Consider the following 230,686-nt stretch of genomic DNA (forward strand, 5'->3'; position numbering starts at 1 on the left):
TCTTGGAATACATATCCATTTCTCGTTGACAAACGATTATTTTTCTGAAATAGTAGCCTAGAGGAATCCTTGTGAGAAAACAAGGATTTTTCTATTGAAGATGGTATATAAAAGAGATAAGATAACTTGCCAAAACTATAGTCGAGGCGTTATTCTATAATAGAAACATATGTTCTGATTTTGGATTAGGAAAGGGGCAAGGAGTTTGGCGAAGCATCAGTTCCAATATAATGAAGATGCGATTCAAGTGTTAGAAGGACTTGAAGCCGTTCGAAAACGCCCGGGTATGTATATCGGGAGTACGGATAGCCGTGGATTGCATCATTTAGTATATGAAATAGTAGATAACTCCGTTGACGAAGCGTTAGCGGGATTTGGCGACGAAATTTCAGTCGTAATACATAAAGATAATAGTATTAGCGTTATAGATAAAGGGCGAGGAATGCCTACGGGAATGCATAAACTTGGGAAACCTACACCTGAAGTTATTTTAACTGTACTTCATGCAGGTGGTAAGTTTGGTCAAGGTGGCTATAAAACGAGTGGTGGTTTACACGGTGTTGGGGCATCAGTTGTAAACGCTTTGTCAGAATGGTTAGTAGTAACAATTAAGCGTGATGGTAACATTTATGAACAACGTTTTGAAAATGGTGGCGTTCCTGCAACAACGTTAGAGAAAATCGGGAAAACAAAAGAGTCTGGTACGACAATGCACTTCAAACCAGATACAACGATTTTCAGCACGACAAATTACAATTATGAAACATTATGTGAGAGATTACGTGAATCTGCATTCTTATTAAAAGGAATGAAAATCTCGATAAAAGACGAACGTAATGATTTAGAAGATATATTTCATTATGAAACAGGAATCGAAGCTTTCGTTTCATATTTAAACGAAGAAAAAGATTCAATTCACCCGGTTGTATATTTCACTGGTGAACAAAACGGGATTGAAGCAGAACTAGCATTCCAGTTTAATGATGGTTACTCAGAAAATATTCTTTCGTTTGTAAATAACGTACGTACAAAAGATGGTGGAACACACGAAGCTGGATTCAAAACAGCGATGACGCGTGTGTTTAACGAGTATGCTCGTAAAGTAGCACTATTAAAAGAAAAAGATAAAAACTTAGAAGGTACAGATATTCGTGAAGGTGTAGCGGCTATCGTTTCGGTACGTGTACCAGAAGAAGTGCTTCAGTTTGAAGGGCAAACGAAGGGCAAACTAGGTACAAGTGAAGCGCGTTCTTCAATTGATGCCATTGTATCTGAGCATTTAGCATACTTTTTAGAAGAAAACCCTGATGTAGCTACACTTCTTGTGAGAAAAGCAATTAAAGCAGCACAAGCCCGTGAAGCAGCCCGTAAAGCAAGAGAAGAAGCGCGTAGTGGTAAGAAAAAGAAAAAATCAGAAGGTACGTTAAGCGGGAAATTAACACCTGCACAATCACGTAACCCGCAAAAAAATGAACTGTACCTAGTAGAGGGTGACTCTGCCGGTGGTTCTGCGAAACAAGGACGAGACCGACGTTTCCAGGCCGTATTACCGTTACGTGGTAAAGTAATTAATACAGAAAAAGCAAAGCTTGCTGATATCTTTAAAAATGAAGAGATTAATACAATCATTTATGCGATTGGCGGCGGTGTAGGAAATGAATTTGATGTTGAAGATATTAACTACGATAAAGTTGTAATTATGACCGATGCCGATACGGATGGGGCTCATATTCAAGTATTGTTATTAACGTTCTTCTACAGATATATGAAGCCACTTATCGAAGCTGGTAAAGTATTTATCGCACTTCCTCCTTTATACAAAGTAAGTAAAGGAAAAGGTAAGAGTGAGGTAATTGAATACGCTTGGTCAGATGAGGAATTAGACGGTGTAACGAAAAAAGTTGGAAAAGGCTATATGTTACAACGTTATAAAGGACTTGGTGAAATGAATGCGGATCAATTATGGGAAACAACAATGAATCCTGAAACGCGTACATTAATTCGCGTGAAAATTGATGATGCAGCAAGAGCAGAGCGTCGCGTTACAACATTAATGGGCGATAAAGTAGAACCGCGCCGTAAATGGATTGAACGTAATGTGCAGTTTGGTATGCAAGAAGAAGGAAATATTTTAGAAAATGAAATGATTATGGAGACGGAGGTGGAATAACATGCAAGCAGAGAAGTTTCATGACCTCCCGCTTGAAGACGTGTTAGGTGATCGCTTTGCACGTTATAGTAAATATATTATTCAAGATCGTGCACTTCCAGATGCACGTGATGGCTTAAAGCCAGTACAAAGACGTATTTTATATTCTATGTATGTAGAAGGTAATGTACATGATAAAGCGTTTCGTAAATCAGCTAAAACAGTAGGTAATGTTATCGGTAATTATCATCCACATGGAGATTCCTCTGTATATGAAGCAATGGTACGCTTAAGCCAAACTTGGAAAGTACGTAATGTTTTAGTTGAAATGCATGGTAATAACGGTAGTGTTGATGGGGACCCAGCGGCAGCGATGCGTTATACGGAAGCTCGTTTATCACCAATCGCATCTGAATTATTACGTGATCTTGATAAAGAAACAGTTGAATTCGTGTCAAACTTTGATGATACGAGTGAAGAACCAGTTGTATTACCAGCAGCGTTCCCGAATTTATTAGTGAACGGATCTACAGGGATTTCCGCTGGTTATGCAACAGAAATTCCTCCGCATCATCTTGGAGAAGTTATTGATGCTACAATGATGCGTATCGATAAGCCAAATAGTACTGTTGACGATTTATTAACAGTTATGAAAGGACCAGATTTCCCAACAGGCGGTATTATTCAGGGGATTGATGGTATTAAAAAGGCGTATGAAACAGGTAAAGGTAAAATTATTATTCGCGGAAAAGCAGAAGTTGAAACAGTGCGCGGTGGGAAACAACAAATTGTAATCACTGAAATTCCTTACGAAGTGAATAAGGCAAACCTTGTAAAGAAAATGGATGAATTACGTCTAGATAAAAAGTTAGATGGTATTGCTGAAGTGCGTGATGAGACAGATCGTACTGGTTTACGAATTGTTGTTGAATTAAAGAAAGAAGCAAACTCCGAAGGTATTTTAAATTATTTATATAAAAATACAGATTTGCAAATTCCATATAACTTTAATATGGTAGCGATCAATAATCGTCGTCCAACACTTATGACATTACCGAAAATTTTAGATGCTTATATTGGACATCAAAAAGAGGTTATTACGAGACGTTCGCAATATGAATTAAGAAAAGCAGAAAATCGTCAACATATTGTAGAAGGTTTAAAGAAAGCATTATCGATTTTAGACCAAGTAATTGAGACAATTCGAGCTTCAAAAGATAAACGTAACGCGAAAGATAATTTAAGTGCAAAATTTGGCTTTACAGAAGCACAGGCAGAAGCAATTGTTTCCTTGCAATTATATCGCTTAACGAATACAGACATTACGGCGTTACAAGAAGAAGCAGATGAGCTTAATAAGAAAATTATTGAGCTACAGGCAATTTTACAAAGTGAAAAAAGATTACTTCAAGTAATTAAAACAGATTTAAAGAGAGTTAAGAAAACATATAGTGATGATCGACGCGCGATTATTGAAGATCAAATCGAGGAAATTAAAATCGATGTAGAAGTGATGATCCCACAAGAAGATGTCATCGTTACTGTAACGAAAGAAGGATATGTGAAACGTACTGGATGGCGCTCACATAATGCCTCAAACGGCAAAGACTTCGGTATGAAAGAGGGTGACATCTTACTTGAACGATTCGATACGAATACGACAGAGACAGTCCTCTTATTTACGAATAAAGGAAACTATATATATCTGCCAGTATACGAAATGCCAGATATTCGTTGGAAAGATTTAGGTCAGCACGTTGCTAATATCGTTTCACTCGACCGGGATGAAACAATCATTTGGGCAACGGTTGTACCGAACTTTGAGGAAGAAAAACGATTTATCGTATTTGTAACACGAAATGGTATGATAAAGAAAACAGAATTAAATCAATATAAAGTTCAGCGTTATTCAAGGGCATTCGTTGCTGTAAACTTGAAAAAAGATGATGAAGTTGTCGATATATTTGCGACAGATGGAACGAGTGATATTGTTCTTGCTACACACGGTGCATATGCACTTATTTTCCATGAAGATGAAGTAAGTCCAGTCGGTGTAAGAGCTGCTGGTGTTAAAGCAATTAATTTAAAAGAAGATGACTATGTCGCTTCTGGTAAACCGTTAAATGGTGACAAAGATCAACTTATTCTCGTAACACAGCGCGGTGCTGTAAAACGTCTAAAAGCATCAGAAATTGAAAAGTCAACGAGGGCGAAACGCGGTCTTGTTATTTTCAAAGAATTAAAACGTAATCCGTACCGCATTGTCGGTATTGAAATTGTTCGGGACGATGAATTAGTTTACATGAAGACAGAGAAAAACATTGTAGAAGAGATTGATCCGAAAGCGTATCGAAATAAAGACCGGTATAGTAATGGTAGCCTTGTGCTAGATGTTAATGATACTGGTGAAGTAGTAGAAACGTGGACGAAGAAAAGACCAGAATAAAGAGGGCATCTTGCTATGAATAGTAGCAAGATGCTTTTTTCTAGGCAATTTATTATGTAAATAATAATAATCTTGTTATAATAACTGAATGAAATCGTTCTCATAAAGTGAAACTTTAATCAATGGGGAGTTTCTTCATCCTCACTGATTATTAGTTGAACCAATCGGGCTTTAACAAGCAGTTGATTACTCACCTAATGCCTTAGCTTTCACTGAATTTTGAGTTAGGAATCTTACTGCCCGTTAAAGCGGGACAAATGGAGGGGCAACATGAAAAAAATAGGTGTAGGGATTGTAGGATATGGTTTTTCTAGTACGACATTTCATATCCCACTATTACAAACAATAGAAGAATATGATATTCGTGCTGTATTATCCTCAAAAGAAGAGGTAGTAAAAGAAACATTACCAAACGCTAATGTTGTTAGTACAATTGATGAATTGGTGAAGCGAGCTGATGTTGACTTAGTTGTTATTACATCACCTAATACAACTCATTTTCCATATGTAAAAGAAGCAATTTTAAAAGGTAAGCATGTTGTTGTAGAAAAACCATTTGTTGTCTCAATTGAAGAAGGAGAAGAGCTTATTTCATTAGCAGAGCAGCATAATGTAATGTTAAGCGTATATCATAATCGTCGTTTTGATAATGATTTCTTAACAATTAAGAAATTGTTAGGAGAAAACAGAGTAGGGAATGTATACGCATATGAATCGAATTTTGATCGTTTCCGTCCACATGTACGTGATCGATGGAGAGAAAAAAATCTACCAGGCTCCGGTATATTATATGATTTAGGATCGCATTTAATTGACCAAGCGTTATCAATATTCGGGAAACCAGATGCGATAAGTGCAGATGTAATAAAACAACGACCAGGTGCAGAGGTGGATGATTATTTCCACATAGTACTTCATTACGGAGTTAAACGTGTCATTTTACGTAGTAGCAGTTATGTGAAAAAAGCTGGACCGCATTTTATAGTGCATGGAGAGAAAGGTTCTATCGTGAAGTACGGTATGGATTCGCAGGAAGAGCAATTAAAAAATGGAATGAAGCCAGGTGATAACGGTTATGGAGTAGACGATGAAGAGAATTTTGCTACTTTAGAAACAGAAGAAAGCTTAGAGCGTATTCCAACAGAAGTCGGTTGTTATGACAATTATTATAAAGGTGTACGAGATAGTATATTAAATGGTGAGGAACTACCTGTAACAGCAAAAGAAGGTTTAGATGTTATTAAACTGATTCAATTAGCGATTGAAAGTAGTGAAAAGGGTAGAGTCATTTCTATAAAATAAAAAGACACGAAATTCGTGTCTTTTTATTTTTGTGGAACAGAAAGACCATAGAAGAACATCGTAACGATATCTTTTATATGTTTTTCTCGATCTCCTTCAAGAAGTTGTGCTCCAAATTCATCACCTAATTTTGTAAACATTTGAATGTAAAGTAACATCATTTCTTTAGTAAGGTGTGGATTAATTTCGTTTTTGCGCTGAGCTCGTTCTAATATTTCTAAATACCAGGGTAGGATTTTTTCATTTTGATAACTATAAATAAACTTACGGAGTTCTTCGTCCCTTTGCATCATTTGTAGTAACATATCAGGTTGAAATAATCCGCCAGTATTCATTTTTCTTACAATCATTTTTTGCATCATATCATGAAAAGGTAATTTTTCTTCTGCAAGCTCTTTATAATATTGAAATTCAGATATGATAAATTCTTGTATAAGCTCCCTAAATAACGCATCTTTACTTCCGAAATGATTATAAATTGTAACTTGAGAAACGTTTGCTTCTTTTGCGATATGTTCTATTTTCACTTCATTAAATCCACGTTCTGAAAATAATACGAATGCTGCTTCTTTAATGGCACGCTTTTTCTTTTCTTTTACTCTTTCAAAGCCGTTCAATGCAATCACCTCACTTAAAATATACAAGAAAAAATAATGGAAAACAATAATTTTGAAATATGGACTAATAAATATTTCAAAAAGTTGTTGCGAATATGGAAGATGAGGAGTACAATAATTTTGAAATATCACACATTAAATATTTCAAAAAATGAGGTGGAATTATGATTTCAGTTCAAGATGTCACAAAACAGTTTTCGAACGGAAAAGGTTTGTTTCATATTACATTTGATGTAAAAGAGGGAGAAGTATTTGGTTATTTAGGACCGAATGGTGCCGGGAAATCAACGACGATTCGTAATTTAATGGGATTTATAAAACCGACGACTGGTAAAGCGACAATTTTTGGATTAGATTGTTGGAATGAAGCGGCGAAAATTCAAAGGGAAGTTGGTTACTTGCCAGGTGAAATTTCTTTTATTGAAGGAATGAACGGATTAGAGTTTTTAAAATTAATGCAAGGAATGCGAGGATTAAAGGATACGAAAAGACGAGATGAACTGATAGAGCGTCTGCAATTTGATGTGAAAACACCGATTCGCAAAATGTCTAAAGGAATGAAGCAAAAAGTAGGGATAGTCGCTGCATTTATGCACGATCCAGAGGTGTTAATTTTAGATGAACCAACATCTGGACTTGATCCACTTATGCAGCAAGTATTTATAGATTTAATATTAGAGGAAAAGCAAAGAGGAAAAACAATCCTAATGTCATCACATATTTTTACTGAAATTGAGAGAACTTGTGATAGAGTAGCTATTATTAAAGATGGTCGACTCGTAACGGTTGAAAATATTCACGATTTACAAAGTATGAGAAGACAGGTGATAGATGTAACAGTATCATCACAAGAAGAGATTGAGTCCCTTACAAAGTGTAATTTGCAATTTGAAGCAGTAAAAGGCAGAGAGGCATCTATCATTGTACAAGGAAACTATCAAACTGTTTTACAAACACTTTCAAACTATAATGTAACGGCACTTCAAACGAGAGCGATGGATTTAGAACATTTATTTATGCATTATTACGATAAGAAAGAAGGGGTAACGCATGAATAAGCAACTATTTTTAGCAAGTTTGAAAGAAACACAAAAAAATATTTTGAGTTATGCGTCTGGTGCAGCTTTATATCTGTGGTTATTAATTTGGATATTCCCGTCAATGGTATCAGCGAAAGGGCTAAATGAATTAATAGCTGCCATGCCTGATAGCGTGAAAAAAATCGTTGGTATGGAAAGTCCGATTCAAAACGTAATGGATTTTCTAGCGGGCGAATACTATAGTCTATTATTTATTATCATTTTAACAATTTTTTGCGTAACAGTTGCGACACATTTAATTGCTCGTCATGTAGATAAAGGAGCAATGGCATACTTGCTAGCAACACCTGTATCTAGAGTGCAAATTGCGATTACACAAGCTGCTGTTCTCATATTGGGACTTCTAATTATTGTATCTGTTACGTATGTAGCTGGGTTAGTAGGTGCAGAATGGTTTTTACAAGATAATAACTTAAATAAAGAATTATTTTTGAAGATAAATGTAGTCGGAGGGCTCATATTTTTAGTCATTAGTGCGTATTCATTTTTCTTTTCTTGTATATGTAATGACGAAAGAAAAGCACTAAGTTATTCAGCGAGTTTAACTATCTTATTTTTCGTATTGGATATGGTAGGGAAGTTAAGTGATAAGTTAGAATGGATGAAAAACCTATCATTATTCACGCTGTTTCGTCCGAAAGAAATTGCTGAAGGATCATATAATATATGGCCGGTAAGTATAGGTTTAACTACTGTAGCGCTTTGTATTTTTATCGTAGCGATTGTAGTATTTAGGAAGAGGGATTTACCGTTATAGAGTAGAAAGTCCACTGAGAAAGTGGGCTTTTTTTATTTGTAAATTTAAACTAGTATGTTTATTGCATCCTTATAAAGGATATTTATCTTTTCAGTTACAAAAATATTCAAAAAAGTGAACCTTTTTCTAGGCTCATACGTCTAATATATGTAAAGTTAAATTGGAAGTGATGAAGTGAGGATGAAACAGGAGGAGCAATTGTGAAAGTAATCCCTTTATATAAAATGATTGTAAAAGAAGAAACGGATGTTTCTTTAGCGAAAAAAGGTGATCATGAAGCCTTTATAGCGCTTATACATACAGAAAAAGCGAAGATGTATCGAATAGCAAAGGCGATGTTACGTGATGAGACAAATATAGAGGATGCGATACAGACAACAATTTTAAAAGCCTATGAAAATATAAAAAAATTAAAAAAAGAAGAATTTTTTCAAACTTGGTTAATTCGAATACTAATAAATGAGTGTAACAATATTATTAGAGCGTATAAAAATGTAATTGTGACAGAAGAGAATGATTACATTATGAGTGCGTGTGATCAGTATGAAGATATAGATTTGTGTAATGCGATTCAATCGTTACATGAAGAATTAAGAGCTGTTACGGTGCTTTATTACTATGAAGACATGAATCAAGAGAGTATAGCAAAGCTGTTAGAAATACCGAAAGGAACAGTGAAATCAAGATTATCACGTGCGAGGGAACAACTACAAAAACGATTAAAGATGGAATAGGGGGTGTAAAGGATGGATAATGAAAAATTATTTGATGAGAAATTAAAAAAGAGAATAAAAGATGAAAATGTTATAGTACCTCCAGAGTTAAATGAAAAGATTAATGGCACGCTACATAATCTTAAGGTAAAAAAGAAGAGTTACAAAATTCATATGATGATAATTAGTGCAGCGGTTTGTATACTTTCAGTGGTATCTATGTCTGAGTTTTCTATACAAAGTTTTGCGCAAAATGGTGGAGTATTTGAATATGTAAAGAAAAAAGCGTTTTCTGATTATGAAAATGAAGAAGAAATAAAATCGAATGTACATTATCCAGATAAAGAAAAGATTCATCAAAAAATGCTAGATTCTATTGATTATTTTAAAAATATTTCAGGACAATTTGAGGAATATTCTAGCTCATCAAGAATTGCTACAACATATAAGTATGCGATTGATACGGAGAAACAAAGAGGTATCTCTTCGAAAGAAGATAAACTAGCCAAAAAACGAACAATTATATATAACGAGGGGAAGAAAAAAGAGTTTGATGATGAGAAGTATACCTATAAAGAGACAAAATGGAACCCGAAAGAAAGAAACAATGAACTATTAAAATTAAATCCTACGGAAAGGTTAGTGAGAAAATCAGATGAGAAAAAGAGATATGATGATGAATATGTAGGGCTAGCTAAATATAGTATTCAATCAGAATTCGCAGATTTATTAATTCGATATAAAGATTGGAATTATAAAGAAACGAAATATCTTGGATTAGATTGCTACAAAATTGAAGGAGTTATAAACATAGAGATGCCTGTTAGCACCTCTGAAGATTTAAGAGGGAAATTCGAAATGGTTGTGGAGAAAAATACAGGGATTATGTTGAAATTTCTTAGTTTTCAAGAAGGCTTGATTCAATATTCAGTTACGACTGAATGGATACAAATAGATAAGGGATTGAAAGAAAGTATGTTTCAAAAGGATAGCGCTAAATATGAAAAAATGAAAAACATATTGGATGAATAGAAACAGGAGGAGAGTAAATGGGGAATCATTCATCTTTAAGAGAAGAGAAAAATAAGCAAAAATATAAAAAGAAAAAGATAATAAGTTTACTATTGGCGGTATTACTATTTGGTGGAATTGGCTATGGAGCCTATGTATATATGAAAACTTCTAGTCTTGTACAAAAATCTAATTTGAATTTAGCACGAGGTGAAAAATCCAATTTACGTGAGAAATCTGTAAAGCCAATTGCAAATCATGTTTCACTTTTAATTATGGGAATTGATGAAAATCAAGAACGCCAAAAGGAATATAATGGTGCATTTCATACAGATGCATTATTGTTAGCGACTTTTAATAAAGACGATAAAACAGTGAAATTAACGAGCATACCACGTGATACATATACATATGTTCCAGTTGAAAAGAAAAAAGATAAAATAACCCATGCATATGGAAGTGGTTTCGTTAAAAATGGTAAAGATGGAGGACCGCAAGCTTCTGTGGAAGCGGTAGAAAAATTGTTACAGGTGCCTGTTGATTATTTTGTGAAATTTAATTTTGGTTCCTTTACTAAAATTGTTGATGGGTTAGATGGTATTGAAGTGGATGTCCCAGTTGAATTTACGGAGCAAAATAGTAAAGATGAACCTGATGCGATTCATTTGAAAAAAGGATTACAAAAATTAAATGGGGAAGAAGCACTTGCACTAGCAAGAACGCGCCATATTGATAGTGATGCAATGAGAGGACAGCGCCAACAACTTGTTATTGAAGCGATTTTAAGTAAATTAAAAAGTGTAGGATCGGTTACGAAGCTAGAAAAAATAGTTGAGGCGGTTGATGGTGAATTTAAAACAAATTTAGTAATGGATGATATTTTATCTTTTTATAAATACGGTTTAAACGGTTCAGTTGAAAAAATACAATTAGCTGGTGATGATTTATACTTACCTAATGGCCCAAACGGGCAACGTGTATATTATTATAATCCTAATAAAAAAGATCTACAGAGTTTGAGTAATACTCTTAGAACACATCTAGGATTAAGTGAAAAACAGATTGAGGAGAATTAAAGCAGATGTAATGTCTGCTTTTTTATTATGTTAAATAGTATGTCTTTTATTTGTAAATATTATATACTATTTCCAATTTTAAGATAATAGTGTAACATAAAGTTATAGTTCAAGTTAAATAACAGGGGGGCTATTACATAGAATATATCATTAGCAATTATTGAAATAGTATGGGAGAAATGAAAGAAACAGGGGAGTATCAAAAATGAGAATCGTAAAGAATTTAACATTCCAAGTTATTGTGGCCATTATTTGTGGTATTGCAGTAGGGGCAATTTGGCCGAGTGTTGGACAACAAATGAAGCCAATTGGTGAAACATTCATCAATATGATTAAAATGGTTATTGCACCGATTATTTTTTTAACAATTGTGCTCGGTATTGCAAGTATGGGAAGTATGAAAAAGGTAGGCCGTGTTGGTGGGAAGGCACTATTATATTTTGAAATTGTTACAACAGCGGCTTTAATTATTGGTATCATCGTAGCGAATGTTGTACGTCCAGGAGATGGATTAGATCCCTCAAAACTAAAAGGCGGAGATGTTTCACAATATGTACAAAGTGGGCAAGAAATGAAATGGATGGATTTCTTTTTACATATCGTGCCGTCTAACATGTTTGAAGCATTTGCCAAAGGTGATATTTTACAAGTTCTGTTCTTCTCCATTTTATTCGGAGCAGGGTTAACGATGTTAGGAAAAAATGGACAACCGGTTATTGACTTTTTTGAAAGATTATCGAAAGTATTTTTTAACATTTTATCAATTGTAATGAAATTAGCACCAGTTGGAGCATTCGGTGGGATGGCATTTACAATTGGGAAGTATGGTTTAAGCACGCTCATACCACTTGGTAAATTAATGATTTGTGTATATGCGACAATGGCATTATTTGTTTTTATTGTTTTAAATTTTATTTGTAAATTGTATAAATTTAGTTTGTGGAAATATTTAGCGTATATTAAAGAAGAATTACTTATTGTTCTCGGGACATCATCGTCAGAATCAGTACTGCCGCGAATGATGACAAAGATGGAAGACTTTGGGTGTTCGAAACCGGTAGTAGGTTTAGTCATTCCAACAGGCTATTCTTTTAACTTAGATGGAACAACGATTTATTTATCAATGGCAACTATATTTTTAGCTCAAGTTTTTCACGTCGATCTTTCACTAGGTCAACAATTAACTATAATAGCTATTTTGTTAGTTACATCTAAAGGAGCAGCAGCAGTAACCGGCGGGGGATTCATTGTACTAGCATCTACTCTATCTGCAATGAATGTTATCCCATTAGAAGGTTTAGCGTTATTACTTGGTGTAGATCGTTTCATGTCAGAAGCACGTGCTATCGTTAATTTAATTGGTAACGGTATTGCAACTGTAGTTGTTGCGAAAAGTGAAAATGAATTTGATGATGAGAAGTATACGAGAGTAGTAGAGGAAATGAAAAGAGAAAAAATGGTCGGGTAAAAAGTCAGCTTTGCTGACTTTTTTATTTTTGTAGAAAAGATGTTTTTAGATATATGCATTATTTATTAGCAATAATTAACAAGTATTCAAGTGGTAAAAGAGATAAAAGTGATTAAAACAACGAATGTGTATGAATGCGAAATAAGGTTTGAACAAAATATGGCATTTTTATGAATATTACTGTAAAAAAATAATTTTTTAAAAATTTTCAATAATAATACTTTACAAAAATTAAAAAATTAGTAGAATAAGAATTAGTAAGAATCGTCTGATAAATATATAGAGAAAAACAGAATTATCAGAAAATTCTTTAATAGCTATCGTTAAGAATTAGGGAGGGTACAAAATGAAAAAGAAACAAATGAAAAAACTAACAGCAGTTGTAGCACCGGTTTTAGCAATGAGCATGGCGTTAACAGCATGTTCTACATCAGGTGGAGATAAGAAGACAAGCACAAATTCTAGCTCTAGTGGAGATAGTAAATCAGGGGAAAAATTAGCAGCAAAACAAGTGTTAAATCGAACAGTAACACAAGAGATTCCGACGATGGACTCTTCAAAATCAACTGATACAGTATCTTCACAAATGCTAGGTAATACAATGGAAGGGTTATATCGTCTTGATAAAGATAATAAGCCGATTCCAGCAGCAGCAGAATCTAGCACGAAAAGTGAAGATGGTAAAAAATATACGTTCAAACTACGCAAAGATGCAAAATGGTCAAATGGAGATCCAGTAACTGCGAAAGATTTCGTATACGCTTGGCAACGTCTATTAGATCCAAAAACAGCTGCTGAGTATGCATTTATCGCATTCCCGATTAAAAATGCAGAAGTAGTAAATAAAGGAGAAAAACCTGTAACTGAATTAGGAGTAAAAGCAGTAGATGATCTTACGCTTGAAGTTGAGTTAGAGCAAGCAGTACCGTACTTCTTAAACTTAGTAGCATTCCCATCATATTATCCATTAAATGAAAAGTTCGTAAAAGAAAAGGGCGAGAAGTTCGGTTTAGAGTCTGATACAACTGTCTATAACGGACCGTTCGTTCTTAAAGATTGGAAGCATGAACAAGGATGGCAATTAAAGAAAAATGATCAATATTGGGATAAAAAGACTGTGAAACTGGAAGAAGTTAACTTTAGTGTTGTTAAAGAGGCTGCGACTTTAGTCAATCTATATGATAGCGGTCAAGTTGACTTTGCTTTATTAAATGGAGAGTTCGTTGATAAATATAGAAGCAAGAAAGATGAATTTGGCACATATTCACAAGTGAGTACGTATTTCATTCGTATGAACCAAAAACGTGATGGACAAGACACGCCATTAAAGAGCAAAAAATTACGTGAAGCAATTGCGCTATCAATTGATAAAAAGAATTTAGCAAATGTAATTTTAAATGATGGATCAAAAGAAGCTGACTTCTTAGTACCAAAAGGGTTAGCAACTGGACCGGACGGTAAAGATTTCCAAGAAACATTTAAAAACGGTTTGAAACCAAATCCTAAAAAAGCTGCTGCAGCTTGGGAAGAAGCGAAAAAAGAACTTGGAAAAGATCAAGTTACGATTGAATTCTTAAACTACGATACTGGTAATGCGAAAAAAGTTGGCGAATATATTAAAGATCAGATTGAGAAAAACCTAAAAGGTGTAACAGTTAATATTAAACTTCAACCATTTAAGCAAAAACTAAAATTAGAAACTGAACAACAATATGATATTTCGTATGGCGGATGGAATCCGGATTATGCAGATCCAATGACGTTCTTAGATATGTTTGAGACTGGACATTCTCATAACCAAATGAGCTTCTCTGACCCTAAATATGATGGCATGGTGAAAAAAGCTGGAACGGAATTAATGAGCGATGCGAAAAAACGTTGGGAAGAGTTAGGAAAAGCTGAAAAAACATTACTTGAAGAAGATGTAGCGATTGTACCTTTATATCAACGTGGAGATTCTTATGTTTTACAACCAAATGTAAAGGGAGTAGTAAAACATAATATCAGTCCAGAATTTAGCTTTAAATGGGCATATGTAACTGAAAAATAATAGAGTTAAAAAAGCATTTCAAAGTAGCTTAGCTACTTTGAAATGCTTTTTTTGTGAACTTAAAATACTAATTTTTAGTATGGTTAAATAGAGGAGAATAAGGTGTATAGTATGTACATATAGTAGATGGGGGATAAATCCTACTAAAATAAAAAGTCAGAATATTTAAAATTAAACTATTTACAAATGTGAAAAAAAGAGTAGAATAACATTAGTTGTAATTTTCTGAAAAACGAATCTTTATTAAGGGGTCTCTCAAGGGTTGGTAATGTACATATAATTAGGGAGGGTACAAAAATGAAGAGAAAAAAGATGAAAAAGTTAACGGCAGTTGTGGTACCAGTTTTAGCGATGAGTGTTGCATTGACAGCATGTTCTGGGTCAGGTGGGGAAAAGAAAACGACTACTACATCAAATAGTGGGGAAGAAAAAAAATCAGATATTAAATATGCAGCGAAACAAGTATTAAATCGTACGGAAAACCAAGAAATTCCGACGATGGATACTTCTAAATCTACTGATACATTAGGTGCGCAAATTTTAGGGAACACGATGGAAGGCCTATATCGCCTTGATAAAGATAATAAGCCAATTCCTGCTGCGGCAGAGTCTAGTACGAAAAGTGAAGATGGTAAAAAGTATACGTTTAAACTGCGAAAAGATGCAAAATGGTCAAATGGTGATCCTGTAACAGCGAAAGATTTCGTTTTTGGATGGCAGCGCTTACTTGATAAGAATACTGCGGCAGAATATGCATTTATTGCTTACTATATTAAAAATGCAGAAGCGATTAATAAAGGAGAAAAACCTGTAACTGAATTAGGAGCGAAGGCGGTAGATGATTACACGCTAGAAGTAGAATTAGAAAAACCGGTACCGTATTTCTTAAATTTATTAGCATTCCCATCATACTATCCATTAAATGAAAAATTCGTAAAAGAAAAAGGTGATAAGTACGGTTTAGAAGCAGATACAACTGTGTATAACGGTCCATTCGTTATGTCTTCATGGAAACATGAACAAGGTTGGCAGCTGAAGAAAAATGATAAGTACTGGGATAAAAAGACTGTGAAATTAGAAGAAATTAACTATAGTGTAGTAAAAGAGGTTGCAACGAAAGTAAATTTATATGATACAGGATCAATTGATTTTACATTACTATCAGGAGAGTTTGTAGATAAATATAAATCGAACAAAGAAGAATATGGTGAGTATGCGGAATCAAGTACATTCTTCTTACGTTTAAATCAAAAACGTAACGGACAAGATACGCCTTTAAAGAGCAAAAAACTACGTGAAGCAATTGCATTATCGGTTGATAAAAAAGGATTGGCAAATGTAATTTTAAATAATGGATCAAAAGCAACAGATCAATTGGTTCCAAAAGGACTTGCGACAGGGCCAGATGGTAAAGATTATCAAGATACATTTAAAAATGGTCTGAAATATAATCCGAAAAAAGGAGCAGCAGCGTGGGAAGAAGCGAAAAAAGAACTTGGAAAAGATCAAGTTACAATTGAATTGCTAAGCTATGATGATGGAACTGCGAAAAAGATTGCTGACTATGTAAAAGATCAAATTGAGAAAAATTTAAAAGGTGTAACGATTAATACAAAAATTCAGCCGTTCAAACAAAAATTAAAATTAGAAACTGCGCAAGATTATGAAATTTCTTATGCAGGTTGGAGTCCAGACTATGCGGATCCAATGACATTTATTGATATGTTTGAATCGAAGAGCCCGTACAACCAAATGAGTTATTCAAATCCAAAATACGATGAAATGGTAGGAAAAGCAGGTAATGAATTAATGAGCGATGCGAAAAAACGCTGGGAAACGTTAGGGAAAGCTGAAAAATTATTCCTTGAAGAAGATGCAGGGTTAGTTCCTTTATATCAAACAGGAAGATCTTACGTAATGAAACCGAATGTAAAAGGAATTGTGAAACATAACATCAGTCCAGAATATAGCTTTAAATGGGCGTATGTAACTGAGGCTGACGGAAAAAAATAAAGTGAAAGCATTTCAAAAGTGGCTGAGCTGCTTTTGAAATGCTTTTTAGTATGTATAAGGGAATAAATCTCGTTAGCCTATTGAGAATCGGGTAGGTAATTAGGAAGGTTCTATCGGAGGAAAATAGAGAGGTCAGTAAGTAGTAAGACAGATGAATGATAGTAAGAGACCTCATGCTAATAAGAAAAATATAGAACGTAGTAATAGATTGGAATAAGGGGAGGGATGTTTACATATAGTAGACGGGGGATAATTCATATAGTAGTTAAAACAACAAGTTACTATAATAAAAAAATAAATATTTAGAAAATTTACAAAAATACTTTACAAAATCTAAAAAAATAGTAGAATATTAATTAATAAGAATTTTCTGATAACGAAAGTTAGTAGAGAATTTCTAAATGTTAATATCGTACATATAATTGGGGAGGGTACAAAAAAATGAAGAGAAAAAAGATGAAAAAATTGACAGCGGTCGTAGCACCAGTTTTAGTAATGAGTATGGCATTAACAGCTTGCTCTGGATCAGGAGATAAAGAGAAGGCAAGCACAACACCGAAAAGTGGTGAAAAAGAAGGTGGAAAATTAGCAGCTAAGCAAGTATTGAATTTAACAGAAGCCCAAGAAATTCCATCTATGGATTCTTCGAAAGCGACAGACCAAGTATCGTTTCTTGCTTTAAATAACGTAATGGAAGGTTTATATCGACTTGATAAAGATAATAAGGCAGCTCCAGGGGTTGCTGAATCATATAAAAAGAGTGATGATGGTAAAAAGTATACATTTACATTAAATAAAAATGCAAAATGGTCAAATGGAGACCCTGTAACAGCGAAGGATTTCGTGTTTGCTTGGAAACGTGCGGTAGATAAAAATACAGCAGCGGAATATGCATACATTATGTTTGATTTAAAGAACGCAAAAGCAATTAATGATGGGAAAGCACCACTTGATACGTTAGGTGTAAAAGCTGTAGATGACTACACATTAGAGGTAGAATTAGAAAATCCAGTTCCTTACTTTGTAGAATTAACTTCATTCGGAACATTCTATCCGTTAAATGAAAAATTCGTAAAAGAAAAAGGTGAAAAATTTGGTTTAGAAGCAGATACAACGTTATACAACGGACCATTTACATTAACAGACTGGCAACATGAAGAAGGATGGAAATTAAAGAAAAATGCACAATATTGGGATAATAAAACAGTTAAGTTAGATGAAATCAACTTTAACGTAGTAAAAGATAGCGGTACACGTGTAAACTTATATGAAAGCGGACAAATCGATCGTACGGGACTTACATCTGAAATGGTTGACAAATATAAATCAAATCCAGACTTCTATACACAAAAAACACCATCAACGTTCTTCTTACGTTTAAACCAAAAACGTGGTGGGCAAGATACAGTATTAAAAAACAAAGATTTACGTTTAGCGATTGCAAAGGCATATGATAAAAAAGGCTTAACGAACGTTATTTTAAATGACGGATCTACACCGGCAGATTACTTAGTACCAAAAGAATTTGCGAAGAGTCCAGATGGAAAAGACTTCCGTAAAGATAACGGAGATATTTTAAAAACAGATGTGAAAAAAGCAAAAGAGCATTGGGAAAAAGCGAAAAAAGAACTTGGAAAAGAGCAAGTAACGATTGAGCTATTAAACTACGATAGCGATAATGCGAAAAAAGTAGGGGAGTTCTTAAAAGGAGAACTTGAGAAAAACTTACCAGGGTTAACAGTGAACTTGAAAAATCAACCGTTTAAACAAAAGTTAAAATTAGAATCAGATTTAGATTATGATTTATCTTACGCTGGTTGGGGCCCTGATTACTTAGATCCAATGACATTCATTGATATGTTCGTTACAAATGGTCCTCATAACCAAACTGGATATTCAAATCCAAAATATGATGAAATTGTAGAAAAAGGTAAAGGCGAGCTATTAACGAAAACGAAAGAACGTTGGGATAGCTTACTAAAAGCTGAGAAAATGTTACTTGATGATGCTGTAATTGCACCATTATATCAACGTGGTGATGCTATCGTTCAAAGACAGAAAGTAAAAGGTATTGTTCACCATCCAGTTGGTGGAGACTACAGCTATAAATGGGCATATATTACAGAGGATAAGTAAGATGAGGGGCGTACAATACGCCCTTTTTTCTATGCACTTTTCTTCCGTCCTCGAATATATAAAATAAAAAAAGGGAGAATTCCATGAAACGAAACACATACATCGATTTCCTAGCTTATTACGGAATAGGAAGCGCTCATCCTGGTGGCTTTACGTTAACAAAACAATTGTTAGCACAACTGCCTTTTAAATATGGAGCGAATATCCTTGAGATAGGTTGCGGTACGGGGAAAACAGCGGCATATATGACAAGGGAATTTGGTTATAAAGTAACAACGGTTGAAAAGAATGAAATTATGATTCAAAAGGCAAAAGATAGATGGTTGTTTGAAGGGTTAGATATACAATTAATTGAAGGAAATGTGGAGCATTTACCGTGTTTGAATAACTCATTTGAGTTCGTACTTGGAGAATCAATCATCGCTTTTACAGACAAAGAAAGGGTTATCTCGGAGTGTTATCGTGTATTACAGCAGGACGGTAAGCTTGTTGTCATTGAAATGATTATTGATAGGCACATTGATAAGGGTGAGGAAGAAAAAATCGCCCAATTATATGGTATGAAAGAATTATTAACGGAGAATGAGTGGGTACAATTATTTCAGAAAGCAAATTTTAAAAGAATTACAATTGCTGGCGGTGGCACGATTGCAGAAACGATCTCTGGCTATGTAGAAGAGCCAGAATGGAATGTATCCTCACATATTCCGAATGAGTTATATGAGGCGTGGGTACAGCATGAAAATATACGGCTTATGTACCAACACATTTTAGGGCATCGTATTTTTATATGTGAAAAATAAAGAAAAAGAGTTGGCTAAAGGTAGCCAACTCTTTACTATGTTAAATGAAAAATAATGCAGCTAATGTAATTCCGAAGATGAAACCAAATCCGAGTTCAACACCCCAGCCACCGCAACCACAACTACTACAACCACGACCACCACATCCGCAGCTGCTGAATCCACCACCGCATCCGAATCCACAACTATCACACCTGCTAAGGCCTCCACAAAGGTCACAACCACCGTTTGCATAAGCGTCATAGTAGCCGAATCCTGAATCAAAAGATGAGCGCTGTTGCACCGGTTCAATCCATACAGAGCTTTGTGTCACATCGATTATTTTTCCTAAATGTATACGGCCATCACGGTCTTCAATCCGAACAACTTTTCCGAAGTAACGTCGGCATGTATCATAACATTTTTGTCTATGCATGTTCTTTCCTCCTTCCGCATTACAGTAATACGATATGTAAGGGGGACAAGTGCGGCTTGTACGAATGCCCTATCTATCATAATTGTTATAGGAAAGGGGAAATATAAGAAGAGGATATATAAGGAGGAAAAGGCATGAAATCTACAGATCAGTTTCAGACATACGAAGTACCGTGGGAAGAATTTATTGAAGCGTTGCGAGAGGAAATGAAGAAGCAAGTAGGGGCAGATATTATTGATACAGTAGTTTGCAATTTAGAAGATGGTTTTGAAGTGTATACATATGTGCAGGGGGATTTAGATTTTGAATATAAGGAAGCGCTTGAGAGAAAATACGGAAGTGATGCGAAGACACCTAATGTGTTAACGATAATGTTATTAGCTAGTATTTATAATACAGGTGAAGAGAATATACGCTTGCATGCGGATCATAAAGAGAATCCGATTGTTGAAGTGTATGTAAAGCAATGAAACACGCTGTGAAAGGCGTGTTTTTTAATTGTATGATAAAATGTTAGAAAATTAAGAAAGAAGGTGATGAGTTGGGAATTAAACATCTTAATTTAACAGTTGCAGATGTAGTAGCTGCAAGAGAGTTTTTAGAAAAGTATTTTGGCTTAACTTGTAGTGGAACAAGGGGGAATGCCTTTGCAGTTATGCGTGATAATGATGGATTTATACTAACGTTAATGAAAGGGAAAGAAGTTCAGTATCCAAAAACATTTCATGTAGGATTTCCACAAGAAAGTGAAGAACAAGTAGACAAGATAAATCGAAGATTGAAGGAAGATGGATTTTTGGTCGAGCCTCCTAAGCATGCCCATGCGTATACGTTTTATATTGAAGCACCTGGTGGATTTACAATAGAAGTGATGTGTTAAGTCAAAAATCAAACTTTTTGTTATGTGTTTTTAAAATAAAAAGTAGGAAAAGTCTGTTTTAAGTGTGGAGCTTAAACAGGCTTTTTTACTTATATAATTGGATAGAGAATGCTAGAAGGAATATTACCAAGTGTCTGATCTGTTTACATAATAAAGTTATGGTGGGTTAGTTGTCCTAAAATACAAGTCATATATCTTGTTTCCTCTCATAAATTTAAACATAGGAATTTGTCTACAAAGGTGGCGAAGCCTCATCATGAAAATCCGAATTTGTGCCACGTTCATGTTGTTTCTATTTATATGTTTACCTTTATCAGCTTTTGCAAAAGGAGAGGAGGCAAAGGAAAGGGTCGTTTCACTTGTATATGACGATTCGGGCAGCATGAGAAATAACGATCGCTGGAAATATGCCAATTATGCTTTGCAAAGTTTAGTTGCGCTATTGGATGAAAAAGATAAATTTTCTTACGTTCCAATGAGTAAGCCGAATGATCCATTAAACATTTCGTTAACGAAGGATAAAAGGCAAACAGAAATTGAGGGAATTGGAGCGTGGAAAACGTATTTAAATACTCCATTTAGCGCGGTAGAAACGGCGATGCAATCTATAAAAAAGGAAGCAGATATAGATGGAAAACGTGAATTTTGGCTTATTGTATTAACTGACGGGGCATTTAATGATTTAGAAAAAGATAAGGTTGGCGGAAAAGAACAAATTTTGTGGAAATTAGCCCAGTTTAAGAAAGAAATGGATGCAAAAAAGATATCGTTACATCCAGTCTTAATTACGATGGAAGAAGATTTAGGACAACAAGAAAAAGAACAACTAAATACGTTCAAGGAAATATGGAAGAAAGAGATAAATGGCGTTACGATGCCGTCAAGCGGAGAAGATGGCATTGTAAAAAGTGTAAATCAAGTGGCAGCATTAGTTGCAAATCGTGATCCATTCTCCTCTGTTGAATCGATTGTAAAAACGAAAGTATTGGGGAAAAGAGTAGAGATTACAACACCATTTCCGTTAAAGCGTATGACGCTTGTACGACAATCGCCTTCTCTGCCCGATTATCAAGTCACACAAATTTCTAAACCATTACAATTACAATCTTCTTTTTCCATACATGCACCAGGAGAAGCAAAATTGTTCGGAAATATAGTTCATATAAGTACGGAAAATGAGGAAGTTATTAAACCAGGAACTTATACGATAGAAGTGGACCAGGACATTGAGAAAGAAGGACTACAAGTATTAGTTGAACCAGCGCTTAATTATACGGTTTCTACTTATGACAAAGATGATAGTAGTCAAAAAAATGTAGAGAAAATGTACGAAGGTGTTACTGCTGTTATTGAAGCAAAGCCTACGGAGTTGCCAGTTCAGTCTTCTTACTTTCAGGCAGAAGTAGAAATAGATGGAAAACAATATGCAATGAAGTGGAACGATAAAAGGCATGTGTTTTATTACGAAACGAAGCTTGGTAAAGGGTTAGTACGCGGGAAAGTTCATATGAATATAAAGGGGTTTTATAGACAGACGAAAGAATTTAAAATTGAAACAGCTGAGAGACCGAAATTATCACTTCAAACTGTTACAAAAGATTATGAAGAAAAAGTGACAAATTTAGAGAATAGTAAACCATTTGTTTTACAACCACAGTTAGATGGTAAGTTAATGACAGAAGAAGCTGTAAAAAAACTATTAAAATCTACTGGTGTCACATCTAAACAATCAATCAATTATGAAATAAAGCAACATGGAAATCAAATCTATGTTTATCCTCGTCCCTATTACTCCGACACATTTAATTTTACAGATACCGGCACCGTAGAAGCTACCATCGTAATGCAGGATTCAAAGTTACAAGAAGTAAAGAAAAACATAACATTCCATATTCAAGATGCTCCGTTTTATGAAAAATATGCGCTTATTTTTAAGTTTGTCATTCCTATCACTTTATTACTGCTAGTAGTAGGAATCATTGTTTTAGGATGGATTGTTCGGCCAAGATTTCACCGGAAAGCACTACTGTATTATGAATGGGATCAAGAGGTAGCGAAAGATTGGCTATATCAATCTGAACCAGAATTACTTCGAAATAAATGGTGGAACCATTATTTTGGTATCCCATTTAGAGCAGAAAGAAAAACCGTGCAATCCGTTACGTTTATAGCGAAGAAAGGTTCGAAATCTGTCTTTGTAGCGAAAGAATCACAAGTAGTTGAAATGATTATTGATGGAATGTTTATAGCAGAGGATGAAGTAGGAATGGAACATAAGACACTATATCCAAATGAACTTTTACTAATTGATAGAGGATATGGTAAAGAGATTTACAAGTATGAATGTGAATAGTAGGTAGGGATAAGAAGGGGATGGAGTATTGATCCTCTTTCCCTTTTTTCAAACAAGCAAGAATAGGAAGGTGGTTCACATGACATTACAAGTTCCAACAATATTAATTGGTTTAGGTGGAATCGGTAGTACTGTGACGCATCAAATATATGAAAAACTGCCTGAAGAGCGCCGGAAAAAGGTAGCAATGCACGTATTTGATACAGATGTGAATACATTAAGTAAATTCGATCATATTCGAAAGTTTAAGACACAAACAAGTTCTAGTAAAACGCCTAGGGAGTATATTGCGGGAGATCCAACGATCCCAGAGTGGTTTCCGATGGATCCGACTATACTTGATAAACCATTAACAGAAGGAGCAGGACAGTTACGCGTCATTTCACGTTTAGCGTTACGTGCTGCGATGAAAGAAGATAAATTGACGTCTTTTTGGCAAGAAATCGAGAAAATCTTTCCGGTTACAAGTGATCAAACGGAATATGGTGTGCGTGTCATTATAGTAACATCACTAGCAGGCGGAACAGGTTCAGGGATGTTTCTACAAATTGCTTTATATTTACGTGAAATGCTTCGGAAGAAATTGCAGCATCATAACATTTTAATACGCGGTGCGTTTTTAATGCCGGATGTTTTAGTAAAGACGAGAACGGTTAGCGCGAAAGAATTTGAAACGGTGCAAGCAAATGGCTATGCATCGTTAAAAGAATTACATGCTATTACGCTCGGGTCTACTGGAGAATTATCAAAACGCGGCGGTGTAACAATTGAATTAGAGTATCGCCCTGATCAAGTAGATGAAGACGGAAGAACGAATCATACAATTAAACAACATCATTTACCGTACAATTATTGTTTCTTATACGATTACGAAAACCTACATGGACACCATTTACACAATTTATCAGACTATATGGAACAGATGGCAAATACAATTTATTTACAGTTATTTAGCCCGATGTCCACAAGTCATTTTGCACAGGAAGACAATCAAATTCAGCAATTAGCAGAATCAAGCGGAAAAGGACGATATTGCGGGGCAGGAACGGCAAAACTCATTTATCCATATGAACATGTGTTAAAATATTGTGCTTTAAAATGGGCTGTGCAAGGTTTAGATGAATCGTGGCTTCATTTAGATCAACTGTTTCAAGAGAAGAAGCAAAGATACGATCAAGATGTAAAACGTGGGATGCAACGTGAAAAGCCGGAGAGAGGTAAAAGTTATTTAGAGGACTTGGAGCATCTTGCTACCCGTCCAGAGCAAGCTCATATTTTCTATAGACAAATGTACAATGAAACACGTGAAGGAGCAGAGGGTGGTAAGCTCGGAGTTGCGAAATCAAAACTGTTTTTAGAAGCTGTAGAAAGTTATGTACAACGAACGGTGCAAAAAGATGAGGAATTAAATCGTCTGCAACATGAGTGTAAAATTTCAGCTACGAAACTGAAAATGATGGAACAAATGAAGGGTGAAGTGGCAAGAGTGGATCATGCGGTTCGTTTATATGCGTATGCGATTCCGAGCCGGGTACATGAACATGTAACGACACTTTTATATGACATGATTGAATCAGACCGCTTTTCACCAAGTGGCTCTGAAGGGCAGTCCTATCAATTAAATACATGGTTTTTAAAGAAAACAGATCCCGTTCACCCAGTAGCAGCACGTTTTATGTTATATGAAATTCGAAAGCAGTTAGTAGAAAAAATGAATCGACTACATGAAAATAATGAACAAAAGCGTAATGTAATTCAAAATTACGATAAAAAATTTAATGTGGGTAATATTGATGGAACGGTAACGGCTGTACGCCGAGTAGAAATTGCTCAACAACAAGGCTGGTTCGGAAAAATGATTAATAATCAGCAACGTTTATTCAAAAGAGAATTTGAAGACATCGTAACGCAATATGTACACAAATTAAATGAATATCGAAAAGAAATGCTATTAGAACTTGTATATCAATCGCTATATCAAGCAGTTAATAAAATGATTCAATATTGGGAAAGATTTTTTGATAATTTACATGAAACACGTGAAAATTTACTGTTTGAAATCCAAAAGCGCAGTAAGGAATTTGAAGGGAAAACAAACCCGACGAATGTATATGTATTAGCTGAGGAACAGCTGCAAGAAAAGATATGGCAAGATATGCAGCAACATTTAAATTTAGGTGTACTACCGAAAGATATATCAGCGGAAATTTATATGAGTTTGTACGGAGAATATTGTCGTGATGCGAAAACAGAAGAGATTCAGTCGAAAAAGGTAGAGGATTTCTACCGAGAACATATACTGAGCTATTGTTATGACGAACTGCAAGTACGCTATCGTGATAAATTAGAACTGAATATTATTGAAGCGTTGCGAAAAGAAGCAGATTATAAGAAACGTGATCGCGATGAATACGTTCGTGAAAAAATTGAAGACCTGTTCCATTTAGCGAGTCCATTCGTTCCGAAAGTTGCCCATCATAGGGAATTACAATATTGGGGTATACATCCTTCTTTAAAGAAAGAGTTGCAAGAGGAATTAATTCAAGAAATGTTTAAAGAAAAAGATACAGTACATGAAGCCTTTTCGCCATTTGAAGTGATCTGTTATCGAGCGCATTACGGCTTATCGCTGCAAGACTTTCCTAAATTATCATCAGGACATATTTCAAATGGATTTATGAATGATAAAGGTGACTATTTCCAATCGTATTATCGCCGTGTAAACAAATTAAATAGTAAAAAATCTAGTTTAACGCCGCATTTAGATAAGTATTGGCACTTACCAGCCTTTATGCCAGATTTAAACGCGACTCAAACAAAATTAGATTATGATAAATGTAATCGTGCATTACTATACGCATATATGTATCGCTGGATTAGTTTAGTTGCTGTTGATGGACAGTTTGTGTATCAATATAACGGTGTAGGACGTAGCTTTTTAATTCAGTCGATGGGGAAAAATATTTCAAGCGAAAGTTATAAATTACACAGAGCGTTGCTTCATAATCCGTTTATTTATGAAAACATCTTGTCCCGATTTGAAGAAGAGCAAGAAAAGGCGATGATACAAGGTGGACATTTATATACACATCCGTTCGTATTAGGAGCCCAAGATGTAAGATGGCTTAGAAAAGAACATGTCCACAATCTTTTAGATATGATTTTAATGTATGACCGTGAAGCGAAGTATGATCCGACGTTAGAAGAAACATCAGATGAATTATTAAGACTATTCCTTGATGAAATCGAGTTGTATTTCCAGAACTATTACGGTACAGGTGCCGATATGGTGGCAAAGAAAGAGAAAGAAATGTTTATTAAACAATTGTGGGATCGCTCGCATGCAAAAGGATATGTAGATCCAAATAGCGCTCCGTATAAAAAATGGCAAAATTTATTAGGTGTTCAAGATGAAGAAGAAACGTCAAAAACGAATGTATAATGAATGAAAAGGGAATCCTTAAAAGTGGCAATACAACTTTAGAAAAGAGGGATTCTGATGCCGTTTTTAGGAAGTGTATATCAAATATTTGGGTTATATCCGGAACTTTATTATGGGATGATTTCAGCGGAGCTGCAAGAGGAAGCTCAGAAGGAGCATCTTGAAAATAGTAGTGCAGAAGCTGAAGCGGAAGAATAAAAAAAGTGCAGATGAAAATCTGCACTTTTTTGTTAGTATTAAAATGGTAAAATAACCTCAAATGAATTATTATTTTTAAATAATAATTCATTTGAGGTTATTATGATTTTCATTGCATTGTATGCAATGAAAATTGTATGAAAATCAATGTAATAAAATGTGTATGAATATTAAGGTGGAAAACAACAATGTTTTTGAGAAAATGATTATGTATAAAAATAACATTTAATACATAATCAACCGATTATTTTTGATTGATTTATTATTGACAATATAATTAATTGTATGATAAATTCAATCAGCATTCTTAATGGTTTTTTTGTACCATTAATATTTTGAAAATTCAATATGCCATAAGGAGATTGATTTTTCTGTTTTTTTGAGGTGGGTTACTAAGTCTATAGGGGAAGTGAACTATGTATATTTTTATTTTTAAAATAGAACAGTAATAAAGAATGTAACAAGTAAGAGATAAACTTGAAAAAGAGGTTTCAAAGAATGAGTCTTTTCATAAAGAAAGCAATGGATGAAGAAAAGAAAAAAGTATTGAATCAAACTTTAGGAGCGATTGATCTAACTCTTTTAGGGATTGGAGCAATTATTGGTACAGGTATTTTCGTATTAACTGGTATTGTAGCAGCGAAACATGCTGGTCCGGCGATTGTATTATCTTTTGTATTAGCGGCAATTATATGTGCATGTGTAGCTTTCTGTTATGCTGAATTTGCATCTACAGTTCCAGTTTCGGGAAGTGTATATTCATATACATATATGACACTAGGTGAGATTTTTGCATTTATAGTTGGCTGGTGTGTTATGCTGGAGTATTTATTAGCGACTTCTGCGGTTGCAGCAGGCTGGTCAGCATATTTTCAGTCATTGCTACTAGGTTTTAATATTCACATTCCTACGATTTTTGCTTCGGCACCAGGAATGGGGAAGGGTGGAATCATTGATTTACCAGCAGTTCTTATTATTTTAGTTGTTACATTTTTATTAAGCCGTGGTGCAAAAGAAAGTGCACGAATAAATAATATAATGGTTATTATTAAACTGGCTGTTATTGTAGGATTTATTGTTGTAGGGACACAATATGTAAGACCAGAGAATTGGCAACCATTTCTACCGTTTGGTTTTCACGGTGTGGTAGGAGGCGCTGCTACTGTATTTTTTGCTTTTTTAGGATTTGATGCAGTTGCAACAGCCGCAGAAGAAGTGAAGCGTCCACAACGTAACGTGCCAATTGGGCTACTTGTTTCCTTGTTCATTTGTACGGTTCTATATGTAGGTGTTTCATTCGTGTTAACTGGAATGGTTCCGTTTACGGAATTAAATGTTGCTGATCCGGTTGCATATGCGTTGCGCACTGTAGGAGAAGATAGAATTGCTGGGTTGTTATCGGTGGGAGCGATAGCAGGGCTAACAACAGTTCTGTTAGTAGCTATGTTTGCATTTGTTCGTGTATCTTACTCGATGAGTCGAGATGGATTGTTACCAAAAAGACTTTCAAGTGTCCATAAACGTTTACAAACTCCATTTTTTAATACATGGGTTACAGGTATACTAGCAGCTTTATTAGCGGGATTAGTGGATTTGAATTTATTAGCTAATTTAGTGAATATGGGAACGATAACAGCATTTGTGTTTGTATCTATAGCTGTCATTGTATTAAGAAAGACACATCCTAATATGAAGAGGCCATTCCGTGCTCCTCTAGTACCTTTTTTACCTATCGTTTCGATAGTAAGTTGTATATATTTAGCTTTGAACCTTTCTAAGCTTACTTTAATTAGTTTTGTGGCATGGATTATAATAGGGGTTTTCATATATTTTGTATATGCTAAAAAACATAGTAATGTTAGAAATAGAAATAAAGTATAGTCCATTGAAATAATACTTGTAATGGAAATGAAAACACGCTACTTATTCATATAAGAACAAGTAGCGTGTTTTTTCTATTTAATAATCCCATTTTCTAAAATTTTAATAGTTGGTGCCACTTTCACATTAGCTTTTGAAAAGGCACTCGGCCAATCATCTTCGACTTGTTTCCATTCTTTATATTGAAACGCTCTCGCATAATCACCAAATCCGAATGGATCAAGTTGCTGTTTTTGAATGTTGTGGATTAAATCGTTCAAATCTTTGTTTAGTTGTTTTGTAATAAGAGAAGTTAATTTCTTTCTATCTTTGTCTATATCCATATTGAATGTAAGTTCAGAGACAGCAATTTTCAAATCCATTTTAACATGAAATTTGAAGTGGTTATCGCTATAATCTGTATGGATATCACGATTCATGCTAAGAACATTTATTGTTACGAAATCGCGGCCATCGGTATCTTTTAAATCACTATTACTTTCAACTGAAGTAGAAGGGATTTTCAATGTAAGCGAAACCGGTGTATTCGCTTTCTTTTGTAACAAAAGAAGAAGGGCGCTTTCATAACGATTTAATGACATTTTATAAATTCCGCGAGAAGTTAATAGCGCGGAACCAGTAACGATAACATCCTTTTTACCTTTTTTTATTTCTGAAATAGCAGGTGTTATACCTTTATTAAACGTTTGCCTGTGAAATTCATGGAATGTCGTAAAAACGGTCCGATTGTACAGTTTGTTCGTGTTAATTAAATCTGTTAAATACTCGGGAAGGGCAGGCTTATCTTTAAAGTTATTATATATAACTGAAGAAATTGGACCGTCTACTGCAACCATGCGCATGTTTCCAGTGTTTTTAGGATCACGATACCAAACATCAAGGTAAGGCATAGCCCCTTCTTGTTTTAAAAAATTTGTGCTAAATAAAATGAGCTGTAACTTTTCTGTAGATACTAAACCACCACTTGAGCTATTAAACGTTGCTTTTGCTTCTCGAGGTGTATGTACTTTCGCTTCATGTGTTTCGTACTTTTTTTCTACGTCTTCATTAAAAATAGGATTCACGTGGTACACAATTAATTTTCCTTTTGCTTTTGCGTCAAAGCCGTAAATTAATGAAATCGATTGTTTTTCTAAGTCGAGTCGATCTCCACAGCCTGTTAAAAAGGTTATGAGAAAGTAAAGTATAGTGAAATGAATAAAGCGCCTCATTTAAACTCTTCTCCTTTTCCAATGCTGATAAAGTGTCATGTATAAGAGAAATACGACTGGGAATAGAAAAACGATAAAATAACTTGCAGTTCCCCAAAATTCTCGCAACGAACTTATTTGGTAAGAGGAAGGGATATAAAAGAATAAGATGAAAATACACCCGAATAATAAAACATAAATAGGTAATGAACTGCTTTTTTTGTTAAGTAATTGATTAATTCCATCTGAAGCAGTGAAAATATAAGGAATACAGGAATCAAAAATAATAAAGAGATAAAATGACAAAAAGATAATTTCAAATCGCTCAAGAAATGAGAAGTGAAATGGTGTAACAAGAGAAAGGGTCGGCCATAAAAACTTTGTTATACCATCTGGACTAAAATAAACAAAAGAGACAAACGTGACTTGAAGATAAATAAATAGCGTAATCAAATTCGCAAGAACAATTCCTTTTTTTGCAGATGATTTATTACTGAGATAAGGATAAAGGACAAATGCAAACTCAAATCCGAGAAACGCAATGATAGTTGATTTTACTGTGTTTAAAACTGGTATCCAGCCTTCTTTAAGAAGAGGAAGAAGATAAATCCAATGCCCATCTTTAAGCGGAATAAACAATAGAAAAGGCATCCATAGTGTGAAAAATACAGTGAAAACAGCATAGCGACTTATAATAAGAACGCCTTTACATGCTAGCATTAACATTGGAATAGATAGTAAAATCATAATTAAAAACATTGGAGTTCTAGGTAAAATCCAAATGTGAATAACGTATAAGAGGGAAAAAATTAAGGAAATAGCTGCAAGGACAGCATATAAAATCCAAAAAATCATTCCTACTCTTCCTAGCCACTCCCCAAGATAACGAGTCAGCACATCGAGTAAAGTATATCCAGGATGATTTTCCATAATTTTCACAATACATAAACTGACTAAAGTAGTGAGAGCACATCCAATAATAATAGACATCCAGCCATCTGTATTTGCCCCTTGTGCAACTTCACGCGGAAGTGTAAGGACACCGAATCCTACTTGAACACCACTAATCGTTAAAATGTATTGAAATAAACTAATCTCCCTCTTTGCACGTTTTGTCACTTATTATCCTCCTTTTCCTCAACATCTCTTTGCCGGTTATCTTGTTTTAATTGTAGAGATAGTGGTCGTTTCTTCATAATTTTCCATGGGAAACGTACAAGGGTATCTTTTAAATCCGAAGCAAATAACGGAGAAAAAGGACTACCATAAGGAACACCGAGAGATTCCATAGAAAGTATATGAATAATAATGATTGCCATCCCAACCATAATTCCAATGACGCCAAATAAAGAGGCGGCTATCATCATTGGGAATCGAAGAAGTCGAATTCCTGCTGACATTTCTAAGTTAGGAATAATGAAGGAGGCAACCGCAGTAATTGATACGACGATAACCATAACGTTACTAACAATCCCAGCTTGAACGGCAGCTTGTCCAATTACAATTCCTCCTACGACGCCGATTGTTTGTCCAACAGGCCCAGGAAGCCGAATCGCTGCTTCTCGGAGCATTTCGAGAACTAATTCCATTAATAAAGCTTCTAATATGGGAGGAAAAGGAATTTTGGCTCGAGATTCTCCAATCGTTAACAACAATTTGAGCGGAATCACTTCATAATGGAAGGAAATCATAGCAATATAAAGAGCAGGAGCAAATATTGCAATAAATAGCCCAGTGAAACGAAGAAGTCGTATAAAAGATGGAATCATGGGTCTGAAGCTGTAATCATCTATCGTCTGAAAAAAGGATGAAAAGGTCATAGGTCCTATTAATACGCCTGGTGAGCGATCTACAACAACGGCAATTCGCCCATCTAGAATATGATGTGCTGTTGTGTCAGGGCGTTCAGTTATTGATAATTGCGGAAAGAGAGTAAAGGAATTATCTTCAACCAACCCCTCTAATTCACCAGTAGTAAGAATCGCATCAACTTTTACTGACTCGATACGGGATGCCATTTCTTTTACGACATTTTCGTTCGCAACATCTGCTAGATAAAGCAAAAAAACCTTTGAAGTAGCTCGTTCACCAACAGTGAATTCCTTCACTTTCAATTCGCGATTTGGAATATATCGACGAATAAGTGCAAGGCTGTCGCTCGCTACTTCATTAAATCCTTCGTGTGAGCTTTTTATGGAGCTCTCTGTTGTAGGTTCTTCAATGCTCCTTTTTGGTGCCGCTTGCGTATCAAGCTCTAAAGCGGATAGTTGTCCGTTTATAAATAAAATACTTTTTCCGTGTAAAAGAGATTGTTCAATGTCTGTCCACTGTTGAACTTTTTTAATATTTCCGATAGAAACAGAGGCTTCCCAAAAATCGTCTTCATTCCACTCTTTAAATAAGAGAGGACGAAGAATGTTTACGTTAATAACAGTTTTGTCTACAAGTCCTTCCATATATATAAGTGCAGCTTCCTGTCCGTTTTTTAATGGAAAAGTGCGTGTTATTAATTCTGGAATACCGCTAAACATTTTGGACAAGTGCTTTAAATTAAGGGAAAGGGAAGAAGAGATAGATTTATTTAATGCGTAATCAGCTTGCTCTTGGGTAGAAAAAGATTTTTCACCACGAATCCATTTATTAAAAGACCCCATTTGTTCGCTTACTCCTTGTTATGTTTTATCCCGATTGGTGAGGGCTGATAATCAGTGGGGGATGAAGAAAACCCCCACTGATTAAAGTTTCACTTTATATGGGTTATTATGGATAGTTACAAGCTGACATATGCGTAGTTTAAATTTTATATTGTATATTTTTAACTTTAACGCTATAATTATAGTGTTAAAGATGGAATCGTGATATGACCTGTTATGACTCTATCGTTTTATTTATGAATAAATGGATTGGTATTTTAGCAAGATGTGCTAATAAACTACTCCACCATGATAATAACGTGCCGAAATGCGGTGCGTATATTTTCGTGGTGGAGTTTTTTTATTCTCAAAAAGGGGGAAAGACCATGAATAACAACATGGTTCATATTACAATTGACGGAAAAAAGTATACAGCGGAGCCCGGTTCAACGATATTGGGTGTTATTAATGAGAACGGGATTGAACATCCGCAAATTTGTTACGTGCCAGAAGTAGATCCTATTCAAACATGTGACACTTGTATTGTAGAAGTTGACGGAAAGTTAATGCGATCTTGTTCGACAGTAGTGATGGAAGGTATGAACATTGAACGTGCTTCTGTTCGCGCAAAAGAAGCACAAACAGAGGCGATGGATCGGTTACTAGAAAATCATTTATTATACTGTACAGTATGTGACAACAACAATGGGAACTGTAAACTGCATAATACAGCAGAATTAATGGAAATTGAACATCAAAAATATCCGTATGAACCGAAAGTAGATGTAAGTGAAGTTGATATGACGCATCCGTTTTATCGCTATGATCCTAATCAATGTATTGCATGCGGTCAATGCGTTGAGGTGTGTCAAAACTTACAAGTAAATGAAACGTTATCGATAGACTGGGAAGCGGAACGCCCACGAGTTATTTGGGATGAAGGAGTAAATATTAATGATTCTTCATGCGTTAGCTGTGGTCAATGTGTAACGATTTGTCCTTGTAACGCTTTAATGGAGAAAACGATGCTCGGTGAAGCTGGATTTATGACGGGATTAAAACCAGATATTCTTGAACCGATGGTAGATTTAATTAAAGAAGTTGAGCCTGGATATAGCGGTATTTTTGCGGTATCAGAAGTGGAAGCGGCCATGCGTGATACTCGTACGAAGAAAACGAAAACAGTATGTACATTTTGTGGTGTAGGTTGTTCGTTTGAAGTGTGGACGAAGGGGCGTAAAATTCTTAAAGTACAGCCATCTTCAGATGCACCAGTTAACGCAATTTCCACTTGTGTAAAAGGGAAATTTGGTTGGGATTTCGTAAATTCTAAAGAACGAATAACAAAACCTTTAATTCGTAAAAATGGAACGTTTGTTGAATCTACATGGGAAGAAGCACTGAATGTAGTTGCAAATAAATTAGGCGCTATTAAAGAAGAGTACGGTAAAGGTTCTATCGGATTCATTTCTTCCTCTAAAATTACAAATGAAGACAATTATGTAATTCAAAAATTAGCTCGACAAGTATTTGGAACGAATAATATTGATAACTGCTCACGTTATTGCCAATCACCAGCAACGGATGGTTTGTTCCGTACAATTGGTATGGGCGGTGATGCCGGAACGATTAAAGATATTGCGCAATCTGGTCTTGTTATTATTGTAGGATGTAATCCGACAGAAGGTCATCCTGTTCTAGCTACACGTATTAAACGTGCACATAAATTACACGGACAAAAGTTAATTGTAGCTGATCTTCGTAAAACCGAAATGGCAGAGCGATCAGATGTCTTTATTAGTCCAAAACAAGGAACAGATCAAGTTTGGTTAATGGCTGTTACGAAATATATGATCGATCAAGGTTGGCATGATCAGGAATTCATTAATGAGAATGTAAACTTCTTTGAAGATTTCAAAGAAAGCCTAGAGGAATATACACTTGAATATGCAGAAGAAGTAACAGGCATTTCAAAAGAAACACTTATTCAAATGGCTGAAATGATTCGTGATGCAGATGGTACATGTATCCTTTGGGGTATGGGGGTAACGCAAAATACAGGTGGTTCTGATACTTCCGCTGCAATTTCAAACTTACTTCTTGCAACAGGGAACTATCGTCGTCCAGGAGCAGGTGCATACCCACTTCGAGGCCACAATAACGTACAAGGTGCTTGTGATATGGGTACTTTACCAGGATGGCTTCCAGGATATCAGCACGTTACGAACGAAATGGAACGTGCGAAATTTGAAACTGCTTACGGAGTGAAAATTGATAGTGAACCAGGTCTTAATAATATCGAAATGCTTCACGCAATTGACGAAGGAAAAATGAAAGCAATGTATCTTGTAGGAGAAGATATGGCTCTTGTAGATTCTAATGCAAATCATGTACATGAAGTGTTATCGAGCCTTGATTTCTTCGTTGTGCAAGATGTTTTCCTTTCTAAAACTGCTCAATATGCAGATGTTGTATTACCAGCAGCGCCATCTCTTGAGAAAGAAGGTACTTTCACAAATACAGAGCGCCGTGTCCAAAGATTATATCAAGTTCTTCCTACGCTAGGAGATGCGAAACCAGACTGGTGGATCGTCCAGGAAGTTGCGAATAAACTAGGTGCAAACTGGAATTATAGCCACCCAAGTGAAATCTTTGCTGAGATGGCAAGTTTATCACCAATGTTCTCGCAAGCGAACTATGAAGTGCTTGAAGGATGGAACAGTTTCCATTGGGGAAGTTTTGATGGAACGAATACACCACTTCTGTTCCAAGACGGATTTAACTTCCCAGATAAAAAAGCTCGTTTTGCGATTGCTGACTGGGTACGTCCAGCTGAATTTCCAGCTGAGTTTGACCTTCACATTAACAACGGTCGTATGCTTGAGCATTTCCATGAAGGGAATATGACAAATAAATCAACAGGTATTCAAACGAAAGTACCTGGTGTTTTCGTTGAAATCTCTCCAGACCTTGCAAAAGAACGTGGCGTAAAAACAGGTTCGTTAGTTCGTCTTGTCTCTCCTTTTGGAGCATTAAAATTACGTGCACTCGTTACAGATCGTGTAAAAGCGAATGAGTTATATTTACCGATGAACTCTACAGATAACGAAACGGCAATAAATTTCTTAACAGGTCCTGCTGTGGATGTACGTACGAATACACCTGCGTATAAACAAACAAAAGTACGTATGGAAGTATTAGAAGTTGATGGCGAAAATCCGATGCCAAAAGCGAACCCACGCAATAAAAAACGTCACCCTCAAGCTGGAATTGAGGTACATCGTAAGTGGGCACGTCCAGGGTATGTGCATTTAACGGATAAGTAGGAGGAGAAAACTATGGCTGCACCTATAAAAATGATTCAAAAACAAGAATTAACTGAGGAAGAAATAAAACAGCAAAAGTTAGATGATTTAAAAGAGCTTCTAACTAATAATGAAGAAGCTCTAAATCAGATGTTTAATATAGTAGGGGAATTAAATGACATTGGAATGCTAGAAGCTGCAAATTCAATGCTAAAAGCGAAAGAACCAATTGCGAAAATTGTTCTAGGTCAAGTAACTCGTGAGCCTGTTACAAATTTAATTAATAATATGATGGGCGCTGCAGGTGCGTTAACTGAACTTGACCCAGAACTTACGAAAAAGCTTATAGGTAGTTTATTAGTCGGGCTAGAAGAAGGTAATGAACATCTAGAAAGTAATAAAAAAGTAGGGGTATTCGATCTTATGAAAGTATTGAAAGACCCAGATATTAACCGTGCTATCGGGTTTGGGCTTCATTTCTTAAAAGGTATGGGGAAAGGGTTAAAAGACGAATAAACTTCATGAAGTGAACCTTTCCGCCCAAATATTTGTAGGAAATAGTTTGGGCGGAAGGCTCATTTTGGTAAAATATATAATAGAGTAAAATGAGGCTTTTGGGAGGTATAATTGTATGTCAAAAAAAGTACATGAATTTAATGATATGATACGAAAACTTCGAAAGGAACTTTTCGGAAAAGGACCAGAACGAATTCATACTGTTTTTGCGGAAAATATGGCTATAGCGACTCTTTATGGAAACTTAACACCTACTGAAAAATTTATTTCAAGTACGATGGACGGTGCGGAAATGGTTCATATGGCTAGAACGAAAATGATTCAAGAAGTGTATGCTGCGAATTCCCGTGAACATTTGGAGGAACTTGTTGGAGCGAAATTAGTGAATTTGTTTTCAGATATGAAAGTAGAAGAAGATATTGCAGTTTCTGTATTTGTTTTTGATAAAAATATAACGTGAGAGAAGGATACTGATCGTGAAACCGATACAGGTAGAAAGAGAAATCTTTCGTTATGAACAAGGAGCATTTAAATATATAGAGGACAGCATTGTAACAGAGTTTCCTGTCACCATTAAAATGAACGGACAGGAGTTTGTTACAATGGTTAGTACTCCAGAATATATAGAAGATATGGTAATAGGCTTCTTAGCGTCTGAAGGAATCATTCGGAAGTATGAAGATATTGATAGTGTATGGGTGCAGGAGAAAGAAGGATTTGTGCATGTAACAACGACAAAAGTAAATCCGTATTATGAACAAATGCAAAATAAACGCTATATTACGTCTTGTTGTGGTATGAGTAGGCAAGGGTTTGTTTTTGCAAATGATGCACTAAGTGCAAAAAAAATGAAGGGTGTCCATGTACAGGTTGCTGCCGATGATTGTTTTCGGTTAATGAAAGAAATGCAGCAATCTGCGGATACGTTTCATCGTACTGGTGGGGTTCATAATGCAGCTTTATGTGATGTGAATGGTATTATTTTAAGCCGAATGGATATTGGTAGGCATAATGCACTAGACAAAATTTACGGTTATTGTTTAAGAAACGATATTTCTATAAAAGATAAAATCATTGTTTTTAGTGGTCGTATTTCTTCGGAAATATTATTGAAAGTTGCAAAAATCGGTTGTGAAATTATACTATCAAAATCAGCTCCAACTGAGTTAGCTTTGCAACTAGCGGAAGATTTAGGTATTACGACAATAGGATTTATTCGTAATCACTCCTTAAATGTATATACCCATCCAGAACGTGTTTTAAATATAAAATAAAAGTGAGGCAATGAAGATGAAATCAGTTACATTAGACAAGTTGCAACGTCCGTTAAAGGATTTACGTATTTCAGTTACTGATCGCTGTAATTTTCGCTGCCGATATTGTATGCCAGAAGAAATATTTGGTCCTGATTACTCGTTTTTGTCTAATGATAAAATTTTATCTTTTGATGAAATTGAAAGGATAACACGTATTTTCGTTTCTTTAGGTGTGAGAAAATTACGGATTACAGGCGGAGAACCGTTACTTCGAAGAGGGCTTCCAAAGCTTATTGAGCGCCTTAATAAAATTGATGGTGTAGAAGATATCGGTTTAACAACCAATGGATCGTTACTTAAAAAGTTTGCTCCTGATTTATATAAGGCGGGACTATCACGTGTAACAGTTAGCTTAGATTCCTTAGAAGAAGAGCGGTTTTTCTATTTAAATGGTAATAGGAGCAAAGTGCAAAGGGTTCTGGAAGGAATACAGGCTGCAGCTGAAGTTGGAATGAAAATTAAAATAAACATGGTCGTTCAAAAGGGAAAAAACGAACAGGACATTTTGCAGATGGCGCAATATTTTAAGGAAAATAAGCATATTCTTCGTTTTATTGAGTATATGGATGTTGGAAATTATAATGGTTGGGATTTAAAAGAGGTCGTCTCTAAACAAGAAATAGTAGATACGATTCATCAAGTTATGCCGTTAGAACGGATAGAAGCAAATTATTCAGGTGAAGTGGCTACTAGGTATCGTTATATAGGAAGCGATGAGGAGATAGGTATTATTTCATCAGTAACAGATTCTTTTTGCTCATCATGTACGAGAGCTCGTATTTCTGCAGAAGGAAAATTATATACTTGCTTATTTGCTTCTAAAGGAAGTGATTTAAGAGAATTGCTTCGTTCTGAACATACAGATGAGGACATTACAGATGTAGTACGCAATATATGGAATAATAGGGAAGATCGTTATTCAGATGAACGCTTAAATCATACAAATAAGAAAACAATACCTAAAATTGAAATGTCACATATCGGTGGTTAATATATAAAGCTAGCGTCATAGTGAAAAATGGAAAATTTACAAGAGTTGTGGATTTTCTATTTTATAGTAAAAGTGATGATTGATATCTCTGTAAAAGATGTGCAGAGAAATTAAGCAGCATTCAAAAACCTTTATTTTGAGAAGGTTTTTTGAAGCTGCTTTTTTATTTGGAGAAAATGGAGGAATGGGTAATGGCATTTCATAAGCCGGAACAAATTGCTGAGCTTGTCATTGAGGCCGGTGTTCAAAAAGTAAGACAGACATTGCCAGCGATGCTTATTCTCGGTTTTTTAGGAGGAGCGTTTATTGCGATAGGTTTTTTACTTAACATTCGAGTTTTAGGGAATTTACCTGAGCGCTGGGGAAGTCTAGTGAATGTTTTAGGAGGAGCAGTATTTCCTGTTGGACTCATGCTCGTAGTATTAGCAGGAGGAGAATTAATTACGGGAAATATGATGTCACTGTCTATGGCGCTTTATGCAAAGAAAATTACATTGATAAGTGTACTGAATAACTGGGTTTGGATTACTCTCATGAACTTTATTGGGGCAATTTTCGTTGCGTATTGCTTTGGACATCTTGGCGGATTAACAGAGGGAGAGTATTTAAATAAAACGGTAGCGATAGCGGAAGGGAAGTTACATGAATCATTTGGGAGGACTTTGATTTTAGCAATTGGTTGTAATTGGCTCGCTTGTCTTGCTCTTTGGCTCGCTTACGGGACGAGTGATTTTGTCGGGAAAATCATCGGAATTTGGATTCCAATTATGGCATTTGTAGTGATTGGATTTCAGCAAGTAGTAGCAAATATGTTTGTCATTTCCGCTGTTATTTTTGCTGGTCATCTAACGTGGATGGATCTGGCTAAAAATTTTGTTCCTGTTTTTATCGGAAATGTAATTGGAGGAGCTGGGTTTGTTGGTTTTGCTTACTTTGCTTGTTATCAGAAACAACATTCTAATATGAAATAGAGTTCTTGAGAGGAAGGGTATGTAATGGCTGATCGGTATTCACGGCAACAGTTGTTCAAACCAATTGGGAGTAAAGGACAAGAAAAAATTCGAAATAAACATGTGTTAATTGTAGGGGCAGGCGCATTAGGAAGTGCAAGTGCCGAAAGTTTCGTACGTGCAGGTGTTGGCAAGTTGACGATTATTGATCGTGACTACGTTGAATGGAGTAATTTACAAAGGCAACAATTGTACTCTGAACAAGATGCGAGAGAGAAAATGCCGAAAGCAATTGCTGCAAAAAATCGGCTAGAACAAATTAATTCGGAAGTACAAATACATGCTTTCGTAATGGATGCAACTTCAGAAAATATGGAAGGTCTATTAAAAAATGTAGATGTAATCATTGATGCAACAGATAATTTTGATATTCGATTTGTAATAAATGACTTATCACAAAAACATAATATTCCGTGGGTATATGGTTCTTGCGTTGGATCATATGGTATGAGTTATATAATTATTCCGCAAGAGACACCGTGTTTACATTGTATGTTGAAAAATATCCCTGTTACAGGTGTGACGTGTGATACCGCTGGGATTATTAGCCCGACTGTTCAAATCGTCGCAGCATATCAAGTGGCAGAAGCGCTCAAAATTTTAGTGGAAGATTTCTCAGCAATTAGAAAAACATTTTTCATGTTTGATATATGGAGTAATCAAAATCATTTTATAAAATTAGGAAAAATAAAAACAGACGCTTGTCTCTCATGCGGTTTGAATCGAACTTATCCTTATTTATCATACGAAAGTCAAACGAAAGCTGCTGTTTTATGCGGAAGAAATACAGTTCAAATTAGAACAGTAGACAATAGGAAATACCATTTTGATGATATAGAAAAAGTATTACAAAAACTGGGGAAAGTAGATCGGAATCCGTATTTACTATCTTGCCGATTCGATGATTACCGCGTGGTTGTTTTTCGAGATGGTCGTGTTTTTATTCATGGTACAAATGATATTTCGAAAGCGAAACAACTATATTATCGCGTATTCGGTTAATAGAGAGGGTGTCAACAATGGAAAGAAGAGTGCCAATTACGGTTGAAGAAGCTGTTCGTAAAGTGATGGGATTTGCTGATAAAGGCTTAAAGGAGCTATTACCAATTGAATTAGCTTATGGACGTATACTAGCAGAGGATTTAGTAGCTGACCATGATGTACCGTCATTTAATCGTTCGCCGTATGACGGATTTGCTATTCGAGCAGAAGATACTAATTTAGCAAGTTATGAAACGCCAATTGTATTTGAAGTAGTGGGTGAAATTGGTGCAGGATCCCTATTCCATGAGAAAGTAGGTCCGTTTCAAGCAGTTCGAATTATGACGGGAGCACAAATTCCAAATGAGTGTGATGCGGTTGTTATGTTAGAGCTGACTCGTCAATATGAGAAGAATGGCAACAATTATATGGAAGTGAAGCGATCATTCAAAACGGGCGACAATATTTCTTTTCAAGGTGAAGATGCTCGTAAAGGAACAGTTCTTGCAAAGAAGGGAGCGTACATTAATCCAGGTATTTCAGCTCTTCTTGCTACATTCGGTTATAGTGAAGTACCAGTTGCGAGAAAGCCTGTAATTGGACTGTTAGCGACTGGGAGTGAATTACTGGATGTCAATGATTCATTACAGCCAGGGAAAATCCGAAACAGTAATACGTACATGATATTGTCTCAAATTCGAAGAGCGGGCGGAAGAGTAAAATATTTTGGGAAGTTTTGTGATGATTTTAATACGTGTTTTACAGCTGTGAAAGAAGCGCTTGGCCAAGTAGATATGTTAATTACAACGGGCGGTGTATCAGTAGGAGATTATGATTATTTACCAGCTATTTACGAAAAGTTAGGTGCATCTGTTCTTTTTAATAAAGTTGCCATGCGACCAGGAAGTGTTACGACTGTAGCACAATTAAATGGCAAGTTATTATTTGGTTTATCAGGAAATCCATCAGCTTGTTACGTAGGGTTTGAATTATTCGTAAGACCGTGTATTCGGACGTATATGTTTAGTGAAAAAGTACATTTAAAAAGAGAAAAAGCGTTATTAGGAGAAGATTTTCTAAAACCGAATCCATTTACAAGATTTGTACGAGCAAAATTGCAATATGATGAGGGGAAATTAATCGCTTATCCATCAGGGTTTGATAAATCTAGCTCAGTTTCTTCATTGGCAGAATCCAACGCGTTTATGGTATTGCCGGGCGGGACAAGAGGATATAAAAAAGATATGTTTGTCGATGTTCTTTTATTAGAAGATAACGAAGGTAGTGAATGGCCTTGGACATTTCATAAAGTGAGAGGTGGTTTTAATGGGACAAGTGCTATTTGAGATTGTAGATAAACCGATTTTAGTTGAAGAAGTAACGAATAAAGTCGCAAGAAGGGAAGCAGGTGCGATTACAACATTTATTGGTACGGTGAGAGAATTAACAAAAGGAAAACGAACGCTACATTTAGAGTATGAAGCATATAAACCGATGGCAGTAAAACAACTTATGAGAATTGGTGAAGAAATTAGTGAGAGATGGCTGGATGCAAAAGTAGCAATTACGCACCGTGTAGGGCGGCTAGAAATAATGGATATTGCGGTAGTCATTGCAGTTTCATCACCGCATCGTAAAGTAGCTTATGAAGCGAATGAGTACGCGATTGAACGTATAAAACGAATCGTTCCAATTTGGAAAAAAGAATTTTGGGAAGATGGAACGATGTGGGTTGGAGATCAACTTGAAAACACACCTTATCCAGAAGGAAAACCAAAGAAGGAAGAATGAGAAAATGATTACAATTTTACTGTTTGCAAATTTGCGTGAGGAAGTTGGATCGGATCGATTAGTAATTTCAGAAAAGCAAGAAATGACAGTGCAGCAATTAAAAGAATGGCTCAAAGCCAGCTATTGTTTACAATCGCTGGATAAAGTGATGGTGGCTGTTAATGAAGAGTTTGTAATGAATGAAGAGATGATAAAAGCCGGAGATATAGTCGCATTAATCCCACCCGTTAGCGGGGGATAATAAGCTTTTTCACCAGATGAAGTGCCAAGAAAATGTTGTATATAAATTAGAATAAGAGAAGGGATGAGTTCTATGCTTACTCAAGAACAAATAATGAATGCATTAAAACATGTAGAGGATCCAGAGTTACACAAAAGTGTTGTAGAATTAAATATGGTTAGAAATATACAAATGAACGGAACAGAGGTTAAACTTGAAGTAGTACTAACAATCCAAGGTTGTCCGTTAAAAGCAAAAATTCAACAAGATATTGAAGAATCGCTTCACGCAATTGGTGCCTCTAAAGTGGAGGTAACATTTGGTTCTATGACACAAGAAGAACGTGCAGCTTTAACAGAGAAGTTAAAGCGAAATACTAGAACAGAAACTGGTATGCCGAGCATGCTTCGCCCGAATTCAGGAGTACGTTTTATTACTGTAACGAGCGGAAAAGGCGGAGTTGGAAAATCAACGGTGACAATTAATCTTGCAACTGCACTAGCTCGTATGGGCAAAAAAGTGGGGATATTAGATGCAGATATATATGGTTTTAGTATTCCGGCTATGATGGAAACGAATAAGAAACCAACGATGATTGATCAAACGGCAATTCCAGTCATTAGTCACGGTGTTAAAATCATGTCGATGGGATTCTTTACAGAAGGAAATAACCCAGTGATGTGGCGCGGACCGATGCTAAATAAATGGATTCAAAATTTCCTTGCGAATACGCACTGGGGAGAATTAGATTATTTATTACTTGATTTACCACCAGGTACAGGAGATGTTGCGATTGATGTTGCAGCGATGATTCCGCAAGCGAAAGAAATAATTGTTACAACTCCGCACAATATAGCTTCATTCGTTGCTTCAAGAGTTGGTGTAATGGCAAAACATACGAAGCATGAGATTTTAGGTATTGTGGAAAATATGGCTTATTATGAAGAACAAGATGGATCGAAAAATTATCTCTTCGGAAAAGGCGGCGGCGAAATGTTAGCAGAACAATTGCAAACAGAAGTAATAGCACAAGTACCTTTTGCAAAACGCGAAGAAAATAGCGGTTCATCTGTATATGATGAAGATTCTCTTGTTGGAGAAGTGTTTACATCGTTAGCAGAAGATATTATTTATAAAGGATAGAGGAGGAATTTTTTATGAAGTGTAATATCGATCATTCTATTGAAGATGTAATGAATAAACTTGAAAGTCAAAAGAGTTTTTTATCTGAAGAGATTTTTAAAGGGTTAAAGGGATTTTTGCAAGGTAATCATTCACAGGAAACATTAAATGATATTTTTCATCTTCTAAAAAAGTATGATTTAGTTAGTGAAGAAGAACGAGAGACGAGAAATGCACAATTATTGCACATTATGAGGTAAGATGAATACTCTTTGGCTTTAGAATTTTTCCAGGAGGGGTGAATGTGGTGAATATGAAAAAGATGATTGAAGCGATAGAAGCAGCAAAAACGAATGACGTAACATTATCGATTTCTCATTTACATCAAAAGCTTGTGAAGTTGTATAGTCAAAAAAATAGTGCAGAATATACGGAGCTATTAAAATATATTTTATCATTATCCGTGCAGATGGATTTACATTTCGTATTGAAATATTTTGGTGTGCGACCGGTTGTTGCTTCAGATGAGCGCATGCAATTTCAAGAGATATTTAAATGTCTAGCTAAGAAAGATGATAATGGGGAATGGTTTTTAAATTTGGTTTCTTTATATGTCGGTTTACTTGTAGTACTTCATTTTGATGAGAAAGAGATTAAAAGAAACTTTTTTGGTGATATGACTACAGTAGGTGAAGGAAATGAAAAAGAAATATAAATATATACTCATAACATCTTTCTTTTTAATAGCTGTAATCGCGCTTTTTATTGGCTATGTAAATATGAAAGTAATGAATTAAGAACAACCAACTAAACTAGTGTGCTAAAAAGTGATCTTCAGTTGTTTCCGTCGTTTTTTCGTGTTACTATTAATCGAATTTTTCATAAGGAGAGAAAGCGATGAAATGGATTTATTTTCTTATTATTAACGTTATAGCTTTTAGCCTTATGGGGCTTGATAAACGAAAAGCAAAGAAGAAACAGTGGAGAACGCCAGAAAGTACGTTGTTTTTATTGGCGGCAGCTGGAGGAGCAGTTGGAGCTTGGATCGGCATGTATATGTTTCATCATAAAACTCATAAAAAGAAATTTGTTTTCGGCATACCGTTACTTGTTGTAATAACGGTATGTTTATTATTCGTTGTATGAGAAATGTCGAAAGAAATGCAGATTGATTATTGGTAAAGTGAGCATGTGAGACCGTATAATGGAGAAAAAATGAGAAGAGGAGAAAAAGGAAGATGGGGAGTCAATCAGCAGAGCAAAAAAAAGGGATACTATACGCGGCTGGTGCTTACACGATGTGGGGAATCCTACCGATTTATTGGAAATGGGTTGAGGAAGTTCCAGCAGATGAAATATTAGCACACCGCATCGTTTGGGCGTTTGTTTTTATGTTACTCGTATTAGGTGTTACGAAGAGGTTTCGTCAGTTTATTGGGGAATTTGTGAATCTTTTTAAACGACCTAAATTATTAATGTCATTAACAATAGCTTCAGTCTTGATTAGCGGAAACTGGTTTGTTTACATATGGGCCGTTAATCATAATCATGTTATTGAAGCGAGTCTTGGCTATTATATTAATCCGCTTATTAGTATTTTACTTGGTACAGTCGTTTTAAAGGAAAAGTTAAACTTCTGGCAATATGTTGCAGTTGGTTTAGCTGGAGTGGGGGTTATCATTTTAACAGTGCGTTTCGGATCTATTCCGTGGGTTTCTCTTTCACTTGCCTTTTCATTTGGATTATACGGATTAACGAAAAAACTGTTAAACTATGATGCTACAATTGGACTTACGATGGAAACGATGTTAGTGACACCGCTTGCAATCATTTACCTTGTTATGACAGGCGCCCATGGTTTCGGCTCATTTGGATCTATTTCAATGTTATCGACATTACTATTAATAGGAGCAGGTATTGTTACAGCTCTACCACTTTTTTATTTTGCAAAAGGAGCCCAACTTATTCCGCTTTATATGGTAGGTTTTTTACAATATATTGCACCAACAATTAGCTTAATTTTAGGTGTGTTCGTATTTGGTGAACATTTCACATCTACTCATATGATTGCATTTTTCTGTATATGGGTTGCATTATTTGTATTCTCGGTAGCGAAGACTAAGTTTTTAGTGCAGAAACAACCGAAATTTATAAAAAATAAATCAGCAAAAGTATCATAATGCGTAGTATTTTCTACGCATTTTTCTTTATACTTATATTATATAGAATTTCCATTATAGTCAGTAAGGAGCTGAGAACATGGAAACAATTTTACATAATGATCCGCTTATGGCAGCTGTAATTTCATGGTTTTTAGCACAATTAACGAAAGTAGTCTTCAAATTAGTTAAAACAGGTGAATTTGATTTTGCAAAGTTTTTTGCTTCAGGTGGGATGCCAAGTTCTCATGCTTCAACAGTTACAGCGCTTGCTACAGGAGTTGGAGTAGTGGAAGGTGTGGAAAGCTCGATGTTTGCGGTTGCTACAATTTTTGCCATTATTGTTATGTATGATGCTTCAGGAGTAAGGCTTGCAGTAAGTAAACAAGCAAAAATATTGAATGATTTTTTTCACGGTAGAGAAACAGAATATAAGAAGTTAAATGAACTTGTTGGGCATACACCGTATGAAGTAGTAGTCGGTGCTTTATTAGGGATTATTGTCGGAGTAGGGTATTGTTTATGAGCAGAACATTTTATATGTTCTGCTTTTCTTTGTTTTTATACATATTCAGCTACCTTTTTGAATATCGTTATACGGATTTCGAAAGGGTGGGTGAGCAACTTGTTATTATATGAAAAAGTGCATGAAGAAATAGCGAGAAGAACAACTGCACTTCAAACAATGCAACGGCAAGATGGTACGTGGCGGTTTTGTTTTGAAGGAGCGCCACTAACAGATTGTCATATGATTTTTTTATTAAAATTATTAGGTAAAGATAAAGAGATAGAACCGTTTGTAAAAAGATTAGCATCACTCCAAACAAATGAAGGAACATGGAAATTGTATGAAGATGAAGTGGGTGGTAATTTATCTGCTACAATTCAATCTTATGCTGCCTTACTTGCATCGGAAAAATATACAAAAGAAGATGCGAATATGAAGCGAGCGGAAATGTTTATAAATGAGCGCGGTGGGGTAGCGCGTGCTCATTTTATGACGAAGTTTTTATTAGCGATTCATGGAGAATATGAATATCCTTCTCTCTTTCATTTGCCAACACCAATTATGTTTCTGCAGAATGATTCCCCTCTCAGTATTTTTGAACTGAGTAGCTCAGCACGTATTCATTTAATTCCGATGATGTTGTGTTTAAATAAAAGATTCCGAGTAGGGAAAAAGTTATTGCCAAATTTAAATCACATTGCAGGCGGGGGCGGAGAATGGTTTCGGGAGGATCGGTCTCCAGTTTTTCAAACGTTAGTAAGTGACGTGAAGAAAATTATAACGTATCCACTTTCTTTGCATCATAAAGGATATGAGGAAGTAGAACGTTTTATGAAAGAGCGTATTGATGAAAATGGAACATTATATAGCTACGCAACTGCCTCGTTTTATATGATTTATGCTTTACTTGCATTAGGACATTCTATTCAATCACCAATTATTCAAAAAGCTATAACGGGAATCACATCTTATATATGGAAGATGGAGAGAGGGAGCCATTTGCAAAACTCTCCATCAACTGTATGGGATACAGCTTTACTCAGTTATGCTTTGCAAGAAGCTCAAGTTCCGAAAGCAAGTAAAGTGATTCACAATGCATCAGCATATTTACTAAGAAAACAGCAAACGAAGAAAGTAGATTGGAGTGTACATGCACCGGATCTCTTCCCGGGTGGTTGGGGCTTTTCGGATGTGAATACGACGATTCCAGATATTGATGATACAACTGCTGCGTTAAGAGCATTGGCGCGAAGTAGAGGGGACGAAAATGTAGACACTGCTTGGAAGCGAGCGGTTAATTGGGTTAAAGGATTGCAAAATAATGATGGTGGTTGGGGGGCTTTTGAAAAAGGGGTAACGAGCCGTATATTAGCAAATTTACCAATCGAAAATGCAAGTGATATGATTACAGATCCTTCTACACCAGATATTACAGGAAGAGTATTAGAATTTTTCGGAACGTATACGCAAAATGAATTGCCCGAGAAACAAAAACAAAGTGCGATAAATTGGTTAATGAATGTACAAGAGGAAAATGGATCGTGGTATGGGAAATGGGGAATTTGTTATATATATGGTACGTGGGCAGTGTTGACTGGTTTACGGTCACTAGGAATACCATCTAGCGATCCATCAGTGAAACGAGCAGCTTTATGGCTTGAACATATACAGCATGAAGATGGTGGCTGGGGAGAATCTTGCCAAAGTAGTGTGGAAAAAAGATTTGTTACTTTGCCATTTAGTACACCATCCCAAACAGCATGGGCGTTAGATGCCCTCATCTCTTACTATGATAAAGAAACGCCAGTTATTCGAAAAGGTATTTCATATTTGCTCTCCAACTCTTATATAAATGAAAAATATCCTACTGGAACAGGTTTACCAGGTGGGTTTTATATTCGTTATCATAGTTATGCTCATATATATCCGTTGCTTACTTTGGCTCATTATGCAAAAAAATATAGAAAATAAACCGAGAGATGTCTCTCGGTTTATTTTGTTGGGTAGTAGGTCCCTTTTGAAAAGAATAAGGTTGTGATGTACCTTATTTTTCGGTTGATTGGCGCTTTTGACGTGCATCAGCGGCATTTGCACGTGCGTTTGCTTCTAAGTCATTGTGGTCAGCAAGTTCGCGAGAGAACTCAACATCAATGCCATCCGTTGCTTTGCTTTGTTTGAAATTCTTTTTGTTCATTCGACACAATCTCCTTGCGTTTATGCGACGTTGCAAAGTTAGTTTGACACAAATAGACTGTTTTATACAAAGAGGAATTGGAAAGCAAGGAGCCGAAATATACAGTATAAGTAATAGAAATGGGGGATAGGAATGGAGTTTTTAAATGGGAAAACAGCTGTTGTAACAGGAGCTGCACAGGGAATTGGAAAAGAGATTGCAAGGGTTTATGCAAAACTAGGGGCGAAAGTATTAATTAGCGATGTAAATGAAGAGAATCTACAAAAAACGACACATGAGTTATCAGATGAAGGATATGAAGTGTGCTCATATCGATGTGATGTGAGTAATCAAAATGAAGCAAAGTCGTTAATTGAATATGCGGTTCAAAAATTTGGTACATTACATATTTTGGTGAATAATGCTGGAATTACAAGAGACGCAATGTTACATAAAATGGAGAAGTCTGCTTGGGAACAAGTATTACAAGTGAATTTAACTGGAGTTTTTTATTGTATGCAACCCGCGCTTCTTTACATGAGACAACAAGGGTATGGACGCATTATTAATATATCTTCAATTAGTAGAGAAGGAAACATAGGTCAAGCAAATTATGCGGCTACAAAGGCAGGAGTTGTAGGATTAACGAAAACAGCAGCGAAAGAAGTTGGAAGTTTCGGTATTACTTGTAATGCGATTTGTCCGGGGTTTATGGATACAGATATGACCAAAACGATACCAGATAAAGTGAAAGAAAAGATGGTTGGCGCTATTCCAGTTGGTAGAATTGGAACGCCAGAAGATATTGCGAACGCAGCAGCCTTTTTAGCATCAGAATACGCATCTTATATTACAGGTGAAGTATTAAATGTGAGCGGAGGACTGCAAGTTTAAAGGAATACATAATGAAAAGAACCTGACCAGGTAGGTCAGGTTCTTTCTCATTAATTTAAGTTAAGCCAAACGCTCTTTACTTCTGTATAGTTATTTAATGCGTAAGATCCCATTTCACGGCCAAGACCAGATTGTTTAAATCCTCCAAATGGAGATGCTGCATCAAAGACGTTATAACAGTTTACCCATACTGTACCTGCACGTACTTTACTTGCAACATAGTGTGCTGTTTTAACATTTTCTGTCCACACACCAGCCGCTAAGCCGAATTGTGATTTATTTGCACGTTCAATTACTTCGTCAATATCGTTAAACGGTATTGCAGAAATAACTGGACCGAAAATTTCTTCTTTTGCGATCGTCATTTCATCATTTACGTCAGCGAATACTGTAGGAGAAACGAAGTAGCCTTGATCGAATGGATTACTTCCTCCGCAAAGTACTTCAGCGCCTTCTTCAATCCCTTTTTCAATGTAGCCCATTACACGTTTTTGTTGTTCTTCGGAAACGAGAGGGCCAATTGTTGTTTCAGGGTTAAGACCGACACCTTGATTTAGTTTTTTAGAATAGAGGACGAGATCAGCCATGACATTATCATACATTTTCTTCGGAACAAATAAGCGTGATCCAGCAGAGCATACTTGTCCTTGGTTAAACATAACACCAGAAAGTGCACCAGGAATCGCGCGAGATAAATCAGCATCTGGCAATATGATATTTGGTGATTTACCGCCTAATTCAAGTGTAACGCGTTTTAATGTTTCGGATGCTTGTCGCATAATTTGTTTACCGACAGGAGTAGAACCGGTAAATGCAATTTTGTCAACGAGTGGATGATTAACGAGAGCTTGTCCAGCTGATTCACCGAATCCAGGTACGATATTAATAACACCTTTCGGGAATCCAGTTTCTTCAATTAATTCAGCTAAGTATAGAGCAGATAGTGGAGTTTGTTCTGCAGGTTTTAAAACGATTGTACATCCTGTAGCAAGCGCTGCTCCCATTTTCCACATTGCCATAAGAAGCGGGAAGTTCCAAGGGATAATTTGACCAACGACACCAACAGCTTCATGGCGTGTATAGTTAAAGTAATCACCGGAAACAGGAATTGTTTGACCAACGATTTTCGTAGCCCAACCAGCGTAATAGCGCATATGCTCAATTGCAAGTGGTATGTCTGCTGCCATTGTTTCACGGATTGGCTTTCCGTTATCTAATGTTTCGAGCTGTGCAAGCTCTTCTTTATGTTCTTCCATTAAATCAGCTAACTTGTACATGAGACGGCTTCGCTCAGCAGTGCTCATACGAGACCAAGGACCTTCGTCAAAAGCCATACGAGCTGCGACTACAGCTTTATGAATATCTTCGCGACCAGCTTCAGAAACGACGGCAAGAGTTTCACCAGTTGCTGGGTTAGGTGTTTTAAATGTTTTACCGGAAGCGCTTTCGATGAAAGATCCATTCACATATAACTTTTTTGTACCTTGAAGAAATTTCTCTACCTTTTCATGAAGATTTACAGCTAGTTGACTCATTGTATAACCCCCTTGAAAATATAATGTAAACGCAGTACGAGACGGCGCTTATTCCGAAATCAAGGATGTGGAAACTAGATGGAAAGCCTCTAATTAAAATCATAATTAAGAAATACTGAAAATTCAAATTTCATTTGTGTTACAATTGTAAAAAATATGTAATGTAAGAGAAGCTTCTATATGATTATAAAAAATCCTGCTTGTTTTTACTTTCTATTAGGAAAAACTAGAAGAACAATGGTACAATAATACATCGTGAGAGGAGGGGTAAAAATGAAAGATTATCATGATGATCCACGCTTTCGAATAGCCCATAGAGAAGCGTTAATTGGTCTTGGACTTGCTATTATTAATTTTATAATATGGTACGGATTTGCTTATGGGCTTGGTAGTAAAAATCCGAATGAATATACATATGTATTAGGTTTTCCCGCATGGTTTTTTTATAGCTGTATCGTTGGATTTATCGTTATGGTTATTTTACTTAGTTTAGTTGTTCGTTTTGTATTTCAAGATATTTCACTCGATGAGGAAGAAAAAAGTGAGGAATAATAGATGAATTGGTATGTAATCATTCCAATGATAATTTCGTTTATCGTTGTATTTTTAATTGGTGTATATGCTTCAAGACGTGTGCAAGCAACTGCTCATAATAAATTTTTACAAGAATATTTTCTTGGTGGGCGTGAGCTAGGCGGTTTATTATTAGCGATGACAATGATTGCTACGTACGGTAGTGCAAGTAGCTTTATTGGTGGCCCTGGTATTGCTTACAATATGGGTCTTGGATGGGTACTGTTATCTGCGATTCAAGTTGTAACAGGCTATATCGTTTTAACGGTTATCGGTAAAAAGTTTGCAATTATCGCTAGGAAGATGGAAGCAATTACTCTTATCGATTATTTAAAAGGGAGATACAATAATAAAGCAGTTGTTATACTTTCTGCGTTATGTATTATTATCTTTTTATTTTCAGCGACAGTAGCCCAGTGGGTCGGTGGTGGACGATTAATCGAGTCACTAACGGGTCTATCGTATACAACAGCACTATTTTTATTTACTTTTTCTGTACTTGTGTACGTATTAATTGGTGGATTTCGTGCAGTTGCTCTATCAGATACATTATTAGGAATCATTATGTTAGTTGGAACGACAATCATTTTAATTGCTACTGTCATTGCTGGTGGTGGAATTGAAAAGATTATGCAGGAACTTGTTCAAATTAACCCAAAGTTAATTACACCATTCGGAGCAGATGGCAGTTTAACGAAATCATATGTTACATCATTTTGGATTTTAATTGGAATTGGCGTTGTCGGCTTACCGCAAATTAGCGTGCGTGCCATGTCTTATAAAAATTCAAAAGCGATGCATCAAGCTTTAATAATTGGAACCGTTGTCGTTGGCACAATTATGATCGGTATGCATTTAACTGGTGTATTTGCAAGAGTAGTACTTCCAGGTATAACGGTACCAGATAAAGTAATGCCGCTACTTGCGATGGAAGTGTTACCTCCTTGGTTAGCTGGAGTTTTCTTAGCTGCACCGATGGCAGCGATTATGTCTACAGTAAACTCTTTATTATTACTTGTAAGCTCGTCAATTATTAAAGATATATACGTAAATTACATAAATAAAGATGCAGCAGACAGTACGATAAAAAAAGGAAGTTTATGGATTACTGGTATTGTAGGACTACTCGTTTATGCAGCGGCGATTAAACCACCAGATTTTTTAATATGGCTAAATTTATTTTCTTTCGGTGGATTAGAAGCAGCATTCATTTGGCCAATCGTATTAGGGTTATATTGGAGGAAAGGAAATGCTACAGGAGCGCTTGCGTCTATTTTAGTTGGGGTAGGCTCATATATGTGTATTCATCTTTTCTATCCAAATCCGTTCGGTATACATACAGTTGTCTTCCCGATTTGTTTTGCGTTTATCGCTTATGTTATTGGAAGTATGAGTGCTGTAAAAAAAACAGTATAGGTTAGCTGAAGAACGTAGTCCTTATAAGACTGCGTTTTTTCTTATGAATTTGTTCTTTTTTTATTCTGTATATCCACGGTTATTCATAAATTAATAACAACTGAGGGGATGGAGTTGAGGTCGATGAAAAAAGTGTTATTTTTAGGAGACCCAGGAATTGATGACTCTTTAGCAATTATGTATGGATTGTTGCATCCTGATATCGATATTGTTGGTGTAGTAACGGGATATGGAAATGTAACACAAGAAAAGGCGACAAGTAATGCCGCATATTTATTGCAAATGGCAGGACGGGAAGATATACCTGTTATTAATGGTGCGAAAATTCCTTTATCCGGAGATATTACGACGTATTATCCAGAAATTCATGGGACAGACGGCTTAGGGCCAATTAAACCTCCAAAAACTTTTTCACCAAATATAAAGCCTTTTTGTACATTTTTTGATCTTCTTGAAAAATATAAAGGAGAATTAATAATAGTCGATGCTGGTAGATCAACAACATTAGCGACAGCATTTATTTTAGAAAAGCCGATGATGAAGTATGTGAAAGAATATTATATAATGGGCGGTGCTTTCTTAATGCCTGGCAATGTAACACCAGTCGCAGAGGCGAATTTTCATGGTGATCCCATTGCGTCACAATTAGTTATGCAAAATGCCAAAAATGTGACATTAGTGCCACTTAACGTTACATCTGAAGCAATTATTACACCGGAAATGGTAAAATATATTACGAAACATTCTAAAACGAGTTTTAATAAGTTAATCGAGCCGATATTTACGTATTATTATAAAGCATATAAAAAGTTAAACCCGAAAATAACAGGTAGTCCAGTACATGACGTCGTTACAATGATGGTTGCGGCAAATCCATCCATTTTAGATTATGTATATCGTCGTGTCGATGTAGATACAGTTGGAATTGCAAAAGGAGAGAGTATTGCTGATTTTCGGCCTCAACCTGATGCAAAAGCATTAAAAAATTGGGTGCGAATTGGTTGGTCGTTACATTATAAAAAGTTTCTTGAGGATTTTGTGAAATTTATGACGTAGACATAATAGGAGCATACAAGTTAAAATAATGGAGATGGTTATGTAAATGACCATCTCCATTATTTTGTTTTTAAATGATAAATAGAGAAGAGTTACACAATAGGAGAGGAATTTTACTTGAAAAAAACTATAGTATGCGCAGTAATTGTGGGTATTTTTGTTTTGCTAATATCGGGTAACTTTTTAGTGAAAAAAGTGTGGAGTTCAAATAATGATGATGCACAGTATATTGCATCTTTTATTGAAGAACATAAAGATGAAAAAAATAGTGCGCTTCTAGTAAAGAGAAATGATAAAGTTGTTTATTCTGTAAACCCAAATGTTGTATTGCCAGTTGCTAGTACGATGAAATTAATTGTGGCGCTTGAATATACGAAACAAGTTACTGAAGGGAAAATTGATTCTTCTAGTTTCGTGTCGATTAATGATGTGAATCGTTATTATGTGCCGAATACAGATGGTGGTGCACAAGATAGATGGCAAAAGTATTTGGAGAAGACGGGCAAGATAACTGAAGGAGCGGTTTCTTTAGAAGAAGTGGCAAAAGGAATGGTTAAGTTTAGTTCGAATGCAAATGCTGAATACTTAATGGAATTGTTAGGATTAGATAACATCAATCGAAATTTACAAAGTTTATCACTTCCTGCACATCAACCACTATTTCCAATCGTTTCATCTTTGTATATCCCGGGATATTTGCATAAAGAATTACATGTTCCAAAATATAAAATAGAGAAAAAGTTAAAAGAAATGTCTCAAGAGCAATATCGTGAATATGCGATGATTATTCATGAACGCTTAAAGAAGAAAGGACCATTATTACAGAAGGAAATTCCGCTTTATTTAGAGGAACGTTACGACAAAATTTGGTCAGATAGATTACCAGCAGCTTCTGCAAATGATTATATGGTATTACTTCAAAAGGCAAACCATAAAGGTGGCTTGACAGAGGCTGAAGAAAAAGTGTGGGCAAATATCGTTGAAACAGACATGAGTGCCAAGAAATACCGTAAAACATTCAGACATGCGGGGCAAAAGAATGGTTACACACCATGGACGGTTACAAAAGCAGTTTACGCTATGGATAAACGTGGAAACTGTACGGAGATTGTGTTTTTGGCGAATAATTTAAATGAAGACGATAGTGCAGAAATACGGAAACATTTAGCAAACTTACATTTCCAAGTGTTGCAAAGTGATAAGTATGATGCGACTTTTATTAAATAAACTCGGTGCAGAGAGCACCGAGTTTATTTTTATGTACAAGCACTTTTTTTCTATCTCTGGGTATGATGGGTAGTAATACTTAGGTGAGAGGGGAAAAGGTGATGAAACAAAGTAAAGAAGAGTTTATAAAGAGTGAAGGCGCTGATTTCCCTGGGAAAACATATGTGGATTGTATATTACAACATGTATTTCATTTTCAAAGAAATTACTTATTGAAAGATATGTTTCAAGTGCATAAAGCACATATTACGATGCTGACGGAAGAAAATTTAATGAAAAAGGAAGAAGCTAAAGTTATATTACACGCATTAAAAAAGGTAGAGGGAATTCCAGAAGAGCAATTGCTCTATACAGAGCAGCATGAAGATCTCTTTTTTTTAGTCGAACATTTAATTTCTCAAGAAGCGAAATGCGATTTTGTAAGTAATATGCATATTGGTAGAAGTAGAAATGATATGGGCGTAACGATGTATCGCATGAGTTTAAGGCGATATGTATTACGATTAATAGAACATCATTTGTTATTGCAAGAAAGTGTACTGCAACTTGCCGTTGATCATAAGGAAACGATCATGCCAGCTTATACACATACACAACCAGCACAGCCAACAACATTTGGTCATTATACGTTAGCAATTTATGATACGATGCAAAGAGATTTAGAACGAATGAAAAAAACGTACCAGCTTTTAAATCAGTCTCCAATGGGGGCAGCTGCACTCTCTACAACAAGTTTCCCGATTAAACGAGAACGAGTTGCTCATCTACTTGGATTTACAAATGTAATTGAGAACTCATATGATGCTGTTGCTGGAGCGGATTATTTATTAGAAGTTAGCTCGCTACTTATGGTAATGATGACGAATACGAGTAGATGGATTCATGACTTTTTGTTGTTAGCAACGAAAGAATATGACGGTATTACTGTTGCAAAGCCATATGTACAAATCAGTAGTATTATGCCGCAAAAACGAAATCCGGTTTCAATTGAACACGCTCGTGCAATTACGAGTAGTGCTTTAGGAGAAGCATTTACAGTATTTCAAATGATTCATAATACACCATTTGGTGATATTGTCGATACGGAAGATGACTTGCAGCCATATTTATATAAAGGGATTGAAAAGGCAATTCGTGTTTTTTGTATGATGAATGCAGTGATCCGAACGATGAAAGTAGAAGAAGAAACGTTAAAAAGTCGTTCCTATAAACATGCAATAACGATAACGGATTTCGCCGATGTTTTAACAAAAAACTATGAAATTCCATTTCGGCATGCTCATCATGCAGCAAGTGCTATTGCAAATATGTTATTGGAGCAGAAAAAAGAACTACATGAATTACACTTCAAAGAGGTAAATATGTACTTGCAAGAACATTTTAAAATAAATTTATTAGAAAAAGAGTGGAAAGAAATTATATCGCCAGAAGCTTTTATTCAAAAAAGAAATGTATACGGTGGACCGAGTAAAAAAGAAATGAATCGTATGATTAAAAATCGACAAGAGTCATTTCGAAAAGAAGAAGATGTATTTGAAAAGGAAAAACAGAGAATTTTACAAGCTGAAAATGCTTTGAATACATTAGCTTTGAATATTATTGAATCGTAAAAGAGGGATTTAATGAATTAATCGCCAATACTTAATTAAAATATAAATAGAGAGAAGAGATTGTCGATGATTCAATTACATGTATATGAAGAGATTTTTCATTTTAAAGAAGATGTTACACCATTTCTAGAAAAGAATGAGCAGGAAAACAATCTCATATTAGGTGTATTACAAATGGTCCAACAACCAACATTTATGGGGATAGCGAAACAAGGAGAAGAAATTGCGGTTGTATTTCTGCAAACAGAAGAGAAGAAACAAATCATTGTTGCAACTTCTGAAATTGCGGGAGTAACTATTGAGGAACTTGCAAAAGAATTAACGAAAGTATATCCGGATATTCCTGGATTGATCGGTAATAAGAAAATTGTACAGAAATTAGCGGAAGAGATTGCAGTATTAGAAAATAAAAAAACGCATGTTGCAATGGAGCAAGGTGTGTATGAGTTGAACAGAGTAAAGAAGAAGTGTAATGCGAATGGACTTTTTCGAGCGGTAAATAATGATGAATTACCATTAATAGAACAGTGGATATATCAATTTTGTGAAGACGTAAAGCTTCCTACTACGAAAGAAGAAGCAAAACAAACTGCGTATACATTAATAACTACAAATCGACTGTTTGGTTTGGAAGTGGATGGGAAACTCGTTTCTGTAGCTGCAAAAACGAGACCAACTAAAAATAATATAACAGTTAATTTTGTATATACGCCGAAAGAAGCAAGGAAAAAGGGATACGCATCTAAGTGTGTAGCAGCACTTAGTCAACGTATGTTAGATGAAGGGTACAAGACGACTACGTTATATACTGATTTAGCGAATCCGATATCGAATAAAATTTATCAAGAAATTGGTTATGAGAAAATTGCGGAGTCTGTGCTTATATTTTTAGAGAAGTAAAACAAAAAGGTGTGCTATTTTAGCACACCTTTTTGTTATTCATCAATTCTAATAATCTCGCCTTGAGGGAAGTCCTCAGTTTCTAGTAAGTTACGAATAGCTTTCGCAACATATTCAGGTGATAATAGTTTTCCTTCTTCTTTTAATGCAATGAAGCGGTCCAAGTTTATGAAATCTTCTTTATTTGTTTCACGAATTTGTGATTGCATATTAGTATCAACAACGCCAGGTGCAAAAGCGACGATTTTTACTGGATATTCTTTTTCTGCTTCTTCAGTTGCTACGCACTGTGTAAACATATTTACACCAGCTTTCGTTGTACAATAAGCGCCCCAGCCAAAGTAAGGATTTTTTCCTGCACCAGATGAAATGTTAATAACGCGTTTATCTACTTTCCAGTCTTTCGTATGTTTCATAAATGTAGATGTAAGAATCATAGGTGCAAGTAAATTAATGTGAACGTTCGTAATGAATTGTTCGCTTTCAGCTTTTTCGATTGGCTTCATAGGTGCAACTGTACCCGCATTATTAATTAAATGAATAGAGGATACATTGTCTTTTTTAATAGATGAAATGATCTCTTTAAAGTTAGTTTCTAAGTTATGTACATCTTGAAGATCTAGGGAATGAAAAATGCAATTGCTGCTATATTGCTCTGCAAGTTTCGTAAGCTCTTTATTTTCTCTTCTAGAAATAGAGATGACAGTTGTATTTTTTTCTAATAATTGCGTAGCGATTGCCTCACCTAAACCTTGTGAAGTTCCTGTTATGATAACGTAGCGCATAGTTTTATAAACCCCTCTCATATGTGCGGAATTTTGTTGGACAACGTACATTGTATAGTTTGTCTACATTTTATAGTATAGAGCACTTTTTACTATAATTGAAATGAGATGATTGTGTGCCTTTTATAAATAGGTTTACGACAACAGTACCTGGTGCCGTCACGTTTACTGGGAATACGCTGGGACTTAGCCCTACATCACCTGCACCAGGTAATATTTTTGGTACACTTGCTGTGTTTACGACAGTAAATACAGCATTGCAAGTACCAGGGTTCCCAGCAGGGACAACAGATGAATGGCAATTGAATTCTTCAAGTGCAATTTTAAATCTTCCAGTGGGAAGCAGTGTATTATATGCAGAATTAGTTTGGGCTGGTACTTTCCGGACTGATACGGAAGATGTGTTACCATTTTTAAATGATAACATTACATTTACAACGCCAGCAGGGACGTTTTCTGTTACGCCAGATCCTGCTACCGCGCAGCAAGGTTCAGTAGGAAATCAGTTTTATTATGCTCGCTCTGCCAATGTAACGAATCTTGTTAGTGCAGGTGGGGCAGGCACATATACAACGGGTGCTGTGCCAGCTGCAAGAACTTCAGCCGACCCAACAATCAGTCGTTCAGCTGGATGGACGCTTGAGGTTGTGTATCAAAATGCAAGTTTACCACTTCGAAATTTGTCAGTATATGCAGGTCAAGAAATTATCGATGCTTCATCCCCGCCAGTTGATGCTACAATTTCAGGTTTTGCTACGCCGGCAACAGGAGCTGTTACAGGAAGAGTGCTCGTAACTGCTCAAGAAGGTGATTCTAACATTGTTGGAGATCAACTTCGCTTTGGGCCGAATGCAAATGCTACAGTTGCATTATTCGGACCGAGAAATCCTGCGAATAATTTCTTTCAGTCACAAATTTGTAATGACAGTGGAAATTTAGATACGAGCGGCACGTTTGGAGATTTGAATCAGCCGTTAGGGGTAGCTTTGGCCGTCCGAAGACAGGGGTGGGATATTACGAATGTAGATGCCTCCTCATCTTTAGTAAACAGTCAAACATCAGCAACGGTTCGATTTGTTACAAATGGAGATGGATACGCTGCAGCTGGTTTTGGTGTTCAAATTGATGCAACAGGTCCAATTATTAATCCTGTTAAATCAGTTAATAGAACAGTCGCGGGGGTAGGGGATACTCTCACTTATACAATTACGGTCCCAAATACAGGAACAGGAAGTGCAGAAAACGTTGTATTACGTGATAGTATTCCGAGCGGAACGACGTTTGTTGCAGGTAGTGTTACGGTAGGGGGAGTAACACAGCCGAATGCAAACCCTGCTAATGGAATTAATTTAGGCACAATCCCAAATAACACGCAAAGAATTGTTACATTTCAAGTTCGAATAACATCATTCCCGAATCCCAATCCTATTTTAAATCGTGCAATGGTGTCATATCAATTCCGTCCCTTCGTTGGTAGTCCTCCTATTACAAGTACGTCTTCTTCAAACACAGTACAAACGACAGTGAATCAAGCAACTATAAGTATGCAGAAATCTGTAGATTTACAGACGGCAACGCTTAATGATGTATTAACGTACACAGTTACTGTCACAAATAATGGAAACGTCACTGCGAACAATGTTATTTTTGTTGATAGTATCCCTGCTGGAACAACATTTGTCGCAAATAGCGTTACGGTAAATGGAGTAGCGCGTCCAGGAGCGAATCCAGCAAGTAGTATTAATCTTGGAAGTATTAATGCATCGCAAACGACTGTAGTGCGCTTTCAAGTTCGAGTAACATCGAACCCTCTTGTCAATCCAATTCCAAACCGTGCGAGTGTAACATTTACCTTTACTCCAGTGCCTGGTCAACAACCAGTTTCAGGGCAAGCGACAAGTAATACTGTAGTTACGACAATTAATATAGCTGATATAGCAACGAGAAAAACAGTGGATAAAGCTTTTGCAACGGTTAACGACGTTCTTACGTACACGGTAACAATTCAAAATACAGGAAATGTACTTGCAACGAACGTTATTTTTCAAGATCCGATCCCAATTGGAACGACATTTATCGCAAATAGTGTGACTGTGGATGGGGTTTCACAATCTGGGGTAAATCCAGCGACTGGGTTTACAGTAGCTAATATATCTCCTGGCGGAAGTAGGACTGTTACATTTCAAGTACGAGTAACATCTACACCATCGGGAGGTACGATTGCGAATCGCGGAAATGTATCTGCTAATTTCGTCGTTATTCCGAATCAGCCACCGATAACAATTAATAGACAAACGAATACAGTTGTGACACAAGTTAATACAGGCGGTTTAAATGTAATAAAAGAAGTAAATACAACGCAAGCGGCGGTAGGGGATACTTTAACGTACACAATTGCCGTCCAAAATACAGGGAATGTTCCGTTAACAAATGTATTTTTCCAAGACCCTATTTCTTCTGCTGTTTCATTTGTTGCAAATTCTGTAACAATTAATGGAGTACAGCAAAGTGGACTAAATCCGAATACAGGATTCTCTCTTCCGAATATTCCTGCGGCTCAAACGGTTGTAGTCACATTTGACGTAGTAATTGTACAGAATCCAGAAAATAAAGATATTTTAAATCAAGCAAATGTAACAGCAAGCTTTCAAGTGAATCCGAATGAACCACCAGTAACAATCAATGTACCGAGTAATGTTGTGAATACGATAGTACAATCAGGAAACTTTGAAGTTGTGAAAGCAGTCAATACGGATGTTGCAACGGTAGGAGATGTTTTAGTATATACAATCGAAGTTATAAATGCAGGTAGTGTACCAGCTGCAAATGTATTTTTCCAAGATTCAATTCCACAAGGGACATTATTTATTGAAAATAGTGTATTGGTTGATGGTGTTTTACAAGAGGGGGCAGATCCAGGACTAGGATTCCCATTAAATGATTTACCTACTGGCGCGAGTGTAATTATTTCATTTGAGGTATTAATTGATGAAATTCCACCAGGGAATAATGTTGTAAATAACGCGAATGTAACTGGAGATTTTCTTGTAAATCCAACAGAGCCACCAATTACTGTGACGGTTCCAAGTAATACTGTTATGACAGTTGTGAATTCCTCAGGGTTAAATGTAATGAAGAGTGTAAGCGCTACTGAAGCAGGTGTAGGAGATACACTAACATATACAGTTGCTATACAAAATAGTGGAACGGTAGTAGCGACAAATGTATCATTCCTTGATCCGATTCCAGCTGGAACCACTTTTGTAGCGAATAGTGTAACGATAAACGGGACACCTCAACCAGGTTTAAACCCGACAACTGGATTTCCACTTGCTAATATTCCAGTAGGAGGTATGGTGACGGTCACTTTTCAAGTGACAATCACGAGTGTACCACCAAATAGAGTTCTTCCAAATAATGCGAATGTCACTGCTGATTTCCAAGTAAGTCCTCTCCAGCCACCAATTACAATTGTAACGATTAGTAATATTGTTGTGACGCGAGTGAATGTAGGATCACTTAATGTAATGAAGAGTGTAAATACACCACAAGCCGGTGTAGGAGATACGTTAACGTATACGATTCTTATTCAAAATACAGGAACTGTTCCTGCAACGAATATTGTTTTTCAAGATCCAATTCCGTCTGGTACTGCCTTTGTAGCAAATAGTGTGACGATAAATGGAGTCGTACAGCAAGGCGCGGATCCTATGGCAGGATTCCCGGTACCAAATATTCCGGTCGGGCAAACGGCTACCATTACGTTTCAAGTTACAGTGACGGGTGTTCCGAGCGGTGGAAATATAAGAAACCAATCGAACGTTACTGCAAGTTTTCTTATAAATCCAGCAAACCCTCCAATAACGACTGTTACAAATAGTAATTTTGTAGTGACGCAAGTAAACACAGCACAGTTAAATATACAAAAATCTTCATCTGTACAACAAGCAGCACTTGGAGAAACTTACACGTATTCTGTTGTCATTCGAAATAACGGTACAGTAACAGCAACGAATGTCTCTTTCCTTGATCCAGTTTCTCCAGAAACAACATTTGTAGCAAATAGTGTAACGATAAATGGAACGCCACAACCTGGATTTGACCCAAATGTTGGTTTCCCGCTTCCTAATATTGCAGCTGGAACAGCATTGACAGTAACGTTCCAAGTTACGGTAGTTGCACCGTCTACACGTGGAGCAGTATTAAATACAGCATCTGCTACAGCCACTTTCTTATTAAATCCTTTACAACCACCTGTAACAACAACGAATTCAAGTAATACAACGGTAGTTACAATACCGTTACCTCCTCCTGGTGAAGTAACAGCAACAAAAACAGTTGATGTTGCAACTGGGGCTGTTGGGGATGTATTAACGTATACCGTGCTCATTTCAAACGTAGGAATTATCCCTGTTACAGATGTGTTCTTCCAAGATGTCATACCAGAAGGAACGACGTTTGTTGACAATAGTGTAACGATAGGTGGAGTGCAGCAACTTGGTTTAAATCCAGAAATAGGATTTACAGTTACGCCATTATTAATCGCTGGTGGAAGTATTGAGGTCACATTCCAAGTGACGATTACAGAAATTCCAGATAATGAAGTCATATTAAATGATGCAGACGTTACATTTACTTCACAACCAAATCCGCAGGAACCACCGATTACGGAAACGATATTAACGAATTTAGTCGTTACGACAATTAATATAGCGTTTATTTTTCCAGTGAAAATAGTAGATAAGGAAGTAGCGACTGTAGGAGAAATATTAACGTATGATGTATTGATTTTTAATTTCGGAACAGTGCCAGCGACGAATGTTCAATTTATCGATACTACTTCCGCCGGTGTAGCATTCGTACCAGGAAGCGTGAGTATAAACGGGGTACCAGCACCAGGATTAGATCCTTTCATTGGTTTTACAGTTCCAGATATACCTGTAGATGATTTTGTACTCGTCACATATCAGGAAGTGGTTACGAGCATACCAGAAGGTGGAACGATTGTTAACTTTGTAGATGTTACAGCTACGTTTGCTGTAAGTGAAACAGAGCCGCCTATTACGGAAACGACGACAAGTAACACGACATTAACAGAAATAAATGAATCTGGTTTGAATGTTTTAAAATCAGTAAGTCAGCCGGTTGTTGCAGTAGGCGATACAATCACATATACAACAGTAGTTCAAAATACGGGAACAGTGATAGCGACGAATGTTCAATATAGTGATGTATTACCATCCTCTATAACATTCGTACCGAATAGTGTAACGATAAACGGTGCGTTACAGCCTGGATTAGACCCTAACACTGGCTTCTCACTTCCGGATATAATTCCAGGTGAAAGTGTAGAAGTCACATTCCAAGTAACAGTTGTTAGCGTTCCGTCAAACGGAACAATTGCCAATACGGCAAATGTTACCGGAAGCTTTATTTTAGTACCAGGAGAACCACCAGTTATAGTAAATCAGCCAAGTAATACAACACTCACAACTGTAAATAGAGGACGCTTTAATGTTATTAAACAAGTAAATAGAGCCGCTACTCTAGTTGGAGATGTATTGACGTATACAGTGCAAATAACGAATACAGGAACAGTAACAGCTAACAATGTTCAGTTTATTGATACGATTTCAACAGGTGCGTCATTTGTACCAAATAGTGTAACGATAAATGGAGCTCCGCAACCAAACTTAAATCCGATTACTGGATTTGGAGTTGGAGATATCCCAGTTGGTGAAACAGTTATAGTGACGTTTCAAGCGACAGTTACAAACATCCCGTCATCAGGAACAATTACGAACGTTGCAAATATAACAGGAAGCTTTACTTTAGTGCCAGGAGAGCCACCGGTTGTAATAACAGAGCCGAGTAATACGACAATAACTAGAGTGAATAGAGGACGATTCAGCGTTATAAAATCTGTAAATAAAGAAGCGACACGATTAGGAGATACGTTAACGTATAGTGTGCAAGTTACAAATACGGGAACGGTAACAGCGACGAACGTTCAGTTTAGCGATGTTCCATCACCTAGTTTAGAATTCGTTCCTGGAAGTGTACAAATAAATGGGATTCCGCAAGTAGGTTTAGATCCATTTGTAGGCTTTGCATTGCCTAATCTTGCAGTAGGGGATAGCGTATTAATTACATTTGAAGTAAATGTAATCGCAGTTCCGCCTTCTAGTAGCATTATGAATACAGCAAGAGTAACGGGTGATTTTGAATTAATTCCAGGAGAACCTCCGTTTACAATTACGAATTCAAGTAATACGACAGTCACACCAGTAAATAGAGGCAGTTTAGATATGCAAAAAGAAGTAGATCATTCAATTGTTGGAGTAGGAGAAACAGTAAAGTATACGGTTCGAATATTAAATACTGGTACTGCTGATGCGATGAATATTCAATTTATCGATGTCCTATCTCAGGAAGCTGTTTTTGTACCAAATAGTGTAACTGTAAATGGAGTAGCTCGTCCGGGAGTAAATCCGCAGGTTGGATTTACGATTGTAGACATTCCAGTCGGTGAGACGGCGATTGTAACATATGAAGCTACGATTACAAGTTTTCCAGATGGTGGTACAGTAGTGAACGTTGCTGGGGCGTTAGCAGAATATATTTTAGTACCAGGGGAGCCGCCAGTTACAGTGATGGATACGAGCAATACCGTTATAGTGACGGTAAATACTGCAATCTTATTTGTTGCAAAAGGAGCAAACTTTGAAGTAGCAATGATAGGGGATGTTGTCACTTACGGAATCGCTGTTATAAATGATAGTACAGTTCCTGTGACCAACATTGTGTTAACAGATATCATTGATCCGAATACGCTATTTATAAATGGCACGGTAACGGTAAATGATGTATCTTTTCCATTCGCTAACCCGAATACTGGTATTCCGTTAGGTGATTTTCAGCCAAATGATGCAGCAATTATTAATTTCCAAGTTGTAATAATAGGAGGGCAAATAAATAATTTAGTTACAAATACTGCTACAGCGAATGGGCTTGCAACTGTAAATCCGAATGAGCCGCCATTAGTAGTTGAAGGTGATAGTAATACAGTTGTTATCCCGTTTATTCCTCAAAATGTCTCAACGACAGTCGTAAAAACGGCAAATTTACAGGCAGCAACAATTGGAAATGTTATTACGTTTACGACAGTTATTACAAATACGGGGGATACAGCAATACAAAATATTCGTTTTCAAGATATGTTAGATAGTAGTGTTCAATTTGTTCTTGGAACTGTAACGGTTGATAATACGCCAGTGCCAAATGTAAACCCAGTATCAGGATTTATTATAGGAAGTTTAAATCCTGGTGAAGCAAGGACAGTTTCGTTCCAAGTAGCAGTACAGAGCGCGCCAAATGGTTCAGGAAATTATATAAATCAAGCGAGTATTCGTTTTGAACATCAAGTAGGCACAGTGTTGCCACCTGTTACACAAATAGTAGAAAGTAACATAGTTGTCATTCCATTTGTTCCAACAATTGAACAAATTTGCGAAACGAATCTTAATTGCTTAGGGAAAATTCCTTTTCAATGTTCTCCGTGTGATCATTTGTAAATAAAGAAAAAATAAATGAAGAAAGAGCATCCTGTAAGAGAAGGATGCTTTTTCTTCATTAATCATGTAGATTCTTTTTCGGGCGAGGTGAAAAATTCGTCGATTTTGTCGGAAAGTAGTAATGGAATAGCTCCTTTTATAACAGAAATGTCCCAGTCCCACCATGCAAGATTCTCTAGTTTGTCAATTGTTTCTTGCGGGAAACGATATCGAATAAATTTTGCTGGATTACCAGCCACAATTGCATATGGAGGGACGTCTTTTGTAACAACACTTTTTGCACCAATAATGGCACCGTTACCAATTGTAACACCAGATAAAATGCAGGATTGATAACCAATCCATACATCATTGCCAACTACGATATCACCTTTTGAAGAAGGGTGACCAGTAATATGTGCTCCTTCATCAAAAAGTGCATTAAATGGATAAGTTGTTATCCAGTCTGCGCGATGTTCACCGCCAAGTATGAAAACGACTTCTTCTGCTAATGAACAAAACTTACCTATTTTTAATTTTGTTTCATCGTTCCAAGAAAAAATGGTTGGCCCTACTTTACTATAAGTATAATCACCAATATCATATTTATTATATTCAGGTTTTTGATTTAAATATAACATGCTTCTTCAGCCTCCTTTCTCAATTAAGCGATACGTATGGAATATTATATGCAGGATGTAGTAATGTGAACTGTATTAATAGGTGAAATGAACAAAAGGGAGTGGGATGTATGCGATACGAAATGGGTTTATATAATAAACCGTTTCAGTCAATTCAATCAGGGAAAAAAGTATATGAAGTACGCCTATACGATAAAAAACGTCAACTAATAAACAAAGACGATGAAATCGTATTTACGAATCTTACGACAACAGAAATGATGACGGTAAAAGTAACGGAAATAAAGCGATACGAGAGCTTTAAATCTATGTATGAACAAATTGATAAAAAATTATTGGATTGTGAAAATGATAGTTTAGAGGAAATGTTAGAAAGTACATACAAAATATATACGAAAGAACAAGAAAAGGAGTGGGGAACAGTTGCGATTCGTATTGAGGTAATAAAATGATAAGAAATCGCGGAGCCGCTATCATTGTACAGGAAGGAAAAATCGCTCTTATAAAACGTATTCGAGAAGAGGAAACATATTATGTTTTTCCTGGCGGAGGGATTGAGGAAGGTGAAACGCCTGAAGAGGCAACGAAAAGAGAGGTATACGAAGAATTAGGGGTACATATACAAGTGGAGCACCTTATTGCAAAGGTAAAATATAAAGGAAATGAATATTATTATGCTGCCTATATTACAGGCGGAGTGTTCGGAAGCGGAACAGCTGAGGAATTTCAGCTGGAAGGTAGGGGAAATTATATTCCGTTATGGCTACCGATAAACGAGTTGGAAAAAGTGAATATAAAACCTTATGAAGTGGTCAGAAATATATTTAATCATTATAAAATATAACGTCTGACAACATACAAAAAAAACCATTGACATAGTCTTCTGATTTAAGTATTGTATTCGAGTATGTTTATAATCAGGAGGTTTATATGAGCAATCAAACTACTACACATCATGTGAAAATGACAACAGCGGATCCATCTGGAATTGGTCTATTTGGATTAGCGATGGTAACACTTGTAGCATCATCTCAAAAGTTAGGCTTAACAGATGGCGTTTCACTTGTATTACCGTGGGCAATCTTTTTAGGAGGATTTGCACAAATCTTTGCTTGCATTCATGATGCAAAGCATAACAATACATTCGGTACAACAGCATTCGGTGCGTACGGTCTATTTTGGCTAGGTGTTGGAATGACTTGGTTAATTCAACTTGGAGTATTTGGCGAAAAATTAGCACAAGCTGCAGATTCAAAACAGCTTGGTGTAGCCTTTATCGGATATTTGATTTTCACAATCTTTATGACAATTGGTGCAATGGAAACACATAAAGTATTATTTATGATTTTCGTCCTTATTGATTTCTTATTTATCGGTCTTTCATTAAGTACTTTAGGTGTTATGCCGCATGCAATGCATAATTTAGCAGCATATTCTGAACTTCTTATTTCGTTATTATCTTTCTACGGTTCAGCAGCAGCAGTGTTAAATACACACTTCGGAAAAGTTGTTTTACCAGTAGGAAAGCCTTTTGGTATTTTTAAAAAATAATAAAAAAGCACAGATGATTGTATAGTCATCTGTGCTTTTTTATTTATTCCGCTCTTTGTGGGCTGTCTGAAAAAGCCTGATTGGTGAGGACTCATTAAACTTTCACTTTATCCCGCTATTTGCCGGGCAGTAAGACCCCCCGCCTCAAAATTCAGCGGAAACAAAGAAGTTAGGTGGGGGATGAATACCCTCACTTTATTTGAAATAAGTAATGTGAAATGTAAATAAAAGTAGAAAAAATCAATTGAAATTGATTCTCATTATTAATATAATGAGAATGAGAATCATTTATCGTTAGAGGGGGATGCCAAAGTGGCAAAAATTTTAATAGCTTATGCAAGTATGTCAGGAAATACAGAGAGTATTGCTGATTTAATTAAAGTTAGTTTAGATGCTTTTGATCATGAAGTAGTATTGCAAGAAATGGAAGGCATGGATGCTGAAGAATTATTAGCTTATGATGGAATCATTTTAGGATCTTATACGTGGGGCGATGGTGAATTACCATTTGAAGCGGAAGATTTTCATGATGACTTAGAAAATATAGATTTAGCTGGGAAAAAGGTAGCGGTATTCGGATCGGGTGATACGGCGTATGAACTGTTTTGTGAAGCGGTAACGATATTTGAAGAACGTCTTGTGGAACGCGGTGCAGAGCTTGTACAAGAAGGGCTGAAAATTGAATTAGCTCCAGAAGATGAAGAGGATGTTGAAAAATGCAGTAATTTTGCAATTGCATTTGCTGAGAAGTTCTAAGAATGGGAGTGTCAACGTGGAGACAATGTTAAGTGCAACTGCTATTACAAAGTTAAGAGATGGAAAACTGTTGTTAGCTACTACATATAATGGCTTATTTGTTGAACAAGACGGAGAATGGAAACGAATTTTAAATGGTTTTCAAAAACGAATTAGGGATTTACATAGCGAAGATAATGTAGTTTATGGTGTAGGTGACGAAGGGATTTTTATTCGCAGTATGAATGGTGGAGAGAACTGGACAATTCAGCGTTTTCCAACAAAAGCAACGAGTTGGAATGTATGTAGCACTGTACAAGGAACTGTTGTTGCTCATGGAGAAAAAACGCTGTATCTTTCTCATAATTTCGGTTTGACATGGGAAACTATTCATCCGTTTCTTGAGTATGGCAGTGCGGCACCGTCTATTCGATCATTATTTTTATATAAACATTACTTATTTATTGGTACGAAAATACATGCTAAATATGGTGGTGTTTGGCTCTTTGATTTGAAGACACGTAAATTAAAGAGGATTAAAATTGCGATGAATCAAATGATCTCCGCGTTGACTTTACACAATTCTTATTTAGTAGCGGCAAGTGGATCGTGCAAGGGAGTTAGCGGGAATATTTCTTATTGTAAAATAGATGAAAGTATTGCAAGTGAAAAAATATATTGGCATACATGTCAAAGTGAGCAGAAAGCAAGTAGTTATTTAGACTTAAGTGTAGATCAACATGTTTTATATACAACTTCAACGCAAAATAAGGCGGGGATTAGTAGTGTGTGCCGTGTGCTTCTTGAAGAAGGTATTGTTACAGTATGTGATTCAGTTAAAGGGCACGGATGGCGCATTGTTAATCAAAAAGATGGTTATGTAGTAGCCGGATCAGGTGAATTAAAAGCAATGCAGTGGGAACAAAAAATAATTTAAGAAAAAAACTTTACTTTTATTATATTGATATGATATAGTATATTTAAACCATTTTACTTTTAATAATATAGAGATTTAAATGAGCTGTAACTTCCGAGGAGGATAGCAATGTTAAATCTCCTCAGGGGTTGCAGTTTTTTAATATCTGGCTTATTATTGTAAGGTGGTTGAAAATGAATATGTACATATAGGTACATTGTAGGAGGATTTTTTTCATGCAAAACGGTAAAGTAAAATGGTTTAACTCAGAAAAAGGTTTCGGTTTCATCGAAGTTGAAGGCGGAGAAGACGTATTCGTTCATTTCTCAGCTATCCAAGGCGAAGGCTTCAAAACTTTAGAAGAAGGTCAAGAAGTTACTTTCGAAGTAGAACAAGGTAACCGTGGACCTCAAGCTACTAACGTAAACAAGAAGTAATTTTTGAAAAAAGAAGGGCTCGCCCTTCTTTTTTTTTGCATTTTTATAGATGTCCTCCTACTTACATATCATAACAAGACTGAATTTTCATTTATTTATTCGGAGTATTTTTGTATAAAGTACATGAATAAATAAATACTGAAAATAAAGTGTTTGTGTGAAAAGGAATTTAGAAAGAGGTAAATAAATTGAAAAACGCTACACATTTCATTGTGTTTGATATTGAAAGGAATTTCAGACCGTATAAATCAGAAGATCCATCAGAAATAGTTGATATCGGAGCTGTAAAAATAGAAATAGGTACAATGAAGATAATTGAAGAATTTTCGGAGTTAGTAAAACCAAGTGCACGATTAACTCGTCATACAACAAAATTAACCGGTATTACGAAAAAAGATTTAATGGGTGTAGAAAAATTCCCTCAAATTATAGAGAAATTTATTCAGTTCATCGGCGAAGGTTCTATATTTGTTTCATGGGGAAAAGAAGATTATCGCTTTCTATCTCATGATTGTACATTATATGGTGTTGAATGCCCAAGTATAGAAAAAGAAAATAGAATTGATTTGCAAAAATTTGTTTTCCAAGCATATGAGGAATTGTTTGAACATACGCCAAGTTTACAATTTGCGGTAGAACAGCTCGCTTTAACGTGGGAAGGAAAACAGCACCGTGCTTTAGCAGATGCTGAAAATACAGCAAATATACTTCTTAAAGTATATAGCGAGAGAGATATTAATAAGCGATACAAAAGACATGGTGAACTTGAACTTGTAAAAAACGGAAAACTAACAGAAAAAGCAAAAAAAAAGATGCGAAAATGGGTGTTTAAAGAACTAAAGAAAAATACAGAACGACCTTTTGAATGGAGTACATTTGAAAGTGGTGACACGTGGGAAAGTATAACGGAAAGATATTATATAAGTGAAAATACAGTAGAACTCCTGAAAAAACATTTTCGTACAGCAGTGAGAAAAGCGGAACGGCAGATTAGGTATTTGGCTGAGATGGAGGAGAATACAGAGGTTAAATGAATTTCTCCTCCACCTCTAACTACATACATGTAATAACAGCGTATTGATATTAAATAGGCATCAACTTGTTGTTGTGATTGTGCATTATAATTGCTTTGGGATTGTTAAGACGTAATAAGAGTTTTAAACCGTATTAATAAAATAAAAATATATATAAAGAAAAGAGTGTAGTTTAATGGAAACAATCTTTAACATTTTAACTGTTTTAGTTTTTGGGATAATATTTACCACACAATTAGCATTAACTACACTTTCTTTCATAGTAAAGAAGAATTGGAAAAAACTTAATATCTCTTTAAGTTGTGGTGTATTAAAGTTTAAAATAGAAGAGTAAGATTGAGTTTTGTACAAGGGAGGTGTGATAGTGGTAGACTTGGATATTAAAGATGTCACAGTAAAGATGGAATTAAACGGTGTCTTTTGGAATAAGGATCGGATTGCTGAAATGAAGGTGACTACAAAAGAAGAGCATTCTGTTATTCTTCGTCTAGTAGTTGATTTAGAAAGTAAAACTATTAGGGTGACGAGTGCGGAAATAGTGAATGGATTCTGCCCTCTGTGCAAACAGAAAAGGGACGAATGTAGTGAACTTAATGACTTGCAAAACAAAATGGAAATTTTAGAAGAAGCCTACGATTGGGTGAGAGAACATCCGGAATATCGTTTTCAATTATCTTTTTACGAGTACAATAAATTTGAGGTAGTAAAGTGAAATTTGCATCTTAACAACTTATAGAAGGACTTGGTCAACTAGAAATATTGAAGTAGATATTTCTAATGGAAATGAGCTTGTATAACAAGGAAGGGATGTATTTGATTCTGCAACAAATGTCATCGTGCATCAAAAAAATTTGAAAATAAACATGTTTTATTATAAAGCAGAAAAATCGATTCTTAGTAGAATCGGTTTTTAATATAAACAAAAGAGCGCTTATTAAAAGCGCCCAGTAACAACAGTTATATGGAAGTATTTATCCCGTAAAAGCCCGATTGGTGAGGGTTAATAATTAGTGGGGGATGAACAAAACCCCACTGATTAAAGTTTCATTTTATTCAATACCGCTCGGATCAAACGAATACTGCTGCTTATTCTCAATCCGCTCAATCACATCTTGCAGCTCATCTGGCTTCAGAAACTCAATAGGAGAGAAGCCTTTTTCAAATGTAAGTGTGTCTGCTTCAATCATAAGTACATATCGATCATTTACCTTCGCAATATGTATTTGATCCCCGAAATCAGCAAGCAGGGCCTTCACAGAGATATGATCTGCTTTTAGTTTTAATTCGAATTCAGGAGCATGTTCGACGATTTGAGCAGTTGCTTCCATTACTTCTTCGGTTGAAAATTGTTCCATAATTTCGCGTTTCGGACTGGCAGCCCATACTTCCATCGCTTGGTCGAATTGTTCGCGTTCTTCCGTACCTTCTTCAAATACATCTTCAATTTGGTCGTATACCATGTCCATTACTTGTGTTTTCATAATTTCAGGCATAGAGCGTTCGTATTCGACGAATTTTAAGAAGTCTTCAAAGTAGCGGGCATGTGATGCTTGGTGTATTTTTAGTTCGCCTACTTCAACCATACCTTCTTCAGGCATGTACGGATATTGGATAGATTTCATATTCTTTGTTGTGATGGCCATTTCAACGTTACGAATCAGTGTTGATTCATCAGAAATAGAAGCAACCTTTGGTTCAAAGTCGCATTTCATTACGAATACGAAGGGATCATCAAAGTATTTACGTAGTTTTGCCTGAGCAATTAAAAATACACCACCACGTACAGCGCTTGTGTCAAGATATGTATAAACGAGAGGTTCGCTCATATCTTTAAAGTTTTCTTTTGTTTCTGCAAAGCGAATACGATTAAAAAGGTTGTAATGAGGGTTTGAATCAAGTTCGTGCCCTTCTTCTACAATAAAGCGACCAATTTTTGTTGGGGCTTGTTCTGTTTTTGCATGACGTTCTACTTTTCGCTTCGATATTTTTAATAACTCACCATTCAAAAATTCTTTTAAGGAACTATCTTCATATTCTTCAGCGTCTAAAGTTTGAAAATGTTTGTAGCGTTTATCAACTGCTTCACCTTTTCCTTCTACTTGTACAACATAAAAGGAAAGATAATTTATTTCAAAATCCATATTTATCACCTTGTTTCATTTCATTAACTCTTATCAGTATAGAGATGGAAAAAACTTTCGTCAATTTATATAAGGAAGGGGAAGCCCCTTCCTTTATATAATCTTTATTTTCTCGATTAAAATCCGTCTTCTAATGCTGCGAATGGAATGTTTAGTCTGTTTTCTACTGTGCGTAAACGTTGGTTTAAGCGGTTTAGTCTACGTGTATGGCGCTCAACTGTATTTTCTAGTTGACGAACTCTTTGTTCAAGCTCATTTACGCGTCTTTCTAATTGACGATTTCCAGTGCCAGGAAAAGAGATTGGAAGTTGGAATTGTCTATTTTGGTCATATGGATTCGTGTGCTCTGCTTGATCTATATAAGATTGATATTGTGTTTGTAAGTCATACTGTGGTTGTTGGTACGCATATTGATTATATGGATCATATGGATTGTAGGGATACATAATAACATCCTCCATTTCTTTAAAATAGGTTGAATTCACCATAATGTATGTGCAAAAGCGGAGTGGTGGCACGGCAAATACCTATTTATGTTGACGGGATTTCTCTTTATCCCGCTATTTGCTGGGCAATAAGACCCCCATGTCAAAATTCAGCAGAAACAAAGAAGGTCGGGATGCCCGTAAAACCCCCACTGATTACAGTTTCACTTTATAAAAAATAGCTTGAGGGTTTTTGATTTGTATTTCTTTTGCTTAATGGTATATACTGGATAAAAGAGAGAGTTTACATAAAAGTTACAATTCTATCAAACTCAAACTTTTATGTAAATATGTATAGACATTTATAAAAGAAAAGAGTAATTTATATAGAGTGAAAAATAACTTGTAACATTTTATAAACATATTGTAAAATGATTGTAACAAAACATACATAAAAATGAAATAAATACATAATAGTGATGTTGGGGAAAGGGAGAGAGTATATTGTTCCGTAAAGTAAAGGGTATATTGGTTGGGGTGTTATGTGTAGCTATAATGAGTGGCTGTGGTGCAAAAGTAAGTGATGTTGCATTGGTAAGTGATATTGGTGGGCATACTGTAGAGGCTAAAGCAGAAGTGCAGGATACTATTAGTTTAGTTGATGGTCGAACTGGTACTGAAGTGAAAAAATTAGATTTATCTAGTTTAGGCTATTTTGAAGATGAAGCGAAATTTAAAAAGTCTGTAACAAAGGTTGTTGGTGAGGTTGGAAAAAGCGTCGACAAAAAAATGGTTCCTTCACGTATAGCACCTGATGGAAGTTGGCAAGAAGGAAAACCTTCTTATGAATTAATGGAAAAAGAATTAGTAGATAAATTGTTAAATGTTGGTATGTGGGATGCTACGTATCAGTTGCCGATCGTGGAGAAAAAACCAGTCGCAACATTAAGTGATGCGCAAGGAAATGGTACGGTAATTGGTAGATATGAAACGAACTTAGGTGGTTCAACAGGTGGCCGTATTGAGAATATTCGTTTGTCAGCAGCGAGCATAAATGGAGTTGTGTTAGCAAAAGGAGACCGTTTCTCTTTTAATTCATTAATCGGTGATACAACACCAGATAAAGGATATCAATTAGGGAAAGAAATAGTTGATGGTAAATTAGTAGATGGATATGGCGGTGGTGTTTGTCAAACATCTTCAACTTTATACAATGCAGCAGATCAAGCTGGTCTGAAAATGGTGGAGAGAACTACACATTCTAAAACGGTAGGTTATGTTCCACAAGGAAGAGATGCTACAATTGCATATCCATACTTAGATTTAGTATTTGAAAATACGAATGATGCACCTGTGAAGCTTTATATGGGCATTCAGGGTGGAAAGCTAGTTGCTGAAGTACATAAAATGAGATAAGAGTTAAAAAGCCATCTTTTCTAAAAGTTAGAAAAGATGGCTTTTTATTATGAAAATAAAAATGTATGTGAATTCTGACTTTTCTTATTTACATAGGATGATTTTAGTTGTATCCTTCATAGTAACGGTTATATGTAATGGGAAAATATAGGGATAAGGAGATGAAGTTATTCATGGTAAAAATTCATCCGAAAACACGTATTGGTCATGTTGAATTTAAAGTGAAAGATTTAGAGCGTCAAATTGCTTTTTATGAGAATGTTGTAGGATTAGAGGTAATTAAGCAAGAGGGGAATAAAGCATATTTATCTGGAAAAGGTGGAAAGAACGCGTTACTTGTTCTTGAAAGGTTAGAGGACGGGGTACTGCAAGAACCGCGTACGACTGGTATATATCATGTAGCCTTTTTAGTTCCGACTCGTGAAGCTTTTGCTTCTGCGCTATTTGGGGTTCTTCGTAATAAGAATGTAATTGACAGCCCGGATGAGCAAGAAGGGCGTTATACATATTCAAATGAAATTTTACCAATTTCAAGGTTTAATAGTGCAAGTGATCATACATATAGCGAAGCTTTTTATTTGCAAGATTTAGAGGGGAATGGTATTGAAATTTATGCAGACCGTCCGCGTGATCAATGGGGAGAAGGGCCAGGAGGAAGTACACCACTTGATTTAAAAGAATTGGCAACACTCGTTGATTATGAGTTTGATGGTTTGCCTGCTAATACTGTCGTTGGGCACGTACATTTACGAATAGCTGATGTAGAGAAATCACATGAATTTTATGTGGAAACAGTAGGTTTTGAAGTACAACAGCGTGAAGAGGATTGCTTATTTATTTCAGCAGGGGGATATCATCACCATATTGGTGCAAATACGTGGAACGGAGTAAACAATCCACACCCACCAGTACATGCAACTGGGCTAAAGGTGTATACGATTGTACTACCGTATAAAGAAGCGTTAGATGAAGTGAAAGAAAGATTAATAGAAAAACAACATGAAATAAATGAAACTACAAATGGGTTTGTGGTGGTAGATCCAAGTGGTATTACAGTGCAGTTTGAAATAGAAGCAGTGTAAAATAAGCGAGAAAGTGTATAATCACTTTCTCGCTTATTTGTGATCATTCATAGCTCAATCCAATATCTTCTTACTACATTCCCATCTTCCTCAGTGAAATCATCATCACGAAGCCCGCCGTTATGTAAAATCGTTTTTTCAGAAGCGGTATTCACTGCGTCGCAAACGACAAGTACTTTCGTGATGTCTAATTCCTTCGTTTTTTCTAATGATAATGCTAGTAACTTCGTAGCATAACCTTTTCTTCTTTCAGAAGGGCGAATGCCATAACCAATATGACCGCCAGCGTTAAATAAATGTTCGGTTAAACTATGACGTATATTAACAGCTCCCACAATTTTATTTTCATCTGTAACAAGCCAATATGTAGAGTCTGGTACCCAAGTTTCAGGGATATTTATTCCGTTATGCGCATCGAGAAGTTCTTGAACCATAGCTGGGAAGTTGGCAGGATTTTTTGAGATAACCCACGGGATCATTGTTTCACCGCTATCTTTCCATTCGTTATAGAAATCTAAGTATTCTTCTTGTAAATCAGTAGTAGGTGTAAGTAACGAGACGTTCATTGTTAGTAAGCTCCTTTATTTATGTATTTTTTATAAAAAATTATGAAACAAAATGAAAGCGTTTTCTGAAATTTCTCAACCTAATTTCATGCAATCCACCTTTGGTTTTTTAGAAAATTAGTGAAGGTTTAAAATCAGGAGTTATTTATTTTATGTTAATATTTAAAATATTAACATAAAACAGTCGGAGTATTAAGTGTATTTTAGTGGTATTCTTTCATGGTGATAAATGGATGTTTGTGATAATTTTTGTTTTATCTATCTATAATGAATGAAAGGGGGAAGTGCCCGTGAGTGTAGATTTTGATTTTATTATACGAATCGGTGTTGCTGGTTTGTTAGGAGCAATGATTGGTATTGAAAGAGAAATTCGATCGAAAGAAGCTGGATTAAAGACTCATTTCCTCGTAGCGGTAGGAAGTGCGTTAATAATGGTTGTTTCGAAATATGCCTTTTCAGATATTGTGTATGAAGAGCATACGTCTCTAGACCCAAGTCGGATTGCAGCACAAGTCGTTAGTGGAGTTGGTTTTTTAGGTGCAGGCACAATTATTATTCAAAAGCAGGCGGTGAAAGGATTAACGACCGCGGCTGGTTTATGGGCTACTGCCGGTATAGGATTAGCAATTGGAGCGGGAATGTATGTAGTAGGCATTGGAGCGACGATTCTCGTTTTAATTGGTTTAGAAATTGTAAGTCGTATTTTTAAGGTGCAATTTCTATTTCCACAAAATATAACAGTGCAAATGTTTGTAAATAAACATGAAGCGATACAACAAATATTAGAAACACTACAAGTGAAAGGCATCCCAATACTCTCATATGAGGTGGAAGCTTCACAGCAAGGTACAGAAACTGTTTATAAGGTAGGAATGCAGCTGAAAAATATATCGTCAGAAGAAAAGAATGAGTTTATTCAGCATATGCAAACATTACCGGAAGTTACGTTTATAAAGTTAAAATCATAGTGTTGAAAACGAGGATAGATGTAGCAGAAATTTTGCTATTATCTATCTTTTTTGATATAAAATGCACGGAAAGTCAAGCGTTAATTTTACATGGAATGGATACATGTGTGAACGTTACCTTATTTTTTCTCAATACAGGACAAAAAGTGAAAATAGTAAAATAATGGAGCGGGACACTATAAATGTAAGGTAGGGGAGAGCATGAAAGGCTATTCAAAGAAAATGTTAGTAGGGGTAAGTTTTGCTAGTTTAATGTTAGGGAGTTTTCAAGGGGGAAGTTTGGCAGAAGATACTAAGGGAGAGCAAGTTTCTTATCGAAATGTGCTCAAAATGGAGCCAGTCGGTGTACAACTACCAGTACAAGAATTAGCTCATTCATCGAAAGTGCTCGAAAGCAAGTCTTTTGAGAAAAGGCTACAATTTGCCGATTTATCACAAAGACCACCTGAGGTGAAAAAAGAAAGTAAGCAATTAGCTGTAGCGAAAACTTATACAATTGCTGAATTAAATCAATTAAGCAATCAGCAGTTAGTAGATTTACTTGTAACAATTGATTGGGAGCAAATTACGGGGCTATTTCAGTTTAATACAGACAGTCTAGCATTCTATCAAAATGATAGTAGGGTGCAGGCGATTATTGATAAATTGAAGCAGCAAGGACAAGCCTATACGAAGGATGATTCAAAAGGGATTGAGACATTAGTGGAGGTATTACGTTCAGGATTTTATTTAGGATTTTATAATTCGGAACTTAGTAAATTAAATGAACGGAGTTATCATGATAAATGCTTACCTGCATTAAAAGCGATAGCTAACAATTCAAATTTCAAGCTGGGTACATTAGAGCAAAATAGAGTGGTATCATCATACGGAAAGTTAATAGGAAACGCTTCGAGTGATGTGGAAACGATAACATCAGCTGCAAAGATTTTTAAACAATATAATGATAATTTTTCTACATTAGTAGATAATCTTTCAGCTGGAAATGCTATTTACGATATTATGCAAGGTGTTGATTACGATATTCAATCGTATTTGTACGATACGAGGAAAGCACCGAAAGATACAGTATGGTATCAGAAAATAGATAGTTATATTAATGAATTAAGTCGTTTTGCATTAATGGGAACGATTACAGCAAAAACCGGTTGGCTTATTAATAATGGCATTTATTATACAGGTAGACTCGGTACGTTCCATAGTACAGGAACGAAAGGGTTACAAGTTGTAACAGATGCGATGAAAATATATCCATATTTAGGGGAGCAATATTTCGTAGCTGCTGAGCAAATTGCAACGAATTATGGCGGGAAAGATGCAAATGGTAAAGTGGTGAATTTAGATCAAATAAGAGAAGATGGAAAGAAAAAATATTTGCCAAAAACGTATACGTTTGATGATGGGGCAATTGTTTTAAAAGCTGGAGATAAAGTGACAGAAGAAAAAGTAAAACGTTTATATTGGGCGGCAAAAGAAGTGAAGGCACAATTCCATCGTACGGTTGAAAGTGATCAACCTTTAGAAAAAGGAAATCCTGATGATGTATTAACGATGGTTATTTATAATAGCCCAGCGGAATATCAATTTAATCGTCAATTGTACGGATATGAAACGAATAACGGTGGTCTTTATATAGAAGGAACAGGTACGTTCTTTACTTATGAGCGTACGCCAGAAGAAAGTATTTATAGTTTAGAAGAATTATTCCGGCACGAGTTTACGCATTATTTACAAGGTAGATATGAAGTACCAGGGTTATGGGGACAAGGAAAAATATATGAAAATGAAAGATTATCTTGGTTTGAAGAAGGAAATGCTGAATTTTTTGCAGGGGCAACGAGAACGGATAATGTTGTACCGAGAAAGAGTATTATAGGAGGGTTATCTTCAAACCCAGCAGAGCGTTATACGGCAGAGCGAACGTTAAATGCAAAGTATGGAACGTGGGATTTCTATAATTATTCCTTTGCTTTACAATCGTATATGTACAATAAGAGATATGATATGTTTGATAAAATACATGATCTTATTAGGAAAAATGATGTAACAGCATATGATGCATATCGCTCTACATTAAGTAAAGATGCGAATTTAAATAAAGAATATCAAGACTATATGCAAATGCTAGTTGATAATCGTGAGAAATATAATGTGCCATTAGTATCAGACGATTATTTAGCGAATCATGCATCGAAGCCAGTTTCAGATATTGCAGCAGAAATAACAGCGGAAGCAAAATTGAAAAATGTATCAGTGAAGAAAAATAAATCACAGTTCTTTAATACATTCACACTACAAGGAACATATACAGGAACTGCAGCAAAAGGAGAATATGAAGATTGGAAAACAATTACACAAAACGTTAATGATACGTTAAAACGTTTAAGTGCAAAGGAATGGACAGGCTATAAAACAGTAACAGCATACTTCGTAAATTATCGCGTGAATGCATCAGGACAATTTGAATATGATGTTGTGTTCCATGGTATTAATACGGAAGAAGGGGCAGAGAATAAAGCACCAGTTGCGGTTATAAACGGTCCGTATAGTGGAAATGTAAATGAAGCAATTTCATTTACAAGCAACGGATCAAAAGATGAAGATGGGAAAATTATTTCATATAAATGGGAGTTTGGTGATGGAGCGGTAAGTAATGAGCAAAATCCAACTCACGTATATACAAAAGAAGGAGCGTATACGGCTAAATTAACAGTAACAGACGATAAAGGAGCAACTAATACTGCTACAGCGACTGTAACTGTTCAAAAGAAAGAAGATAACAGTGTAGAAAAAGAACCGAATAACTCATTCCAAACAGCAAACAAACTGCAGTTAAATCAAGTTTTACGTGCTAGTTTAGGAAATGGCGATACAAGTGACTTCTTTGAAATTAATGTGGAGAATGCTAAAAACCTTCAAATTAACGTAACGAATGAAAATAATATCGGAATGAACTGGGTACTTTATTCTGAAGCAGATTTAAATAATTATGTTACGTATGCTCAGCAACAAGGGAATAAATTAGTAGGTAGCTACTACACGTATCCAGGGAAGTATTATTTACATGTGTATCAGTATGGCGGGGGGACAGGAAATTATACGGTGGAAGTGAAGTAGTAAAAAGGGAGTTGTCTTTTTCAATAAATGGCACAAGGTTTGTACTTTAATGAAAAAACAACTGCAGGAAATGTCCCTAATGATAATAACAAATTAAGTGTCGCGAGATATTATATTTACATTAAACAAATCTAATCAGTAAATGAGATAAAATCGATGAACTAGTATTTCATCACGATGTAAGAAAAGTTATAAATATTAAGTGTTTTTAATTGAATTAAACTAAAGGATCAGAGTATATCTGTAACAATAGATAAGATCTGATCCTTTTATGTAATTAACTAAACAGAAAATTGTTATCACGTTAGCAAGGGATACTAATAGAAAAACGTGTCCCTTTACCTAATTCACTCTCTATCTCTATATCTCCGTTTAATTCTCTAATAATACTATAAGCAATCATAGTACCAAGCCCAGTTCCTTTTTCTGTTGTTGAATAGAATGGCAAAGCAATTCGTTTTATTTGTTGAGATGACATCCCAATTCCTGAATCAATAATATCAATTATGATATTTTCTTTTACTTTTTGTATATTTATTTGTAATAATCCACCATTTTTCATAGCCTCAATTCCGTTTTGGATGATGTTGTTTAGACAGAGTTTGAATTTTTCGGGGTCCCCATTTATATAAAAGGAATCTGTACTATTTTGTTTGATTTCAACTTTGTATGACAGAGCGAGTGGTGAAATAGTATCTTTCACCTGATTTAAAATGTGATTAATATCTATTTTCTCTTTTAGGGTGTTCTGTGGTTTGGTTAAAGATAAATAGTTATTAATAGTAGATTGTATTTGCTGCATTTCAATTAACATGATTTCTAAGTATTGCTCCTGAGATAGCTTAGAGGCATGTTTTTCATTTAATAATTGAGTGAATCCATGTACCGTGGTTAGTGGGTTGTGGATTTCGTGTGCAATTGACGCTGCTAGTTCGCTAGCTATATAAAATTTTTCAGCCCGTTGCAGTTTTTCTTTCATTTTATATTTCTCAATCATTTCCTCTATAAAATAAACTGATAATAATACTGTGAAAATATTAATGACTATATAATTTAATAAAAATTCTATGAGAGTAGAGTCTATTTTACCTCCTGTATTTATTTGAGTTACAATACCGCAAATAGAAAGTGAAGCTGTACATACTAAAATAAGAAGTAAGCTTAATAATATCTTTTTTTCTTTAAAATACATAGGTAATAAGTAACGAAAGAGCATTGTTATACCCAAAATAATAGTGAAGATAATAAATGATGGAAGAACGCCATTTCCGCCTAAGTAAAACCGGTAAGAAAGATATAAAATTCCTATAAAAACAATGTTTTTTGTATTTCCATATAGAAAAACTAATATAATAGGAATAAAACGTAAATCATAAATAAATCCCACATGTAAATGAAAAGGAAAAGTCATACAAAAAATAATAGCAATGGAGGAAAGGATAGAAAATAACATATTATTACATGTTATTTTTTCTTTAAACTCTAGCCAGAGTACGTGATAGCTAAGGATACAAATTATTATAATAAAGGTATTTAATAAAAGAGTAGAAATTCCCATAGTTTTGCATCTCCGATAGTTTGTAAGTAGAATTATGTATGAGTTGGACAAAGATGTTTAGTATTAGTAGACTTTTTATCTAAAAAGGAAGGGTACTTGAAAAGTGCTGTTATATTACTCGTATTAAAATCGATAAGGAAAATAGAAAAAATAATAGATAAAAAATCTATTTAAATTCATGTGCATATGAAATTATAAACTAACTTTTGTATAGGTAAAATTGGGATTGAGTTACTGATAAAATAAGGTTCTTTAAGTATGAATATTCTGTGAAAATGATATGTGTGGTGACTCCTGTTTTGTAGCCTTCGTTATATTAACATGGAATATATCAAATTACAAAGTGAAATTTTAGAAAAATTTTATTAGTACATTTTATCTGAAATAGAAATGCTATTTATTTGAGTATTTTGGTACTTCCTCGTATAAAACTTTGTTAGAAAAAGATTTTAAAATTTATAAGTTTTTTATGAAGTGTAATATTGTAGCTTTATCTATGTGGCTTTCTCAATAACTATTAAGGCGTAAAGTTAAAATATATAGGTTTATAGATATGAATTATTACATAAAAACGCACTTAAAAAAGGATGTATGATGGTAATAGAATACAAACATCAAGGGGGAACTTAAAATGAAGTTAAATAAACTAGTGCTTAGTTGTGGAGTAGTTTCAGCATTAACACTTGGTGTGTTAGGGAATAATACTTATGCTGAAGAAGTACACAAAACGAATGATCCAATTCATGTAGTTGAACATGTTTCTGCAGACTTATTATTAACCCAAACAATGGATTATAGTGGCGAGGCTGTAACTTCTTTCGTATATGATGGGAGTACTGACTTAAGCTTTTCTATGAAAAATAATGGTCAAAATACAATGGGATATAGTGTAAAAGGTCCAAATACAGAGCTAATTGTTGGTGGTTATATAAAACCTGGAGAACAACAAATTAATGTTACAAATGTACGGAATGCTTTATCTCCATTGCCGAATGGAACATATAAAATTTACGTTTCAAATGATGATGGTTCTAAGGGGCAATTCCAAGTTTCAGTAAGATCTATGAATTAAATTTAAAACGCTTTGTTTTTAAGTTAATTTAATCTTTACTTATTGGAAAGAAGCTAAAGTGAATTGAGAATTACCGATAAAAATGAAAACGAGCACCTTATCTAATTGTGAGAGGGTGTTCGTTTTTTGCTATTAAACAGAAAATAATTATAAATATATTTTGAAATTCCCATTGCTAACCTACTAGATTGTGTCAACTAGAGAATGTCTACTATAAAACATATTAAAATAAAGATGATGTAACATTCCGCTAAATTATATGGGGAAATAGAAAAACCACCCTTATATGAGTGGTTTTAGTAATTATTTTTAGGTTATACATTTAAAATTAGGCTAAGTTATAGAAATAATAAACATTTAATCCGTTGTTATTATTTTGGTTCTGGATAATGATTGTAGTATGAGATTCTAATAAATTCTTGATAGACATTTGTTAATTTTGCATCTCTAAGAGCATCGTTGAATTTTTGCATACGTACACTCCCTTGAGCGTAGCCTCCACCTGGAGTATAAGGGTTTCTTGCTTCAAAGTCATCCAAAAATACTTTTAATTTTTTATAGTCTTGAGATTGATAGAAAGCCACGGCCTCTTCAGGAGTGACATCAAAGTAAGAGGATGACGTTGAGTTATAAGAAGCTGCTTGAGCAGTAGGTGCCTCTAGCATAGTTGCAGCTCCACCGAACATAGTAAGCGCCATAGAAGATACAATAATTTTTTTAAACATAATAAAACCTCCATGTAGAATATTGGATTAATAGTAATCCTGTAATCATTATAGTTACACTGAAAGTGATTATCAAATGCAATATTGCATAATGTATCCCGCTATTTTGGGGCAGTAAGACTCCCGCCCAAAAATTCAATGAAAGCAAAGAAGTTAGAGGGGAATCGGGAGGATTAAAGTTTCACTTTATTCTTTGAACGAGAAGTCACCTTTATATTTAAATGGAGGAGTGTAATAGATTAGAAGAGGTGTATAAGTTACTCAGGTTAACAAGAAAATGAAGAGGATATTTTTAATAGGGGAAAGCTTAATAACTGGAGTAAAGGAATTGCTATTTATATATTTAACATACATATTTGTCTTTTAAATTGTAGGCGTGTTTTAGAATTTGTATATAGTAAATTCGTTAAAAAACTTGATAAATAATAAAATGTGTAAATTTTTTGACTATTTTATTAAAATTATTTAATATTTGTAATTTATTGTTTTATAATGATAAATGGGTCGATCGTGAATGTTTTAGATATTGCGATATACACTCGGATTAATTTATTCTAGGGAGGTTACAAAATTGGGTAAGAGAGTCATTATAAGAGTTTTTACATTATTATCAGTACTGGCATTATTCCTTAATGTATTTTTACCTAGGGCTAGTGCAGAGGTTATGACGCATGAGAAATATTCAATGGACTGGAGTTATAGTAATAGTCTAGGTAAGTACATTCGCACTGAAATGATTAAAAATTCAAGTGGTCAAATTGCTTATTGCTTAACCCTTGGATTAAAATCACCAAATGGTGAAGATCTTCCTGAAATGGGGAAAACAGATAATGTAGTATATAGAGTCTTATTAAATGGTTTCCCGCAAAAAAGTGCTGAACAGCTGGGAGTAGCTAATAAAAATGAAGCGCATTATGCAACGCAACTTGCGGTTTGGAATGCATTAGGTCAACTCGATGTAAATGAATTAAAACATGAGAATAAAAATGTTGAAAAAGCAGCTAAGGCTATTATTAGTAATGCTAATAATAGTGAAGAGACTCAAGATGTTTTTATGAATGTGATTCCTGCTGAAAAGCAAAAAGCAGAATTAAAGGGTGAATTCTTCGAAACAAATCTATATTCAGTACAAACAAATGCTAAGAGTGGTTCTTATAAGGTAGTAGCGAAAAATGCACCTAATGGAGTTAGAATTGTTAGTGAAAATGGAGAAGTGAAAGATCAGCTTTCAGTTGGAGAAAAATTTCGTATCCAAATTCCTAAGAATACAAAAACGGGTGAATTTAATTTAAGTGTAGCTGCTAATTTAACTAAAGTTCAAGCAATTGCTTACCGTGGTACGGATACTGTTCAGAACGCTACAGTACTATTAGAAAGAAATGAAGAAAAGCTTAGTAGTGATCTTGCAGTAAATTGGGAAGCAGCTGGTTCTTTAAAAATTAAAAAGGTTGGAGAAAATGGAGAAGTTTTAGCTGGTGCAGTATTTGAGGTCTTTAATGCAAATAATGAATCAGTTGGAAAAATCACGACTGGTGCTGATGGTATGGCAGAATTAAACAACTTACCAATTGGTACTTACACATTAAAAGAAATTAAAGCACCAACAGGCTATGTTTCAGATGATAAAACACAAACTATTGAAGTTAAGACAGGAGAAACAGGAGCTGTCCAAATAGTAAATAACAAAGTAAAAGGTAACATCGAAATTAAAAAGCTCAGTGATTCAGGAAAGGTTTTACCAAATGTTGAATTCACAGTCTTTACTGAAGATGGAAAAGAAGTGCAAAAAGTAGTAACAAAAGAAAATGGAATTGCAAACGTTGAAGGTCTTACGTATGGTAAGTATTATTTCTTAGAGACAAAAACACCTAATGGATATATTGGAAATAAAACAAAGTATCCTTTTGAAATTAAAGAGCACAATAAAACACTTACTTTTACAGTGGAAAATACCGAAGTGAAAGGTAGTGTAAAATTACTAAAAGTAGATAATGAAGATATTAGCAAAAAATTAGAAGGTGCAGTATTTGAATTGAAAGATGAAAGTGGAAAAGTAGTTGGGGAATATAAGACAGATAAAAATGGCGAGATTAACGTCAAAGATTTAGCGTATGGTAAATATTCATTTGTAGAAAAGGCTTCTCCACATGGTTACGTTCTTGTTAAAGAACAAATTATGTTCGAAATAAAGGAACATGGGAAGATTATTGAGTTATTGGCAGTTAATCATCTTATCAAAGGTGATCTAGAAATTACAAAGGTAGATGTAGCTGATGGAAATAACAAGCTTCCAAATGCAGAATTTACGATTTATAACGAAGCAGGAAAAGAAGTAGTAAAAGGAAAAACAGACGATAAAGGAATCGCTAAATTTGAAAAATTACCATTTGGAAAATACACATATAAAGAAACTGTTGCGCCAAAAGGTTATGTATTAAATGAAGAAACGTTCTCTTTTGAAATTAAAGAGAATGGTCAAATCATTAAACACATTGTCAAAGATGAAAAGATTCCTTCAATAGAAACAAAAGCTACTGATAAAACAGATGGTACAAAAGAAATGCACACGTCTAAGTCTGTAACAATCCAAGATAAAGTGGAATACAAAGACCTACAAGTAGGCAAAGAGTATACTTTAAAAGGTAAATTAATGAATAAAGAGACTAATAAACCATTAGTTGTAAATGGTAAAGAAGTAACTGCTGAAACGAAGTTTACACCAAAAGAAGCAAATGGTTCTATTACACTAGATTTCACTTTTGATGCAACTGGTTTAGAAGAAAAAGAAGTAGTAGTATTCGAAGAGTTATTGAAAGACGGAAAAGTTGTTACGACACATGCTGATATCAATGATAAAGGTCAAACAGTTAAGTTCGTTAAGCCATCAGTAAAAACGACAGCAACAAACAAAGCTGATGGTGGAAAAGAGATTCATTCAAAGGATTCTATCACAATCCAGGATAAAGTGGAGTACACTAACTTAGTTGTTGGTAAAGAGTACACTGTAAAAGGAAAATTAATGAACAAAGCTATTAACAAACCATTACTAATTGATGGTAAAGAAGTAACAGCTGAGACTAAATTTACTGCAAAAGAAAAGAACGGTTTTGTAACATTAGACTTTACTTTTGTTGGTGCTGAACAGCAAGGAAGAGAAGTAGTTGTGTTCGAAGACTTATTACATGAAGGGCAAGTAATTGCAACTCATGCTGACATTAACGATGTAGGTCAAACAGTTCGATTTGTAGAACCTTTTATTAAAACGACAGCAACAAACAAAGCTGATGGTTCTAAAGAGTTAGATGCTTCTAAATCTGTAACAATCCAAGATAAAGTGGAATACAAAGACTTAATCGTGGGTAAAGAGTACGTAGTAAAAGGTAAACTAGTGGATAAAGCAACAAACAAGCCATTATTAGTTGATGGTAAAGAAGTAACAGTAGAATCTAAGTTTACTGCTAAAGAGAAGAATGGTTCTATCACATTAGACTTCACTTTCAATGCTTCTGCATTACAAGGTAAAGAAGTAGTAGTATTTGAAGAACTGTATCAAGATAATATATTAGTAGCTATTCACGCTGAAATTGAAGATAAGGGACAAACAGTGAAATTTAAAGAGGGAAAATCGGAACAACCAAAACCAGAACAGCCAAATTCAGGTAAAAATACGACAACACCAGAGCAACCTAACGAGCAAGTAAAAGAACAACCACAACTTAAGAAAGAAATTCAATCTAAAATTGGATGGTTACCGCAAACAGGTACTAATCTTACAAGTTGGATCTCTATGGCTGCAGGAGCATTACTGTTAATTGTTGGTGGAGTGATTTTCTTAAAACGTAAAAATGCATAGAAATTAAAAAATAAGCACATCTGTTTTTATAACAAGATGTGCTTATTTTTATCATTTTAGCCAAGAAGACTCCTATATTTAAGCGTGAATGGCATTTAAAATAGCAACTTTATTTGTAGTAAACAATACATAATTTTGTTTTACTGTTTTAATTAAAATACGGTCTGTTGTCCCATAAGATGTTCCAATACGTATTACATCTACTTCTTCAACACCAGCATAGGTAGCATCTTCGGTAACCTCAATCACATCACGTAATGGAATTGTAATCTCCGCCAATTGCCATGAAATAATTAATTCTTCATTTGTTTTTTTTACATTAATGCCTAGCATTATACCAAGACCCTTCAATAATAATATGCTACACTTCTAATCTTATTATATAAATTTTTAGATTGTTTATCTATATATAGGAATAGAATTTATTTCTATTTGTGAGCATCTTAATGATGTCAAACAAATAGAAGGATATACATTCTTTCTGTTAAGAACTATATAAACAAAAGCAGACCTTAGAAGAATATATGAATCTATGAAAATAGAATTGAAGAATTAAACTGGCTAGCAATAGAAGTGAGATTGTAAAAGGTAGGGGATATAAATTAAGGTGTTTTTTAATTTCATTGGTGAGGAGGGAAGGTATCCCTCTTCTTTTTTCGTTCCTTGTAAAATTTGAGGATGTCCTAAGGGAGTGAAAAGATGGATTGTGTGGGTGTATTAATAAAGGCCACTTTCGGTGACTTCTAGAGATGTTTTTTGGGGGAATACAATATTATAAGTTGTAGTATTCATTGCAGCAATTGACTATATTATAGGAGCATTCACGTTGGGATATAACAGAGAATTATAGAGTAAAGTGGGATTCAAAAGCATTGTTAAAAATGTGGTTGTTATAAGTTATTCTCCTATCAAAATAATTAGTCTTTGCTCAAAATTTAAGACTGCTATTTTATTATATCAAGTAACTGTTTATATTATTTAATAATTACTTGGTTTACTATTAAGGTGGTTATCTTACAAAAGTGTAAGGTTATTTTAATTGACACTCGTATGTATAAGTAACTATACTGGTTACACGATGTTGGTGAGTATATTTAATAATCTCTATCTATAAGTGTGTGTCCGAGGATTATTTTGGAGTAATAGTTCTATTTTAAATTCGTTATCTGCTATATAGTAATACGAACAATTTAATCTATTCTTTATTCAAGGTCGTATTATTTAAAGATTAATTATAAATGATATATTTACCAAATTGTAATAACTTGATAGAGGTGTTACATTTTGAAATACAAATTAATTGCTACAGGAATTCTTGCTGGAAGTCTATTATCCTACTCATCTAATACATTTGCAAATACTCATAAGTTCCCAGATGTTCCTGCATGGGCGGACAAATCCGTTAATTATTTAGTTGATAAACAGGTATTGAATGGCTATCCAGACGGAACTTTCGGTTCAAATGACTCATTAGACAGAGCTTCGGCTACAAAAATTATGACAAAAGTTTTAGGTCTACAAATTGACTCTAATGCAAAACCATCATTTACAGATTCACAAAACCACTGGGCGACTCCGTATATTGCTGCTGCTGAAAAAGCTGGTATTGTTAAAGGTGAGGGTAATGGAATCTTCAATCCATCCGGAAAAGTAACTCGCGCTGCTATGGCTACGATGCTAGTAAATGCATATAAACTACAAAGCACACCAAATCATAATGAGCAGGTTAAATTTGAAGATTTAAAAGGGCATTGGGGAGAAAAATATGCCAATATTTTAATCGGTTTGAAAATTTCCAATGGTACTGAGAACGGTTGGCAACCAAATAGATTTATAACACGTGCTGAAGCTGCTCAACTTACTGCAAAAACAGATATGATGCAACATCGTCAAAAAAACCCATTAGAAAGCAAAACAATTATTATTGATCCTGGACATGGTGGCGAAGATCCTGGGAAATCCACAAAGGGATTACCTGAAAGTAAGATTGTACTAGACACTTCTTTACGTCTACAACAATTACTTGAAAAGCATACACCATTTACAGTTTTATTAACTCGTCAATCTGATAATAGACCAGGACATGATCAAAAAAGTTCTTTACAGGAACGTGTTAAATTTGCTAAGAAAAATCGGGGTGATATCTTTATAAGCGTACATGCAAATGCTTTTAATGGTAATGCAAAAGGGACAGAAACATATTACTATAAATCTTCTAAATCTGAAAAAACAAATCCTCATGTGGAAGAAAGTCGTGTTTTAGCGGAAAAAATTCAAACACGTTTAGTAGAGGCACTTCAAACACGAGACAGAGGAGTTAAACATGGAGACCTTCATGTTATAAGGGAAAATGACATGCCAGCTGTGTTGACGGAACTGGCATTTATAGATAATGGTATTGATTACAGTAAATTATCTACGGAAAATGGCAGACAAATTGCAGCAGAAGCCATTTATGAAGGAATTTTAGATTATTATGAATGGAAAGGAAATAATGTATCTGAATATAGGCTGTAATAAGTAATTGAAAATATAGTAATTCTCGAAATGAAGAATTCTATAATTTTTTTAAAATTTTTTAAACAACAATTTTAAATTTGTATTTAAAATTGTTGTTTAAATCGTTATTTTATGTTTTAATAATGTTGATAATAGTTATCAATAATAGTGAGAGGAAGATTAGTGAAATATGTGTTTTTAGTTAGTGTCATAAAAGTTAATGAATTTCTATATTGTATGGCTATGAATATATCTCTATTTTTGTGAACTAGAAATAATATATTTATATCTTTTAAATGTTTAAGAAGGAGTGGCTGTCTGTATGAAAAAAGCAAAAGAAATAGCTAAATGCGTTGCGGTAGCGTCCGTTATTATGTCTGGATCATTTGGTTTACAAGCAACATCTGCATTTGCAGATTCTAAAGGAACTGTAGAAAATCTTCAAAATGGTGGGAAGGTCTATAATAGTTTTAAAACTACTTATGACATGAAGCAAAATATCAAAAATTCAATAAAGGTTTCTTTTATTGAGGATCCTTACGCAGATAAAAAGATTGCAATTGTTACCACTGATGGTAGTAATATAGATGCTAAATATACAATTAATAGCGGATACTATAACGCAGGTTTAAAATGGCCATCAGCCTATCATACTGAAGCAGAAATAACAAGTGGTGATAGTGCTCAATTCCATAAAGCTGCCCCAGTTAATACAATGACTTCAGCAAAGGTCACTTCGGAGGTAGGGTATACACTTGGTGGAAGTGTTAAAGTAGGAGTAAATGATAAAGGGCCAAATGCCGATGCAAGTATCACAGGTAGCTTTGCTTGGAAAGAAAGTGTATCTTATGATCAAGTAGATTATAAAACGGTATTAGAGACTCACACAGATAAAAAATTAAATTGGAAAGTAGGATTCCAATCATTTAACTTCCCAGAGTGGGGAATTTATAATCGTGATTCATTCAATACTTTCTATGGTAATCAACTATTTATGAAATCACGTAGTTATAATGAAGGAACGAATAATTTTGTTTCAAAAGATACAGTACCAGCTTTAACAGGATATGGTTTTTCTCCAAACGTAGTAGCGGTTATTACTGCTGATAAAACAGAAACTACATCAGATTTAAAAATAACAAATCGTAGAATTTCAGATCAGTACAATATCGAATGGGTAAGTTCAAAATGGTGGGGAACAAATAATAAAGATACATATAATGAATTCTTTACGAACCACTATAAATTAGACTGGAAAAACCATCAAGTTACTCTTGATAACCAAAAAGCCCTTGAAGAACAAATGAATAGTATCAACAGCGTGAATGATAAACTTAACAAAGGAAAAGGGAAATTATCTCTTTCAATGAATGGAAATCAACTTAAAGCTACATCTAGCAATGCTGGTTATGGTATCAGTTACGAAGATAAAGATTGGGGTATCTTTGTAAATGGTGAAAAGGTCTATACTTTTAATGAAAAATCAACTGTAGGCAATATCTCTAATGATATTAACAAATTAAACATTAAAGGACCTTATATCGAGATTAAACAGATCTAGTCAGTAAATGATGGCCGATTGATGGATAATTATCTCATCAATATACGAGTTTATTTTAAATCTGTATAATGTAATGAAAGGACCAAAGTTTATCTATAAAATAGATAAACTTTGGTCCTTATTATTTTTTTGTTTGCACACGAAGTTAAGATAATATTAGATGTTTTTTGTCCAGACTTTCACTCGATTAGAAAAGAGCGTAAAGTATTTGAAAGCTATTGATATTACGCAAGGGGATATTGTTTAAAGTAATCAGAACTTCATCGGTTGTTAAGTTACCACTTTAAATATATAATTAAATTTCATTAAAAAGATACTCTATTCAAAGTCCTTATTGGGCTTTTGAAGTGAAATATATACTATTTGAGGTGTGTGAAATGGGGAAATCTCGAGAGCAGACGATGGAAAATATTTTAAAGGCTGCTAAGAAAAAATTTGGAGAGCGTGGCTACGAAGGTACGAGCATACAAGAAATTGCAAAAGAAGCGAAAGTGAATGTTGCTATGGCCTCTTACTATTTTAACGGGAAAGAAAACCTATATTATGAGGTGTTTAAGAAATATGGTCTTGCTAATGAGCTACCCAATTTTCTTGAGAAGAATCAATTTAATCCTATCAATGCCCTTAGAGACTATTTAACGGTTTTTACTACACATATAAAAGAGAACCCTGAAATTGGATCATTGGCATATGAGGAGATTATTAAGGAAAGTGCACGATTAGAAAAGATTAAACCGTATTTCATAGGTAATTTTGAACAGTTAAAAGAAATATTACAGGAGGGTGAAAAGCAAGGAGTTTTTCATTTCTTCTCCATAAATCATACGATACATTGGATCACTTCTATTGTTTTATTTCCAAAGTTTAAAAAGTTTATTGATTCTTTAGGGCCAAATGAAACGAATGATATAAATCATGAATGGATGCCAGAAGACTTAGTGGACAGGATTGTTACTGCATTAACAGATAAACCTAAAGTGTAAAATTATAAAGAAGTATAATGTATTCTTTTTATTGAAAAAATACAAACCTTTTGGAAGTGAACCTAGTAGTATTAATTTATAGATTTATATACTTTTATGAAAATAAATGAAGTAAATTCAATTTAATCTTATTTATCTTATAGGGATTATAAGTTATACTAAAAGTAGGTACAAAATGTACCATTTGAAAAAGAGTGCATTGCAAAAAGGAATCCGTAAAGGATTCCTTTTTTTGTTTCTTTGAAAATGAAGCAATGTTCTAATAATTAGCAGTCCTTTTTGCATGGACTTACTGAGGTTATAATGAGAAGAAAAAGAACCCTATAGGGTTCTTTTTCAAGGCATATTAACAGTAAGGAGAATCATGAAATGCTACTTCAAATCTTTATTAGGGGAAAGATTTTGAAAAAGCTTAACATGTATTTATTTTTACATAAATGTAAGATGTAGTAAATTGATAATATTTATACTTACTATTACTAATATTCAATTAAGATAGTTAATACTATTTATATAGTGTTAACTGGTGTATAGTACAGTATAGATTTAGAAATTTAATATTAGATTACATTTGTTAAAAAAGTTAATAGATATATTATTTCAAATTCTAACTAACATTTAAACGATTTTAATTGAAATTGGTTGTGTATTAACCCTTATAAGTTAATAAAAGTAAATAAAATAAACAAAGACCCTGTAATAAATACAGGGCCGGATACAGGGTTAAGGGAACGCATAGTTTCTTAATATCATAGTAGCATATATTCTTTGTATAGCTACATGAGGATTTTGACAGAATTAAGAACAAGACAGAAAATCTGTAGGAAAGCAAATATAGTGCTGGAAATGTGATTTTAAATTAAGCTATAGGTATTTGAAATGGATGAAAACTCTTGAGTACCATGATTAAATTGCCTTTAATTATGAGGTTTAGGTTAGAGGGATAATTGGATCTTACTGAAAAGAAAAAATGTTTTTTAGATTAAAAGAAGAAAAGACACCTTTTGGGTGTCTTTTCTTTAAGTAAACAGTTCACATATTGCTGAATTAGATACGAAACTATAATTCGACTACGAAGTAAATCCTAACATAATCTGAACAGAAAAAATATGTAATATTACATTTTTAGTTTTTAATTATTTTATTCAATATAGAGAAGCAACGTAAATAAAAGGGCATGCAGTCGTATCTGCAGCCCTTTTTAGGAGGAATTCAAGACACCATTAGGACACGTATTGGTAAACAGGTTCAAAAATAGTATGTGTGAAAAGAAAAAGTCCTATACCAAAAGTAGACAGGACCTTATCTTTTTTACATTTTAAAAAATGAAATTCTGTCCTTTTGAAATCAGTACAGCACACACTTGGTTTGAAATGAAATTAGAAAAAGTATACATGAAAATGGCAGACAACTATTTTGTTGCCTGCCGGTGCCAGTGGGTTGAATGAGTTAGTCAATTCAATAAATTGTGCTATCCCATTACCAGAAGAGTGAAGCCGCTAGTTCAAACGGCTTAGACATAGTTTGTCTAATAAAGAAAAAATTATGAGTAGAAATTTTGTTTGCTCTATATGAAAAGATAAATAGATATTCATCAGACAAGGATAATTTAGCATATCTTGAATAGGGTGTAGGAACGAATTAAAGAAAGGGATATTTGTTTAGGAAGGGACTGACTCAGGAGTGGGACTTTCGGACAGGGTTTGGGGAGCGGTGATTGCCTTTGGCATTGCGACTAATATCGTTGCTTGTATAATGGCAGTATACATTCAAAAATATGAGCTAATGATAAATCATCTTACAAATATTTTATTTTTAATAATTATCTCTTTAACGTTTATAAAGATGAAAATTAACAGATGGGTGGCTTTAGGATTTACATTAGTTGTAATAGAGAAAGGTATTAAAGCGGGCTATGACTTCTACACACATAATTATTATAGTGTCAGTTGGAGTTTAGCTATCATTGTCTATTGCATATACGAGATGGAAAAGTATCATATTGAAATAAACGAATAGGCGCAACAAAAAGGTGTTAGTAGGTGGAATTCTTTTTAAAATACTATAAAAAAGACACTACAAGAGTGTCTTTTTTTTGAAAATACTCTATAATTAACTTTGGGGAAGGTAATGTTAGAGTATTCGTTTAGCATTATCTTTATATTTGATAAACCATGAAATCGAAAGATTTTGTGGTTTATTTTATGAACAATAGATATTAAAGTATTGGCAGTGAGTTATTAATCATTTTAAGCATTAGGGGAGAATGGATTAAAAGTCTAACATCGAATAACGGTTCCGGAATATAGTGTTGCGAAATGATCTCCCATATCCCAAACGGTACTTGCTTGTATATAGCCCTTAAAGCCTTCTGAAGAATAATAAATCCCTTTTGGTATACTTTCTTTAGTTTGGAAATGTGCTTTAGAGTACTTTACATAATGGTTTTTAACAACTTTTGCTTCTGGAACAATAGTGTTTTTTTGTTCCAATTTTGGCCTAGCACTAGAAGGTGGTATGAATTTTACATTGTCTTGGTAATTAGGATCTAAGGTGTCAGCTTGTACACTGTGTGACGAAACAAAGGTGCTTAGACTACTTCCCGCGATTAAAGTTGCAAATACTAACTTTGAGAATTTTGTTAATCTACTCATTCTATAATCTCCTTTTTATTATTTTGTAAGGTATCTCCTTACACCTCACAGTCTATATCCACTACAAAAGGGTGTACATACATATTGATAGACAAAATTCTACAAAATACCGCATGTTTTGGGGGTTTATGTATAATAATCCAATGTCTAATAATCTACCAAAAGTAAAAAGGTAGGTCTTATATAAAAGAAAATGAATAATTTATGCAGGTAATGTATATGGAATTATTGTTTAAATATTCTAAAATGAGTTGATAAAGATGTTGGTAGGTTTTTTGGAAAACAAATAATTCCCTAGGTGAAATTTGGAGGGAACATTCTCTGTTAGAGTTTTTATAAGGGAATTCATTTTCGTAGATTCAAAATGTAAAAATAACTAAAAGAGCAAGTGTTTCAATGGGTAAAAAGCTATGTTGAGTCTTTTTTCTCTGTTGGTGGTCGTCTAATCAATGAAATGACGGATGCTTATGATAGTTTGTGTCTAGCAACATTCGTGTATAAACGAATGAATTAAGAAAAGGGTGAAATATTGGATAACTCGAAATGGATGCCTTTAAGTAATGTTGATGATGATGATGAGGAAATTTGGGTAGGAGCAAGAGTTAGGTTGTACAATGTTGGTATGAATAGAGAAGATAAAGAAAATAATTTCTATGGATATATTATTTCTTATATCTACGACAACACTAACTACTTATAACTAACTAATTTAACAACAGGAAAAGTAGGTTATATTATTTGTGTCATTGAAAAAAATTACCAAATAATTATGCTTTGGGCAGAACATTAAAGCAAAGAATAGGTTTAGAAAATACCTATTTTAGATTTGAATAATCAACAAATAAGGGAAGCACCAACTCTAAGGTGTCTTCCCTTATTTAATACTTTTTATCAATAATCAATATTAACAGAGCCTAAATAAAAAAGTGAGAAAAATGATAAACATTCTTCTCACTTTCATCAATTAGGGTGGCATATACATAAATATGCGTTTGGGTGGATTTTGGATGAAAAATCCACATGCATAGTATAACAAAAAAAATATGGCTTTTCGCATGTAATATTGCATATGAAAAATAGTAAAGTTTTAAATTTTAATATTAACCACTTATATATATATGTTACAATGTAATTCTCTAATTTATTTTATTCTCCTATTTAGAATTTATAGTTTAGTGATTCAATAAAACGAAAGTGGTTGTAATAAATAGATAAAACGATGAAATAATACAGTTAGAATGGTTAAAAGGCAGTTAAATATAAGTATTAAAAGAAATAAATTTACTTTGTTTAGTGAATGTATTATGGTAAGAATTTCATTCGATTGGATTAGCGCTAAACTAGATTTTTATCCAAACAAATCCAATAATTATTTTTTAAATGAAGCATATGTTGTATCAAGTTTATTTGGAATAATTCGTAGTCTAATAATTGCTGAATCTAGAAAAATAACATATTCGAAAGGAGGACAGATAAAACTCTGTCTGTGAAAATTAAATCTCTAAATTATAAAGTGCGGATAATAGGATGTAATTGTGGTTTCATTTCGAATGGTACCATAAATGAATGTGGAAAAGTAAAGGAGAAAAATTTAAATAAACTATATAAGTAGTAAAAATGAAAAGGAGAAGTAGCTAGTGTTTAATATAAAAGAAAGATTGGGGCAAATAAAGCTTAAAACGAAGTTGTCTATGGCATTTATAGCAATATTAATTATACCAAGCCTTATCGTAGGAGTATCATCTTATAATAAGGCAAAAACAGATCTTAATGAAACAATTCTACAATCAGCAAAAGATAATATAAGTATTTTAGATAAGATTGTTGATGATGAATTAGAAAATAAGCATACAGATATCACTCATTTTGCAAAGGTACTCACACAAGGGGATTATAATCCTGAACAATCGCAAAATGTACAGAATAAATTTGATCAATATATACAGTTACATCCAGAGATAGAAACGATTTATACGGCATCCAGTAACAATCAATTTATTCATGCACCTGTTGGAAAAATACCAGAAGGGTTTAATCCGCTAGAAAGCAGTTGGTATAAGGATGCAGTAAAAGCAGATGGAGAGATTATTGTTTCATCTCCATATAAGTCAAAGTCTACAGGAAATATGGTAATTGCAATTGCAAAGCAGAATGCAGATAAAAGTGGTGTCATTGGCGTAGATTTGAATATTAAAGATATCGTAAAAACATCCAAAATGATAAAAATTGGGAAGCAAGGATTTGTATCTATAGTTAGTCAAGATAAAACTATAGTTGTTCATCCATCACTAAAACCTGGAGAGAAATTAGATAAAACTTTAGTGGATGAATTGTACAAGACAGAAGATGGAGTAATTACTTATAGCCTCAATGGTGAAGATCGAAACATAAGCTTTAAGACAAATAAAAAAACAGGTTGGAAAATAGCTGGCGTAATGCCTACGAAAGAAATTGAAGAAGCTACCAATCCTATTTTTTATAAAACGCTCACTATAATAGGTGCTTCATTATTGTTAGGTGGAATTGTAATTCTATTCATACTCAAATCTATAATTACTCCACTAAGACAATTAGTCATTTCAGCTCAAAGAATTAGTCAAGGAGATTTAACCGAGAAAATAGATATTCGTTCAAAGGATGAACTTGGTCAATTAGGTGGTAGTTTCAATACAATGGCAGAGTCGTTACGTAATATTATTTCTCAAATTAACACATCTGCAGGACATGTAGCTGCGTCTTCTGAGGAACTAACTGCTAGTGTAGAGCAAGCAAGTGTTGCGACAGAACAAATTACAAAAGAGATGGAAGAAATCTCGAACAGTGCAGAGGTTCAAAATAATGAAGTTGAGTCTGGAGCTGAATTAATTGGTGAGGTAACACGAAATATTCAATACGTAGCTGAGAATGCTTCTGAAGTATCGGCTTCATCCATATACACTAAACAAAAAGCCAATGAAGGTGAACAATTAGTAGAACAAACTGTAACACAAATGCAGTCTATCCATCACTCTGTTTCTCAATCCGATAATGTCATAAAATTATTAGATAAGAAATCACAGCAAATTGGCAGTATATTAGAAGCGATTCAAAATATTGCGGAACAAACAAATTTATTAGCATTAAATGCAGCGATTGAAGCAGCTAGAGCTGGGGAACAGGGGAGAGGGTTTGCAATTGTTGCTGATGAAGTTAGAAAGTTGGCGGAGCAATCATCCGAATCTTCAATGGAAATTGGAAGTTTAATTAAGGAAATACAAGCAGACGTACATGAGACTGTAAAAGCTATGAATGAAGTAGGCGTAGAAGTACAGTCGGGAATTAAGGTTGCGAATGATACAAAACAAAGTTTTTATGAGATTTCAAAATCTGCAAATGATATTGTATCAAAAGTGCATGGTATGGTAGAACTATCAAATAAAATGACAACTGATGCAATGAAAGTTGATACATCGATTGATCAAATAGCTATGGCTGTAAAAGAAAATTCTTCAAGTATGCAAACGATAGCTGGTTCATCTGAGGAACAACATGCTTCTATGGAAGAGATAAATTCTTCAGCAATACAATTAGCACAGATGGCGGAAGAACTTCAAGAGTTAATTGGTGGATTTAAGATTTAAGTTGAGATTTTAGGAGAGAATGCTAGAATCTTGTTACAGAGTGGAAATGAAAAATCTTATAACATAGTAAATAAGTATAATATGTACTCTCTATGCGTATTGAACAGGCAGATAAGCCATTTAAAAACCCTCCATTTGGAGGGTTTTTAAATACATTTACATTAAATTTGTGGTGGTGCACCACCATAATCGCCAACACTATATGAAGGAGCAGGATAATGCCCATGAGTAGCAAGCTGATCTGTTTTAGAAAACTGAAAAATTCCCACCGTTAATACCCCAATAAAAGCAATGCCTGATAATAATAAGCTAATTTTTTTCATTATTTTAACACTCCTTTTGCGATTGATTTTTGTCTTGCTTGATAACAAATATGGAAATAGTCACTTACTTTTTGGTGGTTCTCTAATTGTCTACATTTTGTGGCAAATAATTCGGCGTATTCGACAACATATTCCCATAATTCTTCTTCCTCAAAGTATAAGATTCCTTCTTGAATGATTTTTTCTAATTCTTCCAATGGAATATTTTCGTTTAATTTTTTTAAAATAGAGAAGTGGTGTGTGTATTCTTCGTTATGAATTTCTCTACAAATCTGTAGCCCCTTATCAATGAGTTGGCTGGCCGTTGATTGTTCTCCTAACTTATAATGTTCCTTAGCTTGTAGGAAGATGGCCTTGAAGTGTGTAGGGATTTTCTCTGTTACTTCTGAAAGGTGACGAATAGCTAAAGTAGACATACTTTGATCAGAATACAGCCACCCCATAGTATTTTTTACGTATAACAAGGAATCTTCTTCCCTATTTTTTTGTAGTAAATCAATTGCGCAATGTAGATATTCTTCTGCTTGTTCGTACTGTTTTAAATAGATGCAGCAACCACCTAGCAAACTATTACAAAAGGCTGTTTTTACTTCATAACCTTCGTACTTTGAAAAGATTGCTCTCGATTTATTTGCGTACTCGATAGAAGCGAGATTGTTATAGGTATGGTGATAGAAAGTAGCAATTCTATAGTAAAATTCAGCATGTTCAATTTCATCTGGTATAGCTACCAATATTTTTTCTGCTAGTTTATAATGTTCCTCTGCCTCAGTATAATTAGATATAAAAGTGGAATGAATGGATTTGAAAAAATGATAATAGAATTGTAGAAATTGATCTGTAGGCATATCATAATCGCTAATAGTATCAAAACTATTTTGTTGAATACCAAGGCTATCTGTTAAGACCTTGTAACGAAATTCGAGTAGTGAATAGTATAGTAACAAATTTTGATCCTGATGTTCTTGATCCGGCTCAATGCTTAACTTATTAATTTTTTCATCAATTTTCTTTTTTAGATTAGTAGCTTTTATAACTTGTTGAGATAGCATAGCTCGATACCAGTCGTTCAATAGAGAGGTTAATTGCTCATTTCCCTTTACTGAAACACTCATAATATACGCCCCCATTTTCTAAAAAAATCCTAATCCAATTTAATTATAAACATCATAACAAAATAGAAGAAAAAATGGAGTGATATTACAATATTTTTCAAGAAAATTCATAAAAAACAATCAATTCGTGTCGAATATACTTAGAATAAAACATCCAAAAAATTATCAAAAGATGATATGAGTCTTTATACGTTCTATCAGGTGAACTTAGAAACTGTGATTGAAGATTTATGAAATTTCCTTTTCTTAAAACGGATCAATTACATATTAATTTTTAAATTATTTTATCGGATACATATAGTATGTATCCGATAAAATATATAAATCTTGCGTATGTAAATAAGAAGACAATAAAGAAAACAAAAAAGAACTTGTAAGAATTCCTACAAGTTCTTTTTTAGATAATGTAAAAGGTGAAACAGACTATGTCATTATTTGTAATAGTAAAATTATCTTACGTATGGTTTTGTTTTATTTTATTTTATCATTTTAGCCAAGAAGACTCCTTCCTCAAGGGGCGTGAAGGGCCACAGTCCAGTGAGTAGGTGGGAGATGAATTGGCCTCGAACAAGAGATGGCAGGAAGCCATCTTAATTGTTCGACATATAGAAAGTATTACTCTACTATCTATCGAATGTACGTTTGGTGTATAATAGTCATATACCGAAATGGAGGTGAATCAAATAATGATTAATAAAGCCTATAAGTTTCGTATCTATCCAAATCAAGCACAAGCAATTCTAATCAACAAAACGATTGGGTGTTCTCGCTTTGTATTCAATCATTTTTTATCCTTATGGGATCACGCATACAAAGAGACAGGAAAAGGCTTGACCTATGGTATATGCTCTGCCAAACTACCTGCCATGAAGAAAGAGCTTGTTTGGCTAAAAGAAGTGGATAGTATTGCGATTCAGTCGTCTGTTCGCAACCTTGCGGATGCTTATACGCGCTTTTTCAAAAAACAAAACAGCGCACCGCGCTTTAAATCTAAGAAGAACAACGTACAATCTTATACCACAAAACAAACAAATGAAAACATTGCCGTTGTAGGGAACAAAATAAAGTTGCCGAAACTAGGCCTTGTTCGATTTGCCAAAAGTCGCGAAGTAGAGGGGCGTATTGTAAATGCTACAGTTAGACAGAACCCTTCTGGTAGATATTTTGTGTCACTATTAGTTGAAACAGAAGTACAAGAACTTCCAAAAACACATTCTTACATTGGAATAGATGTAGGACTAAAAGATTTCGCTATTTTGTCAGATGGAACACACTATGAAAATCCGAAATTTTTCCGATCATTAGAAGATAAGTTGGCGAAAGCACAGCGTGTTCTTTCTAGAAGAATGAAAGGATCTTCTCGCTGGAATAAACAACGAGTAAAGGTAGCTAGAATTCATGAATACATATCAAATACTAGAAAAGATTACTTGGACAAAATTTCAACTGAAATCATCAAAAACCACGATGTTATCGGTATAGAGGATTTGCAAGTATCGAATATGTTAAAGAATCATAAGTTAGCAAAAGCAATTAGTGAGGTATCTTGGTTGCAATTTCGATCAATGTTAGAATACAAAGCAAAATGGTATGGCAAACAAGTCATTGTCGTATCGAAAACATTTGCTTCTAGCCAATTATGTTCTTGTTGTGGATATCAAAATAAAGACGTTAAAAATCTAAACCTACGTGAATGGGACTGTCCTTCTTGTCGTACACACCATGATAGGGATATTAACGCAAGTATCAATCTAAAGAGTGAAGCGATAAGGCTTCTAACCGCAAGGACTGCGGGGTTAGCCTAATCAATTAGAGTTCGATAGAACTCTTTACTTAGGAATCCCTCACTTCTAAACGAAGTGAAAGTGGGGGTAGTTCAAAGAAGATGTACTATATTGAAGATTTGTTCTTATTGTTGATTAAAGGGAAATTTAAGACTGGTAAGGGGAAAGTGCATAAAAGAGAAAGTCTCCTTTATTTATTCTGAAAAGATAATTCAAAAAGCTATTTGTGTATAGAATAAGCTATGCATAAATTCATCAACATTGGTGATAATAAATAAGAGAATCAATATATAAGCATAAACTTGTTAAAGCTCAGTGTAATTCTATAAATAGTAGATGAAATTATCTGAAAAATAACATTATTTACTTTTCGAGTAGGATAAGTAGAAAAAAAGGAAGTTTTTCTTTGAAGAAAGCTCTTTTGACAGGAATAGATTTTTTCATAACTAGAACAAATAAATTAATAATCACATATACTGTATTGTCGTTAAAGCAAGACATTATTTTCTCAGAACAAGGGAATCACTAGAAAAATACGTGATTCCTTTATTCTTCAATATAATGTCAATAGTTGATTTGAAATAACCGAAGAAATAAAATTTTTGTTAATGGACAATCACATAATTTTAGGTATAGTAGGTTTATAATTTAGACTATAAAAATTAATGTATCTTTTATTATTTTAACCAAGAAGACTCCCTCCATAAGGAACTCACAGCAAGTATGGGTAAGTGGGAGTAGTTCAAAGCATGCAATATTGTTTGATTTGGCTAATACATAGATTTCTCATCTCAGAACTGGTGTAAGAATTATAATGTTTATACCATTCTATTGTATTTTCTAAAGTCTGTTGTAGGGACCATTTTGGCTGCCAATTAAGATTGAATTTTGCTTTGCTAATGTCAAGGTTTAGTAAATTTGCTTCATGAAAATTTATTGGATCTATATTTTCTGCTGTCCAATCCCCGCAGCCCCAAATATCTAGTAAACTGGTCACTAATTTTTCTACTGAAACAATATTGCTTAGGGATGGCCCGAAGTTCCATGCTCCTGAATAAAGGATACCATTATTTATAATTTTTTCTGTAAGGAGTAAATACCCGCTTAAGGGTTCTAGTACATGTTGCCAGGGTCTAATAGCAGTAGGGTTTCTAATAATAATGTTTTTGTTTGATTCTAATGCTCGTATACAATCAGGAATAATTCTATCTATTGACCAATCACCACCACCAATTACATTACCAGCTCGAACGCTTGCAATTATTTTCTTGTGTTGAGAAAAGTTTTCTTCTGAAAAGTAAGAATTTCGATAGGAAGAAATTAAAAGTTCGCAGCATCCTTTGCTTGAGCTATATATGTCATGGCCGCCCATAGGGTCAATTTCACGATAACCCCAAGGCCATTCTTTATTTTCATAGCACTTGTCACTTGTCACCATAATTCCTATTTTAGCTGATTCATGTAATCGAATTGCCTCTAGTACATTCATAGTCCCTACAACGTTTACCTCGTATGTTTCTCTAGGATATTCATATGAATAATTAACTAGAGGTTGGGCAGCTAAATGGAATACAATTTCAGGTTTATAATCTGTAAAAACCTTATTTAATTTATTAAAATCTCTAATGTCTCCACGAATATCAATTATATTATTTTGAAGGTTAGTAATGTTAAAGTTATCATTCTTATTTTTAGGATCTAATGAATATCCGATTACAGTAGCACCTAATTCATTCAACCATAGGGATAACCAAGAACCTTTAAAACCAGTATGTCCAGTAATTAAAATTGTTTTTCCGTAAAAAGCATTATTAAAGTTTTGGTTTAACAATTAGTCCACCTCCTTTAGTACCCTATTTTTAGGGGGTTAGGTATAAATGTTTATTATTTTTATACCAATTAACAGTTTTTATAATTCCTTCTTCAATATTAATTCTAGGTTCCCAGGAAAGAGAGTTTTTTATTTTTTGCACATCCGCTTCAGGAACCCATCTTTCATTTGTTCTAGAGGAAATTGCACCGTAATTTGGTCTGGAATTGGTTTTCAAATGTTTGAATAATAATTCTACATAATGTTTCAAGGGGTGAATAGTGCCGCTCCCAATATTAAAAATTTCATTTTGTACAGTAGTATTTTCTACTGCTAGGATACAGGCATCTATTACATTTTCTATATAACAATAATCTCTTAATTGATTACATAAAGTTAAATTTACATCTTTGTTTTGTAATACTCGCAAGATTATATAGCTAAAAATTTTATGCGGCTCTTCGCCTTCTCCGAATATGCCAAAAGGTCTTAATGTTATAAGATTAATATTGTTTTCGCTAGCAATTTGATGGGCGAGTATAGTAGCAGCAGCTTTGGTACTTCCATAGATATCCACAGGAGTTAGTAACATATTTTCATGAATAGGTTCCATCTTGTTACCGTATTCAGAACTACTCCCAAAATTGATGATTTTTTTACAATTCACCAATTTTGCTGCTTGAATAATGTTACAAGTCCCTATAACATTTGTTTCTATAGCATGGATGTAATCTGTATGGGCAGAATTTACACCATAGGCTGCCAGGTGAAAGATATAATCGGGATTAATTTTCTTTATTGCATCTTGTACTTGTTTTTTATCTCGTATATCTATTTCATAGGTTTCAATATATTTTAGAATATCCTTTAGTCTCCAAGAGTTTGATGGTGTTCTTATGAAAAGAACAATTTTTGCTTGTAAATTTAAAAGTCTTCGTGCCAAGTGAGAACCAATAAAACCGTATCCACCAGTAATAAGGAAAGTTTTATTTTTAAATGAAGCAATCATAGTGATAATCTATCCTTTATTAAGATGTATTTTTAGTTGCTGAAATAAATAGATTTATTTTTAAATAAGGAAAGTATCAGTCTTAATTGTGATGAGGGGAGGGGTATTTAAAATAATTTTTTATTGTTGTTGTATCAATTTGATCAGCAAATAAAGAGGAGGAAGGTTTTTGAAAAGTATTATGAAGGGTATGACATGTCTTATTCAATTGTTCAATATAAGGAATGTATATATAATCTAAAACTGCTGGAGGTAATTCTAAAGTTTCGTGTTTCCATAAATCGAACTCATTTGGATTAATAATTTGCATACTTCCAAAATGAAAAGCTATTAATTCATCTTGATCAATAAAAACTTTATTATCTGTTTTGGATATAGAACTGCTATTTAAAATGACATTCCAAGGTGCTGCATCAATACCTCTATGAGTCATGATTTTTATATTAGAAAAGATGTTAGGAATGTGATTTAAATATTTTTGATCACCCCATCTATCCATTTCAACATCATAATGATTATTACAATATTCTAGGCATTTATCTTTCCACCATGTTAAAATTTCTTTACTATTTTGATCGTTTTTGAAGCCTACTAAACCAGCTTGGTATATACCGTGTATGCTTTCAATTTCAGTAGAGCTTCTTTGAGGGCAAAGGAATACAGAGTATTTCCACCACTCATCAAGAATGATATTAGGTGCTGTAAAGAAATACATATCAGCATCACAATATATAATGTGATCAACTTCCGGATAAAGACTAAGGACATGTAGACATAGGGGCGCTTTTAATGTCCAACAATACTCTTGTAAAATTCTATCATTTTTTATACTGAGGAGTTCATGATTTTCAATTTCTTTTACCGGAATTAGTATGGCGTGCTTTAATTTTAATTTCTCTAATATTTGATAAGTTAGATCATCCATACAACAGATCCATACAGTAAATTTAGCGTTGAAATTTTCTAAGGAATAATAAGAGGTCAATCCTTGAATTAATCGTTCTTTACTTATAATCATGGAAAAGTTCATAAAATGATTGGATTGATTCATTTTTCTTCTTAATTGTGAATCTTTATATAAAGTTTGAGCTTTATTTATATCTTTTTTACTTAAAAATTGTTTAGTATCTTTATTGAATTTATCCTTTAATTGCTTTAAAACAAATTGAATTCTCTCTAAATACGGAGTGTAAATATGGTTTAATATATTATTGGGTATTGAAATTTCTCCCAAAGACCAAAGATCAAAATCATTTTCAGTAAAGATAGTAATACATGCAAAATGGTAAACAACTAGTTTGTCGTTTTCAATAAATATATCATTTTTAGTCTTGTCAATTTTATAATCGTTATTATATATACAGTTCCAAGGCGCAGCATTTATACCTAAGTTATTTGAAATTTTTACTTTTGGAAAATATATAGGGATATAATCTAAATACTTTTGGTCTCCAAATTTCCCCTCTTCAGCCTCGGCACTGCACCAATCTATACATTTATTTTTCCACCATCTTACACTTTTTAGTCCATAGAGATCATTCTTAAATCCAATTAGACCAGCCTGATATTTTCCGTACATTTTTTCTACCCAATCACGATCTCTTTGGGGGGTTAGGAAGATAGAATGGTCACCCCATTCCTCAAAAATAATATTAGGGTCAGAGAAAAAGCATAAATCACCATCACAATATAGAATAGATGGTAAATCATAATTGACCAATAAATATTCTATCAAGACAGATTTTAAAGTCCAACAATATTCATTTACTTTTCTTTTTCTCTTAATTGCTTTTAGTTCACGATCTTCTAATTCTTCAACTTGTAAAAGGTTTACATTAATTAAACTCATTTCTTTTAATAGTGAATATGCAAAAGGATCTATACAACAAATCCACAATGTGAATTTTTCTGAGTACTGCATTAATGATTGCTGTAAAGCAATAATTTTCAAGACATACTCACTACCTACAATGACGCAGAAATGATTATTTAGATCATGTTGTTGATTATAGAATTGGGGATTAATTCTTTTTTGAGTATTTTTTTTGGAGAGATTTGAAGCTTTAATTCCTGTTGAAAGTGGGTTAACTATTTTCTCATTAGAGGGGATGTACAATCGAGGTAAACTTATTTTTTTATCATTAGAGTTCAATGCTTATTCAGTCCTCTCCACTAAAATTTATTTGGATTCCAACTTTCATTTACAGTTTTTAAATCTTTAGGTGTATCGACACTAGCCCAAAAGTCATTGTGTTCATAGACGGCGAGCTCATTGTCTTTTATTAAATTTCGAAGAGGATCTTCTTCTAGAACACAATCATCATTATTACTTAAATAATTGAATATTTCTTTGTTAAATACAAAAAAACCGCCATTAATTACTTCATCAAGTAATGGTTTTTCTTTAAAATCAATAGCAATTCCATCTTCGACCGCCAATAGGCCGTATTGACTATTTTTTTTAATTCCAGTTAATGTAGCAATTTTTCCTTTTTCTTTATGGAATGCTATTAGTTGATCAATATCTATATTGGCTAATCCGTCACCATAAGTTAATAAAAAGGTTTCACCCTGTACAAAGGATTCAAGTTTTTTTAGTCTTGCCCCGGTCATTGTATCAATTCCTGTATCTATAAAGTGTATATTCCAATTTTCTAATTTCTGAAGTAGCGTATATTGACTGGTTTTAAAATTCAAACTAAAGTCATTCTCTTTCCAGCTAAAGTCCATAAAATATTCCTTAATTTTCTCACCTTTATATCCTAAGGGTAAAATGAAATCAGAATGTCCATATTTTCTATACCAATTCATTATATGCAAGAGGAGAGGCTTTCCTTGAACTCGAACTAATGGTTTGGGAATGTCCTCTAAAATTCCTTGCATCCGAAGCCCTTTTCCGCCACACAAAATTATGACTTTCATAGATTTATTTCCTTCCTCTCTATATATTTTACTAATTTAAACTATGTAGTTTGTTTGGTAAATGTATACACGGTTGTACCATAATGACAATCAACTAAAAAAAATATGTTAGATTTATAATTCAGATGCTGATTAAACGTGGAGAATACACACTGTAGTTTATCATTAATTATATGTAAATTAGGTTCTTTTAAAATCTATGCTTTAGTTTATTTAATATTAATGAAAGAAATTGCTTGTTCTTAAGATAAAAGAAGGGGAAGGAAATCAAGGGAATTGAAGAAGCTTATAATGAAATATCCAAGAAGACAAAATATAAGATAAAGTATGGAAGTAAGTAGTCGTGAATGCACTACATAAGCAGAATATGCTGATCGCATAAATGATTATACAGAAATCAATAGAAGAATAACAAAGGGAATTAGCCATTTAAAGGAAAATGGAACAACTATTTTTACATTTTATAAATTCAAAAAAGAGCACCGCATAAAGGTGCTCTAGTGATGGAACTAATTTTGTAAAGAACTATTTATTCAATAAAGAAGGACTTACGAATTATTATATGAACGTTTTGTTAATTAAGTGTGTATCAATTAGACAGGAATTTTATTTTTCTACACCTATTTGATTTTACGGGCCAAATCATGTTAAAAGTAAGAAGAAAATTATTAAGTTAATGTTATTTTGTTTAAAATAACATCCCAATCGGAATCATCACCTTCCCATCTATCCTGATAACGTGGGAGTTCAATTGAACAAACCCTCGATATTCCCCAATTTTGTTCAACAATATTAGATATACCCTCCTTGAAATTAACAATAAGAATATTAAAATCCTTATTTGTAATTTTAGATAATACGTTTTGTAATTCAACCGCTTCATCTCGATTTCCCCAAATTCTAATGAATAAAATGGATTCACTACTATTTATTTTTTCAAGGAATCGATTAATTCTAGTGTCTAATTTAGCTTTAAAAGAAGGATAGGTTGATTTCAAATCCTTTTCGGAATTAATAGGAAAATCATGCATTGAAAAACAATTATAATAAGTGTCCTTTATACAGTAGGTAATTCGTTCTGCCCATTTAATTTGATTATCAAATTCTGATTCAATAAGACCGTAACTTTCTGAACCTTCTATAACCATATTTTCCAACTTCATGAATTTTTTAAATCGATTTTGAAGTAATCTGTTTACATCTGAAAGTGATGGATAATAAAACCAATCTAAAGGTCCAGAAAATGTTCTTAAATTGTGTCTTTTGATTTGGTTGGTGACTTGACACAATCCTCCTAAACTTACAATTACGCCATAGGATTTTTGTATATCTTCTAGGTTCATCCTCATCATCCTTTATAAAAGTAATTTAAATTATCTGTTCAGTATATGATGCAATAACATATTGATGTGGACCTATATATCACAGTACATAGAGCTAAGACATTTGTATAAATTTAAAAAGTCAAATACCTAAGTTGAGGGATTTCATCTTTGACGTTATATCATGGAGTTATTATTGGAATGAAAGCTGGTAGGGATATTGCGCCAGAGTTATATATTCTCCAGTAACTTAATTTAGAAACCTGTTCTTGATTACTGTAGTAAAATTGTTGTTCTTTTAAAAGAATCCTTAGATAAAAAAGAAAAATCTATTGGCTAGCATTTAACCAGTAGATTTTTCTTTTCATCTTCATAATTTTCCTGCCTCTCTTAAAGTTATGATATATAATCTTTTAAAGACTGACACGGTGCATTTTTTTTCATAATGCACGCAAAAAAATCAGTTTAAGAATTATGTGAAATCGTGTCAAAAAATTAAAGGTAATTATATATGTATTTAAGATGATATCCATCTGTGTGTATTTTTTAAATTTTTAGATAAATGCAATGATAATGGCTTCTTAAGAATTAATTTAGCACCTTGTTTATTTAGAAAAGCCCTATAAACCATTTAGTTCATAGTAAAAGTAATATATTTGATATTAAATGTCTTGCATAATGCGATAAAATTTCACAATTTTTTATCAATATATACAGAAAAAGGTAACGAAACTTAAGCGATATTTAATACTTTTCATATTTGTGAAGTATGTGAATTTGTTTATTTTAACATCTAAGATGTTAGATGTTGTTTTTTAAACATTACTTATCCGGATTCATGAAAAGTATTTTAATGCATTATTTTTATTTTATATAATAATATTTAATTTTAATATTAAAACTAAAATATGGAAGTAACATAGGGGATTTACGCATATAGTAATGTTGATGGTGAAATTAACAAAATTTTCATTTAAATCAGATAAAACTATGATGTTTTTAACTTATAATCATGTTACTACGATGAAAAAATGGCTACTAATTAGTTAATTTAAAAATCAATTTTAGATAGGAAGAGGATAATGAAGACCAGAGATAGTTATAAAATTATTGTAATTGGTGCTGGGACAGCAGGACTATCTTCTACTGCACATTTATTACGAAATGTACCCCTATTGAAAGAAAGTATAGCAATTATTGATCCATCAAAAAAACATTACTTTCAGCCACTATGGAGTTTAGTGGGGGGAGGAATTGTTTCAAAGGAAAGTACGATGCGTAATCAGGAATCGCTTATTCCAAAAGGGGCAACGTGGATCCCTAAAAGTGTTGTTGAGTTATTTCCATCTGAAAATAAGATACTTTTAGATGACGGACTGCTACTTGAGTATGAAATTCTTATTGTAGCAGCTGGTATCCAAATAAATTGGGACAGTATTAAAGGCTTAAAAGAGTCTATTGGCACTAATGGGGTATGTAGCAATTATTCTTATACATATGTTGATTCTACTTGGAGAGAAATCGAAAAATTTAAAGGAGGAAATGCGCTTTTTACCCACCCTAATACTCCTATTAAATGCGGTGGTGCTCCACAAAAAATTATGTACTTAGCAGAGGAGTATTTTTGTAATAGTGGTGTAAGAAACAGAAGTAAAGTAATATTTTATTCTGCAAACAATAACATATTTCAGGTTCCACGATATGCAAATACTTTAGAACAAGTACTAGAAAGAAAGCAAATTATAACGAATTATAATAAAAATCTAGTGGAAATTATCGCCGAAAAGAGAGAGGCAATTTTTGAAGATACGCAAACACTAAAAAGAGAAACCGTACCATATAGTATGATACATGTTGTTCCGCCAATGGGGCCACCTAATTTTATTAAAGAGAGTGAGATAAGTGATCATCAGGGGTGGGTAGATATAAGCCCTTATACTTTGCAGCATGTGCAATATAAAAATATTTTTGGACTTGGAGATTGTACCAATTTACCTACCTCTAAAACTGGAGCAGCAATTCGAAAACAAATACCCGTCTTAAAACAAAATATTATGGACGTACTTAGCGGAAGAGATTTACAGGCTAAATATGATGGATATACATCATGTCCGATTGTTACAGGATATAAAAGTCTTATACTTGCTGAATTTAACTATGAACATGAGCCTCAAGAAACGTTTCCATTTAATCAAGCGAAAGAACGGTATAGTATGTTTTTACTTAAAAGATATATGTTGCCATATATGTATTGGAATTTAATGTTGAAAGGGATTCTATAGGAGAAGATAAAAAGTGGTTACAAAAATTGAAAATTAATTTGAAATAACTAATTGGAGGGAATAGCTATGCTTTTAAAATATTTTTATGATGAAAAATTAGCACATGCTTCCTATTTAGTCGGTTGTCAGAAAGAAGGCGTAGCAATCGTTATTGATCCTAGTCGCTATATAGAACAATATATAGAATTTGCTAAGAAAGAGGGGATGGAAGTAATTGCTGCGGCTGAGACTCATATTCATGCTGATTTTCTTTCTGGGTCTAGAGAACTTTCTAATCTTTACCATGTAAATTTATATGTATCTGATGAAGGAGATTGTGATTGGAAATATCAATATCTTAACGAAGGTCGATACAAATTGGTTAGAGAGGGCACAGAGTTTAAAGTAGGTCATATAAAATTTAATGTAATTCACACCCCAGGGCATACGCCTGAAAGTATTTCTTTTTTAGTAACTGATACAAGTCAAAATAATTATACGAATGATAAACCGATAGGAATATTCACAGGTGATTTTATATTTGTAGGAGATATAGGAAGACCGGATTTATTAGAAACTGCAGTCGGTATTAAAGATACTGCAAAAATAGGAGCGAAACAATTATTTGATTCTATACAAAAAATAAAAATACTTCCTGATTATTTGCAAATATGGCCATCACATGGTGCGGGAAGCGCATGTGGAAAAGCATTAGGAGCAATTCCAACTTCTACATTAGGTTATGAAAAGATGTTCAATTGGGCATTTCGGTGTAATGAAGAAAGTGATTTTATATCGACTTTATTGACGGGACAGCCAGAGCCTCCAAAGTATTTTTCATTAATGAAGAATTTAAATAAGTATGGTCCGCCAATTCGTAAGAAGAGAAAAAGTACTGCTATTAATACAGTAGAAGAACTTCAAGAAATTTTGAAGAGCGTTTATCAAATAGTTGATATAAGGGATGTAGAGAGTTTTGCTGCAGGTCATATCGAGAAGTCAATTAACATACCTTATAACAATTCTTTCACAACTTGGTGTGGATGGTTATTAGATTATAAAAAAGAAACTTTAATAATTCTAGATGAGGAAAAGGTTAAAGTAGAGGCAGTTATTAGAGAATTTGAATCTATTGGGTTAGATAATATTATTGCTTTTGCACCCTTAAAAGTAATACAAAGACTTGATAGATTTGAAAGTTACAAAGAAAAAACATCGATTGAATTATATCCGCATATAAAAGGTGGAAGCGTTAAGGTTATCGATGTGCGTAGTAAAAAAGAGTGGGAGGAAGGACACCTTCATGATGCAATACATATCACTTTAGGTAATCTATTTGAACAACTAGATTATATACCGAAAGATTTTCCAATAGTTTTGCAATGTCGAACCGGATTACGTTCCGCTATAGCAGCTAGTATTTTACAAAGAGCTGGTATAAAGGAAGTAGTGAATTTAAAGGGAGGATTTCTTGCATGGAAAGAAGAAGGGCTTCCTTATACAACATGCAATCTCAATGTGTAGGAAAATATTATATGCTAGGTAAGAATAATTAAAAGAAGTTATAGATGACGTGTTAGAAAAGGGAATCATAATTGTCGCAGATTCAGGAAATACATTAGGATTATTAATTGATTATCCAGTTAAATATGAAAATGTAATATTTGTTTTAGCATTAAATAATTTAACATTGGATCCATCTTTTATGGAATGGCAGTGTTGGAAGTACTTAGGTATTATCAATAAGAACCCAATTTAAAATTCTCTTGGATGCAAGAGAATTTTTTTATTGGGAATAGTAAGGGGGAGGGGAGGTGCATTACATATGGGAAAAGGTAGAAGTAATAATGCTGGTAAAAAGCAACCAAATTTTGATGATTCATCTAATTTTGCTAAACAAAGCCAACCGACAGAAAAGAAGAAGAAATAAGAACAGGAGCTCTCTTGATAAAGGGAGCTCCTGTTAAAAGTGGACTGACGTTTCAGAATAACATATCGATGGATTAACCCAATAGCCATAAATACAAGGTTTTAATTTTTCGAAGGGCACCTAATTTAATATTATTGTCCCGCTTTTTTATACTTATTGACGCGTTAAATCCATTTAAAATGCTCCTTAATGGCGTTGGGCGTGACCTTCATTAAAATTTTTTAAACCTAATGGGACTTACCATTAAGAGGGCGAGGATTAAAGTAATCCATGCATTACTATATGAAAACAATGCCATACCAGCCAATGATAATCCTGCAGCTGGAATAGGTAATCCCTTAAAATATCCAATAGTTGGTTTAATACTAAATTTAGCTAATCTTAAAGCACCCATTGTTGGGAATAGGATAAATGCCAAAGAAGTTAAAATAGAAGGTGTTGCTATCGTATGAAATAAAAGCGCAGGAGCGACGCCGAAACTAACAATATCAGCTAAGGAATCCAATTCTACGCCAAACTCACTGTTCACTTTTAATTTTCTTGCAATTCTTCCATCAAGAAAATCTAAAACAGCTGAAAAGAAAATGAGAATGGAGGCTGCTCCTAAATATTCACTCATATTCAAGGTGATTGAGAAAACACCGCACAATAAATTTCCAATCGTAAATAAATTCGGTATAACTTTTACAAGCTGATTAAACAAGTTTGTTCCTCCTAAATTAATTAAACTTCACATTTCTGTAGCCATTTCTATATATTCTTCCGTTATTCTTAAAAATATATGACCACTGTATTACTGTAAGCTAATTAAATTTCGATAAGAGAAAAATTGATTTCTTAAATGTTCCACTGGTTTATAAAAATGTTTAATCATTTTCAGTACGCGTTATTGAATATTAGCACCTGATAGTTGATATTTCGAGTAGTCAGGGATTTTCCGGTTCTGGTGCAAAAAATTCAAGGTAATTAAAAATAATCTCTAAAAAGGAGACATAATGATACTATTATTTTAAAAAGGTTCGTGGTTGGTATCGAATATAAAAAAATAGAATTTTTATACAAAAATCACCCGAAAGGGTGCCTTTTGTACCTCTTAAAATGACTGAAGATGTGTTTACTTGAGTTCATTAGGTAGTTAGAGGTTGATAGACTATCTTTAACGAAAATGTTGAGTAGTTCATCTTCATTATATATCAATTTAATAATGATTGGGGATTTAGAAAGTTCCATGGAAAGTACATATCAACCTGATTGGAAGATTGGAAATTTAATAACTGGTGATACATTTTACTTAACGCAACATTTTGGTGCGCAAATGAAAATTTTTAAAGTCCACACAAATGGTACCCTAGAACGATTCCAAACAATAGAACCAGAATTAAAATAAAATTTTTGTAGCATCAATTAAATTCATTTCTTTTTATGCAAACACACTTTCAGCGGAACTAACTTCTTCACTATTTTGCGCTGGAAAGACTTTATAAAAAATGGTTACGTTTTCTGATCTTGAAATAACCCTCTCAAATTGCAATCCTGCTTTTTCTAAAAGCTTTACTGCATCAACAATAGAAGTAATTGCTACAAAAGTTTTTCAAATAAAATTTATAAAAGCTTGATAGGTAATACCAAGGGAAAAGACCGTAGCTACTATATGTGCAGTCCATTTAGGCATATTTAAATTTAATACGGTATTGTACAACATTCCATATACGATACAAATGATTAATATGAATGCAATGAATTGAAGAAATAATAAAAATAGCGGTTGTTCCATTTATTCTCACTTTCTTTATTTGATATATTAATATAATTTATTTAAATGTGAAAGTTTTATTTCTATGAATTTCCAAAAAATGTGATATGAAAGGCATAGTAGTAATCACAAGAATTACTGCAAAACTATAATGGAACTAAAAGTATTATGACGAGATCAGTAAAATAGTAAAGAAGGTCACCATTCACGGCGACCTTCTTTACTATGCGTTATACCCAAATAATTTTAAATCTTCTCCTGAATCTGAAATGATTTTCTCAAATCGTAATCCTACTTTTTCTAAAAGCTTTCCTGAGGCGATGTTATCTATAGAAGTAATTGCTACAATTCGTTTCATGCCGAGCTTTTGTACACCGTATTCGATTATCGCAGAAGCTGACTCGTAGCCATATCCTTTTGAACGGAATGTTTCTAAAAAGGCAAATCCGATATCAACGTCTTCTAATGAATCTCTTTTAATAAGGCCACACATACCAAGTGGAGTGAGATCTTCTTTTCGTTCTACTAAGTAAAGGCCAAATCCGAGTTTGTTATACATATCGATGGGACCGTTTACAATATAATTTTTTGCATCTTCTAAGTTTCTAACCCCTTTGTCACCGATAAACTGAATCCATGCAGGATCGTTTACTAACTCAAGAATAAAAGAAGCGTCTTTTATATCAAACCAACGAAGATTTAGACGTTCGGTTTCAAGAACTATCAATTATTACACCACCTTTAAAAAGTTATAACAATTAGTATGGATTGTGTAAAACAAAAGTGCAACATATTTTAATGGGGGTGTTTGTTCACATAAAGTTCGTTTGTTTTGTATAGAGAGATATTTTATAATTAGGATTGATTGTAAAGAGTGAGATACTTATACAATGACTCCTAGGTGACTAGGAGTTTTTACTATATAACTATCATTATTACTAAATATGACACACTACACATTCTACTCAAGGAGGTACATAATGAAGAAATTATATAATGCATCGTTTACGTATTTGATTATCGGTTTATTATCAGGGATTTTCGCTAGGGAGTATGGTAAGTATAAAGGGATTTTAGGATCTACTTTGTTAAATCTTTTGCATACACATACACTTGTACTTGGCTTTTTCTTCTTTTTAATTGCTTTAGGATTAGCAAAAGTATTCGCGTTTCATGAAGTGAAAGGGTTTAATAAGTGGTTTGTTTTACATAACATTGCATTAACATTAATGTTAGGTTCGCTAGCAGCGAGAGGGCTTCTTCAGTTAAATGGAGCTGACTTTAAAGGGTTAACTTATATTGTAGGGTTTTCTCATTCGTTGATGGCAGTTACTTTAATTTGGTTTATGTTGTTAGTAAAGAAATCGTTTAAAATGTAGTGAAAAAGAACTTGTAGCGTGTGCTGCGGGTTCTTTTTTGTATGTTCAGGTTAAAAAATCTTATTTTTCTAATTATTTTGTATAAAGATGGTATACTTGTTTTAAAATTAAAAAGGAGAGTTGATTATGGAAATAACAATTGAACATGTAGTAAATGAATTAAAAGGCATACTTCCTGAAGATCGAGTAGTAATAAATATGACAGTACGAGAGTTACATAGTAAAGATGAATCTTACCACGTTAGTAGTTTACCTGATGTAGTTGTTTTTCCAAAAACGACCGAAGAAGTTAGCGCGATAATGAAAATAGCGAGTCAGCACGGAACAGCTGTCGTTCCATTTGGAGTAGGGTCCAGTTTAGAGGGACATGTAATTCCTTACGAAAAAGGAATTACAATGGACTTTTCTCTTATGAACAAAATACTTGAAATAAGAGAAAAGGATTTTCTTGTGAGAGTACAGCCAGGGGTGACGCGCTCTCAGCTTAATAAAGAATTGAAAAAGTATGGATTATTTTTTAGTGTAGACCCAGGAGCTGATGCAACGTTAGGAGGAATGGCTGCTACAAATGCGAGCGGAACGACAGCGGTAAAGTATGGTGTAATGCGTGATCAAGTTCGAGATTTAGAAGTCGTTCTTGCTGATGGAGGAGTAATACATACCGGGAATTTAGCGGTGAAGTCATCATCAGGTTATCATTTAAATGGTATTTTCGTAGGATCAGAAGGAACACTTGGATGTTTCACGGAGTTAACTTTAAAAGTATACGGTATACCAGAACATGTTATGGCTGCGAGGGCATCGTTTCCAACTATAAATGATGCAGTAGAAGCTGTAATTAACATATTACAGGCAGGTATTCCAATCGCGAGAATTGAACTCGTTGATGAATTATCTATGAAACAAGTAAATCATTACAATGAAACAAGTTACAGAGAAGAACCGACACTGTTTTTAGAGTTTCACGGCAATGAAGCAGGGTTAAAGCAAGATATTGAATTTACGAAAGAAATCGTTCTTGATCATAAATGTATAAAAATTGCGTTTGAGATGGAAACAGCAGCGAGAAATAAACTGTGGGATGCAAGACATAACTTAGCGTACTCTTACGTGCATAGTTATCCTGGTAAAAAGCTAATGAGTACAGACGTATGTGTGCCGATTTCGGAATTAGCTGGCGCAATTCAACATGCGAAAGAGGTATTAGATAAAGTAGGCCTTATTGGTGGTATTCTCGGTCATGTTGGGGATGGGAATTTCCATGTACTCTTAATGATTGACGCAAATGATAAAGAGGAAGTAAAGAAGGCAGACGAAATAAACGAAAGTATCGTTTTGTATGCTCTTAAACGAGGAGGAACGTGTACAGGAGAACATGGCGTTGGAATCGGAAAACGAAAGTATCAAGAAGAAGAACATGGGGCGGCATTATTTGTAATGGAGAAAATAAAGAAAGCTCTTGATCCGCAAAATATTTTGAATCCGAATAAGGTATTTCAATTAAAAGATAGGGGCTGAGTGGATGAAAGTACTAGAAGCGATAAGTAATATAGCTGGAAAGTATTTTGCATTTTGGACCGGCTGCTGCACTCCCAAGTGTATTAGCGGCAGTATGGCATAACATTGCAGGGCCAATATTAGCAACCATCTGGTCAAAAAATGCAAAGAACACTTTCAGCGATGAAAATGTATCAATAAATATAGAAAAATAGGAATGATAAATAATGCAAAAACGTATTGTACATTTTGAAGGAATGGTTGTATTTTTAGCCACGATTTATATGTATTCAATATATGAGTTTAGTTGGATTATATTTTTTGTATTCCTTTTAGCGCCGGATTTATCCATGTTAGCGTATGGGATCAATAATCACGTTGGTGCGAAAATATATAACGTATGTCATACATATATCATATCCATATTAATTGTTCTAATAGGTGTCTATTTTAAGATAGATACCGTTATAATGATTGGCTTAATATGGACAGCACATATTGGAATGGATCGAATGTTTGGATATGGATTGAAATATGAGACGGATTTTAAGGATACTCATATTCAAAGATTATAATTGCTTTTGAGGAGAGGGATACGTTGAAACAGAGAATTACTATCGAAGAATATAACATCAAATGGGAAAGTGAATTTAATAAGCTACAAACTCTCATTAACGATGTGATGGAAGACAGCATTTTATCCATTGAACATGTTGGGAGTACATCTGTTAAAGGGCTTGCATCAAAACCAATACTAGATATTGATGTTGTAATAGAAGAGTACGAAATTTTTCATGAGGTAGTAAAAAAACTTGAGAAGATAGGGTACTATCATCAGTTAGAATGGAGCTTTAAAGGAAGAGAGGCATTTGGAAGAAAGGATATGTTCGTTCCATGGAACGAGGGAAATACAGTTTGGATGGAACATCATTTATATGTGTGTGATAAAAATAGTGAAGAGTTGAGAAGGCATATAGCGTTTCGAGATTACCTTCGTGAACATACTGAAGTAGCTAATGAGTATGGAAACTTGAAGGAAGAGTTAGCAAGAGAGTCGAAAAATCGATCTAGTTATATTGAGGATAAGACCGTATTTATTACAAATATATTAGAAAAAATAAACTAAGGTAGCATGGAATACATGCTGCCTATTGTTTTGAAATAGAAAGCTGCCATTATAAAACAAATACAAACTGGCCCTGTTGATTGATGCGGTTACTAAATATAATAGGAAATAAAATAGAAAAGAGCGGAAAAGAGGGAGCTTATGTACATACCAAAATATTTCGTAATACAAGATGAAGAGATGAAGTACGAAATAATGGAACAAAATAGCTTTGCGACATTATTTTCTCAACATAACGGAGAACCATATGCAACGCACTTGCCGTTGTTATTAAATAGGGAGACCCTTACTTTACATGGTCACTTCGCACGGCCGAATGAACAGTGGAAAGATATTGGGACTCAGCAAGTACTAGCTATATTTCAAGGACCACATAGTTACATCTCTCCGTTATGGTATGAAACAAACAATGCAGTACCAACATGGAATTACGTTGCAGTGCATGTATATGGTGAATTAGAAATTGTTGAGGATGAACAGGAATTAATTGACTCTCTTCAAGAATTAGTACATACATATGAAGATTCAAAGAGCACGTACTCATTAAACGATGTAGATCCGAATTATATGGCAGGATTAAGTAAGGGAATAGTTGGATTCAAAATAAAGATAAATAAAATAGAAGGAAAAGCGAAGTTAAGTCAAAATCATTCTGTAGAGAGACGGAATTTAGTTGTGGAGAAACTTGAGAAAGTTGGTAGTGAGGAGAGTAAGAGGATTGCGGAGTTGATGAGAAAATAAAGCCTACATCAAAGAGAAATATTCTAAATAAGCGTATTTAAAAAGACCTTCTTAATTGAAGGTCTTTCATTTTTTAAAGTGCTTTTTCAGTTGTTGTTGAGTTGTAGTCTTTACTTACGTCAACGGATTGAACAAGGTCAGGTCTTTGTGGTGCAGGGGTGTCCCCAATGTTTAATGCTACATATCCTAACTGTGTTTTCGGTGTTTCTGAGGTGAAGCTTAACCCAAGAGTTGTGATGCTAATAACAGCTAAGCCAATGATGCTCAATTTAATCTTTTTCATTATATCAAAGCTCCCTTTTCTTCATGTTTTTTTCTTGCTTGATTGGCCATGTAAAAGTATTGACTAGCTTTTACATGGTCTTCTTTTTCATAAAACATATTTGCTAGAACATCAGTGTACTCTTGTATACATTCCCAAAGGTTTTCTGTTTTAAAGTAAGAAATTCCTTCCAAAATTATCATTTCTAAATCATTTATAGAAGTTTTATTATTTAGTTCTCTTAAAATCATGAAACGATATTGAAACTCTTTGTTTTCTAGTTTATTTGAGATGTTTAATCCTTTTTTTATAAGTTCTTTAGCCTGGGTATATTCTCCAAGCTTGTAGTATTCACGTGCTTCAACAAAAAGTGCTTTAAAGTGATTTGGTTGCTTAGTTGTAACCTCTGAAATATGACGCATTGCTAACTCTGAAAGGTTTTGACTTGCATATAGCCAAGCTAAATTATGTCGTACTCTTAATGATAAAGTCTCCTCTGAATACTTCTGTAGAATATTTAATGCTGAATCAAGTCTAATTTCAGCTTGTTCAAACTGTTTTAAATCAATACAAGATAAACCAAAGATGTTATCACACAAAGCAACATTAATTTCACAGTTTATATGTTTTGAAAAAATCGCTTTAGCTTCATTTGTAGATTGGATTGCTACTAGTGGTTGATATGTTTGATAATAATAGGCAGCTAAGCGGTAGTTAAATTCAGCATTCTCTAGTTCGTCAGATACGTGTATTAGCAGCTTTTTAGCGTTCTCGAAAAGGTGTTTTGCTGCATTGTAGTTTCCAATAATTGTATTGTGAATAGCCTTAAAAAAATGATAATAATAAGAAAATAGCCCATTCTCTGGAAGTGGGAAAGAATCAATTTTATTAAAATCATCTTTATTAATATTTAAACCATCTGTTAAAATTTTGTATCTGAAATTAAAAAGTGAATAATACAATTGTAGGTTTGTATCTTCTTCTGAATTAGAGATGGTATTTTCAATATCTTTTTTTATTTTTGTTGCATGGGTAGTTTGATGCTGTAACATAGCTCTATACCAGTCATTAAATAATTTTGTAATTTGTTCATTACCTTGTAGTTGAACGCTCATGAAATCCCCTCACTTTTTGAATATTCTTATAAAATATAGTATCAAAAATAAAAATATTTAGAAATGATGTTTTATATTTCTCAATATTTGTTTAACAAGCTTACGAGTAAGTCTATTGGAATAGTGTAGAATTTGTTTTGGATTAAAGAAATGGCATCGGGGGATGTGCATTTTAAAGTTTTAGTTGAGTGGGGGGATATAAAAAGGTGCGTTCACACAAATTATATGAACGCACCTTTTTACATATTAAACAATCAAGTCCCACAAAAAGTACGATAAGGGCGATTCGTCGGTGTAGGCGGAATGCAGTATTCTTCTTGATCTGTAGAATACGCATAAGGGTTTGATAAAGCTTCAAGAAGTTGCTCCATTACGCTATAGTCGTCATTTGTAACAGCTGCTTCTAGTGCTTCTTCTACACGGTGGTTCCTCGGGATGATTGATGGGTTATTATTTTTCATCATCTCGTAGGCGTTTTCTTTTGATTGTTCTTGTCTTTCTAATCGAGATTGCCACAGTTTGTACCATTCTTTAAATTCAGGACTTTCAAATAGAGCTGTATTTTCGATAGCATCAAGAGTTAATGAACGGAATGTATTTGTGTAATCCGCTTTATATTTCTCCATCATTTTTAAAAGTTGCTCAATAAGTGATTGATCTTGTTCTTCGTTGCTAAATAGTCCTAATTTCTTTTTCATTCCAAGGAACCACTGTTTTTCATACTGTACGCTAAATTTCGAAATTTCGTCTTGAGCGATTTTTAATGCTTCTTCTTCATCTTCGTGCAGAATTGGTATTAAAGATTCAGCTAGTCGTGCTAGATCCCATGCGGCCATATATGGTTGATTTCCATATGCATAACGACCTTGTGTGTCAATAGAGCTAAATACAGTTCCTTGGTCGTAATTGTCCATAAATGCACAAGGACCGTAATCAATTGTTTCGCCACTGATCGTTATATTGTCAGTGTTCATTACGCCGTGAATAAATCCAACAAGTTGCCATTTTGCGATAAGACTGGCTTGTCTTTTAATGACTTCTTGTAGTAATGCAGTATATCGGTTTTCATGAGATTCAATTTCTGGGTAATGCCTTTTTATCGTATAGTCAGCTAGTGATTTCAGGTCCTCTATTGAACCACGAGCTGCAGCATATTGAAATGTACCGACGCGAATATGGCTACTAGCTACTCTAGTTAAAATTGCTCCAGGTAACTTTGTTTCACGATAGGTTGGTTCACCGGTTGTGACAACTGCTAAACTGCGGGTAGTTGGAATATCGAGTGCATACATTGCTTCGCTAATAATATATTCACGTAGCATCGGACCGAGTGCAGCACGGCCATCTCCTCGGCGTGAATAGGGAGTAGGCCCAGAACCTTTCAGTTGAATATCGAAACGCTCACCTGAAGGAGTAATTTGTTCGCCAATTAAAAGAGCACGACCGTCGCCTAACATATTAAAATGTCCGAATTGATGGCCAGCATATGCTTGAGCTAATGGATGAGCTCCTTCTGGGAGTGCATTACCAGCGAAAATAGCAATTTCAGCTTCCTTTTTCAGTTCTTCAGGGGTCAAGCCAAGAGATATCGCTAATGAATGGTTTAGTTTAACTAACTCCGGTGAACTTACGGGAGTAGGGGGGATTTCTGTATAAAATGATTGTGGTAAAGTCGTATAACTATTATCTAAATTCCAACCTGTTTCATTATTTTTAGTCATTGTATCTCCTCCTTTTTGTATTTTAAATTATGTATTTGTACGTATATATTCTTTGTAAAGTTAACTAAAAGTATAATATAATATTTCCCCTTGCAATCTATTGTAAGGACTTCATTGCACTATGTCTATTTAACAGCAAATACAAAACTCCATTTTTAAAAAAAATGGAGTTTTTATTATTACTTAATTTTTACGATTATTTTTCCTTTTGCTCTTCCAGCCTCGGAATATTCCATTGCTTTTTGCGCATCTTCAAAAGGGAAAACTCGATCGATTACCGGTTTGATTTCACCAGCTTCAATATAGTTTGCAATAGTACGTAATTGATCCCCACTTGGCTTCATAAATAAAAATGAATATTGAGCATTATGCTTTTTTTCAAGTGCAGTAAGTTTTTTGCTGGCTAATGAAAATAAGAGAGTTTTAAAGAATCCTGAACCAAATTCTTTACCGAAGCGAGCATTCGGCATGCCTGAAACGGAAACAATGTTTCCTCCCCTTTTTATAATATTGAATGATTTTTCAAGTGTTGCACCGCCGATTGTATCAAATACGGCATCATAATTTTTTAGTATATCTTCAAATTTTTCTGTTTTGTAATTAATAATTTCATCTGCGCCAAGAGACGTTACTAAATTCGCACCAGCTTCACTAGCAGTCGTTGTAACAATGGCACCCATTATTTTTGCTAACTGAATAGCGAAAGTACCAACACCACCGGATCCAGCGTGAATTAAAATCTTTTGTCCTTTTTGTAATTGCATGATGTCATGTAATGCTTGATATGATGTTAAGCCAACGAGTGGAATCGAAGCAGCTTCCTCAAAACTTAAATTTTTCGGTTTTAAAGCTATATCATCTTCATGAATGGCTATATACTCCGCGAAAGTACCAATCTTATTTTTTCTTGGACGAGCATATATTTCATCACCAACTTTAAAACGAGTTACTTTTGATCCAACCTTCGTGATGACACCGGCAAAGTCGTTACCAAGGATTAGGGGCATTTCATATTTCAGTAACATTTTTACTTTTCCGTCGCGTATTTTAAAATCAATTGGGTTAATGCTAGCTGCATGAATTTCTGCGAGCACTTCATACTCATTTATTTCAGGAGTAGGTACCTCTGCCATACGCATTGGGACTTTTCCATATCTATCAATTATCATTGCTTTCATTTCTTATACCTCCAAGTTTTAATAAAAGTTTTGCAATAGCTTCTCAATATCTAATACAAGATTTTTTAATAAACCTAATTTTGTACGTATATCAATATAATAAAAATTCTTTGTACCTTCTTTTCTCATTAAAATAATGCCAGCTTCTCGTAAAATCTTAAGGTGATGTGATACTGCTGGACGGGAAAGGTGTGTTTGCTTCGTGATTTCTCCTACACGTAATCCTGTTTGACATTCCGTTTCCATTAGCACTAATAAAATAGCTTGACGCGTTTCATCACCAATTGCCAATAATACTTTTTGAGAATCAATAAAATCTTTTTTTATAATATTTAATTGTTCTTGTTTATTCATTTCAATCACTTTGCCTCCAGGTAATTAGTCGAAAGGTTTAAGATGATGAACCATTACTTCGATACGGTAATGCTACATGATTGTTGTATGAGGTGCAATATTGAGAAAGAAAATCGAGACGAATGAATTTTTTATTGTTGAAAATTATAGGGAGATAGAAAAGGGATTGGAAGGACTACATAACACAATAGATGAGGTTTTAAAAACAAAAAATGATGTAACAATAAAATAAGCGGTCGTAACCTTGTATAATCCATAAGGTTACGACCGCTTATAATGTTTGTATTATTTTTGAATTTTACGATAGAACATGGTTCAACGTAAAGTACGTTCTTTTGTTTTACACTTTCATACAGACACAATTCAGGTGATTATAGATGTATGAAAAGGTAAAAGGAATTTTGGGGCGTAATCTATCTATATGATAATTCAAAATGAAATATAAGTCTATATTTTAATGTTTTTTTTGATTATATTTATGTCACTGAGCTCAGAACAATGATTTGGAGGGGAAATATATGAAATCGAATTATGTACCAGTTTTAATTGTTGGAGGGGGATTATCTGGGTTAGCGTCTGCGTTATTTCTTGCAAAACATAACATTGAGTACTTACTTATTGAAAGGCATCCGTCTACTGCCATTCATCCGAAAGCAGGCGGTCTTACTTTACGTACAATGGAGTTATTTCGAGAATTAGGCTTGGAAAAAAGAATTAAATTGGCAGGTAAAGCATTAGAGAACTGCCGAGGAAGAATAGCGGTTCATACAATAGCTGAAGCGAATAAAGAAGAATTGGAACAAATGAGAGCGACGCAATACAGAAACGATGAAGAGTTACTTCAAAAAATAGAAAAGATTAGTCCATCAAAACAAACTGCATGTTATCAAATTATTTTAGAAGAGATGATGTTACAAGAAGAAAAAACGCTAGGCGGGCAACTATCTTTTTATCATGAATTAGTTTCATTTGAACAAAGTGAAAACGGGGTAAAAACAAAGCTTCGAAATCGTGAAACAGACAAAGAAAGTGTCATACATTGTGACTATGTAATTGCAGCGGATGGAGCGAAAAGTAAAATACGTGAGCAGTTAGGGATTAAAACTGAGGGGCGTGGAACCATTGGTGGCTATTATATGAATATTTATTTTGAAGCAGACTTAAGTGAGTTTATACAAGGAGACGCATTCGGTTTTTCTATGGTACTTCATCCAGAGGTTCTTGGTGCACTGATCCCAGTAGATAACGTGAAAAAATGGATTTACCATGTAGCCTACGATCCATTAAAAGGAGAGGGACCAGAGGATTTCACGATGGAACGTTGTAAACAAATTATTGAAATAGCAATTGGAAGTACAAATGTTGAGTCAGAAATATTAAGTGTTTTACCGTGGGAAGCGGCCGAAGGTACAGCAATGAAATTTCAAGGAAATCGAGTCTTTCTAGTTGGAGATTCAGCACATATTATGCCACCAACAGGCGGATTTGGTTCAAATACAGGAATACAAGATGCGCATAACTTAGCTTGGAAATTAGCGGCTGTTATAAAAGGAAAGGCAAAACCAAAATTGTTAGAAACATATCATGAAGAGAGACACTCTGTTGCAAAATTAACGACAGCTTATGCAAGTAGTTTACTGTTTCGTGCTGCGAAGAGAGAGAAAGGCAGTTTGAATAATATGGATGGTTTAGCTGTTACAGTTGGATATCAGTATTGTTCAGAGGCGATTATAGATAATTCAGTCACTCCACATAGAATGGATAGCATAGAGTTGAACGGAAGACCTGGAACGCGAGCGCCACATTTATGGGGAACGTATGAAGGGAAGAAAGTTTCTACATTAGACTTATTCGGTAACAGTTTTGTATTACTTACAGGAGTAGAGAATAGTTCTTGGGCTGAGGCAGCACATACTGTTTCAGCTAAATTAGGAATAAATATAAAAGGGTATCGTGTTGGCTTAAGTGGAGACTTTATTGCTCCAGAAGATATTTTTAGCAAATTATATGGTATAGAGAATGGAGGTGCTGTATTAATTAGACCAGATGGCTTTATAGGATGGCGTTCAGAAAAAGCGGTAGTAAATCCAGATATAGTATTGGACGAGGTAATGAGAAATTTATTATGTGATTTTTAAGTAACTACAGAAATATTGTTTTATGTGCTTCACTGCACTGAAAAAAATATTCACAAATTTCAATAGGTTTGATATGATTAAATTCGACAAGTTAATAGAGGCCGGAGATATTTGAGAAAAGCCATAAATTTATTTAGGGATACAGGAGTGTAGCCTAAATAATTTATGGCTTTTTTTATTGAATGAACCGTACAAAATAGGGAGTTACATGTGAAAAGGAGGGCTATAGAAATTAAATAGGATAATACTAGTTTTCTATATTAATAATATAGAAAACATTTGTAAGATTGGAATTTTAATATAGGTTTATAAAAATAATGAAAGTGTGTCTTCTGTTTCGTGTAAATCTCATTAGCTTGTTGAAATTTGCAACGTAGGAAGGGTTAGAAGAATGAGAAAGATTATTAGCGTTTTAGTTATTTTCTTTATGACTGGAAGTATCTTTGCTGGGGGAGCTGTTCATGCGAAAGCAGAAGGAAAGCATGAATGGAATACGAATAAGTTTTTAAATATTGCACATCGCGGAGCAAGTGGACATGCACCTGAGCATACTTTTGCTTCTTATGATTTAGTGAAAAAAATGAAAGCGGATTATTTAGAGTTAGATATTCAATTAACAAAGGATGGCCAATTAATTGCAATGCATGATACAGCAGTTGATCGCACTACAAATGGAACAGGCGAAGTACGCGATAAAACGTTAAGCGAAATAAAGAGTTTAGATGCTGGATCATGGTTTAATAAAGCGTATCCAGAAAAGGCTAAGCAAGAGTATGTTGGGCAAAAGGTTCCAACTCTTGAAGAAATCTTCCAAAAGTATGGAAGAAGTATGAAGTATTATATTGAAACAAAATCACCAGATGTGTATCCAGGAATGGAAGAGAAATTGTTGGCGTTGTTACAAAAATATAATTTAGTAGGCCAAAACATGTCTTCTAGCCGTGTTATGATTCAATCATTTAGTAAAGATAGTTTGAAAAAGATTCATAGTATGAATGAAAATATTCCGTTAGTTCAATTGCTTTGGTATTATCCAAATGAAAACAATGAAATTGTTGAATGGTCTGGCATTACACATGAACCGAAAAGTGTAACAAATGATGATTTTCAAGAAATTAAAAAGTATGCAGCTGGTATTGGACCAAACTTACGTAATGATAACGGGGAACTAATTATTGATGAGTCCTATATGAAAATGGCTAGGAAAAATGGACTGTTAATTCACCCTTATACAATTAATGAGAAACCAGATATGAGACTGTTAATCAAATGGGGTGCTACAGGAATGTTTACAAATTATCCGGATCGATTACATAGTGTATTGAAGGAAAAATAAGTGGAAAAGGGTATACCAGTGTTTTAGGTATACCCTTTTTAATCTAACTCTCCGATAAACAGAATCTCTTTTTCATAGCATTCATCTGCATCATAAATAATTTCTTGAAAGTGAAGCGTTTTGAAGGAATGACAAACTGACATTTCCCATGTCTCCCAAAAATCAATTTCATTTGAAAGAAGAATCCATTTTTGAAATTCACTATCTCTATTAAAGAAATTATGAAAGTAGTCCTCATTTTTAAATATAATGATTTGCTTGATTTAATAGGGTTTGAATACATAACCGTTTTACTTTTCTAGGTGTTTTACGAGAGTCAATAAAAGCTTGCGAAACTGGCAATAGCATATTCCAATATTCATCGTTATAGAAAGTAGAAGGGAACGATTTTGTATGTTCCTCAATTCGCTTTATCATAGTGTTTGTTTTTCGTTTCATACCACGTATTTTCTTTTCACGCATTGTGAGTCATCTCCATAAATTTTTGTAATGCAGCAGAGTGATATATATCTTTTCTAGTAATAAAAGTAGTAGGAACTTTTTTGAAGCTATTTGGCAAAGGGTTGAATGATATGTCATGTTGATGACCATTTAAAATAGACTTCATCATAATTGCTATGCCCATACCTGATTTTACACATGCAAGTATCGCTTCAATTGTTCCAAACTCTAATACTCGCTTAGGTGAAATTCCTTCTTCTTGAAGCCAATCTTCTAATAAATTTCTATAATAGCACCCGTGACTAAATGCAAGTAAATTCATGTCTCCTATGTCTTTAAAGGAAGATAAAGGCTTTTTGCTAATGAGAACTAATTCTTCTTCACGAAATATATTTGTATGAAGTTCAGCATGCTGAGTAGAGCCAGCTATAAACGCTCCGTCCAGTTTTCGTTCTAGTACAAGCCTAATCAATTGTTCCGTCGTATTTGATTCTAAAATCAATTCGACTTTTGAGTATTTCTCATAATAGGCCGTTAATATAGATGGAAGTCTTACAGCGGTTGTAGATTCTGTACATCCAATTTTTAAAGTGCCCCTTGGTTCGATTCCATTACTTTGAATTGCTTTAACAGATTGATCCATTAAGTGGATAATTTGTTTAGCGTATGTTAATAAAATCTCACCGTTAGAAGTTAAAGTTACACCTTTTCCGTTTCGGTAAAATAAAGGTACACCTAGTTCATTTTCTAGTTGTTTCATACGCATTGTTACGCCAGACTGTACATAGTTTAAATTTTTAGCTGCGTGAGATATGTTTTTTTCTTTCGCAACTTCGTAAAATACAGTTAAATCTTTTATATCCAAGTATCATCCCTCCAGAAAAGGTATCATTTTTTTTGATGGATTACATGATAAATCTTTATTTTATATGATATCAGAACTTTCATACAATGGAAGGGGATGGAGGGATTATTGTGTTAATGGAAGAAAGGGTGAATAGTACTTATAAGTGGGTTATGTTAATTTTTGCGACGGTTGCTCAAACAACAGCGACACTTATAACGTATGGTGTTGGAGCGTTTGCTTTATTTTGGAAAGAAGAATATGCACTTACGAATACGGAGATTGGATTGTTAGTAAGTGTTGTAAATATAGGACCGCTATTTTGTATGCTTTTTGTCGGGCGGCTACTTGATCAATACAATGAAAAGTTGTTAATTTCGATAAGTTCATTTTTACTAGGAGGTTCGTTTTTACTGACTAATATGGTCAATGGATTTAATGGGTTACTCTTTGTACTTTTATTAGTAGGAACGTTTTATAGTGTTTCGCAGCCAGGAGGAAGTAAGGTGATAATGAAGTGGTTCTCAAAAGAAAATCGCGGGTTAGCGATGGGGATTAGACAAGCCGGTATACCGATTGGTGGTACATTAGCGGGAGTATTGATCCCGTTTCTTACAATAAAATATAATATGGCCTATGCGGTAAATAGTATTGCATGTATTTGTATAATTGGAGGGTTTTTATTTTTTATATTTTATAAGGAACCATATATTCAAGAGAAAGTTAAACAAGAACGTAGTAAACTTTCTTTTTGGATGCAGTTAAAAGAAGTGATGTGTAAAAAAGAGTTGTATGCAATTTATATAACTGGCATTTGTATGATTTCATTGCAAATGGTGTTAGTTGCGCACTTTATAAAATTTTTAGTATTGGAACAATCAATCACGCCAATTTTAGCTGGAAAAGTATTTTCCGTTATGTTCTTTTCTGGAATGGTTGGTAGGGTTATATTAGCAGCTACTAGTGATTTATTTTATAAGGGGAATAGGCGTACCCTCTTATTTATAACTGTTTGTATTTCTATTTTCTTCATTCTAATATTAGTAATGAGCATACATACAATAACGAATGTATTGTATGGTGTAAGTGCGTTGTTAGGATTCTTTTCAATTGGATGGTTTAGTCTTTTTATAACTGAAGTTGCGGAATCAGCAAGTGAAGAATCGGTAGGGATGACAGTGAGTTTTGCACTTACATTAAATCAAATTGCCATTATTGCTGCGCCTGCTTTATTTGGTTATATTGTAGATAAGAAGGGATATACGTATGCGTGGTTATGCATAGTTGTATTACTAACTATTTCAGCGGTTAGCTTATATAGGAAGTATAGAAAATGAAGGAATGTTAGCAATGTAAATTTTTTATGAAGAAAGTCTAAAGAAATGTTGAATGAGCGACATTTCTTTTTTTATTTGTTGTATAATCAAAATGTAAATGAGATTCGTTTTCAATTTCGTTCATTACCTCTTTTGAAATTACCTGTAATTTTAGCCATAATTAGCTGTTTTTCTTTATCGTTATTTGCATGATTTATTTTATTTAAAAATTTTTCAGCATCATTTCCTTTTAATACTATAATCTGTTTTCTGTAATATTCAATTAATACCATGTTATTTTTTGTTATCCGATAATGAAACATCTTATCATCTAAACGATTGCGTTTATCGGTGTTTTTCATATTACATCTCCATTCTTTTTAGTATGTAACAAATGTTACAAAAGAATTTGAAATTATAGTGTAATGCATCCGATTGTATGTTGGAAATTTTGCAAGAAAGAAATACAATAGAGAGTAGTCAAAATTGAAAATGAGAAAAAGGAATCTAGTTTTAACAGAGTGAATATTAAATAATATTATAATATACTTGATAATTAAAAGATATAAAATAGAATGGATGTACGTTAAGTGAAACTAGATAAAAGAGGGTTCCTAGTATGTTAAAGAAATGGTTAATCGTTTTCTTTATTTTTGCAGTTTTTTGTGGAAGTATTGTTACACTAATACATGCAAATAAAGGAAAAAAATATGATGCAAAGGCATTTTCTAATGTAAATAGTAAGCAAAAAGATGTTAAGCAGGAAATTGATGCGAATGAGAAAAAGCGTTATGAAATTGCAGCTGGAAAACTAGATCAGTACTTAAAAGATAAAGGATTTAATGGAAGTGTTCTTGTAGCAAGTAAAGGTCATGTGATTTTACGAAAAGGCTACGGTTATGCGAATGTGAAAGATCAAGTATTAACAACGCCAAGAACGAAATATCGCATTGGTTCTATTACGAAAACAGTTGTTGCAATATCTATTATGCAACTAAAAGAAAAAGGGAAGTTGAACATTGAAGACAATGTAAATAAATATATCCCATCGTTTCCAGCAGATAAAAATATTACGTTACGAAACTTGTTAACACATACGTCTGGATTACCAGAACAGGGACAAGGTAGTGTTGACGCAGCATCACGGTTAAAATTAGTAACGTGGATTGGGGCACAAACGTTACAATTTCCAGCAGGGACAGGATGGAAATATACAGATTATAATTATATGGTGCTTGCATATATTGTAGAAAAAATATCGAATAAACCACTTGCTGAATATGTGAAAGAAAATATTTTGACTCCCGTTGAAATGAATGAATCTGGAATGGGCGCAACACTTCCAGAAGATATTTTCTTAGCAGAAGGGTATACGAAAAAAGATAATAAGTTAATAGCCACGCCGCGCTTAAAAATGAACTGGCTGTATGGTTGTGGTGAAATGTATACGACTGTTGAAGATATGAAAAAGTTAGATGAAGCTATTATGGATGGTAAACTACTTTCTAAACAAAGTGTATCAGATATGTTTTCTGCATCACCTGCAAGAAAATATGGATTTAGTTTCTATATTTACCCAGATTATTATCATAACCACGGTGTATTAGCTGGCTGGAACACTTTTAATAATTTTAACTGGGATAAACGAACGTTTGTCATATTATTTTCTAACGTCCAAAATGGTATGAATGACGCATTTAATCAAGAATTCAGGAAAATGGCGAATGATTTAATAGAAGGAAAGGGAATATAAAAAAGAGCCTCTAGCGAGAGGCTCTTTTTTATAGGGTTGAAAACTCCTCAACAAGTTGAGTGAATTGTTTCAATGCACTTTCAATCGGTTCTGGCGTTGTTAAATCGACGCCAGCTTTTTTCAATAAGTTTAATGGGTAGTCTGAACTTCCACCTTTAAGGAATTCAATATAATTTTTCTGAGCATTCGGATCACCGCTTAATAGTTTATCAGCGATTTGAATGGCAGATGCGAATCCAGTTGCATATTTGTATACGTAAAACGGGCGATAGAAATGAGGGATTCTAGCCCATCCGTATTTTACTTCTTCATCAAATACAAGTGAATCACCGTTATATTCTTTAAATAGCTTTTCATAAATTTCACTGAAGACTTGTGCATTTAATGGTTTACCTTGTTCAGCCATTTCATGTGTAATTTTTTCAAATTCTGCAAACATAATTTGTGTAAAGAAAGTACCTTTAAATTTCTCAATAAAATGGTTAATTAAATGGTTACGCACGTCCGTATCTTTTGCTTCTTTTAATAAATAGTGAATTAATAACACTTCATTTACTGTAGAAGCGACTTCTGCGACAAAGATAGAATAATGTGCAGAAATTCTTGGTTGGTATCCATGTGAATAGTGCGTATGCATACCGTGACCGCATTCATGAGTAAGAGTGAACAGGCTGTTTAAATCATCGTGATGATTTAAAAGAATGAAAGGATGAACGCCGTATACACCAAAGTTATAAGCACCAGAACGTTTTCCTGGTGTTTCTCTTACGTCTATATATCTTTTATCTTTAAAACTTTTTAATGTCTCAATATATTCTTCTCCTAAAGGAGCTAGTGATGAAATCATAATGTCAAATGCTTCACTATATGGGATGTTTTGTTTTGCACCTTCTACTAAATCGACGCCTAAGTCGTATTGTCTTAGTTCATCTACGTTTAATTTTTCTTTTCGAATTTCATTGTATGTATGTAATGTTTGAATGTTTTTTTTCGTTGTATCAATTAGGTTTTCATATACTTCTTTCGGAACCATATCGCCAAATAATGATTTCTCTAGCGCTGATGGATAGTTTCTTAATTTCGAAACAGTAACATTATTTTTAATAGCAGCGGATAAAGTAGATGCGATGGAATTCTTTAACTGAACATATGGTTTGTAATATGCTTTATAAGCTTCTTTACGCTTTTCACGATTCGTATCTTCTATTAACTTTGCATACATTCCGCGTGTTAAGTTCACTTTTTCTCCATCGTCAGTCGTCACTTCACCAAATAATATATCTGCATTATTTAACATACCAAATGTGTGCTGTGGAGAAGAAAGAGCTTCACCCATTTGTGATAAAATTGCTTCTTGGTCCTTATTCAATACGTGTTTTTTATAACGATATAATTCAAATAAGTCTTCTTTATAATATTGTAAGCCTTCTGTATCTTCTATGTAAGAATGTAATGTGTTTTCGTCTATGCTAAGTAAGAAGGGGGAAAAGAAAGATTTCGCTGCACTTACTTTCACGTGTAATTGTGATACTTTATCGACAAGAGATTGCGCGTCAGTATCGCGTGTATCAAGGTCAGATTGTAATCGTGCATAAGCGAACATTAAAGATATTATGCTAGAAATTTCTTCACTCTTCGTTAAATAAGCTAATAAACTATTGCCATCGTGAATATTGCCATTAAATTCTTGTAATTCCTTCGTTAATACTTCAATTTTATGAAAATCACTTTCCCAATCTTCAATTGTATGGTAAATGTCTGTTAAATCCCATTTTTCTATATCAGCTACTTGTAATCGATCTTTAAGTTCTGTCATAATCATTTCCTTTCTAAACATGTAGTTATATTTCTATATAACTATGAAATACAACAAATTGCAAAAAATCCCTGCTGAAAATTGAAAAGCCTTGCTAAAATAACAAGGCTTACTTACTTATAGTGTAATTCCGAATTTTGAATGTAAAAGGTTTGTATATTGCATGTCTGTAACGGTTTCTTTCGTTTTTTTACCATTTTTCGCTACTGTAAGGCTATCTTTCGTTAAAGAGGCATGCCCATCTTCAGTTAGTTTTACAATAAGAGGTACTTTATTAAAGGGTGATCCTTCATGTTCAACGATAATTTTTTGTGCTGTATTTGCTTTTTCTTCATCCACTTCTTCTATATAAAATGCATAGCCTAACGTCCAATCATCAGCAGAAGATTGATCCAAGAACTCATTGTTTTTCCGCATCTCTAAAATGTAGTTTCCCTTTTCGGTCATTTCTTTACGAATACGATAATCTCCTGTAGCAGAGTGAATGACTTCACCTGAGAAAGGGACAGGGGCAAGAGGTAAGTATGATCCGAATCCTACTTCAATTAAATAAAGTTCATTCTGATGTGTTAAAACGGTTGCGATATGGCCAGAATCAACAGCCCATATGGAGTTTGCAGCGTTATAAACTGTTCCTGAAACGAGATGAACATCGAATCCAGAATCTTTCAGGAAGTAATACATAGTAGGATTGAGTTCATAACAAAGACCGCCACGGTTATTTACTAAAATTTTCTCTTTCAAATTTTCTTTTGATATTTCTTTAAAATTCTTTTCGAGAATATTTAAGTTTTCAAAAGGAACAGTTTGTGCCATTGCGTACATAATGTTAGATAAATCTTCAAATGAAACTGTGTCTTTTTCTTCTATATGTAATCGTGCGAAAAATTGTTTTTGAAAGTCTGTCATCGAAATCCCTCCGTTATGCTTTTATAGGTAAATTGTAAACAATCTTGAATAGGATGTGAAATGAAAACTACGTTGAATATTTGAAATTAGATTAAAAATAATATGGGAGAGTGAGAGATTGCTACTTTACTAACGGTGGGACGAATATTATAATAATTCTGATAAACTATGCAAACGCTTTCTTGGAAGGGGATGGTGTACAGATGTTTAAAAGAATAACAATAGTCGGATTGTCAGTTGTTATGTTTTTACCTAGTATATATGAGGGGAGTAAGGCATATGCAGACACAGTTAACAATGGAACGTTAATGCAGTATTTTGAGTGGTATTCTCCGAATGATGGGAATCATTGGAATCGTTTGCGTACTGATGCTGAAAATTTAGCGGAAAAAGGAATTACATCTGTTTGGATACCACCTGCATATAAAGGAACTACGCAAAATGACGTAGGATATGGAGCATATGATTTATATGATCTGGGGGAATTCAATCAAAAGGGCACAGTGCGGACGAAATATGGGACGAAAGCACAATTGAAATCTGCAATTGACGCTTTACATAAGAAAAACATCGATGTATACGGTGATGTAGTTATGAATCATAAAGGTGGGGCTGATTATACAGAAACTGTCACAGCAGTTGAGGTAGACCCGAGCAATCGAAATAATGAAGTATCAGGTGATTATGAAATTAGTGCGTGGACGGGATTTAACTTTCCAGGGCGTGGAGATTCTTATTCTAATTTCAAATGGAAATGGTATCATTTTGACGGAACGGATTGGGATGAAGGAAGGAAATTAAACCGAATTTATAAATTTAGGGGCATAGGTAAAGCATGGGACTGGGAAGTGTCTAGCGAGAATGGGAATTATGATTATTTGATGTATGCGGATCTTGATTTTGATCATCCAGATGTTGCGAATGAAATGAAAAAATGGGGAACGTGGTATGCGAATGAATTAAATTTAGATGGTTTTCGTTTAGATGCTGTTAAACATATTGATCATGAATATTTGCGCGATTGGGTAAATCATGTTAGACAGCAAACAGGGAAAGAAATGTTTACAGTAGCTGAATATTGGCAAAATGATATCCAGACTTTAAATAATTATTTAGCGAAGGTTAATTATAATCAATCTGTGTTCGATGCACCACTTCATTATAATTTTCATTATGCTTCAACAGGAAATGGAAATTATGATATGAGAAATATTTTAAAAGGAACGGTAGTTGCGAATCATCCTACACTTGCGGTTACTCTAGTTGAAAATCATGATTCACAGCCTGGTCAGTCATTGGAATCTGTAGTGAGCCCTTGGTTCAAACCGCTGGCATATGCATTTATTTTAACGCGTGCAGAGGGGTATCCTTCTGTTTTCTATGGTGATTACTATGGTACAAAAGGAAATAGTAACTATGAAATTCCAGTGTTAAAGGACAAAATTGATCCGATTTTGACGGCACGAAAAAACTTTGCATATGGTACGCAACGTGATTATTTTGATCATCCAGATGTGATTGGCTGGACAAGAGAAGGTGATAGTGTACATGCTAATTCTGGTTTAGCAACATTAATCTCTGATGGACCAGGAGGGGCGAAGTGGATGGATGTTGGAAAGAATAACGCAGGGGAAGTATGGTACGATATTACGGGTAATCAAACAAATACTGTAACAATTAATAAGGACGGATGGGGGCAGTTCCAAGTAAGTGGAGGATCAGTTTCCATATATGTTCAACAATAATTTGGTGATGAAAAAGAAGAGGTAGACTGAAATATAAGTTTCCCTCTTCTTTTTATATTGTGCATATTTATCCCGCTATTTGTGGGAAGCCCGATTGGTGAGGGCTTATTAAAGTTTCACTTTATTTTTCATAAATCTTTATTGTAATAAAAGAGCTAGTCGACCTTTATAACAACAAGAGAGGCATTGGAATATATAATGTCACCCGTGGCTTCTCTTATTCGTACTCGAAGAACATCCTCTTGATTTAAAGGTAGTAAATCAGTTCTGGCGGATGTAGCTCTCACCCCAGAAGCACCACCAACTCGCGTTTCAATTGCGAATTGAATGGAATCGTTTATTGTAAGATTTAATATACTAGACGATATAGCTTGTATTACAAATACAATTGAAAAGGATACAGAGTACACGCCAGTGGTATCAATTGTAATAGAATTATTTAATGGATTTAGGGTAGTTCCACTAGCAGGTCCTGGAATGGTAAAATTAATATTTGTATTAACTACTGCTGAAAAACCAATTCCTACTTCAGAAGTTATTGTTCCAAATATGGGAAGAATCCCTAAACCGGTTGCGCCAGTAGGACCAGTTATTCCGATTCCGGTAGGACCTGTAACCCCAGTAGGACCAGTTATTCCGATTCCGGTAGGACCTGTAACCCCAGTAGGACCAGTTATTCCGATTCCGGTAGGACCTGTAACCCCGGTAGGACCAGTTATTCCAATTCCGGTAAAACCTGTCGCGCCGGTAGGTCCTGTGATTCCAGTTGGTCCGGTGGGGAATGTAAATGGTGGAATTGATGGTAGTGTGGGACCGATTAAATTTGGTTCCAGAGCAGGTCCGTGTAAAATACTATACTCTTCATTCATATAGTAAACCTCCTATCATTGCTTGTCATAATTATTAAATGTATTTGGGGAAGTAAATGACATTCGCAATAGCGGAGGCGCTTCTTATAATTTCTCTTCAGCGAATATAGACCTAATTTAAGCAATATTGAAATTTATAGTTACGTACTACTAAAGTATGACACCTTTACTTCTCACGTAACATATAGTATGATGATTTCAATAAATTAGATTTCAATGACTATAATATAACTTAATGAGAGGTGCTTTTTGTGAGTGCGGTAGGTATTAAATAGGAAAAATTTAATGAAATAAATCGGATAAGACCAGGGGATTTTTATGTACATCATACCCCTAATTTTGTCATGCATTTATTTCAAAACCTATGAAGATACCTACAATACTTTATAAAGCGTGTAATAAGGGACTGCCATCTATTTTTTATGGTTTATTTCCTCATATGTTATTACACATGCCTTGTAAATGTAAAAGCTGCGGTATCCCCGCAGCTTTTTTGTATATGTTTTTATTGTATAATTATGGAATTTTATATATGACTCATTGGAATCTAATGAGTAGGTATCTTCATTTATGATAAAAATCAATCATAGTGAGGAGAAACAAAATGAATACGATGACTTTTGAAAAGTTACAATATAACGAATTAAAGGATATAGTGAAATCTTATTGTGTAAGTGGATTAGGTAAGGAATTATTAAACAAATTAGAGCCGAGTACGAGTATAAAAGTAGTGAGAAATCGGTTGAATGAAACGACAGAAGCACGAGCTATATTAGATGCAGAAGGGCATGTTCCTTTCTTCGGCATTTCTAATATTGCTAGTACAATTCAAAAATTAGAAAAAGGTATGATTTTAGATCCAGAAGAATTAGTGAGTGTTTCAGACTTTTTACGTGGATGTAGAAAGATTAAAAAGTTTATGTTAGATAAAGAATTTTTTGCACCAGTATTAGCTTCTTATGCAAATTCAATGACTGAATATAAAAGTATTGAAGAGGAAATTAACTTTTCAATTAAAGGAAATAGTATTGATGCAGCTGCAAGTAAAGAGTTAAAACGAATTCGAAATAATATCGATTCTGTAGATGGGAAAATAAAAGAACGTTTAACGAAGTTTTTAAATAGTAGTGCAAATAAGAAATTCATTCAGGAATTCTTTATTAGTAAAAAGGATGACCGTTATACGATTCCAATTAAATCTTCCTATAAAAACCAAGTTGCCGGAAGTATTATTGAAGCCTCGGCAAAAGGTTCTACTGTATTTATAGAACCGCATACGGTTACGAAATTGAATGCAGAACTAGCAGGTTTGAAAGCAGAAGAAGCGGTTGAAGAATATCAAATTTTAGCGACTTTATCAGGGATGGTATTAGAAAATATTTATAGTATAAAGATTAACATGGAGCTAATTAGTCAGTATGATATGGTATTTGCGAAAGCGAAGTTTAGTAAATCGATTGATGGAATAGAACCGAAGTTAAATGATCATGGCTACATTCATTTAGTGAATTGTAAGCATCCGCTTTTAACAGGGCAAGTTGTACCCTTAAATTTTAAAATTGGTCAAGAGTATCGTAGTTTAATTATTACAGGGCCGAATGCGGGCGGAAAGACAATTGTGTTAAAAACAATTGGATTGTTAACATTAGCTACAATGTCAGGTCTTCATATTGCAGGAGATAAAGGGACAGAAATCGCTATTTTTGAAAATGTATTTGTAGATATTGGTGATAATCAAAGTATCGAAAACGCACTAAGTACATTTTCATCTCATATGAAAAATCTTTCTGAGATTATGAGGATGTCAAATAATAATACGTTACTTTTATTTGATGAAATAGGGAGCGGTACAGAACCAAATGAAGGTGCAGCACTTGCAATTTCTATTTTAGAAGAGTTGTACTTTGCGGGATGTATTACCGTTGCGAGTACGCATTACGGAGAAATTAAACGATTCTCAGAAATGCATGATGACTTTATGAATGCAGCGATGCAGTTTAATAGTGAAACGTTAGAGCCGCTTTATAAATTAGTTATCGGAAAATCAGGAGAAAGTAATGCACTTTGGATTGCGAATAAAATGAACGTAAAAGAACATGTACTGAAAAGGGCGAAAGAGTACATGGGAAATAAAGAGTACGCTTTAGAAAAAGTGAATGAAAGTAAAATTAGAAAACCGAAATTCGTACAAGAAAAAAGAGAATCTCATTATGAGTACAAAATCGGCGATCGTGTTAATTTATTGGATCATGATGATTTTGGTATCATCTATAAGGAAAAAGATAATTTTTATAACGTTGTTGTATATTATAACGGTGAATTCGTTGAAGTAAATGTAAAACGTATTACTTTAGAAGTAGCAGCGAAGGAGTTATATCCAGAAGGATACGATTTAAATACACTATTTGTTGATTATAAAGAAAGAAAAATGCAACACGATATTGAGCGCGGATCGAAAAAAGCACTTCGTAAAATTCAAAAAGAAATAAGAAAGAATAGAGGATAAGTTAAAATGGTAACGATTAGACAAGAACAAAAAAACGATTGTAGAAAAACAGAAGAAGTCGTAAAAGAGGCATTTTCACTTGAAGAATTTAGTGATAAAACAGAACATGAACTTGTAAAACGTATTAGAGAATGTGACGCGTTTGTTCCGGAGTTATCAATTGTTGCGGTAGATGAAGATATAGTTGGTCACATTATGTTATCGAAAATTACAATAGAACAATGTGGAACTTCTGTAGAATCGTTAGCACTTGCACCAGTTTCAGTTGCTAGGGGCCATCAGAAGAAAGGAATTGGTGGAAAACTGATTACGGCTGCTTTAGAAAAAGCGAAAGAACTTGGATACGGATCAGTTGTAGTATTAGGACATCCAGAGTACTACCCGAAATTTGGTTTTAAGAAAGCAAGTGAGTGGAATATAAAAGCACCGTTTGAAGTGCCTGAAGAGGTATTTATGATAAAGGAATTAACAGAAAATGCTCTTCTAGGTGTAGAAGGAATTGTACAATATTCGAGTGCTTTTGCTGAGTAGGAGTACCGGTTAAGAAATGTAATCATAAAAGGTGCTATCTTTTTGTATGGATATACAGAAAGATAGCTTTTTTTATTAAGCGGATCTACTGACGTATATTTTGCTCAATGAATAATTGAGGTGGTAAAATTGATATAGAAACGTAAAGGGAGAGAATGAAATGAATAAGCGAGAAACAGATAGCAATGAGAATGTAGTGACGTTATATGTTACAAGACACGGTAAAACAATATTAAATACGAATCATCGCGCGCAAGGTTGGGCAGATTCTCCTTTAGTAGAAAAAGGTGTTGAAGTTGCCACAAATTTAGGAACAGGATTAAAAGATATTCATTTTATGAATGCATATAGTAGTGATAGCGGCCGCGCAATTGAAACTGCTAATTTAGTATTAAAATATAGTGAGCAATCAAAATTAAAACTTGAGCAAAGAAAAGATTTGCGAGAATTAAATTTCGGTATTTTTGAAGGTGAAAAACTTGAGAATATGTGGGATGTGGTTGGAAAAGCTGCAGGCGTTGCATCACCAGAAGAACTTATGAAGTTTTCTATTCAAGAAGTGATTAATCTTATTAGAGTAGCAGATCCTACGAAACAGGCGGAAGATTGGGACTTATTTTCTACTCGTATAAAAACAGAGATAGATAAAATTAGTGAAGAAGCTGCTGGAAATGGTGGCGGTAACGTTTTAGTTGTCGTTCATGGGCTTTTGATTACTACCTTAATAGAAATGTTAGACAGTAGCAAAACAAAACTTGGGGTGGAAAATGCTAGTGTGACGAAGATTGTATACCAAGATGGAACATATACAGTCGAGTCGGTTGGAGATATGAGTTATGTTGCAAAAGGGAAAGAAAGTGTGGAAATATAATTAAATCTCAAATAGAAATAAGAAAAGGAAGGTAGAGAAATCTAGCTTCCTTTTCTTATTGGAATGATTATGGAATTAATAAAATCTTTCCTGTACTTTTTCTACTCTCTAATAATTTATGTGCAAGAGCACCATCTTGTAAAGAGAATGTAGTAGGACTCGCGATGTTTACTTTTCCGCTAGTGATCCAATCAAATAATTGAGTAGAGCGCTGCTTACGTTCTTCAAAAGTAGTAAGCACGTTCCAAAGGTCTCCGCCAGTTAAAGTTTTTGAAGTATCCATAAGCATACGCGGATCAACTGGAGCAGGATTACCACCAGCCATTCCGTAAAATACGACAGTACCGCCAATTTTAGTAGCGTTAAAACTTTCCTCTAATGTAGAACCTACTGATTCATATACAATATTTACTCCAGTTCCATTAGTCATTTCAAGTACTTTCGTATGCCATTCTTCAGTATATAAAAATACGTGATCGGCACCAGCTAATGTAGCTATCTTTGCTTTCTCTTTTGATGACGTTAAACCAATTACTTTTCCGCCATATAGTTTAATCATTTGAACGAGAAGTTGACCGACGCCACCAGCTGCAGCGTGTACTAAAGCTGTATCACCTTGTTTTATTTGATAGCTATCTTGCGTTAAATAATGTGCAGTTAATCCTTGTAATAAGACAGAAGCGGCTGTTTCAAAAGAAATAGAATCCGGAAGTAGGATGGCTTTTTCTGATGGAACGGCAACTAGTTCTGCATTTGCAAATGGGACGTCCGCAAATGCAATACGGTCTCCTAGGTTGATAGTAGTAACGTCAGCTCCTACTTTTTCAACAATTCCAGCTCCTTCATAACCTAATACATAAGGCGGATTGCCAGCGAGATGATAATCACCGCGGCGTCTATAAATATCAGCGAAGTTTAATCCGATTGCTTTCGTGCGTACTAGAATTTCATTTGGGTTTATGGTTGGATCGTTTATTTCTTTATATTGTAGTACATCTGGACTTCCAAACTGTTCGAAACAAAGTGCTTTCATATGGAATACCTCCATTTTATTGTTTGTCGATGCTCTTTATCATACAATATAAATATCAATAGACAAAGAGGATTATTTCGATGAAATCAATCGAAAATACCGATTGAAAAAGAAGGATGATAAATGGAGATAAAACAATTAATTACATTTAAAGTAGCAGCAGATACTTTGAACTTTACACAAACTGCGAAGAAATTAAACTTTGCCCAATCGAGCGTGACAGCACAAATTAAAACATTAGAGGCTGAGCTCGGTACACCACTATTTGAGAGATTAGGGAAACGTCTTTTCTTAACTGAAGCAGGAAGAAAGTTTCAACTATATGCGGACAAGATAATCGCACTTAGTAACGCAGCGAAGACGGCTGTGAAAGATGATGAGGAAATAGCAGGTACGTTAATAATTGGTGCACAAGAAAGTCAATGTACATACAGACTGCCTTCTATATTAAAGAGGTTTAAAATACAATTCCCAAAAATAAAACTTATATTTAAACCAGCACATTCCAATAAAGATGCGAAGGAACAATTGATGGAGGGAAAAGTAGATCTTGCATTTATTTTGGATGAGTGTAAAACAGAAGATGTTTTACATGTGGAACCACTTATGAAAGAAGAATTAAAAGTAGTAGCTGCTCCAGGGCATCGTTTACTTGAACAACCTTCAGTTTCTATAAAAGATTTAGAGAGTGAAACACTTTTACTAACAGAATTAGGCTGCTCGTATCGGACTTTATTTGAAGAGCTATTTCGCGGGGAAGATGTATATCCAGCAAATAAAATTGAGTTTGTTAGTGTTGAAGCAATTAAACAATGTGTTATTGCAGATTTAGGCATAGCCGTTTTACCAGCAATAGTAGTAGAAAAAGATATACGAGAGGGGACGATAAAAGAGTTACATTTAGAAAATACAATCTCTCCGATTTATACGCAAATCGCTTGGCATAAAGACAAATGGATGACAGTGCCACTGCGACAATTTATTGATGTAACGAGGGAGTTTTTTGTAACGGATTAAGTGGAGAAATATTTATTTTATATAAAAGAAAAAATGACAATTTTGTATAAAGAACCGATGCTTGAATATAACAAGTATCGGTTCTTTTATGTTTTAAATATAGAATGCTATAAAATGTGTATTTCTCAACTTTTTTCTTACAAGGATAAGTAAAATTCTTCGTATATTCCAATAATCATAAGGGAATTTACAACGTTTATTCGTTTCTGTAAGATGCCTCTAGGAAGCGTGAAAGGAGGACTTACATAGCAGTATAGCTTGTCTTTAGTATACGTACTTATTGTGAGGAGGAATTTAAAATGTTTAAAAAGTTAATGAAAGTATGCGTGTTAAGTGCGGCAAGTATAGGTGTATTATTTAGTTTTCAAGAAAGTACATTTGCAGCTACTGATTTAAGTAGTTATTATGACGGGAAAAATCCAGCAACAACGAAAGTATACGGGGGAAGTACGACGTGTGATGCAGATGGATTTAATGCAAAGTCTACAGCAGTTTATGAAGGTAGTAAAAAAGTAGGAACAGTGTATTTACGTTACAGTAATAAATGTCATGCAGCATGGTCTAAGCTTGTTTTAGATCAACCAGCTCCTTCTGTTTCTGGAGGGGTATATGCTTACGCTGTTATTAATAAATATAAAAATGGTGTATTCCAAAAATCAGTAGACTCTAATAGTGGCAATGGAGCAATAAAAACAGGACAAACGAGTACGTATACAGGAATGGTGTTTGATTTAACTGCTGATTTTGGTTATACAGCTGATGCCGAAGCGGTGACGATTAATAACGGTTACGGGAAAACTGGACGTTATTAATAAAGGAGTGGAATTCTATGAAGCTTTTTAAAAAGGTAAGCGCATGTCTTTGTCTGGCATTGCTCATCGTAACTAGTGTGTTTAGTACGACCAACAATGATAAAGCATACGCAGAAGACCATTCATATGATGGGAAAAGTCCTTATTATAATAGCTGTGATCAATCCGCAGTAACGAAAGAAAAGAAGTGGATTGATTCAAATTCTTATGTAGAATTAAAATTTAGCACGACATGTAAGACAGCATGGGCGAAAGTTACTGTAACTCGCCTGGCAATTTATAATAATGAAGCTGATGCAAGGATTGTTAGAAAAACAGATGGAAAGGCATACACTTGCGGAAGTGCTGGAGGAAATGGTGTTGTAAATAAAGGGCAAACATCATGCTATACGCCAATGGTATATGATTTAGATCCAAGAAAGGCACAAGCACAAGGGAAACATGCCATTCCGAATAGTGATGCATATAATTATGCGGAGACTATTTGGTATTGATACGATTATACACGTTTTAAGAGCTGTTATTTGATATAAAAAAAGAAAGAGCCTTACTGCATTTTATTGTGGTAAGGTTCTTTAAAATTATTTAATAGATTAAGTACATCCATTTACAAAGGTCTGTCTATATAATCGCTTTTAAGTATGGCCATAATAATTTCATCTGAGTATGTATCGTTATAAAATAAAGATTGACGTAAGGTTCCTTCTTTTACAAAACCAACTTTTTCATAAGCTTTAATTCCGCGTAAATTATGGCTAAATACTTCTAACTGTAAACGATTTAATGATAGTTGTTCAAAAGCAAAACTTAAAACTATTTTAATAGCTTCAGTTCCATAGCCTTGTCCTGTTAATGCTATTGAAATCATTGATATTCTGAATCCTGCTCTTTTGTTCTCCTCATCGATATCTAAAATCGACAACTCTCCAATCATCTCGTCAGTACTTTGTAAACAAATAGCGAAATCATAGCGACTTGAATCATTATTTATATGATCTATATGTTTCGTAATTTGCTCCAATGAAAAAGTGGACTTAGTTCCAGTCATATATCTTATTTCATCATCCATTGTACTTTCTAATATAATAGGAGCATCTAGCTGACAAAGAGGCCTTAAATAAATTCTTTCGCTCTCTAATCTCATTATAATTTTCTCCTTTAGTTAGTAATTGAATGTATAAATACTTAAACTTTCTTCAATGAGTTACATAAAAAATATGAATCTTAATTCGATGTTACATGAATTTTATAATGGTATGGTATACCTAAAACAAATAATAAAAGTTTTATACACAACAAAATGTATCAACGAGTTTTTTGATCATACTATTATTCTTGCTGCTCATTCCGCTTTTAAATGAACACGAATGTATTAACTAAGGTCTGTATCAGGAGGAGTATATCCAAGGTGACGAGCCATAGATACAATTTGTCCTTTATGGTGAAATTCATGCGTCTCCGTATGAGTTAAAAGCCATAGCGGAGTTGTGCTCCAAGGTTCTTTTTGCCATTTCACTTCATTTGCTATATTTTCGAGCCAACGGTCATTGTATTCATCTAAAAAACGTTGTACAGTCTCATCTACTAACTTAAATCTAGCGCGAACTTTTTCTACATCTGCATGCTCAATTTCGTAATCGCTAGCAAATGAAAAATCTGCTCTTTTTTGCTTGAATGCGAATGATCCAAGCCAGTATCGATAGCAATCGGCTACATGAATATGAGTCTTTATAATGCTACCGCTTCCGAAATTAGAAACTGTGCTATGTAATTTTTCTACTGGGATTTCTTCCAAAAACGAAAATAGAGTTTCTCTTGTAGCACTAATAAGATTATATTGTTGTTTTAAAATATGTAACATGCAAGTACACTCCTCTTTTATTAACATAGTAAGTAATTCTATATTTACGAGGAGTGAACCTTTTTATTATTTTTAATAAGCATATTAGATGTATTTCTTATTTGTTTCTGATAGATTAAACAAGGTGAAACTTTAATAAGTTGAACATTCTTAGTTCATAATAAATTGTACATCAAGAAGGGGAACGATAAAATGAATAGACTAGTGGGTTTAAAACAATTTGAAATAACGCGCGGGGCGTTACTTAAATTTATGGAAACGTTAGATGATAAAACTGTGGATACGCAGCCAGAGGGTTTTAACAATACAATTCGTTGGCATATTGGACACGTGTTAACAGCAGCAGAGACTTTCATGTTCGGAAGAGAATTTAAACAATTGCCAACTGAATATCCAGGTATGTTTGGATATGGATCAAGACCATCTAAATGGACGACAGAAGGACCATCGTTAGAAGTGTTAACGGCTCAATTAAAAGAACAAGCAAAACGTATTAACGAAATTCCAGCAGAAGCATTTGAAAATAAACTGCCAGAGCCATTCCTAGGATTGGAAACAGTAGGGGAGCTTTACGGTATGATGCTTTATCATGAAGCTGATCATATTGGGCAAATGAAGGCGATGGAACGTATTATTAAAGCTCTTTAGTCTTAATTGCATATAACAAGCAATACAGTTGTAATGTTAAATAATATATACAAAAAAGGTAGATAAATTATTATCTACCTTTTTTGTATAACTTCTTGAAGGATTAGAGAATTTTATAATTTTTTATGTGGTGATTATTAATTATAGTATTCCTAAATATGGAATATACGTATAATGATAGAGAAGAACTAGAAATAGGGGTGAATACTATGATTACATTAGAGAAAAAGTTGGAGCAATATAAACATACATATGTACAGTTAAAGGGAGAACTAAAATGGAAAACGAGTGATTCTCGAACAGGAATGATGATTGCTGCTATGTATGCAGGTAGTGATAGATTGTTTGATCTCGGACGTTTTTTAGAAATTAGTAGTTATATTAAGAATCAGGTAGGGATGTTTTCATACTTAAAGTCTTATCATCGTTTTGTAGTGGCCGCAACATTAGATATTCACTTTACAGATTACAAGAAAGCTTTTCGGACGTTTTTAGATTTATATGAACAATTGGTCACTGGTGGCTTTAGCCGGAGTATATTTACTTATCTCGCAGCAGCTGTGCTTTTGACAGAAGAAGATGAACAGCATGGCGCGCACATTCAGCGTTCGATGCAAGTATATAAACGCATGAAAAAGGATCATCTCTTTCTTACAAGTACAAATGATTATCCGCTCGCAGTTTTATTAGCAGGACAATCAGAGCATGTAGAAACACTTATGGACCGAGTGGAACGTCTTTATCAGAAACTAGCGACAGCTGGTTTGCGTAAAGGGAATGATCTTCAATTCTTGAGTCATATTCTTTCATTAAAGAAGGAGGTCAGGGAAGAACTATTAGTTGCAAAATGCACAAATATATGGAATTTGTTAAAGCAAGAAAAGGTAAAAGTAAAACAGATGCATTACCCAGCTATCGGGCTACTAGCGTTACTCGAGGACGGAGAAAAAGAGATTCATTCTATTCGAGCATTTATTGAAAAATTGCAGGGGGATAAATTGTTCCGTTGGCATACAGATACAAATATTCTTATTGCTATTCAACTGTTCGTAAGTCAGAAAGGTGAGGAAAGTAAAGCTACCAACACAGGTTTACAAACAATGATAGAAGTCCTCATACAAGCACAACAGGCAGCCATGATGGCAACGATTGCTGCTTCATCTGCAGCAACATCTTCTGCTAGTAGTGGTTCATAATGTGCAACTGCTTATGCTCTTGTAAATTATAACTCCTTTGATAAGGTCGGTTTAAAAAATATTACTAAAAAAAGCCCATCACTCTCTAATGAGTGATGGGCTAATTGATTTTACATAATCAGCATTATCTTTTTGATTCCTTCAAATGTTTGAGCTGCGTGACAATCATAATGCTAATAACAACTAATAAAAACCATGAGCTAATTTTGCTTAAGTGAACGAGGTTCCATGCTTCCCGTTGATTTGGATATTGCCATGCACCGAAAAATGTTGCGATGTTCTCTGCAATCCAAATGAAAAATCCGATAAGGAAAAAGGAGAGAACGAGTGGTATTTTATATGTAACGCCTCGTAATGAAAATTCCACAAATGTCTGAAAGAAAACGATGAATAGAAGTAAAGTTAAGAACCATCTAAAATCGTATAGAAAATGATGCGTAAAAAAATTGAAGTAAATCATTGCTCCTAATGGCACGGTAAAAATAGCTTTCGGCCAATAATGCATTTGTAAATGCAACCTTCTCCACGCTTGGCATATGTAACTTGCGACACTTGCGTACATAAAGCCGCTGTAAAGCGGAACTCCAAAAATCTTTGAATACGCCTCTTCAGGATAACTCCATGAACCGAAATGAACTTTATATATTTCTAGTAAAAGGCCGATGAGGTGAAAGACAGTAATTACTTTTAATTCGTCTTTCGTCTCAAGTCCAGTCTTGTACATAATCCACTGCATAAGAAGACATGCGATGAGTATGAAATCATAGCGATATAACCCTGGAATAGAAACGATTTTTGAAAGGGCTAGTGTTAAGAAAATAACGACTGGGAATAAGCAAGATAATGCTTGCTCGTAAGTGAAGTGTAGTAGTTGTTTTATATAGAACATTGTGTCACCTTCGGAATTTTTATTAGAAAAATCAAAATAATTAATAAGTATACTACAATTTAAAAAATAATTCAGTAGTCTATTTTGCGTGTATTTGTAAGTCTTGGAAGGGAATTGTAATGAGTATTTTAATATTTAGCGAAGTGAAAAAATAGTTTGCTATTTAAAAAAAGTGGGGATATAATATCTAAATGAAAATGATAATTATTATCAATAATAATTACAAATAAAAAATAATTATAAAAAACAACTGAATATAAAGGATGAAATGAAACATGTTACATAAGTCTACTGTACATGCTGGTAGTAACCGCTGGATACATATTAAGTTCATATGTTTCATGAGCTTAACAATTTTATGTTTAATTGGATCTATATTTTTAGCCATTTCATTTGGTGCAAAGGATATTCATTTACAAACGGTGTGGGCAGCGGTTTTGAATTACGATCCGAAATTAACACAGCACCAAATTATTTATGAATTAAGGCTCCCGAGAGTAATTGGAGCAGCAGTTGTAGGGGCAGCTTTTGCGGTTGCTGGTGCTGTTATGCAAGGTGTAACACGAAACCCTTTAGCTGATGCAGGTGTACTCGGAATAAATGCAGGTGCGATGTTTGTAGTAGCACTTAGTTTTGCTTTTTTTCCGCATATGCCGTATTCCTATTTAATGATTGTTTCCTTTATTGGAGCAGTCTTAAGTACAGTACTTATTTTTGTTATTGGATCAGCAACATCAGGTGGGTTAACACCAATGAGGTTAACGATTGCTGGAGCTGTTATGGCAGCGCTTTTACATTCATTAAGTTCAGGTGTTGCGATTTATTATGATTTAAGCCAAGATTTAGCGTTTTGGTATGCTGGTGGTGTTGCAGGGGTTAAGTGGGAACACTTGAAATTTTTAGTCCCTATTATTCTTATAACGATTATTTTTGCAATAGTGTTAGGGAGATCTATTTCACTCATATCAATGGGGGATGATGTTGCTACAAATTTAGGAGTGAAAACGAACCGAACGAGAATACTAGGGATGATTATAGTAGTTATTCTGGCAGGTGTTTCTGTTTCAGCTGTTGGTTCTATTGGATTTGTAGGACTAGTTATCCCGCACATTGCTAGAAAATTAGTTGGTGTTAATTATAGACTCATTATTCCTATGTCAGCATTATTAGGAGCTATGTTATTAGTTGTAGCTGATTTAGGGGCAAGAACAGTAAATCCTCCTAAGGAACTTGCGATAGGGATTATGGTAGCTCTTGTTGGAGTTCCGTTCTTCCTCTATATAGCACGTAAAGTTGGGAGGGAGTTATAAGTGAAAGATCTTTTTAACACGGATAAAAAGAGAGCTATTACTGTAACTACAATCTTCGGATGTATAAGTATCGCTGTAATTTTAATTAGTTTAAATACAGGGACACTGAGTATAGCACCACTTAGAGTAATTGAAACACTTTTGGGTTATGGTGATTTTGAGAGTGCAACCGTGCTATATGATTATCGTATGCCAAGAATTATAATCACAATGTTAGCCGGTATTGGCCTTGGGATTTCCGGTGCGATTTTGCAAGGATTATCACGTAATGCACTTGCAGATCCTGGTATTTTAGGGTTGCATTCAGGTGCATCTTTCGGTCTTATCGTATTTGTTACTCTCTTTCATTCTATTAATGAGAGTGCATCCATTTTAATACCGTTATTTACATTTGGCGGAGGAGTATTAGCTGCATTTCTTATTATTTTACTTGCGAGTGATCGGTCAAAAGGTTTACTTCCCATTAGACTTATTCTCGTTGGTATTGCAGTTTCAGCTGGCTTTAGTGCAATTTCGTTATTTTTCTCTCTCAAGTTAAATGATGAGACGTATACATTCGCTTCTAGATGGCTAGTTGGTAACGTGTGGGGAAGGGATTGGATTCATGTCTTTGCATTATTACCTTGGATTTTCATACTAACCCCTTATGCGTGGCTAAAATCTAAAACTTTAAATGCATTGTCACTAGGTGATAGTGTAGCGGCAGGACTTGGTGTTTCTGTTCAAAAAGAACGGTTATTACTTTTAGCTACAGCGGTTGGATTATCTTGCACAAGTGTATCGATGGCAGGAGGAATTGGTTTTATCGGTTTAGTTGCTCCGCATATCGCAAGGAAGTTAGTAGGTACTACATATCAACACTTTCTTCCTTTAGCTGGCATTATCGGAATGATTATTTTAGTGCTAGCAGATACGATAGGTCGTTCTATATTTGAGCCAAACTCTATTCCAGCTGGTGTAGTAGTGGCAGCTTTAGGAGCACCGTATTTTCTTTATTTACTTACAAAAACAAAATAAATACTTCAAAGAGGAGAACATATGAAAAAGAAACTTACTATTTTATTTAGCATGATGTGTATTTTAGTATTAGCAGCATGTGGTCAAACGAAAGCTAATGAAGAGGCAACGAAAAAAACGGAAAAAAGTAATGATCCAAAAATTGCTTCAATGTCTATTCATTTAACAAATGATTTACTTGCATTAGGAATTACACCAGTAGGTTCTGTTATTGGTGGAGATTTAAAAGATTTCTTACCGCACGCTAAAGAGAAGTTGAAAGATACGAAGAAGCTTGGTGTTGTAACAGATCCGAATATGGAAGCGTTACTTCAATTAAAGCCAACTGACATTTATGTTGATGAAAAATATGCTGGTAAAGATGTAGCGAAATACGAAAAAATTGCAAAAACACATTCTTTCAATTTAGATGAAGGTACGTGGAGAGAGCATTTAAAACAAGTTGGTAAACTTGTAAACCGTGAGAAAGAAGCAGATAAATATATTCAAGATTACGAAGAGCAATCAAAACGAGTAAAAGGTTTAATAGATAAAGAGCTAGGTAATAACGAAAAAGTAATGGCAATTCGCGTTACTGCAAAAGAATTGCGTGTATTTAGTACAAAAAGACCGATGGGACCAATTTTATTCCAAGACTTAGAGTTACAGCCTGCAAATGGTGTAGAGAAAATTGATGGAAACCGCCCTTTCGAAGTCATTTCACAAGAAGTATTACCTGACTTTGATGCAGATGCGATTTTCGTTGTTGTAAATAGAGATGATAAAGCAAAAGCAGCATTTAAACAACTTCAAGAAACACCAATTTGGAAAGACTTAAAAGCAGTTAAAGGCAAGCACGTATACATTATCAATGATCAACCATGGCTTGACTATTCTGCTTTAGGAAACAAAATGGCAATGGATGAAGCGGAGAAAATGTTTACGAAATAATATAGTTTTGCTATTAGGAAAGGCCCTCAAAATTTGGAGGGCCTTTCTGTTATTGTTAGAATAAATAAAAAATTATACAATGAAGTTAATTCAATATGGAGGAGATGTGCCAATGTCAGTGCTTATTGTAAGTATCCCGTTTATGAAACAGTTTATGGAACAAGGGGATAAATAGGCTAAAATAAGTATCCCTGTTATTTAAAAGGGGGAGTTTGAAATGACAATGAATCTTTTTCGAAATAAAACGATTAAATTATCAGCTATGAGAGAAACAGATGCTGAAGTAATGGCTATGTGGCAAGAAGATAGTGAGTATTTAAGAAATGTTGATACAGATGTAGCATTCCCGCAATCTTTAAATGAAATAGCAAGTGATGGTTTATTAAAAGGACGGAGATCGAATAGTGTTTCTTTCATGGTAAGGACAGTTCAAGAAGATCGCTTAATTGGTTTTGTGGCGATTCATGGTATAGAGTGGAATAACAGAACAGGTTTATTAGCCATTGGTATAGGAGATGCGAATGATAGAGGAAAAGGATATGGGAAAGAAGCAATACATCTTATTCTAAAGTATGCTTTCTATGAATTGAATTTACACCGCATCGGTCTCGATGTTATTTCGTATAATAAACCTGCCATTGCATTGTATAAAAAGATGGGTTTTGAAATGGAAGGCTGTATGAGAGAAGCGGTTCAAAGAGATGGGAAGTGTTTTGACCGTATGATTATGGGGATATTGCGGGATGAATGGATAGAGCTGCAAGGTTAGAAAGTACATTCGAAATTATATATGTAGTATGCAGGAGATATAATGGTAATTGGCGAAAATTTACAGTGTGTTGATTGAATTTATAAGGAGTCATGCAAAATGAATTTAGAAAAGGAAAAACCAGTAAATGAAGAGGTCGCCGAATTAAAAGAACTTATTAAAGAGTTACACGGAAGTGTGCACCAACTTCAAAGTGAAGTGCAGCAACTAAGGCACGAAAGACCAGTTGTTGAAGTGAGAAAAGGTGTTCAATTATCACCAACAATTATCGGACAAATTGGTGGTATGATTTTAGGTGGTTTAGCAATTATCGGTATATTTTGGTGATGAAAAAAGGTTTGCAGCACGATGCTGCAAACCTTTTGTATTTGACGATATAATGTCATGCAATACAACTTTTACATTAAATAACGTAAATATATATAAGCATGTGATAACAAGAGTGCAACAATAGTTAATGGTAAACCAATTTTTAAGAAGTCCATATAAGAGAAGCCATGTCCTTCACGTTTTGCAATACCAGCAACGACTACGTTTGCAGATGCTCCGATTAGCGTTCCGTTTCCTCCTAAGCAAGCTCCAAGAGATAACGCCCACCATAGTACTTCGATTTGCGGAGAATCGACAGATAGTCCGAGTCCTGTAGCTAAGTCTTGAATAAGAGGGATCATCGTTGCGACAAATGGGATGTTGTCGATTGTCGCAGATGCGATGCCAGATACCCATAAAATAAGTATAGCTGCGAATCCGATGTCACCGTTTGTTACGTCGATTACTTCTTTTGCAAGTGAAGAGATAAGTCCGATATCAATTAACCCGCCAACGAGAACGAATAGTCCGGCGAAGAAGAAAATGGTTACCCATTCAACGTGGGCAAATACATCTTCAATATCATGTTCTTTCACGCCGATTAACATAAGAAGTGTAGCGCCTGTCATCGCTATAACGGCAGCGTCTACATGAATAATCGAATGAAGTACGAAGCCTAAAATAGTGAGTCCTAAAATCGAAATAGATTTTAAAAGGAGGCTTTGATCTTTAATGTAATCTTTTTCGTTTAATGCCATTAGTTTTTCGATTTGTTCAGGTGTTGTTTTTAGTTTGTTACGATACATGAAGTAAATAATGCCAAGTGTCACGATAGAAATAATAATTACGATTGGAGCTAAGTTAAGTAAAAAGGCGTTAAAGTCTAAATGCTTGTTTGCTGATCCAATCATAATATTAGGTGGATCACCGATTAATGTTGCTGTTCCGCCTATATTTGAAAACAGCACTTCTGAAATCAAATAAGGCACAGGATTTACTTTTAAAATACGTGTAATGGATAATGTAACAGGAACGATTAATAAAACAGTCGTTACATTGTCCAAAAATGCTGATCCGACGGCAGTTAATAGGGATAGTAATAATAAAATGCGAATCGGTTTTCCGCCAGCTGCTTTTGCCGCTTTAATGGCCACAAATTCAAAGACGCCTGATTGACTCGTAATATGTACGAGAATCATCATCCCAATTAAAAGGGTAATCGTTTCCCATTGAATATGTGATGTGAAAGCAGTATGTAAATCTACAACTCCAAAAATAATCATAATAGCAGCACCGAATAGTGCGATTACAGCACGATTCAATTTCTCAGAAATAATAAATCCGTACGTGATTAAAAATACGGCAATTGCAAAATAATATTGCCAATTTGCTACTTCATGTGCTGACTGTTCCAATCATGTCACCTTCTTTAAATTATGTATTCAATTGTCGAAATGTATCTCGCTGCAATAATACGGGATAAAATATATTGTAACAAATTCAAAAAAGAAAGAAAACTATTTAACAAAGTGAAGGAAAAAATGTATTTTTTACATATCATATAAAAAATATAAAAAACACAGTGCAAATTATTAGGAAAAGTGAGCGTTGTCCTCTAATATAGAGATAGCAATTTACATTATTTTTGCGTAAAATGGTTTAAAGAGGTGAATTCCGATGGAAATAGTAAAAGATAGTTCTCTTATTCAAAATGAAATTGAACGTTTTGTAAATAAAGATGTATATATTCATTTAGAAACGACAAACGGAGCGTATGCATCACACATAAATGAAAAGATGATGACAGTTGGTGCTTTCATTCGAAATGCGATTATCCGTTTTGAACGCGGGAAGATAACTGGAACAAATCCATACCGAGTTGGTCTGAAAATGGATCACGGTTGGGTATATGCTGAAGGTATTACGCACTGGGAAGTAGACGATCAAGAGCGTTTATTATTAGCTGGACATGATAATTTAGGTCGTCTAGCAGTTGCACTTGAGTTAAGCTTAACACCATTTAAGTAAGAAGGAGGGAAACTTATGGAGAGACATGTACTTGTTGTATTTCCGCATCCAGATGATGAAGCATATGCTGCGGGAGGAACAATTCGCTTATTAACAGATCAAGGAGTACCTGTAACATATGCATGTGGTACTCTAGGACAAATGGGACGTAACATGGGTAAGAACGTATTCGCTAACCGTGAAACGATTCCACATATCCGTAAGAAAGAATTGAAAGATGCTTGTGAAGCGATGGGTATTAAAGATTTAAGAATGCTTGGCTTCCATGATAAAACGTTAGAATTTGAAGATGTTGATTTCGTTGCTGACAAAATTGAAGCAATCATTCAAGAAGTAAATCCATCTCGAATTATTACATTTTATCCAGAGCACGGTGTACATCCAGATCATAATGCATTTGGCCGCGCTGTCGTTCGCGCTGTATCACGTATGCCAAAAGAAGAGCGCCCAGTTATTCATGCTGTTGCGATTACGAAAAATCGTGAAGCAGTATTAGGAGAACCGGATGTTGTAAATAACATTAGTGAAGTATTTGATCATAAATTAACTGCATTAGGTGCGCACCGTTCACAAACAGAAGCAATGCTTGAAGACACGCATGCAAAAATAAAAAACAAAGATGCAGCAACATTAAAATGGCTGCAACTTGAACAGTTTTGGACTTATAAATGGGAGTAGGCTAGAAGGATACCTTCTAGTTGCTCTTACATAGAAAAAGCGCCGTCACTTGTGATGGCGCTTTTTCTTGTTGAAGACTATACATTTTTTAGGGTGCTTCAAAATTTTTAAATTAACGTGCAGTATAGCCTCCATCAACAAGAAGTGTTGTACCGTTAACAAAACTAGCATCATCACTTGCTAAAAATAAGACAGCTTTAGCGACTTCTTCTGGTGTTCCAAGTCTGCCTTGCGGATGAAGTGAAGCTAAATATTCTTTCTGTTGAGGATTAACACTACCCAGTAAAGGGGTGTCAATATAACCAGGGCACACCGCATTAATACGTATTCCATATTTAGCGTAGGCAGTACATAAATTTTGAGTTAATAGTTTCACACCACCTTTTGCAGAGGAGTATGCTGTTGGGGTAGGTAATGAAACAAAACTATGAATCGAACCAGCGTTAACGATGACACCACCTGTACCTTGTTTAAGAAATTGTTCAATCGAATATTTATCAGAAAGGAAAACCCCAGACAAATTGATATCAATAGTTCTTTTCCATTTTTTATAGGATAATTCGTTTGCCGGTGCATCATCAGCAACGCCGGCATTGGCATACATAATATCTAATTTACCGTATGTACTTACTGTCTCATGAATTAGCTGTTTAATATCTGCCTCTTTTGTTACATCAGTTTTAATAAATAACGTATTATATCCATGTGCATTCAATTCATCTGATAGTTCTTTTCCACGTTCAGAAAAGTCAGCAATAACTACTTTTGCACCTTCTTCGATAAAAAGACGAACAGTAGATTCGCCAATTCCACTTGCACCACCAGTTATGATTGCCACTTTGTCTTTTAATTTCATATAAACCTCTCCATTCATCAATGAATTTAAGTCGAATTTTTAAATCTTGTTACTAAACTATTAACCTTAAATAGTAAGTAGATAGAAGAAAAAGCTCGCGTTTACTTAATCGTGAGAGTGCTATTTTTTCTTTATCCCGCTATTTGCCAGGCAGTAAGACCCTCACCTCAAAATTCAGCGGAAGCAAAGACATTAGGTGAGGGCTAATAATCAGTGGGGGGGAACAGAACCCCCACTGATTAAAGTCTCACTTTATTGTACTTTTTGATACAGTGATGGGAGAAAATATTAATTTGGTCAATTTTATCATTAGATTGAATATTTGGTAAAGTATTCTCGAATAGAGTGAGTGCTGAAGCTAAACTACTGACCTACATAGGTATAACGAGGGGGATTTACATATAATTGCTCTTTTTTATTTTAGTAATTAACAAATTTTCAAACTTGCTGATGATGTAGTGGACTTAAATAAGTCACTTGTTTTTAAATTGAATCAAAAATAAAAACAGTAAAAATAAAACGTTTAATAATAATTATTTATTGAAAAACGATAAATAAAATGATATTATCAAATTGAAAATTAGTAAGAGAGGTGCTTTTTATAAAATGTAAAACGAATGTTATGTATTAAAAAGAAATTGATGTAAATTAGGAAAATTATATATTTTAATAGCGAAATAAGAAAAGGGAGTTAGAGCATGATTAATAAAACAGTAAAGAAAGTTATCTTGATTGCAGGTGGTTTGTATATTACATATTTAGTAGGTGTAGTTATTTTAGCGGAATCTATACCGTATCCTACATCTCAACAACTTAAAGAAGCCGAAAGAGTAGTTGAACGCTATGTAGGTGAAAATAATGGAGTGAAAATGATAAATACATCTAGTAGCTTCACGGCTGAGATGTTCGATCGGACAATTCAGATTGAAGGGAATTCAAAAGAGAATCCGGAACAAGTATATCGAATGGATTTAGATCAAGTTTCTAATGAAAGTGAAAAAATAACCGAAAAATCGATAAATACAGTTTGTAAATCAAATGATGGGGGAAAGAATTTTACTTGTGCTGATGCTGAATAGCTAAAAGTAGAATCCGTAGCAGCGGAGTAACAGTTGATAACCATTACTCTAGTTAAATAGGAAAAAGCCTCGCAGGGGGGCGAGGCTTTAAACAGGGTATTAAAAATTATCGATTCATTAAGAATAACTTCTATTGAATAAACTAATTTTAGCATGATAACTCATATATATGTGTTACGAATTTATGAACAAAAAATCAATAATAAGAATGTAGAAAAGATAATAATTTATTTAGAATTTGTATCATTACATAAAGTTTGAGTGGAGAAGAAATTATACTTTTGTATGGTGTAATAAAGATATAGTCCGCCTACAGAAATAGGCGGGCTATTTTTTATAAAGAAAAGACAACTTAAGGTAGAGATCTTGTTAAGAAATAGGATAAAAACAAGAATCTTTAAGAAGAGATAAGATCGTTCAAAAGATAAAGGTATTGTATTTGAAACACGTTATTATTCGTGGATTAAGTTATATTTTTGATAAAAAATCTTTAAAAAGCATTATAATCCCTAGAAGAGATAAGACTTCAATTGAAAACCAAAATACACTTTTTTGAGGTTTTTTAAACTCCATTATTATGGAGAAAAATAAAAAGATAGCAATGAAAAAAATAATTAAGAGACGAAGTATATCAAACATCAATAGCACTCCTAATAGTTAATTTGTTTCACTATATAGTTATTTCCAATATTACAGAATTTAAGAAGTGACTTGTTAATATTAAAGCAAAAAGTTCTCAGAATCTATGAATTAAAAATAAAAAAATTTCGAACTACTGAGCACAGAGGGATTATATATTAATTAGTTTAGCAATTGAAAGAGTAATTTTTTAATCTTGTAAAAGTCCGATTGGTGAGGGCTGATTAAAGTTTCACTTTATTTGTTTTCTTTTTTATATAAAGCCTTAGAACTGGGATTTAGTAATGGTTTATAAGAAACATATATTTTGAATTATTTAATAGAATAATATATATTTATATTGATTTAGTGATTTTAGTTTGTTAAAAATGGGGAAATCGATATGAAGGTTAAATTTGCCGTAATAAAAGATGAGAGCTTTGATTGTAGTTTATTGGAAACAAAATTATTGAAAACTTTTAAAGAAGTAGATTGTGAAGCAGATATTGTAAAGGTTGAGGATGGAATTTTTGAAAACAATGATATACAAACGTATTTATCAGAAATAACCATTCATGTTACTGGAAAAAATATTGGATATAGATCCGTTTCAGCCAGTATATTTATTGTTCTAGAGAGTTTATCAATACAGCTATTTCGTATTCATATTAGTATACTTTAAGCAGTTCAAAAAGTGGCTTCTTCAGAAAATCATACTGATTATATGGAGTTGTAAATATGAAAACAATAGAAATTATCGTAGGTGCTCCCGAATGTTGGATTGCACCTTGTTTGTTGTTAAATAAACAAGGGATTCCTTTTTTAATTTATCTTAACGCTGATTTATATAGAAGATAGGAAATATGTGAATAATTCAATTAGATTGTACAAATAATTTGGTACGCGGATATACGCAATGTATTCACAGGTAAGAGGGTTGTCTCATAATATATATAGATTTTTCTATTAAGATGAACAGAGGGTGTGAATATATGGAAGATGTTTACGCTAAAATTGACAGTCTCAAGGCGGAGCAAAAAGAAATTATGAGAGACATTCGTGCTTTAGAAACGCGTACTACTATTAATGAGAAAGATATAGCAACAATCAATAAGCAATTAGAAAAAATAAGTACAAACACAACTTGGATTTTACGAATTATTATTAGTGCGATAATAATGTCAGTTTTAGGATTGATATTAAAAGGGATGATTTAAAAGAAAGAGGGGAGCTCCCTCTTTCTTTTATGTAAATGAGAAACTATAAATTTTCCGTTTCCTTTTCGTCTGCATACTTATCCTCTAAGGAAATTAATAGAGGGATTGATATAGTTACAAGAATGATTAAAGTGGTGATAAAAGATTTAGAAAGAGAAAAAGAACCTTCAATTAAAGGTGATAAAAACTTGAATGAGAGTATACTTGTTATTAAGGAAATTACTAAAAAGCTCAAAAGAGATATATTTTTATTCTTTATAGATGTCTCTATAAGGTCTTTAACACAGGTTATTATGACAAATATAGTTAATATGATAAGAGAAACAAAATAATGTGTTAAATTCGTCATACTAATAGTAGGATCGTCTATTATGTAAGCAAGTAACTTAGATACTAATATTCCTCCAAACAATAAAATAATAAAAGCAAGTAATCCTTCCGATATATAAGTGCTGAAATTATCTTTCTTGTTAAAAAGCTTATAGTTCAGAGTAGATTGGGTTATTTGAATTAGGAATAGGCTAATAATCCATACATAATATACAATTGGTAATTCTCCTGAGAATAGAGAAATTAGAAAGTTTACTACTGTCCTTAAAATTTCAATCATTACGAAAGTCCTCCTGTTTGTAAGCTTGTGACATTAAAATATGCTAGTCTATCGTTTAATAATTAAACTTACGAATTCAAACTATTTCTAATTATTCCATAAAAAGGTGGCTGCATCAAGTTATCTTTTTAACAATCCTCCAAGGCCGAGCACTAGTAAAAGAAACGCAATATGTAATATAATTGAAAAAGTATATTTAAAAATCAATGTTAATATTACCCTCCTATAAGTATTAACATACGTAATTGAGGTGTTTTCTTTGTTGTTTTATGACCGGATTTCTATAATGGCCCCTCCTGTTCCGTAGCTAAGGAAAGTCTTTTTATTTCTGAGATTTTCAAAGTTATAGGAGGGTATGAAAAATGAAAAAAGTCTCAGTACCATCACTTTTGTTAATGATTATTCTTGTCGCATTTCCGCAAATTAGTGAAACGATTTACACACCGTCTTTACCGGACATTTCAAAGGCGTTACATGTAAGTAATAATGAGGTGCAGTTAACACTTAGTGTGTATTTTGCTGGATTTGCGTTAGGTGTATTTTTTATTGGGTGGTTATCAGATATAATTGGTCGTCGCCGAGCGATGTTACTTGGAATTGTCATATATGGCGCTGGGAGTTTCTTATGCTATATTGCAAATTCCATTGAAGTTTTATTGGTAAGTCGTTTTATTCAAGCGTTTGGAGCAAGTGCAGGATCCGTGGTTACACAAACGATTCTTCGTGAAAGTGTAGAAGGGCATAAGAGGCATGTTATGTTCGCTCAAATCTCGGCAGTCATTGCTTTTACACCAGCGATAGGACCGTTAATTGGGGGCTTTCTTGATCAAATGTTTGGTTTTAAAATAGTATTTTTAAGTTTAGTAGTTATGAGTGTCGGAATTTTTCTGTATACGTTTGTTTCTCTTCCCGAAACAAAGACGGGATCAGTAACGAATAAAATAAATGTGTTTTCAGTCTTGAAGAGGCTAATTACAAATCCGAAAGTGGTAACATATGGGCTGTTAATTGGAGGAGCAAATGGTGTTTTATTTAGCTATTATGCAGAAGCGCCGTTTATCTTTATTGAATATTTTCAATTATCGCCTAGTATGTATGGATTTCTAGGAATTGTTGTTGCATCTGCTTCTATTGTTGGAGCGAAAATTTCAAAACGTTTACTTGCTACTTATAAACCAGAGAAAATTATATATATCGGTTGTCTCGTAATGACAGGGGGAGCTATCCTTTTATCTGTTATTACGTTTATTGGATCAAATCCGAATGTAATATATATGGTTGTATTTTTAATAGCAATGTTTATATTGTTATTAGGGATTGGAGTAGCGTTACCTAACTGTTTAAGTTTAGCGTTAGTAGATTTTCAAGATGTCATTGGTACAGCAGGTGCATTGTTTAGTTTAGGGTACTATGTAATTGTAACGATGACAATTTTGGGAATGAGTCAGCTGCATACGGGCTCGTTACTGGTGATGCCACTTTATTTTCTGGCTATAGTAGTTATCATGATGGTGTTTACTAAAGTATTTATTCTAGGTAAACAAACTTCAAAAATGATTTAAATATGAAATGGTAAAAGGGTCTCATTTTTAATGAGACTCTTTTATATTTTATGAAAGTAATTATAGGTATGAATATGTAATTAATGTTAAAATATAACAAAGTTGTATAGTTATAGTTTTTGGGAGGGGGAAATATGTTAATGAATCTAGTATGCACGCTACTAATCATTTCCGGACTTACTATCGTTGCAAGAAAAACTTTCATTGTAAACCACTATCTTTGTAATTTAATGGCATTCTTTTGTGCTTATATGACAACATCCTCTTATATGTTAAATCAACTTTCATTAGTGAAAACAATAGTTGTACTTGTTTTGTTGTTTATAGCTTTAGTTCTCGTATACTCACATTTCGATATTAGAGGACTAGCTTTTAACGATTATACAGTATTTAATCTACCTTCTAGCCGGGTGAATATGTTAGTGAAAGAAGGGTTAATTGAAGCAAATATAGAATTTACTGTGGAGAAAAATAATATATATTTATCAGGTTCTCCTGTTAAAATTCGAATATTGAATAGACCACTACATACAACTAATATTTTATTTAAAAAATGTCCAGATGATATGAAGGGGAAAATTAAAGATATTATTGAGGAAAAGATAAAAATTGAAGAGAAGAGTTTTCCACTTTCGGGTGTATTGTTGATTGTTTTAGGTGGATTAATATTTTTCATAAAATAGTAGTATTATGAAATGTTTTTGCGATAAGATTTGAATTTTTAATTAAAATGAGGTGAATTGTATGCAAAACTTAGTAAACGGTCTAAACGTTAAAGCAACTTCACAAGAAGATTTACTACAAATTTTCAATTTATGTAAGATTTATGATCAAGCTATTTATGGCGAAATTGATACAACGGTAGAGGATATAACTAATTCATGGAAAGGTATTGATGTTAGTAAAAGCTCTTATGTTGTTATGAATGGAGAAGAAATAATCGCTTATGGAATTTTGACAGGGAATGAAGGGCAGTTTCCATCTGCTGTACTTATTCATCCTAATTATATGAATCAAGGCATTGAACAAGTAATATGGTCAAAGCTTGAAGGGCGTGCTACGGATCTTGTTAGTAACTCATCTTGCTTGAATGGCACGATTGTAACACAAGCAAATAATTCCTATGAGGAAAAAATATTAGGGGAAGCCGGGTTTATTCCAACTCGTATTTGGTGGGGAATGGGGATTGAATTAAAGAAAAATATTCCATCAGCAATCTGGCCAAATGGTGTTACAGTGCGACATTACATACCTGGTGTAGATGATGAGAGATTACATCAAGCTTTTAATGAAGCCTTCGCAGACCACTGGAATTCGAAATCTTCTACGTTAGAAGAGTTTTTACAGCGTACAGAAAGAGAGGGATTTCATCCTACATTATGGTCATTAGCGATGGTTGAGGGTAAAGTAGTTGGTTTTGTCTTTAGTAAAAAGGGTGCTGACAATAAAGCAGAAATTACTCACTTAGGTGTAAGGCGTTCTAAGCGGAAACAAGGATTGGGATTAGCACTGTTACATCATGCATTCGGTCAATTATACGAAGAAGGGATTTCAAAAGTGAATTTAAATGTAGATTCTGAAAATATTACAGGTGCACCTCGCGTATATGAAGCAGCTGGAATGGAAGTACAGAGTAAATTTGTTCGTTTTGATAAGGAAGTCTGTGCGAAGGATGTATATGGTATGTAATTTTACTGATATATTATATTTTGGGGTGAGATGTTAATGGAGCGTTCAGAAACCACGAAAATAAAGTTTGAAAATGTTAGTAGAAATGGAAATGACGTTATCAGATATAGATATTAAAGTACATGCAGTATGAAACCGAGGAAGATATACTTTCCTCGGTTATTTATATTGTAATAATATACATGCCGGAATCATATTGAATAGATGTATTTTATTGTTAATTTAGTTAAAAATTAATCAGACTTATGTATAATAATTTATTGAAAAAATAATTGAATTTTTCAGATTAATGAATTAATATAAGGTAAGTAATTTTAAGATTTATAGAATATTGGAAGATGAAAGGTTTTGAGAATTTTATTAGGAGCACAAAACGATTTTAGGATAGCTTTAAAGCTAGTGTAAAATGACGTTTGCTTCATCATTTTCAGGGCCGAAAGGAATTAGGGGAAAGCATCTTGTGTTAAAATGCGGCTATGAATCATCTAAGAGGGGGAAGTGAAGTGGCAAACAAAGAATTGAAAAGAGGTTTAGAAGCACGTCATATTCAAATGATTGCTTTAGGCGGAACGATTGGTGTTGGTTTGTTTATGGGGTCAGCCAGCACAATTAAATGGACAGGTCCGTCAGTAATGCTTGCTTATGCAATTGCAGGTATTTTCATCTTCTTCATCATGCGTGCCATGGGAGAAATGTTGTATATGGAGCCAAGTACAGGCTCATTTGCGACATTCGGTCATAAGTATATTCATCCACTAGCTGGTTATATGACAGCGTGGAGTAACTGGTTCCAGTGGGTTATCGTTGGGATGTCAGAAATTATCGCGGTTGGAGCGTATATGCAATATTGGTTCCCAGATTTACCAGCTTGGATACCAGGTATAATTGCAATGGTTATTCTTGGTGCAGCTAACTTAATTTCTGTTAAGTCATTTGGTGAATTTGAATTTTGGTTTGCGATGATAAAAATCGTTACGATTCTATTAATGATTATTGCGGGATTTGGACTTATTTTCTTTGGAATTGGTAACGGCGGAGAAGCGATTGGTATATCAAATCTTTGGTCAAATGGCGGTTTCTTTACAGGTGGTTTTTCAGGATTCTTCTTTGCTTTATCACTTGTAGTTGGTGCATATCAAGGTGTGGAATTAATCGGTATTACTGCTGGTGAAGCGAAGGATCCGAAGAAGACACTTACAAGAGCGATTCAAAGTACAATTTGGCGTATTTTAATTTTCTATATTGGTGCTATTTTCGTTATTGTAACTGTGTATCCGTGGGATCAATTAAGTACAATTGGTAGTCCGTTCGTAGCAACTTTTGCGAAGGTTGGTATTACGGCAGCAGCTGGACTTATTAACTTTGTTGTTATTACAGCAGCAATGTCTGGTTGTAATAGTGGTATTTATAGTGCTGGTCGTATGCTTTATACGTTAGGTGTAAATGGACAAGCACCGAAATATTTTACGAAACTTTCTGGAAATGGTGTACCTTTATTTGGTACAGTTGGCGTAATTATCGGTCTGGCGGTTGGTGTTGTTTTAAGTTACATCGCACCGAAAAACTTATTCGTATATGTATATAGTGCGAGTGTACTTCCTGGTATGGTACCATGGTTTGTCATTTTAATTAGTCAAATTAATTTTAGAAAAGAAAAGGGAGCAGAGATGAAAGATCATCCGTTCAAAATGCCATTTGCTCCTGTAACAAACTATTTAACGATTGCCTTTTTAATTATGGTATTAATCGGAATGTGGTTTAACGATGATACTCGTATTTCATTAGTTGTAGGTATTATTTTCTTAGCTATCGTTACAATTAGTTTCTATGCTTTCGGAATAGGAAAGCGAGCTCCGTTAGACGTTCAAAATAATAAAGAGATTTCAAGTAAATAAAGAAAAGGCTGTTCATCTGGAACAGCCTTTTCTTATTGTTGTTATTTGTCGATAAATCGATATAATTTGATTTGTGATAGATATATTTGAAAAATCGTTGATATATTGTACGTTATGATAGATATATTTGAAAAATCGTTAATATAATTTCACATACTATCTGTCACTATCATGATTAAAATTTCTCTAATACGATTTTCCCAATGGTGTGCCCGCTTTCAAGTAGTGCATGTACTTTCTTTAAGTTTTCAGCGTTAATCGGTGTTAATGTTTCATTTTTATGTAAGCTGTACTGATAGTCTAGAAGGAGTTTATTTCTAAAAAGAAGAATTTTTTACTGTATTACTTTATCCTAAACTAAATGTAAAGGTGGATACATAATGACAGTAAAGAAACTTTATTTCATCCCAGCAGGTCGTTGTATGTTGGATCATTCGTCTGTTAACAGTACGTTAACACCGGGAAAATTATTAAACTTGCCGGTATGGTGTTATCTTTTGGAGACAGAAGAAGGTCCTATTTTAGTAGATACAGGTATGCCAGAAAGTGCAGTTAATAATGAAGGGCTTTTTAACGGTACATTTGTTGAAGGACAGATTTTACCGAAAATGACTGAAGAAGATAGAATCGTGAATATATTAAAGCGTGTAGGGTATGAGCCGGACGACCTTTTATATATTATTAGTTCTCACTTACATTTTGATCATGCAGGAGGAAACGGTGCTTTTACAAATACACCGATTATTGTGCAACGAACGGAATATGAGGCAGCACTTCATAGAGAAGAATATATGAAAGAATGTATATTACCGCATTTGAACTATAAAATTATTGAAGGGGATTATGAAGTGGTACCAGGTGTTCAATTATTGTATACGCCAGGCCATTCTCCAGGCCATCAGTCGCTATTCATTGAGACGGAGCAATCCGGTTCAGTTTTATTAACGATTGATGCATCGTACACGAAAGAGAATTTTGAAGATGAAGTGCCGTTCGCAGGATTTGATCCAGAATTAGCTTTATCTTCAATTAAACGTTTAAAAGGAGTTGTGGCGAAAGAGAAACCAATTGTTTTCTTTGGTCATGATATAGAGCAGGAAAAGGGTTGTAGAGTGTTCCCTGAGTATATATAGTGCAAAAAGTCATGAGTTCGCGTGCTCATGACTTTTTCGTTTAAATAATTTTTTTAAATAAATTATAAACTTTTTTTGAACTATCTTCGTTTAACTGATAGTACGTAAGGTTTACATCATCAGGAGTATCTTGCTGAGCAATCATCACTTCGCTGCTGTGATGATCAACTATCCATATGAAATATTTTTTATAAGTTCCATCCTCGAAAGTAATCCACATATCACAATCTATTAAATCTGATCCTTCTTCATCCAATGTTAATTTGCCTTTTTTTGCGGTATTCATACTGTTAATAAATGTTTTTAATTGATCTGTTTTTGTGAGAAAGATATCCTTTTTTGTTTTAATTGATTCGACATGTATATCTTTTATTTCCTGTTTACCTAAAAAAACAGGAGGCTCATTTGGATCTCGCGAGCTTGAAATAATAGTAGCTTTCTTTTTCGGTTTATTTGCAGTATAGAGATCTTGAATAGATTTTCCCGAGTTTATAAACCATACAATTCCACAAATAATCAATACGCTACCTAGCAATAAAATAATTTTTTTAATAGGATTTTCTCCTCTCTATTACTTCGTGTGAAGAGCTTTTCTATTAATATATGATAGGTAAGCGTAAAGTATTATAGTTGAACTTGGTTATGCTTCACAGTTTTTATCGGGCGATCTATGAGTAAATTGTAAGTGAGCCCAATTAATACGAAAATGCCACCGATAACTTTACCAATTGAGAGTTCATTTGTCAGGAAGAAATCAATAATAGTCCCCGCAAATAATTGTCCGATAAAGATGAGTAATGTTAAATAAAAGGCTGATATTTTAGGAGTAATATAGTTGGATAATGAAATAACGATAACGCCTACTAATCCGCCTAAGTATACGGCGATAGGAATAGATTGCAACTTATGAATAGGGATATACAATGAATCTGAACTGAAAATTAAAAATAACATAGAGAAAAATAATCCAGTAATATAATTGAAAAACGTGCCTTCCCAGTTTCCAATTTCCTTTGCTAAATTCGCGTTAATAATTCTAGCAACGACGATAGAAACACCAGCTAAAATAGCGATCGTAATATATAACATATTTTTGCCCCCATTAATATATTGTCATGATAATAATCCCAGAAGAGATGAATACTAATCCAACTAGTTTTTTCTTTTCAAACTTTGCAACTTTCATTCCTAATAAGCCGAAATGATCGATAATGATGGAAGCAATGGATTGGCCGAGTAAACTTAATGCGATCGTAATAGAGGCACCAAGGACGGAGAAACTTATATTATTAAAAAGAACAGTGAATACTCCAATCGCTCCAGCGCTATATAAAAAAAGCGGAATACCTTTATCGAAATGAATTTTATGTTTGTTTAAGATTAAAACGAAAATAACTGCAATTAAACCGACAAGGTGAATGACCACGCTTGCTGTGTACTTGCCAATTAACTCAGATAAAATCCCATTCAGTGGAAGCATAACGGCGATGAGCACACCAATAAAGACAGAAAGAAAGTTATACAATGTAATATCCCCTTTGTATTTCATATTTGTAATGACTGTATCATGCTGAAATTGTGTATTGTTATGACATATGTCATAGTGGAAGAAGAAAATTTTGATTACAATGGGGATGAGTTGTAAAGGTGGGGAACTATGAAGAAAGTATGTAATTCTATTAAATTAGCAGAATATATGAAGAAAAATAATATTGATTCATTTTTTAGTCATGATATGAAGCCATATATGGAACTTATATTTTTTAAAAAGAATGAGTTTATTTGTAGAGAAAATGAAGAGATAGATTATTTATATTTCTTTGTTGAAGGAAAAGCGAAAGCGTTTAACACATTAAGTAACGGGAAATCCGTATTACTGTGTTTTTATGATAGTTTGCAGTTACTTGGAGATGTGGAGTTAATTCATTCCCAAAGGATTACTTCAAATGTACAAGTAATGGCAGATTCATATTGTGTTGGTTTACCATTAGGAAAAGTGAGAAATCAGCTATTTCATGATGCGAAATTTTTAAGATGTATTTGTGGATCGTTAGCACATAAGTTAAATCGACTTTCAAAAAATAGTACAATTAATTTATTGTATCCGCTTGAAAATAGACTTGCGAGTTACATGTTAGCAGCAGGGGAACGAGCAGTTCAGCATGAAAATAGAATTGTGTTTAGTGGGAATTTAACGGAAATAGCGGAATTGTTAGGAACGAGCTATCGGCATTTGTTGCGAACATTAAATATTTTTTGTGATAAAGAGATAATAAAGAAGAACGATGGATGCTATGAAGTAGTAAACGTGGATGTTTTGAGAGAATTGGCAGCAGATGTTTATAAATAGGAGGAGAGTATAAATGATAACACCTATATTTAGAATTTTTGATATTGAAAAAGCAAAACTATTTTACTTAGGTTTTTTAGGATTTAAACTGGATTGGGAACATCGGTATGAGGAAAATATGCCATTATATTTGCAAATTTCGTTACAGGATGCTGTGATACATTTATCAGAACATCATGGTGATGCCTCACCAGGTGGTGCGATTCGGATCAAAATAGATGATGTAAAGGATTATCATTCTGTATTATTAAGTAAAGAATATGCTTATTCGAAGCCGAATATAGAAAAAACACCTTGGGGTACAATTGAATTAACTGTAATTGATCCGTTTTCAAATAGAATTACACTGTACGAGGAAAAATTGTAGAAATGGAATGAAGAGTAGTTCATAGAGCAGTGAACTGCTCTTTTTTATTTTGAGTAGATATTGAATTATATAAAAATAAAATGTTATGATTATGGAAACGTATGAATATATGAACAAGTATTCATACGTTTAAGAAGAGGAGGGATTAGAATGAAAGATCTAATTATTATTGGGGCGGGTCAAGCTGGATTAACAATGGGATATTACTTGAAGCAAGAAGGGTATAATTTTTTATTACTTGAGGCAGGAAAACGAGTTGGTGATTCATGGAGAAATCGATATGATTCTTTGCAGCTTTTTACCCCAAGGTCTTACAGTAGCTTGCCGGGTATGGCGTTAATAGGTGAAAAAAATGAATTTCCATATAAAGATGAAATTGCAACTTATTTAGAAAAATATGCAAGACATTTTCAATTACCGGTACAATTACAAACGGAAGTTCTAAAAATAAAGAAAGAAAAAGAAATATTTGAATTATATACTCCTACAGAAATTTTACAAACGAAAAAAGTTATTATCGCATCAGGTGGTTTTCAGCAACCATTTATTCCCTCAGTTTCAGCAAATCTATCATCACATATTTTTCAAATACATTCATCACAATATAGATCATCATCGCAAATTCCACAGGGAAAGGTACTTGTAGTAGGTGGCGGAAATTCAGGAATGCAAATAGCAGTAGAACTTGCAAAAACGCATGAAGTTATGTTGTCTATTAGTCATCCTTTAACGTTTTTACCGTTACAACTTTTTGGAAAAAGTATTTTTAATCTGCTAGAAAAAGTGGGTTTATTGTACGCTGAAATAAATACAAAGAGGGGAAGATGGTTTCAGAAGAGAAAGGACCCTATTTTCGGTTTTGAAGGTAAGAAACTTATTCGTAATGGAGCAATCAAACTGCAAGAAAAAGTAGTAAGTGCATCAGGAAATAACATTATGTTTCAGAATGGTGATACTTATAGTGCAGAAAGCATTATATGGTCAACTGGTTTTGTTCAAAATTATAATTGGATTGAAATTAAACAGGCAGTGAATGAGAAAGGATTTCCTAATCATATAAAGGGAATCAGTCCAGTAAAAGGATTGTATTATATCGGATTACCGTGGCAATCTCAAAGGGGTTCCGCACTTATTTGTGGTGTAGGAAAGGATGCAGCGTATGTACTTTCTGAAATCAAAAAAATAGATCAGTAGCGATAACTACTGATCATCCATATGTACATGAATTAGGAGAGGTCAAACATTTATTAACTTTATTATAATAGATTTTCATAGAATTAAAAACTGAAAATTCAAATTTCGTGTTGAGAAAGTTTTTTGTATCGAAATATATGAAAAAATAGGGATTTTTATTAAAACAGAAAAAGATATTTCTATTTTAGTAAATTATGATATAGTCTAAATAATCGTGTTTTTCCATAAATGTAATTATTTTCATTTTAGTTTTGTTTATATGAGGGAAGGAGAAGTAATTATGAAGTTTGATGATCAACGCTTACTAGGAGTACGATTAGGTTCTGTGCTTGTGACAGAGGAAAATCAATATTTAGTAATTAAGAAAAAAGATCATTATGCACTATTAAATATACATAATTTAGAATGCACACATGTTGAAGTGCAGTTAGAACATTTGGAAGAAATGTTGCGGGAAGATTTCCAAGAAAGTATAACGGAGATTATCGCACCAGAACATATAAAAATTGTTGCGAAAAATGTTATATAAATAAAGAAGCTGGAAGGAACAGCTTCTTTATTTTCATTATAAGGATAACGTTTTTACAACCTCACCAATGATCCCTTCCATTTGATGAACACCTAAATCGGAATTAGTCATAATAACAGCACCATTCCCGCAGTATGGATAACAAACCATCATACATTGAAATCCAACGCCCCATCCAAGTGAATATATTTGTAAGTCTTCATTTGAATCATCTAGAAAAACACCTAATCCAGTCCATTTTGAGCAACCTTGAGAAGAAATCATGTCTATTACTAATTTTTGAGAAAGTTTTAGTTTGCCCTTTCCTTGTAAGGAATGAATGATTTCAATAACTAAAGCTGATAAGTCAGTTGGTGTTGTCCAAATACCTGAAGCAGCTGCAAATGGATAAAATGGATACTTCTCATTTGTTACAGTTCTATCTTTATTATGTCCGCAAGCAAAAACGTCGGTTTTATCTATGTCTTGTGGAGAGAAAAGTGTACTGTTTTTCATTTGTAGTGGCTGGAAGATGTGTTCTTCTAATAACTGACTAAATAATCTTCCTGTAATATCTTCAAGTAGTAGTTCGGTTATACAAAAGCTTGCGTCTGAGTAGTGAAATTCACTTTCTGGTTTATAAGTTACCTCTATAGGTACGGGACAATATAGTGTTTTACCAGAAAGGAGCTCAGACATATTAGGTAATCCTTTTGCAGGTGTATAATGTTCAAAACTATTAGGTGGATCAATGAGTCCAGATTGATGGCTTAATAAGTTTCTCAAAGTGATGCTTTTTTGTGAAGTAAATAGATTAGTAGGAATGTTCCAAGATGTGAGTTTATCATTTACGTCTTCATCTAAATGCACGATACCATGCTCTGATAATGTTAGTACGAGCATTGTAGTGATGAATTTGCTGATAGAACAAGAATTAAAGAGAGAATTTGTAGTAACAGCTCTAGTTGTTCCAGCTTCAAGTGTTCCAAAGGCAGTCGCTTCATCTAGTTTGCCATTACGTATAACAGCGAGGCTTAAACTTGCAACGGAATATTGATTCATTTTCTCGTATATATTGCTACTTTTTAAGTTCATGGTGACTCCTTTCTTTAAAGACAGAATATTATTTTTATTATACAGTAGTAAAAAAAAGAAAACACTTCTTCATTCACCAATGAAGTGTTTTCTTTTTTTGTTAGTTTGAAGTGAACTTTTGAAAAAATTTGTCTCGGTACATGTACATAACCCATGAGATTGTTATTAAAGAAATAATGATTTGTTTGTTTTTAATTGGTGCATTGAAAACAAGCCAACCAACTATATCAAATAATAAATGTAGCAAGATTGAAAGAACTACAAATTGAAGTAACGTATTTAAAAATCTTTTCATAAAGTGTCCCCCTAAAATAATAGGTTTTATTAACAGTTTGATATAGTGGCATTATACAGTAAATGTTTCATGTGGTAAAATTTACATAAGTTAGTGAAATAAAACAAATGAAAGTTAGTAAAGGGGAACATTTATGGAATTCTGGATGGTTATACTGATATTAGCCTTTGGTTTCATTTATATCGCTGAAAAATTAGCTACAATTGAAAAGAAAAATGATGCGCGTTTAAAGAGAATTGAAGATAGATTACAATTAATTACGAAAGAAATGGGAATTGTAGAAAGAGAACCTGAAATTAATAAAGAACTACGCCAGCTTGTAGAAGAAGGAAAAAAAGTTACAGCAGTTAAGAGAGTAAGAGAAGCTTTTGGTTTTTCCTTACTAGAAGCGAAGCAATATGTTGATAAATTATAAAAAAGATCATCCATTTGGGTGATCTTTTTCACTGCACCATGCGTGTATTTACATAAGCCGCGATTATAAAGTGTCCAATTATATGGAACAAACATTTGAGATAAATTGTCTAATATAGGTAATAACTATTTAGCTTGAAAGAAAGGGTTGATAACATGAAAAAGAATACGTTGTTAAAAGTAGGAGTATGTGTAAGTTTACTAGGAACAACTCAATTTGTTAGCACGATTTCTTCTGTACAAGCATCACAAAAGGTAGAGCAAATAGTAATCAAAAATGAGACGGGAACCATTTCAATATCTCAGTTAAACAAGAATGTATGGGTTCATACGGAGTTAGGTTATTTTAATGGAGAAGCAGTTCCTTCGAACGGTCTAGTTCTTAATACTTCTAAAGGGCTAGTACTTGTTGATTCTTCTTGGGATAACAAATTAACAAAGGAACTAATAGAAATGGTAGAAAAGAAATTTCAGAAGCGCGTAACAGATGTCATTATTACACATGCGCACGCTGATCGAATTGGCGGAATAACAGCGTTGAAAGAAAGAGGCATTAAAGCGCATAGTACAGCATTAACCGCAGAACTAGCAAAGAACAGTGGATATGAAGAGCCGCTTGGAGATTTACAAACAATTACGAGTTTGAAGTTTGGCAATACAAAAGTAGAAACGTTCTATCCAGGGAAAGGACATACAGAAGATAATATTGTTGTTTGGTTGCCACAATATCAAATTTTAGCTGGAGGCTGTTTAGTAAAATCTGCGGAAGCTAAAGATTTAGGAAATGTTGCGGATGCGTATGTAAATGAATGGTCTACATCGATTGAGAATGTGCTGAAGCGATATGGAAATATAAATTCGGTAGTACCTGGTCATGGAGAAGTAGGAGACAAGGGATTACTTTTACATACATTGGATTTATTAAAATAAGAAATTGTAGAAATACAAAAGAAAGGAGAAATAATTTTCTCCTCTCTTTCTTCTAACTATATTTAAATGCTGAATCTGTCGATTACGTCAGCATATATTACTGAGATTTTAATTCCAAGTATACAAATACTAGTACTGTCATAATTGCAATAACAACGTAAGTAGCATCAAGCATTATAAGTGTTTTTAAAGTTTCAGTCATCGTAATTCACCCCTGTTATAAAAATATAACATGATCTTTTTATTGATTAGATTAGAGATCATAAAAATAAAATGTATATGAAATTTCTTAAGTAGCTTCTATATAAATATATCATATAAATAATGTAAGTAATGTTAAGATAGTGTAAATGTATTGTAAATAAAGAGGTTTACAATGAAGGCTTTAATAAAAAAATGATAGTTCCTTAAAATAAAAAATACGCTATTTTCATATGAGATGAATTGCAATTATTTGTATAAGGGATTCAAAAAAATTTTTTCGTTGTATATATTTCTCCAAATTAATTATTTAGCTATTTAAAAGTATCGAAAGATGTGTGCACACTAATGTATATTTTTTGGATGTCAATAAAAGTATTATGTCAACAATATGAACTGTCACAAATCTTTATATATTATTGTGATTGATATCACATCACTTTTTTTCAATGGGTATTATGCTTAAGGTGTAATGAATGATTGGGAGAGGGTGGGATGATATGTTTTGTTATCAATGTGAACAAACGCCAACAGGCGGATGTAAAGTAATGGGTGTTTGTGGCAAGAATGAAACGATTGCGAGTTTACAAGATACGATTGTGTTTGGGCTAAAAGGAATTGCAGCTTATCGCACACATGCTGCTCAGCTAGGGTATACGGATGCATTTGTAGATGCTACAACACAAGAAGCTTTATATATGACATTAACAAATTCTAACTTTAACGAACAAGAGCATATTGATATGGCTATGAAAGTTGGGAAATCAGCTTTACGGGTGATGGAGTTATTGGATGAGGCACATACGAATCATTTTGGTGTGCCAGAGCCTGTACAAATTACACAAAATCGTGTAGAAGGTAAAGCAATTGTAGTTACGGGCCATAATTTATTTGCATTAGAAGAACTATTAAAGCAAACAGAAGGAAAAGACATTAATATTTATACGCATTCTGAAATGCTACCAGCACACGGATACCCGCAGCTGAAAAAATATAAACATTTAAAAGGAAACATCGGTAAGGCATGGTATGATCAAAGACGCCTTTTTGAAAAATTTACTGGTGCCATATTAGCTACAACGAACTGTGTTATGCCAATTAAAGGCTCGTACTCTGATCGATTCTTTTCATATGAAATTGCAGGTTTAGAAGGTGTACAAAAAATTGAAAATGATGATTTTACACCATTGATTCAAAAAGCGCTAGAACTTCCAGAAGTACATATGGAGTCGGATGAACAGTTAGTGACAGGGTTTCATCATAATACAGTATTATCATTAGCTCCAGAAATTATTGATGCAGTAAAAGAGGGGAAGATAAAGCGTTTCTTTGTTATCGCCGGTTGTGATGCACCGGGAAAAGGCGGAGAATATTATCGTGAATTAGCAACGTCACTTCCGCCAGAAACGGTTATTTTAACAACTTCTTGCGGGAAATTCCGCTTTAATGATGTGGATTACGGTGTTGTACCTGGTACGGAAATTCCGCGTTACATTGATTTAGGACAGTGCAATAATTCAATTTCTACAGTGAAAATAGCGGCTGCTTTAGCTGATGCTTTTCAATGTGAAGTGAATGAATTGCCAGTAAGTATTGTACTATCATGGTTTGAACAAAAAGCGGTTGCCATTTTACTAGGGCTATTTAGTCTTGGGATTCAAGATATTCGCATCGGTCCAAAGGCTCCTGAATTTATTTCACCTGGCGTGCTTGATGTATTACAAGAAACATTTGGTTTAAAACTAATTACAAATGCAGCAGAAGACATGGCTATGATGTTATCGTAACGGAAAAGATGTTTTCACTTAATTGTGGCTTTATAAATCATTTGTATGTGTGTGAGTAAACGCACATACAAATGATTATTAATAAAGAAAATCGCTATATCTATAAAATTTATAGAGCTTTTAAAGTATAACACCACATGCCCATCACCTTAAGATTTTAAGTATCCCCAAAACGAAATTTCTACATGAATATCTATAATTTTACCTCTTTTTCATTTGATTTGAAAATAAGCTTTCTATTTTTAAAAACCAACGATACCACCTCAAATTATAGGAATAAAATCCATTCATTTATTAGGAAAATGGATTGAAAATAATAAGGTAGACTAAAAAGTAAAATATTATTTATGATAATCATTCTTTTATAAAATTTAAATTGGAAATAGCCCTACTCATTTTGATTGCGCATTTTCAAAATGGAGGGGCTTTTTTTACTGTAAAATCAATAACTGCATCTTATTTTTGTTGAAAAAATTCTCATTCTTATTTTGAAAGTGATATGGGTACATTTACATGCACATCAATCTTTTATTATGAAGTGGCCCTTGAATATATTGTTTTTTATTGACAGACATAAAAATGATTTATTTGCTGTATTGATAATTTGTAGACGTTATAATAAAATGTTTATGTATATGTAAACTTAATTTATTTTTGTTTGGTTTTATTATGAGGTTAGGCAGTGTTAATAACAATAAAATAATGAATATATCACCTGTAAAAAGAATGAAACCAATACGGAGAAGATGATTTTGTTAAAAATTCGAAAAATAAGCGTTATTAGCTCTTGAAGAAAAATGACTAGAAAAATTACAAGCATATGGAAAATAGGGTTATACAAAAAGTCCTAAAGGGGGACGGAATTATGGAGAAAAGAAAGTATTCAGTAACACCACAAGATCGAATGAATTATGTATTAGGTCTTTATTCTGCAGATCAACAAATTAATGCAGTTCTTTATTTTCCTGTAGGTATATCTAAGGAAATACTTGAAGAATCAGTAAGGATAACGTTGCAATTGCAACCAGTTTTGAACAGCCGGTTTGTAGAAAATGATATTCCTTACTGGGAGGAACATTCATCTGACACTAACTCATCTATTTGCTTTTTTGCAGAAGGAAATAATCAAGAACTTGAAATAATGGCAATAGATTTTATTAAGGAACCTGGTGATCGTATTCAGGGGCCTATGGTTCAAACGAAATTATTACGGGGCACTACAATAGATATGTTAGTTGTGAAATTGTCTCATCTATGTTCAGATGGTGCAGGAGTCAAGGAATATATAAAATTGCTTGGAACAATATATACTCACCTTTCATTGGGACGGTCTAAGAAGCAAATTATAAAGGAATTTGATGAGGGAAATGAGAGTTGTCGAGATCAATCACATGTATTCAAATACGCTGGAATATCGGACATAAAAAGTGCGTATCGTCCTAACCAAGAACAACAGGCATCGTTATGGTCTTTTCCATCTCAACCTAACAAAAATAAATTTCCCCAAATGTCCGTACGGCGATTGAGCCATAAGCAAACTCTACGTTTAACCCAATGGACAAAAGCACAACAGGTTACCTTGAATGATGTAATCATGACTGCTTACTTCCGAGTTTTATCACATTTCACTGTGTATGCAGAACCTCGCACTGCAGAAAAAATGATTGGTTTGACAATTGATTTACGTCGATATCTGCCTAATAATACAACTGGTGCTATTTGCAACTTATCCGGTATGGAAATGCCAGTGATTAAAATGGAAGACGATGAAACATTTAAGCAGACTCTTGTTCGAGTTAAACAATCAATGGATAAAATAAAGTCTCAAAATCCAGGTCTTTCTTCAGCAGCAGGAATGGAGTTACTGGCAGAAATGAAGCTATCTACAGTGAAGGAAATGTATAATCAGCAATATGAACAGGCTATACAGATGGGGATGGCGTTGCCATTACTGACAAATTTGGGAGTGATTGCTGAGGAACCTATTCAGTTTGGTCAAATTCAAGCTGAGGACGGGTATATGGCATCACCTATTATGTATGCACCATTCTTTTCAATGGGAGCAAGCTCTTATAATGGAAGGCTTACATTTACGATCGGTTATCATGCGCCGGATACATCAAAAGAAAAGGTAGAAAAATTTTTAGATAGTGTTGCTAATCAACTATCAGAAATAAAATAAAAGAGAATATAGAGAACAGATTTCTAACAGAATTGTATTTTAGGGGCTCGTATCATGTACGGATAATCTCTGGAAATTTTCTCTGACCGCACTTGCCTTTATGCTTTATATGCAATGGGAATGGTAGTGAGAAACAATTTGTATCGTGAAAAAACAAGATATATCGGTATAAAAACAATAAAACAGAGCTGATTTAAATTACACTTTGAATCAGTTCTGTTTTGCTAGTGTGATGGTCCTTACAACAAAAAAGTAGGCTGTATCCGATTAGGGTAAAGCGGATTTTTAATTTTTTTGAAAATAAAGTTGACATCCATAACTACTTAGTCATACAATGTAGATGTAATAAGTGATACTGAATAGTTCGGATTCACAAAAACTGTTCAGTAAAAAATTCGCCTTAGTACTCTGTGATACTGAATATAAGTCAGACAGAATAGGGGGTAAAGGAGGATCAGGACATGGAAAATTTAACTGAAATGCTGAAAGGTTCACTGGAAGGGTGTGTACTGGAAATCATTAGTCGCCGTGAAACGTATGGCTATGAGATTACCCGCCACCTGAATGATCTTGGGTTTACCGAAGTTGTGGAAGGTACGGTGTATACCATCCTCGTACGATTAGAGAAGAAAAAGCTTGTGAATATTGAAAAGAAACCATCAGATATGGGACCGCCTCGTAAGTTTTATTCATTAAATGAAGAAGGCCGCCAGGAGCTTGAATTGTTTTGGGAAAAATGGGATTTTGTATCGTCAAAAATTAACGTCTTGAAGTCAAAATAGGTTCATAAGATAAAATGTTCCGGCCGATACTTTGGGAATTTCTTGTTCGGTTTTATAAAAAAGGAGGAAAATAAGATGTTAGAAATGTTCAAAAAGTTAATTGGTGATAAAAAAGAGTACAAAATGATGATGGCACGAGTTGAGGATCTGCCAGAGGACTACCAATTTGTATTTAAGAAAATTCAAAACTACATGTGGAATTTTTCAGCGGGTAACGGGATGGATATGTTACACATACAGTATGAATTAATCGATTTGTTCGAAGCGGGTGCAGCGGAAGGAAGACAAGTGCTTGACATTACTGGGGATGACGTGGCTTCCTTTGCTGACGAACTAGTGGCAAATGCTAAAACTTACGTCTCCAAGTATCGTGAAGATTTGAATGAAAGTATTATGAAGAAATTGAGAAAAAAATAAATGGAATAAGTAGTACCGACTGATTAGCTGGTTACACATATGAATTGCCATCATAGCTATTCAGTTATATTTTTAACTCGGTACTAAGTAATACAGAATATCAGTGATACTAAATAGATAGAGGTAAATAAATAGTCTTCGCAAAACATTTTTATAGGGAGGAAAAAAGTATGAGTCATGCAGCGATTTCTGTAAAAGGCTTGAAAAAATCCTTTAAAGATAAGGAAGTTTTAAAAGGGGTAGATTTTGAGGTGCAGCGTGGAGAAATTTTCGCGCTGCTAGGCTCAAATGGAGCGGGAAAGACGACAACGGTCAACATCCTTTCGACACTAATGAAGCAAGATAGCGGTGAAGTAAGTATTTGTGGATTTGATGTACAGAGTCAATCAGATCATGTTCGTCAAAGTATCAGTTTGACAGGGCAGTTCGCAGCTTTAGACGGTATGCTGACTGGGAGGGAAAACTTGATAATGATCGCCAAATTACGTGGTGTTTCCAATCCTGCTCAAGTTGCTGACAATCTACTTGCAAGATTTAGCCTGACTGATGCGGCAAACCAAAGGGCAGATCAGTATTCAGGCGGGATGAAGCGCCGGCTTGATATCGCGATGAGTTTGATTGGGGCGCCAGCAGTTATTTTTCTTGACGAACCAACGACTGGACTTGATCCTGAAGCGCGAATCGAAGTGTGGGATACAGTCAAGGAACTTGCTGGTAGCGGTACAACTATTTTGCTTACGACTCAGTATTTGGAGGAAGCAGAACAACTGGCAGACCGTATCGCTATTTTGCATGGCGGAAAAATTATTACGACAGGTACTCTTGCTGAACTAAAAGAGATGTTCCCGCCAGCAAAAGTGGAGTATATCGAGAAGCAACCGACATTGGAAGAAATATTCCTTGCGATCATTGGAAAAAAGGAGGAGATGTAAATGAAAAGTAAAACAGGTGTATTACTAGGTCGTTTAATGCGTAACATTATGCGCAGTCCGGATACAATTATTACAGTGGCGATTACACCGATTATGATGATGCTATTATTTGTCTACGTGTTTGGCGGCGCAATAAAAACTGGAACGGAAAACTACGTTAATTATTTATTGCCGGGAATTTTGCTAATGGCTATCGCATCCGGTGTAGCTTACACTTCCGTTCGACTATTTACGGATGTAAAGAGTGGGCTGATGGCACGTTTCATTACGATGCCTATTAAGCGCTCATCGATATTGTGGGCTCACGTTCTAACCTCTCTGGTTGCTAATGTACTTACTATCGTGGTGGTTATTCTTGTTGCACTCTTAATGGGTTTCCGTTCCAGTGCTAATATTCTAGATTGGCTCGCGGTAGCTGGGATACTTGGGATGTTTACGCTGGCGCTAACATGGCTAGCTATCATTCCAGGATTGAAAGCGAGGTCTATGGAAGGGGCGACTGCTTACTCGTACCCGCTAGTTTTTCTTCCATTTATTAGTTCGGCCTTTGTGCCTACCGAAACGATGCCAAAAATTGTTCGTGCGTTTGCAGAGAATCAGCCTGTAACTTCAATCGTGAATGCGATTCGTGCTCTTTTATATGAAGGAACTGTTGGAAACGATATTTGGATTGCGCTCGCTTGGTGCGTAGGTATAATGGTCATCTCTTACTTTTTCGCCAGTAAAGCATTTAAACGTCAGTTAGGGTAAGAAACGTGATAAACGAAACCTTCAGGAATAATATATATTTAGAAAAGCACGGGAGATTTTCCGTGCTTTTATTATTTATCATGCTCTCATTGTAGTAAATGAAATGGTATTTAAAAATAGGATAATTATCCAGTGATAAAGCTTAATATTTGAGGCTCACTGCTTATGGAATGTATAAGCACACTCGTTTTTGTAAATCTGCTAATACTTCATCGGGTATTTCTTTGATTTTAATATCCTTCCCTAGAAAAAGCAGCCAATTTATTATTTCCGTCACTTCATCGGGATTGTTAACATTGATAAAAGTTTTTAAAATGGCTGTGGATTGGTAAGGATTAGTATAAGATATTGAAATTTTTAAAGGATGGTATTTTTTGAACTGGGCAATTGCTTTTGGTCCAAGTTCAAGTACCAAGTTGATTATTTCGTCCTTCTTACTTAGTTTTTCTAAAATCTTTTTCTTATTTAGCCTTTTGTTCGTCGTGTATGGTTCGATATTAATGAGATCATCGACAGGAAACATCATCTTCTTTTCTTTTTTTAAGTCAAACCCTTCAATGATCCAATGGCTTTTTTCTTGATAAAGGTGCAATAGATAAATTGGATAAGTCTTGATTTCTTCATCTTCTTTAATGGTAATCAATAAATGGTTATCCAAAAGAAGGATTTGAATGAGTTTTTCTAACATAGGATGGGGGAGATCAGAAAGCTCAAGTAGATCGGGATTATGAGGGTTAGTCCCTTGGAAAAGCAAGAGTTGATTTAAAAGAACGAGATCATCTTGCTGGGTTTCTGAGATGAGTCCTAGTAGTTTTTCGGCTAAAGATTGACGACTCTTTAGGTAGGGAAGTTGTTGATTCCTCGTAGCCATAAAGGCAATAAAAAGAGCTTTTACTTCATTATCAGTAAAGCGAACAACGGGCAGGATAGAGTTGTGCATAACAAAATATCCCCCGGTCCTCCCAACTTCAGCGACAAGTGGCATTCCCATAGCTTCAATTTCTCTAATGTCTCTAATAGCTGTCGACCGTGATATGTTAAATTCTTGTATAATTTCAGAAATTGTAAAGTGAGAGCGGTTGTTGATATACCGCATAATTGTATTAATCCGTTCAACTTTTTTCATTTTAGTCTCCTAAACAGTATCATTTTTTGATATGGTTTAAAGGTATTATAAACGTATCAGATGAAAAGATAAATCGTTTGATTAATAAAAAAAGAGGCAGGTTTTGAATATGAAAAATTATACTATAGAAGAAAAAGATAGCTTTATTGTGTTAGGTATTGGAACTGAAATTAAGAGTGCATACACAGACTTTGCTGGAATAAATAAAGAAAAGGAAGAATTTTGGTCGGCTGTTAAAGAAGATGGAAGGCTGGACACTTTAAAAGCTTTAGCTACAAATGAATACATTTTTTCCGTGAGCGAAGCGGTGAATAACAAAATGATGTATTATGCGGGTGTCATGACAGAAGCACAAATAGAAGAAGAATCTAGAGTAATCCAGTTTCCGAGGGGAGAATACTTAGTAGTGAAAGGGGAGGGCAAAACGGCTGAAGAGCTAAGTAATAAGTTGACTGGTATCGCCTTCGGTCAAGCTTTACCAGATGCAAATGAGTTTGCTTATGTTGGTGGACCAAATACGACGGTTGAGATGGGGAAAAGAAACGGCTTAGTGTTTGGTGAAATGTGGATTCCAGTTGTTAGGAAGTAAAGTGATAAAAGGTACGAATATGGGAAGTAGAGGCTAACAATCTTGGATTGTTGGCCTTTTTAACATGAATATAATATTCATATGTCTATTGTATTTTTTGCGGCAAGATTAAATAGCTTTTTTGTTACTTTACAATAAAGTATACTTAATATCAGTAATTCATGTAATTAGGGGTGGTTTCTATATTTAGAGAAAATACAAAAAGGATACTTCTGTCATTAGTAACAAATCCAATACTAATAATTGTATATGGGATTTTTTGTTATGAGTTGGCCTTATACTGTAAGTACGGAAGAATGAATTATAATATTTACATTTTGTTATTATGTATAGTACTTTTTATATCGATAACTACATTTACTACAATGCGGGTGATAAAAAATAGAGAATATGAATCTAAAAAATTAACAAATTCAATAGCATGGAGATCCATTTCTATTATCATTATTGTTGCAATTACATCATTTTATGGGATGCAGATTTATAAAAGTGCAATAAATTACAATGGTAAATTGGCATGGTTTATAGAAAAGTTAAAACATGAAAGGTCAGTTAAACTTAAACATAATAATATATATAAGTCTGGAGTAGAAGGTATTTTTGAAGATATAAATAAAAAATATCCTTTGCCAAAGAAATTGTATATGGCAACTGATTTTGATCTTACATTTCATTCAGATGGAACAATCACAGCGTTTGATACATTTGTTTATGGGAAAAATGATGATGGGAAAGAAGAAACTTATTTAATCTCTTATAATAAGAAGAAGTCAGAAGATATTACTATAATACGAGACGGATACGCAAAGCCTGATTATAATGATGATAAATTAGTAGAACCTTTAATTGAAACGGTTAAGGCGATTCCAGTTAAGCAAACGGTTAGAAAATGGAATGAAAGTAAGTATGGGTTGATTTATTATGGAAAAAGAAATTGGGGATCCAATACAGAGGGAATTATTAATATTACTGAGGATGGTAAGGGGCAGAGTCTTAAAAAAGCAGCTTCTGATATCATTGGATATACTGTATCTATATTTGTCCCTGGAAAAGAGCAAGAGCTAGTCCCTGCTAGATATAATTTAATAAGTGACGCAAGTTGGAGTAAATCAAAGACGCCTCCAAAAGAAGATATGCTTAAAGAGAAGAAACAACAAGATTTAAAGAATGAAAAAGAACAGTTTTTCCTATCGAAAGAAGTTGGTTATAAACTAAATATGACAGATAAAGCATTAGGGAGCGCCTTTTATTCATTAAGCAAGACTAGTGATGAAGGGAAAACATGGGAGGTTATCAATCCAGACCCATTTAATGGGGGGATTGGTAGTGTATCAGGAATCACTTTTATAAATGATAAACTTGGGTTTTTAGGAGCAATTAGGCCTTCTGGTAATGAAGGAGAGTTATATCGCACAGATGATGGGGGAGTATCTTTCAAAAAGGTAGAATATCCGCCGCATGAAGTGAAATTAGATCATACACAGTCCACAATAAGTCCTTTTGATTCACCTAGTATGCCATATGAGAAAGATGGGGTTTTTAATATGTTAGTTGGACAAGGGGCAGATGGAGACTACAATGGCGATAGTAGTGCACTTTATCAATCAAAAGATAACGGAGAGACATGGGAATTTGTAGAAGAAGTGAAAAAGAAATAATCAGAATTTTTTTGAAAAATAAGGTAACTACTCAGCTATACATTTCATGACGGACAGGAAGAATTTACGAGTGAAATAATTAAAGTTCTTTCTCATGCTGGAGATTGGTTAATATGGTCTACTATTCTTGCATCTTCCATCATGTATACTGTTACTTTATATAAGAATCATCCAGATATCAGAAAAATTATACATGCTCGTTTTGAAGAAATAAAGCAACGAATAAAATATTAATGTAACTAATAAAAAACGTTATTCTTTCTAGTAATTTTGCTTATTTAGAAAGAATAACGTTTTTGTTTTTTAATACTCAAGTAATAGTTTACCTGCAGTTCCTATCATATAATTTATTGAATTTTAATATACGTTATGTATAACAGATATTTACCTTATAAAATAAGGGGGGAATATTATGACTGAGACAAACGAATCTTTAGAAGTTAATTTGAAAAAAGATGTGAAGTTTTCTATTATAATTCCTGCGCATAATGAAGAAAAGTACATTAGAAAATGTTTAGATTCAATTGCAAAGGCATCAGAGGCATATAAAGAGCAAACGGAAGTTATAGTTGTTTTAAATCGTTGCACAGATCAAACAGAGGAAATAGCAAAATCTTATAATTGTGTTACATTGAAAAATAACGATAAAAACTTATCTAAAATTCGAAATGCAGGGGCTAAAATAGCTAATGGAGAAATAATCGTCACTATAGACGCTGATACCATAATGACAGAGTCTATGTTGTCTAATGTAGATAAATATTTAGCTTCAGGTAAATACATTGGTGGTGGGGTAAATGGGAAGTTTGAAAGAATATCTTTAGGAATATTTCTCTCCGCAATGTTAATCATAATCCCCTTACTTTTTAAGTACGGAGCTATATCTGTAGGGATTTTTTGGTGCTATAGAAAAGATTTTATGGCAATCAACGGATTTAATGAAAACATGCTTATGGCAGAAGATGCAGATTTCGCTAAACGTTTAAAAGAGTGGGGAAAGAAAAATAATAAGAAATTCGGTACTATTAAAAATGGAATGATAACTTCATGCAGAAGATTTGATACATATGGAGACTGGACTTTACTTAAAAATCCAAAAGTAATTTTAGCTTATCTAAAAGGAAATGATAGAAAATACGCAGATAAGACATATTATGATAACCAAGAAAGATGAAAATGGAGAAAATCTGCAGGGGAGAGCTAGTACTTTTTTAGATATAATGAGAATCCAACTTAATTTAATAGATATTATAAGAAAACCATCAATTTGATTACCCTTTTTCAAATTGATGGTTTTTATTTTTGAAATAAATATGTATTTTTTTATAAAAATATTTTTTGACCCCCATAAAACTTTGTACTCCTCCGAATATGTATAGTGAAAAAAATAAATAGAAGAAAAATGACTATGAAAGAATATAGAAGTATTAATAAAATTACTAGATTAAGTGGCATCCAAAACGGAAGGATGAAATTACCAATTATATAGAGAAGAGTTATTCAAGGATTGCAGATAAAATAGAAAATGAATAAGCAAAACGAACGGTAGAAAATAAGAAAGTAGATAAAAATACAAACTTAACTTTAGTGCCGAGAGAAAAGGAAAAATCATTAAGAAAACGTTAGACTCTAAAAATATAACTAACAGCAAGAAAACAAGACCGAAGAAAAGTACCAAGAAAATCTGGTTAAATGGTCACTTGTGTAGTGGCCATTTTGCTATTTGAAGGAGGCTGGGAGATTACAAGTGTTGAGTTTAGTAATGAAGATCTTAAGAAAACCGAAAATAGAAGATATCGTATGTAACATACAAAACAACGAAGCAGATAAAGAAGCATTTATCGTACAGTATCAGCCTTTTATTAGAAAATCAATTTCATCTGTCTGCCGCCGATATATTACAGAACAGGATGATGAATATAGCATTGGATTGTTTGCGTTTAACGAAGCAATTGAACAGTATTCCTATACAAAAGGAAAATCCTTTTTAGCGTTTGCTGATCTTCTTATAAAAAGAGATGTAATTGACTATATACGTAAGGAATCTAAACATAACTTTGTCTTTTTAAAAGAAGATGAGCAAGAGGAAATGTTAGAAATGCAAGTGTCGCTTACGGAGTATATGAAAGAGATGGAAAATAGTAACCGTAAGGAGGAAATTCTTCATTTTCAAAGTGTGCTAGCTGAGTTTAAAATCACATTCTCAGAGCTTGCTAAAGAATCTCCTAAGCATCGTGATACGCGTGAGCACTTAATAGAAATTGTAAAAATTATTATAAAAGAAGAGGAAATGATGGAAGAGCTGTTCCGAAAGAAAAAGTTACCGCTTAAACATATTGAACCGCGTGTTAGGGTAAGTCGTAAAACGTTGGAACGACATAGAAAATACATTATTGCAATGTGTATTATTTTTGCAAACAACTATACATATATTCTGGATTACATAAGAGGGGAAAAGCATGATGAATAAAGGAATTGTGATGGATATAAAAAAGCATAGCGTAGTTGTTTTAACACCAAATGGAGAGTTTATTACGTGTAAAAGAAAGGGGGATTCTTGCATAATTGGGGAGGAAATCTCATTTGATGAGCAAGAACAAAAAGCATCGCATTTTTCGATTCCTTCCTTTTTAAAGCCTGCATCAATACTTGTTGCTTGTTTTCTATTTGCAGTGTTGTTTTTCTACAACCAACCAGAAGAAAAAGTATTTGCTTACGTCTCAGTTGATATAAATCCAAGTTTAGAGGTGAGCGTAACAAAGGATTTTCGTGTTATAGATTTGCAGGCTTGTAATGATGATGGAAGGCGTATTTTAAAAGAATTGAAGCAATGGGAAAATAAACAATTGCAAGAAGTAATACGTACTATTATAAAGCAAAGTCAAGAGGATAAGTATTTAACGAAAGATAAGCAAGTTATGCTAACAGCTGTTGCAAAGGACAAGGCACTAGAACCACTTTTGGAAAAGGCAATGAAAGAATTAAAGAAAGAATATGAGCTAAAACATATTACAGTTGAATATCAAAGTAGCACAATGCAAGTACGAGAGAATGCTAGAAAAGCTGGAATTGGCACAGGTGTCTATATAAAGCAAGAGAATGAGAAGAACAAATCACTTACGCCTCCTGCCACCCCGTCTAATCCGGTGGAAAACGAAGAAGAGGTGCAATCACAACCGGAGTTATCTCCTGATGCATCACTGGATTTGTCTCCTGTAAAAGAAAAAAAATATGAAAAGCAAGAGCAGAAAGAACAAAAGAAAACAGAGGAACAGCCATCGAAGCAAATAAAAGAAAACAATGGAAGAGGATCTCAGCAAGAAAATAGAGGGAATCAACAGGAGAATAACAGTAGAGAATCTCAACAAGGAAATAATGGGAATCAGCAAGGGAACAACGGAAGAGAATCACAACAAGGAAATAATGGAAATGGGCAAGGGAACAACGGAAGAGGATCACAACAAGGGAATAATGGAAATGGGCAAGGGAGCAATGGAAGAGGATCACAACAAGGGAATAATGGAAATGGGCAAGGGAACAACGGAAGAGAATCACAACAAGGAAATAATGGAAATGGACAAGGGAACAACGGAAGAGAATCACAACAAGGAAATAATGGGAACGAGCAAGGAAACAACGGAAGAGGGTCTCAACAAGGGAATAATGGAAATGGGCAAGGGAACAATGGAAGAGGATCCCAGAAAGAAAATGGTGGAAACGAGCAAGGGAACAATGGTAGGGGGTCTCAACAAGAAAATAGAGGCCACCAGCAAGGGAATGAAAAGAAGAATCAATAGAATATGGAAGTGAGAGATTCATTTCAAAGCTAAAAGGATTTCTCTCCCTATTGTGGGCAGTAAAACTCCCATCTCAAAATTTGGCTGGAGCAAAGAAGTTAGGTGGGAGTTGGGCTGCTTGTAAATGCCCAATTGGTGAGGGCTGATTAAAGTTACACTTTATTATTTTATAGTTCTATTAAGAAGGAGTATGTGAAAAATATAATGGAGAAAAACATTCAACAAGAGAAAGATAAAGAAAAACCTGTTTTTTATGATCCGAAAGGAAGAAGAAACATAGCCTTTATTTCGTTTCTATGTATCTCAATAGTTAGTGTAGGTGTTGTATTTTATTTTTTCTTTCAAAGTATTTTTTCAACACCAGAAATTCCAAATATGAATACCGCTGTACAACAAGATAATAAACTTGTACCAATTAATCAAAAACTTAGTGATCAGCAGTTAAAGAAGGAAGAATTTAACCCAAATACCGAAACGAAGGATAATAAAAATTTGGTGAATCCGCCGAAGGATAGTAAACAACCTAAAGAAGTGTATGGTTTTTACGTAAACTGGGATGAAAATAGTACCGCTTCTTTAAAAGAAAATATCGATTCCTTAACTACGTTAGTACCAGAGTGGTATCATTTAAAAGCAGATTTAACGATTAGAAGTGAGATCAAACCTGAGATAGTAAAGTTGGCAGAAAAAAATCAAGTGAAGATTATGCCTTTGCTTACTAACTATACTGAGGAAGCTTCTGGTCCTGATAGTGGGCTAATTCATAAGTTACTGAATTCCTCAAATGATGTAAAGACAAAGTTTATTAATGATTTAGTAAGCCAAGTTAAAAAGAATCATTTTTCAGGAATTAATATTGACTTTGAGGCCGTACCTGAAAGTGATAGAGAAAACTTAACAAATTTTATGAAAGAACTTACTACGGAATTTCATGAACATGATTTGCTCGTTACACAAGATGTTCCAGCTAATGATAAGGCTTTTGATTATAGTGCGTTAGCAAAAATAATAGATCGAATGATTGTAATGATGTACGATGAGCACTATGGAGCCGGGGAACCAGGACCAATTGCTTCAAATAAATGGTTCCAACATACATTGAAAGAACTGAATATTCCGTCTAATAAGCTTATAGTTGCTTTCGGTAACTATGGATATGATTGGGAAGTAAATAGTAAAGAAGCTGCGAAATCATTAACTTTTTCAGAAGTTATGGCAATGGCTCAAGGTTCAAATATGAAAATTCAATGGGATAAGAGTAGTGGAAATCCTTATTTTAGATATAAAACAGGAGAGAAAGAACATACTGCTTGGTTCTTAGACAGTGTTACTCTCTATAATCAAGTGAAAATTGCAATGGAGAACAATGCAAAGGGCTTTGCATTATGGAGACTAGGAGCAGAAGACCCTACAATATGGAAAGTTTTAAAAAATCCTATTGAGGTACAAAAAAATCCTAATGTATTACATAAAATCAATAGTTTAGATGAAGTAAATTATTCTGGACAAGGTGAAATTTTACAGATTGAGAATGAAAGAAAAAATGGATTGAGAGATTTTAAAGTAGGCAAAGATGGTTATATTACAGATGAAGTATATCAATCCTTACCATCTGCATATGAAGTGCAACGATATGGAAAACCAAATGGGAAACAAGTAGTATTAACATTTGATGATGGACCAGACCCGAAATATACGCCAGAAATTTTAGATATATTAAAAGAGAATCAAATAAAAGCTGCTTTTTTTGTACTTGGTGAAAACGCACAACTAAATACTAGTATTGTAAAAAGAATATACGATGAAGGGCATGAAATTGGGAATCATACTTTCAAGCATCCTAACATAGCTGATACGTCTTTACTACGAACGAAAGTAGAACTTAATACGACGCAACGTTTAATTCAGGAAGTAACTGGACATTCTACGGTTTTATTTAGACCGCCATATGAAGCGGATGCTAACCCGGATTCATCAAATGAAATATTGCCTATTTTACGTGCACAAAATATGAACTATACAATGGTAGCGGAAAAAGTTGACCCCGAAGACTGGGCAACACCATCAACAAATGAATTAGTAAGACGTGCTCTTAATCCTATTTATAAGGGAGAGGGAAATATTATTCTTCTCCATGATGCGGGAGGGAATCGTACCCATACAGTAGAGGCGCTCCCAATCATTATTAAAGACTTAAAAAAGCATGGATATAGTTTTGTAACAATTTCAGATTTAATGAATAAAGAACGAGATGAAATTATGCCTCCTGTTTCTTCTGAGGGGAAGCAATATTTACTTTACAATAAAGCTGTCTTTTCAGGAGCTGGATATTTTAAGCATATATTAACAACTATTTTTTATATTGCTATTGGATTAGGGATTTTTCGATTTTTATTCTTAATTTATTTTGCATGGAAGCAGAAAAGACAGACGTTATCTCGCTATATTAATTCGTCTTATCAACCTTTTGTTAGTGTTGTCATAGCAGCATATAATGAAGAAAAGGTGATAGCCAAGACGATTCACTCAATTTTGGATAGTAATTATAGAGAATTTGAAGTTATTGTTGTGGATGACGGATCGACAGATGGTACGTCAAAAGCAATGAAAGAAACATTTTATAAGCACCCTAAAGTTCGTTTCATTCAGAAAGAAAACGGCGGGAAATCATCGGCAATGAACCTAGGGTTTCAACAATCGCGAGGAGAAATCATTGTCACTTTAGATGCGGATACGATTATTGCGCAAGACGCCATTTCTCTAATGGTTAGACACTTTGAAAATCAGAATGTAGCTGCAGTTTCAGGTAATGTCAAAGTGGGGAATAGACGTAATTTGTTAACTACTTGGCAACATGTTGAGTATATTACAGGGTTTAATTTAGAACGTAGAGCTTTTGATGAGTTAAATTGTATTACAGTCGTTCCAGGAGCTATTGGGGCGTGGCGCAAGAAGAATGTAGTTGAATCTGGATATTTAAGCGAAGATACATTAGCAGAAGATACGGATCTTACTATTACATTTTTACGTCAAGGGCATAGAATTGTATATGAAGAAAAAGCGCATGCTTTTACGGAATCACCTGAGGATGTGAAAAGTCTCATTAAACAGCGATATCGTTGGTCATATGGTACACTTCAATGTCTTTGGAAACATCGAAAAGCGTTATGTAATCCAAAACATAAAACATTAGGGTTTATTGCACTGCCTAACATGTGGTTATTCCAATATGTTCTGCAATTCATTGCTCCTTTTGCAGATATATTAATGATTATGGGGTTATTTAGTAGTGATCCACTAAAAGTTTTAGGATTTTATTTTGTATTCTTTTTAATGGATCTTCTCGCTTCTCTGTTCGCATTTAAATTAGAGGAAGAGAACCCAAAACCATTGGCATGGTTAATTTTACAACGTTTTATTTACCGTCAATTTATGACTTATGTTGTCATTAAATCGATATTCTCATCGCTTCGAGGAGTAGCGGTAGGGTGGAATAAACTAAAGAGACTGGGGAGTGTTAAACATTCCACGGAACATAAGGAGGCATCATAAAAGAGCAGACTATCTGCTCTTTTTTTCATTGATTTTAGTTAGTTGAATGTAGAGTTGTAGCATAAAAACTGCTGCTTCTATAACGAGATTCCTATTCATTATGAATAGTGAGACATTATGTTAAGCTAATCTTTTAGTTTCGGATTAAAGTTTTTTTATATTTTTTTAAAATGACGGACACAAAAACGCATATACCTTCGAATTATATATATGGATAACATAAATATGTATATAAAAGGGGAGAAATAAGATGAAAGAAAAAAAAGAAATGTTTCAAGAAATCGCTGAGGTGTTAAAGGTATTGGCGCATCCAGTTCGTCTATCTTTAGTAAAAATAATGCTTGCAAAAGGTCCTACTAATGTAACAACAATGTATGGGGATTTACAAATGCCTCAAAGTACAATTAGTCAACATTTATCTAAACTAAAAGCTGCTAAAATGGTTACAGGTACTCGGAAAGGATTAGAAATTTATTATGAGGTAACTGACAATCGCACAAAATCAATATTAGCATGTTTAGTTTAAATAATGCCTTCTATTTCAAAATAAAAAACGCTATTCTTTTCTATGATTTTACAGAGAGAATAGCGTTTTTTACTTTTAAGGGGTATCTTTTTATATGCCTATAGAATGGAGCGAAAGGTTTATGGGCTTAAATGTACCTACTATTACCTTAGGTTCTAATGCGTCTAATAATGAAAAAATTCTCGGTTTAGGGGTACTTCTTTATAGCTTACGTACAATTGAGATTAGAAAAAGTAGAGCGAGCGTTTAATGAGGCGGAAGTAGTGTTTATATGCGAAACTGTATAGAAATCTCATTTTTCTAATTGTATCTTTTTAGATTGATGGATGTGGCGTCACGTCCATCAATCTAAGAAAACAAGTTAGCTAAAAAACGATGAAAATAAACTTTATAAAAACAAAAAATATGAACGTAGAGGATGAAACAAAGTATATAGCGCTTTTTTAGTCATGTAATCTTTTAATTTGATGATCTTTTCCCCATTCAAACAGATTATCCATTATTTGCATTAAAGATTTTCCGTATTCACTTAGTGTGTACTCAACCTTTGGTGGTACTTCTTGATATACAGTACGATAGATAATCCCATCAGCTTCAAGTTGCCGAAGTTGTTGTGTAAGAACCTTTTGTGTAATGTTTGGGATTTCTCGTTTAATTTCATTTGTTCGCATTTTTCCATCCGACAAAATACATAAAATATGAACTTTCCATTTTCCACCGATTACATCGAGTGTTGTTGCAATTGGGCAATTATTATTTTGATTCATATAACACCTCCAAAGGTACTTCAAGGTTCCTATAGTACCTGAAAGTACGTACTTTTCAATTATATGTAACTCATTCATACTAATACGTAAAGGATTGATTAATTTATAAAGGGGCTGGAAAATGATGAGAACACTTGTAATTGTAGCACACCCTCATATTGAAAAATCAAAAATTAATAAAAGATGGATAGAAGAACTTGAGAAACATTCAGATGAAATTACGGTGCATGAATTATATAAGGTGGCACCAAATTGGGAGTTTAATATTGAAGAAGAGCAAAAGTTATTAGTAGAACATGACAGATATATATTTCAATTTCCGCTTTACTGGTACAGCACACCACCATTATTAAAAAAATGGTATGATGATGTATTAACATATGGATTTGCGTACGGATCACAAGGAGATAAAGTGAAGGGGAAAGAATTTGGTTTAGCTATTTCTATAGGTGGATTAGAAAAAGACTATGAAAATAGTGGAATTATAATGGATGAGTTGACGAAACCATTCCAAGCTACATGCTTATATACAGGTATGAAATTTATACCTTCCTTTTATTTATATGGTGCAGAATATAAACTAAGTGATGAAGAGATTGATAAAAGTGCACCTGAGTATGTGCAATATGTAATGAACAAGAAGTATTCTAATATATAATGAAAAATAGCCATTTACTTGTGAAGTAAATGGCTATTTTATATTCTTCTTATATTCACTAAGTGTAATCTTTAGTAAATTAATAATTAATCTGGTAAAATAAAAAACCTAACATATATAAAGGGGAGTTTTACTTGAGAACGATGCGACAATTATTACAAAAGAGAGCAATGCAGTCACCAAATTTGGAAGCGCTTGTAGGAGGGAAGAAAAGATATTCGTTTCAGCAATATAATGAACGAGTAAATCAGCTTGCACATTATTTGTTACATAATGGTGTGCAAAGAGGAGATCGTATAGGAATACTATGCAAAAATAATCACCCATTTCCAAGTGTTATGATGGCAAGTTTAAAAATTGGAGCGGTATTTATTCCGCTAAATCATCAGCTTACTGTATATGAATTAGAAACGATTGTAAAAGAAGCGAAATTAAAAGTATTAGTTATTGATGAAGAATTTAGTGAAGTGTTATTAAATGTTGATGCTGTTAAAGAAATTCCTTATGTAATTCAAACGACAAAAGAAGGTTTTGGTTCATTTGAATTAGAGCTGCAAAAACAGCCAACGACAGAACCGAACGTAGAAGTTCATGAAGAAGACGACGCCATTTACTTATTTACTTCAGGAACGACTGGACAGGCGAAAGCATGTGTAATTGGACATAAAAACTTACATCACTATTTTGCTGAAATTGCGGGACAAAGAGAAATCCCAGCAGGTGAACGCTTTTTATCTGTGCATCCATTGTTCCATATGAGTGGCGTACTTTCTATTTTAAATTGTATTTATCATGGCGTTACGATGATTTTCTTAGCTGATTCGAATCCTACTCTTATTTGGGATAAGATTGAAGAAGAGAAAATTACTACGATGCTTGCGTTCCCTGCTGTTTATAGTTACATGCTTGATGAATTAAATAAAAAAGAACGTAACATTTCAACCTTTAAAGTAGCACAAAGCGGTGGTACAAAAGTGCCAGAAACACTCATTCAAAAATATATGGAAAAAGGAATATATATGGTGCAAGGTTATGGTAGTACAGAAGGTTGGGTTGTAACCTCATGGCATCCAATGATGGGAAAAGAAAAGATGTCTTCTGTAGGAAAGACCTTGAAAAATGTAGAGGTGAAAATTGTTCATCCGGAAACAGGACATGAACTAACAACAAATGAAGTTGGAGAGATTCATGTGAAAAGTCCATACATGTTTAAAGGGTATTGGAATAATGAAAAGGCGACAAAGAAGGTAGTAAAAGATAACTGGTTTAACATGGGTGATGCTGGCATGATAGATGATGATGGATTCCTGCATATTATGGGAAGATATAAAGACGTTATTATACGCGGTGGTGACAACGTATATCCAGATCAAGTAGAAGATGTTATTCATGAAATACATGGTGTTTTAGAAGTTGCAGTAGTTGGAGTTCCAGATGACTTTTGGGGAGAGGTTCCAAGAGCTTACATTGTGAAGGATGGTGAAACAACATTAACAGAAGAAAGTATTATTCAGTATTGTAAGGAGAAGTTAGCAAGTTACAAAATTCCAGAAGTGGTATTCTTAGAAGAGTTACCGAAAAATGCTTTAGGGAAAGTGTTGAAGAGGGAATTAAGAGAAAATGTACTTGTAAAATAAAAAACGATTAGATAATGAGGAATCCAGTTATGTACAAAGCATAACTGGATTTTTTGTTTATGGTTCTGTTAGTAGATATCATAAAGATTTTAAAAATTTTGTGTTTTTGGTGTAATATTGAAAATAAAGGGAGCTAACTAATTTCAGTACAAGGGGGAGAAAAGATGGCTATAAAATTAGAAACTGAGCATTTATGTATAGAACCTTTTACCAATGATGATGTTTTTAGAATTAAAGAATTGGCTAATGACAAGGAATTAGCTAATATTCTTGGGCTTCCGCATCCATATAAATTGGAGTTCGCGCAAGATTGGGTTAATATGCAACCAGAACTTATAAGGAAAGGAATCGAATATCCTTTAGGAATTGTCTCTAAAGAATCAAGAGAAATTGTAGGTACAATTACACTAAGAATTGACAAGGGTAACAATAGAGGTGAACTTGGTTATTGGATTGGTAAGAATTATTGGGGAAAGGGTTTTGCAACTGAGGCTGTAAACAGAATGATTCAATTTGGCTTTATCGAATTAGGTCTAAACAAAATTTGGGCATCTGCCATTTCTAGAAATAGATCGTCGATTAAAGTATTAGAGAAGTCGGGTTTACGTAAAGAAGGCACATTGAGACAGAATAGACTTTTATTAAACACATATGAAGATGTTGATGTGTATGGAATATTAAAGACAGAATACAACGTTTTAAATTACAGATAAGTTTGGTAGTGTGATGACAAAAGGAAACCCTTTAGAACAGGGTTTCCTTTTGTATTTTAATAGAAGCATGTTTATCAAAAACATAATGATTTACTAGATTTTGTATTTTGTGTAAGATAATAAAGAATATTCAAATATTAATCAAGGGAAGAGATGTAAATGAAGCTGCCGCTATTACAGATAGAGACAGAGAGACTCATGATCCGTCCGTTCCAAAATGATGATTATGAAAGTTGGTTAGATGGATTTAATAAGAGGCTGCCATCTCAGTATAAATACGACGATGGTTATCAAGTTATGGCATCATCAACAAAAGAATGGTTCACGGAATGGATTAGAGGATTTGATGAAGCAGCACATCGAGATGAGATGTATGTATTAGGTATTTTTCGTAAAGAAGATGGGGCTAATATTGGAAAGCTAGAGCTAATAAAAATTTCACGTATGGACTATCAATGGGCGATGATGGGATACTCTATACATAATCAATATTGGAGAAATGGATATGGTGTTGAAAGTGTGAAAGCTGCGTTACCGTTATTTTTTAGTAGCCTTGATTTTCATAGAATCGAATTACATATACGTGTTGATAATGAGCCATCAATGCGTCTTGCGAAAAGAGCAGGTTTTTCTTTTGAATGCAAGAGAGAGGCGTTTTCATTAGAGAATGGTAAGTGGATGGATTTTCTTATTTATTATAAAAATAAGGAGATGAATATATGAGAGTGTTTATTACAGGTGGCAGCCGCGGGTTAGGATTACAGTTAGTAAAAGTATTTTATGAAAATGGGCATATCGTTTATCCATTAGTTAGAACTGAGGTTGCGGTAATGCAATTGAAGCAAATGTTTAGTGGTAGATGTTTTCCTATATTGGCAGACTTATCGGCTGATGAGAGTACGGAGCAAATTAAGAAGCAGCTTGAGGAATATACAGAGTATGTTGATTTAGTTATAAATAACGCTGGCATTACTGGGAAGGAGACTGAGATTTTACATACAAATTCAGAAGAGTTAACGGACTTATTTAATATTCATTGCTTAGGTGTAATTCGGGCTGTAAAAGGTACATATGTGGCGTTAGCTAAATCGGATCATCCGAGAATAATAAATGTGTCCTCTCGATTAGGATCATTACATAAAATGGCGAACAAAGAGTTTCCGCAAGGCCAGTTCTCATATTCATATCGAATTGCTAAAGCAGCACAAAATATGTTAACACTCTGCTTACAACAAGAGTTTGAGAATAAAGGAATTCGTGTAACTGCCATTCACCCAGGAAAATTAAAAACTGATATTGGTGCCTTTGATGCGAATATGACTCCGGCTGAAGGAGCAAAAAATATATATGATTGGGTAATAGATTCAAATGAGGATATTTCAGGGAAGTTTATTGAGCCTGGTGTGGGGGAATTGAAGTGGTGATATACGATCTTGCAATCATTCAGAATCTATTTGGCCCTTCTAAAAAAGTATTAAATGGCTTACCAAATGCAGTAACGATTGAAGAGATAGAAGAGAATGTTCTTTATGATGTACAAACTTATAAAGAAAAGATAAGTAGATTTGAAGAAGTTTGTTTTAACTGGGAGTTAAAAAGAGCGAGTATTGTATTAAACAAAAGGTTTAGTAGTTATAACTCAAGTGTGAGAGTGTTACTTGATGCCGGTTTTTCTTTGTATGCCGCAAAGATAGAAGTATGTAGAGAATTGAACAATGTAGAAGGACCTGAAAGACAATATACATATAGATCAATAGCAGAAGGAACGTTATCGGAAAAAGAATTTAAATATATTTGGGAACAATGTATGTCGGGTTCAGGGAATCAAACTTCAATTTTAACTATCGATGAGCATTTTTATTCAGTGCAAACAGAGTTAGGTACGGGCTGGGAAAAGTCATGTATTGTTTTTTATGATAAAACTGAGCCAATTGGTATGTCCATACCGCATATAGAAACTGGAACAGAAAGTGAAGGACGATTATTTTATTTTGGGGTAATGGCTTATTATCGCGGGAAAGGAATTGCTTCTCGGTTGCATCTTCAATCGTTGCATATGTTAAAGGAAATGGGGGCTACTTATTACATCGGAAGTACGCATACTTCAAATGAAAAGATGCAGAGGATATTTTGGAGAAATTATTGTTCGGTGAAAACGGAGACAGAGCTTTATTATAAAATTTTTAAAGTAGATTAGGAGAAAAGAAAATGAAGACTATAAACGTATTTCATTATGACGCATTTACAAATAAACCGAATATGGGAAATCCAGCAAGTATTGTATTAGAAGCAGATGGATTAACGGAAGAGGAAATGCAAATTATTGCTGAAAAAGTTGGATATAACGAAACAACTTTTGTTCTTTCCTCAGAAGTAGGAGATATAAGAATGCGCTATTTTACACCTGGTTTTGAAATGGATTTATGTGGTCATGGGACAGTAGGGACGATATATGCCTTGCGCGAAAAAGGTTTATTAGAAGAGAAAAGTAACCTTACGATTGAAACGAAGGCTGGGATTTTACCGATACAAATAGGTGTAAATGAAAATGGAGAACCCTTTATTAAAATGAGACAGGCAGCACCTCAGTTTAAAGAATTTACAGGTTCAAAAGAAGAATTAGCTCATAGTATCGGTTTAGAAGTAAATGATTTAGATGTAAGTTTACCGATTGTATATGGAAGTACTGGTAATTGGACTGTAATTGTACCGATTAAAAATCTTAATGCATGTGAGAGAATGAAACCTAATAATGCTGCATTTCCATCAGTATTAAAAGAAATACCTAATGCTTCTATTCACCCAATTTGTCTAGAAACTTATGATGAACTAGCACAAATGCACGGCCGTCATTTTTCATCAGCTTACGCTGGGACGATTGAAGATCCAGTGACAGGAACAGCTTCAGGTGTAATGGGAGCGTATTATGCGGAGTATTTAGAGAAAGATTTTGAACATGAATTGGGTTTAATCGTTGAGCAAGGACAGGAAATAAATAAAGATGGTCGTGTAACTGTTTATGTAACGAAAGGGATAGAAAACGAAAAGTTACAAATAGATATTGCTGGAACAGCGGTGTATGTGAAAGAGTTTGAAGTTTTAATATAAAAAAGAAAGCCCGGCATACATCCGGACTTTCATTATCTGTTCAACACTTCAATGTACGAAGCATTTCCAGTTGTTCTTAAAGCGGAGCGGAAATTATTATTTTCTAACGCCACAGCAACTTGTTGTAATTGCTGTGCATCATCATGATGAATAAGTAAGCTGTCAGCACCGCTTTCTTCTATATGAATGTGTTCAATATTTCCAATGGCATCATGTACAGCTTTTAAAAATTCAGGTTTCATATGTGTCCTCCTATATGTATGTAACGTTGTAATTTAGTATTTCCTTATTTATGAAATATAAAAGTAAATGAAAGGAGAAATAAAATGAATATAAAGCAGTTTAACGAACATATAACATCACTATTTGGAGAGGACCTTCATAAATACGGCGATGATGAATATGGTTTTACTCATATAAGTAAAGATGAATTTCACAAAATCGGTTACACAACAAATTTGACATTAGAGACGATTGAAGAAGCGTATAAAAATGGAGTCGATATGATAGTTACACATCATGCGCCATGGAGTTTTTTATTTGGTATGGAAGAGGCTTGTATTGAGAAATTGAAGCAATATGAAATGAATCATTTTTGGATTTACTTGCCGTTAGATTTTGTAAAGTTTGGCACGTGTACTTCGTTATTTAACGAAATTGGGATAGATACAATACTGGAATATTCCACGTATGAGGAAGAAGAACTACCGGGAATAGGAGAATATAAAGAATCGATTCCTTTTTCAAACTTAGTTGGAAAACTTGAAGAAAGAATGGAAGAGAAAGTGAAGAGCTGGAGAAATCACGATAAACCAGTAAAACGAATCGCGATTTTAACCGGTGCAGGAAACAATACAAATTTGATTGAACGTGCATTAGAAAAAGGGTGTGACACGTACATAACAGGTGAAAAAACATTATATACAGTGCAACATGCGAAATTTAAAGGGATTAATTTAATTGTAGGCAGTCATACGTTTACAGAAGTGTTTGGTGTAGAAAGTTTGGCTCATAAGTTAAAAGAAAGAGATAATTCAATAGAAATTACTAGATTAAATGAAGAACATTTGGAGTGAAGAAATTACATCGCATTACCATCAATGGAATGAACTATATGATGGAATATTGAAAGACGCAGTTGCAATGAAATAAAATTATCTTTTGTTATATTAAGATTTTTAGGAGGAATTCCCTTATGTTTGTAAAATAATAGTAAAGTTGTCTTTTGAATTAAGGGAATATTCGGAGTTAAAGGGTGAGAGAATGGATATTTCAATAATCACTGCACAACTAGTTAAGGAGAAAGTGATTTCACATTATCCAAATAGTGTAAAAGTGTTAAACGGGGGAACAACAAGTACTATATATTTGTTAGATGAACAATACGTTGTAAAGTTGAATGAATCGGATGTCATACGTGAAGAAGCTTATTTTCTTCAGTTTTATAAAAAGGATGAATTATTTCCAAAGCTTTTTTATAAGGAACCTTTAAATCGCTATATTGTTTACTCATTCCTTGAGGGCATAACTTTTTGCAAACTAGGCCATAAACGGAACGTTCTTTGTAAACTTGTAAAGGAAGTTATCAATAAGTATGAAGTAGCTACAGAGATTGATGGCTGGGGATGGAAAGAAAACCTAGTTCAATCTTGGAATGAATTTTTAACGACAAATGTGATAGAAGCTCATCAAAATGTAAGACGTTACATAAGTGAGGAAGAGTATAGAACGGTTTTTAAGTTAGCAAATAGTCCAAGTAGGGGGACTGGAATAAATCAGCCATTTTTATTGCATGGTGATCTTGGATTTCATAATTTTATATTTCAAGGAATTAAGCTGCATGGTGTAATTGATCCTTTACCAGTGTTAGGAGATCCTATATACGATTTAATTTATGCGTTCTGTTCAACCCCGGAAGATTTAACAAAAGAAACAATCGATTATGCGATGAAACAATGTGTATTTCATAAAAAAGACCGTGATTTATATGAAGAAATAGTCATAGGATTATATTTGCGTATAGATACATGTTTACGGCACCACCCGAAAGATTTAGAAGATTATTTAGCAGCTTGGCGTTATTGGATGGGGAGGTTGAGGTGACTTTATATTACAAATATTTTTGGGGAGATAGTGAGATGAATGTTGCAGAAGCGAAAAAGGATTTACTGTAATTCCATTATCGGTCACAGTTGTCTATTTACTTACTTTTATAAGTTTATTAATTGAAAATAAAAAAGCAGATCATTATCAACAAAAATCAGCTTAATAAAAATATAGGGATAGGGGAAATTATGATGAAAAATTTCGTTTGTACAACGTGTGGCGTGCAGTATGCAGCGAGTGTAGAGGAACCGGTGAGTTGTCATATTTGTGATGAAGAGAGGCAATATGTGAATCCGAAAGGGCAGTCTTGGACGACGCTAGAAAACTTACAAACAGGTGATACATATAAAAATGAAATAATTGAAGAGGAAAATGGACTTTATAGTATTACGACAAAACCAGGATTTGCGATCGGTCAAACGGCATTTGTAGTGAAAACAGAGTCATATCGATTGCTATGGGACTGCATTACATATTTAGATGAAACGACAATTACGAAAATAAAAGAGCTTGGTGGATTAGATGCGATTGCATTGTCTCATCCTCATTATTATTCAACGCAAGTAGAATGGGCAGAGATATTTGATGTACCAATTTATATACACGAAGATGATAAAGAATGGGTGATGCGCCCAAGTAGTCGTATTATTTATTGGTCTGGTGAGTCTTTACAATTAGCGGATGGGATTACTGTACATCGTCTTGGAGGACATTTTAGTGGTGGTTCTGTATTGCATTGGGAAGAAGGTAATGATGGAAAAGGGATTTTGTTAACAGGTGATATTATTCAAGTTGTAGCAGATGAGCGGTGGGTAAGCTTCATGTACAGCTATCCAAACTTAATTCCACTACCAGCGAGAAAAGTGGAAGAAATGGTGAATCGAGTGAAGCCGTTACAGTTTAATCGTTTATACAACGCTTTTCATCGAGTAGTAAAAGAAAATGCAAATGAGGCAGTTGAACGTTCTGCTGAAAGATATATAAAAGCAATAGAAGGAAAGTTGTTTCATACGTAAAAGGAGAGTAGCTTAATGAAAACGTTAGTATGTTTTGGAGATAGTATTACAGCTGATGAAACGTTTTATGATGGAATGCCGAGATTAACACCACGTTTGCAAGAGATGTTTCCGAACTGGAAAGTAGTGAATGCAGGTGTTCCAGGTGATAATACATTCGATGCGTTAAATAGAATTGAAGAAGATGTAATATCATATAAACCAGATTTCGTAACAGTTTTTCTTGGTACGAATGATGCAGTTTCTTTTTCTCAAGTGTCATTACAAGCATATAACGAAAACTTAGAGAAGATTGTGAACCAAGTTTCATCAGATAAAGTACTACTGATTAGTCCTGCACCAGTTGATGAAGAAAGACAGCATAATAGAACAAATAGAGTGCTGAGTCAGTATGCAGACGTGGTAGAGGAAGTGGCAAAAGAAACAGGAAGCTATTTTCTAAATTTGTATGCTGAAATGATTCAAGAACGGGATTATAAAAGATTTGTAGAAAATGATGAAAAAGATGGATTACACTTTGGGCCAGAAGGTTATGAGTATGTAGCGAAGTTAATTGGTGAAAAGTTAAAAGGGATTTTATAAGGAGCAAAGCACTTAGTGCTTTGCTTTTTCGTATTTCTTTCGCAGTCCATAAACTTATTGATCGCTGTAATTTGGACAGATATTTTGCGTTTTTATCCCGCATTAACTGTCCGTAAACGCCCCATTGGTGAGGGCTAATAATCAGTGGGGGATGAACAAAAACCCCACTGATTAAAGTTTCACTTTATGTGCTTAAAAGGAGAGTTCTGTTTTAAAGTAATATAAATTTATTTTTAAAAATTTATATTTCGTAGTTGAAAATCAATAAAGGTGTAACTATAATAGTTACAGTAAGTTTGTTATTTTGAAATGTACACATTGAATTACAAGAATGAAGGGAGTTTTTATGTAAATCAAAAAGTTATAAAAATCTATTAATTTTTATAATAAGATAAAATGCTTTTCGGTTCATACACATTATGAAATATGTTATTTCTAATAGAAAACTAGAGGTGGAAAAATGAAAAATTTTAAAGGTATGTTGATATCATCACTTGCAATTACAACTTTTGCTGGGGTAGGTACGACATTTGTAACAAATACAGTACATGCTGCTAATGACGATTCTAGTAAAATACAAGTTCGTTCTAATAAGAGTATAAATACAACAACTGGCTCGAGATTCCCTGTATTATCATCAGTCAATCCTTATGATGAACCTAGATTTTCGAGACAGGGATATCTTGAAGAGGCACCTTTAGGAATTAATGCTCCTTATGCTTGGGGAATTAAAGGAGGGAATGGTCAGGGGGCAACTTTTGTAGATTTGGAAGAAGGCTGGTTATTAAATCATGAAGATTTAGTCGGTCAAAATATTGAATTTATGTCTGGAAAAATGAGTAATGATCTTTCTCATGGTACTTCAGTTCTAGGTGTTGTTTCTGCAGCTGACAATGGGATTGGGAACATTGGAATTGCACCAAAAGCAAAGGCAAAAGTAATTTCAGTGATCCGAGACAATGGGAGAATTGATGTAAGAGATGCTATTTTAAGTGCCGTAGATTCTTTACAGGCTGGAGATGTTTTATTAATAGAAGAATCCTTTAAATATGATGGATATGGAGATGACCCTTTACCAGTAGAAGTATACCCGAGTATATTTAACGCAATTCGCAAAGGTACAGATAAAGGCATTATTATTGTAGAAGCAGCTGGTAATGGTGGGATTGATTTAGATGAATTTAAAGACCGTAATGGTAAACAGATTTTAAATCGAAACAGTCAAGACTTTAAAGATTCAGGAGCTATTATAGTGGGAGCATCTACTGCAAGAGTTCCTCATAAACGTTTAGCTTTCTCTAACTATGGTAGTAGAATTGATGTATATGGTTGGGGAGAGTATGTTGATACATTAGATACATATCAAAATCAAAATAGTAAAGGACAAAAAGTTACAGATCAGAACATAATTAATCGTTATACTTCTAATTTCCGTGGTACTTCTAGCGCTTCGCCTATAATTGCTGGGGCTGCTGTATCGATTCAAGGGATTGCTAAAGAACATTTAGGTAAGGCATATACACCAAAAGAATTGAGAGCAATTTTAAGTAATCCTAATACAGGCACAAAGTCTAATAACCCATCATCTGATAAAATAGGGGTTTTACCAGATTTAAAAGCGATTTTGTCTAACCTTGGATTTCATAGTGATTTGACTACCAATGATCCTATGGTATTTCCAGATAACGTAGAAAAAAATGAAGGAAAAGAAAATTCAACTTTCGTATTTCCAGGTGAAGAAACAAAAAGAACAGGTGATAAAAATTCAACTGTAACCTTCCCAGAAGAAGATTTAAAACAGGAGGAAAAAGAAGAGGGATTGATTGTTTTTCCTGATTAATAAAAAAATACTACCTTCCATTTGGAGGTAGTATTTTTTATTTCTTGTCATTAACAAGCAGGCATGAAATTTGTATTTGTTTATCTTTTATAATGAATTTAACTAAAAAAATCGAATATTTGACTGTTAATTTACTTTTTTGTCTCAATCAATTACATGAATCAATCTAGAAATGCTTGCTGCAATGCTCTCAGTCCATCACTGTAAATGCCATGAAACAGATTAATTGCCTCTTCATCACTAACTTCAACAGGAGTGAACGTACCAGACCACTCTACTAACGATGTGTTACTTTCAGTACCTTCTTTCACCTGGATTGTAGATAGATAATTAGTGACTGGGAATGGTGCATTCATGATTGAATACGTGTAGTAGCGTTCTTTATCATTGAATACTTCTAAGCGTTCTATAATTGTATCGCCATCTGGATTAGCTAGATGACGTACACGACCGCCTTCAGTTAATTTACTGCTAGGTATATAAGGTAACCAGTCTGGAAGGGAGTTGAAACCTCCGATTAATTGCCATACTTGTTCAGGTGAACCGAAAATTTCCATAGATGTAGTAGTATGTGCCATGTTCATTACGCTCCTTTTTATCTCGATATTTGCGAGCAAATAATCAGTGGGGATGACCCCACTGATTAAGGTTTCAAATTATTTTACGTTGATTGGTAGTGGTGCATTAGATGCTACTAGTTTTTGTTCGCGCATTTCTTCCCAGAATGCTGCTGGAATTACTGTATTTAAGGCGTTTTGGTCTTCTACAATTCGTTCCGGTTTACTTGCACCAGGAACAACGGCAGCAACTGCTGGATTTGCTAGTGAAAATTGTAATGCAGCAGCTTTGATGCTGATGTCGTGACGATCTGCAAGAGCTTTGATTTTCTCAACTTTTGCAATAATTTCTGGCGATGCTTTTTGATATTCGAAGTGAGCGCCGCCAGCAAGAATACCTGAGCTATATGGGCCACCAACAACAATATCCATATTATGCTTTACAGCTGCAGGCATTACTCGTTGCAATGCACGTTCGTGGTCTAATAATGAATAGCGACCAGCTAGTAAGGATATATTTGGTTTCGCTTCTTCTAAATCAAGCATAAGTTCAATTGATTCTACTTTGTTTACTCCAAGCCCCCAGCCCTTAATAACTCCTTCTTCACGTAAACGTGTTAGCGCACGGAATGCTCCTGTTCGAGCTGTTTCAAATTGTGAAATCCACTCATCACCATAAAAGTCTTGTGCTAAATCATGAATGAAAACAAAGTCTAGACGATCTGTTTTTAAACGTTTCAAACTTTGCTCGATAGAACGAAGTGTTGCATCTGCGCTATAGTCATTGATCATTTTATTTTTGCGACCAAATTCGAAAAGTCCGCCTTTTTCACCTAAATCACGTGCAGATGGATCTTCTAGTTCATCTGAAATCGTTCGACCTACTTTGGTGCTTAAAAAGTAATCATCACGATTTCTTTTTGACAGTGCTTCACCAAGACGGATTTCCGCTAATCCAGATCCATAAAGTGGAGCTGTATCAAAGTAACGAACGCCATTCTCCCAAGCAGCATCCACTGTAGCGATTGCTTCTTCTTCAGGAATATTACGGTACATGTTTCCTAGTGGTGCTGTACCAAAACCGATTTTTTCTTTTAGTAATTTACTCATTATAGATATCCTCCTAAAATGTATTTAAAAATGAATTCATCATTGTAAATGGATGTGAAAATGAAAACATGTCATTTCATCGTCTGACAAAATGTATGATAAAAATACTCACTTTAAAGTACGGGTACCAAAAGGTTATTTCTAATACTGCATGACTCACTCAACTCTTACAAATGCTATTATGAAATGTATTTTACATAATGAAAAGTACGTACTTTAAAGTGATATAGATACTAAAAAGTAATACAGGTACTTTTTGGTGCTGTACTACTCATCTGCTGTTTACGTATGCTATTATGAAACATGTTTAATACAATAAAAAGTACGTACTTTAAGGTGCTATAGATACTTAAAAGTAATATTTAAATCTTTAGCTTAATTGCCTTATAAAATTAATAAAGGAGATTTTTATATGAAAACATACAATATTCCTGTAGAGGCAACTTTAGAGGTTATCGGTGGAAAGTGGAAAGTAGTTATCCTTTGTCATTTAAAGAAAGACAAAAAGAGAACGTGCGAATTAAAACAATTAATGTCTGGTATTACACAAAAGATGTTAACGCAACAATTACGTGAATTAGAAGAAGATGGTGTAATTGAGAGAAAAGTGTATAACCAAGTGCCGCCAAAAGTAGAGTATTCGTTAACCGAATACGGTCATTCTTTAGATGCTATACTCGATTCTCTTTGTAACTGGGGAGAAAATCATCTTGAAAAGAATGGTAACACGTCTATGCTTATAACAGCAGCTGAATAAAGAAGGAAAAAACGAACGAGAATACGTTCGTTTTTTCTTTTTGTATAGAGGGAGATTTTTAAGTGGCATAATTACTTTTTTGTAATATAGGTACTTTTTTGTGCTGTAGGAACTAAAATGTGCCGTATAGAAAATTATTTATTTTTACGCAACAATAGAGAAGAAATTTAGAAAAAAGGAGAGGAGCACGCGTGAAACAATATAATATACCGATAGAGGCAACTTTAGAAATTATCGGGGGAAAGTGGAAGGTCGTTATTTTATGTCACTTAACGAAAGGGACGAAGAGAACGAGTGAGTTGCAACGTCTAATTCCTGAAATTTCTGTTAGAATGTTAACTCAGCAACTACGTGAGCTAGAAGAAGATGGTGTGATTATACGTGAAATTTACAAAGAAATTCCCCCTCGAGTAGAATACTCCCTAACCGATTATGGTTGGTCTTTACAAAATGTATTAAATCAATTAACCGCATGGGGAGAACGATGCATAGATAGAAAAAACACAGAAGTTAAGTGAAATCTCTATATGTAATATTGAAACACCACCCATTGATGAGGTGGTGTTTTTTCAGTATAAAACTTTAGAAAGTTACTACGGTGAAAAGTAAGAATCTATACCAGAATAGCAGCTGTTTAGACGTGATGAATAATTGATTAAAGTTTTAATAGGTACTTTAAAGTGCCTTCATCACTTTAAAGTACGTACTATGCTTCCTATTATAACCGTTTTATAATGACACTCGTAGTAAGAAGTCATAATGGTTTCAAGCTATTTTCAAAAAGACTTGTTAATTAATTTAGTTTTTTTGTTGAATTTTTTTAGTAGGAGATGTTTTTATGGTTGAAGAACTTTTTTATAAAAAAATACTTAAAAATCTGTTTTCAGATCCAGTTCAAATTACACTGTGGAATGGAGAAACAATACAATATGGCGAAGGGGAACCTCAATTTCATGTAACATTCCATAAGCCGCTCTCAAAAAAAGAAATTGCTAAGGATCCTTCTATTGCATTCGGTGAAGCATATATGAATGGAGACCTTGAAATAGAGGGTAATCTTGAAAAAGCAATTCAATCTATTTATAAAAGGCAGGATAGCTTTTTAGGTGATAGTAAGTTGCAATATTTCAAAAGTAAATGGAATTTCTCAAAACAAAAAAATAAAGAAGATATTGCTCACCATTATGATATTGGGAACGATTTCTATAAATTATGGCTTGATGAGACAATGACATATTCTTGTGCGTATTTCCAAAATGAACAAGATTCTTTAACGACAGCGCAGCATAATAAAGTGAATCATATTTTGAAAAAGTTGAACCTTCAAAAAGGTGATACGCTATTAGATATCGGTTGCGGGTGGGGTGAGCTCATTACAGCTGCCGCTAAGCAGTACGGTGTGAAAGCGATGGGAGTAACATTAAGCGAGGAACAATTTGCAAAGACTTCCGAGCGAATTAAACAAGAGGGACTTACGGATTTAGTTGAAGTATCTTTACTTGATTACCGCGATATTAAGAATCGTAAATTTGATAAAATTGTTAGTGTAGGTATGATCGAACATGTAGGAAAAGACAACATTACGCAATACTTTGAAACAGTTAACAAACTATTAAATGATGGCGGGATTTCTCTGCTGCATTGCATTACTTCTCCGGCTAATGGTGGTGCTACGAATGGTTGGATTGAAAAATATATATTCCCTGGTGGGTATGTTCCTGCTGTTAACGAATTAATCACGAACATGACAAACGAACAATTTTTCATTGTTGATGTGGAAAGCTTACGTAGACATTACGGGAATACATTACAACATTGGGCTCGAAATTTTGAAAACGTACTAGAGGAAGTTCGCAAAACGAAAGATGAGCGATTTATCCGCATGTGGCGTTTATATTTAAATGCATGTGCAGCTTCGTTCTTTACAGGTAATATTGATTTACATCAATTTGTATTTACAAAAGGGATTAATGATACAATTCCGATGACACGTTCTTATATGTATGAATAAGAGCATGTAACCAAGTAGCTCTCAAGTCATTGAGTATAAATAAAATGATGATAGGATATAAGTCTATAACGTAAAGTCGAGATGGGAATCAGAAAATGATTTCTATCTCGACTTTTTGATATATAATTTTAAAATTAAAACTATATACTTTTAAAGATAAAAATATATAATAAATGTAGAAACGAAAATATATGAGCAAGGAAGTTGAAGAACATGACATTAACAATGGGCTTTATTGGATTTGGAAAATCAGCTAACCGTTATCACCTACCTTATTTAAAGACACGTAATAATATAAAAGTAAAAACGATTTTTGTACGTCAAATAAATGAAGAATTAGCGGCTCCATATGAGGAAAGCGGTGTTTACTTCACTACTGATTTGGACGAATTGTTGAATGACAAAGAAATTCAAGTTGTGACGATCTGTACGCCAGCACATACGCATTATGAATTAGCAAAAAAAGTTATACTAGCTGGAAAATCAGTTATCGTTGAAAAACCATTTTGCGATACAGTAGAACATGCGAAAGAATTGTTAGCTTTAGGACGAGAGAAAGGTGTAATCGTTATGCCTTATCAAAACCGCCGTTTTGATGGTGATTTTTTAGCTGTGAAGCAAGTAGTTGAACAAGGATTCCTTGGTGATATTATTGAGATTGAATCACATATTGATTACTTCCGTCCGGGTTCAATTACTCATGAAGCTCCAAAAGAAGAAGGTTCATTTTACAGTTTAGGTATTCATACGATGGACCGCATGATTTCACTATTCGGCCGTCCAGATACGGTGACATACGATATTCGTAATAATGAAATGGACGGTGCGGTTGATAACTATTTCGATGTTGGTTTACATTACGGAAATCAGTTGAAGATTAAGCTGAAAACGAACCACGTCGTAGCGAAAGATTATCCACGCTTTATCGTTCATGGAACAAATGGATCATTTATTAAATACGGTGAAGATCAGCAAGAAAATGATTTGAAAGCGGGGATTATGCCTGAGAGTGCAGGGTTTGGTGAAGATTCACCGATGTACTATGGAGTTGCTAAGTATCGTAATGCAAATGGTGACTGGATTGAAAAACAAATTAAAACACCGCTTGGTGATTACGGTCGTTTCTATGATGCAGCGTATGACACAATTGTAAATGGTGCACCAAAACTTGTGAAAGATGAAGAAGCAGTAACGAATATTGAAATCTTGGAAAACGGATTTGCTGCCCCATCACCTTCAGTTTACAAACTTGAGGCTTTACATTTGAATGAATAGAAGAGGGTTTGCAGTATAAAGGAGGTATGGAAATGGCAAGCGGATCAACACAAGTAAAATACCTCGGCATTTATCAAAAGATTAAACAGCAAATTTTAGACGGTGAATATAAAATCAACGAAAAAATTCCGAGTAGCTCCGTCCTTGCTGAAGAATTCGATGTTTCAGCACTTACGATTAAAAAAGCGCTGGATCTATTAGTAAGAGACGGCTACATTATCCGCCGGCGCGGAAGTGGAACCGTGGTACAAGATTGGCATCAGCAGGAAAAGGCACGAATGATTCAAACTTTAACAGGTACGAAAGCTGTTTACGGTAGTGAGGTAGAAAGTAAAATTATCGAGTTTGCGATTGTAGGTGCTGATGAAGTAGTTGCTGAGAAATTGGGAGTTTCAATTGGTGATTTCGTCTATAAAATCATTCGCCTTCGCATCATTCACAGCATTCCGACGATTATGGAGCATACATGGATGCCAATTTCGGTTATCCCAGGTGTTGAGGCTTCTGTTTTAGAGGAGTCGATATACTCACATATTCAAAATAAACTTGGTCTTGAAGTAGGGACATCTGTTGTCAGGGTTAAAGGAATTCGCCCAGATGATAGGGAAAAGCAGTTTATGAACTTAACAAATCAGGATTTCCTAATGCGAGTTGAGCAAGTAGCTTACTTAACGGATGGACGAACTTTTGAATATTCTTACGCAGATCATTTACCGGAAACCTTTGAGTTTGAAACAGTCATTACGGCAAAAAATTATAAAGAGACATAAAAAACGGTTGAGGCAAGTATTGTCTCAACCTATTTTATGTCTTCTACAGTTATGATTCATCAGCAGTAATCAGCATAGATGTGTTCCCGGTTTTTTCAAGGTGAACTTCTCCCCAGGAACAGAGGGAATCAAGTATAGCTCCTAAAGACGAACCGTAATCCGTTAAAGAGTACTCTACTTTCGGTGGTACTTGGTCATATACTTTCCTTTGGATTACACCATCTTCTTCTAGTTCCCGTAATTGTTGCGTTAACATTTTTTGCGTAATACCAGGCATTAAACGTTTTAATTCACTCGTTCTTTTTGTTCCTTTTTTTAAATGACAAAGGATAACAACCTTCCACTTTCCACCAATAACTTCTAAAGTCGCTTCTACAGGAATATTATATGTCTTCATAAAAAAACTCCTTTGATGAATTTAGATTACAGTTGTGAGCCTACATCCGTTGTAATACTAAAATTATTTCTTTTTAGTACCTATAACACTTTAAAGTGCGTACTATTTATTGTGCTAAATATCGGTCATAATAACCGATGTAAGAGAGAAATAAGCAGAATGGCACTTGAAAATGCATATGTTCCTTTTTAGTACCTATAACACTTTAAAGTACGTACTTTTTATTAGGATGAATATAATCCATAATAGCACTTCTAAGCAAGAAATGCGTGAAATGTGCTTTGAAGGAGCCATCATGCTATGGGGAATTTTACATGAGAATAATTTGTTGTGTTATTAAAATTAATCCAAGACTTAACAGTTGATTAATTGAACTGTAAAGTTTAAAATTACAGTAAGATTTTTAAAAGTGAGTTGTTAACGTCTGTAAAATGTAGCATGAATAATAGAGATAAATGAAACATTGCTGAATAACTAACATTATGTGAATTTGATTCTAAACTGTAATTTTTTTTAATACATTTCAATAAGCGATATTTAAAATGTACGTTTAATAACATTAAAGGAGTGAGTTAAATATGGTAATTCTATATACAACAGCAAGCTGTGCTTCATGCCGAAAAGCAAAAGCATGGCTTGAAGAGCATCAAATTGATTATATTGAAAAAAACATTGTATCAAATTCTATGACAGTTGATGAGCTTAAATCGATTCTTCGTTTAACTGAAGAGGGGGCTACTGAAATTATTTCAACTAGATCCAAAACTTTTCAGGACTTAAATATAAATATTGATGAGCTCTCGCTAAATGAATTTTATACATTAATAATTGAGCATCCACTAATGTTGCGTCGCCCGATTATGCTGGACGAAAAAAGATTGCAAATTGGTTTTAACGAAGAAGAAATTCGCAAATTTTTACCACGTAGCGTCCGAACATTTTTAAACATTGAACTGCAAAAGCTGGCTAATTAATAAGTAATATTTTTTAGGGAAAGTGGTATGAAAGGAGGAAGCAGAAAATGATAGAAGTATGTGTTACAGTCAATTATAACGATAGAAATTATCAAACAAATGTTATTGTAAGTAAAGATACGATATGGACAAAAATTAAACAATTGGCAGAAGAACAAGTCAAAAAACAGTGGGGCTTTTAAATTGGATTATTTAAAAAGTGAAGTTACACTTTAGAGGCTTTAACTAAATCTAAGACTTTTCAGGACTTAAATATAGATAAGAAATTTGTATGAAAGGAGGAAGAAGGAAATGATAGAAGTATGCGTTACAGTTAATTATAACGATAGAAATTATCAAACAAATGTTATTGTGAATAAAGATACGATATGGAAAAAAATTAAACAGTTGGCAGAAGAACAAGTGAAGAAACAGTGGAGTGTTTAAATGTATTTTTAACTTAAAAAGCTAAATGAAGTTATGGAATCTATTTCTTTATGCTAAGAGTGGTTCTTATATATTTTAACGTTCAACTAACCTATCTGTAATGTTTATGGCTACAGTATGTTAATATAGGAGAAACAATATTTTTGATTGTAGGAGGAAAACAATGAACAGCGACTTTACCTTGGCCATACACAGTTTAACTTATTTAGCTTTACAGCCAGACCGGATGTCAACAAGTAATGCTATTTCAGAAAGTGCAGGTGTTCACCCAGTACGCATTCGCAAAGTACTAAGTTTGTTAAAAAAACATAAGTTTATACAATCGAAAGAGGGAACTGGTGGAGGTTTTATTTTCGCTCGCGATTTAGATGAAATTAATCTTTGGCATATTTATCAGATAACCTCTGAAGGTGCTTTGCAGCCGAAGTGTCCAGAATCAAACAATCAGTGTGTTGTAGGTTCGAACATGCGAAAAGTTCTTTTCGCTATTTTCTTAGGTGCTGAAGAGCATCTAGGTGAATACTTAAAGAATTATACAATGAAAGAAGTTGTTGACCTTATCAATCAAGAGCGTTAAGCGGCTTAATTATTATATAGCCGTGAGTTCTTAACACTTAAATGTAATGAAAAATATTACAGTATAATTTGTTTTTATATCTTTTTTATCGTCACAAAAAATATTTATAGGAAGGTGAAACGGTATGATGTCAAATAATAATCATGTTTTAAAAGTAGGAGATTGGGTTCGTGGAATATCAAATGAAGGTGAATTAATAGTTGGTTATATTGTATCACTTGATGATGTAGAGGATATAGTTACAGTTAGTATTGTGAAACGTGACGGCCAGTACACAATAAACGAAGCGATTTTACTCTTTAGTAAACACGTTAACAAACTCCCTGAATCAAAGGTAATAAATAAGGAACAAATCCTTTATCTTATAGATCTTGCATTATTAACAGGGGATGAAGAATGGTTTATCGAGCTTTCTTCAAAATTAAACTCGATAAAAGAGCTAGTTAATGAGGGATTTTAAAATTTAAACTTTTGAGGGTGCACACAATCCGCCTTATGGAGAGGACACAGCATAAAAGGAAATGATGTAAAAACAATTCATTACAAACATAGAGATATCCCTGAAGAAGAGCCGAACAAACTACAATTAAGATGATATTGAAGTGATTTGTCTGTGTATTCCTGATAACGATAATTATGTAAATGAGCTGTCCATATGGGGCAGCTTTTTTGTTTTTTGCTCAGTGTATCTTTTTAAATTGTATATGAATTCAGTATTAATAATATATATCCTGAAAATTGGTTTTTGTATTCTGGAATTTTTTTCTTTTTACCTACATTAATTATTTATTAGAATATCTTTTATGTTTAAAATAAAATTTTTTGATAAAAGGGGATATAAGTATCTTTATAATAAGTCACCTAGAAAAACAATGTATTATTGTATTTTTTTACTAACTAATTCAGCTTTAAGCGATAAAAACAATGGCTACATGCTAACTGTAAAATATTATCCATATAAAATTATTCCTCTTTAATATTTCTGAAAATATAAAAATATTAATTTTATAAATATACACGTTATAATGAGGGCGTCGAGAGAAATTTTATTATCTCTGGAGAAAATATAAAAAATGCGATTATTAGTAAGAAAGGTGTGTGATTAGAGGCGAAATGTATGTAATGTGCTTCAGTGGCTTGTGTGAGCAATATCATCAGTGCTACCGAAGTTATGAAAGTAATGTATAGAATTGAGAAAGAAATGCCTCGCAAATGAAGAGAGGCCGGTTTAGCTAAAATTACTTTTAAAAGTAAAAAAGAGAAACCATTAAAGTAATACACTGTTATTAGAAATGTTGCAACGTATTTATGAAGTCTATTCTATATTGTTCTCTTAAGGGGTCTTTATATAAAGAGCGGATATTACGAGTAAACTTTTTTGTGAACGCTAACAATTATATTAGGACGCTAATTAGCGAATGTTTCAATTTGGATTCATTATGATGAAGGACATACAATGTGGGGCAACTTGTAAGGAATTCATTTTCCAAAAAGGGAATATTTGTTAGGTGCAAAGAGAGATGCAGGAATAGATACAAGGGGGAGTTATTATATGAACGGGAATACTGCAAAGAAAATAGAAGTTCAAGCTGAAAATACCGCACTAAAAAATGAGCAATATGCAGATCCGAAAAAGTGGCATAAGCAGGATACTACATGGGCGCTCAGTCTATTTGGAACTGCAATTGGAGCAGGGGTGCTCTTTTTACCGATTAATGCAGGTTCAGGTGGTTTATTATCTTTACTACTAATTACATTGCTTGCATATCCAGTTATGTACTACTCACATAGGGCACTTGCTAAAATGATATACGCTTCTAATTCTGCTGATGAGGGGATCACAGGTACAATTAGAGAGTATTTCGGAAATAAAGCGAGTATCATTTTTAACATCGTATATTTCGGTTCAATTTATACAATCGTACTAATGTATTCGGTTGCGCTTACAAACACTGCAAGTAGTTTTATCGTGCATCAATTGCACATGCCAGAACCTCCAAGAGCTATTTTATCACTTGTATTAGTTCTTGGTCTTATCGCTATACTGAATTTTGGTCAAGATATTACTGTAAAGGTAATGAGTATGTTAGTGTATCCTTTCATAGTTTCTCTACTTTTTATCGCAATATCTTTAATTCCACAGTGGAATACGTCAATGCTTAGTTTTTCAGCTGTTTCAACTGCTTCAACAGGAACAGGCTATTTTGGGACGATATTGATGATTCTACCAATCATCGTATTCTCATTTAATCATTCACCTATGATTTCATCATTTGTTGTGAAACAGAGAGCTACGTATGGAATCGAAGCCACTGATGCTAAATGTGCGCAAATACAAAAGGTTTGTTATATCATGACATTCGCTGTTGTTATGTTCTTCGTTTGGAGTAGCGCATTGAGCTTGACTCCAGATGATATAAAAATGGCAAAAGAACAAAACTTATCAATTCTTTCATATCTTGCTAATGAGCTTAATTCGCCTGTAATCACTATTGCAGCTCCAATTATTGCTTTTGTGGCTATTACAAAGTCTTTCCTTGGCCATTATATAGGAGCATTTGAAGTAATGCGTGACATGATTATTAAGTTTGGTAAATCACGTGGAAAAGATATTGAAGAAAAAACAATTAAGACAATAATTCTTACTTTTGTTGTATTATCATGCTGGTTTGTTGCTTATACAAATCCAAGTATTCTTGGACTTATTGATTCTCTAAGCGGTCCTTTAGTTGCTGCTATCTTATGTCTATTACCGATGTATGCGATTCAAAAAGTGCCAGTACTAGCTAAATACAAAGGGAAAATGAGCAACGTATTTGTTATTATTGTAGGTGTACTTACTGTCTTAGCAAGTATTAAGTCATTATTCTAATTCACTATTATTCGTATTAGTGTAAAAATAGTTAACATGAAAAACTTTTTGGACAAACTTCTCACATTGGAGAGTTTGTCCTTTTTTAGTCATTCTATCAACTTGCCGACAAACAGCCACCTTCCAGGCAGAAGGTGGCTTGTTTCGGTATTAATTTATTTTAACTATTCACGTCTAAATGGACCTTTTGGAGCAATTAGCTCTAAATTAGTACCATCTGGATCGGGGAAGTAGGCAACTCCTGTACCAAATCCAGATTTCTAGCCGTCTTCTTGAAAGATAATTGGTTCGTCATATAGGTGCTATCCTATGCCCATCAAGCTAACAAAATGGATTGCCTCTAAAACAAAAAAATTTTTATTACTATAAAAAACGTAAAGTATCTGTTTTTAGAAAAAAATAATTTTTATAAATTGATGGAGATATAACTCAATTCTTTTATATATTTAGTTAAATAGGATTGTCAGAATGAACTTAAAGTAATTATGATTTCTAGAAATGCGAACTGATGTTTTGAATTGGTTTAAAGTTGCTGGAACAAAATAAAACCAATTGAGCAAAAAAACTTGCAAAAATAAAAAGAGAGATGTATATTAATTGATGTATCAATAATTGATATGTCAATTAATATTTTGACAAGAAAGAAAAGAAACATTTTATGAAGGAAATGTTCGTAAATATCAGTGGAGAAGAACGCAAAATACTTATTCATGTTCTATTACAGATGCAAAAAAATGTAGAGAATATGAAAGAATAGAGAGTGTAGGGGGCAGAATAGTGTGGAAATAATCGCAGCTATTTTAGTCGGGATCGTAGCATTAGAACATTTGTTTATCATGATCCTTGAAATGTTTTTTATTGATTCAAAAGTAGCGAAACGTGCTTTCAAATTACCGAAGCATTTAGAAGGAGATCGAAACGTAGCCATTATGTTTGCAAACCAAGGTTTATATAATGGATTTTTAGCGGCTGGTCTCATTTGGGGACTTGTACTTGGGCTCAATCCAATTGGTTATATGATCCAATTATTTTTCGTGATTTGTGTGGTGATAGCAGCTATTTTCGGAGGTTTCACATCTAATAAATCAATTATTGTGAAACAAGGACTTCCGGCTGTTTTAGCACTGATTGCCCTTTTATGTATGATATAGAATCAAAGTTTCTCAATAAAAGAACTCATTTTTGAAAAATACGCTATTCTTTCTGTAGAATTATAGGAAAGGATGGCGTTTTTGTATGCCTATTTCTATAAGTAGTGAATTATAACTATTTCCTCAAGGGACTCAACTGCTTTTCAGCTTTTGGATATATTTTCATCCATCTTTGTTTCCTCCTATTGTTGGATAGTGTAATAATTGATAAAAATTTTGATGAAATTGAATTATAACGACTGATCAAAAAGTTAGTGATTAAAAATATTATTCTTTAGTACATACATTTTTAAGATGTTAAATATATTTCATAATAGTCTCTGTAAGATAGGGATAAATAGAATAGTACTTTAAAGTACCTATAGCACTTTAAAGTGCGTACTTTTTATAACTTTGAATATCATTCATAATAGCACCAGTAAGAAGAAAACAAGCTTTACGGTACTACTAGTTACCAACGATGTTACAGCAGTTTATTTAGAATCAGATTGATTGAAGGGTTGTACTATATGGCCTAATAATTTCGAAAAAATGTCGGTGTGGCATAAAACAATTATGGAGGTTAAAGATATGAGCACTTCAAATTTGAATGAAATAAGTAAACAAATTTTAAAAGAGGAGGAAACACTTCAATTTTCCTCTTTTACAAATGAAGATGCCTTGCAACTAGGTTTATTTATCGTTGAAACAGCAAAGCGAGAGGGGAAATTGATTGCTGTTGATATAACGAAAAATGGTGTGCAATTATTTCATTTCAAGATGACAGGGACAAATGAGGAAAATACGAAATGGATTGAGCGTAAAAAACGAGTCGTTTCCCTGCATGATCGTAGCTCGTATTATATGCAGATACAAAGTGAAATAACTGGAATTTCATATAATGAAAAATATCTTTTAGATACTTCAGAATATGCTGCGTTTGGTGGATGCTTTCCTATCAGAATAAAAAACGTAGGGGTTATTGGAATGATAACAGTTTCAGGATTACCACCAGAAGAAGATCACGAATTGGTAGTAAGAGCAGTTAAAAATCATTTGAACCAATAGTTGTAACGAGTCAATAGATAATTAATTTTAGGGGGCAACACTATGCCATTAATTGAGCTAAATACTTGGCCAACCATGTCAACAGAAGAAAAGAAGGAATTTATTTATCATGTAACGGAACTTACAATAAAACTATTAAAAATTGTCCCTGACAAAATTCAAGTGTTGATAACGGAACTTGAGAAAGAAAATTGGGGGAAAGCTGGGGCTGTAGCAAGTGATGCTACCTTTGCTGAGAAAAGTAGGGTGTCCGATTGGGAGACAAAAGAGTCTTATTATACACCAGGTTGTAACGTTAATGGAATGGCTATTATTAAGATTGATATATGGAATACATTTGATCAAGAGACAAAGGATAAGTGGGTAAAAGAACTTACACAAGTAACATCTAAATATACTCATGCCCCTTTGGATAAAGTGCTAATTCTTATTCGTGAAATGATTCCAGGGAACTGGGGACAAAGTGGGGTAACAGGATCTAATGCAGATTTCCTTTCCAAAAGTCGTACATTTTAATCGTTAAATAAAAAAGGCAAAAATGAACATATTTCTGTTCGTTTTTGCCTTTTTATTATTTGTCTGTGGTAATGAACATGATCATTTATATGTTTAAGTAATGTCCTCTAAAGTTGCCTCTATGGGAAAGTGTATTTCTTCATTTGAAAGTCTTTTTCATGGAATGTAGATTTCAATTTTTGAGCAAAATAAGTTAGGTTATATAAATGTTACTTTTTAGTACCTATAGTACTTTAAAGTACGTACTTTTTATTATGTTAAATATCATTCATAATAGCACATGTGAGAGGGAAATAAGCTTTATCGTACTAGGAATTAACTATGTTACTTTTTAGTACCTACAGCACTTTAAAGTACGTACTATTCATTGTATTGAATATATTTCATAATAGTACATGTAAGAGAGAGACAAGCTTTACGGTACTAAAAAGTACCTATAGTACTTTAAAGTGCGTTCTTTAAAAAAAGAATGAAACCATTCATAATAGCGTTTGTAGAGATTAAATATGTTTTTTAGAAGATAAAAGGGCTTTTTTATCGCACTATTATGATAGGAATTATAGGGAAGAGGGGGAACTCAATTGAATTCATATACAGCATCGTCTTCAGAAGTTCAGACGAATCGAAGAAGTATATTTGCGTTATTAGCGCTAGCAATTAGTGCGTTCGGGATTGGGACAACTGAATTTGTTAGTGTCGGTTTATTACCATCTATTTCGGAAGATTTACATGTGTCGGTTACAACGGCTGGTTTAACAGTTTCTTTATATGCGTTAGGCGTAGCGTTTGGGGCTCCAGTATTAACGTCATTAACAGCTAATATGTCACGAAAAACGTTATTAATGTGGATTATGATTATTTTCATTATTGGTAACGGAATCGCAGCGGTAGCAACAAGCTTCACTGTATTACTTATTGCGCGAATTATTTCTGCACTTTCGCATGGTGTGTTTATGTCAATTGGTTCAACAATTGCTGCGGCACTTGTCCCAGAAAATAAACGAGCTAGCGCGATTGCGATTATGTTTACTGGTGTAACAGTTGCAACTATTACAGGTGCACCAATTGGAACATTTATTGGTCAACAATTTGGCTGGAGAACATCATTTTTAGCAATTGTAGTAATTGGAATTATCGCCTTAATTGCAAATAGTATTCTCATTCCATCTAATATGAAAAAAGGTGCGTCTGTATCATTCCGCGATCAATTTAAACTGATTACGAACGGAAGACTGTTACTAGTTTTCATTATTACTGCATTAGGATATGGGGGAACATTCGTAACTTTTACGTATTTATCTCCGTTATTACAAGAGGTAACAGGATTTAAAGCAAATACGGTTACTATCATTTTATTAGTGTATGGAATCGCCATTGCGATAGGGAATGTGATTGGCGGAAAATTATCGAATCATAATCCAATTCGAGCGCTATTCTACATGTTCTTTATTCAAGCGATTATACTATTTGTTTTAACATTTACGGCACCATTTAAGGTAGCTGGGTTAATCACAATTATTTTAATGGGGCTATTCGCATTTATGAATGTTCCAGGGTTACAAGTATATGTCGTAATGTTAGCTGAACGATTTGTACCGAGTGCTGTCGATGTTGCATCGGCAATTAATATTGCGGCGTTTAATGCTGGGATTGCTCTTGGTGCTTATTTAGGCGGTATTGTAACGAACTCGTTAGGGTTAATTCATACAGCTTGGGTAGGCGGCATTATGGTAGTAGGTGCTGTTATTTTAACAGCATGGAGCATGACATTAGAAAAAAGAGATCAAGTAAAATAAAAGGAGAGAAAATAAAATGAAAAACTTACAAAGTAAAACAGTATTAAGTAATGGTGTGGAAATGCCTTGGTTTGGTTTAGGTGTATTTAAAGTAGAAGAAGGACCAGAACTTGTAGAAGCGATTAAATCAGCAATTAAAGCAGGATACCGCAGCATCGATACAGCTGCAATTTACGGAAATGAAACAGCTGTAGGTGAGGGGATTCGTGCCGGTATTGAAGCAACTGGTATTTCAAGAGAAGAATTATTTATTACTTCAAAAGTATGGAACGCAGATCAAGGATATGAAGAAACAATTGCTGCATACGAAGAGAGTTTAAAAAAATTAAAACTAGATTATTTAGATTTATATCTTGTTCACTGGCCTGTAGAAGGGAAATATAAAGATACGTGGAGAGCGTTAGAAACACTTTATAAAGAAAAGCGTGTACGTGCAATTGGCGTAAGTAATTTCCAAATCCATCACTTACAAGATGTAATAAAAGATGCGGAAATTAAGCCAATGATCAACCAAGTAGAATACCATCCTCGTTTAACACAAAAAGAATTACAAGCTTTCTGTAAAGAACAAGGTATTCAAATGGAAGCATGGTCACCACTTATGCAAGGTCAATTATTAGGTAACGAAACATTACAAGAAATTGCTGAGAAACATGGTAAAACAACAGCACAAGTGATTTTACGTTGGGACCTTCAAAATGAAGTGATCACAATTCCAAAATCAACGAAAGAGCACCGCATTATTGCAAATGCAGATGTATTTAACTTTGAATTAACGAAAGAAGATATGGAAAAAATCGATGCATTAAATCAAAATCACCGCGTTGGTCCAGATCCTGATAACTTTGATTTCTAATAGAAATGAGTAAAAAGAGTGCAAAAATTGCACTCTTTTTTTATTGAATAGACAATAAAATGTTTCTGTTTATATTATGACTTTTAAATTACTTTAGACGAGCTAAAGAACTGATTAACAGTATTAAAGTTTGACATAAAATAATGGATTCTATATTATATATGCTATAGCATGTAAATTACGATTTATTTAGAGGTGGCATATGGACTTATATGAGTTAACAGGACATCTTGTTCATCATACGGATGTGAAGTTAACAAATTATATAATGTAAGTTTTTAATCACATATTGCTTATAAAATTTATCCTTTGTATGCTATAGCATACAAAATACACCTCTTAACTTGTAATGTTCAAAATTTAAATAACATAGTAGAAAATTCATGAAGCGAGGAGATTTTAGTAATGGAAAAATTCATATTAGCGTTTGATAGAGAACTTGTAATTGCAGAAAAAAAAGACTCAACATGGAGCGTCCAATCGCAGTTTGTAGGTGCGAATCCGGTTGCGTTAGCTTCAGATCCATACGATCCAGAAAGAATGTATTGTGGTACCTTTGACAGGGGATTATGGAGAAGTAAAGATGGAGGAAGTTCATGGGAAGCGATTGGTGCGTTACCTTCCTTTGGTGAAGTGTTCCCAGCAAATGCTATTCATATGAGAGCTATTACAGCAGTTTCTGTATCTCCAGAGAAGGGGGATGACGGTAACGGGATTGTATATGTAGGAACTGAACCGAGCGCAATGTTCGTATCCAAAAATGGAGGAGACAGTTTTGAGCTGCTAACTGATTATCGACAAATGCCATCATATTCATCATGGTTCTTTCCTCAAAGAACATATACACACCATGTAAAACATATTGAAATTGATGCTAATAATCCAGAAACTATTTATACGACTATTGAGGTTGGGGGATTAATTAAAAGTGTAGATGGAGGTAAGACATGGACTGAGGAAAAAGAGGGGAACTATCCTCAAGATATTCACATTCTTACATCACATCGCAATGCCCCAAATCGTTTATACGGGGTGTTAGGTGATTCATTCTTGAAAGAACCAGGTCAAGAGTATGCGGAGAGTAATGATGGAGGTAAGACGTGGAACTATATGTGTAGTGGGCTAAAGCATCATTACGCATATCAAATGGCAGTTAACCCAAATGATCCAGAAAATATTATCATCGCGACATCTTCAAATCCACACGTAGCGCATGATTACAATAATGGAAATTGTGAATCATTTATTTATAAGAAAGAAAAAGATCAGCCTTGGGCGGAAATGAATGCAGGTTTACCAACTCCTAAAGGGACAATCATACCAGTATTAAAGGCAACAAGTGATGGAACGTTTTATCTGTTTAGCAATAAAGGAGTGTATCAGTCAGTAGACGGTGGTTCAAATTGGACATCATTAGAGATTCCTTGGGAGAATAGATTTATGGAACAACATCCTTATGAGATGTTAATTATTAAATAAGTGACAGGTATAGTTTTTACTACTATTCATTGGTAATGTTTAGTTGAATTTAAATTAAAAATGTAAAAAGCCAGGTAATGTGTTATTCATGCTACCTGGCTTTTTTGACCAGCAATTTAAGGTTATTTTCATATTTGTGTAAATATGAAACAAGCAGGATACATGAATAGAGAATGGGTAAAATAATACCGAATGATCACTAGATTGTATCAATGATGCTATAAGTGTTTTTTTAGGGAAACTGAAGCAAGAAGCAGTGGTTTAGATTCAGAATGACTAGCAATTGGTGTTATGGTGTTCAATGGTTCAAAAATGAACTCATTTCAACTCATATTATCTTCGCAATGTATCATTTTGAAGAATATTAAAACTTAGGAGGAAATGAATTATGACAAAAGATTTCTATACTGCACTGAAAGAAAGACGTACTTACTATGGAATTAACAAAGAGGTACAAGTATCGGATGAAAAAATTAAAGAAATTGTGGAGTTTGCTGTGAAATATACTCCATCAGCTTTCAATTCTCAAACTGCGCGATTAGTTGTATTATTTGGTGAAGCTCATGATAAATTATGGGATATTACAACTGAAACATTAAGAAAAGTAGTTGGAGATGGAGATTTCTCAGGAACGCAACAAAAAATGGATTCTTTTAAAGCTGGTTATGGAACAGTACTATTCTTTGAAGATGAGGCTATCGTTAAATCGCTTCAAGAAAAATTTGCTGCATATGCTGAAAACTTCCCAATTTGGTCACACCAAGCATCAGGTATGCACCAATTAGTCGTGTGGACAGGTTTAGAAGCAGAGGGATTAGGGGCATCTTTACAACATTATAATCCATTAATTGACGATGAGGTAAAACAAGAATGGAATGTCCCTGCTAATTGGAAGCTAATTGCACAAATGCCATTTGGTAATCCAACAGCTGCACCAGGTGAAAAAGAATTCCAACCACTTGAAGAGCGTGTGAAATTTCATAAGTAATATTCAAATGTAATAAAATGGAAATTTAATTAGTGGTGGTCTTACTGTCCGCAAATAGCGGGATAAGCTAACTGTATTGCGAAAATAAAACTGTTTAGTTACAAAAATTCTATTTATTATTTCTGTTAATCGAGTATGTATTAATAAAAGTTGTTAAAATCACTATTTTAATCTTTAAAGGAACAAGGTGATCGGTTTGATCATCTTGTTTCATTTCTTAAATTTTATTTTATTCATTAAAAAACGCTAGCTTTTCATAAATGCTTGAAAAACTAGCGTTTTAATAATAGGTATCTGTAATTTGATTACTTAAAACTATATACGAAAAAGCTTTTATGTTATTCCTCAAGTTCTATCCATTCCTGTGACCATTCTTCTATTCCGCGAATAATAGCTTCTAAAGCAAATCCTTTTTGAGTTAAAGAATATTCTATACGAACTGGTGTCTCAGGAAAGACTTTACGTTCGACAATTCCTTCTAGTTCTAATTCTTTCAATCTTTCTGAAAGTAATCTTCCGCTAACAGGAAGAGAAGATTCAAGCGTACAAAAGCGCTGAGATCCAGAAAAAAGTTGGTAAATAATTAGTGCTGTCCATCGTTGGCTAAAAAATTTCATTCCTTTTTCAAAGCGAGGGCATAATGTAGAATCATTCATTTTCCTTCACCTCCTAAAACAAATTATATAACATCTTACTATTAGTAACAAATGTTTTTATAATTAATTACTTGACGTAAATTAATTACGAATGTATACTCACTTACATAAAGTAACTAAGTTGTTTTATGTAACTAAAACTCTTTTCTTTAAATGGCCAAAGTTGTAATGATACATATTGCATATAAGCTGAGAGAAAAAAGAATAGCATCTGTAAAAACACTTACGTTGTGTAAGTTAAACAATAAAAAATATAACAATGGAAGAGAATTTTTAGAGATTCTCAATACTAGGAGGTACCTAATGGTTACAACAGATACAATTCATATGTTAGAAGATAAAATTCAATTTATACATCAAGATGGAAAGGATATTTATTTAGTAGGACCTATCAAATTGCCAATTAATTTATATGGGGAGACTAAAATTTTCCAATGGTATTCTTGGTTACAATGTAGTGAGGTTACAAATAGTGTAGAAGGAATTATCAAAAAACTCTCATCTATTAATTTAGCTGATATGCAGCAATCTAGTGTGCTTGTATATGGTGATTTTGAGAATTCTGAAGATGCCCTAATTCGTATGCATAGTATTTGTCACACCGGTGATATCTTTGGTAGTAAACGTTGTGACTGTGGATTCCAATTAAAGCAGTCTTTACAAATGATTACAGAACATGGTTCAGGTGCTTTATTTTACTTAGCGAATCATGAAGGAAGAGGAATTGGTTTGTTTAGTAAAGCTATGACGTACCTCTTGCAAGAAAATGGGTTAGATACAGTAGAAGCTAATCTGAACCTAGGTTTTGAAGATGATGTTCGAAACTATGATGATACAATTGAAGTATTAAAAGCGCTACGCTCAAAACCTGTAAAACTTATTACAAATAACCCGAAAAAATTAGAAGCGTTACAAAAAGCTGGATTAAATGTTACGAGTCGTGAACCGTTATGGGGTGATGTCTCAGAGTTTAATGAGAAATATTTGCAAACGAAGATTCAGCGTTCTGGACATTTTGAAGGGGGACACTTACATGATTGAGCATGAATTGTATATGAAACTAGCACTAGAAAATGCCAAGGCTATGAAGGGACAAACGACTCCAAATCCATTGGTTGGATCTGTGATTGTAAATGATAATCGAATTGTAGGGGTCGGAGTACATATGAAGGCCGGAGAACCACATGCCGAAATACATGCGATACGTATGGCTGGAGAACAGGCACGTGGTGGTACAATCTATGTAACTCTTGAACCTTGTTCTCATCATGGTAGAACAGGGCCTTGTGCTGAAGCAATTGTACAAGCAGGAATTAAGAAGGTAGTAGTTGCTACACTTGATCCAAACCCGCTTGTTTCTGGACGTGGAATTAAAATTCTACAAGATGCAGGTATTGAAGTACTTGTAGGAGTGTGTGAAGAAGAATCTGAAAAAATGAATGTAGTCTTTAATAAATATATTTTGACAAAGCGTCCATTTGTAACGATTAAATCAGGAGTTACATTAGATGGGAAAATCGCTACGTCTTTATCGGATAGTAAGTGGATTACATCTACAGAAGCAAGACAGGAAGTACACCAAATACGAAATGAAAACGCAGCCATTTTAGTAGGAGCGAATACTGTACAAAAGGATAATCCATCATTGACAACGCGTATTCCAAATGGAAGAAATCCAATTCGCGTAATCTTGGACTCAACATTACGCATACCGATGGAAGCTAACGTTGTTACAGATGGAGAAGCTCCTACCTGGATATTTACAACAAATAATCATGCAGCGAAAAAAAAGAAGGCATTAGAAAATGCAGGAGTCAAAGTATTTGTTACTAGCGGAGAAAAGCATATAAACTTACATGAAATGCTTGATGTTTTAGGGCAAAAAGGAGTTTCCTCCCTGCTTATTGAAGGTGGTGGAGAGGTAAATGCTTCGTTTATTGAAAATAAATTGATGGATAAACTTATATTATATGTCGCACCAAAAATTATTGGGGGCAAATTGGCGCCTAGCTTTGTAGAGGGGACTGGTATTACTAAAATGCAAGATGCGATTGAATTTAAGGATATATCATTTACCCAGGTTGGAAAAGATTATAGATTTATTGGCTATCCAGCATATCGAAAAGATGAGAAATAAGGGGAATAAAAACTACTTATATTTTTCGATAGATGGATGGCAGAATGGAGCGATGAAGAGTGAAGTTTGGATTTGATATCGATGATACATTAATTGATTTAAGGCAGCATGCTTTTCATTTATATAATAAAAAATTAAACAAAAAAATAGGATTGGATATATTTCATTCTTTAAAAACAATTGAAATTCATGAAGCATTTGGCATGACTTCGGAGGAAGGCAGTCATATGTGGAATAGTTTGCTGGATGAAATTTATTATACTTCTTGTTCACCGTTTCCGTATGCAGTAGAGACATTGCAAGAATTAGAAAGACAGGGACATGAAATTTACTATATAACGGCGCGACCTAAAGAGCATGGAGAGCAAACAAAAAAATGGTTAATAGAAAAAGGTTTTCCGGTACATGAAGATCGCTTTTTCTATGGAATGAAGGATGAAGAAAAAATACACTTCATACAAGAAATAAAATTAAACTATTTCTTTGATGATAAGCCGGCAGTCTTAGAAACGTTAATAGGAAAACCGATAAATGTGTATGCAAAAACTACTTCTTACAATCAACATCTCAACATCCCGCGTATTACAAGTTGGACAGAGTTAGGAGATATTATAAAGAAAGAAATGTGAGGATTTAACTGGCAAATCAAATAGAGCTAAGAGTATATTGAGTGTTACAATTTTAGAGGAAAGACATAGGTGTTATGTCTTTCCTTATTTTTTAATACTATCGTTTTTATTAGTGTGATGTGCTAGGAGTACTTCTAATAGAGAGGAAATAGAAAAATGAGCAATAAGAAAAATATTTTTAAGCTAGTCTTGTATGGTAGTGTAATTTATATATCAATGATGGGTTCCCCTGGTGCCACAATATTTTTGGATATTTTGGATGAGAAGTTCAAGAATTAATAGGGTGTGTTCATAATCATGAATTTTTGGAAAACCAAAATTACAATGTTAGGTTATTTTGAATCAGTAGTGGATGATATGCAAAATTGCATATTACAAAATAAACATCGTAATTTTTGGATTCTTGGTATAAAATACATTACTTAAACTATATATTAGAATGGAGAAAATGAATTGGAATTATTAAGAAACAGTAAGGTTGGTACAAAACTAAACATATTAATAACTATATCAAGTATTGCATGTATAGTATTATCCCTAATAGGGTTTTGGGGATTAGAAAGAGGGAAAAGTACTTCCTCTAATATGTATGAGGATAATTTACTACCAATTGAGTGGATTGGTATTGTAGAATCTAATTTTTATCATGTTAATATGAACTTTATGGAAATTATGGTATCAAAAGATGAAAAAAGAATGAATGAATTAATAAGAGAAATGGACGGAATTCGTCAGGAAAATGATCATCTTTTAAAGCAGTTTGAGGCTAAAGTTATTTCTACTAAAGAAAAAGAATTATATAACACGTTTTATGAAACATTTAATAAATTAAGAACTCAAATGAAGAAAGCGCAAGAATTAGGGAAATCTAATAATGAGGAAGCATATGCATATTACCTAAAAGAGATTGAACCTAATATGCAAAAATCAATAAAATCAATTCGTGAATTAATTTTATATAATAGTAATAATGCAGAGCTTTTACAGAAGGAAAATAATAATAGTGCTCAAAATACAATGATAATGTTTGTTAGTATTTCGCTTTTAGCAATTTTAATAATTATATTAATTGGATATATTATTAAATTAACTATCCGAAAACCACTTGTGTTACTACAAAATGATATGGAAAAAGTAGCAGCTGGAGATTTAACAACACGTACTCCTTATAAAGCAAATAATGAATTAGGGCATATTGTTCAGTCTTTTAATAGTATGTTAGATAACCTTCAACAATTAATTGCGAATGTTAAGATGACAACACAAGAGGTTATTTCTACTACGGAGGGCGTATTACAAGATACAAATCGAGCGTCTAGTATTTCAAATGAGGTTGTACAGACTGTTTTAGAAGTAAAAACAAAAATAGAAGGACAGGTATCTAGTATTCAGGAGAGCTCATCCTCAATGGAAGAAATTACAACAGGGGTGCAAACTGTAGCTGAATCTTCAGCAGTAGTCGCTGAGGTAGCAGTAACGACTACAGAACGAATAAATATCGGTAGTGAAGTGATAAATCACTCTATTCTTCAAATGAATAGTGTGCATGATGTTGTCGAGGAAACATCAAAAGTAATAAATAAACTTGTTACACGTACACAACAGATTGATACAGCTCTCGCTGCAATTACTAATATTGCCGAACAAACGAATCTTCTTGCCTTAAATGCCGCTATTGAAGCGGCACGTGCTGGAGAGAATGGGAAAGGATTTGCAGTGGTTGCCGCAGAAGTTCGAGACTTGGCTGAGCAATCTAAAGAATCTGCAAAAGAAGTTAATCATTTAATAAAATCCATTCAAAAAGATACCCAAGATACAGTTAATGTCATGCAAAAAGGACAACAAAAGGCAGTAGAAGGAAAAGAAGCTGCTTACAAAGCGAATCAAACCTTCTTGTCTATTATGAGAGATATTGATAAGATTACAAGTCAAATTCAAGAAGTATCCGCAGCGACAGAAGAGATGTCTGCTGGTACAGAAGAAGTAAATGCTTCTCTTTCGCTAGTTTCTGAAACTGCAACGGATGTGAAAAAGGAGACTCTTCAAACAGTAAATTCAATTCAATCACAGGCCGTATCAATTGAACAAATATCAATTCAATCCAACAAAATGAAAGAAAAGGTGGAAGAATTAACGGAATTGGTTTCAAAATTTAATATTACAGA

Annotated in this window: 212 protein-coding genes and 7 pseudogenes (1 of these 219 running past the window's edge); 162 read left to right on the forward strand and 57 right to left on the reverse strand. The window is 34.1% G+C overall.

From position 1 onward, the window contains the following. Positions 1-205 precede the first annotated feature (205 nt). The 3 genes from parE (at position 206) to ACTFP3_RS08960 (ending at position 5,897) form a co-directional block, all read left to right on the forward strand. Positions 206-2,170, forward strand: coding sequence for a DNA topoisomerase IV subunit B (gene parE, locus ACTFP3_RS08950; RefSeq protein WP_001062194.1), 1,965 nt, complete (start codon positions 206-208; stop codon positions 2,168-2,170). A 1-nt stretch (position 2,171) separates the two neighbouring features. After that, positions 2,172-4,595: a DNA topoisomerase IV subunit A gene (gene parC, locus ACTFP3_RS08955; RefSeq protein WP_001147470.1), complete on the forward strand. Its 2,424-nt coding sequence runs from the start codon at positions 2,172-2,174 to the stop codon at positions 4,593-4,595. A 270-nt stretch (positions 4,596-4,865) separates the two neighbouring features. After that, entirely contained in the window at positions 4,866-5,897 is a 1,032-nt protein-coding gene (locus ACTFP3_RS08960) for an oxidoreductase (protein ID WP_000719783.1), read from the forward strand. Positions 5,898-5,920: 23 nt separating this feature from the next. On the opposite strand, the gene ACTFP3_RS08965 is transcribed toward ACTFP3_RS08960, so the two are convergent. Continuing rightward, complete coding sequence (locus tag ACTFP3_RS08965; RefSeq protein WP_002024578.1) at positions 5,921-6,523, reverse strand: TetR/AcrR family transcriptional regulator; 603 nt, start codon at positions 6,521-6,523, stop codon at positions 5,921-5,923. A 155-nt stretch (positions 6,524-6,678) separates the two neighbouring features. On the opposite strand from ACTFP3_RS08965, the gene ACTFP3_RS08970 reads away from it, so the two are divergent. From ACTFP3_RS08970 to ACTFP3_RS09015, 10 genes are all read left to right on the forward strand, one after another. Continuing rightward, positions 6,679-7,572, forward strand: coding sequence for an ABC transporter ATP-binding protein (locus ACTFP3_RS08970; RefSeq protein WP_000626577.1), 894 nt, complete (start codon positions 6,679-6,681; stop codon positions 7,570-7,572). Beyond that, positions 7,565-8,371 carry an ABC transporter permease subunit gene (locus tag ACTFP3_RS08975; protein WP_001041419.1) on the forward strand — a complete coding sequence of 269 codons (807 nt, stop codon included), beginning with the start codon at positions 7,565-7,567 and terminating at the stop codon, positions 8,369-8,371. Before ACTFP3_RS08970 ends, ACTFP3_RS08975 begins: the two co-directional genes overlap by 8 nt. Before the next feature lie 200 nt (positions 8,372-8,571). Next, the gene (locus ACTFP3_RS08980) at positions 8,572-9,105 is read left to right on the forward strand and encodes an RNA polymerase sigma factor (RefSeq protein WP_000864730.1); all 534 of its coding nucleotides are present in this window, start codon (positions 8,572-8,574) and stop codon (positions 9,103-9,105) included. A gap of 12 nt (positions 9,106-9,117) precedes the next feature. Continuing rightward, positions 9,118-10,116, forward strand: coding sequence for a hypothetical protein (locus ACTFP3_RS08985; protein WP_000368242.1), 999 nt, complete (start codon positions 9,118-9,120; stop codon positions 10,114-10,116). 17 nt (positions 10,117-10,133) lie between these two features. Further along, positions 10,134-11,171, forward strand: coding sequence for an LCP family protein (locus ACTFP3_RS08990; protein ID WP_000526728.1), 1,038 nt, complete (start codon positions 10,134-10,136; stop codon positions 11,169-11,171). Positions 11,172-11,376: 205 nt separating this feature from the next. Further along, entirely contained in the window at positions 11,377-12,639 is a 1,263-nt protein-coding gene (locus ACTFP3_RS08995) for a dicarboxylate/amino acid:cation symporter (protein ID WP_001223629.1), read from the forward strand. 346 nt (positions 12,640-12,985) lie between these two features. Then, on the forward strand, positions 12,986-14,689 hold the full coding sequence (locus tag ACTFP3_RS09000) for a peptide ABC transporter substrate-binding protein (protein ID WP_000730167.1): 1,704 nt from the start codon (positions 12,986-12,988) through the stop codon (positions 14,687-14,689). Positions 14,690-14,986: 297 nt separating this feature from the next. Next, positions 14,987-16,702, forward strand: coding sequence for a peptide ABC transporter substrate-binding protein (locus tag ACTFP3_RS09005; RefSeq protein ID WP_440010105.1), 1,716 nt, complete (start codon positions 14,987-14,989; stop codon positions 16,700-16,702). A 441-nt stretch (positions 16,703-17,143) separates the two neighbouring features. Beyond that, positions 17,144-18,838: a peptide ABC transporter substrate-binding protein gene (locus ACTFP3_RS09010; RefSeq protein ID WP_440010108.1), complete on the forward strand. Its 1,695-nt coding sequence runs from the start codon at positions 17,144-17,146 to the stop codon at positions 18,836-18,838. 83 nt (positions 18,839-18,921) lie between these two features. Beyond that, positions 18,922-19,641: a class I SAM-dependent methyltransferase gene (locus tag ACTFP3_RS09015; RefSeq protein WP_440010111.1), complete on the forward strand. Its 720-nt coding sequence runs from the start codon at positions 18,922-18,924 to the stop codon at positions 19,639-19,641. 40 nt (positions 19,642-19,681) lie between these two features. On the opposite strand, the gene ACTFP3_RS09020 is transcribed toward ACTFP3_RS09015, so the two are convergent. After that, on the reverse strand, positions 19,682-20,056 hold the full coding sequence (locus ACTFP3_RS09020) for a hypothetical protein (RefSeq protein ID WP_440010113.1): 375 nt from the start codon (positions 20,054-20,056) through the stop codon (positions 19,682-19,684). A 134-nt stretch (positions 20,057-20,190) separates the two neighbouring features. On the opposite strand from ACTFP3_RS09020, the gene ACTFP3_RS09025 reads away from it, so the two are divergent. The 6 genes from ACTFP3_RS09025 (at position 20,191) to ACTFP3_RS09050 (ending at position 28,810) form a co-directional block, all read left to right on the forward strand. Beyond that, positions 20,191-20,526, forward strand: a complete 336-nt coding sequence (locus tag ACTFP3_RS09025) for a hypothetical protein (protein ID WP_000842900.1) — start codon at positions 20,191-20,193, stop codon at positions 20,524-20,526. A gap of 71 nt (positions 20,527-20,597) precedes the next feature. After that, positions 20,598-20,936, forward strand: coding sequence for a VOC family protein (locus ACTFP3_RS09030; protein ID WP_000511518.1), 339 nt, complete (start codon positions 20,598-20,600; stop codon positions 20,934-20,936). 256 nt (positions 20,937-21,192) lie between these two features. Further along, on the forward strand, positions 21,193-23,289 hold the full coding sequence (locus ACTFP3_RS09035) for a vWA domain-containing protein (RefSeq protein WP_440010116.1): 2,097 nt from the start codon (positions 21,193-21,195) through the stop codon (positions 23,287-23,289). Positions 23,290-23,368: 79 nt separating this feature from the next. Beyond that, positions 23,369-26,731, forward strand: coding sequence for a tubulin-like doman-containing protein (locus ACTFP3_RS09040; protein WP_000175124.1), 3,363 nt, complete (start codon positions 23,369-23,371; stop codon positions 26,729-26,731). Positions 26,732-26,788: 57 nt separating this feature from the next. Then, complete coding sequence (locus tag ACTFP3_RS09045; RefSeq protein ID WP_001116192.1) at positions 26,789-26,929, forward strand: hypothetical protein; 141 nt, start codon at positions 26,789-26,791, stop codon at positions 26,927-26,929. A gap of 498 nt (positions 26,930-27,427) precedes the next feature. Continuing rightward, a complete protein-coding gene (locus ACTFP3_RS09050) occupies positions 27,428-28,810 on the forward strand; it encodes an APC family permease (protein ID WP_000051652.1) in 1,383 nt (460 codons plus the stop codon). 74 nt (positions 28,811-28,884) lie between these two features. Here the strand turns inward: ACTFP3_RS09050 and gerSC are convergent, their stop codons facing one another. From gerSC to ACTFP3_RS09065, 3 genes are read right to left on the reverse strand one after another with little or no spacing between them, the layout of a single operon-like run. Then, on the reverse strand, positions 28,885-30,021 hold the full coding sequence (gerSC, locus tag ACTFP3_RS09055) for a spore germination protein GerSC (protein ID WP_440010121.1): 1,137 nt from the start codon (positions 30,019-30,021) through the stop codon (positions 28,885-28,887). Then, complete coding sequence (locus ACTFP3_RS09060; RefSeq protein ID WP_000166518.1) at positions 30,022-31,119, reverse strand: endospore germination permease; 1,098 nt, start codon at positions 31,117-31,119, stop codon at positions 30,022-30,024. After that, positions 31,116-32,654, reverse strand: coding sequence for a spore germination protein (locus ACTFP3_RS09065; protein ID WP_440010124.1), 1,539 nt, complete (start codon positions 32,652-32,654; stop codon positions 31,116-31,118). The genes ACTFP3_RS09060 and ACTFP3_RS09065 overlap by 4 nt, the downstream gene beginning before the upstream one ends. Before the next feature lie 365 nt (positions 32,655-33,019). Between ACTFP3_RS09065 and fdhF the strand changes: the two genes are divergently transcribed. The 17 genes from fdhF to ACTFP3_RS09150 all read left to right on the forward strand — a co-directional run bounded on the left by fdhF (position 33,020) and on the right by ACTFP3_RS09150 (position 48,523). Continuing rightward, positions 33,020-35,959 carry a formate dehydrogenase subunit alpha gene (gene fdhF, locus ACTFP3_RS09070; protein ID WP_440010126.1) on the forward strand — a complete coding sequence of 980 codons (2,940 nt, stop codon included), beginning with the start codon at positions 33,020-33,022 and terminating at the stop codon, positions 35,957-35,959. A 12-nt stretch (positions 35,960-35,971) separates the two neighbouring features. After that, entirely contained in the window at positions 35,972-36,454 is a 483-nt protein-coding gene (locus tag ACTFP3_RS09075; protein WP_000729897.1) for a DUF1641 domain-containing protein, read from the forward strand. Positions 36,455-36,569: 115 nt separating this feature from the next. Next, entirely contained in the window at positions 36,570-36,914 is a 345-nt protein-coding gene (locus ACTFP3_RS09080) for a DUF2294 domain-containing protein (protein WP_000039582.1), read from the forward strand. Between the two features lie 16 nt (positions 36,915-36,930). Further along, on the forward strand, positions 36,931-37,728 hold the full coding sequence (gene fdhD, locus ACTFP3_RS09085) for a formate dehydrogenase accessory sulfurtransferase FdhD (RefSeq protein ID WP_266003183.1): 798 nt from the start codon (positions 36,931-36,933) through the stop codon (positions 37,726-37,728). Positions 37,729-37,744: 16 nt separating this feature from the next. After that, a complete protein-coding gene (gene moaA, locus ACTFP3_RS09090; protein ID WP_324659731.1) occupies positions 37,745-38,761 on the forward strand; it encodes a GTP 3',8-cyclase MoaA in 1,017 nt (338 codons plus the stop codon). Between the two features lie 191 nt (positions 38,762-38,952). Beyond that, positions 38,953-39,732, forward strand: coding sequence for a formate/nitrite transporter family protein (locus ACTFP3_RS09095; protein WP_440010131.1), 780 nt, complete (start codon positions 38,953-38,955; stop codon positions 39,730-39,732). 24 nt (positions 39,733-39,756) lie between these two features. Beyond that, on the forward strand, positions 39,757-40,773 hold the full coding sequence (locus ACTFP3_RS09100) for a molybdopterin-synthase adenylyltransferase MoeB (RefSeq protein WP_326036422.1): 1,017 nt from the start codon (positions 39,757-39,759) through the stop codon (positions 40,771-40,773). Positions 40,774-40,790: 17 nt separating this feature from the next. After that, positions 40,791-42,098, forward strand: coding sequence for a molybdenum cofactor synthesis domain-containing protein (locus ACTFP3_RS09105; RefSeq protein ID WP_326036421.1), 1,308 nt, complete (start codon positions 40,791-40,793; stop codon positions 42,096-42,098). Further along, the gene (moaE, locus tag ACTFP3_RS09110) at positions 42,079-42,543 is read left to right on the forward strand and encodes a molybdopterin synthase catalytic subunit MoaE (protein WP_000531881.1); all 465 of its coding nucleotides are present in this window, start codon (positions 42,079-42,081) and stop codon (positions 42,541-42,543) included. The genes ACTFP3_RS09105 and moaE overlap by 20 nt, the downstream gene beginning before the upstream one ends. Before the next feature lie 4 nt (positions 42,544-42,547). Then, on the forward strand, positions 42,548-42,784 hold the full coding sequence (gene moaD / locus ACTFP3_RS09115) for a molybdopterin converting factor subunit 1 (RefSeq protein ID WP_000628500.1): 237 nt from the start codon (positions 42,548-42,550) through the stop codon (positions 42,782-42,784). A 72-nt stretch (positions 42,785-42,856) separates the two neighbouring features. Further along, a complete protein-coding gene (locus ACTFP3_RS09120) occupies positions 42,857-43,906 on the forward strand; it encodes a P-loop NTPase (protein ID WP_440010135.1) in 1,050 nt (349 codons plus the stop codon). A gap of 14 nt (positions 43,907-43,920) precedes the next feature. After that, the gene (locus ACTFP3_RS09125; RefSeq protein WP_440010137.1) at positions 43,921-44,145 is read left to right on the forward strand and encodes a hypothetical protein; all 225 of its coding nucleotides are present in this window, start codon (positions 43,921-43,923) and stop codon (positions 44,143-44,145) included. Between the two features lie 47 nt (positions 44,146-44,192). Continuing rightward, a complete protein-coding gene (locus ACTFP3_RS09130; protein WP_440010624.1) occupies positions 44,193-44,600 on the forward strand; it encodes a hypothetical protein in 408 nt (135 codons plus the stop codon). 182 nt (positions 44,601-44,782) lie between these two features. After that, the gene (locus ACTFP3_RS09135) at positions 44,783-45,031 is read left to right on the forward strand and encodes a DUF1294 domain-containing protein (RefSeq protein ID WP_326036419.1); all 249 of its coding nucleotides are present in this window, start codon (positions 44,783-44,785) and stop codon (positions 45,029-45,031) included. Positions 45,032-45,123: 92 nt separating this feature from the next. Beyond that, a complete protein-coding gene (gene rarD / locus ACTFP3_RS09140; RefSeq protein WP_000535539.1) occupies positions 45,124-46,065 on the forward strand; it encodes an EamA family transporter RarD in 942 nt (313 codons plus the stop codon). A 79-nt stretch (positions 46,066-46,144) separates the two neighbouring features. Continuing rightward, a complete protein-coding gene (locus ACTFP3_RS09145; protein ID WP_000447820.1) occupies positions 46,145-46,570 on the forward strand; it encodes a divergent PAP2 family protein in 426 nt (141 codons plus the stop codon). Between the two features lie 99 nt (positions 46,571-46,669). Beyond that, positions 46,670-48,523 carry a terpene cyclase/mutase family protein gene (locus ACTFP3_RS09150; RefSeq protein ID WP_440010140.1) on the forward strand — a complete coding sequence of 618 codons (1,854 nt, stop codon included), beginning with the start codon at positions 46,670-46,672 and terminating at the stop codon, positions 48,521-48,523. Between the two features lie 73 nt (positions 48,524-48,596). Here the strand turns inward: ACTFP3_RS09150 and ACTFP3_RS09155 are convergent, their stop codons facing one another. Next, the gene (locus ACTFP3_RS09155) at positions 48,597-48,746 is read right to left on the reverse strand and encodes a YfhD family protein (RefSeq protein ID WP_001035815.1); all 150 of its coding nucleotides are present in this window, start codon (positions 48,744-48,746) and stop codon (positions 48,597-48,599) included. A 132-nt stretch (positions 48,747-48,878) separates the two neighbouring features. Between ACTFP3_RS09155 and fabG the strand changes: the two genes are divergently transcribed. Next, positions 48,879-49,619, forward strand: coding sequence for a 3-oxoacyl-ACP reductase FabG (gene fabG / locus ACTFP3_RS09160; RefSeq protein ID WP_025708953.1), 741 nt, complete (start codon positions 48,879-48,881; stop codon positions 49,617-49,619). A gap of 50 nt (positions 49,620-49,669) precedes the next feature. On the opposite strand, the gene dhaS is transcribed toward fabG, so the two are convergent. Beyond that, on the reverse strand, positions 49,670-51,154 hold the full coding sequence (dhaS, locus tag ACTFP3_RS09165; protein ID WP_440010143.1) for an aldehyde dehydrogenase DhaS: 1,485 nt from the start codon (positions 51,152-51,154) through the stop codon (positions 49,670-49,672). 273 nt (positions 51,155-51,427) lie between these two features. On the opposite strand from dhaS, the gene ACTFP3_RS09170 reads away from it, so the two are divergent. From ACTFP3_RS09170 to ACTFP3_RS09195, 6 genes are all read left to right on the forward strand, one after another. Further along, positions 51,428-51,706, forward strand: a complete 279-nt coding sequence (locus ACTFP3_RS09170) for a YhdT family protein (protein WP_000656239.1) — start codon at positions 51,428-51,430, stop codon at positions 51,704-51,706. A 3-nt stretch (positions 51,707-51,709) separates the two neighbouring features. After that, positions 51,710-53,143 carry a sodium/pantothenate symporter gene (panF, locus tag ACTFP3_RS09175; protein ID WP_001104820.1) on the forward strand — a complete coding sequence of 478 codons (1,434 nt, stop codon included), beginning with the start codon at positions 51,710-51,712 and terminating at the stop codon, positions 53,141-53,143. 123 nt (positions 53,144-53,266) lie between these two features. Continuing rightward, positions 53,267-54,199 carry a nucleoside hydrolase gene (locus ACTFP3_RS09180; protein ID WP_000756457.1) on the forward strand — a complete coding sequence of 311 codons (933 nt, stop codon included), beginning with the start codon at positions 53,267-53,269 and terminating at the stop codon, positions 54,197-54,199. 117 nt (positions 54,200-54,316) lie between these two features. Beyond that, a complete protein-coding gene (locus tag ACTFP3_RS09185) occupies positions 54,317-55,426 on the forward strand; it encodes a serine hydrolase (protein WP_000751366.1) in 1,110 nt (369 codons plus the stop codon). Positions 55,427-55,527: 101 nt separating this feature from the next. Continuing rightward, complete coding sequence (argH, locus tag ACTFP3_RS09190) at positions 55,528-57,036, forward strand: argininosuccinate lyase (RefSeq protein WP_326036416.1); 1,509 nt, start codon at positions 55,528-55,530, stop codon at positions 57,034-57,036. Positions 57,037-57,102: 66 nt separating this feature from the next. Then, positions 57,103-57,936, forward strand: coding sequence for a GNAT family N-acetyltransferase (locus ACTFP3_RS09195; protein ID WP_000615382.1), 834 nt, complete (start codon positions 57,103-57,105; stop codon positions 57,934-57,936). Between the two features lie 35 nt (positions 57,937-57,971). Here ACTFP3_RS09195 and ACTFP3_RS09200 read toward each other — a convergent pair whose 3' ends face one another. Next, entirely contained in the window at positions 57,972-58,721 is a 750-nt protein-coding gene (locus ACTFP3_RS09200; protein ID WP_326036415.1) for a (S)-benzoin forming benzil reductase, read from the reverse strand. 116 nt (positions 58,722-58,837) lie between these two features. Between ACTFP3_RS09200 and ACTFP3_RS09205 the strand changes: the two genes are divergently transcribed. Further along, the gene (locus ACTFP3_RS09205) at positions 58,838-66,295 is read left to right on the forward strand and encodes a DUF7507 domain-containing protein (protein WP_440010149.1); all 7,458 of its coding nucleotides are present in this window, start codon (positions 58,838-58,840) and stop codon (positions 66,293-66,295) included. Between the two features lie 62 nt (positions 66,296-66,357). Here the strand turns inward: ACTFP3_RS09205 and ACTFP3_RS09210 are convergent, their stop codons facing one another. After that, entirely contained in the window at positions 66,358-66,915 is a 558-nt protein-coding gene (locus ACTFP3_RS09210) for a CatB-related O-acetyltransferase (RefSeq protein ID WP_000966302.1), read from the reverse strand. 110 nt (positions 66,916-67,025) lie between these two features. Between ACTFP3_RS09210 and ACTFP3_RS09215 the strand changes: the two genes are divergently transcribed. From ACTFP3_RS09215 to ACTFP3_RS09250, 8 genes are all read left to right on the forward strand, one after another. Continuing rightward, entirely contained in the window at positions 67,026-67,367 is a 342-nt protein-coding gene (locus tag ACTFP3_RS09215; protein WP_001268359.1) for an ASCH domain-containing protein, read from the forward strand. Beyond that, on the forward strand, positions 67,364-67,759 hold the full coding sequence (locus ACTFP3_RS09220; RefSeq protein WP_000620831.1) for an NUDIX hydrolase: 396 nt from the start codon (positions 67,364-67,366) through the stop codon (positions 67,757-67,759). The genes ACTFP3_RS09215 and ACTFP3_RS09220 overlap by 4 nt, the downstream gene beginning before the upstream one ends. Positions 67,760-67,845: 86 nt before the next feature. Further along, positions 67,846-68,466 carry an acetate uptake transporter gene (locus ACTFP3_RS09225; protein ID WP_000070938.1) on the forward strand — a complete coding sequence of 207 codons (621 nt, stop codon included), beginning with the start codon at positions 67,846-67,848 and terminating at the stop codon, positions 68,464-68,466. A 312-nt stretch (positions 68,467-68,778) separates the two neighbouring features. Continuing rightward, a complete protein-coding gene (locus tag ACTFP3_RS09230) occupies positions 68,779-69,222 on the forward strand; it encodes a flavodoxin (protein WP_001062752.1) in 444 nt (147 codons plus the stop codon). Between the two features lie 16 nt (positions 69,223-69,238). Further along, the gene (locus ACTFP3_RS09235) at positions 69,239-70,138 is read left to right on the forward strand and encodes a WD40/YVTN/BNR-like repeat-containing protein (protein ID WP_006922620.1); all 900 of its coding nucleotides are present in this window, start codon (positions 69,239-69,241) and stop codon (positions 70,136-70,138) included. 215 nt (positions 70,139-70,353) lie between these two features. Continuing rightward, positions 70,354-70,554, forward strand: a complete 201-nt coding sequence (cspB, locus tag ACTFP3_RS09240; protein WP_001179150.1) for a cold shock-like protein CspB — start codon at positions 70,354-70,356, stop codon at positions 70,552-70,554. 188 nt (positions 70,555-70,742) lie between these two features. Next, a complete protein-coding gene (locus ACTFP3_RS09245) occupies positions 70,743-71,588 on the forward strand; it encodes an exonuclease (protein WP_000786417.1) in 846 nt (281 codons plus the stop codon). Positions 71,589-71,952: 364 nt separating this feature from the next. After that, positions 71,953-72,300 (forward strand): hypothetical protein, encoded by a 348-nt coding sequence (locus tag ACTFP3_RS09250; RefSeq protein ID WP_326036412.1) that lies wholly within the window; start codon positions 71,953-71,955, stop codon positions 72,298-72,300. A 337-nt stretch (positions 72,301-72,637) separates the two neighbouring features. Here the strand turns inward: ACTFP3_RS09250 and ACTFP3_RS09255 are convergent, their stop codons facing one another. Both ACTFP3_RS09255 and ACTFP3_RS09260 read right to left on the reverse strand, forming a co-directional pair. Beyond that, the gene (locus ACTFP3_RS09255) at positions 72,638-73,729 is read right to left on the reverse strand and encodes a DUF3900 domain-containing protein (protein ID WP_440010155.1); all 1,092 of its coding nucleotides are present in this window, start codon (positions 73,727-73,729) and stop codon (positions 72,638-72,640) included. Between the two features lie 116 nt (positions 73,730-73,845). After that, positions 73,846-74,175, reverse strand: a complete 330-nt coding sequence (locus ACTFP3_RS09260) for a hypothetical protein (RefSeq protein WP_000283715.1) — start codon at positions 74,173-74,175, stop codon at positions 73,846-73,848. Between the two features lie 483 nt (positions 74,176-74,658). Here ACTFP3_RS09260 and ACTFP3_RS09265 point away from each other — a divergent pair, with 483 nt between their 5' ends. Together ACTFP3_RS09265 and ACTFP3_RS09270 are read left to right on the forward strand one after the other, a co-directional pair. Then, positions 74,659-75,570, forward strand: coding sequence for a VanW family protein (locus tag ACTFP3_RS09265; RefSeq protein WP_000488973.1), 912 nt, complete (start codon positions 74,659-74,661; stop codon positions 75,568-75,570). A gap of 137 nt (positions 75,571-75,707) precedes the next feature. After that, the gene (locus ACTFP3_RS09270) at positions 75,708-76,652 is read left to right on the forward strand and encodes a VOC family protein (protein WP_002024552.1); all 945 of its coding nucleotides are present in this window, start codon (positions 75,708-75,710) and stop codon (positions 76,650-76,652) included. A gap of 47 nt (positions 76,653-76,699) precedes the next feature. Here the strand turns inward: ACTFP3_RS09270 and ACTFP3_RS09275 are convergent, their stop codons facing one another. Next, positions 76,700-77,218, reverse strand: coding sequence for a GNAT family N-acetyltransferase (locus ACTFP3_RS09275; RefSeq protein WP_001103118.1), 519 nt, complete (start codon positions 77,216-77,218; stop codon positions 76,700-76,702). A 290-nt stretch (positions 77,219-77,508) separates the two neighbouring features. On the opposite strand from ACTFP3_RS09275, the gene ACTFP3_RS09280 reads away from it, so the two are divergent. Beyond that, positions 77,509-78,186, forward strand: coding sequence for an MgtC/SapB family protein (locus ACTFP3_RS09280; protein ID WP_000109728.1), 678 nt, complete (start codon positions 77,509-77,511; stop codon positions 78,184-78,186). Between the two features lie 201 nt (positions 78,187-78,387). Then, on the forward strand, positions 78,388-81,303 hold the full coding sequence (gene colA / locus ACTFP3_RS09285; protein ID WP_440010159.1) for a collagenase ColA: 2,916 nt from the start codon (positions 78,388-78,390) through the stop codon (positions 81,301-81,303). A gap of 304 nt (positions 81,304-81,607) precedes the next feature. On the opposite strand, the gene ACTFP3_RS09290 is transcribed toward colA, so the two are convergent. Further along, positions 81,608-82,861 carry a sensor histidine kinase gene (locus ACTFP3_RS09290; RefSeq protein ID WP_000513034.1) on the reverse strand — a complete coding sequence of 418 codons (1,254 nt, stop codon included), beginning with the start codon at positions 82,859-82,861 and terminating at the stop codon, positions 81,608-81,610. A gap of 631 nt (positions 82,862-83,492) precedes the next feature. Between ACTFP3_RS09290 and ACTFP3_RS09295 the strand changes: the two genes are divergently transcribed. After that, positions 83,493-83,933, forward strand: coding sequence for a hypothetical protein (locus ACTFP3_RS09295; protein WP_000773522.1), 441 nt, complete (start codon positions 83,493-83,495; stop codon positions 83,931-83,933). 371 nt (positions 83,934-84,304) lie between these two features. Here ACTFP3_RS09295 and ACTFP3_RS09300 read toward each other — a convergent pair whose 3' ends face one another. After that, entirely contained in the window at positions 84,305-84,658 is a 354-nt protein-coding gene (locus ACTFP3_RS09300) for a hypothetical protein (protein WP_000473483.1), read from the reverse strand. 571 nt (positions 84,659-85,229) lie between these two features. Between ACTFP3_RS09300 and ACTFP3_RS09305 the strand changes: the two genes are divergently transcribed. Continuing rightward, a complete protein-coding gene (locus ACTFP3_RS09305) occupies positions 85,230-88,511 on the forward strand; it encodes a VaFE repeat-containing surface-anchored protein (RefSeq protein ID WP_326036407.1) in 3,282 nt (1,093 codons plus the stop codon). 78 nt (positions 88,512-88,589) lie between these two features. Here ACTFP3_RS09305 and ACTFP3_RS09310 read toward each other — a convergent pair whose 3' ends face one another. Next, positions 88,590-88,844 carry a SunI/YnzG family protein gene (locus tag ACTFP3_RS09310; RefSeq protein ID WP_000900696.1) on the reverse strand — a complete coding sequence of 85 codons (255 nt, stop codon included), beginning with the start codon at positions 88,842-88,844 and terminating at the stop codon, positions 88,590-88,592. Between the two features lie 951 nt (positions 88,845-89,795). Here ACTFP3_RS09310 and ACTFP3_RS09315 point away from each other — a divergent pair. From ACTFP3_RS09315 to ACTFP3_RS09330, 4 genes are all read left to right on the forward strand, one after another. Continuing rightward, on the forward strand, positions 89,796-91,028 hold the full coding sequence (locus ACTFP3_RS09315; RefSeq protein WP_000875660.1) for an N-acetylmuramoyl-L-alanine amidase: 1,233 nt from the start codon (positions 89,796-89,798) through the stop codon (positions 91,026-91,028). 304 nt (positions 91,029-91,332) lie between these two features. Further along, positions 91,333-92,571 (forward strand): hemolysin II HlyII, encoded by a 1,239-nt coding sequence (hlyII, locus tag ACTFP3_RS09320; protein WP_016123131.1) that lies wholly within the window; start codon positions 91,333-91,335, stop codon positions 92,569-92,571. 377 nt (positions 92,572-92,948) lie between these two features. Then, entirely contained in the window at positions 92,949-93,554 is a 606-nt protein-coding gene (gene hlyIIR, locus ACTFP3_RS09325) for a hemolysin II regulator HlyIIR (protein ID WP_440010164.1), read from the forward strand. Positions 93,555-95,237: 1,683 nt separating this feature from the next. Continuing rightward, the gene (locus tag ACTFP3_RS09330) at positions 95,238-95,573 is read left to right on the forward strand and encodes a hypothetical protein (RefSeq protein WP_000524431.1); all 336 of its coding nucleotides are present in this window, start codon (positions 95,238-95,240) and stop codon (positions 95,571-95,573) included. A gap of 260 nt (positions 95,574-95,833) precedes the next feature. Here the strand turns inward: ACTFP3_RS09330 and ACTFP3_RS09335 are convergent, their stop codons facing one another. After that, a complete protein-coding gene (locus tag ACTFP3_RS09335) occupies positions 95,834-96,208 on the reverse strand; it encodes a hypothetical protein (RefSeq protein WP_440010168.1) in 375 nt (124 codons plus the stop codon). Positions 96,209-96,596: 388 nt separating this feature from the next. On the opposite strand from ACTFP3_RS09335, the gene ACTFP3_RS09340 reads away from it, so the two are divergent. From ACTFP3_RS09340 to ACTFP3_RS09350, 3 genes and pseudogenes are all read left to right on the forward strand, one after another. After that, on the forward strand, positions 96,597-96,722 hold the full coding sequence (locus tag ACTFP3_RS09340) for a hypothetical protein (protein ID WP_002026153.1): 126 nt from the start codon (positions 96,597-96,599) through the stop codon (positions 96,720-96,722). A 33-nt stretch (positions 96,723-96,755) separates the two neighbouring features. After that, positions 96,756-97,042, forward strand: a pseudogene (locus tag ACTFP3_RS09345) (hypothetical protein). An 803-nt stretch (positions 97,043-97,845) separates the two neighbouring features. Then, positions 97,846-99,828: a methyl-accepting chemotaxis protein gene (locus ACTFP3_RS09350; protein ID WP_140159054.1), complete on the forward strand. Its 1,983-nt coding sequence runs from the start codon at positions 97,846-97,848 to the stop codon at positions 99,826-99,828. A gap of 161 nt (positions 99,829-99,989) precedes the next feature. Here ACTFP3_RS09350 and ACTFP3_RS09355 read toward each other — a convergent pair whose 3' ends face one another. After that, positions 99,990-100,151 (reverse strand): hypothetical protein, encoded by a 162-nt coding sequence (locus tag ACTFP3_RS09355; RefSeq protein ID WP_000724107.1) that lies wholly within the window; start codon positions 100,149-100,151, stop codon positions 99,990-99,992. Beyond that, entirely contained in the window at positions 100,151-101,266 is a 1,116-nt protein-coding gene (locus ACTFP3_RS09360) for a Rap family tetratricopeptide repeat protein (RefSeq protein WP_000116953.1), read from the reverse strand. Before ACTFP3_RS09360 ends, ACTFP3_RS09355 begins: the two co-directional genes overlap by 1 nt. A 686-nt stretch (positions 101,267-101,952) precedes the next feature. Here ACTFP3_RS09360 and tnpB point away from each other — a divergent pair. After that, positions 101,953-103,071, forward strand: coding sequence for an IS200/IS605 family element RNA-guided endonuclease TnpB (gene tnpB / locus ACTFP3_RS09365; RefSeq protein WP_006922732.1), 1,119 nt, complete (start codon positions 101,953-101,955; stop codon positions 103,069-103,071). 721 nt (positions 103,072-103,792) lie between these two features. Here tnpB and rfbG read toward each other — a convergent pair. The 5 genes from rfbG to ACTFP3_RS09390 all read right to left on the reverse strand — a co-directional run bounded on the left by rfbG (position 103,793) and on the right by ACTFP3_RS09390 (position 110,134). Continuing rightward, a complete protein-coding gene (gene rfbG, locus ACTFP3_RS09370) occupies positions 103,793-104,881 on the reverse strand; it encodes a CDP-glucose 4,6-dehydratase (RefSeq protein ID WP_071741073.1) in 1,089 nt (362 codons plus the stop codon). A 28-nt stretch (positions 104,882-104,909) separates the two neighbouring features. Continuing rightward, positions 104,910-105,869, reverse strand: coding sequence for an NAD-dependent epimerase/dehydratase family protein (locus tag ACTFP3_RS09375; RefSeq protein ID WP_000561952.1), 960 nt, complete (start codon positions 105,867-105,869; stop codon positions 104,910-104,912). A gap of 82 nt (positions 105,870-105,951) precedes the next feature. Continuing rightward, positions 105,952-108,021, reverse strand: coding sequence for a glycosyl transferase (locus ACTFP3_RS09380; RefSeq protein ID WP_149214876.1), 2,070 nt, complete (start codon positions 108,019-108,021; stop codon positions 105,952-105,954). Positions 108,022-108,041: 20 nt separating this feature from the next. Next, entirely contained in the window at positions 108,042-108,791 is a 750-nt protein-coding gene (locus tag ACTFP3_RS09385) for a sugar phosphate nucleotidyltransferase (protein WP_000864434.1), read from the reverse strand. Between the two features lie 668 nt (positions 108,792-109,459). Further along, positions 109,460-110,134, reverse strand: a complete 675-nt coding sequence (locus tag ACTFP3_RS09390) for a papain-like cysteine peptidase (RefSeq protein WP_001047153.1) — start codon at positions 110,132-110,134, stop codon at positions 109,460-109,462. Positions 110,135-111,195: 1,061 nt separating this feature from the next. Between ACTFP3_RS09390 and ACTFP3_RS09395 the strand changes: the two genes are divergently transcribed. The 3 genes from ACTFP3_RS09395 (at position 111,196) to ACTFP3_RS09405 (ending at position 114,133) form a co-directional block, all read left to right on the forward strand. Continuing rightward, the gene (locus ACTFP3_RS09395) at positions 111,196-112,395 is read left to right on the forward strand and encodes an FAD/NAD(P)-binding oxidoreductase (protein WP_000857313.1); all 1,200 of its coding nucleotides are present in this window, start codon (positions 111,196-111,198) and stop codon (positions 112,393-112,395) included. A gap of 66 nt (positions 112,396-112,461) precedes the next feature. Next, on the forward strand, positions 112,462-113,898 hold the full coding sequence (locus ACTFP3_RS09400) for an MBL fold metallo-hydrolase (RefSeq protein WP_000925326.1): 1,437 nt from the start codon (positions 112,462-112,464) through the stop codon (positions 113,896-113,898). A 49-nt stretch (positions 113,899-113,947) separates the two neighbouring features. Next, on the forward strand, positions 113,948-114,133 hold the full coding sequence (locus ACTFP3_RS09405) for a hypothetical protein (protein ID WP_000890300.1): 186 nt from the start codon (positions 113,948-113,950) through the stop codon (positions 114,131-114,133). Positions 114,134-114,515: 382 nt separating this feature from the next. Here ACTFP3_RS09405 and pssA read toward each other — a convergent pair whose 3' ends face one another. Beyond that, positions 114,516-115,007, reverse strand: a complete 492-nt coding sequence (gene pssA / locus ACTFP3_RS09410; RefSeq protein WP_000483080.1) for a CDP-diacylglycerol--serine O-phosphatidyltransferase — start codon at positions 115,005-115,007, stop codon at positions 114,516-114,518. A gap of 501 nt (positions 115,008-115,508) precedes the next feature. Here pssA and ACTFP3_RS09415 point away from each other — a divergent pair. Further along, complete coding sequence (locus tag ACTFP3_RS09415) at positions 115,509-115,691, forward strand: DUF5065 family protein (protein WP_002000399.1); 183 nt, start codon at positions 115,509-115,511, stop codon at positions 115,689-115,691. A gap of 204 nt (positions 115,692-115,895) precedes the next feature. On the opposite strand, the gene ACTFP3_RS09420 is transcribed toward ACTFP3_RS09415, so the two are convergent. Further along, the gene (locus ACTFP3_RS09420; RefSeq protein ID WP_440010176.1) at positions 115,896-116,078 is read right to left on the reverse strand and encodes a hypothetical protein; all 183 of its coding nucleotides are present in this window, start codon (positions 116,076-116,078) and stop codon (positions 115,896-115,898) included. A gap of 202 nt (positions 116,079-116,280) precedes the next feature. Further along, complete coding sequence (locus ACTFP3_RS09425; protein ID WP_000636213.1) at positions 116,281-116,784, reverse strand: GNAT family N-acetyltransferase; 504 nt, start codon at positions 116,782-116,784, stop codon at positions 116,281-116,283. Positions 116,785-117,037: 253 nt separating this feature from the next. Between ACTFP3_RS09425 and ACTFP3_RS09430 the strand changes: the two genes are divergently transcribed. The 6 genes and pseudogenes from ACTFP3_RS09430 (at position 117,038) to ACTFP3_RS09455 (ending at position 120,800) form a co-directional block, all read left to right on the forward strand. Then, on the forward strand, positions 117,038-117,436 hold the full coding sequence (locus ACTFP3_RS09430; protein ID WP_000737893.1) for a DUF2871 family protein: 399 nt from the start codon (positions 117,038-117,040) through the stop codon (positions 117,434-117,436). Positions 117,437-117,562: 126 nt separating this feature from the next. Continuing rightward, a complete protein-coding gene (locus ACTFP3_RS09435) occupies positions 117,563-118,954 on the forward strand; it encodes an FAD-binding oxidoreductase (RefSeq protein WP_000406583.1) in 1,392 nt (463 codons plus the stop codon). Between the two features lie 50 nt (positions 118,955-119,004). Continuing rightward, positions 119,005-119,148: pseudogene (locus ACTFP3_RS09440) on the forward strand (bile acid:sodium symporter family protein); the annotation flags it as partial. Between the two features lie 12 nt (positions 119,149-119,160). After that, complete coding sequence (locus ACTFP3_RS09445) at positions 119,161-119,508, forward strand: DUF4260 domain-containing protein (protein WP_001172063.1); 348 nt, start codon at positions 119,161-119,163, stop codon at positions 119,506-119,508. A 23-nt stretch (positions 119,509-119,531) separates the two neighbouring features. Further along, entirely contained in the window at positions 119,532-120,059 is a 528-nt protein-coding gene (locus ACTFP3_RS09450) for a GrpB family protein (protein ID WP_440010180.1), read from the forward strand. 141 nt (positions 120,060-120,200) lie between these two features. Beyond that, on the forward strand, positions 120,201-120,800 hold the full coding sequence (locus ACTFP3_RS09455; RefSeq protein WP_000275839.1) for an FMN-binding negative transcriptional regulator: 600 nt from the start codon (positions 120,201-120,203) through the stop codon (positions 120,798-120,800). A gap of 73 nt (positions 120,801-120,873) precedes the next feature. On the opposite strand, the gene ACTFP3_RS09460 is transcribed toward ACTFP3_RS09455, so the two are convergent. The 5 genes from ACTFP3_RS09460 to ACTFP3_RS09480 form a co-directional block, all read right to left on the reverse strand. Beyond that, a complete protein-coding gene (locus tag ACTFP3_RS09460; protein ID WP_000721431.1) occupies positions 120,874-121,083 on the reverse strand; it encodes a hypothetical protein in 210 nt (69 codons plus the stop codon). Further along, a complete protein-coding gene (locus tag ACTFP3_RS09465; protein ID WP_440010182.1) occupies positions 121,083-122,177 on the reverse strand; it encodes a hypothetical protein in 1,095 nt (364 codons plus the stop codon). The genes ACTFP3_RS09460 and ACTFP3_RS09465 overlap by 1 nt, the downstream gene beginning before the upstream one ends. A 254-nt stretch (positions 122,178-122,431) precedes the next feature. Further along, a complete protein-coding gene (locus ACTFP3_RS09470) occupies positions 122,432-123,898 on the reverse strand; it encodes a protein adenylyltransferase SelO (protein ID WP_098212543.1) in 1,467 nt (488 codons plus the stop codon). A 179-nt stretch (positions 123,899-124,077) separates the two neighbouring features. Beyond that, positions 124,078-125,076, reverse strand: coding sequence for an NADP-dependent oxidoreductase (locus tag ACTFP3_RS09475; RefSeq protein ID WP_000646436.1), 999 nt, complete (start codon positions 125,074-125,076; stop codon positions 124,078-124,080). An 18-nt stretch (positions 125,077-125,094) separates the two neighbouring features. Beyond that, positions 125,095-125,439 (reverse strand): ArsR/SmtB family transcription factor, encoded by a 345-nt coding sequence (locus ACTFP3_RS09480; protein ID WP_000571870.1) that lies wholly within the window; start codon positions 125,437-125,439, stop codon positions 125,095-125,097. Positions 125,440-125,530: 91 nt separating this feature from the next. Between ACTFP3_RS09480 and ACTFP3_RS09485 the strand changes: the two genes are divergently transcribed. The 3 genes from ACTFP3_RS09485 (at position 125,531) to ACTFP3_RS09495 (ending at position 128,904) form a co-directional block, all read left to right on the forward strand. Continuing rightward, entirely contained in the window at positions 125,531-125,662 is a 132-nt protein-coding gene (locus tag ACTFP3_RS09485; RefSeq protein ID WP_001227549.1) for a hypothetical protein, read from the forward strand. 286 nt (positions 125,663-125,948) lie between these two features. After that, positions 125,949-127,568, forward strand: a complete 1,620-nt coding sequence (locus tag ACTFP3_RS09490; protein WP_326036401.1) for an FAD-dependent oxidoreductase — start codon at positions 125,949-125,951, stop codon at positions 127,566-127,568. A 391-nt stretch (positions 127,569-127,959) separates the two neighbouring features. Continuing rightward, complete coding sequence (locus ACTFP3_RS09495; protein WP_001226340.1) at positions 127,960-128,904, forward strand: glycerophosphodiester phosphodiesterase; 945 nt, start codon at positions 127,960-127,962, stop codon at positions 128,902-128,904. A gap of 38 nt (positions 128,905-128,942) precedes the next feature. Here ACTFP3_RS09495 and ACTFP3_RS09500 read toward each other — a convergent pair. After that, a pseudogene (locus ACTFP3_RS09500) lies at positions 128,943-129,366 on the reverse strand (DUF3916 domain-containing protein). After that, a complete protein-coding gene (locus tag ACTFP3_RS09505; RefSeq protein WP_326036400.1) occupies positions 129,359-130,210 on the reverse strand; it encodes a LysR family transcriptional regulator in 852 nt (283 codons plus the stop codon). The pseudogene ACTFP3_RS09500 and the gene ACTFP3_RS09505 overlap by 8 nt, the downstream one beginning before the upstream one ends. An 86-nt stretch (positions 130,211-130,296) precedes the next feature. On the opposite strand from ACTFP3_RS09505, the gene ACTFP3_RS09510 reads away from it, so the two are divergent. Then, a complete protein-coding gene (locus ACTFP3_RS09510) occupies positions 130,297-131,526 on the forward strand; it encodes an MFS transporter (protein ID WP_006923421.1) in 1,230 nt (409 codons plus the stop codon). A 110-nt stretch (positions 131,527-131,636) separates the two neighbouring features. On the opposite strand, the gene ACTFP3_RS09515 is transcribed toward ACTFP3_RS09510, so the two are convergent. Then, positions 131,637-131,867: a hypothetical protein gene (locus ACTFP3_RS09515; RefSeq protein WP_197323947.1), complete on the reverse strand. Its 231-nt coding sequence runs from the start codon at positions 131,865-131,867 to the stop codon at positions 131,637-131,639. Positions 131,868-132,124: 257 nt separating this feature from the next. On the opposite strand from ACTFP3_RS09515, the gene ACTFP3_RS09520 reads away from it, so the two are divergent. Then, positions 132,125-133,258, forward strand: a complete 1,134-nt coding sequence (locus ACTFP3_RS09520) for a serine hydrolase domain-containing protein (protein WP_000915193.1) — start codon at positions 132,125-132,127, stop codon at positions 133,256-133,258. Between the two features lie 28 nt (positions 133,259-133,286). Here ACTFP3_RS09520 and pepF read toward each other — a convergent pair whose 3' ends face one another. After that, the gene (gene pepF / locus ACTFP3_RS09525) at positions 133,287-135,074 is read right to left on the reverse strand and encodes an oligoendopeptidase F (protein ID WP_326036398.1); all 1,788 of its coding nucleotides are present in this window, start codon (positions 135,072-135,074) and stop codon (positions 133,287-133,289) included. 117 nt (positions 135,075-135,191) lie between these two features. Continuing rightward, a complete protein-coding gene (locus tag ACTFP3_RS09530; RefSeq protein ID WP_326036397.1) occupies positions 135,192-135,983 on the reverse strand; it encodes an arylamine N-acetyltransferase in 792 nt (263 codons plus the stop codon). Between the two features lie 203 nt (positions 135,984-136,186). Between ACTFP3_RS09530 and amyS the strand changes: the two genes are divergently transcribed. Then, entirely contained in the window at positions 136,187-137,728 is a 1,542-nt protein-coding gene (gene amyS / locus ACTFP3_RS09535; RefSeq protein ID WP_326036396.1) for an alpha-amylase, read from the forward strand. A gap of 155 nt (positions 137,729-137,883) precedes the next feature. Here amyS and ACTFP3_RS09540 read toward each other — a convergent pair whose 3' ends face one another. Next, the gene (locus ACTFP3_RS09540; RefSeq protein WP_440010191.1) at positions 137,884-138,597 is read right to left on the reverse strand and encodes an exosporium leader peptide-containing protein; all 714 of its coding nucleotides are present in this window, start codon (positions 138,595-138,597) and stop codon (positions 137,884-137,886) included. Positions 138,598-139,201: 604 nt separating this feature from the next. On the opposite strand from ACTFP3_RS09540, the gene ACTFP3_RS09545 reads away from it, so the two are divergent. The 3 genes from ACTFP3_RS09545 to ACTFP3_RS09555 all read left to right on the forward strand — a co-directional run bounded on the left by ACTFP3_RS09545 (position 139,202) and on the right by ACTFP3_RS09555 (position 142,505). Then, positions 139,202-141,103 (forward strand): endonuclease MutS2, encoded by a 1,902-nt coding sequence (locus ACTFP3_RS09545; RefSeq protein WP_001095187.1) that lies wholly within the window; start codon positions 139,202-139,204, stop codon positions 141,101-141,103. A 6-nt stretch (positions 141,104-141,109) separates the two neighbouring features. After that, on the forward strand, positions 141,110-141,634 hold the full coding sequence (locus tag ACTFP3_RS09550; RefSeq protein WP_000256457.1) for a GNAT family N-acetyltransferase: 525 nt from the start codon (positions 141,110-141,112) through the stop codon (positions 141,632-141,634). Between the two features lie 160 nt (positions 141,635-141,794). Continuing rightward, a complete protein-coding gene (locus ACTFP3_RS09555; RefSeq protein WP_016123107.1) occupies positions 141,795-142,505 on the forward strand; it encodes a histidine phosphatase family protein in 711 nt (236 codons plus the stop codon). A 67-nt stretch (positions 142,506-142,572) separates the two neighbouring features. On the opposite strand, the gene ACTFP3_RS09560 is transcribed toward ACTFP3_RS09555, so the two are convergent. Continuing rightward, entirely contained in the window at positions 142,573-143,538 is a 966-nt protein-coding gene (locus tag ACTFP3_RS09560) for a quinone oxidoreductase (protein WP_326036394.1), read from the reverse strand. 123 nt (positions 143,539-143,661) lie between these two features. Here ACTFP3_RS09560 and ACTFP3_RS09565 point away from each other — a divergent pair, with 123 nt between their 5' ends. The 3 genes from ACTFP3_RS09565 (at position 143,662) to ACTFP3_RS09575 (ending at position 145,861) form a co-directional block, all read left to right on the forward strand. Next, entirely contained in the window at positions 143,662-144,555 is an 894-nt protein-coding gene (locus ACTFP3_RS09565) for a LysR family transcriptional regulator (protein WP_324659390.1), read from the forward strand. Positions 144,556-144,854: 299 nt separating this feature from the next. Then, complete coding sequence (locus ACTFP3_RS09570) at positions 144,855-145,367, forward strand: DUF2690 domain-containing protein (RefSeq protein WP_086385099.1); 513 nt, start codon at positions 144,855-144,857, stop codon at positions 145,365-145,367. 17 nt (positions 145,368-145,384) lie between these two features. After that, positions 145,385-145,861, forward strand: coding sequence for a DUF2690 domain-containing protein (locus ACTFP3_RS09575; protein WP_016123103.1), 477 nt, complete (start codon positions 145,385-145,387; stop codon positions 145,859-145,861). Positions 145,862-145,974: 113 nt separating this feature from the next. Here ACTFP3_RS09575 and ACTFP3_RS09580 read toward each other — a convergent pair whose 3' ends face one another. Beyond that, entirely contained in the window at positions 145,975-146,511 is a 537-nt protein-coding gene (locus ACTFP3_RS09580) for a GNAT family N-acetyltransferase (protein WP_086388730.1), read from the reverse strand. Between the two features lie 228 nt (positions 146,512-146,739). Next, positions 146,740-147,228: a DinB family protein gene (locus ACTFP3_RS09585; protein ID WP_006925360.1), complete on the reverse strand. Its 489-nt coding sequence runs from the start codon at positions 147,226-147,228 to the stop codon at positions 146,740-146,742. A gap of 192 nt (positions 147,229-147,420) precedes the next feature. Here ACTFP3_RS09585 and ACTFP3_RS09590 point away from each other — a divergent pair, with 192 nt between their 5' ends. Together ACTFP3_RS09590 and ACTFP3_RS09595 are read left to right on the forward strand one after the other, a co-directional pair. After that, on the forward strand, positions 147,421-147,876 hold the full coding sequence (locus ACTFP3_RS09590; RefSeq protein WP_001081123.1) for a DinB family protein: 456 nt from the start codon (positions 147,421-147,423) through the stop codon (positions 147,874-147,876). Between the two features lie 158 nt (positions 147,877-148,034). Continuing rightward, complete coding sequence (locus ACTFP3_RS09595; RefSeq protein WP_139849032.1) at positions 148,035-149,072, forward strand: DUF4003 domain-containing protein; 1,038 nt, start codon at positions 148,035-148,037, stop codon at positions 149,070-149,072. A 124-nt stretch (positions 149,073-149,196) separates the two neighbouring features. Here the strand turns inward: ACTFP3_RS09595 and ACTFP3_RS09600 are convergent, their stop codons facing one another. Continuing rightward, positions 149,197-149,961, reverse strand: coding sequence for a DUF817 domain-containing protein (locus ACTFP3_RS09600; protein WP_000499387.1), 765 nt, complete (start codon positions 149,959-149,961; stop codon positions 149,197-149,199). A gap of 275 nt (positions 149,962-150,236) precedes the next feature. Here ACTFP3_RS09600 and ACTFP3_RS09605 point away from each other — a divergent pair, with 275 nt between their 5' ends. From ACTFP3_RS09605 to ACTFP3_RS09625, 5 genes are all read left to right on the forward strand, one after another. Further along, positions 150,237-151,271, forward strand: a complete 1,035-nt coding sequence (locus tag ACTFP3_RS09605; RefSeq protein ID WP_088361995.1) for a FecCD family ABC transporter permease — start codon at positions 150,237-150,239, stop codon at positions 151,269-151,271. Then, positions 151,272-152,288 (forward strand): FecCD family ABC transporter permease, encoded by a 1,017-nt coding sequence (locus ACTFP3_RS09610; RefSeq protein ID WP_088361996.1) that lies wholly within the window; start codon positions 151,272-151,274, stop codon positions 152,286-152,288. A 21-nt stretch (positions 152,289-152,309) separates the two neighbouring features. Then, on the forward strand, positions 152,310-153,218 hold the full coding sequence (locus tag ACTFP3_RS09615) for an iron-hydroxamate ABC transporter substrate-binding protein (protein ID WP_000728217.1): 909 nt from the start codon (positions 152,310-152,312) through the stop codon (positions 153,216-153,218). A 217-nt stretch (positions 153,219-153,435) separates the two neighbouring features. Continuing rightward, complete coding sequence (locus ACTFP3_RS09620; protein ID WP_044307097.1) at positions 153,436-153,987, forward strand: GNAT family N-acetyltransferase; 552 nt, start codon at positions 153,436-153,438, stop codon at positions 153,985-153,987. 99 nt (positions 153,988-154,086) lie between these two features. Beyond that, entirely contained in the window at positions 154,087-154,314 is a 228-nt protein-coding gene (locus ACTFP3_RS09625; protein ID WP_001047311.1) for a hypothetical protein, read from the forward strand. 71 nt (positions 154,315-154,385) lie between these two features. Here ACTFP3_RS09625 and ACTFP3_RS09630 read toward each other — a convergent pair whose 3' ends face one another. After that, complete coding sequence (locus ACTFP3_RS09630; protein WP_000437984.1) at positions 154,386-155,711, reverse strand: ArsB/NhaD family transporter; 1,326 nt, start codon at positions 155,709-155,711, stop codon at positions 154,386-154,388. A 262-nt stretch (positions 155,712-155,973) separates the two neighbouring features. Between ACTFP3_RS09630 and ACTFP3_RS09635 the strand changes: the two genes are divergently transcribed. Both ACTFP3_RS09635 and bshB2 read left to right on the forward strand, forming a co-directional pair. Next, positions 155,974-156,324: a YojF family protein gene (locus ACTFP3_RS09635; RefSeq protein WP_000407045.1), complete on the forward strand. Its 351-nt coding sequence runs from the start codon at positions 155,974-155,976 to the stop codon at positions 156,322-156,324. 15 nt (positions 156,325-156,339) lie between these two features. Continuing rightward, positions 156,340-157,002 (forward strand): bacillithiol biosynthesis deacetylase BshB2, encoded by a 663-nt coding sequence (gene bshB2 / locus ACTFP3_RS09640; protein WP_000439483.1) that lies wholly within the window; start codon positions 156,340-156,342, stop codon positions 157,000-157,002. 112 nt (positions 157,003-157,114) lie between these two features. Here the strand turns inward: bshB2 and ACTFP3_RS09645 are convergent, their stop codons facing one another. Continuing rightward, positions 157,115-157,858 carry an SDR family NAD(P)-dependent oxidoreductase gene (locus tag ACTFP3_RS09645; protein WP_139849094.1) on the reverse strand — a complete coding sequence of 248 codons (744 nt, stop codon included), beginning with the start codon at positions 157,856-157,858 and terminating at the stop codon, positions 157,115-157,117. A 698-nt stretch (positions 157,859-158,556) separates the two neighbouring features. Between ACTFP3_RS09645 and ACTFP3_RS09650 the strand changes: the two genes are divergently transcribed. The 3 genes from ACTFP3_RS09650 to ACTFP3_RS09660 all read left to right on the forward strand — a co-directional run bounded on the left by ACTFP3_RS09650 (position 158,557) and on the right by ACTFP3_RS09660 (position 160,772). Continuing rightward, positions 158,557-158,937 carry a hypothetical protein gene (locus ACTFP3_RS09650; protein WP_006925339.1) on the forward strand — a complete coding sequence of 127 codons (381 nt, stop codon included), beginning with the start codon at positions 158,557-158,559 and terminating at the stop codon, positions 158,935-158,937. Positions 158,938-159,958: 1,021 nt separating this feature from the next. Continuing rightward, entirely contained in the window at positions 159,959-160,237 is a 279-nt protein-coding gene (locus tag ACTFP3_RS09655) for a hypothetical protein (protein WP_000865019.1), read from the forward strand. A gap of 310 nt (positions 160,238-160,547) precedes the next feature. Then, positions 160,548-160,772: a hemolysin XhlA family protein gene (locus tag ACTFP3_RS09660; protein WP_000390461.1), complete on the forward strand. Its 225-nt coding sequence runs from the start codon at positions 160,548-160,550 to the stop codon at positions 160,770-160,772. Positions 160,773-160,815: 43 nt separating this feature from the next. Here ACTFP3_RS09660 and ACTFP3_RS09665 read toward each other — a convergent pair whose 3' ends face one another. Beyond that, positions 160,816-161,382 (reverse strand): DUF5823 family protein, encoded by a 567-nt coding sequence (locus tag ACTFP3_RS09665; protein WP_440010206.1) that lies wholly within the window; start codon positions 161,380-161,382, stop codon positions 160,816-160,818. A 362-nt stretch (positions 161,383-161,744) separates the two neighbouring features. Here ACTFP3_RS09665 and ACTFP3_RS09670 point away from each other — a divergent pair, with 362 nt between their 5' ends. The 5 genes from ACTFP3_RS09670 to aiiA all read left to right on the forward strand — a co-directional run bounded on the left by ACTFP3_RS09670 (position 161,745) and on the right by aiiA (position 167,661). Continuing rightward, positions 161,745-162,944 carry a multidrug effflux MFS transporter gene (locus tag ACTFP3_RS09670; RefSeq protein ID WP_006916449.1) on the forward strand — a complete coding sequence of 400 codons (1,200 nt, stop codon included), beginning with the start codon at positions 161,745-161,747 and terminating at the stop codon, positions 162,942-162,944. A gap of 134 nt (positions 162,945-163,078) precedes the next feature. Beyond that, positions 163,079-163,627: a hypothetical protein gene (locus ACTFP3_RS09675; protein ID WP_078401455.1), complete on the forward strand. Its 549-nt coding sequence runs from the start codon at positions 163,079-163,081 to the stop codon at positions 163,625-163,627. 61 nt (positions 163,628-163,688) lie between these two features. Beyond that, the gene (locus tag ACTFP3_RS09680) at positions 163,689-164,633 is read left to right on the forward strand and encodes a GNAT family N-acetyltransferase (RefSeq protein WP_016123092.1); all 945 of its coding nucleotides are present in this window, start codon (positions 163,689-163,691) and stop codon (positions 164,631-164,633) included. A 503-nt stretch (positions 164,634-165,136) separates the two neighbouring features. Continuing rightward, positions 165,137-166,528 carry an amino acid permease gene (locus ACTFP3_RS09685; protein ID WP_001284404.1) on the forward strand — a complete coding sequence of 464 codons (1,392 nt, stop codon included), beginning with the start codon at positions 165,137-165,139 and terminating at the stop codon, positions 166,526-166,528. A gap of 380 nt (positions 166,529-166,908) precedes the next feature. After that, entirely contained in the window at positions 166,909-167,661 is a 753-nt protein-coding gene (gene aiiA, locus ACTFP3_RS09690) for a quorum-quenching N-acyl homoserine lactonase AiiA (protein ID WP_016123091.1), read from the forward strand. Positions 167,662-167,701: 40 nt separating this feature from the next. Here aiiA and ACTFP3_RS09695 read toward each other — a convergent pair whose 3' ends face one another. The 3 genes from ACTFP3_RS09695 to ACTFP3_RS09705 form a co-directional block, all read right to left on the reverse strand. Beyond that, the gene (locus ACTFP3_RS09695) at positions 167,702-168,196 is read right to left on the reverse strand and encodes a hypothetical protein (protein ID WP_326035978.1); all 495 of its coding nucleotides are present in this window, start codon (positions 168,194-168,196) and stop codon (positions 167,702-167,704) included. An 89-nt stretch (positions 168,197-168,285) separates the two neighbouring features. Further along, positions 168,286-168,750 (reverse strand): DMT family transporter, encoded by a 465-nt coding sequence (locus ACTFP3_RS09700; RefSeq protein WP_000965811.1) that lies wholly within the window; start codon positions 168,748-168,750, stop codon positions 168,286-168,288. A gap of 13 nt (positions 168,751-168,763) precedes the next feature. Continuing rightward, complete coding sequence (locus ACTFP3_RS09705; protein WP_041183997.1) at positions 168,764-169,210, reverse strand: DMT family transporter; 447 nt, start codon at positions 169,208-169,210, stop codon at positions 168,764-168,766. A 108-nt stretch (positions 169,211-169,318) separates the two neighbouring features. Between ACTFP3_RS09705 and yeiL the strand changes: the two genes are divergently transcribed. The 4 genes from yeiL to ACTFP3_RS09725 all read left to right on the forward strand — a co-directional run bounded on the left by yeiL (position 169,319) and on the right by ACTFP3_RS09725 (position 172,101). Continuing rightward, complete coding sequence (gene yeiL / locus ACTFP3_RS09710) at positions 169,319-170,011, forward strand: transcriptional regulator YeiL (RefSeq protein ID WP_000754830.1); 693 nt, start codon at positions 169,319-169,321, stop codon at positions 170,009-170,011. Positions 170,012-170,024: 13 nt separating this feature from the next. Then, a complete protein-coding gene (locus tag ACTFP3_RS09715; protein WP_000632403.1) occupies positions 170,025-170,378 on the forward strand; it encodes a glyoxalase superfamily protein in 354 nt (117 codons plus the stop codon). A 150-nt stretch (positions 170,379-170,528) separates the two neighbouring features. Continuing rightward, a complete protein-coding gene (locus tag ACTFP3_RS09720) occupies positions 170,529-171,572 on the forward strand; it encodes a flavin-containing monooxygenase (protein ID WP_000653872.1) in 1,044 nt (347 codons plus the stop codon). A gap of 280 nt (positions 171,573-171,852) precedes the next feature. Beyond that, positions 171,853-172,101, forward strand: a complete 249-nt coding sequence (locus tag ACTFP3_RS09725; protein WP_000666948.1) for a hypothetical protein — start codon at positions 171,853-171,855, stop codon at positions 172,099-172,101. A 36-nt stretch (positions 172,102-172,137) separates the two neighbouring features. Here ACTFP3_RS09725 and ACTFP3_RS09730 read toward each other — a convergent pair whose 3' ends face one another. Further along, positions 172,138-173,175: a serine hydrolase domain-containing protein gene (locus ACTFP3_RS09730; protein WP_001050196.1), complete on the reverse strand. Its 1,038-nt coding sequence runs from the start codon at positions 173,173-173,175 to the stop codon at positions 172,138-172,140. Between the two features lie 100 nt (positions 173,176-173,275). Further along, the gene (locus tag ACTFP3_RS09735; RefSeq protein WP_006929474.1) at positions 173,276-173,470 is read right to left on the reverse strand and encodes a hypothetical protein; all 195 of its coding nucleotides are present in this window, start codon (positions 173,468-173,470) and stop codon (positions 173,276-173,278) included. Between the two features lie 133 nt (positions 173,471-173,603). Here ACTFP3_RS09735 and ACTFP3_RS09740 point away from each other — a divergent pair, with 133 nt between their 5' ends. From ACTFP3_RS09740 to ACTFP3_RS09775, 8 genes are all read left to right on the forward strand, one after another. Then, entirely contained in the window at positions 173,604-173,885 is a 282-nt protein-coding gene (locus tag ACTFP3_RS09740; protein ID WP_006929472.1) for a hypothetical protein, read from the forward strand. Between the two features lie 155 nt (positions 173,886-174,040). After that, positions 174,041-174,814: a BcII family subclass B1 metallo-beta-lactamase gene (gene bla2, locus ACTFP3_RS09745; RefSeq protein WP_166695517.1), complete on the forward strand. Its 774-nt coding sequence runs from the start codon at positions 174,041-174,043 to the stop codon at positions 174,812-174,814. A 701-nt stretch (positions 174,815-175,515) separates the two neighbouring features. Next, entirely contained in the window at positions 175,516-176,802 is a 1,287-nt protein-coding gene (gene hcp / locus ACTFP3_RS09750; RefSeq protein ID WP_088362003.1) for a hydroxylamine reductase, read from the forward strand. Between the two features lie 865 nt (positions 176,803-177,667). Further along, complete coding sequence (locus ACTFP3_RS09755; RefSeq protein WP_440010216.1) at positions 177,668-178,984, forward strand: condensation domain-containing protein; 1,317 nt, start codon at positions 177,668-177,670, stop codon at positions 178,982-178,984. A gap of 461 nt (positions 178,985-179,445) precedes the next feature. Beyond that, positions 179,446-179,766, forward strand: coding sequence for a PadR family transcriptional regulator (locus tag ACTFP3_RS09760; RefSeq protein WP_000429487.1), 321 nt, complete (start codon positions 179,446-179,448; stop codon positions 179,764-179,766). A gap of 75 nt (positions 179,767-179,841) precedes the next feature. Beyond that, on the forward strand, positions 179,842-180,183 hold the full coding sequence (locus ACTFP3_RS09765; RefSeq protein WP_113304147.1) for a DUF1048 domain-containing protein: 342 nt from the start codon (positions 179,842-179,844) through the stop codon (positions 180,181-180,183). A 170-nt stretch (positions 180,184-180,353) separates the two neighbouring features. Further along, entirely contained in the window at positions 180,354-181,115 is a 762-nt protein-coding gene (locus ACTFP3_RS09770) for an ABC transporter ATP-binding protein (protein ID WP_000017473.1), read from the forward strand. Next, complete coding sequence (locus tag ACTFP3_RS09775) at positions 181,116-181,865, forward strand: ABC transporter permease (RefSeq protein WP_000837816.1); 750 nt, start codon at positions 181,116-181,118, stop codon at positions 181,863-181,865. Between the two features lie 163 nt (positions 181,866-182,028). Here ACTFP3_RS09775 and ACTFP3_RS09780 read toward each other — a convergent pair whose 3' ends face one another. Beyond that, the gene (locus ACTFP3_RS09780; RefSeq protein WP_044306819.1) at positions 182,029-182,991 is read right to left on the reverse strand and encodes a helix-turn-helix transcriptional regulator; all 963 of its coding nucleotides are present in this window, start codon (positions 182,989-182,991) and stop codon (positions 182,029-182,031) included. 109 nt (positions 182,992-183,100) lie between these two features. Between ACTFP3_RS09780 and ACTFP3_RS09785 the strand changes: the two genes are divergently transcribed. The 9 genes and pseudogenes from ACTFP3_RS09785 to ACTFP3_RS09825 all read left to right on the forward strand — a co-directional run bounded on the left by ACTFP3_RS09785 (position 183,101) and on the right by ACTFP3_RS09825 (position 193,363). Continuing rightward, positions 183,101-183,580: a GyrI-like domain-containing protein gene (locus ACTFP3_RS09785; protein ID WP_000801022.1), complete on the forward strand. Its 480-nt coding sequence runs from the start codon at positions 183,101-183,103 to the stop codon at positions 183,578-183,580. A 173-nt stretch (positions 183,581-183,753) separates the two neighbouring features. Next, positions 183,754-185,238: a WD40/YVTN/BNR-like repeat-containing protein gene (locus ACTFP3_RS09790; RefSeq protein WP_074048016.1), complete on the forward strand. Its 1,485-nt coding sequence runs from the start codon at positions 183,754-183,756 to the stop codon at positions 185,236-185,238. Between the two features lie 39 nt (positions 185,239-185,277). Beyond that, positions 185,278-185,472, forward strand: a pseudogene (locus tag ACTFP3_RS09795) (hypothetical protein); the annotation flags it as partial. Positions 185,473-185,650: 178 nt separating this feature from the next. Then, positions 185,651-186,412: a glycosyltransferase gene (locus ACTFP3_RS09800; RefSeq protein WP_000140997.1), complete on the forward strand. Its 762-nt coding sequence runs from the start codon at positions 185,651-185,653 to the stop codon at positions 186,410-186,412. A gap of 573 nt (positions 186,413-186,985) precedes the next feature. Continuing rightward, positions 186,986-187,708: an RNA polymerase sigma factor SigI gene (gene sigI / locus ACTFP3_RS09805; protein WP_002093524.1), complete on the forward strand. Its 723-nt coding sequence runs from the start codon at positions 186,986-186,988 to the stop codon at positions 187,706-187,708. Next, positions 187,698-189,035, forward strand: a complete 1,338-nt coding sequence (locus tag ACTFP3_RS09810) for an anti-sigma factor domain-containing protein (protein ID WP_326035972.1) — start codon at positions 187,698-187,700, stop codon at positions 189,033-189,035. The genes sigI and ACTFP3_RS09810 overlap by 11 nt, the downstream gene beginning before the upstream one ends. 204 nt (positions 189,036-189,239) lie before the next feature. Beyond that, positions 189,240-192,587 carry a glycosyltransferase gene (locus tag ACTFP3_RS09815; RefSeq protein WP_440010628.1) on the forward strand — a complete coding sequence of 1,116 codons (3,348 nt, stop codon included), beginning with the start codon at positions 189,240-189,242 and terminating at the stop codon, positions 192,585-192,587. Between the two features lie 250 nt (positions 192,588-192,837). Next, on the forward strand, positions 192,838-193,113 hold the full coding sequence (locus tag ACTFP3_RS09820) for an ArsR/SmtB family transcription factor (RefSeq protein ID WP_000660066.1): 276 nt from the start codon (positions 192,838-192,840) through the stop codon (positions 193,111-193,113). Between the two features lie 94 nt (positions 193,114-193,207). After that, the gene (locus ACTFP3_RS09825; RefSeq protein ID WP_001121202.1) at positions 193,208-193,363 is read left to right on the forward strand and encodes a hypothetical protein; all 156 of its coding nucleotides are present in this window, start codon (positions 193,208-193,210) and stop codon (positions 193,361-193,363) included. 193 nt (positions 193,364-193,556) lie between these two features. Here the strand turns inward: ACTFP3_RS09825 and ACTFP3_RS09830 are convergent, their stop codons facing one another. Then, on the reverse strand, positions 193,557-193,880 hold the full coding sequence (locus tag ACTFP3_RS09830) for a winged helix-turn-helix transcriptional regulator (RefSeq protein ID WP_098360401.1): 324 nt from the start codon (positions 193,878-193,880) through the stop codon (positions 193,557-193,559). 124 nt (positions 193,881-194,004) lie between these two features. On the opposite strand from ACTFP3_RS09830, the gene ACTFP3_RS09835 reads away from it, so the two are divergent. From ACTFP3_RS09835 to ACTFP3_RS09865, 7 genes are all read left to right on the forward strand, one after another. Next, positions 194,005-194,538: an NAD(P)H-dependent oxidoreductase gene (locus ACTFP3_RS09835; protein ID WP_242283586.1), complete on the forward strand. Its 534-nt coding sequence runs from the start codon at positions 194,005-194,007 to the stop codon at positions 194,536-194,538. 143 nt (positions 194,539-194,681) lie between these two features. After that, complete coding sequence (locus ACTFP3_RS09840) at positions 194,682-196,175, forward strand: class I adenylate-forming enzyme family protein (protein WP_440010630.1); 1,494 nt, start codon at positions 194,682-194,684, stop codon at positions 196,173-196,175. A 164-nt stretch (positions 196,176-196,339) separates the two neighbouring features. After that, positions 196,340-196,888, forward strand: coding sequence for a GNAT family N-acetyltransferase (locus tag ACTFP3_RS09845; RefSeq protein ID WP_326035970.1), 549 nt, complete (start codon positions 196,340-196,342; stop codon positions 196,886-196,888). 159 nt (positions 196,889-197,047) lie between these two features. Next, positions 197,048-197,611: a GNAT family protein gene (locus tag ACTFP3_RS09850; protein ID WP_326035969.1), complete on the forward strand. Its 564-nt coding sequence runs from the start codon at positions 197,048-197,050 to the stop codon at positions 197,609-197,611. Beyond that, a complete protein-coding gene (locus tag ACTFP3_RS09855; protein ID WP_001263475.1) occupies positions 197,608-198,312 on the forward strand; it encodes an SDR family NAD(P)-dependent oxidoreductase in 705 nt (234 codons plus the stop codon). The genes ACTFP3_RS09850 and ACTFP3_RS09855 overlap by 4 nt, the downstream gene beginning before the upstream one ends. Beyond that, a complete protein-coding gene (locus tag ACTFP3_RS09860) occupies positions 198,309-199,085 on the forward strand; it encodes a GNAT family N-acetyltransferase (protein WP_326035979.1) in 777 nt (258 codons plus the stop codon). Before ACTFP3_RS09855 ends, ACTFP3_RS09860 begins: the two co-directional genes overlap by 4 nt. 11 nt (positions 199,086-199,096) lie before the next feature. Then, positions 199,097-199,996, forward strand: a complete 900-nt coding sequence (locus ACTFP3_RS09865) for a PhzF family phenazine biosynthesis isomerase (protein WP_326035968.1) — start codon at positions 199,097-199,099, stop codon at positions 199,994-199,996. Positions 199,997-200,028: 32 nt separating this feature from the next. On the opposite strand, the gene ACTFP3_RS09870 is transcribed toward ACTFP3_RS09865, so the two are convergent. After that, positions 200,029-200,238, reverse strand: a complete 210-nt coding sequence (locus tag ACTFP3_RS09870) for a hypothetical protein (RefSeq protein WP_000801642.1) — start codon at positions 200,236-200,238, stop codon at positions 200,029-200,031. 84 nt (positions 200,239-200,322) lie between these two features. Here ACTFP3_RS09870 and ACTFP3_RS09875 point away from each other — a divergent pair, with 84 nt between their 5' ends. The 6 genes and pseudogenes from ACTFP3_RS09875 to ACTFP3_RS09900 all read left to right on the forward strand — a co-directional run bounded on the left by ACTFP3_RS09875 (position 200,323) and on the right by ACTFP3_RS09900 (position 205,540). Next, positions 200,323-201,072, forward strand: coding sequence for a Nif3-like dinuclear metal center hexameric protein (locus ACTFP3_RS09875; RefSeq protein ID WP_326035967.1), 750 nt, complete (start codon positions 200,323-200,325; stop codon positions 201,070-201,072). Positions 201,073-201,259: 187 nt separating this feature from the next. Further along, positions 201,260-202,099, forward strand: coding sequence for an aminoglycoside phosphotransferase family protein (locus ACTFP3_RS09880; protein ID WP_326035966.1), 840 nt, complete (start codon positions 201,260-201,262; stop codon positions 202,097-202,099). Positions 202,100-202,148: 49 nt separating this feature from the next. Further along, a pseudogene (locus ACTFP3_RS09885) lies at positions 202,149-202,265 on the forward strand (DUF7010 family protein); the annotation flags it as partial. A 25-nt stretch (positions 202,266-202,290) separates the two neighbouring features. Then, positions 202,291-203,118 carry a hypothetical protein gene (locus ACTFP3_RS09890; RefSeq protein WP_440010229.1) on the forward strand — a complete coding sequence of 276 codons (828 nt, stop codon included), beginning with the start codon at positions 202,291-202,293 and terminating at the stop codon, positions 203,116-203,118. Between the two features lie 15 nt (positions 203,119-203,133). Then, on the forward strand, positions 203,134-203,700 hold the full coding sequence (locus ACTFP3_RS09895) for an SGNH/GDSL hydrolase family protein (protein WP_088054310.1): 567 nt from the start codon (positions 203,134-203,136) through the stop codon (positions 203,698-203,700). A gap of 460 nt (positions 203,701-204,160) precedes the next feature. After that, positions 204,161-205,540, forward strand: a complete 1,380-nt coding sequence (locus tag ACTFP3_RS09900) for a S8 family peptidase (protein WP_006924220.1) — start codon at positions 204,161-204,163, stop codon at positions 205,538-205,540. 161 nt (positions 205,541-205,701) lie between these two features. On the opposite strand, the gene ACTFP3_RS09905 is transcribed toward ACTFP3_RS09900, so the two are convergent. Both ACTFP3_RS09905 and ACTFP3_RS09910 read right to left on the reverse strand, forming a co-directional pair. After that, positions 205,702-206,118 carry an SRPBCC family protein gene (locus tag ACTFP3_RS09905; protein ID WP_113304747.1) on the reverse strand — a complete coding sequence of 139 codons (417 nt, stop codon included), beginning with the start codon at positions 206,116-206,118 and terminating at the stop codon, positions 205,702-205,704. A 78-nt stretch (positions 206,119-206,196) separates the two neighbouring features. Then, positions 206,197-207,207: an aldo/keto reductase gene (locus ACTFP3_RS09910; RefSeq protein WP_440010234.1), complete on the reverse strand. Its 1,011-nt coding sequence runs from the start codon at positions 207,205-207,207 to the stop codon at positions 206,197-206,199. Positions 207,208-207,619: 412 nt separating this feature from the next. Here ACTFP3_RS09910 and ACTFP3_RS09915 point away from each other — a divergent pair, with 412 nt between their 5' ends. From ACTFP3_RS09915 to ACTFP3_RS09935, 5 genes are all read left to right on the forward strand, one after another. Next, complete coding sequence (locus ACTFP3_RS09915) at positions 207,620-207,964, forward strand: winged helix-turn-helix transcriptional regulator (protein WP_029440930.1); 345 nt, start codon at positions 207,620-207,622, stop codon at positions 207,962-207,964. 191 nt (positions 207,965-208,155) lie between these two features. Further along, positions 208,156-208,482 carry a winged helix-turn-helix transcriptional regulator gene (locus ACTFP3_RS09920; protein ID WP_000816337.1) on the forward strand — a complete coding sequence of 109 codons (327 nt, stop codon included), beginning with the start codon at positions 208,156-208,158 and terminating at the stop codon, positions 208,480-208,482. Positions 208,483-208,802: 320 nt separating this feature from the next. Then, entirely contained in the window at positions 208,803-209,975 is a 1,173-nt protein-coding gene (locus ACTFP3_RS09925) for a cyclopropane-fatty-acyl-phospholipid synthase (protein WP_266003448.1), read from the forward strand. 213 nt (positions 209,976-210,188) lie between these two features. Further along, a complete protein-coding gene (locus tag ACTFP3_RS09930; protein WP_440010239.1) occupies positions 210,189-211,250 on the forward strand; it encodes an oxidoreductase in 1,062 nt (353 codons plus the stop codon). Positions 211,251-211,282: 32 nt separating this feature from the next. Continuing rightward, on the forward strand, positions 211,283-212,020 hold the full coding sequence (locus ACTFP3_RS09935; RefSeq protein WP_016123066.1) for a GntR family transcriptional regulator: 738 nt from the start codon (positions 211,283-211,285) through the stop codon (positions 212,018-212,020). Between the two features lie 49 nt (positions 212,021-212,069). On the opposite strand, the gene ACTFP3_RS09940 is transcribed toward ACTFP3_RS09935, so the two are convergent. After that, on the reverse strand, positions 212,070-212,417 hold the full coding sequence (locus ACTFP3_RS09940; protein WP_000860832.1) for a winged helix-turn-helix transcriptional regulator: 348 nt from the start codon (positions 212,415-212,417) through the stop codon (positions 212,070-212,072). Between the two features lie 578 nt (positions 212,418-212,995). Between ACTFP3_RS09940 and spxA the strand changes: the two genes are divergently transcribed. From spxA to ACTFP3_RS09975, 7 genes and pseudogenes are all read left to right on the forward strand, one after another. Then, positions 212,996-213,391: a transcriptional regulator SpxA gene (spxA, locus tag ACTFP3_RS09945; RefSeq protein WP_000236189.1), complete on the forward strand. Its 396-nt coding sequence runs from the start codon at positions 212,996-212,998 to the stop codon at positions 213,389-213,391. Positions 213,392-213,438: 47 nt separating this feature from the next. Beyond that, positions 213,439-213,573 (forward strand): BA3454 family stress response protein, encoded by a 135-nt coding sequence (locus ACTFP3_RS09950; protein WP_029440937.1) that lies wholly within the window; start codon positions 213,439-213,441, stop codon positions 213,571-213,573. 109 nt (positions 213,574-213,682) lie between these two features. After that, positions 213,683-213,817, forward strand: a complete 135-nt coding sequence (locus ACTFP3_RS09955; RefSeq protein ID WP_023522572.1) for a BA3454 family stress response protein — start codon at positions 213,683-213,685, stop codon at positions 213,815-213,817. A gap of 163 nt (positions 213,818-213,980) precedes the next feature. Further along, positions 213,981-214,394 carry an Rrf2-family transcriptional regulator SaiR gene (gene saiR, locus ACTFP3_RS09960; RefSeq protein ID WP_001083465.1) on the forward strand — a complete coding sequence of 138 codons (414 nt, stop codon included), beginning with the start codon at positions 213,981-213,983 and terminating at the stop codon, positions 214,392-214,394. Positions 214,395-214,518: 124 nt separating this feature from the next. Then, positions 214,519-214,854, forward strand: coding sequence for an IDEAL domain-containing protein (locus ACTFP3_RS09965; protein ID WP_000987462.1), 336 nt, complete (start codon positions 214,519-214,521; stop codon positions 214,852-214,854). A 7-nt stretch (positions 214,855-214,861) separates the two neighbouring features. Then, positions 214,862-214,989, forward strand: a pseudogene (locus tag ACTFP3_RS09970) (DUF3888 domain-containing protein); the annotation flags it as partial. 957 nt (positions 214,990-215,946) lie between these two features. Next, positions 215,947-217,266, forward strand: coding sequence for an aromatic amino acid transport family protein (locus ACTFP3_RS09975; RefSeq protein ID WP_001014168.1), 1,320 nt, complete (start codon positions 215,947-215,949; stop codon positions 217,264-217,266). 164 nt (positions 217,267-217,430) lie between these two features. Here the strand turns inward: ACTFP3_RS09975 and ACTFP3_RS09980 are convergent. Then, a pseudogene (locus ACTFP3_RS09980) lies at positions 217,431-217,556 on the reverse strand (VOC family protein); the annotation flags it as partial. Positions 217,557-218,045: 489 nt separating this feature from the next. On the opposite strand from ACTFP3_RS09980, the gene ACTFP3_RS09985 reads away from it, so the two are divergent. From ACTFP3_RS09985 to ACTFP3_RS10015, 7 genes are all read left to right on the forward strand, one after another. After that, positions 218,046-218,417: a DUF1304 domain-containing protein gene (locus ACTFP3_RS09985; RefSeq protein ID WP_078994367.1), complete on the forward strand. Its 372-nt coding sequence runs from the start codon at positions 218,046-218,048 to the stop codon at positions 218,415-218,417. A 531-nt stretch (positions 218,418-218,948) separates the two neighbouring features. After that, positions 218,949-219,464: a heme-degrading domain-containing protein gene (locus ACTFP3_RS09990; protein ID WP_113304360.1), complete on the forward strand. Its 516-nt coding sequence runs from the start codon at positions 218,949-218,951 to the stop codon at positions 219,462-219,464. 42 nt (positions 219,465-219,506) lie between these two features. Further along, positions 219,507-219,980, forward strand: coding sequence for a tautomerase family protein (locus ACTFP3_RS09995; protein ID WP_113304359.1), 474 nt, complete (start codon positions 219,507-219,509; stop codon positions 219,978-219,980). Positions 219,981-220,561: 581 nt separating this feature from the next. Beyond that, positions 220,562-221,776: an MFS transporter gene (locus tag ACTFP3_RS10000; RefSeq protein WP_001089891.1), complete on the forward strand. Its 1,215-nt coding sequence runs from the start codon at positions 220,562-220,564 to the stop codon at positions 221,774-221,776. Between the two features lie 16 nt (positions 221,777-221,792). After that, on the forward strand, positions 221,793-222,632 hold the full coding sequence (locus tag ACTFP3_RS10005) for an aldo/keto reductase (protein ID WP_086404021.1): 840 nt from the start codon (positions 221,793-221,795) through the stop codon (positions 222,630-222,632). Between the two features lie 405 nt (positions 222,633-223,037). Next, positions 223,038-224,111 carry a glycosyl hydrolase gene (locus ACTFP3_RS10010; RefSeq protein ID WP_000410434.1) on the forward strand — a complete coding sequence of 358 codons (1,074 nt, stop codon included), beginning with the start codon at positions 223,038-223,040 and terminating at the stop codon, positions 224,109-224,111. Positions 224,112-224,499: 388 nt separating this feature from the next. Beyond that, positions 224,500-225,099, forward strand: coding sequence for a nitroreductase family protein (locus tag ACTFP3_RS10015; protein WP_000158938.1), 600 nt, complete (start codon positions 224,500-224,502; stop codon positions 225,097-225,099). Between the two features lie 338 nt (positions 225,100-225,437). Here ACTFP3_RS10015 and ACTFP3_RS10020 read toward each other — a convergent pair whose 3' ends face one another. Beyond that, entirely contained in the window at positions 225,438-225,755 is a 318-nt protein-coding gene (locus ACTFP3_RS10020; protein WP_001000104.1) for a winged helix-turn-helix transcriptional regulator, read from the reverse strand. A gap of 303 nt (positions 225,756-226,058) precedes the next feature. On the opposite strand from ACTFP3_RS10020, the gene ACTFP3_RS10025 reads away from it, so the two are divergent. The 4 genes from ACTFP3_RS10025 to ACTFP3_RS10040 all read left to right on the forward strand — a co-directional run. Continuing rightward, entirely contained in the window at positions 226,059-226,796 is a 738-nt protein-coding gene (locus ACTFP3_RS10025) for a GTP cyclohydrolase II (protein ID WP_326035961.1), read from the forward strand. Beyond that, positions 226,789-227,892, forward strand: a complete 1,104-nt coding sequence (ribD, locus tag ACTFP3_RS10030; RefSeq protein WP_140335670.1) for a bifunctional diaminohydroxyphosphoribosylaminopyrimidine deaminase/5-amino-6-(5-phosphoribosylamino)uracil reductase RibD — start codon at positions 226,789-226,791, stop codon at positions 227,890-227,892. Before ACTFP3_RS10025 ends, ribD begins: the two co-directional genes overlap by 8 nt. 59 nt (positions 227,893-227,951) lie before the next feature. Then, positions 227,952-228,521 (forward strand): 5' nucleotidase, NT5C type, encoded by a 570-nt coding sequence (locus ACTFP3_RS10035; protein ID WP_086385132.1) that lies wholly within the window; start codon positions 227,952-227,954, stop codon positions 228,519-228,521. Between the two features lie 453 nt (positions 228,522-228,974). Further along, positions 228,975-230,686, forward strand: partial view of a methyl-accepting chemotaxis protein gene (locus ACTFP3_RS10040; RefSeq protein ID WP_086385133.1) — the 5' portion only. It continues 4 nt past the right edge of the window; only the first 1,712 of its 1,716 coding nucleotides appear in the window; it begins with the start codon at positions 228,975-228,977; the stop codon falls past the right edge of the window.

Origin of the sequence: Bacillus cereus group sp. MYBK5-2 (genome assembly GCF_051915685.1) — a bacterium.
Classification (GTDB): domain Bacteria; phylum Bacillota; class Bacilli; order Bacillales; family Bacillaceae_G; genus Bacillus_A; species Bacillus_A cereus.

Bases quoted from the DNA above. Each gene is read 5' to 3' on its own strand.
- ACTFP3_RS09180 (WP_000756457.1), top strand. From the start codon at position 53,267: ATGAAAAAAGTGTTATTTTTAGGAGACCCAGGAATTGATGACTCTTTA.
- ACTFP3_RS09065 (WP_440010124.1), bottom strand. From the start codon at position 32,654: ATGGGGTCTTTTAATAAATGGATTCGTGGTGAAAAATCTTTTTCTACC.
- ACTFP3_RS09680 (WP_016123092.1), top strand. From the start codon at position 163,689: ATGCAAAACTTAGTAAACGGTCTAAACGTTAAAGCAACTTCACAAGAA.
- dhaS (WP_440010143.1), bottom strand. From the start codon at position 51,154: ATGAGTCAACTAGCTGTAAATCTTCATGAAAAGGTAGAGAAATTTCTT.
- ACTFP3_RS09905 (WP_113304747.1), bottom strand. From the start codon at position 206,118: ATGGCACATACTACTACATCTATGGAAATTTTCGGTTCACCTGAACAA.
- ACTFP3_RS09835 (WP_242283586.1), top strand. From the start codon at position 194,005: ATGAGAACACTTGTAATTGTAGCACACCCTCATATTGAAAAATCAAAA.
- ACTFP3_RS09810 (WP_326035972.1), top strand. From the start codon at position 187,698: ATGATGAATAAAGGAATTGTGATGGATATAAAAAAGCATAGCGTAGTT.
- ACTFP3_RS09465 (WP_440010182.1), bottom strand. From the start codon at position 122,177: ATGAGCGTTCAACTACAAGGTAATGAACAAATTACAAAATTATTTAAT.
- hlyIIR (WP_440010164.1), top strand. From the start codon at position 92,949: ATGGGGAAATCTCGAGAGCAGACGATGGAAAATATTTTAAAGGCTGCT.
- ACTFP3_RS09955 (WP_023522572.1), top strand. From the start codon at position 213,683: ATGATAGAAGTATGCGTTACAGTTAATTATAACGATAGAAATTATCAA.
- ACTFP3_RS09735 (WP_006929474.1), bottom strand. From the start codon at position 173,470: ATGAAAAGATTTTTAAATACGTTACTTCAATTTGTAGTTCTTTCAATC.
- ACTFP3_RS09495 (WP_001226340.1), top strand. From the start codon at position 127,960: ATGAGAAAGATTATTAGCGTTTTAGTTATTTTCTTTATGACTGGAAGT.
- colA (WP_440010159.1), top strand. From the start codon at position 78,388: ATGAAAGGCTATTCAAAGAAAATGTTAGTAGGGGTAAGTTTTGCTAGT.
- ACTFP3_RS09460 (WP_000721431.1), bottom strand. From the start codon at position 121,083: ATGAAAAAGATTAAATTGAGCATCATTGGCTTAGCTGTTATTAGCATC.
- pepF (WP_326036398.1), bottom strand. From the start codon at position 135,074: ATGACAGAACTTAAAGATCGATTACAAGTAGCTGATATAGAAAAATGG.
- bla2 (WP_166695517.1), top strand. From the start codon at position 174,041: ATGAAAAAGAATACGTTGTTAAAAGTAGGAGTATGTGTAAGTTTACTA.
- ACTFP3_RS09005 (WP_440010105.1), top strand. From the start codon at position 14,987: ATGAAGAGAAAAAAGATGAAAAAGTTAACGGCAGTTGTGGTACCAGTT.
- ACTFP3_RS09565 (WP_324659390.1), top strand. From the start codon at position 143,662: ATGGAGATAAAACAATTAATTACATTTAAAGTAGCAGCAGATACTTTG.
- ACTFP3_RS10010 (WP_000410434.1), top strand. From the start codon at position 223,038: ATGGAAAAATTCATATTAGCGTTTGATAGAGAACTTGTAATTGCAGAA.
- ACTFP3_RS09935 (WP_016123066.1), top strand. From the start codon at position 211,283: ATGGCAAGCGGATCAACACAAGTAAAATACCTCGGCATTTATCAAAAG.
- ACTFP3_RS09125 (WP_440010137.1), top strand. From the start codon at position 43,921: ATGAAGTGTAATATCGATCATTCTATTGAAGATGTAATGAATAAACTT.
- ACTFP3_RS09015 (WP_440010111.1), top strand. From the start codon at position 18,922: ATGAAACGAAACACATACATCGATTTCCTAGCTTATTACGGAATAGGA.
- ACTFP3_RS09075 (WP_000729897.1), top strand. From the start codon at position 35,972: ATGGCTGCACCTATAAAAATGATTCAAAAACAAGAATTAACTGAGGAA.
- ACTFP3_RS09215 (WP_001268359.1), top strand. From the start codon at position 67,026: ATGCGATACGAAATGGGTTTATATAATAAACCGTTTCAGTCAATTCAA.
- ACTFP3_RS09725 (WP_000666948.1), top strand. From the start codon at position 171,853: ATGAAGTTTGATGATCAACGCTTACTAGGAGTACGATTAGGTTCTGTG.
- ACTFP3_RS09025 (WP_000842900.1), top strand. From the start codon at position 20,191: ATGAAATCTACAGATCAGTTTCAGACATACGAAGTACCGTGGGAAGAA.
- ACTFP3_RS09570 (WP_086385099.1), top strand. From the start codon at position 144,855: ATGTTTAAAAAGTTAATGAAAGTATGCGTGTTAAGTGCGGCAAGTATA.
- ACTFP3_RS09845 (WP_326035970.1), top strand. From the start codon at position 196,340: ATGGCTATAAAATTAGAAACTGAGCATTTATGTATAGAACCTTTTACC.
- ACTFP3_RS09670 (WP_006916449.1), top strand. From the start codon at position 161,745: ATGAAAAAAGTCTCAGTACCATCACTTTTGTTAATGATTATTCTTGTC.
- ACTFP3_RS09880 (WP_326035966.1), top strand. From the start codon at position 201,260: ATGGATATTTCAATAATCACTGCACAACTAGTTAAGGAGAAAGTGATT.
- fdhF (WP_440010126.1), top strand. From the start codon at position 33,020: ATGAATAACAACATGGTTCATATTACAATTGACGGAAAAAAGTATACA.
- aiiA (WP_016123091.1), top strand. From the start codon at position 166,909: ATGACAGTAAAGAAACTTTATTTCATCCCAGCAGGTCGTTGTATGTTG.
- ACTFP3_RS09830 (WP_098360401.1), bottom strand. From the start codon at position 193,880: ATGAATCAAAATAATAATTGCCCAATTGCAACAACACTCGATGTAATC.
- ACTFP3_RS09170 (WP_000656239.1), top strand. From the start codon at position 51,428: ATGAAAGATTATCATGATGATCCACGCTTTCGAATAGCCCATAGAGAA.
- amyS (WP_326036396.1), top strand. From the start codon at position 136,187: ATGTTTAAAAGAATAACAATAGTCGGATTGTCAGTTGTTATGTTTTTA.
- ACTFP3_RS09225 (WP_000070938.1), top strand. From the start codon at position 67,846: ATGAGCAATCAAACTACTACACATCATGTGAAAATGACAACAGCGGAT.
- ACTFP3_RS09530 (WP_326036397.1), bottom strand. From the start codon at position 135,983: ATGACAGACTTTCAAAAACAATTTTTCGCACGATTACATATAGAAGAA.
- moaE (WP_000531881.1), top strand. From the start codon at position 42,079: ATGGGACAAGTGCTATTTGAGATTGTAGATAAACCGATTTTAGTTGAA.
- ACTFP3_RS09815 (WP_440010628.1), top strand. From the start codon at position 189,240: ATGGAGAAAAACATTCAACAAGAGAAAGATAAAGAAAAACCTGTTTTT.
- moaA (WP_324659731.1), top strand. From the start codon at position 37,745: ATGAAATCAGTTACATTAGACAAGTTGCAACGTCCGTTAAAGGATTTA.
- ACTFP3_RS09940 (WP_000860832.1), bottom strand. From the start codon at position 212,417: ATGAAGACATATAATATTCCTGTAGAAGCGACTTTAGAAGTTATTGGT.
- ACTFP3_RS09740 (WP_006929472.1), top strand. From the start codon at position 173,604: ATGGAATTCTGGATGGTTATACTGATATTAGCCTTTGGTTTCATTTAT.
- ACTFP3_RS08990 (WP_000526728.1), top strand. From the start codon at position 10,134: ATGGGGAATCATTCATCTTTAAGAGAAGAGAAAAATAAGCAAAAATAT.
- ACTFP3_RS09800 (WP_000140997.1), top strand. From the start codon at position 185,651: ATGACTGAGACAAACGAATCTTTAGAAGTTAATTTGAAAAAAGATGTG.
- ACTFP3_RS09445 (WP_001172063.1), top strand. From the start codon at position 119,161: ATGCAAAAACGTATTGTACATTTTGAAGGAATGGTTGTATTTTTAGCC.
- ACTFP3_RS09665 (WP_440010206.1), bottom strand. From the start codon at position 161,382: ATGATTGAAATTTTAAGGACAGTAGTAAACTTTCTAATTTCTCTATTC.
- ACTFP3_RS09120 (WP_440010135.1), top strand. From the start codon at position 42,857: ATGCTTACTCAAGAACAAATAATGAATGCATTAAAACATGTAGAGGAT.
- ACTFP3_RS09490 (WP_326036401.1), top strand. From the start codon at position 125,949: ATGAAATCGAATTATGTACCAGTTTTAATTGTTGGAGGGGGATTATCT.
- ACTFP3_RS09785 (WP_000801022.1), top strand. From the start codon at position 183,101: ATGAAAAATTATACTATAGAAGAAAAAGATAGCTTTATTGTGTTAGGT.
- cspB (WP_001179150.1), top strand. From the start codon at position 70,354: ATGCAAAACGGTAAAGTAAAATGGTTTAACTCAGAAAAAGGTTTCGGT.
- ACTFP3_RS09035 (WP_440010116.1), top strand. From the start codon at position 21,193: ATGAAAATCCGAATTTGTGCCACGTTCATGTTGTTTCTATTTATATGT.
- ACTFP3_RS09455 (WP_000275839.1), top strand. From the start codon at position 120,201: ATGTACATACCAAAATATTTCGTAATACAAGATGAAGAGATGAAGTAC.
- ACTFP3_RS09865 (WP_326035968.1), top strand. From the start codon at position 199,097: ATGAAGACTATAAACGTATTTCATTATGACGCATTTACAAATAAACCG.
- ACTFP3_RS09105 (WP_326036421.1), top strand. From the start codon at position 40,791: ATGGAAAGAAGAGTGCCAATTACGGTTGAAGAAGCTGTTCGTAAAGTG.
- ACTFP3_RS09705 (WP_041183997.1), bottom strand. From the start codon at position 169,210: ATGAAATACAAAGGGGATATTACATTGTATAACTTTCTTTCTGTCTTT.
- ACTFP3_RS09775 (WP_000837816.1), top strand. From the start codon at position 181,116: ATGAAAAGTAAAACAGGTGTATTACTAGGTCGTTTAATGCGTAACATT.
- ACTFP3_RS09290 (WP_000513034.1), bottom strand. From the start codon at position 82,861: ATGGGAATTTCTACTCTTTTATTAAATACCTTTATTATAATAATTTGT.
- ACTFP3_RS09560 (WP_326036394.1), bottom strand. From the start codon at position 143,538: ATGAAAGCACTTTGTTTCGAACAGTTTGGAAGTCCAGATGTACTACAA.
- ACTFP3_RS09585 (WP_006925360.1), bottom strand. From the start codon at position 147,228: ATGTTACATATTTTAAAACAACAATATAATCTTATTAGTGCTACAAGA.
- ACTFP3_RS09915 (WP_029440930.1), top strand. From the start codon at position 207,620: ATGAAAACATACAATATTCCTGTAGAGGCAACTTTAGAGGTTATCGGT.
- ACTFP3_RS09050 (WP_000051652.1), top strand. From the start codon at position 27,428: ATGAGTCTTTTCATAAAGAAAGCAATGGATGAAGAAAAGAAAAAAGTA.
- ACTFP3_RS09975 (WP_001014168.1), top strand. From the start codon at position 215,947: ATGAACGGGAATACTGCAAAGAAAATAGAAGTTCAAGCTGAAAATACC.
- ACTFP3_RS09840 (WP_440010630.1), top strand. From the start codon at position 194,682: ATGCGACAATTATTACAAAAGAGAGCAATGCAGTCACCAAATTTGGAA.
- ACTFP3_RS09770 (WP_000017473.1), top strand. From the start codon at position 180,354: ATGAGTCATGCAGCGATTTCTGTAAAAGGCTTGAAAAAATCCTTTAAA.
- ACTFP3_RS09135 (WP_326036419.1), top strand. From the start codon at position 44,783: ATGAAATGGATTTATTTTCTTATTATTAACGTTATAGCTTTTAGCCTT.
- ACTFP3_RS09375 (WP_000561952.1), bottom strand. From the start codon at position 105,869: ATGATTGCTTCATTTAAAAATAAAACTTTCCTTATTACTGGTGGATAC.
- ACTFP3_RS09435 (WP_000406583.1), top strand. From the start codon at position 117,563: ATGGAAATAACAATTGAACATGTAGTAAATGAATTAAAAGGCATACTT.
- ACTFP3_RS09575 (WP_016123103.1), top strand. From the start codon at position 145,385: ATGAAGCTTTTTAAAAAGGTAAGCGCATGTCTTTGTCTGGCATTGCTC.
- ACTFP3_RS09040 (WP_000175124.1), top strand. From the start codon at position 23,369: ATGACATTACAAGTTCCAACAATATTAATTGGTTTAGGTGGAATCGGT.
- ACTFP3_RS09760 (WP_000429487.1), top strand. From the start codon at position 179,446: ATGGAAAATTTAACTGAAATGCTGAAAGGTTCACTGGAAGGGTGTGTA.
- ACTFP3_RS10015 (WP_000158938.1), top strand. From the start codon at position 224,500: ATGACAAAAGATTTCTATACTGCACTGAAAGAAAGACGTACTTACTAT.
- ACTFP3_RS09295 (WP_000773522.1), top strand. From the start codon at position 83,493: ATGAAGTTAAATAAACTAGTGCTTAGTTGTGGAGTAGTTTCAGCATTA.
- ACTFP3_RS09200 (WP_326036415.1), bottom strand. From the start codon at position 58,721: ATGCGCTACGTTATCATAACAGGAACTTCACAAGGTTTAGGTGAGGCA.
- ACTFP3_RS09270 (WP_002024552.1), top strand. From the start codon at position 75,708: ATGGGAAAATATAGGGATAAGGAGATGAAGTTATTCATGGTAAAAATT.
- gerSC (WP_440010121.1), bottom strand. From the start codon at position 30,021: ATGAGGCGCTTTATTCATTTCACTATACTTTACTTTCTCATAACCTTT.
- yeiL (WP_000754830.1), top strand. From the start codon at position 169,319: ATGAAGAAAGTATGTAATTCTATTAAATTAGCAGAATATATGAAGAAA.
- argH (WP_326036416.1), top strand. From the start codon at position 55,528: ATGAAACAAAGTAAAGAAGAGTTTATAAAGAGTGAAGGCGCTGATTTC.
- ACTFP3_RS09715 (WP_000632403.1), top strand. From the start codon at position 170,025: ATGATAACACCTATATTTAGAATTTTTGATATTGAAAAAGCAAAACTA.
- ACTFP3_RS09925 (WP_266003448.1), top strand. From the start codon at position 208,803: ATGGTTGAAGAACTTTTTTATAAAAAAATACTTAAAAATCTGTTTTCA.
- panF (WP_001104820.1), top strand. From the start codon at position 51,710: ATGAATTGGTATGTAATCATTCCAATGATAATTTCGTTTATCGTTGTA.
- ACTFP3_RS10020 (WP_001000104.1), bottom strand. From the start codon at position 225,755: ATGAATGATTCTACATTATGCCCTCGCTTTGAAAAAGGAATGAAATTT.
- ACTFP3_RS10025 (WP_326035961.1), top strand. From the start codon at position 226,059: ATGGTTACAACAGATACAATTCATATGTTAGAAGATAAAATTCAATTT.
- ACTFP3_RS09510 (WP_006923421.1), top strand. From the start codon at position 130,297: ATGGAAGGGGATGGAGGGATTATTGTGTTAATGGAAGAAAGGGTGAAT.
- ACTFP3_RS09825 (WP_001121202.1), top strand. From the start codon at position 193,208: ATGCCTATAGAATGGAGCGAAAGGTTTATGGGCTTAAATGTACCTACT.
- ACTFP3_RS09605 (WP_088361995.1), top strand. From the start codon at position 150,237: ATGTTACATAAGTCTACTGTACATGCTGGTAGTAACCGCTGGATACAT.
- ACTFP3_RS09555 (WP_016123107.1), top strand. From the start codon at position 141,795: ATGAATAAGCGAGAAACAGATAGCAATGAGAATGTAGTGACGTTATAT.
- ACTFP3_RS09430 (WP_000737893.1), top strand. From the start codon at position 117,038: ATGAAGAAATTATATAATGCATCGTTTACGTATTTGATTATCGGTTTA.
- ACTFP3_RS09855 (WP_001263475.1), top strand. From the start codon at position 197,608: ATGAGAGTGTTTATTACAGGTGGCAGCCGCGGGTTAGGATTACAGTTA.
- ACTFP3_RS09540 (WP_440010191.1), bottom strand. From the start codon at position 138,597: ATGAATGAAGAGTATAGTATTTTACACGGACCTGCTCTGGAACCAAAT.
- spxA (WP_000236189.1), top strand. From the start codon at position 212,996: ATGGTAATTCTATATACAACAGCAAGCTGTGCTTCATGCCGAAAAGCA.
- ribD (WP_140335670.1), top strand. From the start codon at position 226,789: ATGATTGAGCATGAATTGTATATGAAACTAGCACTAGAAAATGCCAAG.
- ACTFP3_RS09395 (WP_000857313.1), top strand. From the start codon at position 111,196: ATGAAGACCAGAGATAGTTATAAAATTATTGTAATTGGTGCTGGGACA.
- ACTFP3_RS09600 (WP_000499387.1), bottom strand. From the start codon at position 149,961: ATGTTCTATATAAAACAACTACTACACTTCACTTACGAGCAAGCATTA.
- ACTFP3_RS09965 (WP_000987462.1), top strand. From the start codon at position 214,519: ATGATGTCAAATAATAATCATGTTTTAAAAGTAGGAGATTGGGTTCGT.
- ACTFP3_RS09890 (WP_440010229.1), top strand. From the start codon at position 202,291: ATGATGAAAAATTTCGTTTGTACAACGTGTGGCGTGCAGTATGCAGCG.
- ACTFP3_RS09335 (WP_440010168.1), bottom strand. From the start codon at position 96,208: ATGAGTAGATTAACAAAATTCTCAAAGTTAGTATTTGCAACTTTAATC.
- ACTFP3_RS09360 (WP_000116953.1), bottom strand. From the start codon at position 101,266: ATGAGTGTTTCAGTAAAGGGAAATGAGCAATTAACCTCTCTATTGAAC.
- bshB2 (WP_000439483.1), top strand. From the start codon at position 156,340: ATGGAGAGACATGTACTTGTTGTATTTCCGCATCCAGATGATGAAGCA.
- ACTFP3_RS09300 (WP_000473483.1), bottom strand. From the start codon at position 84,658: ATGTTTAAAAAAATTATTGTATCTTCTATGGCGCTTACTATGTTCGGT.
- ACTFP3_RS09275 (WP_001103118.1), bottom strand. From the start codon at position 77,218: ATGAACGTCTCGTTACTTACACCTACTACTGATTTACAAGAAGAATAC.
- ACTFP3_RS09310 (WP_000900696.1), bottom strand. From the start codon at position 88,844: ATGCTAGGCATTAATGTAAAAAAAACAAATGAAGAATTAATTATTTCA.
- ACTFP3_RS09820 (WP_000660066.1), top strand. From the start codon at position 192,838: ATGAAAGAAAAAAAAGAAATGTTTCAAGAAATCGCTGAGGTGTTAAAG.
- ACTFP3_RS09730 (WP_001050196.1), bottom strand. From the start codon at position 173,175: ATGAACTTAAAAAGTAGCAATATATACGAGAAAATGAATCAATATTCC.
- ACTFP3_RS09615 (WP_000728217.1), top strand. From the start codon at position 152,310: ATGAAAAAGAAACTTACTATTTTATTTAGCATGATGTGTATTTTAGTA.
- fabG (WP_025708953.1), top strand. From the start codon at position 48,879: ATGGAGTTTTTAAATGGGAAAACAGCTGTTGTAACAGGAGCTGCACAG.
- ACTFP3_RS08975 (WP_001041419.1), top strand. From the start codon at position 7,565: ATGAATAAGCAACTATTTTTAGCAAGTTTGAAAGAAACACAAAAAAAT.
- ACTFP3_RS09385 (WP_000864434.1), bottom strand. From the start codon at position 108,791: ATGAAAGTCATAATTTTGTGTGGCGGAAAAGGGCTTCGGATGCAAGGA.
- rarD (WP_000535539.1), top strand. From the start codon at position 45,124: ATGGGGAGTCAATCAGCAGAGCAAAAAAAAGGGATACTATACGCGGCT.
- ACTFP3_RS10005 (WP_086404021.1), top strand. From the start codon at position 221,793: ATGAAAAACTTACAAAGTAAAACAGTATTAAGTAATGGTGTGGAAATG.
- ACTFP3_RS09895 (WP_088054310.1), top strand. From the start codon at position 203,134: ATGAAAACGTTAGTATGTTTTGGAGATAGTATTACAGCTGATGAAACG.
- ACTFP3_RS09195 (WP_000615382.1), top strand. From the start codon at position 57,103: ATGATTCAATTACATGTATATGAAGAGATTTTTCATTTTAAAGAAGAT.
- ACTFP3_RS09260 (WP_000283715.1), bottom strand. From the start codon at position 74,175: ATGTATCCCTACAATCCATATGATCCATATAATCAATATGCGTACCAA.
- saiR (WP_001083465.1), top strand. From the start codon at position 213,981: ATGAACAGCGACTTTACCTTGGCCATACACAGTTTAACTTATTTAGCT.
- ACTFP3_RS09390 (WP_001047153.1), bottom strand. From the start codon at position 110,134: ATGAACCTAGAAGATATACAAAAATCCTATGGCGTAATTGTAAGTTTA.
- tnpB (WP_006922732.1), top strand. From the start codon at position 101,953: ATGATTAATAAAGCCTATAAGTTTCGTATCTATCCAAATCAAGCACAA.
- ACTFP3_RS09470 (WP_098212543.1), bottom strand. From the start codon at position 123,898: ATGACTAAAAATAATGAAACAGGTTGGAATTTAGATAATAGTTATACG.
- ACTFP3_RS09145 (WP_000447820.1), top strand. From the start codon at position 46,145: ATGGAAACAATTTTACATAATGATCCGCTTATGGCAGCTGTAATTTCA.
- ACTFP3_RS08995 (WP_001223629.1), top strand. From the start codon at position 11,377: ATGAGAATCGTAAAGAATTTAACATTCCAAGTTATTGTGGCCATTATT.
- ACTFP3_RS09355 (WP_000724107.1), bottom strand. From the start codon at position 100,151: ATGAAAAAAATTAGCTTATTATTATCAGGCATTGCTTTTATTGGGGTA.
- ACTFP3_RS09990 (WP_113304360.1), top strand. From the start codon at position 218,949: ATGTCGGTGTGGCATAAAACAATTATGGAGGTTAAAGATATGAGCACT.
- ACTFP3_RS09995 (WP_113304359.1), top strand. From the start codon at position 219,507: ATGCCATTAATTGAGCTAAATACTTGGCCAACCATGTCAACAGAAGAA.
- ACTFP3_RS09700 (WP_000965811.1), bottom strand. From the start codon at position 168,750: ATGTTATATATTACGATCGCTATTTTAGCTGGTGTTTCTATCGTCGTT.
- ACTFP3_RS09765 (WP_113304147.1), top strand. From the start codon at position 179,842: ATGTTAGAAATGTTCAAAAAGTTAATTGGTGATAAAAAAGAGTACAAA.
- ACTFP3_RS09850 (WP_326035969.1), top strand. From the start codon at position 197,048: ATGAAGCTGCCGCTATTACAGATAGAGACAGAGAGACTCATGATCCGT.
- ACTFP3_RS08970 (WP_000626577.1), top strand. From the start codon at position 6,679: ATGATTTCAGTTCAAGATGTCACAAAACAGTTTTCGAACGGAAAAGGT.
- ACTFP3_RS09210 (WP_000966302.1), bottom strand. From the start codon at position 66,915: ATGTTATATTTAAATCAAAAACCTGAATATAATAAATATGATATTGGT.
- ACTFP3_RS08960 (WP_000719783.1), top strand. From the start codon at position 4,866: ATGAAAAAAATAGGTGTAGGGATTGTAGGATATGGTTTTTCTAGTACG.
- ACTFP3_RS09420 (WP_440010176.1), bottom strand. From the start codon at position 116,078: ATGGAACAACCGCTATTTTTATTATTTCTTCAATTCATTGCATTCATA.
- ACTFP3_RS09675 (WP_078401455.1), top strand. From the start codon at position 163,079: ATGTTAATGAATCTAGTATGCACGCTACTAATCATTTCCGGACTTACT.
- ACTFP3_RS09620 (WP_044307097.1), top strand. From the start codon at position 153,436: ATGACAATGAATCTTTTTCGAAATAAAACGATTAAATTATCAGCTATG.
- hlyII (WP_016123131.1), top strand. From the start codon at position 91,333: ATGAAAAAAGCAAAAGAAATAGCTAAATGCGTTGCGGTAGCGTCCGTT.
- ACTFP3_RS09660 (WP_000390461.1), top strand. From the start codon at position 160,548: ATGGAAGATGTTTACGCTAAAATTGACAGTCTCAAGGCGGAGCAAAAA.
- ACTFP3_RS09000 (WP_000730167.1), top strand. From the start codon at position 12,986: ATGAAAAAGAAACAAATGAAAAAACTAACAGCAGTTGTAGCACCGGTT.
- ACTFP3_RS09580 (WP_086388730.1), bottom strand. From the start codon at position 146,511: ATGAGATTAGAGAGCGAAAGAATTTATTTAAGGCCTCTTTGTCAGCTA.
- ACTFP3_RS09155 (WP_001035815.1), bottom strand. From the start codon at position 48,746: ATGAACAAAAAGAATTTCAAACAAAGCAAAGCAACGGATGGCATTGAT.
- ACTFP3_RS09400 (WP_000925326.1), top strand. From the start codon at position 112,462: ATGCTTTTAAAATATTTTTATGATGAAAAATTAGCACATGCTTCCTAT.
- ACTFP3_RS09720 (WP_000653872.1), top strand. From the start codon at position 170,529: ATGAAAGATCTAATTATTATTGGGGCGGGTCAAGCTGGATTAACAATG.
- ACTFP3_RS09595 (WP_139849032.1), top strand. From the start codon at position 148,035: ATGGAATATACGTATAATGATAGAGAAGAACTAGAAATAGGGGTGAAT.
- ACTFP3_RS09780 (WP_044306819.1), bottom strand. From the start codon at position 182,991: ATGAAAAAAGTTGAACGGATTAATACAATTATGCGGTATATCAACAAC.
- ACTFP3_RS09475 (WP_000646436.1), bottom strand. From the start codon at position 125,076: ATGAAAGCAATGATAATTGATAGATATGGAAAAGTCCCAATGCGTATG.
- moaD (WP_000628500.1), top strand. From the start codon at position 42,548: ATGATTACAATTTTACTGTTTGCAAATTTGCGTGAGGAAGTTGGATCG.
- ACTFP3_RS09080 (WP_000039582.1), top strand. From the start codon at position 36,570: ATGTCAAAAAAAGTACATGAATTTAATGATATGATACGAAAACTTCGA.
- ACTFP3_RS09645 (WP_139849094.1), bottom strand. From the start codon at position 157,858: ATGAAATTAAAAGACAAAGTGGCAATCATAACTGGTGGTGCAAGTGGA.
- ACTFP3_RS08985 (WP_000368242.1), top strand. From the start codon at position 9,118: ATGGATAATGAAAAATTATTTGATGAGAAATTAAAAAAGAGAATAAAA.
- ACTFP3_RS09095 (WP_440010131.1), top strand. From the start codon at position 38,953: ATGGCATTTCATAAGCCGGAACAAATTGCTGAGCTTGTCATTGAGGCC.
- ACTFP3_RS09930 (WP_440010239.1), top strand. From the start codon at position 210,189: ATGACATTAACAATGGGCTTTATTGGATTTGGAAAATCAGCTAACCGT.
- ACTFP3_RS09635 (WP_000407045.1), top strand. From the start codon at position 155,974: ATGGAAATAGTAAAAGATAGTTCTCTTATTCAAAATGAAATTGAACGT.
- ACTFP3_RS09020 (WP_440010113.1), bottom strand. From the start codon at position 20,056: ATGCATAGACAAAAATGTTATGATACATGCCGACGTTACTTCGGAAAA.
- ACTFP3_RS09875 (WP_326035967.1), top strand. From the start codon at position 200,323: ATGAATATAAAGCAGTTTAACGAACATATAACATCACTATTTGGAGAG.
- ACTFP3_RS09545 (WP_001095187.1), top strand. From the start codon at position 139,202: ATGAATACGATGACTTTTGAAAAGTTACAATATAACGAATTAAAGGAT.
- ACTFP3_RS09045 (WP_001116192.1), top strand. From the start codon at position 26,789: ATGCCGTTTTTAGGAAGTGTATATCAAATATTTGGGTTATATCCGGAA.
- ACTFP3_RS09625 (WP_001047311.1), top strand. From the start codon at position 154,087: ATGAATTTAGAAAAGGAAAAACCAGTAAATGAAGAGGTCGCCGAATTA.
- ACTFP3_RS09950 (WP_029440937.1), top strand. From the start codon at position 213,439: ATGATAGAAGTATGTGTTACAGTCAATTATAACGATAGAAATTATCAA.
- ACTFP3_RS09650 (WP_006925339.1), top strand. From the start codon at position 158,557: ATGATTAATAAAACAGTAAAGAAAGTTATCTTGATTGCAGGTGGTTTG.
- ACTFP3_RS09900 (WP_006924220.1), top strand. From the start codon at position 204,161: ATGAAAAATTTTAAAGGTATGTTGATATCATCACTTGCAATTACAACT.
- ACTFP3_RS09100 (WP_326036422.1), top strand. From the start codon at position 39,757: ATGGCTGATCGGTATTCACGGCAACAGTTGTTCAAACCAATTGGGAGT.
- ACTFP3_RS09870 (WP_000801642.1), bottom strand. From the start codon at position 200,238: ATGAAACCTGAATTTTTAAAAGCTGTACATGATGCCATTGGAAATATT.
- ACTFP3_RS09550 (WP_000256457.1), top strand. From the start codon at position 141,110: ATGGTAACGATTAGACAAGAACAAAAAAACGATTGTAGAAAAACAGAA.
- ACTFP3_RS09515 (WP_197323947.1), bottom strand. From the start codon at position 131,867: ATGAAAAACACCGATAAACGCAATCGTTTAGATGATAAGATGTTTCAT.
- hcp (WP_088362003.1), top strand. From the start codon at position 175,516: ATGTTTTGTTATCAATGTGAACAAACGCCAACAGGCGGATGTAAAGTA.
- parC (WP_001147470.1), top strand. From the start codon at position 2,172: ATGCAAGCAGAGAAGTTTCATGACCTCCCGCTTGAAGACGTGTTAGGT.
- ACTFP3_RS09220 (WP_000620831.1), top strand. From the start codon at position 67,364: ATGATAAGAAATCGCGGAGCCGCTATCATTGTACAGGAAGGAAAAATC.
- ACTFP3_RS09590 (WP_001081123.1), top strand. From the start codon at position 147,421: ATGAATAGACTAGTGGGTTTAAAACAATTTGAAATAACGCGCGGGGCG.
- ACTFP3_RS09255 (WP_440010155.1), bottom strand. From the start codon at position 73,729: ATGGATTTTGAAATAAATTATCTTTCCTTTTATGTTGTACAAGTAGAA.
- ACTFP3_RS09755 (WP_440010216.1), top strand. From the start codon at position 177,668: ATGGAGAAAAGAAAGTATTCAGTAACACCACAAGATCGAATGAATTAT.
- ACTFP3_RS09910 (WP_440010234.1), bottom strand. From the start codon at position 207,207: ATGAGTAAATTACTAAAAGAAAAAATCGGTTTTGGTACAGCACCACTA.
- ACTFP3_RS09655 (WP_000865019.1), top strand. From the start codon at position 159,959: ATGAAGGTTAAATTTGCCGTAATAAAAGATGAGAGCTTTGATTGTAGT.
- ACTFP3_RS09010 (WP_440010108.1), top strand. From the start codon at position 17,144: ATGAAGAGAAAAAAGATGAAAAAATTGACAGCGGTCGTAGCACCAGTT.
- ACTFP3_RS09415 (WP_002000399.1), top strand. From the start codon at position 115,509: ATGATTGGGGATTTAGAAAGTTCCATGGAAAGTACATATCAACCTGAT.
- ACTFP3_RS09520 (WP_000915193.1), top strand. From the start codon at position 132,125: ATGTTAAAGAAATGGTTAATCGTTTTCTTTATTTTTGCAGTTTTTTGT.